The sequence below is a fragment of the Shewanella sp. HL-SH4 genome (assembly GCF_051164845.1).
Classification (GTDB): Bacteria; Pseudomonadota; Gammaproteobacteria; order Enterobacterales; family Shewanellaceae; genus Shewanella; species Shewanella glacialimarina.
Window position 1 is genome coordinate 1861888 of sequence record NZ_CP195037.1, and the last position, 230686, is coordinate 2092573.

General features: G+C 42.2%; 199 protein-coding genes, 5 tRNA genes, 6 rRNA genes and 5 pseudogenes (1 of these 215 cut by a window edge). 71 read left to right on the plus strand and 144 right to left on the minus strand.

The genetic code is table 11. The annotated features are described in order from the left end of the window. The 13 genes and pseudogenes from ACRWQL_RS09115 to ftsY all read right to left on the minus strand — a co-directional run. Nucleotides 1-1588, minus strand: partial view of a DUF262 domain-containing protein gene (locus tag ACRWQL_RS09115; protein ID WP_434953187.1) — the 5' portion only. Its footprint begins 752 nt before the window's first position; 1588 of the gene's 2340 nt are visible here — the first part of the coding sequence; it begins with the start codon at nt 1586-1588; its stop codon lies off the left edge, out of view. Further along, entirely contained in the window at nt 1575-3374 is a 1800-nt protein-coding gene (locus ACRWQL_RS09120; protein WP_434953189.1) for a DUF262 domain-containing protein, read from the minus strand. The genes ACRWQL_RS09115 and ACRWQL_RS09120 overlap by 14 nt, the downstream gene beginning before the upstream one ends. 510 nt (nt 3375-3884) lie before the next feature. Further along, complete coding sequence (locus tag ACRWQL_RS09125) at nt 3885-5003, minus strand: hypothetical protein (RefSeq protein ID WP_434953190.1); 1119 nt, start codon at nt 5001-5003, stop codon at nt 3885-3887. Further along, the gene (locus tag ACRWQL_RS09130; RefSeq protein WP_434953191.1) at nt 5003-6757 is read right to left on the minus strand and encodes an AAA family ATPase; all 1755 of its coding nucleotides are present in this window, start codon (nt 6755-6757) and stop codon (nt 5003-5005) included. Before ACRWQL_RS09130 ends, ACRWQL_RS09125 begins: the two co-directional genes overlap by 1 nt. After that, nucleotides 6757-8121, minus strand: coding sequence for a restriction endonuclease subunit S (locus ACRWQL_RS09135; RefSeq protein WP_434953192.1), 1365 nt, complete (start codon nt 8119-8121; stop codon nt 6757-6759). The genes ACRWQL_RS09130 and ACRWQL_RS09135 overlap by 1 nt, the downstream gene beginning before the upstream one ends. Further along, nucleotides 8118-9680 carry an N-6 DNA methylase gene (locus ACRWQL_RS09140; RefSeq protein WP_434953193.1) on the minus strand — a complete coding sequence of 521 codons (1563 nt, stop codon included), beginning with the start codon at nt 9678-9680 and terminating at the stop codon, nt 8118-8120. Before ACRWQL_RS09140 ends, ACRWQL_RS09135 begins: the two co-directional genes overlap by 4 nt. Before the next feature lie 19 nt (nt 9681-9699). Beyond that, nucleotides 9700-10860, minus strand: a complete 1161-nt coding sequence (fic, locus tag ACRWQL_RS09145) for a protein adenylyltransferase Fic (RefSeq protein WP_434953195.1) — start codon at nt 10858-10860, stop codon at nt 9700-9702. Between the two features lie 156 nt (nt 10861-11016). Then, nucleotides 11017-14561: pseudogene (gene hsdR, locus ACRWQL_RS09150) on the minus strand (type I restriction-modification system endonuclease). An 824-nt stretch (nt 14562-15385) separates the two neighbouring features. Next, entirely contained in the window at nt 15386-16672 is a 1287-nt protein-coding gene (locus ACRWQL_RS09155) for an acetyl-CoA hydrolase/transferase family protein (RefSeq protein WP_434953196.1), read from the minus strand. 310 nt (nt 16673-16982) lie between these two features. After that, nucleotides 16983-17843 (minus strand): RNA polymerase sigma factor RpoH, encoded by an 861-nt coding sequence (rpoH, locus tag ACRWQL_RS09160; RefSeq protein ID WP_434953197.1) that lies wholly within the window; start codon nt 17841-17843, stop codon nt 16983-16985. Between the two features lie 272 nt (nt 17844-18115). Further along, nucleotides 18116-19081, minus strand: a complete 966-nt coding sequence (gene ftsX, locus ACRWQL_RS09165) for a permease-like cell division protein FtsX (protein ID WP_434927862.1) — start codon at nt 19079-19081, stop codon at nt 18116-18118. Next, entirely contained in the window at nt 19081-19767 is a 687-nt protein-coding gene (ftsE, locus tag ACRWQL_RS09170; RefSeq protein ID WP_434927861.1) for a cell division ATP-binding protein FtsE, read from the minus strand. Before ftsE ends, ftsX begins: the two co-directional genes overlap by 1 nt. Nucleotides 19768-19773: 6 nt before the next feature. Next, the gene (ftsY, locus tag ACRWQL_RS09175) at nt 19774-21399 is read right to left on the minus strand and encodes a signal recognition particle-docking protein FtsY (RefSeq protein WP_434953198.1); all 1626 of its coding nucleotides are present in this window, start codon (nt 21397-21399) and stop codon (nt 19774-19776) included. A gap of 178 nt (nt 21400-21577) precedes the next feature. Here ftsY and rsmD point away from each other — a divergent pair, with 178 nt between their 5' ends. Beyond that, nucleotides 21578-22159: a 16S rRNA (guanine(966)-N(2))-methyltransferase RsmD gene (rsmD, locus tag ACRWQL_RS09180; RefSeq protein ID WP_434953200.1), complete on the plus strand. Its 582-nt coding sequence runs from the start codon at nt 21578-21580 to the stop codon at nt 22157-22159. Between the two features lie 96 nt (nt 22160-22255). On the opposite strand, the gene ACRWQL_RS09185 is transcribed toward rsmD, so the two are convergent. The 4 genes from ACRWQL_RS09185 to plsB all read right to left on the minus strand — a co-directional run bounded on the left by ACRWQL_RS09185 (nt 22256) and on the right by plsB (nt 27363). Beyond that, nucleotides 22256-22819 (minus strand): NapC/NirT family cytochrome c, encoded by a 564-nt coding sequence (locus ACRWQL_RS09185; protein WP_434927856.1) that lies wholly within the window; start codon nt 22817-22819, stop codon nt 22256-22258. Nucleotides 22820-23092: 273 nt separating this feature from the next. Next, complete coding sequence (locus tag ACRWQL_RS09190; RefSeq protein ID WP_226411884.1) at nt 23093-23359, minus strand: hypothetical protein; 267 nt, start codon at nt 23357-23359, stop codon at nt 23093-23095. 324 nt (nt 23360-23683) lie between these two features. Further along, the gene (mtr, locus tag ACRWQL_RS09195; RefSeq protein ID WP_434953201.1) at nt 23684-24940 is read right to left on the minus strand and encodes a tryptophan permease; all 1257 of its coding nucleotides are present in this window, start codon (nt 24938-24940) and stop codon (nt 23684-23686) included. Beyond that, nucleotides 24940-27363 carry a glycerol-3-phosphate 1-O-acyltransferase PlsB gene (plsB, locus tag ACRWQL_RS09200; RefSeq protein WP_434927853.1) on the minus strand — a complete coding sequence of 808 codons (2424 nt, stop codon included), beginning with the start codon at nt 27361-27363 and terminating at the stop codon, nt 24940-24942. The genes mtr and plsB overlap by 1 nt, the downstream gene beginning before the upstream one ends. 250 nt (nt 27364-27613) lie before the next feature. Here plsB and lexA point away from each other — a divergent pair, with 250 nt between their 5' ends. The 6 genes from lexA to ACRWQL_RS09230 all read left to right on the plus strand — a co-directional run bounded on the left by lexA (nt 27614) and on the right by ACRWQL_RS09230 (nt 33744). Further along, complete coding sequence (lexA, locus tag ACRWQL_RS09205; protein ID WP_434953202.1) at nt 27614-28231, plus strand: transcriptional repressor LexA; 618 nt, start codon at nt 27614-27616, stop codon at nt 28229-28231. Continuing rightward, nucleotides 28228-28746, plus strand: a complete 519-nt coding sequence (locus ACRWQL_RS09210) for a cell division inhibitor SulA (RefSeq protein ID WP_434953203.1) — start codon at nt 28228-28230, stop codon at nt 28744-28746. The genes lexA and ACRWQL_RS09210 overlap by 4 nt, the downstream gene beginning before the upstream one ends. 389 nt (nt 28747-29135) lie before the next feature. After that, nucleotides 29136-30707 carry a cytochrome c oxidase subunit II gene (coxB, locus tag ACRWQL_RS09215; protein WP_434953205.1) on the plus strand — a complete coding sequence of 524 codons (1572 nt, stop codon included), beginning with the start codon at nt 29136-29138 and terminating at the stop codon, nt 30705-30707. A 10-nt stretch (nt 30708-30717) separates the two neighbouring features. Continuing rightward, nucleotides 30718-32307 (plus strand): cytochrome c oxidase subunit I, encoded by a 1590-nt coding sequence (gene ctaD / locus ACRWQL_RS09220; RefSeq protein ID WP_434927847.1) that lies wholly within the window; start codon nt 30718-30720, stop codon nt 32305-32307. A 1-nt stretch (nt 32308) separates the two neighbouring features. Further along, nucleotides 32309-32872, plus strand: a complete 564-nt coding sequence (locus ACRWQL_RS09225) for a cytochrome c oxidase assembly protein (RefSeq protein WP_434927846.1) — start codon at nt 32309-32311, stop codon at nt 32870-32872. Next, nucleotides 32869-33744, plus strand: a complete 876-nt coding sequence (locus tag ACRWQL_RS09230) for a cytochrome c oxidase subunit 3 (protein WP_434953206.1) — start codon at nt 32869-32871, stop codon at nt 33742-33744. Before ACRWQL_RS09225 ends, ACRWQL_RS09230 begins: the two co-directional genes overlap by 4 nt. A gap of 20 nt (nt 33745-33764) precedes the next feature. Here the strand turns inward: ACRWQL_RS09230 and ACRWQL_RS09235 are convergent, their stop codons facing one another. Then, nucleotides 33765-33983, minus strand: a complete 219-nt coding sequence (locus tag ACRWQL_RS09235; RefSeq protein ID WP_226411902.1) for a DUF2909 domain-containing protein — start codon at nt 33981-33983, stop codon at nt 33765-33767. Between ACRWQL_RS09235 and ACRWQL_RS09240 the strand changes: the two genes are divergently transcribed. The 6 genes from ACRWQL_RS09240 to ACRWQL_RS09265 all read left to right on the plus strand — a co-directional run bounded on the left by ACRWQL_RS09240 (nt 33931) and on the right by ACRWQL_RS09265 (nt 39322). Next, entirely contained in the window at nt 33931-34746 is an 816-nt protein-coding gene (locus ACRWQL_RS09240; RefSeq protein WP_434953208.1) for an SURF1 family protein, read from the plus strand. The two genes, ACRWQL_RS09235 and ACRWQL_RS09240, sit on opposite strands and share 53 nt — an antisense overlap. 40 nt (nt 34747-34786) lie before the next feature. Continuing rightward, complete coding sequence (locus ACRWQL_RS09245) at nt 34787-35338, plus strand: hypothetical protein (RefSeq protein WP_434953210.1); 552 nt, start codon at nt 34787-34789, stop codon at nt 35336-35338. Next, complete coding sequence (locus ACRWQL_RS09250; RefSeq protein WP_434953212.1) at nt 35338-36318, plus strand: COX15/CtaA family protein; 981 nt, start codon at nt 35338-35340, stop codon at nt 36316-36318. Before ACRWQL_RS09245 ends, ACRWQL_RS09250 begins: the two co-directional genes overlap by 1 nt. 15 nt (nt 36319-36333) lie before the next feature. Beyond that, on the plus strand, nt 36334-37242 hold the full coding sequence (cyoE, locus tag ACRWQL_RS09255) for a heme o synthase (RefSeq protein ID WP_434927841.1): 909 nt from the start codon (nt 36334-36336) through the stop codon (nt 37240-37242). 81 nt (nt 37243-37323) lie between these two features. Beyond that, a complete protein-coding gene (locus ACRWQL_RS09260) occupies nt 37324-37989 on the plus strand; it encodes an SCO family protein (RefSeq protein WP_434953214.1) in 666 nt (221 codons plus the stop codon). A 301-nt stretch (nt 37990-38290) separates the two neighbouring features. Continuing rightward, complete coding sequence (locus ACRWQL_RS09265) at nt 38291-39322, plus strand: protein-glutamate methylesterase/protein-glutamine glutaminase (protein ID WP_434953215.1); 1032 nt, start codon at nt 38291-38293, stop codon at nt 39320-39322. A 25-nt stretch (nt 39323-39347) separates the two neighbouring features. Here ACRWQL_RS09265 and ACRWQL_RS09270 read toward each other — a convergent pair whose 3' ends face one another. Beyond that, nucleotides 39348-40406, minus strand: coding sequence for a polysaccharide deacetylase family protein (locus ACRWQL_RS09270; RefSeq protein ID WP_434953216.1), 1059 nt, complete (start codon nt 40404-40406; stop codon nt 39348-39350). 14 nt (nt 40407-40420) lie between these two features. Here ACRWQL_RS09270 and dinF point away from each other — a divergent pair, with 14 nt between their 5' ends. From dinF to ACRWQL_RS09300, 6 genes are all read left to right on the plus strand, one after another. After that, nucleotides 40421-41758 (plus strand): MATE family efflux transporter DinF, encoded by a 1338-nt coding sequence (gene dinF, locus ACRWQL_RS09275; RefSeq protein WP_434953217.1) that lies wholly within the window; start codon nt 40421-40423, stop codon nt 41756-41758. Nucleotides 41759-41842: 84 nt separating this feature from the next. After that, on the plus strand, nt 41843-43807 hold the full coding sequence (locus tag ACRWQL_RS09280) for an alpha/beta fold hydrolase (RefSeq protein ID WP_434953218.1): 1965 nt from the start codon (nt 41843-41845) through the stop codon (nt 43805-43807). A gap of 167 nt (nt 43808-43974) precedes the next feature. Further along, nucleotides 43975-44325, plus strand: coding sequence for an FKBP-type peptidyl-prolyl cis-trans isomerase (locus tag ACRWQL_RS09285; RefSeq protein ID WP_434953219.1), 351 nt, complete (start codon nt 43975-43977; stop codon nt 44323-44325). Nucleotides 44326-44916: 591 nt separating this feature from the next. After that, on the plus strand, nt 44917-45144 hold the full coding sequence (locus tag ACRWQL_RS09290; RefSeq protein ID WP_434953220.1) for a hypothetical protein: 228 nt from the start codon (nt 44917-44919) through the stop codon (nt 45142-45144). 246 nt (nt 45145-45390) lie between these two features. Then, a complete protein-coding gene (locus ACRWQL_RS09295; protein WP_434953221.1) occupies nt 45391-45612 on the plus strand; it encodes a hypothetical protein in 222 nt (73 codons plus the stop codon). 62 nt (nt 45613-45674) lie between these two features. Further along, nucleotides 45675-47216: a DNA cytosine methyltransferase gene (locus ACRWQL_RS09300; RefSeq protein WP_434953223.1), complete on the plus strand. Its 1542-nt coding sequence runs from the start codon at nt 45675-45677 to the stop codon at nt 47214-47216. Between the two features lie 50 nt (nt 47217-47266). Here the strand turns inward: ACRWQL_RS09300 and ACRWQL_RS09305 are convergent, their stop codons facing one another. The 6 genes and pseudogenes from ACRWQL_RS09305 to ACRWQL_RS09330 all read right to left on the minus strand — a co-directional run. Then, complete coding sequence (locus ACRWQL_RS09305) at nt 47267-49366, minus strand: AIPR family protein (RefSeq protein WP_434953224.1); 2100 nt, start codon at nt 49364-49366, stop codon at nt 47267-47269. Next, nucleotides 49344-50336 (minus strand): PD-(D/E)XK motif protein, encoded by a 993-nt coding sequence (locus tag ACRWQL_RS09310; protein WP_434953226.1) that lies wholly within the window; start codon nt 50334-50336, stop codon nt 49344-49346. The genes ACRWQL_RS09305 and ACRWQL_RS09310 overlap by 23 nt, the downstream gene beginning before the upstream one ends. Continuing rightward, a complete protein-coding gene (locus tag ACRWQL_RS09315; RefSeq protein WP_434953227.1) occupies nt 50326-53118 on the minus strand; it encodes a Z1 domain-containing protein in 2793 nt (930 codons plus the stop codon). Before ACRWQL_RS09315 ends, ACRWQL_RS09310 begins: the two co-directional genes overlap by 11 nt. After that, the gene (locus ACRWQL_RS09320) at nt 53106-54464 is read right to left on the minus strand and encodes an ATP-binding protein (protein WP_434953228.1); all 1359 of its coding nucleotides are present in this window, start codon (nt 54462-54464) and stop codon (nt 53106-53108) included. The genes ACRWQL_RS09315 and ACRWQL_RS09320 overlap by 13 nt, the downstream gene beginning before the upstream one ends. Continuing rightward, complete coding sequence (locus ACRWQL_RS09325) at nt 54457-54798, minus strand: hypothetical protein (RefSeq protein WP_434953230.1); 342 nt, start codon at nt 54796-54798, stop codon at nt 54457-54459. Before ACRWQL_RS09325 ends, ACRWQL_RS09320 begins: the two co-directional genes overlap by 8 nt. A gap of 214 nt (nt 54799-55012) precedes the next feature. After that, nucleotides 55013-55128 (minus strand): annotated as a pseudogene (locus tag ACRWQL_RS09330) (IS5/IS1182 family transposase); the annotation flags it as partial. 531 nt (nt 55129-55659) lie between these two features. On the opposite strand from ACRWQL_RS09330, the gene ACRWQL_RS09335 reads away from it, so the two are divergent. Together ACRWQL_RS09335 and ACRWQL_RS09340 are read left to right on the plus strand one after the other, a co-directional pair. Next, entirely contained in the window at nt 55660-56973 is a 1314-nt protein-coding gene (locus ACRWQL_RS09335) for an ATP-binding protein (RefSeq protein ID WP_434953231.1), read from the plus strand. A 94-nt stretch (nt 56974-57067) separates the two neighbouring features. Further along, the gene (locus tag ACRWQL_RS09340; RefSeq protein WP_434953232.1) at nt 57068-57799 is read left to right on the plus strand and encodes a sulfotransferase; all 732 of its coding nucleotides are present in this window, start codon (nt 57068-57070) and stop codon (nt 57797-57799) included. Nucleotides 57800-57832: 33 nt separating this feature from the next. Here the strand turns inward: ACRWQL_RS09340 and ACRWQL_RS09345 are convergent, their stop codons facing one another. The 6 genes from ACRWQL_RS09345 to argC all read right to left on the minus strand — a co-directional run bounded on the left by ACRWQL_RS09345 (nt 57833) and on the right by argC (nt 65063). Further along, nucleotides 57833-59281 (minus strand): MFS transporter, encoded by a 1449-nt coding sequence (locus ACRWQL_RS09345; RefSeq protein ID WP_434953233.1) that lies wholly within the window; start codon nt 59279-59281, stop codon nt 57833-57835. Between the two features lie 225 nt (nt 59282-59506). Further along, nucleotides 59507-60871, minus strand: a complete 1365-nt coding sequence (argH, locus tag ACRWQL_RS09350) for an argininosuccinate lyase (protein WP_434953234.1) — start codon at nt 60869-60871, stop codon at nt 59507-59509. A gap of 155 nt (nt 60872-61026) precedes the next feature. Further along, nucleotides 61027-62250 (minus strand): argininosuccinate synthase, encoded by a 1224-nt coding sequence (locus tag ACRWQL_RS09355; protein ID WP_434953236.1) that lies wholly within the window; start codon nt 62248-62250, stop codon nt 61027-61029. A 109-nt stretch (nt 62251-62359) separates the two neighbouring features. Next, complete coding sequence (locus ACRWQL_RS09360) at nt 62360-63265, minus strand: ornithine carbamoyltransferase (RefSeq protein ID WP_434953238.1); 906 nt, start codon at nt 63263-63265, stop codon at nt 62360-62362. 11 nt (nt 63266-63276) lie between these two features. Further along, the gene (gene argB, locus ACRWQL_RS09365; RefSeq protein ID WP_434927817.1) at nt 63277-64056 is read right to left on the minus strand and encodes an acetylglutamate kinase; all 780 of its coding nucleotides are present in this window, start codon (nt 64054-64056) and stop codon (nt 63277-63279) included. A gap of 26 nt (nt 64057-64082) precedes the next feature. Beyond that, on the minus strand, nt 64083-65063 hold the full coding sequence (argC, locus tag ACRWQL_RS09370) for an N-acetyl-gamma-glutamyl-phosphate reductase (protein WP_434953239.1): 981 nt from the start codon (nt 65061-65063) through the stop codon (nt 64083-64085). 264 nt (nt 65064-65327) lie between these two features. On the opposite strand from argC, the gene argE reads away from it, so the two are divergent. The 3 genes from argE (at nt 65328) to ACRWQL_RS09385 (ending at nt 69819) form a co-directional block, all read left to right on the plus strand. Further along, a complete protein-coding gene (gene argE, locus ACRWQL_RS09375) occupies nt 65328-66479 on the plus strand; it encodes an acetylornithine deacetylase (protein ID WP_434927814.1) in 1152 nt (383 codons plus the stop codon). A 155-nt stretch (nt 66480-66634) separates the two neighbouring features. Further along, the gene (gene ppc / locus ACRWQL_RS09380) at nt 66635-69283 is read left to right on the plus strand and encodes a phosphoenolpyruvate carboxylase (protein ID WP_434953240.1); all 2649 of its coding nucleotides are present in this window, start codon (nt 66635-66637) and stop codon (nt 69281-69283) included. Beyond that, nucleotides 69283-69819: a DUF1439 domain-containing protein gene (locus ACRWQL_RS09385; RefSeq protein WP_434953241.1), complete on the plus strand. Its 537-nt coding sequence runs from the start codon at nt 69283-69285 to the stop codon at nt 69817-69819. The genes ppc and ACRWQL_RS09385 overlap by 1 nt, the downstream gene beginning before the upstream one ends. A 404-nt stretch (nt 69820-70223) precedes the next feature. Here the strand turns inward: ACRWQL_RS09385 and ACRWQL_RS09390 are convergent, their stop codons facing one another. The 9 genes from ACRWQL_RS09390 to ACRWQL_RS09430 form a co-directional block, all read right to left on the minus strand. Then, nucleotides 70224-71498, minus strand: a complete 1275-nt coding sequence (locus ACRWQL_RS09390; RefSeq protein ID WP_434953242.1) for a CinA family nicotinamide mononucleotide deamidase-related protein — start codon at nt 71496-71498, stop codon at nt 70224-70226. 669 nt (nt 71499-72167) lie between these two features. Further along, a tRNA-Asp gene (locus ACRWQL_RS09395) sits at nt 72168-72244 on the minus strand. A 94-nt stretch (nt 72245-72338) separates the two neighbouring features. Then, nucleotides 72339-72454, minus strand: a 5S ribosomal RNA gene (gene rrf, locus ACRWQL_RS09400). A gap of 139 nt (nt 72455-72593) precedes the next feature. Continuing rightward, nucleotides 72594-75496, minus strand: a 23S ribosomal RNA gene (locus tag ACRWQL_RS09405). Nucleotides 75497-75877: 381 nt separating this feature from the next. Next, nucleotides 75878-77422, minus strand: a 16S ribosomal RNA gene (locus tag ACRWQL_RS09410). The 16S, 23S and 5S rRNA genes sit together here with 1 tRNA gene alongside, the layout of an rRNA operon. A gap of 539 nt (nt 77423-77961) precedes the next feature. Further along, nucleotides 77962-78555: a TlpA disulfide reductase family protein gene (locus ACRWQL_RS09415; protein WP_434953243.1), complete on the minus strand. Its 594-nt coding sequence runs from the start codon at nt 78553-78555 to the stop codon at nt 77962-77964. Nucleotides 78556-78722: 167 nt separating this feature from the next. After that, complete coding sequence (nrfF, locus tag ACRWQL_RS09420) at nt 78723-79196, minus strand: heme lyase NrfEFG subunit NrfF (protein ID WP_434927808.1); 474 nt, start codon at nt 79194-79196, stop codon at nt 78723-78725. Continuing rightward, complete coding sequence (locus tag ACRWQL_RS09425) at nt 79196-79750, minus strand: DsbE family thiol:disulfide interchange protein (protein ID WP_434953244.1); 555 nt, start codon at nt 79748-79750, stop codon at nt 79196-79198. The genes nrfF and ACRWQL_RS09425 overlap by 1 nt, the downstream gene beginning before the upstream one ends. A 13-nt stretch (nt 79751-79763) precedes the next feature. Next, complete coding sequence (locus ACRWQL_RS09430; protein ID WP_434927806.1) at nt 79764-81740, minus strand: heme lyase CcmF/NrfE family subunit; 1977 nt, start codon at nt 81738-81740, stop codon at nt 79764-79766. 417 nt (nt 81741-82157) lie between these two features. Between ACRWQL_RS09430 and ccmI the strand changes: the two genes are divergently transcribed. After that, nucleotides 82158-83429, plus strand: a complete 1272-nt coding sequence (gene ccmI, locus ACRWQL_RS09435; protein ID WP_434953245.1) for a c-type cytochrome biogenesis protein CcmI — start codon at nt 82158-82160, stop codon at nt 83427-83429. A gap of 117 nt (nt 83430-83546) precedes the next feature. Here ccmI and ACRWQL_RS09440 read toward each other — a convergent pair whose 3' ends face one another. Next, on the minus strand, nt 83547-83840 hold the full coding sequence (locus tag ACRWQL_RS09440; protein WP_434927803.1) for a c-type cytochrome: 294 nt from the start codon (nt 83838-83840) through the stop codon (nt 83547-83549). A gap of 325 nt (nt 83841-84165) precedes the next feature. Here ACRWQL_RS09440 and ccmA point away from each other — a divergent pair, with 325 nt between their 5' ends. The 5 genes from ccmA to ccmE are packed head-to-tail and all read left to right on the plus strand — an operon-like array spanning nt 84166 to nt 86966. Beyond that, nucleotides 84166-84816 carry a cytochrome c biogenesis heme-transporting ATPase CcmA gene (gene ccmA, locus ACRWQL_RS09445; protein WP_434953246.1) on the plus strand — a complete coding sequence of 217 codons (651 nt, stop codon included), beginning with the start codon at nt 84166-84168 and terminating at the stop codon, nt 84814-84816. 9 nt (nt 84817-84825) lie between these two features. Beyond that, complete coding sequence (ccmB, locus tag ACRWQL_RS09450) at nt 84826-85512, plus strand: heme exporter protein CcmB (protein WP_434927801.1); 687 nt, start codon at nt 84826-84828, stop codon at nt 85510-85512. 13 nt (nt 85513-85525) lie between these two features. Next, nucleotides 85526-86272, plus strand: a complete 747-nt coding sequence (locus ACRWQL_RS09455; protein WP_434953247.1) for a heme ABC transporter permease — start codon at nt 85526-85528, stop codon at nt 86270-86272. Continuing rightward, a complete protein-coding gene (ccmD, locus tag ACRWQL_RS09460) occupies nt 86272-86472 on the plus strand; it encodes a heme exporter protein CcmD (protein ID WP_226411968.1) in 201 nt (66 codons plus the stop codon). The genes ACRWQL_RS09455 and ccmD overlap by 1 nt, the downstream gene beginning before the upstream one ends. Next, entirely contained in the window at nt 86469-86966 is a 498-nt protein-coding gene (gene ccmE, locus ACRWQL_RS09465; protein ID WP_226411970.1) for a cytochrome c maturation protein CcmE, read from the plus strand. Before ccmD ends, ccmE begins: the two co-directional genes overlap by 4 nt. A 150-nt stretch (nt 86967-87116) precedes the next feature. On the opposite strand, the pseudogene ACRWQL_RS09470 reads toward ccmE, so the two are convergent. The 45 genes and pseudogenes from ACRWQL_RS09470 to ACRWQL_RS09690 form a co-directional block, all read right to left on the minus strand. Next, nucleotides 87117-87311, minus strand: a pseudogene (locus tag ACRWQL_RS09470) (IS3 family transposase); the annotation flags it as partial. Between the two features lie 798 nt (nt 87312-88109). Beyond that, nucleotides 88110-88505, minus strand: a complete 396-nt coding sequence (rplQ, locus tag ACRWQL_RS09475; protein ID WP_226411972.1) for a 50S ribosomal protein L17 — start codon at nt 88503-88505, stop codon at nt 88110-88112. 39 nt (nt 88506-88544) lie between these two features. After that, nucleotides 88545-89534: a DNA-directed RNA polymerase subunit alpha gene (locus ACRWQL_RS09480; RefSeq protein ID WP_188843792.1), complete on the minus strand. Its 990-nt coding sequence runs from the start codon at nt 89532-89534 to the stop codon at nt 88545-88547. Nucleotides 89535-89558: 24 nt separating this feature from the next. After that, the gene (gene rpsD / locus ACRWQL_RS09485; RefSeq protein ID WP_226411974.1) at nt 89559-90179 is read right to left on the minus strand and encodes a 30S ribosomal protein S4; all 621 of its coding nucleotides are present in this window, start codon (nt 90177-90179) and stop codon (nt 89559-89561) included. Between the two features lie 31 nt (nt 90180-90210). Beyond that, a complete protein-coding gene (gene rpsK, locus ACRWQL_RS09490) occupies nt 90211-90603 on the minus strand; it encodes a 30S ribosomal protein S11 (RefSeq protein ID WP_011635661.1) in 393 nt (130 codons plus the stop codon). Nucleotides 90604-90620: 17 nt separating this feature from the next. Then, nucleotides 90621-90977 carry a 30S ribosomal protein S13 gene (gene rpsM, locus ACRWQL_RS09495; protein WP_226411976.1) on the minus strand — a complete coding sequence of 119 codons (357 nt, stop codon included), beginning with the start codon at nt 90975-90977 and terminating at the stop codon, nt 90621-90623. Nucleotides 90978-91095: 118 nt separating this feature from the next. Next, nucleotides 91096-91209 carry a 50S ribosomal protein L36 gene (rpmJ, locus tag ACRWQL_RS09500; protein WP_006083579.1) on the minus strand — a complete coding sequence of 38 codons (114 nt, stop codon included), beginning with the start codon at nt 91207-91209 and terminating at the stop codon, nt 91096-91098. Between the two features lie 23 nt (nt 91210-91232). Continuing rightward, nucleotides 91233-92573 (minus strand): preprotein translocase subunit SecY, encoded by a 1341-nt coding sequence (secY, locus tag ACRWQL_RS09505; RefSeq protein ID WP_226411977.1) that lies wholly within the window; start codon nt 92571-92573, stop codon nt 91233-91235. 7 nt (nt 92574-92580) lie between these two features. Continuing rightward, the gene (gene rplO, locus ACRWQL_RS09510) at nt 92581-93015 is read right to left on the minus strand and encodes a 50S ribosomal protein L15 (protein ID WP_226411978.1); all 435 of its coding nucleotides are present in this window, start codon (nt 93013-93015) and stop codon (nt 92581-92583) included. Then, nucleotides 93015-93203, minus strand: coding sequence for a 50S ribosomal protein L30 (rpmD, locus tag ACRWQL_RS09515; RefSeq protein WP_226411979.1), 189 nt, complete (start codon nt 93201-93203; stop codon nt 93015-93017). Before rpmD ends, rplO begins: the two co-directional genes overlap by 1 nt. 6 nt (nt 93204-93209) lie before the next feature. Beyond that, a complete protein-coding gene (gene rpsE, locus ACRWQL_RS09520) occupies nt 93210-93713 on the minus strand; it encodes a 30S ribosomal protein S5 (protein WP_076502247.1) in 504 nt (167 codons plus the stop codon). A gap of 10 nt (nt 93714-93723) precedes the next feature. Further along, nucleotides 93724-94074 carry a 50S ribosomal protein L18 gene (gene rplR, locus ACRWQL_RS09525; RefSeq protein ID WP_188843805.1) on the minus strand — a complete coding sequence of 117 codons (351 nt, stop codon included), beginning with the start codon at nt 94072-94074 and terminating at the stop codon, nt 93724-93726. 10 nt (nt 94075-94084) lie between these two features. Next, a complete protein-coding gene (rplF, locus tag ACRWQL_RS09530) occupies nt 94085-94618 on the minus strand; it encodes a 50S ribosomal protein L6 (RefSeq protein ID WP_226411980.1) in 534 nt (177 codons plus the stop codon). Between the two features lie 10 nt (nt 94619-94628). Further along, a complete protein-coding gene (gene rpsH, locus ACRWQL_RS09535) occupies nt 94629-95021 on the minus strand; it encodes a 30S ribosomal protein S8 (protein ID WP_188959299.1) in 393 nt (130 codons plus the stop codon). A 23-nt stretch (nt 95022-95044) separates the two neighbouring features. Beyond that, the gene (gene rpsN / locus ACRWQL_RS09540) at nt 95045-95350 is read right to left on the minus strand and encodes a 30S ribosomal protein S14 (protein ID WP_226411981.1); all 306 of its coding nucleotides are present in this window, start codon (nt 95348-95350) and stop codon (nt 95045-95047) included. Between the two features lie 10 nt (nt 95351-95360). Then, on the minus strand, nt 95361-95900 hold the full coding sequence (gene rplE / locus ACRWQL_RS09545; RefSeq protein ID WP_226411982.1) for a 50S ribosomal protein L5: 540 nt from the start codon (nt 95898-95900) through the stop codon (nt 95361-95363). Between the two features lie 13 nt (nt 95901-95913). After that, entirely contained in the window at nt 95914-96228 is a 315-nt protein-coding gene (gene rplX / locus ACRWQL_RS09550) for a 50S ribosomal protein L24 (protein ID WP_226411983.1), read from the minus strand. A gap of 12 nt (nt 96229-96240) precedes the next feature. Beyond that, the gene (gene rplN / locus ACRWQL_RS09555; protein WP_011494644.1) at nt 96241-96609 is read right to left on the minus strand and encodes a 50S ribosomal protein L14; all 369 of its coding nucleotides are present in this window, start codon (nt 96607-96609) and stop codon (nt 96241-96243) included. A 178-nt stretch (nt 96610-96787) separates the two neighbouring features. Next, nucleotides 96788-97036, minus strand: coding sequence for a 30S ribosomal protein S17 (gene rpsQ, locus ACRWQL_RS09560; RefSeq protein WP_188922997.1), 249 nt, complete (start codon nt 97034-97036; stop codon nt 96788-96790). Further along, entirely contained in the window at nt 97036-97227 is a 192-nt protein-coding gene (gene rpmC, locus ACRWQL_RS09565; protein ID WP_006083592.1) for a 50S ribosomal protein L29, read from the minus strand. Before rpmC ends, rpsQ begins: the two co-directional genes overlap by 1 nt. Continuing rightward, complete coding sequence (rplP, locus tag ACRWQL_RS09570) at nt 97227-97637, minus strand: 50S ribosomal protein L16 (protein ID WP_124017689.1); 411 nt, start codon at nt 97635-97637, stop codon at nt 97227-97229. Before rplP ends, rpmC begins: the two co-directional genes overlap by 1 nt. Nucleotides 97638-97648: 11 nt before the next feature. Further along, nucleotides 97649-98338 carry a 30S ribosomal protein S3 gene (gene rpsC, locus ACRWQL_RS09575; protein ID WP_226411984.1) on the minus strand — a complete coding sequence of 230 codons (690 nt, stop codon included), beginning with the start codon at nt 98336-98338 and terminating at the stop codon, nt 97649-97651. A 12-nt stretch (nt 98339-98350) separates the two neighbouring features. Continuing rightward, nucleotides 98351-98683 carry a 50S ribosomal protein L22 gene (gene rplV / locus ACRWQL_RS09580; RefSeq protein ID WP_160056441.1) on the minus strand — a complete coding sequence of 111 codons (333 nt, stop codon included), beginning with the start codon at nt 98681-98683 and terminating at the stop codon, nt 98351-98353. A 15-nt stretch (nt 98684-98698) separates the two neighbouring features. Then, nucleotides 98699-98977 (minus strand): 30S ribosomal protein S19, encoded by a 279-nt coding sequence (rpsS, locus tag ACRWQL_RS09585; RefSeq protein ID WP_006083596.1) that lies wholly within the window; start codon nt 98975-98977, stop codon nt 98699-98701. Nucleotides 98978-98991: 14 nt separating this feature from the next. Then, nucleotides 98992-99816, minus strand: a complete 825-nt coding sequence (gene rplB / locus ACRWQL_RS09590; protein WP_226411985.1) for a 50S ribosomal protein L2 — start codon at nt 99814-99816, stop codon at nt 98992-98994. 16 nt (nt 99817-99832) lie between these two features. Next, nucleotides 99833-100135: a 50S ribosomal protein L23 gene (rplW, locus tag ACRWQL_RS09595; protein WP_226411987.1), complete on the minus strand. Its 303-nt coding sequence runs from the start codon at nt 100133-100135 to the stop codon at nt 99833-99835. Then, entirely contained in the window at nt 100132-100737 is a 606-nt protein-coding gene (gene rplD, locus ACRWQL_RS09600) for a 50S ribosomal protein L4 (RefSeq protein WP_226411989.1), read from the minus strand. Before rplD ends, rplW begins: the two co-directional genes overlap by 4 nt. Before the next feature lie 17 nt (nt 100738-100754). Beyond that, entirely contained in the window at nt 100755-101393 is a 639-nt protein-coding gene (gene rplC / locus ACRWQL_RS09605) for a 50S ribosomal protein L3 (RefSeq protein WP_226411991.1), read from the minus strand. 27 nt (nt 101394-101420) lie between these two features. After that, entirely contained in the window at nt 101421-101732 is a 312-nt protein-coding gene (gene rpsJ / locus ACRWQL_RS09610) for a 30S ribosomal protein S10 (RefSeq protein WP_011635639.1), read from the minus strand. Between the two features lie 341 nt (nt 101733-102073). Beyond that, the gene (gene tuf / locus ACRWQL_RS09615) at nt 102074-103258 is read right to left on the minus strand and encodes an elongation factor Tu (RefSeq protein WP_434927790.1); all 1185 of its coding nucleotides are present in this window, start codon (nt 103256-103258) and stop codon (nt 102074-102076) included. Between the two features lie 69 nt (nt 103259-103327). Beyond that, nucleotides 103328-105424 (minus strand): elongation factor G, encoded by a 2097-nt coding sequence (gene fusA, locus ACRWQL_RS09620; protein WP_434927797.1) that lies wholly within the window; start codon nt 105422-105424, stop codon nt 103328-103330. An 81-nt stretch (nt 105425-105505) separates the two neighbouring features. Then, the gene (rpsG, locus tag ACRWQL_RS09625; RefSeq protein ID WP_226411997.1) at nt 105506-105976 is read right to left on the minus strand and encodes a 30S ribosomal protein S7; all 471 of its coding nucleotides are present in this window, start codon (nt 105974-105976) and stop codon (nt 105506-105508) included. Nucleotides 105977-106058: 82 nt separating this feature from the next. Further along, nucleotides 106059-106433 carry a 30S ribosomal protein S12 gene (rpsL, locus tag ACRWQL_RS09630; protein WP_025823559.1) on the minus strand — a complete coding sequence of 125 codons (375 nt, stop codon included), beginning with the start codon at nt 106431-106433 and terminating at the stop codon, nt 106059-106061. 181 nt (nt 106434-106614) lie between these two features. Beyond that, nucleotides 106615-110835, minus strand: coding sequence for a DNA-directed RNA polymerase subunit beta' (rpoC, locus tag ACRWQL_RS09635; RefSeq protein ID WP_434927795.1), 4221 nt, complete (start codon nt 110833-110835; stop codon nt 106615-106617). Between the two features lie 82 nt (nt 110836-110917). Continuing rightward, nucleotides 110918-114949 (minus strand): DNA-directed RNA polymerase subunit beta, encoded by a 4032-nt coding sequence (gene rpoB, locus ACRWQL_RS09640; protein ID WP_434927794.1) that lies wholly within the window; start codon nt 114947-114949, stop codon nt 110918-110920. A 240-nt stretch (nt 114950-115189) separates the two neighbouring features. Further along, nucleotides 115190-115555 (minus strand): 50S ribosomal protein L7/L12, encoded by a 366-nt coding sequence (gene rplL, locus ACRWQL_RS09645; RefSeq protein WP_434927793.1) that lies wholly within the window; start codon nt 115553-115555, stop codon nt 115190-115192. Nucleotides 115556-115609: 54 nt separating this feature from the next. Beyond that, entirely contained in the window at nt 115610-116110 is a 501-nt protein-coding gene (rplJ, locus tag ACRWQL_RS09650; protein WP_434927792.1) for a 50S ribosomal protein L10, read from the minus strand. A gap of 287 nt (nt 116111-116397) precedes the next feature. Then, entirely contained in the window at nt 116398-117099 is a 702-nt protein-coding gene (rplA, locus tag ACRWQL_RS09655; protein ID WP_434927791.1) for a 50S ribosomal protein L1, read from the minus strand. A gap of 4 nt (nt 117100-117103) precedes the next feature. After that, nucleotides 117104-117532: a 50S ribosomal protein L11 gene (gene rplK, locus ACRWQL_RS09660; RefSeq protein WP_182771917.1), complete on the minus strand. Its 429-nt coding sequence runs from the start codon at nt 117530-117532 to the stop codon at nt 117104-117106. 129 nt (nt 117533-117661) lie between these two features. Continuing rightward, nucleotides 117662-118213, minus strand: a complete 552-nt coding sequence (nusG, locus tag ACRWQL_RS09665) for a transcription termination/antitermination protein NusG (RefSeq protein WP_226412009.1) — start codon at nt 118211-118213, stop codon at nt 117662-117664. 10 nt (nt 118214-118223) lie between these two features. Then, the gene (gene secE / locus ACRWQL_RS09670; RefSeq protein ID WP_226412011.1) at nt 118224-118595 is read right to left on the minus strand and encodes a preprotein translocase subunit SecE; all 372 of its coding nucleotides are present in this window, start codon (nt 118593-118595) and stop codon (nt 118224-118226) included. Nucleotides 118596-118853: 258 nt separating this feature from the next. After that, entirely contained in the window at nt 118854-120038 is a 1185-nt protein-coding gene (tuf, locus tag ACRWQL_RS09675; protein ID WP_434927790.1) for an elongation factor Tu, read from the minus strand. A gap of 196 nt (nt 120039-120234) precedes the next feature. Then, nucleotides 120235-120308: transfer RNA gene (locus ACRWQL_RS09680), tRNA-Gly, on the minus strand. A gap of 34 nt (nt 120309-120342) precedes the next feature. After that, nucleotides 120343-120427 (minus strand) — tRNA-Tyr (locus tag ACRWQL_RS09685). 7 nt (nt 120428-120434) lie between these two features. Further along, nucleotides 120435-120510 (minus strand) — tRNA-Thr (locus ACRWQL_RS09690). Nucleotides 120511-120736: 226 nt separating this feature from the next. Here ACRWQL_RS09690 and coaA point away from each other — a divergent pair. Continuing rightward, nucleotides 120737-121681: a type I pantothenate kinase gene (gene coaA / locus ACRWQL_RS09695; protein ID WP_434927789.1), complete on the plus strand. Its 945-nt coding sequence runs from the start codon at nt 120737-120739 to the stop codon at nt 121679-121681. A 22-nt stretch (nt 121682-121703) separates the two neighbouring features. On the opposite strand, the gene birA is transcribed toward coaA, so the two are convergent. Together birA and murB are read right to left on the minus strand one after the other, a co-directional pair. Continuing rightward, nucleotides 121704-122663, minus strand: coding sequence for a bifunctional biotin--[acetyl-CoA-carboxylase] ligase/biotin operon repressor BirA (gene birA / locus ACRWQL_RS09700; RefSeq protein WP_434927788.1), 960 nt, complete (start codon nt 122661-122663; stop codon nt 121704-121706). Further along, on the minus strand, nt 122660-123682 hold the full coding sequence (gene murB / locus ACRWQL_RS09705; RefSeq protein ID WP_434953357.1) for a UDP-N-acetylmuramate dehydrogenase: 1023 nt from the start codon (nt 123680-123682) through the stop codon (nt 122660-122662). Before murB ends, birA begins: the two co-directional genes overlap by 4 nt. Nucleotides 123683-124128: 446 nt before the next feature. On the opposite strand from murB, the gene ACRWQL_RS09710 reads away from it, so the two are divergent. Further along, the gene (locus tag ACRWQL_RS09710) at nt 124129-124791 is read left to right on the plus strand and encodes a 7-cyano-7-deazaguanine/7-aminomethyl-7-deazaguanine transporter (RefSeq protein ID WP_434953249.1); all 663 of its coding nucleotides are present in this window, start codon (nt 124129-124131) and stop codon (nt 124789-124791) included. 395 nt (nt 124792-125186) lie between these two features. On the opposite strand, the gene ACRWQL_RS09715 is transcribed toward ACRWQL_RS09710, so the two are convergent. Further along, nucleotides 125187-127277 (minus strand): sensor histidine kinase, encoded by a 2091-nt coding sequence (locus tag ACRWQL_RS09715; protein ID WP_434953358.1) that lies wholly within the window; start codon nt 127275-127277, stop codon nt 125187-125189. Between the two features lie 44 nt (nt 127278-127321). Further along, nucleotides 127322-128701, minus strand: a complete 1380-nt coding sequence (locus ACRWQL_RS09720) for a sigma-54-dependent transcriptional regulator (protein ID WP_434927786.1) — start codon at nt 128699-128701, stop codon at nt 127322-127324. Between the two features lie 293 nt (nt 128702-128994). Here ACRWQL_RS09720 and ACRWQL_RS09725 point away from each other — a divergent pair, with 293 nt between their 5' ends. The 7 genes from ACRWQL_RS09725 (at nt 128995) to mutM (ending at nt 135448) form a co-directional block, all read left to right on the plus strand. After that, complete coding sequence (locus tag ACRWQL_RS09725; RefSeq protein ID WP_434953250.1) at nt 128995-129825, plus strand: substrate-binding domain-containing protein; 831 nt, start codon at nt 128995-128997, stop codon at nt 129823-129825. After that, a complete protein-coding gene (locus ACRWQL_RS09730; RefSeq protein ID WP_434953251.1) occupies nt 129825-130532 on the plus strand; it encodes an ABC transporter permease in 708 nt (235 codons plus the stop codon). Before ACRWQL_RS09725 ends, ACRWQL_RS09730 begins: the two co-directional genes overlap by 1 nt. Then, nucleotides 130532-131296 (plus strand): ABC transporter ATP-binding protein, encoded by a 765-nt coding sequence (locus ACRWQL_RS09735; RefSeq protein ID WP_434930748.1) that lies wholly within the window; start codon nt 130532-130534, stop codon nt 131294-131296. Before ACRWQL_RS09730 ends, ACRWQL_RS09735 begins: the two co-directional genes overlap by 1 nt. Next, the gene (mobA, locus tag ACRWQL_RS09740; protein WP_434930749.1) at nt 131280-131891 is read left to right on the plus strand and encodes a molybdenum cofactor guanylyltransferase MobA; all 612 of its coding nucleotides are present in this window, start codon (nt 131280-131282) and stop codon (nt 131889-131891) included. Before ACRWQL_RS09735 ends, mobA begins: the two co-directional genes overlap by 17 nt. 60 nt (nt 131892-131951) lie before the next feature. After that, complete coding sequence (locus tag ACRWQL_RS09745; protein ID WP_434953252.1) at nt 131952-133769, plus strand: bifunctional molybdopterin-guanine dinucleotide biosynthesis adaptor protein MobB/molybdopterin molybdotransferase MoeA; 1818 nt, start codon at nt 131952-131954, stop codon at nt 133767-133769. A 358-nt stretch (nt 133770-134127) separates the two neighbouring features. Further along, a complete protein-coding gene (locus ACRWQL_RS09750) occupies nt 134128-134580 on the plus strand; it encodes a hypothetical protein (RefSeq protein WP_434953253.1) in 453 nt (150 codons plus the stop codon). A 52-nt stretch (nt 134581-134632) separates the two neighbouring features. Further along, nucleotides 134633-135448 carry a bifunctional DNA-formamidopyrimidine glycosylase/DNA-(apurinic or apyrimidinic site) lyase gene (gene mutM / locus ACRWQL_RS09755; RefSeq protein ID WP_434953254.1) on the plus strand — a complete coding sequence of 272 codons (816 nt, stop codon included), beginning with the start codon at nt 134633-134635 and terminating at the stop codon, nt 135446-135448. A gap of 101 nt (nt 135449-135549) precedes the next feature. Here the strand turns inward: mutM and ACRWQL_RS09760 are convergent, their stop codons facing one another. The 5 genes from ACRWQL_RS09760 to ACRWQL_RS09780 all read right to left on the minus strand — a co-directional run bounded on the left by ACRWQL_RS09760 (nt 135550) and on the right by ACRWQL_RS09780 (nt 141181). Beyond that, a complete protein-coding gene (locus ACRWQL_RS09760; protein WP_434953255.1) occupies nt 135550-137058 on the minus strand; it encodes a capsule assembly Wzi family protein in 1509 nt (502 codons plus the stop codon). A gap of 4 nt (nt 137059-137062) precedes the next feature. Then, a complete protein-coding gene (coaD, locus tag ACRWQL_RS09765) occupies nt 137063-137569 on the minus strand; it encodes a pantetheine-phosphate adenylyltransferase (RefSeq protein ID WP_434953256.1) in 507 nt (168 codons plus the stop codon). Between the two features lie 287 nt (nt 137570-137856). Continuing rightward, nucleotides 137857-138948, minus strand: coding sequence for a glycosyltransferase (locus ACRWQL_RS09770; protein ID WP_434953257.1), 1092 nt, complete (start codon nt 138946-138948; stop codon nt 137857-137859). Then, on the minus strand, nt 138941-140020 hold the full coding sequence (locus tag ACRWQL_RS09775) for a hypothetical protein (RefSeq protein WP_434953258.1): 1080 nt from the start codon (nt 140018-140020) through the stop codon (nt 138941-138943). Before ACRWQL_RS09775 ends, ACRWQL_RS09770 begins: the two co-directional genes overlap by 8 nt. 132 nt (nt 140021-140152) lie before the next feature. Continuing rightward, on the minus strand, nt 140153-141181 hold the full coding sequence (locus ACRWQL_RS09780; RefSeq protein ID WP_434953259.1) for a glycosyltransferase family 9 protein: 1029 nt from the start codon (nt 141179-141181) through the stop codon (nt 140153-140155). A 102-nt stretch (nt 141182-141283) separates the two neighbouring features. Between ACRWQL_RS09780 and ACRWQL_RS09785 the strand changes: the two genes are divergently transcribed. Continuing rightward, nucleotides 141284-142018: a 3-deoxy-D-manno-octulosonic acid kinase gene (locus tag ACRWQL_RS09785; protein ID WP_434953260.1), complete on the plus strand. Its 735-nt coding sequence runs from the start codon at nt 141284-141286 to the stop codon at nt 142016-142018. Between the two features lie 44 nt (nt 142019-142062). On the opposite strand, the gene waaA is transcribed toward ACRWQL_RS09785, so the two are convergent. After that, complete coding sequence (gene waaA, locus ACRWQL_RS09790) at nt 142063-143328, minus strand: lipid IV(A) 3-deoxy-D-manno-octulosonic acid transferase (RefSeq protein ID WP_434953261.1); 1266 nt, start codon at nt 143326-143328, stop codon at nt 142063-142065. A 134-nt stretch (nt 143329-143462) separates the two neighbouring features. Here waaA and ACRWQL_RS09795 point away from each other — a divergent pair, with 134 nt between their 5' ends. From ACRWQL_RS09795 to glpG, 5 genes are all read left to right on the plus strand, one after another. Further along, nucleotides 143463-144119: a TetR/AcrR family transcriptional regulator gene (locus ACRWQL_RS09795; protein WP_434953262.1), complete on the plus strand. Its 657-nt coding sequence runs from the start codon at nt 143463-143465 to the stop codon at nt 144117-144119. 281 nt (nt 144120-144400) lie between these two features. Beyond that, nucleotides 144401-145594, plus strand: a complete 1194-nt coding sequence (locus ACRWQL_RS09800) for a glycine C-acetyltransferase (protein ID WP_434930762.1) — start codon at nt 144401-144403, stop codon at nt 145592-145594. A 44-nt stretch (nt 145595-145638) separates the two neighbouring features. Then, nucleotides 145639-146664 carry an L-threonine 3-dehydrogenase gene (tdh, locus tag ACRWQL_RS09805; protein WP_434927767.1) on the plus strand — a complete coding sequence of 342 codons (1026 nt, stop codon included), beginning with the start codon at nt 145639-145641 and terminating at the stop codon, nt 146662-146664. 125 nt (nt 146665-146789) lie between these two features. Then, the gene (gene glpE, locus ACRWQL_RS09810; RefSeq protein WP_434927766.1) at nt 146790-147098 is read left to right on the plus strand and encodes a thiosulfate sulfurtransferase GlpE; all 309 of its coding nucleotides are present in this window, start codon (nt 146790-146792) and stop codon (nt 147096-147098) included. Then, nucleotides 147095-147937, plus strand: a complete 843-nt coding sequence (glpG, locus tag ACRWQL_RS09815) for a rhomboid family intramembrane serine protease GlpG (protein ID WP_434953263.1) — start codon at nt 147095-147097, stop codon at nt 147935-147937. The genes glpE and glpG overlap by 4 nt, the downstream gene beginning before the upstream one ends. Before the next feature lie 39 nt (nt 147938-147976). Here glpG and elbB read toward each other — a convergent pair whose 3' ends face one another. Next, nucleotides 147977-148630, minus strand: coding sequence for an isoprenoid biosynthesis glyoxalase ElbB (gene elbB, locus ACRWQL_RS09820; protein WP_434953264.1), 654 nt, complete (start codon nt 148628-148630; stop codon nt 147977-147979). A 570-nt stretch (nt 148631-149200) separates the two neighbouring features. Here elbB and polA point away from each other — a divergent pair. Next, on the plus strand, nt 149201-151957 hold the full coding sequence (gene polA, locus ACRWQL_RS09825; RefSeq protein WP_434953265.1) for a DNA polymerase I: 2757 nt from the start codon (nt 149201-149203) through the stop codon (nt 151955-151957). Between the two features lie 667 nt (nt 151958-152624). Here polA and yihA read toward each other — a convergent pair. Then, nucleotides 152625-153296, minus strand: a complete 672-nt coding sequence (gene yihA / locus ACRWQL_RS09830; RefSeq protein WP_434953266.1) for a ribosome biogenesis GTP-binding protein YihA/YsxC — start codon at nt 153294-153296, stop codon at nt 152625-152627. 254 nt (nt 153297-153550) lie between these two features. On the opposite strand from yihA, the gene ACRWQL_RS09835 reads away from it, so the two are divergent. From ACRWQL_RS09835 to ACRWQL_RS09855, 5 genes are all read left to right on the plus strand, one after another. Beyond that, the gene (locus ACRWQL_RS09835) at nt 153551-154171 is read left to right on the plus strand and encodes a c-type cytochrome (protein WP_434927762.1); all 621 of its coding nucleotides are present in this window, start codon (nt 153551-153553) and stop codon (nt 154169-154171) included. Nucleotides 154172-154983: 812 nt separating this feature from the next. Then, a complete protein-coding gene (locus tag ACRWQL_RS09840) occupies nt 154984-155646 on the plus strand; it encodes a methyltransferase domain-containing protein (RefSeq protein ID WP_434930766.1) in 663 nt (220 codons plus the stop codon). 55 nt (nt 155647-155701) lie between these two features. Next, entirely contained in the window at nt 155702-156259 is a 558-nt protein-coding gene (gene yihI, locus ACRWQL_RS09845) for a Der GTPase-activating protein YihI (RefSeq protein ID WP_434939634.1), read from the plus strand. Nucleotides 156260-156328: 69 nt separating this feature from the next. Further along, complete coding sequence (locus tag ACRWQL_RS09850) at nt 156329-156796, plus strand: DUF2489 domain-containing protein (RefSeq protein WP_434953267.1); 468 nt, start codon at nt 156329-156331, stop codon at nt 156794-156796. 165 nt (nt 156797-156961) lie between these two features. Continuing rightward, nucleotides 156962-157513: a 1-acyl-sn-glycerol-3-phosphate acyltransferase gene (locus ACRWQL_RS09855; RefSeq protein ID WP_434939633.1), complete on the plus strand. Its 552-nt coding sequence runs from the start codon at nt 156962-156964 to the stop codon at nt 157511-157513. A 46-nt stretch (nt 157514-157559) separates the two neighbouring features. Here the strand turns inward: ACRWQL_RS09855 and ACRWQL_RS09860 are convergent, their stop codons facing one another. From ACRWQL_RS09860 to hutC, 4 genes are all read right to left on the minus strand, one after another. Then, entirely contained in the window at nt 157560-158834 is a 1275-nt protein-coding gene (locus tag ACRWQL_RS09860) for a mechanosensitive ion channel family protein (protein ID WP_434939632.1), read from the minus strand. A gap of 331 nt (nt 158835-159165) precedes the next feature. Then, nucleotides 159166-160704: a histidine ammonia-lyase gene (gene hutH / locus ACRWQL_RS09865; RefSeq protein WP_434953268.1), complete on the minus strand. Its 1539-nt coding sequence runs from the start codon at nt 160702-160704 to the stop codon at nt 159166-159168. Further along, nucleotides 160704-162392 carry a urocanate hydratase gene (hutU, locus tag ACRWQL_RS09870; RefSeq protein WP_434953269.1) on the minus strand — a complete coding sequence of 563 codons (1689 nt, stop codon included), beginning with the start codon at nt 162390-162392 and terminating at the stop codon, nt 160704-160706. The genes hutH and hutU overlap by 1 nt, the downstream gene beginning before the upstream one ends. A gap of 107 nt (nt 162393-162499) precedes the next feature. Next, the gene (gene hutC / locus ACRWQL_RS09875) at nt 162500-163207 is read right to left on the minus strand and encodes a histidine utilization repressor (RefSeq protein ID WP_434930773.1); all 708 of its coding nucleotides are present in this window, start codon (nt 163205-163207) and stop codon (nt 162500-162502) included. A 115-nt stretch (nt 163208-163322) separates the two neighbouring features. Here hutC and hutI point away from each other — a divergent pair, with 115 nt between their 5' ends. Further along, nucleotides 163323-164549 carry an imidazolonepropionase gene (hutI, locus tag ACRWQL_RS09880; protein ID WP_434953359.1) on the plus strand — a complete coding sequence of 409 codons (1227 nt, stop codon included), beginning with the start codon at nt 163323-163325 and terminating at the stop codon, nt 164547-164549. A gap of 121 nt (nt 164550-164670) precedes the next feature. On the opposite strand, the gene ACRWQL_RS09885 is transcribed toward hutI, so the two are convergent. The 5 genes and pseudogenes from ACRWQL_RS09885 to ACRWQL_RS09905 all read right to left on the minus strand — a co-directional run bounded on the left by ACRWQL_RS09885 (nt 164671) and on the right by ACRWQL_RS09905 (nt 170385). Then, on the minus strand, nt 164671-166053 hold the full coding sequence (locus ACRWQL_RS09885) for a tetrathionate reductase family octaheme c-type cytochrome (protein WP_434953360.1): 1383 nt from the start codon (nt 166051-166053) through the stop codon (nt 164671-164673). Between the two features lie 46 nt (nt 166054-166099). Beyond that, nucleotides 166100-167826: pseudogene (locus tag ACRWQL_RS09890) on the minus strand (DUF3373 family protein). Nucleotides 167827-167987: 161 nt separating this feature from the next. After that, nucleotides 167988-168317 (minus strand): c-type cytochrome, encoded by a 330-nt coding sequence (locus ACRWQL_RS09895; RefSeq protein ID WP_434930774.1) that lies wholly within the window; start codon nt 168315-168317, stop codon nt 167988-167990. 351 nt (nt 168318-168668) lie between these two features. Continuing rightward, nucleotides 168669-169118, minus strand: coding sequence for a dCMP deaminase family protein (locus ACRWQL_RS09900; protein ID WP_434953270.1), 450 nt, complete (start codon nt 169116-169118; stop codon nt 168669-168671). A 100-nt stretch (nt 169119-169218) separates the two neighbouring features. Further along, a complete protein-coding gene (locus tag ACRWQL_RS09905) occupies nt 169219-170385 on the minus strand; it encodes an alpha/beta hydrolase-fold protein (protein WP_434953271.1) in 1167 nt (388 codons plus the stop codon). Between the two features lie 216 nt (nt 170386-170601). Between ACRWQL_RS09905 and mtnC the strand changes: the two genes are divergently transcribed. After that, a complete protein-coding gene (gene mtnC, locus ACRWQL_RS09910; RefSeq protein ID WP_226412089.1) occupies nt 170602-171279 on the plus strand; it encodes an acireductone synthase in 678 nt (225 codons plus the stop codon). Between the two features lie 35 nt (nt 171280-171314). Here the strand turns inward: mtnC and ACRWQL_RS09915 are convergent, their stop codons facing one another. Next, nucleotides 171315-172355 (minus strand): hypothetical protein, encoded by a 1041-nt coding sequence (locus ACRWQL_RS09915; protein WP_434953272.1) that lies wholly within the window; start codon nt 172353-172355, stop codon nt 171315-171317. Between the two features lie 198 nt (nt 172356-172553). Here ACRWQL_RS09915 and ACRWQL_RS09920 point away from each other — a divergent pair, with 198 nt between their 5' ends. Both ACRWQL_RS09920 and ACRWQL_RS09925 read left to right on the plus strand, forming a co-directional pair. Beyond that, nucleotides 172554-172979, plus strand: a complete 426-nt coding sequence (locus ACRWQL_RS09920) for an acyl-CoA thioesterase (RefSeq protein WP_434953273.1) — start codon at nt 172554-172556, stop codon at nt 172977-172979. A 22-nt stretch (nt 172980-173001) separates the two neighbouring features. Beyond that, nucleotides 173002-173241 (plus strand): GNAT family N-acetyltransferase, encoded by a 240-nt coding sequence (locus tag ACRWQL_RS09925; RefSeq protein ID WP_434953361.1) that lies wholly within the window; start codon nt 173002-173004, stop codon nt 173239-173241. Nucleotides 173242-173275: 34 nt separating this feature from the next. Here the strand turns inward: ACRWQL_RS09925 and ACRWQL_RS09930 are convergent, their stop codons facing one another. The 6 genes from ACRWQL_RS09930 to ACRWQL_RS09955 form a co-directional block, all read right to left on the minus strand. Continuing rightward, nucleotides 173276-173677, minus strand: coding sequence for an acyl-CoA thioesterase (locus ACRWQL_RS09930; protein ID WP_434927745.1), 402 nt, complete (start codon nt 173675-173677; stop codon nt 173276-173278). An 82-nt stretch (nt 173678-173759) separates the two neighbouring features. Further along, nucleotides 173760-174548 carry a lipase family protein gene (locus ACRWQL_RS09935; protein WP_434953274.1) on the minus strand — a complete coding sequence of 263 codons (789 nt, stop codon included), beginning with the start codon at nt 174546-174548 and terminating at the stop codon, nt 173760-173762. 137 nt (nt 174549-174685) lie between these two features. After that, nucleotides 174686-176473: an AMP-dependent synthetase/ligase gene (locus ACRWQL_RS09940; protein ID WP_434953276.1), complete on the minus strand. Its 1788-nt coding sequence runs from the start codon at nt 176471-176473 to the stop codon at nt 174686-174688. A gap of 130 nt (nt 176474-176603) precedes the next feature. Beyond that, nucleotides 176604-177935 (minus strand): hypothetical protein, encoded by a 1332-nt coding sequence (locus ACRWQL_RS09945; protein ID WP_434953277.1) that lies wholly within the window; start codon nt 177933-177935, stop codon nt 176604-176606. Next, on the minus strand, nt 177932-178810 hold the full coding sequence (locus ACRWQL_RS09950; protein ID WP_226412113.1) for an ABC transporter ATP-binding protein: 879 nt from the start codon (nt 178808-178810) through the stop codon (nt 177932-177934). The genes ACRWQL_RS09945 and ACRWQL_RS09950 overlap by 4 nt, the downstream gene beginning before the upstream one ends. A gap of 52 nt (nt 178811-178862) precedes the next feature. Then, nucleotides 178863-179237: a GntR family transcriptional regulator gene (locus ACRWQL_RS09955; RefSeq protein WP_226412115.1), complete on the minus strand. Its 375-nt coding sequence runs from the start codon at nt 179235-179237 to the stop codon at nt 178863-178865. A gap of 93 nt (nt 179238-179330) precedes the next feature. On the opposite strand from ACRWQL_RS09955, the gene ACRWQL_RS09960 reads away from it, so the two are divergent. From ACRWQL_RS09960 to ACRWQL_RS09975, 4 genes are all read left to right on the plus strand, one after another. Then, on the plus strand, nt 179331-181049 hold the full coding sequence (locus tag ACRWQL_RS09960) for an alpha/beta hydrolase (RefSeq protein ID WP_434953278.1): 1719 nt from the start codon (nt 179331-179333) through the stop codon (nt 181047-181049). A 2-nt stretch (nt 181050-181051) separates the two neighbouring features. Continuing rightward, nucleotides 181052-181786: an ABC transporter ATP-binding protein gene (locus ACRWQL_RS09965; RefSeq protein WP_434953279.1), complete on the plus strand. Its 735-nt coding sequence runs from the start codon at nt 181052-181054 to the stop codon at nt 181784-181786. Further along, nucleotides 181786-182934: an ABC transporter permease gene (locus ACRWQL_RS09970; RefSeq protein ID WP_434953280.1), complete on the plus strand. Its 1149-nt coding sequence runs from the start codon at nt 181786-181788 to the stop codon at nt 182932-182934. Before ACRWQL_RS09965 ends, ACRWQL_RS09970 begins: the two co-directional genes overlap by 1 nt. Before the next feature lie 77 nt (nt 182935-183011). After that, nucleotides 183012-183236 (plus strand): hypothetical protein, encoded by a 225-nt coding sequence (locus ACRWQL_RS09975; protein WP_226412123.1) that lies wholly within the window; start codon nt 183012-183014, stop codon nt 183234-183236. A gap of 61 nt (nt 183237-183297) precedes the next feature. Here ACRWQL_RS09975 and ACRWQL_RS09980 read toward each other — a convergent pair whose 3' ends face one another. The 6 genes from ACRWQL_RS09980 to ACRWQL_RS10005 all read right to left on the minus strand — a co-directional run bounded on the left by ACRWQL_RS09980 (nt 183298) and on the right by ACRWQL_RS10005 (nt 189388). Further along, complete coding sequence (locus tag ACRWQL_RS09980) at nt 183298-184041, minus strand: LytR/AlgR family response regulator transcription factor (protein WP_434953281.1); 744 nt, start codon at nt 184039-184041, stop codon at nt 183298-183300. Further along, nucleotides 184019-185131 (minus strand): sensor histidine kinase, encoded by a 1113-nt coding sequence (locus tag ACRWQL_RS09985; RefSeq protein ID WP_434953282.1) that lies wholly within the window; start codon nt 185129-185131, stop codon nt 184019-184021. The genes ACRWQL_RS09980 and ACRWQL_RS09985 overlap by 23 nt, the downstream gene beginning before the upstream one ends. A 256-nt stretch (nt 185132-185387) precedes the next feature. Then, on the minus strand, nt 185388-185606 hold the full coding sequence (locus ACRWQL_RS09990; protein ID WP_434953283.1) for a superinfection immunity protein: 219 nt from the start codon (nt 185604-185606) through the stop codon (nt 185388-185390). 617 nt (nt 185607-186223) lie between these two features. After that, nucleotides 186224-187795 (minus strand): diguanylate cyclase, encoded by a 1572-nt coding sequence (locus ACRWQL_RS09995; protein ID WP_434953284.1) that lies wholly within the window; start codon nt 187793-187795, stop codon nt 186224-186226. A gap of 154 nt (nt 187796-187949) precedes the next feature. Further along, entirely contained in the window at nt 187950-188483 is a 534-nt protein-coding gene (mog, locus tag ACRWQL_RS10000) for a molybdopterin adenylyltransferase (RefSeq protein ID WP_434930789.1), read from the minus strand. A gap of 284 nt (nt 188484-188767) precedes the next feature. Further along, nucleotides 188768-189388: a TetR/AcrR family transcriptional regulator gene (locus tag ACRWQL_RS10005; RefSeq protein ID WP_434930790.1), complete on the minus strand. Its 621-nt coding sequence runs from the start codon at nt 189386-189388 to the stop codon at nt 188768-188770. Nucleotides 189389-189804: 416 nt separating this feature from the next. Between ACRWQL_RS10005 and ACRWQL_RS10010 the strand changes: the two genes are divergently transcribed. Then, nucleotides 189805-191040, plus strand: a complete 1236-nt coding sequence (locus ACRWQL_RS10010; RefSeq protein WP_434953285.1) for an efflux RND transporter periplasmic adaptor subunit — start codon at nt 189805-189807, stop codon at nt 191038-191040. Nucleotides 191041-191051: 11 nt separating this feature from the next. Beyond that, nucleotides 191052-194214, plus strand: a pseudogene (locus ACRWQL_RS10015) (efflux RND transporter permease subunit). A 93-nt stretch (nt 194215-194307) separates the two neighbouring features. Here the strand turns inward: ACRWQL_RS10015 and ACRWQL_RS10020 are convergent. The 4 genes from ACRWQL_RS10020 to ACRWQL_RS10035 all read right to left on the minus strand — a co-directional run bounded on the left by ACRWQL_RS10020 (nt 194308) and on the right by ACRWQL_RS10035 (nt 199249). Continuing rightward, nucleotides 194308-194847: a PfkB family carbohydrate kinase gene (locus ACRWQL_RS10020; RefSeq protein WP_434953286.1), complete on the minus strand. Its 540-nt coding sequence runs from the start codon at nt 194845-194847 to the stop codon at nt 194308-194310. Continuing rightward, nucleotides 194813-195265, minus strand: coding sequence for a PfkB family carbohydrate kinase (locus tag ACRWQL_RS10025; protein WP_434953287.1), 453 nt, complete (start codon nt 195263-195265; stop codon nt 194813-194815). Before ACRWQL_RS10025 ends, ACRWQL_RS10020 begins: the two co-directional genes overlap by 35 nt. Before the next feature lie 104 nt (nt 195266-195369). Next, nucleotides 195370-197760: a TonB-dependent siderophore receptor gene (locus ACRWQL_RS10030; protein WP_434953288.1), complete on the minus strand. Its 2391-nt coding sequence runs from the start codon at nt 197758-197760 to the stop codon at nt 195370-195372. A 268-nt stretch (nt 197761-198028) separates the two neighbouring features. After that, on the minus strand, nt 198029-199249 hold the full coding sequence (locus ACRWQL_RS10035; protein WP_434953289.1) for an MFS transporter: 1221 nt from the start codon (nt 199247-199249) through the stop codon (nt 198029-198031). Nucleotides 199250-199436: 187 nt separating this feature from the next. Here ACRWQL_RS10035 and gtfA point away from each other — a divergent pair, with 187 nt between their 5' ends. Beyond that, complete coding sequence (gene gtfA / locus ACRWQL_RS10040; protein WP_434953290.1) at nt 199437-200918, plus strand: sucrose phosphorylase; 1482 nt, start codon at nt 199437-199439, stop codon at nt 200916-200918. 101 nt (nt 200919-201019) lie between these two features. Here the strand turns inward: gtfA and ACRWQL_RS10045 are convergent, their stop codons facing one another. The 3 genes from ACRWQL_RS10045 to ACRWQL_RS10055 form a co-directional block, all read right to left on the minus strand. Further along, a complete protein-coding gene (locus ACRWQL_RS10045; RefSeq protein ID WP_434939603.1) occupies nt 201020-202051 on the minus strand; it encodes a LacI family DNA-binding transcriptional regulator in 1032 nt (343 codons plus the stop codon). 155 nt (nt 202052-202206) lie between these two features. Next, nucleotides 202207-202770 carry a C40 family peptidase gene (locus ACRWQL_RS10050; protein ID WP_434953291.1) on the minus strand — a complete coding sequence of 188 codons (564 nt, stop codon included), beginning with the start codon at nt 202768-202770 and terminating at the stop codon, nt 202207-202209. 213 nt (nt 202771-202983) lie between these two features. After that, nucleotides 202984-204300: an anaerobic C4-dicarboxylate transporter gene (locus ACRWQL_RS10055; RefSeq protein ID WP_434939600.1), complete on the minus strand. Its 1317-nt coding sequence runs from the start codon at nt 204298-204300 to the stop codon at nt 202984-202986. 302 nt (nt 204301-204602) lie between these two features. On the opposite strand from ACRWQL_RS10055, the gene ACRWQL_RS10060 reads away from it, so the two are divergent. Beyond that, entirely contained in the window at nt 204603-205376 is a 774-nt protein-coding gene (locus ACRWQL_RS10060; RefSeq protein WP_434953292.1) for a substrate-binding periplasmic protein, read from the plus strand. Nucleotides 205377-205478: 102 nt separating this feature from the next. On the opposite strand, the gene ACRWQL_RS10065 is transcribed toward ACRWQL_RS10060, so the two are convergent. Together ACRWQL_RS10065 and ACRWQL_RS10070 are read right to left on the minus strand one after the other, a co-directional pair. Further along, complete coding sequence (locus ACRWQL_RS10065) at nt 205479-206033, minus strand: BON domain-containing protein (RefSeq protein ID WP_434953293.1); 555 nt, start codon at nt 206031-206033, stop codon at nt 205479-205481. 188 nt (nt 206034-206221) lie between these two features. Continuing rightward, nucleotides 206222-206722, minus strand: a complete 501-nt coding sequence (locus ACRWQL_RS10070) for a hypothetical protein (RefSeq protein WP_434953294.1) — start codon at nt 206720-206722, stop codon at nt 206222-206224. Between the two features lie 260 nt (nt 206723-206982). Here ACRWQL_RS10070 and ACRWQL_RS10075 point away from each other — a divergent pair, with 260 nt between their 5' ends. Beyond that, entirely contained in the window at nt 206983-208341 is a 1359-nt protein-coding gene (locus ACRWQL_RS10075; RefSeq protein WP_434953295.1) for a sigma-54 interaction domain-containing protein, read from the plus strand. On the opposite strand, the gene ACRWQL_RS10080 is transcribed toward ACRWQL_RS10075, so the two are convergent. From ACRWQL_RS10080 to ACRWQL_RS10110, 7 genes are all read right to left on the minus strand, one after another. Continuing rightward, complete coding sequence (locus tag ACRWQL_RS10080; protein WP_434927713.1) at nt 208338-210008, minus strand: diacylglycerol kinase family protein; 1671 nt, start codon at nt 210006-210008, stop codon at nt 208338-208340. The genes ACRWQL_RS10075 and ACRWQL_RS10080 overlap by 4 nt on opposite strands. Nucleotides 210009-210069: 61 nt before the next feature. Further along, nucleotides 210070-210264 (minus strand): hypothetical protein, encoded by a 195-nt coding sequence (locus ACRWQL_RS10085; RefSeq protein WP_434939593.1) that lies wholly within the window; start codon nt 210262-210264, stop codon nt 210070-210072. A 74-nt stretch (nt 210265-210338) separates the two neighbouring features. After that, a complete protein-coding gene (locus ACRWQL_RS10090) occupies nt 210339-210515 on the minus strand; it encodes a DUF1328 domain-containing protein (RefSeq protein ID WP_434927711.1) in 177 nt (58 codons plus the stop codon). 427 nt (nt 210516-210942) lie between these two features. Next, complete coding sequence (locus ACRWQL_RS10095) at nt 210943-212124, minus strand: NAD(P)/FAD-dependent oxidoreductase (RefSeq protein ID WP_434953296.1); 1182 nt, start codon at nt 212122-212124, stop codon at nt 210943-210945. A gap of 124 nt (nt 212125-212248) precedes the next feature. Next, nucleotides 212249-213265, minus strand: coding sequence for an NAD(P)H-dependent glycerol-3-phosphate dehydrogenase (gene gpsA / locus ACRWQL_RS10100; protein ID WP_434927709.1), 1017 nt, complete (start codon nt 213263-213265; stop codon nt 212249-212251). 3 nt (nt 213266-213268) lie between these two features. Continuing rightward, nucleotides 213269-213739, minus strand: coding sequence for a protein-export chaperone SecB (gene secB / locus ACRWQL_RS10105; protein ID WP_434953297.1), 471 nt, complete (start codon nt 213737-213739; stop codon nt 213269-213271). Between the two features lie 206 nt (nt 213740-213945). Beyond that, entirely contained in the window at nt 213946-214380 is a 435-nt protein-coding gene (locus ACRWQL_RS10110) for a rhodanese-like domain-containing protein (RefSeq protein ID WP_434927708.1), read from the minus strand. A 339-nt stretch (nt 214381-214719) separates the two neighbouring features. Between ACRWQL_RS10110 and gpmM the strand changes: the two genes are divergently transcribed. Genes gpmM through ACRWQL_RS10130 form a run of 4 tightly spaced genes read left to right on the plus strand, consistent with a single transcriptional unit; the run spans nt 214720 to nt 219440 of the window. After that, nucleotides 214720-216264 carry a 2,3-bisphosphoglycerate-independent phosphoglycerate mutase gene (gene gpmM, locus ACRWQL_RS10115; protein WP_434953298.1) on the plus strand — a complete coding sequence of 515 codons (1545 nt, stop codon included), beginning with the start codon at nt 214720-214722 and terminating at the stop codon, nt 216262-216264. Between the two features lie 10 nt (nt 216265-216274). Next, nucleotides 216275-217408: a murein hydrolase activator EnvC family protein gene (locus ACRWQL_RS10120; protein ID WP_434930802.1), complete on the plus strand. Its 1134-nt coding sequence runs from the start codon at nt 216275-216277 to the stop codon at nt 217406-217408. 35 nt (nt 217409-217443) lie between these two features. Beyond that, nucleotides 217444-218655, plus strand: a complete 1212-nt coding sequence (locus ACRWQL_RS10125; protein ID WP_434927705.1) for a S41 family peptidase — start codon at nt 217444-217446, stop codon at nt 218653-218655. Between the two features lie 29 nt (nt 218656-218684). Further along, nucleotides 218685-219440, plus strand: a complete 756-nt coding sequence (locus ACRWQL_RS10130; protein ID WP_434939585.1) for a divergent polysaccharide deacetylase family protein — start codon at nt 218685-218687, stop codon at nt 219438-219440. On the opposite strand, the gene ACRWQL_RS10135 is transcribed toward ACRWQL_RS10130, so the two are convergent. The 7 genes from ACRWQL_RS10135 to ccoG form a co-directional block, all read right to left on the minus strand. Next, the gene (locus ACRWQL_RS10135; RefSeq protein WP_434939584.1) at nt 219415-219870 is read right to left on the minus strand and encodes an Rrf2 family transcriptional regulator; all 456 of its coding nucleotides are present in this window, start codon (nt 219868-219870) and stop codon (nt 219415-219417) included. The two genes, ACRWQL_RS10130 and ACRWQL_RS10135, sit on opposite strands and share 26 nt — an antisense overlap. 34 nt (nt 219871-219904) lie before the next feature. After that, nucleotides 219905-220156 (minus strand): YkgJ family cysteine cluster protein, encoded by a 252-nt coding sequence (locus ACRWQL_RS10140; protein ID WP_434927702.1) that lies wholly within the window; start codon nt 220154-220156, stop codon nt 219905-219907. A 436-nt stretch (nt 220157-220592) separates the two neighbouring features. Further along, nucleotides 220593-220669: transfer RNA gene (locus ACRWQL_RS10145), tRNA-Asp, on the minus strand. Between the two features lie 94 nt (nt 220670-220763). Next, a 5S ribosomal RNA gene (gene rrf / locus ACRWQL_RS10150) occupies nt 220764-220879 on the minus strand. A gap of 139 nt (nt 220880-221018) precedes the next feature. Then, a 23S ribosomal RNA gene (locus ACRWQL_RS10155) occupies nt 221019-223921 on the minus strand. Nucleotides 223922-224314: 393 nt separating this feature from the next. Further along, nucleotides 224315-225859, minus strand: a 16S ribosomal RNA gene (locus tag ACRWQL_RS10160). Between the two features lie 560 nt (nt 225860-226419). After that, the gene (gene ccoG, locus ACRWQL_RS10165; RefSeq protein ID WP_434953299.1) at nt 226420-227847 is read right to left on the minus strand and encodes a cytochrome c oxidase accessory protein CcoG; all 1428 of its coding nucleotides are present in this window, start codon (nt 227845-227847) and stop codon (nt 226420-226422) included. 77 nt (nt 227848-227924) lie between these two features. Between ccoG and ACRWQL_RS10170 the strand changes: the two genes are divergently transcribed. The 3 genes from ACRWQL_RS10170 to ACRWQL_RS10180 all read left to right on the plus strand — a co-directional run bounded on the left by ACRWQL_RS10170 (nt 227925) and on the right by ACRWQL_RS10180 (nt 229633). Continuing rightward, complete coding sequence (locus tag ACRWQL_RS10170) at nt 227925-228275, plus strand: hypothetical protein (protein ID WP_434953301.1); 351 nt, start codon at nt 227925-227927, stop codon at nt 228273-228275. Nucleotides 228276-228359: 84 nt separating this feature from the next. After that, nucleotides 228360-229262 (plus strand): 1,4-dihydroxy-2-naphthoyl-CoA synthase, encoded by a 903-nt coding sequence (locus ACRWQL_RS10175; RefSeq protein WP_434953302.1) that lies wholly within the window; start codon nt 228360-228362, stop codon nt 229260-229262. A gap of 161 nt (nt 229263-229423) precedes the next feature. After that, entirely contained in the window at nt 229424-229633 is a 210-nt protein-coding gene (locus ACRWQL_RS10180) for a DUF2061 domain-containing protein (RefSeq protein WP_226412182.1), read from the plus strand. A 225-nt stretch (nt 229634-229858) separates the two neighbouring features. Here ACRWQL_RS10180 and ACRWQL_RS10185 read toward each other — a convergent pair whose 3' ends face one another. Then, nucleotides 229859-230557, minus strand: a complete 699-nt coding sequence (locus ACRWQL_RS10185; RefSeq protein ID WP_434927697.1) for a FadR/GntR family transcriptional regulator — start codon at nt 230555-230557, stop codon at nt 229859-229861. Nucleotides 230558-230686 lie beyond the last annotated feature (129 nt).

The following is a 230686-nucleotide window of genomic DNA, read 5'->3' on the forward strand; positions in this document are numbered from 1 at the left end:
ATTTTCTTTGCAATTCTTCATGCTGCAAAACTAAACAACCATCAGATTCATCATTAATTCCTGAAAACTCCAACAAAAATCCTATTTGTCCCTTAAAGTACCCATGACTTTCCGCTGTTTTTATAAATGTCCACCAATCCGAGCCTGCCAAAATAAGAGAAGACTTAATGCGTTCTTCATCTATCTGTTGTTTACTGAAACCTTCCACTGAATTAGCTGGATTGGCAAGATACCCTAAGATATTGTCGGCATGATCTAGCAAAGAACTTACACTTTCGATGCTACGACGAAGATCATAAGCTCTATTGTATGAAGTATTTTCTGAAAGATTACGAATGACACGCATCCAATGATTAAAATTGTCTTTTTCAACCTTGCCTTTACACTGTCTTATATAGCCTACATACGCTGCAAATTGTACCGCTTCAGTATAGGAAAGGCTTCGACCTAGTTTAATGACAGACTGCAATATCGATGACTCATTGAAAAATTCTGTATCCAAGGACAATGAACACAAGTCCCCTTCATCATACTTTAGCAAACTCAATAAATATATCAGCGATAACGAAAACTGTTCATCCAACCAACTCCCATTATGATAGTCATTGTAAGATAGTTTATTTCTAGCATTCCGCAGCTTTTCGACATCCACTAAATAATTATCTGACTTGGAATCCAAAGTTACTAACGCCACAGCTCGGAATAGTCTTAAAAAAGCTTCATCAAAGGTATTACTCAAAGAGTTTCTATATTGCCAAAACAGATCTCCCCACTGTGTATCCATCTTAATAGCAACGTACTCATGCATAGGGAATAAATGCCCATTTATATCAAAATATAAATCTGGCAATTGTGATTTCAACAATTGTTCATATCGAGCTTTAAAAGTCTCAAATGCTGTTAAGGGCTTCCCCCTGGCATTCATTTTGATATACAGATCATCTGATAAGCCAAAATTCAGCAAATCCAACGATTGGAATGTAATTGCCGGTGAGGCTTCGTCAATCAGCCTGGCAAATAAACCCATTGGTGATGCAAATCTTTTATGAATAGCATCCAACATGCTTAATACTGATTGAATAGTGGGGTCCAATCGCCAGCTGATAAAATACCATGCCTGATCGCAAATCAAATCGGATAAGCTACTCACTTTATCAACTGATTCTTGTGGATGATAAACAACCAGCTGGTCAAAGAATTCATTACTGCTTGGACGCACGTCATAGGAGAATCTGGATTTCTTCCCTTCACGAACAAACAATTCGGAAAACATTTCCAGATCATCATCACGCCAAGCCAAATACCAATGCAATAGAAACAAAGTGGTCAGACGTTGCTGACCATCAAGAGGCAGAAAACGTGTCTCCTCATAACCTTCAACACTGCCGTATATAAAATCAAGATTAAGAGGTAAAGACGGATCGTCAGCAGGTTTACATAACGCTGATTCCAAAGCGCTTAGGAACTCCTCTCGCACTTCGACCTCGGCAGGACGTCCTTGTGCATAGTCGCGCTGTATGATGGGTATTTGAATTGACCCATGTTGTTTAAGGAGTTGACGGTAAGTAGTTAGATTATCGAGTTTCATAGGACCCTCCTGCAAAACCACAAAAGAAATCGGTGAGCGTGTCAATCATGGCAACTTCATACCCGTCTCTATCCTTTTCACTCCAAAACATAGCATTACCTACTTGTGGGCTATAACACTTGAGAAAGACATTTCGAGTACACAAAGGTACAAAAATGCCAGCTTGATCCAGCTCCAATAGTTTTTGTCTTTTTATAGCAAATACAGAATTACCATAACTGCGATTCGTACTCTCATCCAACAAAGTCAGATTTGCCACACCATGCTGGGCCTCCCAGAAGCTTTCTTCATTGAAAACCTTAAGCAATTCTTCATATATTTTATCAAATGCCTCTGGGTTAGGCGGGATAGATGGCAAAATAAGATAGGTATCTATCTCTTTGACCAAATCTTTTTGCATCTCTTGGCTTTCAAAGTATTCCTTGCAGTGGCCGAGCCATTCCCGTTGCTGATCATTACGACCAGGTTTGTCGTTTGTAACAGAACGTATGTGTTCAATATCCCATCTTTGACACTTAAAATTGTCAAATTGGAAACGCAGGTTGGAACGCTCATCGCTAAGTGCAGTTGCCAAGTTAAAGAGTAGCAGCCAGGAACGAATGTCATGATTTGTAGTGCTGTAAGTTAATAGTTCAGCTCGTACAGAGAGCATATCTCGTATAATATCTCGTGCATTAAATGTTTCAGGGGGATTACTGAGCAGCACTTTCCTGAAGATCTTCTTTCGTAGGGCTTGCTCAAAGCTACTCTTCGGGCAATCTTTTGCCAAGAAACGGATGTCATTGATTGTCATCCCTTCATTGACCAAAAAGCCAACCATGTGAAAAAGAGTCCGGTCTTCAAACCACTCTTCGAGTTGAAGGTGAGTGGCCTTGATACGTAACCATTCATCAGCTATTGATGCATCTTGCTTCTTTAACCTTTCATTGAAGGTATGAAATACACCATAAGCATCTTGGGCCACAACATAGGGCATTTCATCTTCATTAGCCACCAGCTCAAACAAGAACCCGATCCGGTTCTGTTTTGGCGCCACTCGGTTGCTGATGAAGTACCAAAAAGCATCTGATTGTAGTGCCTTCTCCAACAGATCCCACTCATAAGCGATGCGCAACTGTGTTATCGAATGGTTTTCTTCATTTTTGATGCGACGTAGAAAAAGAGCTCTGATTAATTCATCATTTGTCAGCGGTATCTTGCCTACGTTCAGGCGTGTAAAAGCTGCGACTGGGTTTTCCCCTTCCCCCAGTTGAAACCAGATAACCTTTACCTTATTAAGAAAAGTAGTTTTGATATCATCAACTTCGTTTTCACGTTCAGAAAACCAGTCTTCAATCACCTGCATCGCCTGATAAATGTGAAAGAAATCGGGATTAGCTTCAGCCTCTTCCTCAACAGGATTCTCCAAGAAGGCATCCAGAGCTTCTCTGGTTTCATAGGCCAATTGGTACAGCTTCAATTGATACTTTTCGGTTAGGCGTTCATTGAAATGGCGCAAAATCAACAACAGAGTTGTAAGGCGTTGCTGACCATCAACCACCTCATATTCATATTCATTTTCTTCCCTGACTTTGATAACCAGTGGCTGCAGACAATAAAATTCATCTGGCTGGGGGTTTTTACGCTGGGTGAATTCACGTATATCTTCCAGAAGCTGGGTAACCTGCAGCGTTGACCAACGATAACCACGTTGATAGGCAGGAATAAAAAATTGCTGTGGGAGATTAGTTTCAGTATTGATACGTAGTTTATCAATACTTTTCAGAGAGATTTTTGGATGTTTCATATCAGTCTTTCTTCCTTGTTTTACGTTTCCAAGCAATAACGTAACGCTTTTCTTTCATTCTATCCAACAAAGCCGTAGTGAAGTTGCTACCGCAGATTATTTCGTAGTTGCCTTTGAGATCTTCATTAAAGGATTCTGGCCAATTGGGTGAAATTTCACTCGGGCTTGGGCGACATTAACTTGGACTTTTACTTTAATGACGAAGGCGAGTAGCTCAAGCTTCATCCCATCAAAAAAGCTGGCGAGATAATAATATGTATCACAAAATAGATGGTTTTTTGGTAAACAATACATCCTGATATTCCCAACAATACATTCAAGTAGAACTCCGCCGAACTTGGCTTCAATCCAGTATTGCTAGACAAAAAGGTAGCCGCGGCAGATCTACCAATCTGTCCTGACTTTACTCAAAATGCGAGCTCGAATGCTGGCTTACATTGCACTGATGTTATTACAGTCATATTTCCTCCATGAATTTACTTACCCAAACGGTGCAAGCTCTACAACTGATCAACCACCCATAATGAACTCTGCACCAGGCTGACCATGCAGTTCTTCGATAAAGCTACATTGTTCCCAAAGCGGTTCAATATTTATTGAAGCAAGGCAGGTATAAAGCTTATTTTGCCAAAAAGCCTCTGGCTTCCTTGTTAAGGTGAGACCTGTATACGGACGTGCTATTTTTGTGGCAATGGCAGCTTGAAGATCTGCAAGACTATCAGGGTTTAATTCGTCCTGAATAAAATTCTCCAGTGATATAAAACGGCCTTCGACTAGGTTTTTTATTTGGAACACATCATTCCATGTATTTAACTTTTCTATCACTAGGGCATCACGTGTTGTCCAATTGACCTGAATTTTTGGCTCAGGGTCTTTATCGCTTAATAAAACGAGTTCAACATAACTCTCAGCTGATTCTGTAAAAGGATAAAAAGCCGATCGCCTTTTTTTACCTTTCGTACAATAAAATAAATCTTCAGCCTTTTTTGCATCCTGATTACAAGTTTGGCAAATCGGGAATAAGTTATCAGGATGTACCGCATAAATAGGATATTTAGACTTACAAAGGAAGTGGTCGTAATCAGCACGCCACTGTTGTTCAGTAGATATATTCGCACGAAAAGCTGCTATTTTTTCAAGCCCGCAGACACGGCACACTTCACCATTAACCTGCTTAAAGCTATTAAAGTGAGTATCAATAGTTATACCGTCACAATCATTTACTATCGGTTGCAAAGTTTTAGTAGAGCCATAAAGGTGGGAGCCAAGCTCTTTCAATGCTGTAAGGCAGCTTTTTGGTAAAAATGACAATAAATCGTGATTTGGGGTCGCAAAAAGTGTTTGAAGATTTTGATTATCTCTTACTATTTCAAACAATTGTTGCCGAAGTTCTAGTGGCAGATTTTGTAGTTCAAGGTGCAGTTCTTGGAACTTATCTTTGGTTAGCTTTTCCTTTCCTTTTGGTCTCTTTGCATTATTCCAACAGGCCTGTCCAATAGCTCCTGCTGAAAGGCTACCTCTACTGAAGTCGGTGACAGGTACAGCATGTTGAAGAAAATATAACAATTCTTCATTTAGCTTATGAAAAACTTTAAATTTAGGTGTTAAAGGAGCTAGTGAAAACAACATTACTGATCCAGCCTCTTCATTAAATACGCTTTTTCTGGCGACTTACCTAAATGCTCCACAATCCACTGCCTGGCGTGACTATCACCTTGTTTTAACTGTTCACGTATCTCCTTGACGACACTCTGAGAAATTAACGAATGTAATCCAAAGTGCTCTTTAATGAGCACATCAAAGGATGCACCATAGGTTTCATTGGAGGGATGCCTGTAACCGATAGTTCCATCCTCGAAACGCTGGAACATAAAGACATTCTCTCTTTTCAAGGAGGAAATCATAAAAGGCGAGTGGGTTGCTAAAAATACCTGTGAGTTTGGTGATTCTGTATGCATCGCTTGCTGTAAAAAACCATGAAAATGAGTTCGCCATGCAGGATTTAAATGTGTCTCAGGTTCGTCGTATAGAAATAGCGTTTGTTCATCTCTGTATAGTGTTGTTATTGCTAAAATTTGTAACAGCTGTGCCTCACCATCTGATAAGTCATCAAAACAAACTGTGCGACCGCCTTCATCGGCAAGGACGAGTTCTTTCACTGATAGCGGCAGTTTGGCTTTTAGAGGTTTTTTTATTGAACCTTCATAGTTATCTTTGTTCAGCTCACGTCTCATTTTGGCATTTAGGTTTTTTAATCCAAGCTGCTGTATTCGATATAACCGTTCAAACATTCTCAATCCACTATCAATGTTCGACTGTTTGAGGTTGCGCTTTACATCAGGATCATACAAATCGAGTTCGATAGTGCCACGAAGAAAGTCTAACTCATAAAGTTCATACTCATCATCGGTAGTTCTTCGGCCCAAGCCTTTAACGTTGTAGGGAAATGCATCGCCAATGAACTTCTTAATGTCCTTAGTTAGCTCTTCCTCAATAGTCCAATTTTTCAAGTCATACTCAAGCACAAGTTTGACTGGACGATTATAAGTGGTTCCAGCAAGAGCTCGTGCCAGGTTCTCATCATCAAGAATAGCTAATGCAGCAATGGCTAGCTGAGCACTATCATAATCCAAGTACACATGAGTACTCGGGCTAACATAAGTCTCCCTAAGACCCAATGGATTGGCATACTCCAGCATCTCAGCACCAGTGCCAACTTGGGTTAGGTCCTCTTCAAAAAGGTGTGGATATCGTGCTAGAAAACGTTCGTTAACATCTTGGATTAGCATTGGTAGGCGCTCACGACTTTCTTCATCATGACGATTTCTATATTCTGCCTGCAACCGCATTAATTGCTTATTTCGCCGCGATCTTGCATTGAGAGCCTTATAAATCTGATTGGCATTTTTAAGAAAGCTGCGTTGCAAGTTTTCGTTAAGTCCTGATGAGTAGCCAATGACTCTCGGCAACTGTAGTGATTCAAGGGGAATTTCTTCCCACTCAGATTGCTTGTTTACAAAAACCCGCAGCTTTTTACTCGAAATGGGTAGGGCGACCTTGTACTTAGGGTTTATGACTCCACCACATTGAGCCAAAGGCCCACCGCAAACCATACCTGAATTACCTACTGAATGGTTACTGGGTTCGTGGGTTTGATATTCCAGTACAAAACCGAAATTAAGGCTATTTTTGACCTTAAAGTCACGTCTTTGTGCTCGCTCAATAAAGGCAAAACACTCGCCAATAAGCTCTAGAAGCTGTGACTTACCTGAGCCATTAGGACCTACGAGAGCTATAACTTGTCCTTGAGAGTCTGAAAAATCAAATGCCTGCTCCTTTAGCCCTTTGTATTGACCTTGCAGACTTAGAGATAATAAGCGCATCAGGCCTTTTTCCTTATACTGGCTTTCTTTGTGGGCTTTTTCTTTGTAGCAAGAACTTCACGTTCGGCTTTAATGCGTTCAAGCAGGGCTTCGGCGCTGTTATCACCTGATATCAATGATGGGTTCGCGGTGCGCCAATCGGCGGTTAGCTCGCCTCTGAAGGCTTTAGCGAGTATCGACTGGGTGAGATTATTGACCCGTAGCTGTGCTGCATTGACCTGCGTTTCCACTTTATCGGCGAAAGCGAACAGCTCTTCGACACGACGGACGATTTCGATTTGTTCATTCAATGGAGGTATAGGTAGCAAAGCATCTCGGCACTGAGAAAGTGAGATATTTACTTGGCCAACACTACCTTTTGTATCAGGCATGACTTCTCTGACCAACTCACCTTCGCACAGGACGTGATACAAAAACAGGTGATGAAGAGCTGAAGGGTCAGCTCTAAATAATGTAATAGCTTGGTTTAAGTTCCACTCGGGGTACTGGTCTGTTAACACTGCAACTTTACCGAGTGGCGGACCAACAATGTTCATTAACACATCATTTGGCTGTGCGATTGAGCGCTTCAACGAAGATTTATGGACATCCGCTGTGACAAATTGCGGTTTATAATCAAAATCAATTTTCTGATTAACAATGTTGTATACCTTTAAAAATGGGATCGTACCATTTTGATCAAAAGGATTATCACGTGGCGTCGAACCACTCTGTACCTTAAGGCAAACCATACTCGCAGGCTCGGATTTCCATCCAACAGGAAGTAATTTGTTGCCCTGAATTTCATACTTATTACTTCCCCGCCATTCCTCTGTCAGTTTGCCACTCACTGCCGCTGCCAAGAGCGATTGGCGGAATGATTTTAAGATGGCGGGGATGGCATCGAGGCGGGCTTTGGTGCTTTCCACCTGCGCTAACAGCTCATCCAGCTTGTCGGCTATGACTTTTTGTTCGGCTAGTGGGGGGAGGTGTATTCCTATAGGATATACTTTAGCCCCTGAAATAACAGGTTGTGCTGTACTCGAATCGTTCTGCCTTAAGTCAGTATTAGTCAGTAATTGATAAAGAAACTTTTGATTTATTGAGCCATCATCAAAACTAGTAACAAAAGCGTTATCAGTAATCCAAGCTTTAGCTGGCGTCAGATGGACTGAGCCACAATAAAAACCAACACGACCGATAGCAATGGTCACTTTATTTATGTTGGTGTCGTTGTGCCAACCAGTAATGCCATTGCCCCCAAAGACAGGGATATCACCTTCTACCATTTTGGATTTAGTTAACCCTTTCCCTGAAGAAATGCTGATAATTCCACCAAGGTCGGTTAGAGCCCATCCATCAGGCAATAAACCTAATTCACTCATCCTTTCACTCCACCAGCTAATGACGCAACCAAAGCCTCAAGATCTGCCAAGGCGCCTTTAAGCTCTGTCATGGCTTCACCCGCTAACTCTTCTGGCGTACCTAAGTCAGCAGCATCTACGCTATTGGCATCTTTAAGCCATGAGATATCCAGTGAGTCACCTTTGGTATCACGGATAAATTCACGACTAAACACGCGCCAACGACTTTTGGCTAGACGTTCATCTATACCTTGATTTACTTCGGTATTCTCAATTTCAACTTCATCTGCGTTAAACGACCATTCACCTTCCACTCTTTCTGCTAACAGAACATTACACACAGCTTCAAATGGAGTTAAGTGTTGTTCACCAAACGGGGTACGTTTGCCAAAGTTAGGCATGTTGGTACGTAAATCATAGACCCAGGTATTGGGGGTGCAGTTTTCTTCTTGTAGCTTGTCTTTGGCACTACCTTTAGTAAAAAACAGCACATTAGTTTTAACGCCTGCGGCGTAGAAGATACCTGTCGGTAAACGTAAAATAGTGTGCAGGTTGCACTTGTTCATTAAGTCGCGGCGCACATCGGTACCTACGCCGGCTTCAAACAACACATTATCAGGCAATACCACGGCGGCGCGGCCACCTGGCTTTAAGTTGCGGTAGATGTGCTGCAAGAATGCCAGCTGTTTATTGCTGGTGGGATAGGTTAAATCATCTCGGGTGATAGAGGCATCACCACCTTTACTGGTACCAAACGGCGGGTTGGCAAGAATAATATCGGCTTTGGGTAAACTCATGCCGACTTGGCCTAATGAGTTACCTAAATGCACTACGCCTTCATCGTCACCTTCCATGCCATGGAGTAAACAGTTCATCAGTGCTAAACGGCGAGTCGATGGCACCAGCTCGACACCGATAAAGGCCTTATTCTTTTGAAATTCGACCTGCTTAGCATCTAAATCAAAATGGTCATCAGTCTTGGCTTTAATAAAGCTGTCGGCGGCTATCAAGAAACCTGCGGTACCTGCCGCGGGATCTTGAATGACTTCACCGGCTTGTGGGTTGATGACTCGTACCATGGAGTCAATCAAGGCGCGTGGAGTAAAGTATTGGCCCGCACCGGACTTAGTCTCGTTAGCGTTTTTCTCTAATAAGCCTTCATACAAGTCGCCTAGGCCATCTTTCTGGGCGCTGAACCAGTCGATAGAATCCAGTGATTTTATGAGTTGCTTTAGGTGGCGCGGTTCGCGCAGTCGGGTTTGTGCATCGGCATAAATGGCTAAGATCAATGGGTCTGCATGTAGGGTGTTACCCTCGCTGTCTTTCCCGGTTGATAAGGTGAGCAACATGCGCTTATAGTCATCGAGCAGGTTTAAGCCGTCTTTATCGCTTAAATCGGTCCAGCGGCAACCTGTTGGCAGAGTATGTTTATTGAGTAAGCCTGCTTCGGTGTTCTCGTGCACCATTTTAATAAACAGCAGCAAGACTAGCTCAGTCACGTAGTCGGAATAGTTAATGCCATCGTCACGCAGTACGTCACACAGGTTCCACAGTTTTTGTACAATGTCGTTGTTGCTCATTGGATTTTGCTCTTTACGTTTAGGCCTGTTGCGGCGCTGACTGAATAGGGGATTGCTGATTATCTGATGAATAGCGGCTGAACTGGTTGCTGTCTTTGGTCATCAGGGTGACAAATTTAGGGTGAACAAATAGCTTCTCTTTGCCCGATTGCACCTCTTCGAGTACCCCAATGTCACATAGCTGCTTTAAATACACAGAGGCGGTTTGACGCTTTGCTAAGCCACTCTCGACTAAGTTGTGTATGCGGCAATAGGGTTGTTCAAAAATCACCTGTACCAGCTCATAGCTATAAATTTTGGGTAACTGCTGTCGCACATGTTCGGTGGTGTGCTCAATGAGCTCACGGGCGGCAGCGATTTTGTGGGTGGTCCACTTAGCCGTTTGCTCGACGGCATTAAGCATAAAGATGATCCACGGTTGCCATTCTTGCTTGGTGGTCACGTTAAGTAACAAGCGATAGTAATCTTGCTTATTAGCGACGATATAGCGGCTTAAATACAAGATAGGCGCACTTAGCAGTTGCTGATCGATAAGATAGAGAATATTCAGCACCCGCCCGGTACGGCCATTACCATCGATAAAAGGATGGATGGCTTCAAACTGATAGTGGGCCATGGCCATCTTGATGAGCGGGTCCACATCATCTTGATTGTGTAAAAAGGCTTCCCAGTTGCTTAGCAAGTCACGAATAATACTCTCGCCTGCTGGTGGAGTGTAGATAACCTCCCCCGTGGCCTGATTGGTTAAGCTGGTGCCAGGTACTTTACGCACATCCATCTGCACCGATTTTATGGTACTGCAAATTTCTAATGCGGTTGTGACACACAGCGGCCGGCTGGTTAGCTGAGTAAAACCTTGGTAAAGCGCGGTGCGATAGCGAAGCGCCTCTTTGGTCATGGGGTCTGCTTGGCTGTCTTCTTGAGCATATTGAAACAGTTTGTCTGTGGTAGTGACAATGTTTTCAATCTCGCTACTGCCTTGTGCCTCTAGCAGTGGCAGCAAGTTGATAAGCAAGCCTTGGTTAGGTAATAGCTCACCCGCTTGCTTTAACTCGGCAAGCGCGGCGCGAGCTGGAATACAAGCCTTGAGTATGGGTAAGGTTTCGGCCAACTCCCCTAGTTTGTTATCTAGTGGTAGAGGGGGCAAATGGTTGTATGCTTGTTCAGCGTGCCATTCCATGTTTAAAAAACCTTCCTTTTTCGACATATAAAGAGATTGCGCTGAGCTTATGTCGATTCAATCGACATGTAAAGAAAACATGTTTACAAAAGCTTAATTTATCGACATGTGATACATATTTTGCGTGGTTATGTCGATTGCATCAACATAATCACGCTAACTTGCCAACCAAAGATATTCGTTTAGCTCATTAAGTATGCTGTCGAGTTGATCCTCAAGTATAAGGTTAAATTGCTTTACCCCGCCTTGATCGGCAAAACGTTGGTTGACAAATGCCTTATCAATCACAGCCTCATGCACTAACTGCTTTGCTAAACGATCAAGCCACTTACGTTGAAGCGGGTTCCACTCATGCTCGCTGTAAATACGTTGCATGGCTTTACTAACCCGTTGCTCAAAGGGAATTAACGCCTCATCTAGAGCTGCTTGGCGGATATAGCCGATAATACTGGCAGCAATGTCTTGGTTGGTATTTTTACGCCATGCGCTTTGCAAATGGGCCTCACTATAACCGGCTGCATCTAACATTAATTTGACTTCTTTCAGTTGTTCTCGCGTTAGGTCTTTAGGGCGATTCACTACTACTGACAAGGCTGCCGATTGGTTAATATTCTGCCTAATAAAATGGTTAAAGCTTTCAAGATAGTCAGCCGGTTTTTCGTGTACGCCATAGTTTTGCTGACGACTTATGAATTCATCATTGCCGTTGTAGATAATTGGCATTGCGTTACTGCCGACTAAGTAACGGACTTCTGCCAACTGATTGATAAGGCCGCTATGCTGCTTAAAAAATTGCGATGCCTCTTTAGGGCCAATTTGATGTAAGTGCTGGTGAAGCTTATCAGGCGCTACGCCCCACACCTCTTCAAGCTGTTCGAGCTTTGCTTTAAGTTCTGGCTTGTTTTCTGCCTTTTTCACCGCTTTACGCATCACCCGCATGACTTTTTGACCAAGCTGATTAAGTACATCATCGGCATGGCTAGTGCCTGCCTGTTCACCAGGAGCGTCTAAGGCTTGTGCTAAATGGGCATCATCGCTTAACTCTTCCACCAGCTGTTCAAGGGTGATGTTGGGGTCTTTAACGATCGGCTTCATTGTGTTGACAGCTTCAAGCGCACTATAAATATCTACGGGGTCATAAATCTTGAAGGCGGTTTTTCCAATGTCATCACAACGACGAGTCGCTCGCCCCATCATTTGTTCATACAAAATACGCGACTTAACGCGACGTAAAAACACCAGATGACAAATCTTAGGGACATCAATACCCGTTGATAATAGGTCAACGGTAATAGCGATATTAGGATATCGCTCATTTTTGTACTGGCGAATAAGCTGACTGACTTTATCGCTTTGGCCGGTAATTTTAGCCACAGCGGCTTGGTTGTATTCATCGCCATACAGCTCACAAAATGCTTTGTCTAATAGGCGTTTCACCATGTCTGCATGTATGTCTGTGGCACAAAAGATCATGGTCTTTTCATCGCCGAATGGGTCTAGCTCTTTGGTTAACTCTTGGCAGATAACATCATTAAATGACTCGGTTATCACCCTTTTATTGAAGGACTCTACATCAAACTTTAATTCATCGTCTAAATCGGCGGTTTCTATTTCACCTGTTTGGGTATTAATAGCGCTAACGGTTTCACCTTTTTCAAACTTGATGCCGTGTTTGTTGAGTTGGGTTTCATATCTAATCGGTGGTTCATGGTCGATAAGCCAATCATCTGCCACGGCTTCACGGTAACTATAGGTATAAACGGGCTTACCGAAAATTTCACTCGTATGCTTGGCAGGCGTTGCGGTTAATCCAATACGCACGGCATCGAAATAATCGAGTACGCGACGGTAACTAGACAAGTATTGACTCGCATCACGGGTTGCTAATTCACCTTCTGTCATTTGCTGGTCTAGCGCATAACCTCGGTGTGCTTCATCAACAATAATACAGTCAAATTCATCAAGTGGCGGCGGTGTGTCAGACATAAAAATACGCTTGACCATGGCTTGCACTGTGGCCACTTGAATGCGGGTTTCGGCCTCACTGGCCATATCGCCTAATTCGGCAATGTTGTAGATAGACGATAGAACCTTATTTTGTTCCAGCTTGGCTTCGTCAAAGGAGTCGCATGCTTGCTCACCTAATGCGGTTCTATCAACGAGGAATAAAATACGTCTAAAACGTTCAGCTTTTAAGAAGCGATACATTAAACCAATAATGGTACGAGTTTTACCTGTGCCTGTAGCCATTGCCAACAGGCACTCGGTTTTATCTTGCTCTAAGGTCGACTCAACCGCTGCAATGGCTTTTTGTTGATAATCACGCAGCCCCAGGTAATCAAACCCTCCTGTTGGAGTTGCTGCTCAGCATCTTCACGGCTACGTTTTAACTTATCGAGCAGGCCATCTGGCGAATGAAACTGTTGCAGTGCTTTCTTTGCATTGCTGGGCTTGCGCGTATCCCGAAACCAAGTGCCCGATAATTCGGCTAGCTGTTTGTTAAACGGTCTGCCATTACATGAATAAACAAAGGGAATGTGATAGTGGCCATCGTTTTCATCCGCCCAAGCAACGGTGCGGCCCTCTAGTTCCCATGCTCCTTGTTGCGTTGATGGTAGTTTATAGCCTTTAGAATAACGCTCTGCTTGAGTAATTTTACCCGCGACATTGGAGTTCTCTTTTTTAGCCTCAACAATAGCAATAGGTGTTAGGCCACAAAACAAAACATAGTCAGCTCGCCCCTGCTGGCCCTTATATAATGTTGGCCATTCTGCAATGGCGAGATTTTTACCTTTTTCGGGTCGAGTGCCTTTGCGGTAATCTAATCTTTGGGTATCAGCAGTCCATTTGGCTTCATTAAGTTGCTGGTCAATTAACACCCGAGTTAGCTCTTCGCTTAGCTCAATATTATTACCCGCTTTGCTGGCTTGCTTACTTAAGGTTGACCTATTTTTACTGGCTGCTTTACTGTCGGTCTGAGCTTGTTGAGCCAGTTCGGCTTGAAGCGCTTTAATACGAGACTCAAATAGTAACTTTTGCTGCGCTAATGCTTTTTCATGCTCAGCAGCCTGCTTTGATAAGACACGAGCTTCAGCGTCCATTTGTTCAGCAAGGACGGCGTATTCTTCTTTTTCACGGGCGATTAATTCGGTTAGCTGTTGATTATCAGTTAACTGCTGGTGGTTATCGTTTAGTTCACTACGTAATTGCTCAATTTGAGTTTGTAGCGCTTGTAGCTGCGCACTGGGATCTTGAGGTGGTGTAAACGGACCCGCTTTAAATGGTGTTTTAAGGTTACCAAAGGCATGGTGAAACCAGATGGCTAAGCTACGAGCAAGTTTTAAGCCTTCTAATGCTTCTTTGTGATGGGTTATAAACTGATGTGTAGCTTTGTTGCCTTCAATACGTAATGAATGAAATAACTGTCGTACAACAGGCTCTAAATTCAGTTCTCGATGAATTTTATACAGCAGATCGGCTTGAGTGGTTTTTTCATCAAATTCAACACCACATCTGGCGGCAATATCTTGCGCCATGGCTTCGCCGAGTTGGCGCAGCTTAATCAAGGTGGTGTTAGGGTCGCTTATAAAGGCACGTTCGGCGCTGCTGGCCAAATCGATAAAGATAGGGTCGTATGGCTTGAGAAAACTGAAATTAGTAGAGCCCTTTTCAAGGCTTTTATCTTGTATATCCAATGCCATCATTCCTTCGCAGCGTTAAATTTTTATCTTTTTTATTGAATGCAATCATACCCTGTAAAAATTTAAGAATCATCAATTTGTTATTACATATGAGCATACAGATCAAAAAGATACAGATATACGTAAAATACTTAACTCGCTGAATAGTACTTGATTACTGAGTGATGAAATGTCACAAGCTTAAATGTATATAAGGAGCTGTTTCGAAATAAGGAAAGCAAATGGCGAGTATATCAAAGCAGACATTCAGATGATTTCAGATAATGACCGCTCCCTTTCGACAGAGTTTATTGAACAGTTACAAAGTCAAAAAAACACTTTGGATTGTTCTATTTACTCAGTTCTATGCAATGGTAATAGAGTTGAAGATAATTTTAGTGACGAATTAATTGTATTGTAAAAACTTAAGCGTTCACAACAAGTGAAATGGGACTAAAGTGGTGACTAAAATTATTTTAAAACAAACAAAAACAGTCTAATTATTTGTTTTTAAATTAAATAAAAATTCAAACCAACATTCAGATCCAAAATGTTGAGTAATGTTTTAGCGGTCACGCTAAAACACTAAACACCTTACTAAAGCCTCATTAAGTGAGGCTTTTTTATTTAACCTCAGTTCGGGTTAAGAGATGAATAAACGGTATTGAAATAGTCAAAATTCAACTGTTTACCCTCAAACTTGAGCTTTGCGCTGTTAACAAGGCGAATTTATGCGTCAATAGCGAGCTATTGCAAATGAGTTCAACGCAGTTAGCGGGGCAAAGATCTGTTTGATATGCATTTATTATCCCGAGCTGAGGTTATTTACTAATATCTATAAAAAACTATACCCTCAACCGCCAAATATCGAAGGTTTCCTGGCACAACTGCTCTCTAAAGTCTGGATGAGCGATATCGATTAAGGCGCGGGCACGTTCACGCAGTGATTTACCCCGCATGTTGGCAATACCATATTCGGTGACAATGTAATGTACGTGGGCACGGGTAGTGACGACCCCTGCGCCAGGAGATAACACTGTCGCAATCCTTGAAATAGTGCCTTTAGCTGCGGTGCTCGGCAGGGCAATAACCGATCGCCCTCCTTCAGAAAGTGCTGCCCCGCGAATAAAGTCCATTTGACCGCCTACACCGGAGTAGATGCTCGTGCCTAGCGAGTCGGCGCAGACCTGACCTGATATATCCACCTGTAAGGCGGAATTTATGGCCATAACATTTGGGTTTTTTCGAATAATAGCCGTATCGTTAACCTGTTCAATATCCATAAAAATCACTGATGGATTATCATCAACAAAATCATAGAGTCTCTGGCTTCCTAAAGTAAAACCTGTCACCAGTTTGTCTGGATGCACCTTCTTACGGCTATTATTAATGGCGCCACTCTCAACCAGGTTTAATACCCCATCGGAAAATAGTTCGGTATGGACACCAAGGTCACGATGCTCTGTAAGGCAAGAGAGTACCGCATCAGGAATCGAGCCTATGCCCATTTGCAAGCAGTCACCATCGCGCACCAGCTTGGCAACATTTTTACCTATGGCTGAGCTAATCGGGTCACTTACTGCTAATGGATGTTGTGGTAATACCATACTTTGCTCATACACGGCTGCAAATTTCTGGTAATGAACAAACCCATCACCATGAGTACGGGGCATCATGGGATTAATATGTGCGATGATTTTACCGGCCATTTGGCATGCTGCCAACGTTGCTTCAACCGAAATACCCAGTGAACAAATACCATGTTTATCTGGCGGCGATACCTGAATAATAGCGGTGTCAATATGCTGTTCACCGGAACGAAACAGTTTAGGAACTTCAGAGAGAAATATCGGTACGTAGTCCGCATCACCTTGTTGCAACAACAAGCGTGTTGGCACGCCACCGAAAAAACAACGATGACGAAGATGAGCCTTCAATCTTGGGTCACTTAATGACTCAGCGCCCTCAGTATGAAGCTGCAATAAAGTTAAATCATGCCGATTTAAAGCGTGAACAGCCAATGCATCGAGTAATAGCTTGGGTGTCGCGCCCATAGAGTGGGTCCAGATTGTTTCACCATTTTCAATTAAAGAAACAGCTTCTAAAGCAGTATTACAAATAATTGGGGGCATTAAGTTTACCTAGGTCATGGCTCTGTTTTCAGTGTAAGGGCTAATTTAAAACTTTAATAGCCCCTAACAAAACCCATTATCAGGAAGTTGATCTTAAGCACGGGTTATAACAATTTAACTCGGAATGCACAGACATGAAGACTTTAAACTCGAACTAATTAGCCTTAAAACTTAAGCGTTTTGATGTGAAGATTTTTATGCACAATAGTGTTTGAAACGGTATCAGCTAATACAAATATTTTAGCGATAGGCATAAAAAAACCTGCCGCGGCAGGTTTTAATTAATTCTTAACGAGCACTAATAACAGTATTAGATATCCATACAGCTTTTAAGCTTATTCATGGCATTTTTTTCTAACTGTCTTATACGCTCAGCTGATACTTGGTAAGTATTAGCCAGCTCTTGTAGCGTCGTTTTATCATCATCTAACCACCGAGAACGAAGAATATGCTGACTACGCTCGTCTAAGGTTTTAATGGCTAATAATAAACGGTCCTGCGAGTCAGACTCCCAGTTGTCGTCTTCAATGTTTTGCGCAACATCTGAAGCGTGATCTTGCAAATACAATGCTGGTGCATAATCGGTTGTGTCGTCGTCACTGTCATTGGTCAAATCAAAGGCAGGATCTTGCGCCGCCATCCGAGATTCCATTTCGGTCACGTCTGATCTAGAAACACCTAAGTTTTCGGCCACCATTGAGACTTCTTCATCGCTGAACCAGCCTAAACGTTTTTTAGATTTGCGAATATTGAAGAATAGTTTGCGTTGTGCTTTGGTGGTAGCCACTTTCACAATACGCCAGTTTTTCAACACGTATTCATGAATTTCAGCTTTAATCCAATGTACTGCAAATGAGACTAGACGTACACCAACATCAGGATCAAAACGTTTTACCGCTTTCATCAAACCAACATTGCCTTCTTGAATTAAATCCGCCTGCGGTAGCCCGTAGCCAGAATAACCTTTGGCGACGTGTGCAACAAAACGAAGATGCGACATAATAAGTTGTTTAGCCGCTTGAAGATCGCCGGTTTCTTGTAAACGCTTGGCGAGATCAAACTCAGTCTTGGCATCTAACATCTCAATTTTAGATACTGACCGAATATAAGCTTCTATGCTACCACTGCTTTGCGGTAACGCTAGCGCCATTGATTGCGTTTGATTAGTCATTCGCTCTCCTACTGCTTTAATAAAATCATGCTACAAAATCTTTGAATACAATGAAATAGATTAAAAAATTCACAAGATGTTAGCTGATAAACTTCATATTATTAAGACATCTTATGTCCAACAAAGTTCATCCGAGCGGTTATTTAACCCGTTAACGTACTACTTTGCAAGTAAACTAAGTTTCATTTACTTACTTTGCATAGATTATCTCAATCGGTTAATCCTGTTACCGTTAACATCTATGCTAAGTTTACCGCTGGTCGGCGATAGATTTACGACGGCTCTATTTTACGAAGATGCTGCCGCACTGATAAATAAGATCCTAACCAGCCTAAAAATGATGCCAGTAAAACCAATTGACCCAGTTCAGCAAAAGTCAGTGCCTGTAAACTTAATTCGCTACCATATAGTCCCATTAAGTCAGCTAGCGCACTATCTAAGTACCAGACTAATAAATTAATAATTATCCACGCTAAAAGTCCACCAATGACGCCATACCATATCCCGGTATATAGAAACGGCCGCTGAATAAAGGCTTCTGTCGCGCCGACTAATTTCATAATTTCAATTTCGGTACGACGATTCATAATAGCCAGTCGAATGGTATTACCTATTACCAATATCACCGCCAATACTAATAATGCCGCGATTGCCAATACGGTTTTCTCCAGCAAGCGCACCATGGCTTGTAAACGCTCTAACCATTCAATATCTAAACGACCAAAACTGACCTCAGGTTCACGTTCAAGCTTACGTAGTAATTCTCGCGCACCTGTTGGACTAGAATATTTAAGTGACGGTGTAACCGTTACCACTGCGGGTAGTGGGTTTTCGTCCAGGTAAGATAAAGCTTCACCAAAACCAGATAGACGCTGAAATTCTTCTAAGGCTTGATCTCGGCTGATATAGTCAATCGACTCGACTTCTCGAAACACTTTAATGCGTGAAATTAAGCTTTGAATAGACTGCTCGCTGCGTCCTTCATTGATAAACAGTGATATCTCCGCGGCGCTATTCCAAGATTGAGTGATATTTTCTGCATTTTTAACCAACACCTGCAATGCTGCAGGTAAGCTTAAACTGACCCCAAGAACTGCCATTGTCATGATTGAAGACACTGGCGTACGCCATAATTCTCCCATACTCGACATGCCTTGTTGAACATGACGAATAAAAAACATCACGATTCGCCCACTCATAGGCAGCTTGCTTTGGGTAATGCTATTTTGTTTAGCCATTAGTCTTCTCCCCCCGAGCTAGAATGAGACTCACCGCCAATCATTCTTCCCTGTTTTAGGGTAAAGGTACGATATTTCATTCGTGCGATGAGTCCCAAGTCGTGGGTCGCAATTAACACACTGGTACCAGCATCATGAAAGGTTTCAAATAACCTTAAAATATCCATAGACAGCTTTGGGTCTAAGTTACCTGTTGGCTCATCGGCTAATAAAATAGGTGGCTTATTCACAATCGCGCGGGCAATACCTACTCTTTGCTGTTCGCCACCAGATAACATAATGGGGCTATGACGCTCTTTGCCATATAGCCCAACCATGTCTAACGCACCTGCAACACGCTTTTTTATTTCACCATGGGAAAAGCCTTCAATCACTAATGGTAATGCCACATTATCGAAAACACTTTTGTCCATTAATAGGTGATGATTTTGAAAAATCATCCCTATATTACGACGTAAATAAGGCACGTGTTTAGCACTGACATTGGCAATGTCATGGCCATTAATCGCCACCCGACCTGCCGATGCGCGCTCAATAACGGTGATCAATTTAAGCAAGGTACTTTTACCTGCACCAGAGTGACCGGTTAAAAAAGCCATCTCACCTTGACGAAGATGAAAATTCACATCCAGTAAGGCTTTTTGCCCGCCGGGATAGACTTTGCTGACCTGCTCAAATTGGATCATGTTCTGTTATTCTGCCTTTTCTTGACTAAATAATGCTTCGATAAAATCATTGGCATTAAAAGTACGTAAATCATCAATTTGTTCGCCGACACCAATGTGACGAATGGGAATAGTAAACTTATCTGCTATGGCGAAGATTATTCCGCCTTTGGCTGTGCCGTCTAATTTACTTAAGGTAATACCTGTCACACCTACTGCTTCTTGAAATAGTTGTGCCTGGCTAATCGCATTTTGCCCTGTACTAGCATCTAAGGTTAACATCACTTCATGGGGAGCATTGATGTCGAGTTTTTTCATCACTCGAACCACTTTTTTCAACTCTTCCATTAAGTGGCTTTTATTCTGTAGACGGCCCGCAGTATCTGCAATTAGCACATCGACTTTACGCGCCTTAGCAGCTTGAAGTGCATCAAAAATAACTGAAGCACTGTCGGCACCTGTGTGCTGTGCAACAACTGGAATATTATTGCGCTGCCCCCAGACTTGTAGTTGCTCAACAGCGGCTGCCCGAAAAGTATCACCAGCAGCTAACATGACAGATTTGCCTTGTTTTTGATACTGTTTTGCCAATTTACCAATGGTCGTTGTTTTACCTACGCCATTAACCCCTACCATTAAAATAACAAATGGCCCCTCAGCATTATCAGGCACCAAAGGGATAGCTACAGGGGCTAACATTTTGTGCATTTCATCACGCATAAGATCATACAGCGCTTCTGCATTTTTAAGCTGTTTACGTGATGCTTGCTCAGTGAGGCTTTTAATTAACTTAGTAGTAGTTTCAACACCCACATCGGCGATTAACAGCTGTTCTTCAAGCTCTTCAAATAAATCGTCATCGATTTTTTTGCCACTAAACAAACCAATGAATCCAGAACCAATATTTTCACTGGTACGCATCAAACCACGTTTTAAGCGCGCAAACATGCCTTCTTTTTTAGGCTTGTCTTGGGGTTCTGGCTCAACTTGGGTAACAACACCTTGTGCATTATCTTCCGCAACTTGAGCTTCAGCGGCGACTATTCTAGCCTCTTCTGCAGCTTGAGCCTCAGCGGCGACTATTCTAGCTTCTTCGGCAGCTTGAGCTTCCGCAGCAATTATTTTAGCCTCTTCTGCAGCTTGAGCCTCAGCGGCGACTATTCTAGCTTCTTCGGCAGCTTGAGCTTCAGCGGCGACTATTCTAGCTTCTTCGGCAGCTTGAGCTTCAGCGGCGACTATTTTAGCCTCTTCGGCAGCTTGAGCTTCAACGGCTACTATTCTGGCCTCTTCGGCAGCTTGAGCTTCAGCAGCAATTATTTTAGCCTCTTCTGCAGCTTGAGCCTCAGCCGCGACTATTCTAGCCTCTTCGGCAGCTTGAGCTTCAGCGACTGCTATTCTGGCCTCTTCGGCAGCTTGCGCTTCAGCGGCAATTATTTTAGCCTCTTCTGCAGCTTGAGCTTCAGCGGCAATTATTCTAGCCTCTTCGGCAGCTTGCGCCTCAGCGGCAATTTTTGCATCACTCACTTGCGCTTGAGTAGCATCATCTTGAATACTTTCTTGAGCAACGTCTTGGACGACTTCTTTGGAGGTTTCAACTACCTCTTGCTCGTTCTTGTCTTTACGAAACCACGAGAAAAAACCTTTCTTTGCCATGTTTACTACCAGTGCTCAATATAAAATAAGTTCAATTACAGCGATTTTTTTACGCCAATATGGGTTATTGGAGAATACTCAGTATTTTGGTTGAGTTTAATATAAAATATCAGCTGTTTAGGGTGAGCATAGTCTACCACTTTCTTTTTCTTTGTTCAGACAAAATCACGGGGAACACATGGCACGACAAAATAGCAGTAGTGGGCAGGTCAGAATTATTTCTGGACAATGGCGTTCTCGTAAGCTGCCGATCCATGATTTAGAAGGCTTACGCCCTACCACAGACCGTGTGCGTGAAACTTTATTTAACTGGCTATCGGTTGATATTCGGGGCGCTCGAGTATTAGATTGTTTTGCCGGAAGCGGGGCATTAAGCCTAGAGTCGTTATCACGTTATGCCGAATTTGCGTTAATGTTTGAATTACAAAAAAGTGCTGCCAACCAACTGACCAAAAATCTGCACACCCTTAACTGCATCAATGCCAAAGTGATTAATGGTGATAGTTTGCAGTTATTAGCTAAAGGAACAGATCAAGGTTTTGATGTGGTTTATATTGACCCTCCCTTTCGTAAAGGTTTGGCCAAACAGACTATAGAGTTATTAATGGCCCATGGTTGGTTAAATAACGATGCACTCATTTATCTTGAAACTGAAACCGATCTTACTGATCTGGTTATTCCCTCAAGCTGGTTACCACTGAAACAAAAAACAGCGGGACAAGTGAGTTACCGTTTGTATGCTTATCAACCAGTACCATAAACTCACTCAATACCGTTAAGCACACTTTAAATAATCATCCATAAAAAAACCTCGTTCACTTGAACGAGGTTTTTTTATTAAGTAGCCTAAGCCAAGTTACTTTTTAGGGTAAGGATGGGCGACACCTTTATGGCAATCAACACAGGTTTTTCTGTCTTCGGGTGCTTTTTTGAAATTATTTTCATGCATTTTTTTCGCCATCTTCTTCATGCCTTCTGGCTGATTCTCATAGATGCGAGTATGGCAATGACGACAGTTAGCTGAATCATTAGATTTGAAATACTTTAATGCTAGGTCTGCTTGCTCTTTACGGTTTTCATCTAACCATGCTTGAGTATTGAAATCATCTATCATGATAAAACCGTATAAATCTTTAGAAACGATGATTTTTTTGATCAAGTAATCAACTGGGCCATGGGGTAAATGGCAATCTTGGCATTGCACTGTTACACCTGCATTGCCACCACCATGAGCTGACGCTAATACTTCATCCTTTAAAGAATGATTACTATGACAAGACATACAGAAAGCATCTGTACTTGTTGCATGTAAGGTTTGCTGAGTTGCAAAATAGCCAACTACACCTAAAATCACACCGACTAAAATCAGTACGATAATGGAATATTTTGTGCTTGGTTTAAATAGGGTTCGCCAGTTCATCACACATCTCCGTTTTACAACATTTTATATATTATTAATTTTGAGTAAGTGTAGAGTGTTGTGGCACGAAAAAAGCTGATATGCCTCTAGATTTAGGTAATAGGTAGAATTCATCACTTAAACTTTGAAGCTGATCAATAATTGACTAACTATTACTCACTCAAACCTTAAACTAAACTTAATACAACGGAGGTTGCTTAACAACAAGACACGAAATATCAACAGTATAATTGCAACACAGATCTCATTTTATGCCATGACCCGCTAATTTAATTATTTATGTTGAGCCAAAATATGCTGTTTTTCACGGGCTAGTATAAGCATCTTCCAGCCACCCCACAGCATTATCCCCCCACCTACAAGGATCATGGCGTAAATGATTTGTTGATCCGCCAACATAGGTAAAAAGTTTTTATCAAAGCCAGCAAATATGCCATACAAGCCTAAGCCAAACAGAAGGCTGCCTGGAAAATCAATAATGGCAATCATCAGCATTTTACGATCAATCGCTTTTAGTTGTGTTAGTAGCAGATCTGACATAACAATTTCATCCTTAAATTAAAAAATTAACAAATTAACAAATTAACAAATTAACAAATTAACAAATTAACAAATTAACAAATTAACAAATTAACAAATTAACATAGCAATAAAAACAATATGTTATCAACAAGTTTATTTGTTTTATGTTTCATCTGCCTTATAACATGGGAGGGTAACGTAATGATTAAAACATGCCTCCTTCATTTTTAATTCTTAACATAGGGTTTCACGTATCTTATTGCCCACAGTTAAGCTACAAAATGCCATAAATGCAAAAAGTCTTCCGAAGAAGACTTTTTATTATGTAAGCCTGTCAAAAACCTACTGGTAAACCGGTAAAATATCCGCCATGGCCAACAAGTGACACGTTGCCGTTAATGCCCCAAATAACACCACAATCATGATCAACATATTGCCTCCTGGTACTTTAAAGCTTTGGCTATTTGGATAGAGCTGACGGGTTTTATAAGCCAATAGTGCAGGTACAATAACCGCCCAAATGGTTGCGGCTAAAGCTGCAAAACCGATAGCCATTAAAAAACCATTAGGAAAGAGTAACCCTAATACTGTTGGTGGAATAAACGTAATTGCTGCGGTTTTTAATCGACCAGTACGTGAATCATCAAAACCAAATAAATCAGCTAGGTAATCGAATAAGCCTAATGTCACCCCTAAGAAAGATGAGGCAACCGCTAAGTTGGCAAACAAGGTCAGTACGCGTGATAAATTTTCGCTGGCGATGGATTCAGATAAGGCCGCCACTAATACCCCCATATTACCGCCTTGGGCAATAATATCTGAGAACATAGCACGAGAAATATTACCCATAGTGACCACTAACCAACAAGCATAAATCACCAAGGCAATGGTTGTGCCTAGGACGATAGCTTTTACAATGGTTTTGGCATCTTTACCGTAATATTTAACCAGACTGGGTACATTGCCATGGTAACCAAAACTGGCCAGGCCAAATGGCAATGCAGCCAGCATATAAGGTAAATAACGAGCTTCACCGTCGGGCTCAAACAATCGACTTGGCTCTATTTCAATTAATAAGTTACCCGTAGCTAAAAAGAAAGTGATCACCATACCACCAAGCATAATGGTGGTAATGCGATCAACAGCTTTAGTGCTGATTAACACAATAAGTGCTAGCACCAATGCAAACACTAATCCGGCGATACTTTGCGGTAAGCTGATGCCAATAGCCTGCAGACTATGATTAACAATCGAGCCACCGCCACTAATATAAGCGTAAGTTAGGATGTACAACACAAAAGCAATTGATAAACCATTGACTATTCGACCAAATTGCCCAAGTGTATCACGCGTTAACGTGTCAAAACTGGCCCCAGGTTCAAAATGTAAATTGGCTTCTAGCAATAGTAAGCCAGACATCAGCATACAAAACCAAATACCCACTAGCATCAATAAGGAATAACTAAACCACATGCCTGCCCCAACAACAGGTAACGAGAACATTCCCGCGCCAACAGTCGTACCAGCAATAATCATTGCCCCACCAATAAGAGACTTACTTTTGGGGCTATTTTTAGCCGCATTCATGTGGTTTGCCATTAATTTAAATGCTCCGCGTTTACGCTATCTTGAATGGTTTGTCGCACTGATGGACGTAATAATCCATTCGCGTGGTCGCGTATACGGAACACTTCATCTAATGGCTCACGACTGCATAAATAACCTAGCTCTTTTAGTTTCACGCTCAGGGTATTGTACAATTTTTTATCGTAGAACTCTGGTGCAGTAATACCGTGCAACGCCCCTAACCTTTGGGCCAATAAATGGCTGTCTCGTTCAAGCTCTGCACGCTCTAATTCAGGTTTGATCCCTAGCAAGTTAAAGATAATGGCATAACGCTGTAATGTTTCACTGACGGTTTCAGCTAATAGCTCTAACTGGGTGATATTGGCTTGGACAACAACACAACGTTTATCACCACTAATTAAATTCTCCTCAACCATTTGATCAAGCACTAAATCAACATAAGCGGGAAGATCAGCAATACCCATAAATAATTCTGCTTTCATCAGCGGGTAAAAGTCCTCAACCACTGCCAGAATTTGTTCACGATTACATTCTTCATAGCGCACTAAACAACTGGCAATTAAGGAAGGAATAATCATGATATGAATAATGTTATTACGATAATAACTCAAGGTAATAGCATGGTTAGGGTCAATTGCGACAATATCCCCTAATGGGTCTTTTTCTAAGGTAAATTTATTGAGTGATAAGCAATGCTTAACAATGGATGGACCATCACCTTCTGCAACCGATGCATAGTCGGAATAAGGTGCTTGTTTTAACAACTTTAAATAGAAATTTAGCTGACGCTCAAGCTGATGACGTTCTAGCGCATTTTGCTCTGAGGCTAATAACACTAAACTAGTTAGCGTGACTGAACTTGCCGCTGCTGCGCCATTAATGTTGGTCATCACTTGATTGGCTAGAAGATTAACTGCTGGCGTAACCCATGATGGTTTCTGGTCAGGATCTTTGGCAATTTCTTCACGCCAATCAGGAGATTGCTGTTTCAAAAAGTTTTGTAAATTGATTGGCTCGCCAAAGTTTACGTAACCCTGGCCAAAATTACCCAGCTTTCGAATAGCGCCAAATACCTGCCAAAGCGATTCCTTCTCTTTTTTCTTACCACTTAATTCTTTATGGTAAGTAGCCACTTCCATCACGTGGTCATAACCGAGATAAACAGGCACTAACGTCACCGGCCGCTCAATACCACGCAGTACACTGTTAATTGTCATGGCTAACATACCGGTTTTAGGCGCAAGCAATCTACCAGTGCGTGAACGACCACCTTCGGTAAAGTATTCAACGGCGTAGCCCTTAGCAAACAGTTGATCTAAATACTCACGAAAAATAGCGGTATACAGTTTGTTGCCATTAAAACTACGGCGAATGAAAAATGCACCACCACGACGGAACATTGGGCCTGCAGGCCAGAAGTTTAAGTTGATACCGGCTGCAATGTGCGGCGGCACCATACCTTGGTAATACAAAATATAAGACAGCAGTAAATAGTCCATGTGGCTGCGATGACAAGGCACATATACAATTTCATGACCGTCATGATGCAGTTGGCGCACTTGCTCAGCGCCTTTGATGTTAATACCACTGTATAGCTTATTCCATAACCAGGTTAGAAAACGCTCAGCAATACGTACTAAACTATCTGAATAGTCGGCCGCGATTTCGTCCAGATACTCAATCGCAGTTTCACGTGCTTTTTCTTTGGAAATCTTCTTGTTTGCCGCTTCTTCTTCAATGGCCTTATTGATCGATTCAGACTTTAATAACGAAGCAAACAGAGCTTGACGGTTAGGCAGTTGTGGTCCAGTCATAACTTTACGTTGACGGCGAAAATGTACTCGAGCCACCCGAATTAATTTATGGGCAATGGCTTCATCAGTACCATGTTCATCGGCTAAGTAGCGTAATGACATTGCGTTAGAGAACTGCACAAAACTATGGCGACCTAGAAATAGAATCATTAACCATTTACGTAACCAGGTTGGATTCTCACGTTCAAGCACAGCAGCTTTCATCGTGTCATCTTCTTTGCCTGGAGTACGGCCCCAATAAAGACTTACTGGCACAAGTTGGATATCTAGTTCAGGCTGCTGACGGTGGAGCGCTAATAAACTGGTAAAACAGTTTAAAAACTTCTCACCACCCTCACGCTTACCAATAATAGGCTTTCGCCCCTCTAAACAAACAACTCGTGGCACTTTCATACCATCAAGTTGTAATGGCGCATAAGGACTTGGTAAGCCTAAGCCTTGGGTCATTTCGCTTAATGCTGCAGTGTCACTGATCGACTCTGTCTTCATGACATAAACAATGGGCTTGTCTGGATCGAAGTTTAGATCTGCAAATGGGTCATGTGGCACAACTATCGTTTGCACCATCAGCTTTTGCACCCTACGCAGCAGTCTAAGCATGATTGAATCTGGTTTTGACATAATAATATTCGCAATAAAGCCCTTTTAATATGGGCGCATAGGATACCAGAAACTGGTTACCTTTCACTATAGGCTGTACACATCAAACAATGCTTTTAAATTCAAGAACAAATAAATTGAAGCATGCAATTGATACATATAATAAAAAAGCCGTTAAAAATAATAAAATTAAAAAATAATTGGTGAATACTTGCGCAAACACAAACACTGTATATAATGACAGTTACTGTATAGAAAGACAGGAAATAACATGAGACCCTTAACACCACGCCAAGCTGAAATTTTAGAGCTTATTAAAAACAATATCTCTGAAACTGGTATGCCACCTACTCGTGCAGAAATAGCTACGCGCCTAGGTTTCAAAAGCGCAAATGCCGCTGAAGAGCATTTAAAAGCCTTGGCTAAAAAAGGGTTTATTGAAATCATGCCCGGCACATCCCGTGGAATACGATTAACCCAAGAAGATGAACCTGAAGAAACAGGTTTACCTTTAATTGGACAAGTCGCTGCAGGTGAACCTATTTTAGCGCAAGAGCATGTAGAACAATACTATCAAGTTGATCCTAATATGTTTAAACCTGCCGCAAACTTTTTGTTAAGGGTTCGCGGTGACAGCATGAAAAACATCGGCATTTTAGAGGGTGATTTACTCGCCGTTCATAAAATACAGCAAGCCAGAAATGGCCAGGTCGTTGTTGCTCGTGTTGAAGATGATGTGACAGTGAAACGTTTTGAGAAAAAAGGCAATGTCGTATATTTGCACGCTGAAAATGAAGCGTATGCACCTATCGAAGTCGATTTAAGTTACCAAAGCCTCACTATTGAAGGGCTTGCAGTTGGTGTAATTCGTATTGGAGAATGGTTATGAACAAACTAATGGGTACATCCCCTCGTCATCCTGGTTTATGGGTAGATTTGCCAACTGCAGATATTAATTTAGCGCAGCCTATCACCACACTCCAAACCGAAACCAATGGTAAAGTGGAACTCAGTCAATATGCTAGCCAGTTGGCACAACTAAGCCTGCAAGGTCGTTGGATTGTGCTAATTAACCCCGCCAATATTAATTATAAACAGATGTTAGCTAGTGCCGGGGTAAGAATGGACCGCGTATTGTTAGTACATGCGAAGGATGAAATTGAAACACTTTGGGCAATGGAAAAAGCATTAACCAGTGGTACATCAAGTGCCGTTATTTCATGGACTCAACCTTTAGATGCACGCGACAGTCGCCGATTAGAGTTAGTGGCAAAAAGTGCCCGAGCACTAGGTGTCGTTATTGAAGATGTAAGCACTCACTTAGGCACTAATTTGGCAACTAAAGCGATTATTTCATATCAAAATAATGCTGTTAAAACAATTAATTTCACTTCATTTCATTAGTACTAAACGCCGTGTTTACTGAGCCCTGTCTATGTACAGGGCTTTTTTATGCAAACTTTCAGTTAATTAGCTATAAAAGTGATCTTGATCAATGTTTAATCTACAAGTAATGTATTTAACAGGGTTGAAACATTTTTAACCTAATTGAAACGCTACAGTCTAGATTTTATCTGACAGATAAAAGCGTCAAATCAGAATTGATAGGTTCAGTTGTAGGTGCCAGCGTGGTGCACATAAATACAAATCCGTAAGCCTTACACGCTTACAACCACCAGGGTACTTTGAGGTCATCAAGCTTTTTTGGGAACCGAAGAGTTTACATAGAGCAGAGACTTACTGTGTGACTCTTCTTTGTAGTTGCTATTCGCAATTGGCAGAGGAGAAGTCTTGTGAAGCAATGGTTGTATTGTGTAATGGCGGTGTTAATGGCACCTCCACTTGGGGCAAACGAAATGCCCCTCAACATGACAAAGGGTGTAACGAATATCAGTGGCCAGGTTTATGACCTCCATATGATTATTCTTTATATTTGCTGTGCTATTGGTGTTGTGGTGTTCGGGATCATGATTTATTCAATGATCTATCATCGTAAATCCAAAGGCGCGGTCGCGGCAAATTTTCATGAAAGTACCAAAGTAGAAATTGCTTGGACCGTGATCCCATTTGTTATTTTAATTGGTATGGCCATTCCAGCCACTAAAACCCTTATCGCTATGGAAGATCCGTCTGACGCGGACTTAACCATTAAGATCACTGGTTCGCAGTGGAAATGGCATTACAGTTATTTTAATGAAGATGTCGAGTTCTATAGCATTTTATCCACTCCTCGCACCCAAATTGACGGTGATGAAACTAAAAGCGCAACCTACTTATTAGAAGTAGATAAACCTTTGGTACTGCCTCTCAATCGGAAAGTGCGTTTTTTAATGACATCAGATGATGTTATCCACTCTTGGTGGGTTCCAGCTTTTGCGGTTAAAAAGGATGCTAACCCAGGCTTTATTAACGAAGCTTGGACACGAATTGATAAAGCAGGAACTTACCGTGGTCAATGTGCTGAATTATGCGGCAAAGACCATGGATTTATGCCTATTGTGGTTCAGGCGTTGCCTGAAGCGGAATATGATGCGTGGCTTTTAGACCAAAAACAGCTTGCCAATAATGCAGCTGCCGCGGCTCAAGCAGCCTTGTCAGAAACTCTTTCAAAAGAAGAGTTAATGGCCAAAGGCGAACAAATTTACCTCTCTACATGTGCAGCATGTCACCAACCTAATGGTGCAGGCTTACCCGGTGTATTCCCATCTCTTATTGGCAGCCCACTCATTAAGGGGCCTGTCGATGGCCATATTAATATTGTGCTTAATGGTAAGCCTGGAACAGCAATGCAATCATTTGCAAAACAGTTAACCGCCAAAGATATTGCCGCGGTTGTCACCTATGAGCGTAATGCTTGGGGGAACGACTCCGGTGATGTTATTCAGGCTGTTGATGTAAGCAATGTTGCCAGTGGTATTAATGCAGCAGAACCTAATCCAGCAAATACCAGCACTCAAGCAGTTGTATCTGCCGAACCATCTGAGCAAGTCAATGCTGCAGTTACCAAAGCTGTCGACATTGTCGCCGAGGTGAAAGAGGTAGATTTGACGGAATTAACTTATGAGCAGTTAATGACCGAAGGTCTACAGGTATACACATCGTCTTGTGCAGCTTGTCATCAAGCAACAGGTGCAGGTTTACCTGGTGCGTTCCCATCATTGATTGGTAGTCCCATAATTACTGGCCCTGTTGATGCGCATATCAATATCGTTCACAACGGTAAACCCGGCACTGCGATGCAAGCTTTCGCCAGTTCATTATCACCTCGCCAAATGGCAGCGGTGATCACTTACGAGCGTAATGCATGGGGTAACAACTCAGGCGATACGGTGCAAGCAGCCGATGTCAATAGCCATGGACAGTAGGGGATAATTAATGAGTACATCTACGCACGATACTGCAGTCCATGACGACCATCATCATGGTGCCCCTAAGGGCATTATGCGCTGGCTGCTAACCACTAACCATAAAGACATCGGCTCTTTGTATTTATGGTTTAGTTTTATTATGTTTCTAACTGGCGGTGCCATGGCAATGGTGATCCGCGCTGAGTTATTTCAACCAGGCTTACAGCTAGTTGAACCTAACTTTTTCAATCAAATGACCACAGTTCATGGCCTTATCATGGTATTTGGTGCTGTTATGCCAGCCTTTACCGGCTTAGCTAACTGGCTAATACCTATGATGATTGGTGCGCCAGATATGGCATTACCTCGCATGAACAACTGGAGTTTTTGGATTTTACCCTTCGCCTTTACCATGTTACTTAGCACATTATTTATGGAAGGCGGTGGACCTAACTTTGGGTGGACATTCTACGCGCCTTTATCTACGACCTACAGTCCAGATAGCACAGCACTGTTTGTGTTCTCGATACACATTATGGGGATTAGCTCGATTATGGGCGCAATCAACGTGATTGTGACCATAGTTAATATGCGCGCACCAGGAATGACATGGATGAAGTTACCTTTATTCGTGTGGACATGGCTTATTACCGCATTCTTGCTGATTGCGGTAATGCCGGTACTGGCCGGTGTGGTCACCATGGTGTTAACCGATAAATACTTCGGCACCAGCTTTTTTGATGCCGCAGGTGGTGGCGACCCTGTTATGTTCCAGCATATTTTCTGGTTCTTTGGTCATCCTGAAGTGTACATCATGATTTTACCGTCATTCGGTATTATCTCTGCCATTGTGCCCGCCTTTAGCCGTAAGAAGCTATTTGGGTACTCGTCAATGGTATATGCGACCGCCAGTATTGCGGTGCTGTCATTCTTAGTGTGGGCACATCATATGTTCACCACGGGTATGCCGGTATTTGCAGAGCTGTTCTTCATGTACTGCACCATGCTGATTGCCGTACCAACTGGTGTAAAAATATTTAACTGGGTAGCAACCATGTGGCGCGGTTCTTTAACGTTTGAAACGCCCATGCTGTTTGCTATCGCCTTTATTATTTTGTTCACTATTGGCGGTTTCTCAGGGTTAATGCTGGCCATTACACCGGCAGATTTCCAGTACCATGACACCTATTTTGTGGTGGCTCATTTCCATTACGTACTGGTTACTGGGGCAATATTTTCCATTATGGCCGCTGCTTACTATTGGTTACCTAAGTGGACCGGTCATATGTACAACGAAACCTTAGGTAAATGGCATTTCTGGTGCTCGGTCATTTCGGTTAACGTGCTGTTTTTCCCAATGCATTTCTTAGGACTTGCTGGTATGCCACGTCGAATTCCTGATTACGCAATTCAGTTTGCCGACGTTAACCAGATTGTATCAATTGGTGGATTTGCCTTTGGATTGTCTCAGTTTATTTTCTTAGCCGTAGTGCTTAAATGCATTAAAGGTGGTGAAAAAGCACCAGATAAACCATGGGAAGGTGCTGAAGGATTGGAATGGACCCTTCCGAGTCCTGCTCCATATCACTCGTTTACTACCCCACCAGAGATAAAATGAGATGAATCAGCCAACAAAATCGAATCGTAAATTACTGACCCTGCTTATTTTGGGCGCTGTGGGTATGTTCGGCTTTGGTTTTGCGTTGGTGCCTTTGTATGACGTGCTATGTGATGCCTTGGGGATTAATGGCAAACCCCAAAGCACCGCCAGCACTTATCAAGCGGTGATTGTAGATAAAAGCCGCACCGTTACCATTGAATTTGTCGCGCAGGTGCAATCCGATATGTCTTGGGAATTTAAGCCTCAGGTCAATCGTATTACAGTGCACCCTGGAGAGCTTACCCATGCGAAGTTTTATGCCAAAAACTTATCGACAAAAGACACGGTTGGCCAGGCGATACCTTCAGTATCACCAGGTCAAGGTGCAGCCTATTTTAATAAAACAGAGTGTTTTTGTTTTAATCAACAACCGCTAGCGGCATCAGCAAGCGCTGAACTTCCACTGGTTTTTTACGTGGATCCTGATTTACCAGAATCCATTCATACATTGACTCTCTCTTATACCCTTTATGACATTACCGACAAAGTCGGCGGTGGTGTAAAGCAAGGAGCAGCAAAATGACCACAAAGCATGAAACCTATTATGTGCCAGCACAAAGTGCCTGGCCTATCATTGGTGCAATTGGCCTATTTTTAATCGCCTTTGGCGCAGGCAGTTACGTACAACAACTATCAACTGAAGCCAGTTATGGCGGTTATATTCTAATAACCGGTATCGCTGTGATCATATTTATGATTTTTGGTTGGTTTAAAACCGTGATTGATGAATCTATGTCCGGTTTGTATTCGGCGCAAATGGACCGTTCTTTTCGTCAAGGAATGAGCTGGTTTATTTTCTCTGAAATCATGTTCTTCGGGGCATTTTTTGGCGCATTATTTTATGCCAGAATGATTGCAATGCCCTGGTTAGGCGGTGCATCAAATAATGCCATGACCCATGAAGTATTGTGGCCAGCATTTGAAGCAGTATGGCCACTGGTTAAGACTCCAGATGGCACCACCACCGAAGCCATGCCATGGACAGGTTTACCGCTTATCAATACGATATTGTTATTAACCTCTTCGGTAACCTTACATTTTGCTCACACAAGTTTAGAAAAAGCGAAACGTACACCACTGAAAATTTGGTTAGGACTGACCATTCTTTTAGGTTCTGCGTTTTTGTTTTTACAAGTAGAAGAATATACCCATGCTTACCATGACTTGGGCTTAACGCTTGAGTCGGGTATTTATGGCAATACCTTCTTTTTGTTAACCGGTTTTCACGGTATGCACGTTACCTTAGGGACAGTGTTTTTAATTGTACTGCTTTTAAGGGTGCTGAAAGGTCACTTTACCCAAGACAAACATTTTGCCTTTCAAGCAGGTAGCTGGTATTGGCACTTTGTTGATGTGGTGTGGTTATGTTTATTTGTGTTCGTTTACGTGTTGTAGCAACAGGTAAATAGCGCATATTAGTAAGGCCGTGGGTTAGGCTCAATTATGCCTAGTCCCATGGCAATCAATAACAAAATAACTACGAATGCAGAAAACATTACCCTACGCCCTAAAAAGCGACTCATAGACTGGGTGTTTTCACCCTTTACCATAATAAATAATGCGCGGGCTAAATTAAATAGAATGAATACAAGCAGTAGCACTAAAACTAACTTAACGAACAGAGGGGCTGTCACAGGCAATCCTTTTGCGGGTTTAGGTTGGGCCGCGTTTGTTTTTGTTGCTATTACTGTGAGCGTGTTTAGCATTCTGGTCAAGCTAGGTTTGTGGCAACTTGATAGAGCCGAATTCAAACAAGCTTGGGAACAAACGTTAATTGAAAGACAAAATCAGCCTGCAATTACCTTTAAGTCCTTACAACAAATCATTGCTTCACAGACTGCTGATGCGTCTGAGACAAATATTTTGACAGGCTACCGTGTAGCCGTTTCAGCTTCGCCAGCCTCTGACAAGGTTTTATTACTCGATAATCAAGTATACCAAGGTCAAGTGGGTTACTTGGCCTACCAAGTATTTCAAGTAAAGCAGACTGAGCCTCGATTATTAGTCGAACTTGGCTTTATACCGGCCAATAAAGATCGCCGTATTTTGCCACAAATTAACCCTATCTCTGCAGGACGATACAAATTACTCGGGCGAATTTATCAAAAGCAAACTAATCCACTTAGCGACCATCTTATGGCTGAAACGGGTAATCCTATGCGCTTTCAAAATATTGCCATAGATGAGTTATCACAAACACTGGGGTATCCATTATTACCTGTGGTTTTACAACCTGACAATGTGCCCCATATGGACTTACCACAACCCTGGCAACCCATTCCATTATCGGCCCATAAACATCAAGGATACGCACTGCAATGGTTCACTATGGCCGCAGTGTTTTTAGGATTAATGACTTGGCTGACACTGAAAAAGTGGCAGCAATTAAGGCGTTAAATATTTTTCCATTATATAACAAGTAATAAGAGGAGAGAGAATGAACTCCCAACCTAGAAAAAGTAATAAAACATTAATACTCTTGTTTGTGGTGTTTTTAGTGCCTGTGGCATTGGCCAAACTAGTATTAAGTATGGATTTGTACCATGGCGGCGCAACCAATAAAGGCGCGCTACTCAGTACAGACCTTACTTACAGCACCCTAGATATGGACAACCCTAAGCCACATTTATGGCAATTGGTGTATTTGCTGCCTGAAAAGTGCGATGAACAATGTGTAGACAGATTATATATTATTAATCAAAGTCACATTGCACTTGGGCGAGACCGCGACAGAATAGTGCCAATGATACTGCTGCAAGACAACAGTGATATCGAGGCGCTTAAACAGCTACACATTCCTTTTGATACCGCTGTAATTAATAGCAAAATGACTGAATTATTACGGTTACAACAAATGATTATCATCGACCCATTAGGCAGTTTAGTCATGCAATATGACGCAGTATTGGGGCGTGATGCCAATATTGTTCAGGGCAAAGCGATCATTGCCGACCTACGTAAAATGCTTAAGTTGTCGAGGGTCGGTTAATGCATATTCCTCAACTGATTAAATTCACCTTAGTATTTACCTTAATGGTAATTCTAATGGGCGCATACACCCGCCTGTCAGATGCGGGCTTAGGCTGTCCTGACTGGCCTGGGTGTTATGGTCATTTAACCGTTCCCAATGAAAGCCATGAACTGGCAAAAGTCGAAACCCATTTTCCTGAACACACTATTGAACCGAAAAAAGCTTGGCTTGAAATGATCCATCGCTACATTGCTGGCACATTAGGCCTTATGGTGCTGGTGATTTTAATCATGTGTTTAAAGCAACGTGAAGCGCCAAAAAAGTTGCCAATAATTATCTCAGCCTTAATCATTTTTCAAGCCGCGTTAGGGATGTGGACGGTCACCATGAAACTGATGCCGATTGTAGTGATGTCTCACTTAATCGGCGGTTTTGCCCTATTTTCACTATTATTCATTTTGTATTTACGTACTAAGCCTTTACGTATTCCCGGCGGTGATACTTATGCTCGAAAACTGGCGCCATTGGCTGCTATAGGCTTAGTGGTGTTAGTGGTGCAAATCATGTTGGGTGGTTGGACATCCTCTAACTATGCTGCACTGGCCTGTACCACTTTGCCAATTTGTGAGGGGAATTGGATAGACAATCTGCGCTTTGCCGATGCGTTTTCACCCTTTCAAGGTGACCATCCCAGTTTTGAATATGGGGTATTAGATTATCCAACCAGAATGACGATTCACATCACTCATCGTATTTGGGGAGTATTCACCGCAGTAATGCTTGTTTGGTTGGCGTTCAAGTTATTAAAAGCACAATCATCCACCATGCGCACCAGTGCCTATTTACTTATTTTAATGGTAATTGTGCAAGTTGCGTTAGGCATCAGCAATGTGGTGATGAATTTACCATTAGGCATTGCAGTTTCACATAATGGCGGCGCAGCATTATTACTGCTCACCATGATATTTATTAACTACGCCCTATGGCGTAAAGCGTAACTAGAGGACATAACAATGACAAAACCGATCATCCTCAACGCTCCAAGTGCGGCTCTCACATTACAGTGGCGGGCATACTTTGAAATGACTAAACCCAAAGTGGTAGCATTGATGCTACTGACGGTGTTAGTCGGCATGTGTCTAGCATTACCAGGAGCCGTACCACTACAACCTTTAATTGTCGGTATGGTCGGCATAGGATTAATGGCAGGCGCAGCAGCCGCTTTTAATCACCTTATTGACCGAAAAATAGATGGCCTAATGGCGCGAACCTATAACCGTCCATTGCCTAAAGGTAAAATATCTGGCGTAAAAGCGGCAGTGTTTGCGGTATCTATTGGGGTGCTAGGATTTGTGATGCTGTATGCCTGGGTTAATCCCCTCACAGCTTGGCTTACCTTTGCCAGCCTAATTGGTTACGCCTTGGTCTATACCACGTATTTGAAACGTGCAACATCGCAAAACATTGTAATTGGCGGCTTAGCAGGCGCAATGCCCCCTTTACTTGGCTGGACTGCTGTCACCAATGAAATGCATGGTCATGCGTTATTGTTGGTGATTATTATTTTCACCTGGACACCGCCGCATTTCTGGGCGCTAGCTATTCATCGACGTAAAGAGTACGCCAAGGTTGATATTCCAATGCTGCCAGTTACCCACGGCGTTGAGTTTACCAAAACCTGCATTTTGTTATACACAGTCCTATTAGCCATAGCGTGTTTATTACCCGTATTAGTCGGAATGTGTGGCCCGGTTTATTTGGTTGGTTCCACGCTACTGAGTTGTGGATTTATTTATAAAGCTTGGCAGCTTAAGTACCATGACTACTCAGGTTTAGCGATGAATGTGTTTAAGTTTTCTATATACCACTTAATGGTGCTATTTATCATCTTGCTGGTTGATCATTACTTGTGGGTGAATTAATCCGTTAAGTTTAATCGTGACTTACAGTAACAATGCACAAGCTAAATTGGCAGCTAACATCAATATCTAGGGAAGTGGTAAATGGGTAAGCGCAGTATTATCGTCGCACTGATCATTATGGCATTCGGGGGCATAGCCGCTAATCAATGGCTAAGCCCTGCAGATAATATGCCTTCAACGTCACTTGCTAAGCCGCAATACGACTCCCTAGATTTAGCCACCAGCTTTATTTACGATAATCCTCGTAAATTAGCGCCGTTTAGTTTGAGTGATCAATATGGCAATACTTTTACTAATAAAAATTTAACAGGTAAATGGAGCCTATTTTTTATCGGCTTCACCTCATGCCCAGATGTGTGCCCAACAACGCTTAATAAATTAGCCGCTGCTTATCCCGCGTTACAGCAAATATCTGACTCCATACAAGTGGTATTTGTATCAGCCGATCCTGACCGTGACACGCAAACCAAACGTCTAGATTACATCAACTTTTTTAATAGTGACTTTAAAGCCATTACCGCTGAACACGCTCAGCTATTTCCCTTTAGCCGCGATCTCGGCTTTGCTTATGCAATGGTAGGTGATGGTGATGATTATCAAGTCGACCACAGTGCATCATATGTACTGGTCTCACCTAATGCGGAAAAAATAGCGGTATTTAAAGCCAAGCCTAAGCCGGGTGAGACACCTCAAATACTGAATAATGAGCTAATTGCAGATTTTAAAAAGATCGTTGATAACACTTAACAACTGTTGATTATGCTTAAAAAACCGTAAGCCCTAAAAAGTAAACTTTAAATATTTTATATCATTGCTTTACACATCAGATACTTGACTCTGCCTATAAAGGCACCAATACTTGAAAGGCACTCCCGCTCATTTTTCAAAAATAGGTGAACCAACGCATAACTCAACGTTCAAACCGTTATGAATTAATCACGCTCAAAGCCAGCATAACTTAACTACTGGTGTCTAGTTTATAGGACACGCTATTTATTTCGCCCGTAAGGGAGTAACGTATTATTATCACCACTTGAAAGGAGGCTAAATGATTAAAGTATTGGTCATAGATGATTCTGCCTTAATGCGCCAGCGACTCACTCAGATGCTTGATACTGATGATAATATTATTGTTGTGGGTGAAGCAGAAGATCCCTATGAAGCTCGCGAACTTATTAAACAACTTTCACCTGATGTGTTAACCCTTGATGTTGACATGCTAAAAATGGATGGGCTGGCTTTTTTGCGTAATTTAATGCGCCTAAGACCCATGCCAGTCTTGATGGTGTCTTCGCTCACTAAAAAGGCAGCCGACATCACCTTAGAAGCACTCTCTTTGGGGGCTATAGATTATATTGTTAAGCCACAAAACCATTATCAAAATAGCCTATCATTATTTCAAAATAATTTAGTTCAAAAAGTCACCGCTGCAGGACAAGTGTCCTTTGATGCACCACCGGCTATTCGCCATCATCATGCAATAGCTCCCCCTGTGACGGGGAAGTTTAAAAATGGACTTATCGCCATAGGGACGTCAACAGGAGGCATTGAAGCGATTCAAACCATTCTGATGGCATTACCCGCAAATATACCACCCATTGTGATTACCCAGCATATACAGCCAGTATTTAGCAGCTCATTTGCAGCCAGGCTAAATAAAAATTGCCACTTAAATGTGATAGAAGCCCAAGGCGGTGAAAAGCTCACCGCAGGTAACGTTTATATTGCCCCAGGGGATCAGCATTTAGCCATCGAACCTGAAGGCGACCACTTTAAAACAAAACTACTTAACGCTGGGCCGGTAAACCGCCATAAACCCTCGATAGACGTTTTATTTAATAGCGTCGCTGAACATGTGGCTCAAAACTCTGTTGGTATTATACTGACCGGAATGGGCGCCGATGGCAGCGCAGGTCTGCTTGCAATGAAACAAAAAGGGGCTTATACCATAGCCCAAGATGAAGCATCGTCGCTGGTGTGGCAAATGCCCAGTGCCGCGGTTGCCATTGAGGCAGCCAGTGAAGTATTACCTCTAACTCAGATTAGCGACAAACTACTGACCTTACTCACCATCAGTTAATGTGTTTTTATGAGAATAGGTTTCGCTATTCTTCACGCCAAGTACCATCATTTTTAGGCCTTACCCAAGCTTGTGAAAACCAATAATAGCCTGTTTGGGTTTTACTAGGCACAGTACAATTGTAGCGCTTTCGTCCTGCGGGTAAATCGCGCTTCGCCTGCACAGAAAAAGTATTATCATTAATCCAAATAGCAGGCTGACTTCCCTGGCCCTGCACAAAACACATCATTTGGTGCTTATCAATATCAGTGGTGTCGACGGTTACCTCAAGCAAAGGGCGCCATTGGCCATTTTTTAATTGTGGATCGGTAATGTTTTGCTTAATTACCGGCATGTTCAAGCTGGTAAACTTTAGCTTAAGTTGAGCCAGTTCCGCGTAATCAAAGGCTACCGGGAAACGCGGCAATGCCGTGAGTGATGAATACTGACCTGCGGCACCCGATTGCTGACCCAAGCCGACAAAACCCAACTCATCCAGCAATGAGGTTAACTCAGCATTATATTCACCATATGGATATGCCAGCATTTTCACACTTTGCCCTGTTTGCTGCTTAATTTCAGCCTCTGTTTTCAACAGGTTTTGCCCAACCCGCTGCCGCCATTGCACAGTGGTTTCATTGGCAAGATAGCGAATTAAATGCTCATGCCCCCAACTATGATTCGCAATTGTCGCCCCTTGTTCAGTAAGTTTTTTTATCTGCTGCCAGCTCATCATCCCCTTATATCCTGCATCGATAGGCTTAACAGAGATAAACACAGTAAATGGGAATTGATGCTTAGCTAAAATAGGTGCGGCATTTTCAATAATGCTGTCATAACCATCATCAAAGGTAATAACGATTTGCTTAGGCGATCCAGTTTGCTGCAATTTTATTTGTTCGACTGCCTGAGTCAGTGACATAACCGTAAAGTCGTTATCAGCCAAATATTGCATTTGTTCGGCAAATTGAGCTGGGGTAACTGAGGTACTTTTGGGTGTACTGTCAGACACATGGTGGTATTGTAATATCACCACGGCATTGGCCAATGACGATATAACCCCCGTTAATATTGCGCCCGCCACTAACATGACTTTTTTAAGCATAGTGTTTCCCAAATATGTCTGTGTTTCGTTTACTGTTAAATGGCGATAAAAACCGCCAATTAATGGCGCTGGCCATTCCAATGATTTTATCTAATATCACAGTGCCACTATTAGGTTTAGTGGACACTGCGGTCATTGGTCATCTTGGTGAAGCCTATTACTTAGGCGGAGTGGCGCTGGGCAGTACCATTATTACCTTAATAATATGGTTATTAGGTTTTTTACGTATGTCGACCACAGGGTTAGTGGCACAAGCTTTTGGCGCAAACGATCACCATACCCAGCAGCAATTACTTATTCAAGGGGTCAGTTTAGCGCTTTTACTGGCCTTTTTCGCCCTTCTATTCCAACAGCCGATATTGTCATTAGCGCTGCACTTAACTGAAGCCAGTGAACAAGTACAATTTTATTGTCGTCAGTATGTGGAGATCCGCATTTGGTCATTGCCTTTCGCCTTAACTAACCTAGTGTTATTAGGCTGGCTACTGGGTAGGCAACAACCCAAAGCTGCTATGTGGCAGCTAATTATTGCCAACATTGTTAATATTATTCTAGATGTGGTGTTTGTAATTGGTTTTCAATGGAACGTACAAGGTGCGGCTTTAGCGTCGGTGATCGCTGATATGTGTGCATTTAGTGTGGCGGTAATCATGGTTAAACAGCAACTGCAAAAGCAGCCTGGTTTTACCTGGCCACAGTTAACCCAACACTTAAGCTTTACAGGCTTATCACGCTTACTCACCTTAAACCGCGATATATTCATTCGCAGCTTATGCCTGCAAACGGCATTCAGTTTTATGGCTTTTTATGGCGCAGGGTTAGGTGACGATACCTTAGCCGCTAATGCGGTACTGCTGAATTTATTGATGTTGATATCGTATGCACTCGATGGGGTAGCTTACTACGCCGAAGCAGAAGTTGGCCGCGCTGTAGGACAAAATAACCCCAGCTTATTGTTTGAATCTGTTAGCCTAGCATTTGCCTGGTCAGCGATTATCGCCGTTATTTTCAGTGTCTTCTTTTGGTTGTTTGGTCAATATATTATCAACGCTCTGACCAATATCCCCAGCGTACAACAAACGGCCAGCACCTACCTTATGTGGCTTATCGCCATGCCTATTTTAGCCTTTGGCTGCTATTTATTTGATGGCGTTTATATTGGTGCCGCCCAGGGGCATATTATGCGTAACAGCATGATAATCGCCACCTTTGGGGTTTACTTTCCACTCTGGTGGAGCTTGCAATCCTTTGGCAACCACGCCTTATGGAGCGCATTGTGTGCATTTATGCTATTTCGCAGTATTAGCTTGGGATGGCATTATCATTACCGACTTAAACTAAAATTTGGGTAAATACTCAAAAAGCATTAAACTTTGATGCATTACACGGTAACATCCTGGTTACATGTCAAAATAACAATTTAGTTTGGATATTTAATGAAACGGACTTTAGCTCTTTTTTCCAGTGCATTTGCATTGTTACTCGCTTTGCTTGTCGCACAACCTTCATTTGCCACTCCCTCTACACCACAACAACTGCCTGTTGAAGCTTTTGCCAGCATTCCCGACGTAACCAATGTCACCCTTTCACCTGATGGTAAAAACATTGCAACAGTTGTTCGGTTGGATTTAGATACTCAAAAAGGCTCATTAGTTAATATTTATAATGTTGCTTCTGGTAAGTCAGTTTATCCAGTACAAACTGACAACCAAAAATTCACCATTACCGGCTTATCCTGGGCAAGTAATGACATATTATTTATTTATGCCAAGTTTCCAGCCATACGATATGGCACGCCAACCAATGAATGGCGGTTATTTAAATATTCTATCTCTGAAAATGAATTATCAAGTGTGATTAAACCCATGGTTTTAAAACGCTTTAAATGGGTGCCACAAATTCAATCTGATATTATTGATATGCTCAAAGACGATGATGACCACATTCTGATGCAATTTACTGGATTAGGTAGCAAACCAGAAAATGAAACAGTAATGAAAATTAACCTCACCGACGGCCGCTCAAGTGCTGTGCAATATGCGGTAAAAAATGTCATCGATTGGACGACGGACAAACAACATCGAGTACGAGTCGGCATCTTTCAAGATGACACCCATTATAAAATCATTGAACAAGCCGATAACAATGAAAGCTATCGTACGTTATGGGAATTTGAGGCGTTTGCTGAAGATCAAGTTTGGCCAATGGGCTTCGGTGAAGACCCTAACATTTTATATCTTCAAGCCTACCATGAAGGCTATAAAGCTATTTTCAAAGTGAACCTCACTGATCCTAAACTCACCAAAGAGCTGGTGTTTAAGCGCGATAATCTTGATGTCACTGGGGGGTTAATTTACTCCAAAGTAAAACAACAAATCGTTGGTGTAAGTGATGGTGCTGACTCCGAATACACTTTTTGGGATGAAGAATATATCGCCCTCATTAATGGCTTGAATCAAGTGTTGCCCGACACCCGCAATTTTATTACTCAATACAGTGAAGACGAGCGCAGTTACATTGTATTCTCTACCAGCGCAACCGACTCAGGCACTTATTATTTAGGTAACAGAGATGCCAAAACATTGATCCCTATTGCTTATCGCTACAAAAATTTATTCCCTGAATTAATGGCCAGTACCGAAAGTATTAACTACAAAGCCCGTGATGGTTTAAATATTGAAGGTTTTCTAACAACGCCAAAAAACGCATTAAAAACTAAACTACCCACCATTGTATTCCCCCATGGCGGACCAATTAGTTTCGACAACAATAGTTTTGACTATTGGACCCAATACTTTGCAAATCGCGGCTACGCGGTATTGCGGATGAACTTTAGAGGCTCAGACGGATACGGCTACGACTTTATGAAAGCAGGTATCAAAAACTGGGGGCTTGAAATGCAAACCGACGTAGAAGACGGTACACGCTGGCTTATTGAACAAGGCGTTGCTGACCCTAAAAGAATTTGTATTGCTGGGGCAAGTTATGGAGGCTACGCCGCATTAATGGCCGTTGCAACCACCCAAGATTTATTTCAATGTGCTATTAGTTTTGGTGGTGTGATGGATGTGGAAGACTTAGTCAAGTCACACCGTCGTTACCGCAACTTTGAAATTGTGAAGCAGCAAATTGGCGACGATTATGATGCACTTTATGCCCGCTCCCCTGTCAGTAAAGCCAAAGACATTAATGTGCCAGTGCTATTAATTCACGGCGAGAAAGATCGGGTTGTCGACGTTGAGCACAGTGAAGATATGTTTGATGCATTAACTAAGTACAATAAAAATGTCCAATTTGTTGAGCTTGAAGATGGCGACCATTACCTTAGTGACAATGCTGACAGACTTAAAACCTTTTATGCTATTGAAGCCTTTTTACAAAAGCATTTACCGGTGAACTAATTAAACACCACACGCTATTAGAGTGTTACTTAAGCTAACAGCTTTAAATATGCCCGTATCAACTGCTATGATACGGGCATATTTTTGGCTTTTTAGCCAATCTGCTGGCATCAGACACTCATTAAGAACATTCACAAAAATCGACAAAACAATCAATAAGACACCCTATGACCTCATCAACATTGACAGATTTAATCATCAACGACACCCAAATAGGAACAGGTAAAGCAGTCGAAAAAGGCGCATTAATTACCTGTAAATATACTGGCAAACTAGCCGACGACACTGTGTTTGATAGTTCTGATACATTTCAAGTGGTGATCTCCGCTAAGCGGGTTATACAAGGATGGTACTTAGGCATTATTGGAGACAATCCGATGAAGGTCGGTGGCAAGCGTCAATTGTCAGTGCCAGCAAACCTCGGTTACGGCGAACGTCAAATTGGTGAGAAAATCCCACCTCATTCAGATTTGTTTTTTGAAATTGAATTGCTTGAAGTATTAACCCGTGATGATTAAGTCACGCGACTAATGACATCGCCATTCACGCCTCAGTAATGGTTACGGATAAGTCTACAAACATAATGCGTGATGCTAAGGAATAATATGACTTCTGGCGGCTCGAAAACTAGCCGATCTTTAGCTAAACCCAAACTAAATAACCTCAGCTCGGGGTAAGAGATGAATAAACGGTATTGAAATAGCCAAAATTCAACTGTTTATCCTCAAACTTGAGCTTTGCGCTGTTAACAAGGCGAATTTATGCGTCAATAGCGAGCTATTGCAAATGAATTCAACGCAGTTAGCGGGGCAAAGATCTGTTTGATATACATTTATTATCCCGAGCTGAGGTTAAATATACAGCTCAAAAGCACAAAATCATCATAGGCAAACGCTACTGATAATCTTACATATCAGACTCTATTTTTGCTCGAAAAGTTAGCTAAAACCCACTAAAATCAAGGTTTATACTATAATCTATATACCTTGAAAAAATGTAAGAGTGATAATCATGCTGCCATATTTACAAGCTTTTGATACTCAGTTTAATTTGGAGTTTAGCCTTAGTGATTATCCATTTTTAATCGATAATAGTTACGGTAACGACACTTGTGTAAGCTTTATTTTAAGCAAGGTGATCAATACAGAATATTGTGGGTTGATCATGAAATAGCCGATGAACGTGAAGAAGACTGCGCCCGTTTCACTATCGAATCAGACACCAATGAAGGTAATGATGCTTTCCCCGAAATATACGCTGGTACTGAAGCTGTTAACATCTTTGAGTGCGAAACAAGTGAAGATCTAATAGCTTATCTTAATCTCATTTCCACATAGCGAAACAGCCAGCCACATCATCCTCTGCAACACGCCGTAAACCCATCCATGGGGGCTTGACGAAAACATCCTGTTTTCAACAGTTGCATATGCCTATATGGCAGGCTTGGGTAAGTTCATATGAATTAATACCGTCAATAAATCATCGTTTCCGATGTTTAAAACAAGCCAATGTGACTCATAGTCCGTGGACTCGCCATCTATTATTACTGACAATAAAACTTAGCATTTATTGGGGGTGAAAATATGAGTGGTAATTCATATACCGAAATTGTTGAAGACACTATTGATGGGTTTGATATTTATATAGCCCCTAATCCCGACCAATATAATGAAGGCTATCTTTGGTCAGTGTCGAAAAATAATGAAGAGCTAGATAGCGGGTTAGTTTTTACTGTCGATGATGGTCTTGTTGAAATACGAAACTTCATATTAATGAATTTAGATCCTAATATACCGAAACAATGATTGATAGCTATCCTGTACCTGGTATGATTGCTCCAAATTAACGTTAAAAGTGTTTTTAAGTAATGAAATCAGGTGAAATTCTTGTAATTGACTTGTTTGCGGGGCCTGGCGGATTGGGGGAAGGTATCTCTTCTTGCACTGATGAAAAAGGCCATAAGCCATTTCAAATCGGCGTATCTGTAGAAAAAGAACCTTCAGCACACAAAACACTTACCACTAGAGCTTTATTTAGAAAGCTTGCTAATAATCCTGCGGCTAAACAACATTATTACGATTATGTTCAAGGTAAAATTAGCCGAGAGCAATTGTTTACTTTACACCCTGATGAAGCCCAAGCCGCACAGGAAGAAACGCTGGAAGCTCCTCGAGCTTTAGGCCAAGATAATGAGCTAATTCATGCTCGAATCAGAGAACTTGTAAGCCAGCATAAAGGGCCAAAAATCGTGATTGGTGGCCCACCATGCCAAGCCTATTCACTAGCAGGACGCTCAAGAAATGCCGGTATCAAAGACTACAAAGCAGAAAAAGACGAACGTCACTTTCTGTATATGGAGTACTTAAAGGTACTCACTATCGCGCAACCTGACATTTTCATAATGGAAAACGTTCGAGGCATTTTATCTGCAAAATTGAATGGTAAAGTGATGTTTCCTCAAATCCTTAAAGATCTAAGAAACCCAGGGCGAGTAACAAAGATAAAAGATACTGCAAACTACAAAATTTATTCTTTGGTTGTTAATGCAGAAAATCCTAATAATCCTCAATACCCAAATTCTGCAGATTTTTTAATTCGCTCAGAACAATATGGTATACCTCAAGCGAGACACAGAGTCATTTTGCTCGGTTTACGTGATGATATTAAGGCGACACCACAAGCCTTGACGAAAGCTAAAGAGGCTATAACGGTTAAATCTGTACTTGGTGATCTCCCGCCCTTAAGAAGTGGATTTTCTAAGCAAAAAGATGACACCACTCAATGGCAACACACTGTCACTAAGCACTCAACGCAACTGATAACATTATTTAAAAAGCACTACCCATTAGAAGCGGTCAATGCGTTAGATTTGACACCTATCTCGAATTTACCGCGTTCTTCGACTATTCATGCTGATATTGATAATTGTCAAATCCCTCAACCATTACAAGACTGGCTAATAGATGATGACTTAGGATATGTGCTAAACCATGCAACCCGTGGACATATTGAGGCTGATTTATTGAGATACGCATTTTGTGCTGCACACGCACAATTAAATAATGGAGTATCACCTAAATCACGTGACTTCCCTGAAGAGCTAGCTCCAGAGCATAAAAACTGGACAACAGGCACTCATGCAGATCGTTTCAGGGTTCAATCTGCCAATAAATATGCCACAACTGTAACCAGTCATATATCAAAAGATGGGCACTATTTCGTACATTACGATCCGAAACAATGTAGAAGCTTAACTGTGAGAGAAGCTGCTAGGTTACAAACTTTTCCAGACAATTATTTATTTGAAGGGAACAGAACACAACAATACGTCCAAGTAGGAAATGCTGTGCCACCTTTTTTAGCAAAGAAAATTGGGTTGATCATATTACATATTTTTCAATCAAAATAAATAAGATGAGTAGCACCTATAAATAGAAGCTACTCGACCACTTTTTTATGCTAAATAAAATCAAATCCTTCGCTGTATGCTTTTTGTCTTATTCTTAGCGCTTCGATGCTTTGCTTATCCGAAGGGAAGCCCCCTCCAACATACATCTTATAGCACTTTTCCGGGAGCGATATATTCTTATGATAAGTGGGGTAGCCCTTGGATTTATAAAACACTACGATCGCATTCCATTCTTCCGGCTTGACATCCATTATGCCTGTTTGGGCTTCAATTTGAGATCCTGCTTCATTTATATTCTTGTTATTTTCCTTCTTTTCTTTGATCTCACTACTATTGAGAACGTCAGAAATATCGAGATTGTCCAAATCAAAACTCAAAGCTTTAAACGCTTCCCAGCCTTTTGGTGATTTGCAAAACTCAGAGGGGTTACCTTGCCCACCTCTGAATGCTGGGTCTAATATTTTTTCTCTTACAAATTCACCCAAAACTTCAATTTGCTTTGATAAAGTTGGTGAAATATCTTGATTTTGGAAAATCCTAGAAAGATTAATATCTTTCTTTTGTTGGATCAGTAAGTGTCTCAGGAACGCCAAAGTATAAGTTACTGTCTCTGCCTTAAAACCACTCTCACTCTTGTACCAATTTGATTTGAAGATACTTGAATCAGCACTTTTAAACAAAATGGCTTTTGCTATCAGCTCTCGATAAAACGCATGCTTAAACTGTGTTTCATCATTATCATACTCATCAGAAATAACTTCGCCAAGTAACTTCAAGTTAGCTTGCGCGCCCTTTTTAACTTCATGAGGCTTCATTCGCCAAGTATTCTCGAACTTAGCCATATCTGTTTTTGAAAACTTTTGGCTCGTTGGAAACTCAAGCATGAAGCGATCTTTTTGAGCCTTAGTTAAAGCTCGAACTCTAGTCGTATACTGCCCCCTAGCACGCTCATAAAACCATTTAGTCGACAGCCCTGTTTCACCAGCAGGCATAGGAATAGAAAGTGCAAGTTTTTCTATATTTCTATGGAATGGGTGATTTGAAACTAAGTCAGACTTTTGAATAGAGTTTTGAGTATTCGCATACTGACTGATCCGTGATTTTAAGTTTTCAATTTTTTCTTCATCACGAATGACCGTGAGCTTCATTTGAACAAAAACCTTATCGAGGTCTATATCCTTATACAACTTATCACCGATCCCTCCTTTTTCTCTTGGAGCAAAATAAATCGAAGCGGTTGTCTGTCCTCCATTCACTATTTGAAGATTGTCGAGCTTAGAAATAACCCGAACACCACCAACATTAGTAAATTCAACATGAGTTGCTGTACAAGTTAAACCATTGTTATAGGAGAAGAAGTTCTCAGGCTCTGTCAGTAATGCTTTTCTAATACCGTTGTTTACAGAAGACCGAAAATCTAAGAATGTTCGGACATTCGCCTCAAGCAAACGCTGCCCAAATTCATCATAAATTTCACTTAGAACTTTTCCCGGCATTACACACAAATAAGTAAGAGTATTCTCGTCTTCAGTATTTGCAGGCAAATTATTAAGCCCATTACAAATATTTAGAAAATCTATCGAAAAAGGTTCGTTTTCTGTACCTGATTCAGACAAGGTCTTCAGCCTATCTAAATCCCAAATTTCTATTGAAGTTGGCTTTTCTCTTATTGGCTCAATAGAAACCTTTTTAACACGATCACTCAGTTTTCTTGTACTAAGAACTACTACCCTAAACTTTAAAGCATTTGGCAAATAAAGACTCATAGAACTTGCGATCACTCTATCTGTTGACTCCTCAAGTGAATCTAAAAAGTTCTCATCATCTATTTTTTCGAGAAACCTAGAGACATTCTTTCCCAACTTAACCAAGTCCGTTTTGGTAATAATTTGAATATCTTCACTATCCTCATAATCTGTAATGATCCCACTAAGTGTCCTTTCTAATGGGTTCCAACTATACCCATCGATCTTCATATATTTATTTGAATTTCTGTATGGGTGGTACTCAATATTATCCAAAATCCCTGCCTCTGAAATAGATTCAGAGATTAACTCAAAGAATTTTTCCTCTTCAAAACAAAGTTCCTTTTCAGCTGATAGCTTCACTCCATTTATAAGCTCACTTTTAAACTGTAGTAGCGGTTCCATGCTCAACTATCTCCCTTAATGTTTTTGAAGTTTTATATTTCTCAAGCGAATTTCCATCAATGGTGTATTTAGCTTTCAATATTTTCTCGTGAGGTAAATTTTCCGGTACAATTCTCGGAAAATCATCAGATACCTCATATACTGTCATAGTGATATCTATGAATTTTCTTGCCAATTCAGCATCATTTGCCTTTCCATACTTTTCAGAAATCTTATGCAAGAAATCAGATTTCAGGGCATCATTACCCTTAATTGACGAAATACATTTATCGACTAAATCGGCTACCGTCAGTCCTGATAACTCTATACTCTCATTTATCCTTAGAGCAATTAGGTAAAGAGAATTCGTAACCTTTTGAAGTTGCTCAATTGAAGATATCTTGAGGTCATTATTATCCCCCACAGTACTTGTTTTTATCTCAAAGGCAGCATCGTCAAACGTGAAGTCCTGCTTTTTATTTTCTGGCCCAACCCAAGATTTAAGCGCATCTTCAAAACCGAAACCTTCAACGAAATGACTATGAAATATGAACAACTCCCCCCAAAAACCAATCAGCTCCCGAAAGCCTAATCCTGATCTAGACGGCTTCAAGAATTCACTCCATGAATAAATTCTCAATATAACACTACGAAACAGTTTTAATCCGCTACATGCAGACGAGTATGCAGAGACATCCTTAGCAATAGTGCGAAACTTATCAAACATCTCCGCATCTGTAAGGGTACATACAAGCCGCGTTTTATCTGAAATTTGATCTAACTGAATACCTAGACAATCTAATCTATTAACAATATCAAAATCGAAGCTACCATTTTCTTCTACAAAGAATAAAAAGTTTCCTTCTGCATTAACAGAAACCCAAAATCTAGCATCTTCTTTATACAACCTTCTAGCTGATGACGGGTATGAACCTACATCAATCCCTTCCCAAGGATTATCTTTGAAAAACTCTTGATATCTATTCGTCATCTTCCTCACACTCCATTACCTGCTCTTCATTTAAAACCTTCCATATTTGGTTCACCACATAGGAAACTTTTGTATCTCTAGATATTCGATCAATCTCCCTCTTCGATTTGTCTTTTAGATTTTCAAGCACCGGAAAGGAAATGGAGTAACTAATTGTTGGATCCTTGTGGGGAACGCCAAAAATAACATCGTCATCTTTTTTGGCATTCTTTGGCAAAGTCCCTACCGCTAAAGTGTAAATAATCAGTCCTGGCTGGTTACGCTCTGGATTCCTAATGTAATAAAATGAGTTCGACTCTTTCGTTGCATTATCCGGATCATATAAAAAATACTTTTCGTCATGCTTGTCGCCGATCTCCTGCCTCTCCCAGCAAACAGTATTACCGCTAGCAGACTTCAATAGCTTTCTTTTTGAGGGCTTTATGTCCGGCAGTCTTGGATCTAAAGAAATAACACTTGGCAATTCTGGATCACCTTCTTGAATGGGCTTCTGCGACCACCAAGTTTGTATTTCTTTATTAATATTCTTAATGCAAACGGTAAATTTAGGAAGGTCTTGTTTTTCCAATTTTGAAATATATTGCAGTAATAAACCATCGGATACCTCACCTTCAACGTACTTTGTATTAGAAATAAACTCTTTAATGAGGGCGTGATCAACATCATAGAATACTGTTGAACCATCTTCGGAATCATATCTCTTTAGACCTTTCTCAATTAACCGCCTTATTAAGTTTCGTGTAGTATCCGTGTTTTTCAGATTATTCTCATCTGAAACATAGAACTCATACTTCCTCAGTCTCCGCCCAGCTAAATCTAAAGATCGTGTATGGTTATGAGCTGCATTCATTTTTTGTTTTGCTGTAATTAACAACGCACCAGGATGCTCTCTTACCTTCAACCCGAACTCACCTGGAGTTTTCTTTTGCTCTGACATTCTTTCAAGCTCAAGATAAAGTTCGTCAATTGCGCCCGAGATAAATTCATACCACTCATAAGACTCCTTGGTAATGAACAACTTACATAAATCTTTGTATCCAGGTCTATATCCAAACCAACGGCACATTTGCATTAACGTATCGTATGCTTTTGAGTTCCGAGTGAAATATGAAACCGTAAGACCTTCTAGGGTTAACCCCCTAGAAAGCTTATGCCCTCCAATCACAATCGCCGACAATCCATTCGCTTTGTAAGCTGAATAGTCTAAGCTTTCAGTAGATTTGCCGTGTACAGCAAATACCTTAGTCTTTCCGATAGCTCTTTTTAAATGCGGATAAACATCCTCAAAAGTTTCGTTAATTTCGAAGAATTTGTTAAAACTGTCTTGAATCTCCGAAATCGCTTCGCTCTTTTCTAGAGCTGTCTCCAGAGGATAACCGAGTGCATAATCGGCTGCGTTGCGGATTTCATTCATATACTCATCAACCATTTCGGAAATTTTGTCTTGCAGAACGGTTAAGTGAGTCATGTTTATCAGCATTGTATTATGAGCTTTGGGCGCCCCACGAAGAGACCTTACCGCCACCGTGATTAAATAACACCTAACTGATTCTTTTAACGATTCAGGCAAAACACCCAGAGGAGTATCTTTCTTACTTTTTGCTGGTAGGAGCTTTTCATTATCGTCAACGATGACTACCGGATCTCCTTTAGTGTCGTTATTAGGCTGGAAAAAGTGCTTTTGCCCCACATAACTATCAGGAGTTGGTATTCTGATCATAAAATCAGCTGGAAAGAGATCGTCACCGATATTTATATGTTCTTCGTCTGGATTAATAAATATATTTGCAAATGGAGTTGCGGTGTAACCAATATAAGTAGACCGATTAAAAAGAGATAAAATCTTTCTTATATTGTTATTGATTGCAGTAATATCACCTTTTTCGTGCTTGGTATTTATTGACGCATAGTCAGCTTCATCATCAATTAACAACAGTTGAGAGTTTAGTTTTTGTCCTGCTTCAACATCTAGACTATGTTTTTCTGCGATCCATTCGTATAAATTATTTAGTACCGACGCCCATTTTTTTATAACAAAAACTATTGGAGCTTCTATTGAAAAATGAATGCCAAAACTATTGGCTACATTTTTTTTGAAGTCACCTTCTGTTGTCGTTAAGTAAACAGCTCTTAAGTTTTCATCTCTGTATTTTCCAACTCCAATAGGAAGGCCGCTTTCATACCTCTTTTTAGACTCTCTACCGATTACCCCCTCATCCAACCGCTCTTGTGTCTGCGTTCTCAGCTCGTTGAGGTGGCCGCCTAATACGACAATAACTTTGTATCCAGAGTCTATAGCTTTGTTAATTAAACCTAGATAGTTTTGCGTCTTACCAGACTGCACATTCCCCATTACTAGTCCTCGGCGATTCCACTTTCCCTCTTTATGTGGATCTCCCGAACAATCTAGTATTTCATCAATAGTTCTTTCTGTTTCCTTGATAATATCTAAAGAACGGCCCTGATCAATTAGGTACTCTTTATAGGCCTTCCAGTAGTCCCACTCTAATTCACCGCGCTTATGATCCAGCCATCTTTCAACTGTTGGACTTGCTAAAATAATCGGGTGTTCGTCAATCTCGACATTTATATTTGTCTCGATTTTAAACTTTATAGTTTTCCAATCATCTTCACTAAACGCCTTATACTGTGGAAGCATAAATTTTAGATGCTCGATAGTCTTTCCTATGAACCCCTCATCAACTTTTTGTCCGGAGGCCTTAGCTTCGTTAAAAATTCGAAGAAGTGTATTGGTACAATCTTCAACCGCTACTGGTTCCATAATGCTTTAAATCCTTCTAGTAAATCATCATAGCTAATATCATTCTGGTTAATTTTATTTGGCTCTGAAGACATTTTTTCATAGATATGATGAATGGGTATTTCTTCTGACAAATGCGTCAAATACCCAATAAGATCGGAAACTTGTTCTTTATCCAGAGTTACTAATAACTTCTTTAAAAGAGTGTTATCTTTCGATATTTCATAGCTAATACTCTTATCTCTTTCATTTTCATTTACCTTCCAGAACGCGTTAGCTTCTTCTAAACGCCCTCTGTAACGGTAAGTTTTTTGGGACCTTTTTATTGGCTCTCTAATCAACTGTTTAAGTTTGACTTTTACTTTATGTGGGATCTCAAGCGATGATTTCTTAACATCTGTAGACCATTCTTCATCTAAGCTGGTAGGTACATTTACCTCAACCCTAGCCAACTTTCCAAGTTGTGACAGCCTAGTCAGGCCAAACCATCCCCCAGAGATAATAAGTCTGTTTGCTCTATAAACATATAAACCTTGATTGGCTGTTATTTGGTCTGATCCACCTAAATTATCGAGGTCAGTTTTTGTCAATTTAGATTCATGAGGCAATATGTGGACCCTAAGGTCAATACTCCCTCCCTTTTTAACTCTAAATTTTTGTGATGGGCCTTCTTGGTAACCGTTTCTACTTCTCAAGAAGGGATCGAAATGCTCTAGCTTCTGAAAATTAAAATAAAATCTTATCGCTCGCTTTCCTTCCATAAATTTGTGAAAGTGCAATCGAACATAACTTTTGAGGCTAGCTAGATCTTGACCCAAGATTGTCTGAAGTTCAGCAATTGGATAACCATTATATTTGCTAATATTTTCCCATATTACAGCTGTTCCTGATGCTCCAAACTTAATGTTAAACTTCAAACATAATTCATCTGTTTCTTTCTCAGTGTGCTTAATTAATTTCCACGCATTTGCATTCTCGACTAAATCTAAATCCCAAGTGGCACTCTGAATATTGGATTTTTCACTCTTACTAATAACAGTTAGCTTTCTCGCTTGAGAAAAACTAGCCATCTTCATCCCTGAACCAAACCGCCCTAAATCAAACTCATCTCTGATATCTGACGGGTCTTTACATCCTATTCTCATAGAGTTAATTAGCGTACATTCATCCATTCCCTGACCATCATCTTTGATAACCAATACCGCATTTTCTTCCACAACATCCATCTCAAAAAAGATATTTTGAGAATCTGCCGTGACTGAGTTATCAATAATGTCACTTATCGCAGAATTCAGGTTATACCCAATTCTTGATAGCGTCTTGATATGGGATTTAGGGTTTGGCGATAGGTCAATATGTTCAGGCACGAATAATTTCCTCCCAAGAAATATCCCAGTAACTAATAACCCTAGAAAGCGCCAGATTTTCTCTAAGATCTAAACCGTCAGCCGATGCTGTTTCAGTCGCAATCTTCAGTGCTAAAAGTCTGTCCTCTAAACCAGCTATTTTGTCGCAGTAATTTTCAAGTAGAAGATCCTCTTCAAAAAACTCTTCTATCCAAAAATCAATTTTCTTCTGTTCTAAACTTGGGAAATTTAATAGTGATGACTTAACAAGTTGCTCTTCCTCCTCCTCCGATAAAACACCATCGTTACAGGCGACGTATAGAGCTATCTTGATAATATTTTCTTCGTAAACCATATATAAGTTTCTCCACATATCCTTGTAAGCCTATAAATTCCATTCCACTTAAGCTAGCATCACTCCTCTTGTTCTCATGTGTATCTAGGGGCAGTCGTTCTTTACTGTATAAATTTAATTCTACAATATAATGGCAGTCACACCATTGAAAACCCCAGCCAGACCATACTACTTCAGCCCCTTAATTAGAACCACAAACAACTGATAATTATGAGTAATATTTTATTCTAGCAAAGGAGTTTTCAACTAGATAGAGATATTTATAAAGGCACCAACCGAAACTAGGCTGTCTGTATTTTGACCACAATACTGCTTGGGTAACTGAGATATAGTAGCCAAGCAAAATTGGCAACGATTTATAGTCATTCCAATATAAAAGTTCTGACGTCTTCGACTGGCATCAGTATCAGCCAAAAGCCACTCATTCTAATGTTGGTTATTTAAGTTACACTATAAATAAATTAGTAAGGTGTAACTTAGGCAAATAAATATCAACATAGAACTAGTGTTTTGCAGACTCTTAATCGTATTTTAAAGGAACTAGCAATACTCATTCATCATTAATGGTAAGTGTCAAAAAATACCTTGTACTTCTACCGCCCGTGCCAGTTTTGACCAAACATTGCTGCTCGACTAATTGAGCTAAATGACGTGTTACAGTGGCAACACTGGCTTGAGCCACTTTTTGATATTGCCGACGACTTATTGCGTCAGTTAAAGCCCCGCCCGACTAGTCAAAAAACACTTTTATACGCATAAAAGTGTAACTTATTTACACTTTTACGCGCATAAAAGTGTAAAAGTGCGTACTTTTATGTTTATAATGGCCACTAACATTAATTACCGTCGGTTAAAGGCTTTATGAAACGAACTCTACTCAATTCGTTAATGACGTGGAAAAGCCAACCGGAGCGTAAGCCATTACTGATTGATGGTGCTCGCCAAACGGGTAAAACGTTTCTCCTGCAAATACTGTTTGGTAACACATTCGCCAATACGCTGCGTATCGACTTTCTAGAAAACCCTGCTTTTAAAGAAGCATTCGAAAGCTCACTCGCACCTGACGAGTTATTAACAAACATTGAACTGATCACTGGCCAAAGCTTTAACCCAGAAACAGACTTACTTATTCTTGACGAAATCGGCGAGTGCGAGCGCGCTGTCACATCACTCAAATATTTCGCCGAAAAAGCCCCGACTTACTTTGTCGCGGCAAGCGGATCAAACATTGGTTTATTAAATACTTTCCCTGTTGGGAAAGTTGAACAGTACTATTTACGTCCATTAACGTTCAAAGAATTTGTTTATGCCTCTGAAGAAACGGCGCTAATTAAGGCATTTGACACCCAAGCAAATTCGACGACCGCACACCACATACTAATGGACAAACTCACTGATTATTTCTTTACCGGTGGTATGCCTGAGGCTGTGGCGGCTTGGTATCAATATAAAAATGTCAGCATATTAGAACGTGTTGCAAAGGTATCAAAAATACATGCTGACTTGGTAGAAGGTTACCGACGAGATTTTGGTAAATACGCGGGGAAAGTTGATGCGACCTTGATTGAGTCAGTGTTTAGTAGCATCCCTGCACAGCTCTCTATCGTGATGGATGAGTCGGTTAAGCGCTTTAAATTCAAAAATGTCTACCAACGTAAATCACGTTATAGCGATTTTGAAAACGCGATTCACTGGTTACTTCGTTGTCGCTTGGCACTGGCTAACTATCCGATTGAAGGGGCGCCTAAATCACCACTTGCCGCCTATAAAAAAGACAATATGATTAAACTATTTTTGTTTGATATTGGGCTACTCAGCCATATGCTTGGCAGTAGTTACAAAGAAATAAAACAGCAAAGTTATGAGTACAAAGGGTATGTTGCCGAAAACTTTGTCCAGCAAGAACTGACGGCTATGGGTGTTGACCCTAGCTACTCTTGGAATGATGCTCGAGCAGAAATAGAGTTTATTGTGACTAATGATGCTGGTGCTATTTTCCCTATCGAAGTCAAAAGTGGTAAACGTACGCGCGCTAAATCTCTTGCGTCATATATCGAAAAGTGCGATCCAAGCAAAACATTCAAGCTTACCGGAACACAAGGATCTTCAGCACTAGAGAAAGAACATATCGTCATGCCGTTATATTACACTCAATATTTACCGACAAAATGGTAGCGTTAGGTTACTACTCGTAAATGGTGTAACCCGTAATTTATATCGCCGATTAATATATATGTTTATCGTTCAATAACCCAATGCGACTTAATTAATGACATCTAAGCTGACTGAATTATCTACATCACCACAAGCCGCTTTGCCTAAAGCCGCTTTACCTAAACCCACTGTGGCAAATAAACAGGCCAATAAAGTGTTTATTATTGGCCTACCCCGAACCGGCACAACTAGCGTGAGTGTGGGTTTACTTGAGCAAGGCTTAACGGTTGCTCACCAGGCCTTTACTAAGCAGGCGTTTATGTTGGCCGATGTGGTGTCTGATGCACCCTGTTTTAGTGATTATCAACAACTTGATGCGCTATTTCCCAGCGCTAAGTTTGTTTATTTAGACAGGCCAATGGATAAATGGCTGCCGTCGATGCAGATGTTATTAACTAAGATGATGGTGCATTTAGACAAGGACAATGGCCGTTTTCATCCGGTGATGAAGCGTAGTTTTAATCATTGTTTTGATATATGGCAGGCTGAAGATGTATGTGATGAGGCACATTTAACAGGGTGTTATTTACGCCACCAGCAGCAAGTAAGCGATTACTTTGCGGGGCGGGATAACTTTATCAGTATTGATATTGGTCAGCCGAACAGCTTGCAAACCTTATTGACCTTTTTAGGGATAAAAGATGACGATGCTATCGACTTCCCTGTGCTTAATGTCGGGCGTAACGTGGCCAGCTGGGATGAATATAAACATCCGCATAAAATCAGTAGCAATGCAGCAGGCCCTGATAAACGAAAATTTTTTGATTACACCTTATCTAAACCATAATAGCCATGGCTTAAGTCACCTTAGCTCAATGTATTATTCGTCTGCGTTTTCGTGAGGTTTTCGCTTTACGATCCGCTTGGTTACGGTAAGCCAATCTAAACTCACCCCTGATATGGCACTAAAGCCCTTAATACGGAATATGAGTTGTAAAAATTGCGGCCTTGGCCGAATTTTAGGTTCAATAGAGCGCGGAATAAACCATAACGAGACCATACAGCGCATCACAGTAGACACAATAAACACCACAAATATCGGGCTAGATAACCATTGATTAAGTCCGGTGAATACCAAGAAGTCATTCGCATAGGTGGCAATAAACCCGCCGACCATCGCGCCAACAAACACAAAACCAGCACTTAATGATGCTTGTAATGCGGCATAGGTTGCAAAGTCACTGCGAAAAGGTCGTATGTCGTATAAGTAATTAGCGGTACAAAGGGTAAAACCGCTCCAGGCTAAGCCTGAAAAAACTTGCAGGCCGATAATATATCCATAGTGATCAGAAAAAATCCACAGCAATGGCAAACAAGGGATCAAACAGCTAGTGATTATCATCACAATTCTATTGCCGTATAAATCACTGAAGCGCCCCCAAAACCGCAAGGTAACAAACTGGGTGAAAATGGAGGCGACACTGGCGAACACAAATTCTAAATAGGTAAAATGTAAGTCTTCTAACATATAAACCGCAAAAAACGGTGCAGATATCGCCACCATACATTGCATACCTGCGACAAATAAACTGTATTGACGGAAAACCTTATCTGCCCAAGCACTGCGAAAGTTGACCAATGTCTGGGTAAAATAGCCTTTCTCTTTCGCGCAGCAAGGTTCAGGGTCATGCATTTGCAGTAATAACCATGCAGAGACTAATCGTCCCATAAAGGCGATTGAAAACAGCAAACTAAACCCTAGCCAGGCCATTTGATAACTGTCGGTAAGACTTAAAATACCGCCGCCAACAAAGAATACACTCAAGGACGCTGCCATGGTTAATCTGGTGCGGGCAGCAAAAAAGGCTCCCCGACGTTTGTCGGGCACTATCGCCCCCATCCATGCGCGCCAATGGGGCTGAATCAAGTTAATAAAACCTTGGTATAACACCGCCAAACCAATAAACATCCACACTGCATTGTCAGGCCTGAGGGCGGCGACTAATCCCATTGCCAATACCACCAGCGCTTGCAATATCGCTGATGTAACAATAAAAAGTTTACGGCTAAAGTGGCTGGCTAACCACACTGACAATAACTGCGATATCGCACCAAATAATTGCGGCAGTCCGGTAACAAAACCCATTTGCCCCATGCTTGCGCCTAAAAATATGGCATAGGCATTAAAAAAGTTATCACTGGTGGCGGTCATGGTTGATGACGCTATGGCTTCTTGTTGAGAACGGCGCAACGTCCGTCGCAGCCACGACAATCTATCGCGACTGCGTGAACAAGGGTTAGTGCTGCTAGACGAATGTTCTAAAGCCATAAGATGTATGAATGCATGCCATTGATAAGTGATTGATTACGATTACTGATTAACCTTACTTTTTAAAATTATGGCTGATAAGTGCCCTGCTAACAATCTATAATGATCACATAATCCGCTATTATCATTGTAAGCTTTTATGTTTACAGTGCTGTTTGAGCCCTATAAACATAAAAGCCCTGCTGGTATCCACCAGCAGGGCTTTTTTGATAAATAACGCTATAGTTACGCTTTTTTAGCCGCTATTGCAGCTTGCACTTGGTTAACTGCGGTACCACCTAGTACATCACGTTTTTCTAAACACGCTTTGATGGTTAAATTAGGATAAACATCATCACTGATCACTCTGGCAAACTGTTGCAGCTGTGCCACGCTTAAGTCTTCAATCGGCTTTTGCTGACCAATGGCAAATACCACCACCTCGCCCACTACATGATGTGCTTCACGGAACGGCATGCCTTTGGCGACAAGGTAGTCAGCTAGCTCAGTCGCGTTAGCATAACCTTGTTGAGCTGCCACTAGTGCTTGCGGGCGATTAACTTTTAAGCCCGACAACACTAATGCGGCCATGTCTAAACAAATTGCCCAACTGTCGACCACATCAAACAAGCCTTCTTTGTCTTCTTGCATGTCTTTATTGTATGCCAATGGCAAGGCTTTCATTGTGGTTAAAATACCCATTAAGCTGCCATATACACGGCCGGTTTTACCTCGAATAAGCTCTAAGGCATCCGGGTTTTTCTTTTGCGGCATCAATGATGAGCCAGAAGTGACTTCGTCGGCTAATGAGATAAAATTCGCTTCGCCAGAGTTGAAGAAAATTAAGTCTTCAGCCATACGGCTTAAATGCATCATGCTGATTGACGCTGCGCTACATAATTCCACCACGTGATCGCGATCTGACACGCTGTCTAAGCTATTCAGTGTTGGGCGAGCAAAGTTTAACGCTGACGCTAACGCATGGCGATCTATCGGGTAGGCTGTACCAGCAAGTGCACCAGAACCTAGCGGGCATGAATCGGCACGCCCCAATGCATCTTGCAGGCGGCTAATGTCACGTTCATACATTTCAACATAGGCTAACGCCCAGTGACCGAATGTTACCGGTTGTGCACGCTGTAAGTGGGTGTAACCTGGCATAACGGCATCGACTTCACGTTCTGCTAAAGCAATTAACTCCGCATGCAATGTACCTAAACGAGCCAGCAGTGCTGCACCTTCTTTTTTACACCACAGTTTTAAATCGGTAGCAACCTGGTCGTTACGTGAACGGCCAGTATGGAGTTTTTTACCTAAGTCACCCACTTTGGCAATTAGCTTTTGTTCAACAAAGCTGTGAATATCTTCGGCGCCGTTGCTGATAATGGCTTGCGGATCGTTCCCCACTTCGACCAGTAATTCATTTAATGCCGCTTTTAAATCACTACATTCTTTGGCTGTAATAATACCTACGCTAGCAATGGCATCTGCCCAGGCAATTGAACCGACAACGTCCTGCTCAAATAAACGGTAATCGACTGGCAATGAGTCATTAAATAATTTGAAAAGTGCACTGGTTTCGCCTTGAAATCTTCCGCCCCATAACGCCATGTCGGTATCCTCTTTTTTGCTATTCAATTAAGTCGATTAGATCAATATTGTCTTCTTGTAATCACTCTTTAAGCACTCTTTAAGCACTATTTTGTAAGAAGAAAAGTGATTACAAGAAGGGCGCTTTACAGCGCCCTTTTTAGATTGCTTAAGGTTTATTTCGTATTTAGCGCGCGAATACGGCTAGCTAATGAATATAAACGAATAAAGCCTTCTGCGTGTTTTTGGTCATACACGTCATCTTCACCAAAGGTAGCAAAAGCTTCTGAATACAAGCTGTTTGGTGAGCGTTTTTTAACTGGTGTAGCTTGGCCTTTGTAAAGCTTGATCACCACATCACCATTTACTGATTCAGCTAGCGACTCAGATGCGGCAATAAGTGACTTACATAATGGCGTAAACCAACGACCGTCATAGACTAAATGCGACATTTGGGCAGCGATCTGCTCACGCCAGGTACGGCTAGTTTTATCTAGCACTAACTCTTCAATGGCACGAAGACCTGCAAACATCACAGTGCCGCCGGGTGTTTCATAACAACCACGTGACTTCATGCCGACTAAACGGTTTTCAGTAATGTCGATACGCCCTACGCCATGTTTACCGGCAATGTCGTTTAACTTCATTAATGCGGCATACGGCGATAATGCTTCATCGTTTACATGGGTAATACGACCATGTTTAACCGCAAGCGACACATATTCTGGCTCATTCGGCGCATCTTCGGGGGCTACGGTTAATGTCCACACGCCTTTTGATGGCTCGTTCCACGGGTCTTCTAACTCACCGCCTTCATGGGAAATATGCCATGCGTTAGCGTCGCGGCTATAAATTTTAGTCGCCGATGCTGTAGTTTGAATTTTACGCTCGGCTAAGTAATCGAGCAGATCTTCACGGCTACGCATTTCCCATTCACGCCAAGGCGCTATGACTTTTAAGTCCGGTGCTAGGGCAGCAAAACAGCCTTCAAAACGTACCTGGTCATTACCTTTACCGGTACAACCATGACATACGGCGTCTGCGCCGACTTTACGGGCAATTTCAACCTGTGCTTTGGCAATAATTGGACGTGCCATTGAAGTACCTAACAAGTAAGTGCCTTCATAAATCGCGCCGGTAGCAATGGTTGGATAAATATAATCAGCAACAAACTCTTCTTTTAGGTCAACGATGTAGCATTCTGATGCCCCTGAAGCGATGGCTTTTTCGTGTAAGCCCACTAATTCCTCTTCGCCTTGACCTACGTCGGCACAAAAGGCCACGATTTCACAATCATCATAGGTTTCTTTTAACCATGGGATGATGGCTGAGGTATCTAACCCGCCTGAATAAGCGAGGACGACTTTTTTAACGCCGGTTTTTTTCACTGCACTAGACATGTTTGTTTTCCTACAATCGATTACGTATATTTTTATATATGAATAACGCTATAAGCATTACTCACTAAATCATTTCATTTATTTATAATATGGCTCACTTAATAAGTAATTAACTTAATAAGGTGACCAATACAGCATTTTGGGCGTGCATACGGTTTTCCGCTTGGTCTAAAACTAATGACCCTTTGCCATCGATAACGTCATCCGTTACCTCCACACCGCGATGAGCAGGCAAACAATGCATAAAGTATTTAGCACCTGCTTTAGCCATTAATTGGGCATTAACCTGATACGGGCTAAAGCGCTCTTTTATTTCAGCTAAAGAGGTTTCATCACCCATTGAAATCCAGGTGTCGGTATAAATGGCATCATGGCCTTCAATAAGATTGATATCAGCAGATAATGTCAGTTTACCGCCATTTTGTGCCGCTAAGGCTTGTGCCTCGGTAACCACTAATGCATCAGGGAAATACCCTTCAGGGCAAATCACTGTCATGGTTAAGCCTAAAATAGCTGCACCATATATCAATGAATGGGTGACGTTATTACCATCACCTACGTACGCTAACCTCGCCTGGCTAATATCATCAAATTGTTCAGATAATGATAAAAAGTCAGCCAGCGCTTGGCATGGGTGGTATAAGTCAGATAACGCATTAATAACAGGTACACTTCCGTACTGAGCTAATTTTTCTATTGTACTGTGCAGGTATGTTCTAGCGACAATGGCATCGGCCCAGCATGAAATATTAGTGGCAAAATCCGCCACAGATTCGCGTTCACCTAAAGCACCGTTTTGTTGGTCAAGGTACAAACAATGACCACCTAACTTGTTGATGCCAATATCGAAGCTTACTCGGGTGCGCAGTGATGGCTTTTCAAAAAGCATCACAACGCTTTTTCCATCTAAAGCGCGACGGTACTCAGCTGGGTTGGCTTTAATTTTTTTAGCTAGCGCTAAAATATCCAGTAACTGAGTTTGAGATAACTCTTTTATCGACAACAGGTGCTTCATAAACTACTCCATTAAGGCTGTATTTGGGTCCCAATGGACCCACCTTGTGCTAATGTTTTTAACTGTTCAGTATCTTGCCAAGAAGCAACTAAAACCGGCTTGCCCATCCATTGAGCCACTTCTAAAGCGGCTTCAACTTTGACTTTCATGCCTTTTTCAATCACGCCTTCAGCAATTAGGGTATCAATTTGGCTTTTATTTAAACTTTTAATGACTTGCTTGTTAGCATCCCACACGCCTGACACATCAGATAACAGCACTAAAGTACCGTTAACTAATTTGGCCAATGCGGTTGCTGCCTGGTCTGCATTAACATTGAGCATTTGGCCGGCATCTGAAATGGCGATTGAGCTACAAATCGGCAGCCAGCCCTGCTGTAAAATAAAGTTTAAGTAGCTAGCGTCATTCGGGGTCACTTCGCCCACTAGTCCTAAGCGCTCATCTTTAATGTTCGCTTTAACCACATTACCATCGCCCAAACTCATGCCTACACTGACAACACCCGCTTTCGCTGCTGCAGCTTGTAAGGTTTTGTTCGATGTGCCCGCTAATGCGCCTACTACAATGCCAATTTGATCGGCTGGGGTTACGCGTAAACCGTCAAGCTTGATAATCTCTTTACCGTTTGCCGTTAATTGCTCATCGACTAAGCAACCGCCACCGTGAACTAAAACAATTTTCTGCCCTGCTGCGGTCATGTCTTTAATTGCTGACATTAAATTAGCCATACCGGTTTCGGTTTGCAGTAATGCGCCACCCACTTTAAGTACTAAAACAGAATTAGTTGTCATTTTTTTATCCTTGTTTTATTTAGTGACTAAACGCCAAAGTGGATTTTGATGCACTGTAAACCTTGGCTTGCAGCACCTTTCATTAAGTTGTCAATCGCACTGGCAACTACTAAATAACCACTGTTTTCGTCGTATTTCCACCCTACATGACAGTTTGGTGTCAGTACCACATCGTCTACTTTAGGGAATTGATTATGCTTAACCGTCACAATCGGTGAGCTGTCATAAACACTATAGGCTTTAGCGACATCCGCTTCTGTGGTCCCAGGCTTTAACTGCACGGTAATTGTGGCCAAAATGCCACGCTTAAAATTACCTAAATGCGGGGTAAATATCACTTCTTGGCCTAATTGCGTGGCAATTTCAGGCTGATGTCTGTGACCTAATACACCATAAGGTGTCAGGCTGACTTCACAAAAACTGGTATGTAAATGCGCTTTACGTCCCGCTCCTGTAACACCACTTACCGCATTAATTACTGGGTAAGCAGCAGTAAGCAAAGGCTTCAAAGGTTTTAGTGCGGTTAATGATGCTGTTGGGTAACAGCCAGGCACGGCAATCATTTTAGTTTGCTTAATTTGCTCGCTATTCCATTCAGCTAAGCCATAAACTGCATCTGCAAGTACGTCTGGGTGAGTATGTTCAAAGCCATACCACTTAGGGTATTGCGCGACATCAGCAAAACGATATGCACCACTCAAATCAAATACGGCTAAGCCTTTTTTATAAAATTCAGCGGCTAATTCCAAACTAATTGAATGCTCTGTTGCCAATACTACGGCATCTGCTTCAGCAATAATTGTCGCTTTAGCTTCGTCAGTTAATGGAGCAAGCACATAAGGCATATGACTATAAACGGGGTAAAGATCAGCTAGCTTACGCCCTTTATCTAAACTGCCTTCAGAGACATACAACCCCTGAACCGATAAATTAGCGTCAGCATTTATCAAAGACGTAATTTGTGCACCTGTGTATCCACTGGCACCAATAATTGCGATATTTTTCATTATGTTGTTATCTTTTGTTGTCATAAATGGAAGTGTTAGCATAGTACATTTAGACGGGGGACGTCTAATCTAGAACTATCGTCGCAGGAAGTTCTTGCTGATTATTGGTATATTGGATTTAACAGTAAAGTTACACATATTTATTATCATTGCTTACATTCTAGTTGTAGTGCCTTAGTCATCTGTTTGCTAGACTAGCACACAATAATTTTTATGCAATATTATTGAATAAGTATTTCAATAATTTCAGACATAGGACAACTCATGAGTACACTACCTGACCTAAAAAGTGCTTTTACACAGTTAATTGGCACACCATCTATCAGCGCGCTTGAGCCAGAGCAAGATATGAGTAACCATGCAGTTATTGCTTTGTTACAAGATTGGTTCAGCGAGTTAGGCTTTAGCTGCGAAACTCCTACGGTTGCAGACTCACGCAATAAACAAAACCTTATAGCCCGCATTGGCCAAGGGGAAGGTGGCTTATTATTAGCCGGCCACACAGACACCGTACCTTTTGATGAAGGTCGTTGGAGCCAAAGCCCGTTTGAGTTAATAGAAAAAGATAATCGTTGGTACGGCTTAGGCACCTGTGACATGAAAGGTTTTTTTGCCTTGGTACTTGAAGCGCTAAAAGACATGCCTCTAGCAGACTTTAAGCGTCCGCTGACTATTTTTGCCAGTGCCGATGAAGAAACCACTATGAGTGGTGCCAAAGCATTTGCCGACTCAAAGGCAATTGCACCTGATTATGCGGTAATAGGCGAGCCCACCAGCTTAAAACCTGTGTATATGCATAAAGGGCACTTAGCTCAAGGTATTCGCGTTATTGGCCGCAGTGGTCATTCATCTGACCCCGCCCGCGGATTAAACGCCATTGAAGTAATGCATAAAGTCATGGGGCAGTTATTGAAACTTAAACAGCATTTAAGTGAAAACTATCGCGAAGATGCTTTTACCGTTCCCTACCCTACAATGAACTTTGGCCATATTCACGGTGGTGATGCAGCTAACCGCATTTGTGGTTGCTGTGATTTACACTTAGATATTCGTCCTTTGCCAGGAATGGAATTGGCCGATCTTGAACTCATGGTGCTGAATTATTTAAGTGATATCAGTAAAGAGTACCCTGGCAGTATTAGTATCAGCACTTTATATCCTGGCGCTGAATCGTTTGCCGGTAAAGCAGACAACCCATGGACAAAACTGGTTGCTGAATTGTCAGGCCATGAAGCTGAAGTGGTTAACTACTCAACCGAAGCGCCTTACATTAACAAGTTAGGCTGCCAAACCTTAGTTTTAGGACCTGGGAGTATTAATCAAGCCCACCAACCCGATGAGTTTATTGGCTTAGAATATCTCACGCCGACAGTAGAATTGATCAAAAAGATGATTTATCACGCATGCATTAAGTAATTTTTAACCAAAAAACCGTTAAAACCGCTTTTGTTGAAATTTTTTAACGAAATAAAATTACCAAACGCGGTGTTTGTGTATTGACCGAATACTGTACGATGGTTATTGTGATAGATAAGCAGTGCAAGTTTAACCGAGTTTACTTTGGAGTATGTATGGCAGAGCAAGTGGCAGATATGTATGCCTCACTGAGATCGAATGTGGGACATTTAGGCCAAATTTTAGGTGAGACAATGCAAAGCCATCTTGGTGATGCATTTCTTGAGAAAGTAGAACAAATTCGAATTCTTGCAAAACAGGCACGCAAAGGCGATGAATCCTCTCGCGAGCAAATGTTAGCATTGCTGACCTCACTTCCAGATGAAGAATTAGTGCCGTTTGCTAAAGCGTTTAACCAATTTTTGAACCTAGCTAACATCGCCGAGCAATACCACACCATCAGTCGTAATTGCGATGAGTTAGTCTGTGTGCCAGACCCAGTAGAGCAACTGCTTGGTCGCATTCTTAATACTGATTTAGATGAAAATGATGTGATTAATTGCTTGAAGCAATTAGAAATCGACTTAGTGTTAACTGCTCATCCAACTGAAATATCTCGTCGTACTTTGATCCAAAAATATGCTGCGGTTGTCGATTGTTTAACAGATCAAGAAAACAGCCAACTGTCAGACCGTGAGCGCAACCAAAACAACTTACGTTTACGTCAATTGATTGCCCAAATTTGGCACACCAATGAAATTCGTAGCGAGCGTCCAACACCTGTAGATGAGGCACGTTGGGGCTTAAGCACGATTGAAACCTCTCTATGGCAGGCTATTCCCGACTTTCTACGTCAGTTAAATGATCAAGTAGAGCAGCGCACAGGTAAAGAATTACCGATTAAGATCGCCCCTGTTCGCTTTTCTAGCTGGATGGGCGGCGATCGCGATGGCAACCCATTTGTTACTCACAAAGTCACCCAAGAAGTATTAGACCGAAATCGTCATGCTGCTGCACGTTTGTATTTAAAAGACATCGTTGCCTTAGTCGGTGAATTATCTATGGAGCAAGCAACGCCAGAACTGCTTGAACTCACTAACAATAGCAATGAGCCGTACCGTGATGTGTTACGCCAATTACGTTGTAAACTGCGTAAAACCATTGATTATTTGAATATTCGACTTGAAGGTCGTTTTCCTGATGTTGATACCAGTGAACTGATTTGGCAACAAGCGGATCTGCAAGCGCCATTAGAACTGCTTTATAACAGTTTATGTGACAGCGGCATGAAATTGATTGCCAATGGATTACTGCTCGATATTTTACGTCGTCTAGCCAGCTTTGGTATTCATATGCTGCGTTTGGATATTCGCCAAGATTCTACTCGTCACAGCGATGTGATTGCCGAGCTGACCCGTTATTTAGGTTTAGGTGATTACAATCACTGGGATGAAAATGAAAAACAAGCATTCTTGCTGCGCGAGCTCACTAATCGTCGTCCTTTAATTCCGGCTAATTGGCAGCCAAGCGAAGATGTTGCTGAAGTCATCAAAACCTGTGAACTGATTGCCAAACAGCCTAAAGAGTCTTTGGGATCATATGTTATTTCAATGGCGGGTAAGCCATCAGATGTGTTGACTGTTTTATTGTTATTAAAAGAAACTGGTTGCAGCCATCCAATGCGCGTAGTGCCATTATTTGAAACCTTAGAAGATTTAACCAATGCCGCTAGCTGTATTGAGTCTTTATTGAATATCGATTGGTATCGTGGATACACCAAAGGCATGCAAGAAGTCATGATTGGTTATTCTGACTCAGCTAAAGACGCCGGTGTGATGGCCGCTGCCTGGGCGCAGTATCGCGCACAGGAGCAGTTAGTCGCAGTGTGTAATAAAGCCAACGTCAAACTGATGTTGTTCCATGGCCGTGGGGGTTCTATCGGACGAGGAGGTGGGCCTGCTCACAAAGCCATTCTATCTCAACCGCCGGGCTCAGTAGATGGCCGTATCCGTGTGACTGAACAAGGTGAGATGATCCGCTTTAAATTTGGCTTACCAAAATTAGCGGTACAAAGTTTAGCGCTTTATACCTCAGCCGTAATGGAAGCCACTTTATTACCGCCACCTGAGCCGAAAAAAGCTTGGCGTGATTGTATGCAGCGGATTGCCGACGAATCTGTGCTGCATTATCGCGGTATCGTACGTGAAGAAAAGGATTTTGTACCTTACTTCCGTGCAGCAACACCAGAAGTTGAACTGGGTAAATTACCATTAGGTAGCCGCCCAGCTAAACGCAAAGTTGATGGAGGCATTGAAAGTTTACGTGCTATTCCTTGGATATTTGCCTGGTCACAAAACCGCTTAATGTTGCCAGCTTGGTTAGGTGCAGGTGAAGCACTCAATGACGCTATTCAGCGTGATGAACTAGCATTACTGCGTGAAATGGAAGCCGAGTGGCCATTTTTTGAAACACGAATTTCTATGCTAGAAATGGTTTACATGAAAGCAGAGCCTAACTTAGCCCGCTATTATGAAAACTGTTTGGTGAAACCTGAACTACATCATTTAGGTGAGAAATTACGTCAACGATTACAACTGGGTATTGATACCGTATTGTCATTAACTGAGTCAGATGAGTTAATGTCGCATACTCCCTGGAATCGTGAATCAGTAAAACTTCGCAATCCTTACATTGATCCATTAAACTTCCTGCAAACAGAGCTATTAGCCCGTACGCGTAAGGAAGCTGAGCCTTCTAAGCATGTACAACTGGCGCTAATGCTTACTATCGCGGGCGTTGCCGCAGGCATGAGAAACACAGGTTAATGAAAACACTAAAGCTGATTTTTATCAGTGCCTTGCTACTACTGACTGGTTGCGCCAGTCAGTATAGCATTACTGAAAATGAGATAGAAAATTACCTTAATAAAGAGATGCATTTTGAGGTAAAGCAAGGTAACCAAATTATTGGTATTAATTTGGTGCTTAACGACATGCAAGTCAGCTTAGGTGATAAACCTAATACGATGGGATTAACGGCAACGACTCTTGTGCGTATTCGTAATCCTTTAATGCCAATTAGCGCTAAGCTTAAAACAACGTTTGAAGCACAGCCTTGGTATAACAGCGAAACTAAAAGTATCTATTTACGCAATTTGGATTTAGTTAATGTCAGTGCAGACCCAGCCGATTTAGAGCAAGCACTAACAGCCATTACCCCACAGGTAATGAGCTTCTTACGGGGATTTCTAGAAAGTCAGCCGGTTTACACCCTTGATATGAATGATTCAAATCAAGCGTTAATGGCCAAAATGACCAAAGAGATCGCCGTTCAAAAAGGCAAATTGGTAGTTAAGTTTTAAGGCCAAAAAGTATGACTCAATGAAAGCGCCAATAGGCGCTTTTTTTGTTCTAGGCACAAGATTTACAATAAACGTCTCATTTATCACGAGAATTGGCTTAAAGTGGGATAGCATACTTTAGTTATTGGATCACAAGCAGGCGATCTTGCAGCAACTGTAAGTGCAATTTTAATGGTGATACATGGCAGTGTATTGATGTTTTTAAGCTTACGACCCCATCATCAAGATTTACTCAAACTGTCAGGCATTTTATTTGTGATAACAAGGTTAAAAGTCATTGCTTTTATGTTAATCGGGATCATATTGCTGACGGTTGCGTAATTTGATTAGCGCAGAAAAATCAAATATCCCCAAAGAGAGAACCTAAGGGGATTAATTGATTAATGACTTAATGCCAGCGTATGTTATTTTTCAAATCTACTAATTGATGGGTAATCTACGATGACAGCTTCATCCAATAGCGCACGACGTAACATGTCATAAGCAACTGCAGTACTGAGGCTTCTAACCAACTGACGTGAGCGTTTTGGCAATTTGACCATCTGGCTGTAAATGCCATGACGCGTCGCGAGTGCTATTGCAACTGTGCCGACTGGCTTTTGATCAGAACCACCTTCAGGGCCAGCAATTCCGCTGGTCGCTAAAGCGAAGTCACTGTCGAGTATTTTACGCACGCCTTCAGCCATTGCTTCGACGGTTTGAATAGAGACAGCTCCGTGATCATCTAAAATTTGCGGATTAACGCCAAGTACTTTTACCTTGGACTCATTGCTGTAGGTCACTAAGCCATGATGTAGGTATGACGAGCTGCCAGCGAAATCAATTAACTGACTGGTGATCATTCCGCCAGTACAGGATTCTGCCACACTTAAACTAAAACCAGACTGGTATAACCTTGTATGGATCTCTTCAGCTAAGGTCGGCTTATTTTCCGCCACAACGGCAGTGCCTAAACATTCCTTAACCGCTTTTGTCACTTGAGGCAACGCGCGAATAGCTTCATCACCACGGGCGAAAATTTTAATTTCAATATGTGGCATAGAAGAGCGATAACCTAGCTCGATACCTAGGGGTAAGCTAAGTTCAGATAACATATCAGCGAGAGTAGATTCACCATAGCCAATGGTGAGCAGTTTATGCAATTGGGTGTTATCACCTGAGCCAAACTCTTTAGTAATGAATGGCACAAATTGTTCTTTGAACATGTGTTTTAGTTCAAAAGGTACTCCCGGAGTAAAGAATAACCAGGCCTTATTTAACTTCACTCTAAAACCACAGGCGGTGCCTACGGGGTTATCGATCATCACCGCCGACTTAGGCAACCAAGCTTGTTTTAAGTTGCTCTTCGACATCACACGGCCATTTTTGGTAAACCAATTCTCTAGATGATCGCGCCATTGCTGATTCTCTATTAGCTCTTCGCCTTTCGCTTTTGCCATAGCAAGCGCTGACATATCATCACTGGTTGGGCCTAGGCCACCATTCACTAAAATAACGTCAGCGTGCTTACTTCTCTCTTGGAAAGCAGCCACTAAATCCGCTAATCTATCGCCAACAGTGGTGCGTTGCTGCATCTCAATACCTAATGACATTAGCTCATTGGCAACCCAAGCGGCATTAGTATCAACAATCTGGCCAGATAACACTTCTTCACCAGTACAAATCATCTCAAGCTTCATTGCTTTTTCCTTTATAACAACAATTGCCCCATAAGTTAGGCAACCAATATGGCAATAGCAAGAAAATAGATCTATTTATCTATTCCTATTAAGTGTTAACAAGAAAACAGCTGGTTCATCAGACAGATAACAGACAAAAAGTCTCACCAGATTAGCCACACAAGGTGTAAAAATAGATTAATGACAAAGAACGACATTAATCTAAAATAACGCTATCCAATTGGCCCTTATTGACTGATGAAAACGAAAACATCCACAATAATATCAAATTCCAGATACGAATAAGGCCTTTGCGTTGCTGCAAAGGCCTTCGTCTTAAGTTGGCGGAGCGGACGCTGCTGGTAACAAGAGTGAACCCGCGACATCCGGCATGACAGGCCGCTGTCTCGAATCGATGTCTCAAAAAAGCCTTATCCAACAGAACTATTACCCATATTTTTAAATTACACACACGAAAAAGGCCTTTGCATTGCTGCAAAGGCCTTCGTCTTAAGTTGGCGGAGCGGACGCTGCTGTTAACAAGAGTGAACCCGCGACCTCCGGCGTGACAGGCAGCGGCCCCGAATCTATGTCTCGAAAAAGCCTTAACCAACAGAACTATTACCAATATTTTTAAATTACACACACGAAAAAGGCCTTTGCATTGCTGCAAAGGCCTTCATCTTAAGTTGGCGGAGCGGACGGGACTCGAACCCGCGACCCCCGGCGTGACAGGCCGGTATTCTAACCAACTGAACTACCGCTCCTTTAGCAAATTGCTTGCGCACGATGCTAAATTCTTTTTAAGTCGCTGATATGTCACTATCAGTAGACTTCTCTTACTTAAAAGAGGAATTAGGCGCCTGGAAATGACCTACTCTCACATGGGGAGACCCCACACTACCATCGGCGATACTGTGTTTCACTTCTGAGTTCGGAATGGGATCAGGTGGTGCCACAGCTCTATGGTTTCCAGACAAATTTGGTTTATCTAACGCTATTAACTAGCATTAAATAATAATTCGGAAAGCTGATTGCTCATTAGAGCTTCTTGAGTTCGCACTGTCTAAGTGTCCCATCCTAACAACTAAGGTTAGTAAAACCCATCTGGGTTGTATGGTTAAGCCTCACGGGTCATTAGTACAAGTTAGCTCAACGCCTCACAACGCTTACACACCTTGCCTATCAACGTAGTAGTCTCCTACGGCCCTTTAGAGAGCTTAAAGCTCTAGGGATGACTCATCTTGGGGCTCGCTTCCCGCTTAGATGCTTTCAGCGGTTATCGATTCCGAACGTAGCTACCGGGCAATGCCATTGGCATGACAACCCGAACACCAGCGGTTCGTCCACTCCGGTCCTCTCGTACTAGGAGCAGCTCCCCTCAATCATCCAACGCCCACGGCAGATAGGGACCGAACTGTCTCACGACGTTCTGAACCCAGCTCGCGTACCACTTTAAATGGCGAACAGCCATACCCTTGGGACCGACTTCAGCCCCAGGATGTGATGAGCCGACATCGAGGTGCCAAACACCGCCGTCGATATGAACTCTTGGGCGGTATCAGCCTGTTATCCCCGGAGTACCTTTTATCCGTTGAGCGATGGCCCTTCCATTCAGAACCACCGGATCACTATGACCTACTTTCGTACCTGCTCGACGTGTATGTCTCGCAGTTAAGCTGGCTTATGCCATTGCACTAACCGTACGATGTCCGACCGTACTTAGCCAACCTTCGTGCTCCTCCGTTACTCTTTGGGAGGAGACCGCCCCAGTCAAACTACCCACCAGGCACTGTCCTCAACCCCGATAAGGGGCCAGAGTTAGAACATCAAAACTACAAGGGTGGTATTTCAAGATTGACTCCACTCCATCTAGCGACGAAGCTTCAAAGTCTCCCACCTATCCTACACATGTAGGTTCAATGTTCAGTGCCAAGCTATAGTAAAGGTTCACGGGGTCTTTCCGTCTAGCCGCGGGTATACGGCATCTTCACCGCAATTTCAACTTCACTGAGTCTCGGCTGGAGACAGCGTGGCCATCATTACGCCATTCGTGCAGGTCGGAACTTACCCGACAAGGAATTTCGCTACCTTAGGACCGTTATAGTTACGGCCGCCGTTTACCGGGGCTTCGATCATGAGCTTCTCTTGCGATAACCCAATCAATTAACCTTCCGGCACCGGGCAGGCGTCACACCGTATACGTCATCTTGCGATTTTGCACAGTGCTGTGTTTTTGATAAACAGTTGCAGCCACCTGGTATCTGCGACTGCCGTCAGCTTAGGGAGCAAGTCCCATCACCAACAGCAGCGTACCTTCTCCCGAAGTTACGGTACCATTTTGCCTAGTTCCTTCAGCCGAGTTCTCTCAAGCGCCTTGGTATTCTCTACCCGACCACCTGTGTCGGTTTGGGGTACGATCCCTACTAACCTGAAGCTTAGAAGATTTTCCTGGAAGCATGGCATCAACTACTTCATCACCTTAGTGACTCGTCATCAGCTCTCAACGTGTACATTTAAGTACGTGTTCCCGGATTTGCCTAAGAACACCGCCTACTACCTTAAACGCGGACTACCAACGCCGCGCTAGCCTAGCCTTCTCCGTCTCTCCATCGCAGTTAGCAGAGGTACAGAAATATTAATCTGTTTTCCATCGATTACGCCTTTCGGCCTCACCTTAGGGGTCGACTCACCCTGCCCCGATTAACGTTGGACAGGAACCCTTGGTCTTTCGGCGAGGGAGTTTTTCACTCCCTTTATCGTTACTCATGTCAGCATTCGCACTTCTGATACGTCCAGTGTGGGTTACCCCTTCACCTTCAACCGCTTACAGAACGCTCCTCTACCGCTTGCAGTAAACTGCAAACCCGTAGCTTCGGTGGTATGTTTAGCCCCGTTAAATCTTCCGCGCAGGCCGACTCGACTAGTGAGCTATTACGCTTTCTTTAAATGATGGCTGCTTCTAAGCCAACATCCTAGCTGTCTAAGCCTTCCCACATCGTTTCCCACTTAACATACACTTTGGGACCTTAGCTGACGGTCTGGGTTGTTTCCCTTTTGACAACGGACGTTAGCACCCGCTGTCTGTCTCCCGAGTAGTACTCATTGGTATTCGGAGTTTGCAAAGGGTTGGTAAGTCGGGATGACCCCCTAGCCTTAACAGTGCTCTACCCCCAATGGTATTCGCTCGAGGCGCTACCTAAATAGCTTTCGAGGAGAACCAGATATCTCCGAGTTTGATTGGCCTTTCACCCCCAGCCACAAGTCATCCGCTCATTTTTCAACATAAGTCGGTTCGGTCCTCCAGTTGATGTTACTCAACCTTCAACCTGCCCATGGCTAGATCACTCGGTTTCGGGTCTACGCCTTGCAACTAAACGCGCAGTTAACACTCGGTTTCCCTACGGCTCCGCTATTCGCTTAACCTCGCTACAAAACGTAAGTCGCTGACCCATTATACAAAAGGTACGCAGTCACGGTCTCAAGAACCGCTCCCACTGCTTGTACGTATACGGTTTCAGGTTCTATTTCACTCCCCTCACAGGGGTTCTTTTCGCCTTTCCCTCACGGTACTGGTTCACTATCGGTCAGTCAGGAGTATTTAGCCTTGGAGGATGGTCCCCCCATATTCAAACAGGATGTCACGTGTCCCGCCTTACTCGTTTTCATCTATGGTTAGTTTTCATGTACGGGGCTATCACCCTGTGCCGCTGAGCTTTCCAACTCATTCCACTAACACCCCATAGACTTAAGGGCTAATCCCCGTTCGCTCGCCGCTACTAGGGGAATCTCGGTTGATTTCTTTTCCTCTGGGTACTTAGATGTTTCAGTTCCCCAGGTTCGCCTCATACAGCTATGTATTCACTGTATGATGACCACTTATGTGGCCGGGTTTCCCCATTCGGATATCGTTAGCTCAAATGCTTATTACTAGCTCGCCAACGCTTTTCGCAAGTTATTACGTCCTTCATCGCCTCTGACTGCCAAGGCATCCACCGTATACGCTTAGTCACTTAACCATACAACCCAAATGAGTTTCACTTGCGTGAACTAATCGGACTGTATCGCAACTAGCTGGTTTTTACTTGTCTCACTCCCGACCAGGAAGTGTGACTCGCCTTAGTTTTTAGAATATTCAAGACACTTAAACAGTGTTTTGAGAACTCAAGATACTGATGCTTTCGCATCAATATTATTTTCGCACTAACGTAATCACACAAACGACAACGGATCATCATTTATGCGCCTTTAGTTAGTACTATCAGCTTTCCAAATTGTTAAAGAACAACACTTAACCGGCAAGCGGTGTGTTTCACTCTACTTCCGAAGAAGTTAACAAGTAATCTGTGTGAACACTCACATGCATCTCTGCACTTTAGGTATTGAGTTAGTCGTATAGGTAAGGAGGTGATCCAGCCCCAGGTTCCCCTAGGGCTACCTTGTTACGACTTCACCCCAGTCATGAACCACAAAGTGGTGAGCGTTCTCCCGAAGGTTAAACTACCCACTTCTTTTGCAGCCCACTCCCATGGTGTGACGGGCGGTGTGTACAAGGCCCGGGAACGTATTCACCGTGACATTCTGATTCACGATTACTAGCGATTCCGACTTCATGGAGTCGAGTTGCAGACTCCAATCCGGACTACGACGTACTTTGTGAGATTAGCTCCACCTCGCGGCTTTGCAACCCTCTGTATACGCCATTGTAGCACGTGTGTAGCCCTACTCGTAAGGGCCATGATGACTTGACGTCGTCCCCACCTTCCTCCGGTTTATCACCGGCAGTCTCCCTAAAGTTCCCGACATAACTCGCTGGCAAATAAGGATAGGGGTTGCGCTCGTTGCGGGACTTAACCCAACATTTCACAACACGAGCTGACGACAGCCATGCAGCACCTGTCTCAGAGTTCCCGAAGGCACTAAGCTATCTCTAGCGAATTCTCTGGATGTCAAGAGTAGGTAAGGTTCTTCGCGTTGCATCGAATTAAACCACATGCTCCACCGCTTGTGCGGGCCCCCGTCAATTCATTTGAGTTTTAACCTTGCGGCCGTACTCCCCAGGCGGTCTACTTAATGCGTTAGCTTGGGAGCCCAGTGACTAAGTCACCAAACTCCGAGTAGACATCGTTTACGGCGTGGACTACCAGGGTATCTAATCCTGTTTGCTCCCCACGCTTTCGTGCATGAGCGTCAGTCTTTGTCCAGGAGGCCGCCTTCGCCACCGGTATTCCTTCAGATATCTACGCATTTCACCGCTACACCTGAAATTCTACCTCCCTCTACAAGACTCTAGTTCCCCAGTTCCAAATGCAATTCCTAGGTTGAGCCCAGGGCTTTCACATCTGGCTTAAAAAACCGCCTGCGCACGCTTTACGCCCAGTAATTCCGATTAACGCTCGGACCCTCCGTATTACCGCGGCTGCTGGCACGGAGTTAGCCGGTCCTTCTTCTGTAGGTAACGTCACAGCAATAGTTTATTAAACTACTGCCTTTCCTCCCTACTGAAAGTGCTTTACAACCCGAAGGCCTTCTTCACACACGCGGCATGGCTGCATCAGGCTTTCGCCCATTGTGCAATATTCCCCACTGCTGCCTCCCGTAGGAGTCTGGGCCGTGTCTCAGTCCCAGTGTGGCTGATCATCCTCTCAGAACAGCTAGGGATCGTCGCCTTGGTGAGCCATTACCTCACCAACTAGCTAATCCCACCTAGGTTCATCCAATCGCGAAAGGCCCGAAGGTCCCCTCCTTTCCCCCGTAGGGCGTATGCGGTATTAGCAGTCGTTTCCAACTGTTATCCCCCTCGACTGGGCAGATCCCTAGGCATTACTCACCCGTCCGCCGCTCGCCGGCAAAGATAGCAAGCTATCTTCCCGCTGCCGCTCGACTTGCATGTGTTAGGCCTGCCGCCAGCGTTCAATCTGAGCCATGATCAAACTCTTCAATTAAAGTTTTTTTGAAACCCGAAGGTTTCGGCTCAATGAATTCTGATTGCTTTATCAACCGAAGTTAACAAAGTCTTTTTGTACATATTGCTATGAACATTCATCGTTGCATTGAGTTTAAATTTTTTGATTGCTCTTCCTAAGAAGAAGCAATTTCGAATAACTCAATACCTGTGAATGTCCACACAGATTTCTTGTTTAAGTTGTTAAAGAGCGTTGATGTTAATTTTTCAAACATCGCCGTTGGACGCTAGGTCGTTGGCTTGGGCTGCGTATTCTACAGACCCTGTTGTCAGCGTCAAGTGTTTTTTCAAACTTTCTTTTCGCTGTTGATTTGATGATGAAACCGAAGTTTTTATCCTTTCAAATCAACCTAACTCGCTACTTTGCTTTCGCGCTGTGCCGTGTCAGTGGATGCGCATTATAGGGAGATTCTGAGGCAGTGCAACCCCTTTTATAAAGTTTTTATATAAAAAAAGATCGCTTGACGATCTTTTAACCTAACACGATCTAAATCGTTTAATTAGGCACCAAAAAGAATATTAATCGACCACTTTTCCTGTTGTGGTGTAAAACTGCTTTAAGAAGGTTATAGCGTTCTCATCGTCCCAATCAACATAACTACGTACATAAGCTACCAGTTCCCCTTGCGGATTTAATATAAAAGTCGCCGGAATTGTTTCTAACGGGAACACTTCACGAAGATTTTGCTTGGGATCAAAATAAGATTCGAATTTTGGTAGACCTATCGATTGCAAAAATGGTTGCACTATCTCTTGGCCAGCGCCATCAATTGATATAGGTAACAACATGTATTGGGTTTGATCTATTTTTTTGGCAAGCCTGTCTAGTGCTGGAAGTTCTCTGACACAAGGGGGACACCATGTCGCCCACATATTCACTAAGATGACTTTACCTTTGAAGGCTTCAAAATCTATTTGATCATTATTCAATTGGCTGAAGTTAGCTTGGGCGATGGGAAAAGGTTGCTCCAGGATGATGATTTTATCCAAACTGGTTTGAGATACTGGTTTTTGACTAGGTTGCATACCTGGGTAGGCTACACCGCTTTCTATTAGCAACATGCTAGCGCTAATAATAGAGGCTACAACAACAAGTTTTTTTTTCGATATCATTATTTAACCTCAAGTCGGGTTAAGAGATACAGTCAATAGGCTAAACCCTGCACTTTTAGCCTATTTTATCGCAAACTTGCTATTTGTTTTGAAAGCAAGGCACGTTGATGTAATGCTGTTAACAAAACAAAGAGCGGTTTGAAAATTCTTTATATCCTGGACTGAGGTTATTTATTACGTTTTAGTAATTCATCAAGCTGCTGTTTATCTTCAGCTGACATCTCGGCATGGGCATATTTTACATTTCTCTGGCGACGAATAAGTATCGCGCCAACAATGAAACCTATAAATAGCAGCGCAAAAGGACCAATCCAAAGAACATATGTTTTTGGATCAAGTCGCGGTTTATAAAGTACAAAGTCACCATAACGACTTGTCATGAACTCTACAATTTGCTCATCTGACTTACCATCATCAACCATTTTATAAACTTCTAATCGCAAATCTTGAGCGACTGGCGAATTAGAATCGACTAAGTTTTGATTTTGACATTGTGGGCAACGCAACTCATGTGCGAGTGAAATAGCACGCTTTTGATTACTGGGTGTTTTGAATTCATAGGTATCTACTGGTGTGGCATGGACCACTACACTCGATAACAAACCAATAACTAACGCGAACGATAAATTAACCAATTTCATTACGCTGCTCCATCCGCTTTAGCTTCAGCTTGTAGCTGCTGAACCATTGGATATAAGGTATCTTGCCAAATATTTTGATCAATTGGGCCTGCATAGCGAAATCGTATAATGCCATTATGATCAATGATAAATGTTTCTGGCGCACCATATACCCCGAGATCCAAACCTAAACGACCATCTTTATCATAAAAGTTGATTGTATATGGGTCCCCTTCGCGCTGTAGCTCTTTTATTGCCAGTGCTCGCTCGTCGCGATAATTAATACCATATATAGGCATAATATTACGACGAGACAACATAGTTAAAAAAGGATGTTCATATTTACATGCAGGACACCAGGTGGCCCACACGTTTAATAATGAAACTTGACCTTTTAAATCAGCTTCAGTCAACATTTCACCTGGGGTTTCAAGTCTCTCAAGTTGGAAAGCCGGCACCGGCTTCCCTTCTAATGCTGAATCCAGCTTTTGTGGATTAAGGAATAAACCTTGATATAAGAATATTCCCATCACCAAAAATAAGGCTAGAGGTATAAACAGCACCAACTTTTTCATAAATTCTCCGTTTTTAAGCTGTCGCTAACTTTTCTTTTGCTTTGTCGTTTACTTCGGCAGCCGTGCTCTTTACGCGATAACGCTTATCTGAAGCAGCAAGGAAACCACCAATCATCATAAAGATTGATCCGAACCATAACCAACGTACAAAAGGTTTGTAGTTTAGACGTACAGCAAACTCGGTCGCACTGATTGGGTCACCCATGGTGACATATAGGTCACGGAATAAACCCCAATCGATACCGGCTTCTGTCATGTCCATTGTACGAACATTATATTGACGACGATCCGGTTTTAATAAGGTAATGTATTTATCATCTTGATAGATTTCTATTTGACCTTGTTGTGCTGTGTAGTTTGGTCCAACGACATTCTTAGTTTCAAGATACTTGAATGTGTAACCCGCTAACTCTTGACTGATTCCTGGCCCCATGCGAACACTTTTCTCTATTGAGTAGTTCGACACCATAGTGGCACCAACAATTGAGACGGCAATACCTAAGTGGGCCATGATCATTCCAAGTTGGCTACGCCCAATACGGGTTAAACTGATGCTGCCATCTGTTCCTTTAACCATATTGTATGCAGCGCGGAATGTCGATAATGTCACCCATGTTGCCGCAGTAATGCCAAGTACAACCCATATATTGAATTCGCCGCCCATGAGGAAAGGTACAGACAAACCGATCACTGCTGCAACCATTGCAGGCACAAGCAATTGACGCTTGATTTCGCCTTGCTTTGATTTCTTCCAGCGAATGATTGGACCAATACCCATAAAGCCAAACAGTACTAACACGATTGGAACGAATACCGCGTTGAAATATGGAGGTCCTACAGAAATTTTACCCATACCGAGCGCATCTATAAGCAGCGGATATAAGGTTCCAAGTAGCACGGTACCGGCAGCTACAGTTAATAGCACGTTACAAACCAACAACATGGTTTCTTTAGACTTGAGTTCAAATCGAGCAGGACTGCTCATTTCGCTGGCACGGAAAGCAAACAAAGTTAAAGAACCACCTACGGCGATAGCCAGTAGAAGCAGAATAAACATACCACGGCTTGGATCTGCTGCAAATGAATGCACCGATGTAAGTACACCGGAACGCACAATAAAGGTACCCAGTAAGCTTAATGAGAAAGCAAAGATTGATAGCAAAACAGTCCAATTGCGGAATGCACCACGCTTTTCAGTTACCACTAAAGAGTGAACCAATGCTGTACCTATTAGCCAAGGCATAAAAGAAGCATTTTCAACTGGATCCCAGAACCACCAACCACCCCAGCCTAATTCATAGTATGCCCACCAAGAGCCTAGTGAGATACCACCGGTTAAGAACACCCAAGCAGCCAACGTCCAAGGACGAGACCAACGAGCCCAAGCTGAATCTAAACTACCACTCATTAATGCTGCAATAGCAAAGGCAAAGCTTACTGAGAAACCTACATAACCAAGGTATAACATAGGTGGGTGGAAGATTAGCCCCACATCTTGCAACATTGGATTTAAGTCACGTCCTTCCATTGGTATTGGAAATATACGCTCAAATGGACTTGAGGTTAGAACCATAAACAAGGTAAAACCAACAATAATCATGGCTAGTACTGCTAACACCCTCGCAGTAAAGACTTCTTCTAAGCCTTTACTGAACATGGCTACAGCTGTTGCCCACACTGACAATGAGAATACCCAGAATAATAATGAACCTTCATGACCGCCCCATACTGCAGCAATTTTAAAGAAGATGGGTAATTGTGAATTTGAATGATGTGCAACATAGGCGACTGAAAAGTCATCCACCGCGAAGCTGTAGCCTAATATAACTACTGAAACTAGAATGAAGAAAAACATACCGTACGCAAGAGGCCAGGCATATCTCACTAAATATGCATCTTTCTTGGCAGCACCTATTAATGGAACACTGGCTAATAACATGGCAAATGCCAAACCTATTATCAGTGAAAAATGTCCAATTTCTGGAATCATGGGTATTCCTTAGTTATAAAAACATTGATTTGATATCAACAAACCACGTTAATGCAGGTGATGAGCATACGTTACTATACTCACATTAGCTTAAGCGAATTTTAAATCATTTTAGAGCTTGCCAGCTCACATGTCTGCCACTTTCGTGCAAAACTGGGTTACTTGTCTCATTATCGGTACGCTGTAGGATCAAAAGTCTCTAATCACAATCACACAGCGATAAGACTAACAAAATGACTTAAAGTTTCTTACCATTTAATGTTCACATTTTAAATTGTGAACCAGTGCTCAACTCTCAAGTTTGAGCTTTATATCTTCCTTATATTACTATTCAATTAATAATCTTTACGTATAATCGTGTAATCAAGCTCAGCGGAACCCCCGCTTTCCTATAAACTAAAAGTGAATATTGAAACGATGACCACATTTTGGATTCTTATCGCGCTTGTCCTTATTATCGGTTTAATGATGATTTGGGTACCTCATTTTCGTCAGACAAAGCTACTTCAAGCTGAAGAGTCTGGCGTCCGTAAACAAACTAACCTTGAACTTTTTAATGAACGTTTAGGCATTCTTGAGAAAGAATTACAAAACGATTTACATGATCAGAATGAATTTGACGCATTAAAGCAGGAACTAGAAATTAGTTTATTGCAGGATATGAAGCATAAGGGTGATGACTCACTTGCTGCTGCAAAACCAAAAGGTATTTTATGGCCCTCTTTGATGACCATAGTAGTGTTGGGACTAACAGGTTACTTCTATCAGCAGCTTGGTGCATATAATGAACTGGCAAATCCGCCACAAGCTAATAATCCGCATCAAGGCATGAGTAATGAACAAATTATGGCTCAGCGTGTGCAGATGATGGAGGCAGAGGTTCAACAAGCTCCTGAAAACAGCCAAGCATGGTTTAGCCTAGGTCATGCTTATATTTCAGCAAACCAATATAATAAAGCTGTTGCTGCATTCGATAAAGTCATGGAGTTAGTCGGAACCCACGCTGAATTACTAGGCCCTAAAGCAACGGCGATGTATTACCAGGCAGGTCAGAAGCTCACGCCAGATATTCAGGCTATTATTGAGCAGTCATTAGCTTTGGATGCACAAGATCCATCTACATTATTACTTGTCGGAATGGACGCCTTTTTTAATGCTCAATATCAAGATGCAATTAATGCATGGCAAGCTATTTTAGATAGTGACCGTAGTGATGTTGACCGCACAGCATTAATGAATGCTATTCAGTCTGCTAAAATGAGTATGCAATCAGATACGGGAGCCATGCCAAATGATGATGCCCACAGTGCGGTTAAAAATACCGGCACTGAAACAGGTACAACAATTGCAAAAACTGTCAGTGTTATGGTCGAAGTTGCACCGGAATTAGCGTCTAAGGTTGGGCCAAATGATCAAGTATTTATTTTTGCTCGCGCAACTCAAGGGCCAAAAGTGCCTTTAGCAGCGACTAAAGTCAATGCTAGTGATTTACCATTGACCATTACCTTAGATGATACTACTTCTATGGGAGGGGATGTAAAATTAAGTGGTGCTAGCGAAGTTGAGATTATAGCCGTGCTATCAAAACATGGCAGCGTCAAACCACAAGCGGGTGACATGAAGGGTACTGTAGATGCTGTTAAGGTTGGCGGTAAAACCACGCTCGTATTAGATACAATAGTTCAATAACTTAGATTAAGGCGAACTTATTAGGTTTTCCTTAATAGAGGGTCTACGACAAATTTGCTGTCAGGCATCCATAAAAAAACCGGCTATTAGGCCGGTTTTTATATTCTTAAAGAAGTATTACTTAGACATGAACTCAATAGCGTTCTTGTAATCTTCATCAGAACAGTCAGTACACATACCACCTGGTGGCATTGCATTTAAACCTGTCTTAACAGAGTTTAATAGTACATCAACACCCTTGGCTAAACGAGGTTCCCAAGCAGCAACATCATGAGATTTAGGCGCACCGGCCACACCCATGCTGTGACATACTTGACATGCCTTGTTATATACAGCTTCACCTTCTTGAGCAAATACATTCGCAGACAAAGTTAAGGCAGCTACTGCAGTCATTGCTAACAATTTTTTCATGTTCAACGTTCCTAATTGCAAATAAATACAAAGCTCAACGCTGCCTGTTATTTTTAGAAGGCAGACTATTTTTAGCTCTATTAGATTACTACATACTGCAAAAAATCTCACCTTTTTGTGATAACAATCTCACCTTGACATTCAAATCAACCAATATTAACCAGTTCAAGTAATATATTAGCAAATGTTGAAAAAACTCGCATTTTAGTAATTTTATTGGAACTACATCAAATTGCGGGCACTTAATGATAGCTAAAGTTAACTGCATAATACTGTTTATGTTAATATCTTTTAATCTTTATTAGTCGATTAAATAGAGGGCTCAGTGACAAAAATAACATCATCCACTCCCTTGATCAGTGCAAACAACCTAACATGCATCCGTGAAGAGCGTTTATTATTTGACGAGCTTAGCTTTGATATCATGCCTGGGGATATCGTTCAAATTGAAGGTCCGAATGGCTCCGGAAAAACAAGCTTATTACGTATTCTAGCAGGCTTATCTCGTCCTTATTCCGGAGATGTGCTGTATTTGAAACACAACATCATTCGATCGCGTGATGAGTTTAATCAGAATTTACTTTATTTAGGGCACCTAGCCGGCGTTAAAAGTGAATTAACCGCAGAAGAAAATCTTAACTTCAATTTAAGAATCAGTGGTTATGATGACTATAGAACGTCTGACATTTTAGCCAAAGTAAACTTAAGCGGGTTTGAAGAAGCATTAGCAGGACATCTGTCTGCAGGGCAACACCGAAGAACAGCGTTAGCAAGATTATGGCATACCAATTGTAAAATATGGATATTGGATGAGCCTTTTACTGCGATCGATAAAATAGGTGTTGAAGAGCTGGAGCAGCTCTTTATGGAGCATGCTAATCGCGGTGGATGCGTAATTATCACAACTCATCAAGATATGAGTTTAATTACTGAGCCTAATCTTCGTAAAATCACTCTCGATTATCGTTTTATATAAGGCTCAATAATGAACAGAGGTATTAGCTACAGCAGCGCGTTTGTGACCTTGTTAAAACGTGATTTGAAAATTGCGGTTAGACATCGTGGTGACATATTTAACCCACTGTTATTTTTTATTATGGTGGTAACTCTATTCCCACTAGGAATTGGACCAGAACCGCAAGTACTAACACGTGTAGCTCCAGGAATAATATGGGTAGCAGCTCTACTGGCATCAATGCTGTCACTGGAAAGGCTCTTTAAAGCGGATTACAGCGACGGTAGCTTAGAGCAAATGTTACTTAGTCCTCAGCCGCTAGCGATTATGGTATTGGCTAAGGTCTTAGCTCATTGGATTTTAACGGGTGTGCCATTAATACTCGTATCACCATTATTGGCGGTATTGCTTCATTTAGAAGGTAATAGCTATGTTGCTTTAATGGCTACCTTAGCGTTGGGAACACCTGTCCTGTCACTATTAGGTGCAATTGGTGTGGCTCTTACTGTTGGGCTCAGTAAAGGTGGCGTATTACTGACCTTATTAATATTGCCTTTATATATACCTGTGTTGATTTTTGCTACAAGTGCTATCGATGCGGCAGGGATGAATTTACCTTATGATGGTCAGCTAGCGATTATTGGCGCTATGCTGGTTGGTTCTTTAATTATGGCACCTTTTGCAATTGGCGCCTCCTTACGTGTGAGTACAAATTAATATGTGGAATAAGATGTGGAAATGGCTTAATTCATATGCAGACCCTGAGCGATCTTATAATCTAGCAGGAAAAATGTTGCCCTGGTTTGCATGTTTTGCAATTGCAATGATAGGTGTTGGTACGACATGGGGCTTGTTATATGCTCCGATGGATTATCAACAGGGTGATAGTTTTAGAATTATATATATACATGTTCCTGCAGCATCCATGTCAATGGCAGCCTACATGGGGATGGCAACCGCTTCATTTATTGGTATCGTCTGGCAGATTAAAGCCGCCGATTGGGCTGCGGCATCTATTGCCCCAATTGGAGCAGTTATTACTTTTATCGCATTATTTACTGGCGCTGCATGGGGAAAACCTATGTGGGGTACATGGTGGGTTTGGGATGCTCGTTTAACTTCAGAACTAGTACTATTATTCCTTTACTTGGGTGTTATTGCACTTTACGCCTCATTTGAGGACAAAGTATTGGCAGGCAGAGCTGCAGGCATATTGGCCATCGTTGGGGTAATCAATATTCCAATTATCAAGTATTCAGTTGAATGGTGGAGCAGCTTACATCAACCTGCCACAATCAAGATTACCGAAAAATCTACAATGACTGGAGATATGCTCTATCCACTGCTTATCAATATTGCTGGATTTGGCATGATGATAGGAGCATTAACCATAGTAAGATATAGAGCAGAAGTATTGGCACGTAACGGAATGCGTCCTTGGGTTCGTGATTTAGCTAACGCGGAGGCGACAAAATAATGCAATTCGATACATTAGCAGAATTTTTAGATATGGGCGGCTATGCGTTCTTTGTATGGTTAGCTTACGGTGTAACATTTGGCAGTTTGGCTATTTTGATCATTCATAGTCTTAGCCAAAGGAAAAAAGTTCTTATTGAGATATCTAAAAAGATCATCAGAGAAGAACGATTAAAAGAATCGAGAGGTAATAAATCGTGAACCCAAGACGTAAAAAAAGACTCACACTGGCAGTAGCTTTAATCGCAGGTGTCGCAGGTGTCGCTTCACTTTTACTGTACGCGTTAAATACCAATTTGAACTTGTTTTATACACCATATGAAATTGTACATGGTAAGAATGACACTGGAGTTAAGCCAGAGATTGGACAGCGTATTCGCGTAGGCGGCATGGTCACTGTTGGCTCTATGATACGCGACCCAAGCAGTTTACATGTGGAATTCGCGGTACATGACTCAGTAGGTGGCGAAATCATTGTGACATTTGACGATCTTCTTCCAGATTTATTCCGCGAAGGCCAGGGAATAGTCGCTCAAGGCGTATTAGTGGAATCAGGTAAGCTGGAAGCAACTGAAGTACTTGCAAAGCATGATGAAAATTATATGCCACCAGAAGTTGCTGAAGCAATGGGACAAACCCACAAAAAATTAGATTATCCAGAAGGCGCAGAGCCAAAGGGCTATAAATACCAGTAACTTATATTGAAAAACTACAAATTCAAAGCCTATAAATTAATAGAGTTGAAATAGATATTGGTTCTTATAACTAGATAAATAATCTCTTTGAATAAAAAGACTGAATCCAAAAGATTCGGTCTTTTTTATATTCGTATAAAAAATTATTGGTCAAGTTAAATTAGCCGCGGTTTTAGTGCGATTCCAATATAAACGGTCTGACTCATTTGGCGTTACCCATCATTATATTGATGGGGTAGAGGTTCACTGCAATATTCAGTAATGTAATTTATGAACGCTTTGTCTGCTTCTGTAAGAATTCCCATAACCGCTTACGGGAACCGATTCAGATTTAAAAATGTTGAAATCGTTACGTCAGTGTAATATCCGAATAACTTCCACAACGACTCAAATTTTGCTTGTAGTGATCGAGCTGAAGAGGCATTAACTTCAAGCTTATATGTCGCAAGCATTGGTAGCTGTTATTCATCCTATTCTTTAGCACAGGTGACTCGAAAACTATATTCGAACCTTTAGACATCAATTATCAATCTGGCGAACATGACAATCCTCATCGACTTATTTACGAGTAAGTGGAACTAAGGTAACCGCAAAATAAACATAATTATTACAGCTCCAAATAGACATCAGAAAGCCAAATCATAATTGAATTTCATAAAATAAAGACAAATTGTCGATTTAGCATGTTTGAGAGTGCAACAAACGCTTATGCTGCGTTCCGATGTGCATGCTGAGGCTACTGAAAGCTTACTAAACTGTATATTTTCATTAGATTACACACTTGATAACAACTGATATTAACCCTTTGTTAATTACTGAAGACTACTGTGAACGTTAAAAATTGCAGAAAATACTAAGTAACCTCAGCTCGGGATAATAAATGCATATCAAACAGATCTTTGCCCCGCTAACTGTGTTGAGTTCATTTGCAATAGCTCGCTATTGACGCATAAATTCGCCTTGTTAACAGCGCAAAGCTTAAGTTTGAGGGTAAACAGTTGAATTTTGACTATTTCAATACCGTTTATTCATTCTTAACACGAGCTGAGGTTAAGTAGAATAAAACAAGGGATAAGAAAGCTGAAAAGTGGATATAAAAAAACCGAGCCTAGGCTCGGTTTTTAATAAGTAATTAAAAATTAATTACTCTGCAGCTTCAACTTCAACAGCTTCAGCAGCTTCAGGACGACCTACTAACTCGATGTAAGCCATTGGGGCTTTATCACCGGTACGAAGACCGCACTTAAGAATACGAGTGTAACCACCAGGACGTTCCTGGAAGCGTGGACCCAATTCAGTAAATAACTTACCTACAACTTCAGCGTCGCGGGTACGAGCGAAAGCTAAACGGCGATTTGCAACGCTGTCTACTTTAGCTAATGTTATTAGAGGTTCAACTACGCGACGCAATTCTTTCGCTTTTGCTACAGTTGTCTTGATTATCTCATGACGAACTAGTGAGCATGCCATGTTACGGAACATAGCTTGGCGATGACTGCTGTTACGATTTAGTTGACGACCACTCTTACGATGGCGCATGACTAATCCTTATAACCTTAATCTGTACTAACCTGAGACTTATAGGTCGTCTGCTAAACTAGCTGGAGGCCAGTTTTCAAGACGCATACCTAACGACAGTCCGCGAGATGCTAAAACGTCCTTAATTTCAGTAAGTGATTTCTTACCTAAGTTAGGGGTTTTCAACAACTCAACTTCAGTGCGTTGTACCAGATCACCGATGTAATGAATCGCTTCGGCTTTCAAACAGTTAGCCGAACGTACAGTTAGCTCTAAATCGTCGACAGGACGCAACAATATCGGATCGAATTCCGGTTTATCATCTTCCTCAGGCTTAGCAGCAGGCTCACGTAAATCAACAAACGCATCTAGCTGTTCGGCTAAAATAGTTGCTGAGCGACGAATTGCCTCCTCAGGATCGATAGTACCATTAGTGGTCATATCAATTACGAGCTTATCTAAGTCTGTGCGCTGTTCAACACGAGCCGCTTCTACATTGTATGCAATGCGAGCAACAGGTGAGAAAGACGCATCAACCAACAGGCGACCGATTGGACGATCATCGTCTTCGGTTTGTGCACGAGCCGAAGCAGGTACATAACCACGACCACGTTCAACACGGATACGCATGCTGATGTCATTATTACCAGTCAAATGACAGATAATATGATCAGGATTCATGATGGTAACATCGCCATCATGTGTGATATCTGCTGCTGTAACAGGGCCTGTGCCGGACTTACTTAACGTAAGCATAGCCTCGTCTTTACCCTCGATAGTTACCGCTAAACCTTTAAGATTTAACAATATCTCAAGGATATCTTCTTGTACGCCTTCCTTACTGCTGTATTCGTGCAGTACGCCATCTATCTCGACTTCTGTAACAGCACAGCCAGGCATAGATGACAATAGGATGCGACGCAACGCGTTACCTAAGGTATGGCCAAAACCACGTTCTAGCGGTTCTAGTGTAACTTTGGCGCGAGTTGAATTAACCTGCTCAATTTCAACGAGACGCGGTTTAAGAAATTCTGTAACAGAACCCTGCATTGTGTCCTCTCTTGTTTGTTAGCTTTACTTAGAGTAAAGCTCGACGATCAGCTGTTCGTTAATATCCGCAGACAAATCGCTACGTTCTGGTAGACGCTTGAAAGCACCTTCCATTTTCGCATTGTCGACTTCTACCCATGTAGGCTTTTCGCGTTGACCAGCCACTTCTAAAGCCGCTTTAATACGAGCTTGAGTGCGTGATTTTTCACGGATGCTTACAACATCATTCGCAGACACTTTGAATGACGGAATGTTAACTACACGACCGTTAACCATAATAGATTTATGGCTTACTAGCTGACGTGATTCTGCACGAGTAGAACCGAAACCCATACGATAAACTACGTTATCTAGGCGGACTTCTAAAAGTTGTAACAAGTTTTCACCTGTATTACCTTTTAAACGTGCAGCTTCTTTGTAGTAGTTACGGAATTGCTTTTCTAACACACCGTAAATACGACGAACTTTTTGTTTCTCGCGTAACTGAGTACCATACTCAGACAAACGTGGCTTACGAGCGCCATGTTGTCCAGGTGCAGTTTCCAGCTTACACTTTGATTCGATTGCTCTCACACCGCTTTTTAAGAAAAGGTCTGTACCTTCTCGGCGGCTGAGCTTGAGCTTAGGACCCAAGTATCTTGCCATGATCTTTCTCCAACTATCCTATAACGTAGTGTTATACACGACGTTTTTTAGGTGGACGACAACCATTGTGAGGGATAGGTGTCACATCAGTAATATTGGTTATTTTATAACCAACTGCGTTCAGTGCGCGAATCGCTGATTCACGTCCTGGACCTGGACCCTTCACAAAAACTTCAAGGTTTTTAACACCATAATCTTGCGCAGCAATACCTGCACGCTCTGCCGCAACCTGTGCAGCAAACGGGGTCGATTTACGTGAACCACGAAAACCAGAACCACCTGAGGTAGCCCAAGATAAAGCATTACCTTGACGATCGGTAATGGTTACGATTGTGTTGTTGAAAGACGCATGGATATGAGCCATGCCATCTGCAACCTGTTTACGTACGCGCTTACGCGGAGAACGTGACGGAACTTTAGCCATTTTGGTTTACCTTCCCGTTACTTTCTGATTGGTTTACGTGGACCTTTACGCGTACGCGCATTGGTCTTAGTACGTTGCCCACGAAGTGGCAGGCTACGACGATGGCGGAGACCACGATAACAACCAAGATCCATAAGACGCTTGATGTTCATTGAAATCTCACGACGTAAGTCACCTTCTACAGCATATTTGGCGACTTCTTCGCGTAGGATATCTATTTGAGCTTCGCTCAATTCCTTGATCTTAGCATCTTCAGCAATTGAAGTAGCAGCACAGATTGCTCTTGCGCTTGTACGTCCAATACCAAAAATAGCAGTCAATGCGATGACTGTATGCTTTTGATCAGGAATGTTAATGCCAGCGATACGGGCCACTATGCACTCCTTAAATGTTAAAGGCTATCTGCGAAAAGCCCGAAAGGATACTCGACAGACAACAAATTTGCAAACAATATTTTTGGTCAGCCCATTATTGGGCTGACCAACTTCTTACTTAGCCTTGACGCTGTTTGTGTTTAGGTTCAACACATATAACGCGAACAACACCACTACGCTTGACGATCTTGCAATTACGGCAGATCTTCTTCACGGAAGCTCGAACTTTCATTTCATCACTCCGTAAAAGCTAACTTATTTTCCAAAGCGATCTAAATTCGCTTTGTTGACTAAATTAGCTTTCTTCATCACAGACTCATACTGATGAGACATCATATGGGTCTGAACCTGAGCCATGAAGTCCATGATCACGACTACTATAATTAGTAGCGAAGTACCGCCAAAATAGAACTGTACTTTCCACGCAATTAACATGAACTCCGGAATTAAGCAGATAAAGGTAATATACAACGCACCCGCTAAGGTTAAACGTGTCATTACTTTATCAATGTAACGCGAAGTCTGTTCACCGGGACGAATCCCAGGAATGAATGCACCACTCTTTTTCAAATTATCAGCTGTTTCGCGTGGATTAAAAACCAACGCAGTATAGAAGAAACAGAAAAAGATAATTGCTGTCGCATACAATAATGAATACAGCGGTTGCCCAGGGGACACAGCTAAAGCGAAATCGCTTAGCCATGACATAGACTCATTTTGTCCAAACCACTGAGCCAGTGTGCCTGGAAACAAAATAATGCTGGATGCAAAAATTGGTGGAATTACACCTGCCATATTTACTTTAAGTGGTAAATGAGTGCTTTGCGCAGCAAAAACCTTACGGCCTTGTTGACGTTTAGCATAGTTGACAACGATTCGACGCTGTCCACGTTCCACAAACACTACAAAATAAGTTACAGCAAATACAATAACCGCGAGCAACAGTAGTACCAATACATTCAAGTCACCTTGACGCGCCTGCTCGGCTGTTGAGCCGATAGCCGATGGTAATCCTGCAACAATACCTGCGAAAATTAATATCGAGATACCATTACCAATACCACGTTCGGTAATCTGTTCGCCTAACCACATTAGGAACATAGTTCCTGTGACTAAACTTACAACAGCAACAAAGTAAAAACCAAATCCAATATTGGCCACGAGGCCAGGAACTAAATTAGGTAAACCTGTCGCGATACCGATAGATTGCAATGTACCCAGTACAAGTGTGCCATATCTAGTATATTGACTTATCTTTTTACGCCCTGACTCGCCTTCTTTTTTCAATTCAGCAAGTGCAGGATGCACAACAGTCAATAACTGCATAATAATCGATGCCGAAATATACGGCATGATACCTAATGCGAAGATAGAGGCACGCTCTAAAGCACCACCCGAGAACATGTTAAACATGCCAAGGATGGTATCTTTTTGCTGAGCAAAAAGCTCTGCTAATACAGCTGCGTCAATACCAGGAATTGGTACAAACGAACCGGCTCTAAAGACGATAATCGCACCAATCACGAACAGAAGGCGAGTTTTCAGTTCAGATAAACCACCTTTCGCGCTTTTTAAATCAAGTCCTGGTTTTGCCATCGACGTATTATTCCTCGATCTTGCCACCGGCAGCTTCAATAGCTGCACGTGCACCTTTGGTTACCTTTAGACCTTTTACAGTCACTGGGCGCTCAATGGTACCTGAAAGAACGATTTTCGCAAACTGGATATTGCGAGTAATAACGTTCGCAGCTTTCAGAGTGTTTAAATCGATGACATCACCGTTAACTTTTGCTAGTTCGAGTAAACGAACTTCAGCTGAAACCAAAGCTTTGCGAGATGTAAAGCCGAACTTAGGTAAACGGATTTTAAGAGGCATTTGACCGCCTTCAAAACCTACACGCACACCGCCGCCAGAACGAGACTTTTGTCCCTTATGACCACGACCTGCTGTTTTACCTAAACCTGAACCAATACCTCGGCCAACACGCTTAGGAGCAGATTTAGAACCTGCTGCTGGAGATAGAGTATTTAGACGCATTATCCTAATTCCTCCACCGAAACCATGTAGTAAACCTTGTTAATCATACCGCGAACTGAAGGAGTATCTTCAAGTTCAACTGTATGACCAATACGGCGCAGACCTAAACCTGTTAGGGTAGCTCGGTGTTTTGGTAAACGACCGATGCTGCTTTTGGTCTGTGTTACTTTAACTGTTTTAGTAGCCATGGTGCATTATCCCCGAATTTCGTCAACATTCAGGCCACGTTTAGCAGCGATTTGAGCAGGTGACTTCATGTGCACCAACGCATCGACTGTAGCGCGAACGATGTTGATCGGGTTAGTAGAACCGTATGCTTTTGACAGAACGTTATGAACGCCTGCTACTTCCAATACGGCACGCATTGCGCCACCGGCAATAATACCAGTACCTTGTGATGCTGGTTGCATGTACACAAGTGAACCTGTATGACGACCTTTAACTGGGTGATGCAGAGTACCTGCATTCAACTCAACGGTCACAATGTTACGACGCGCTTTTTCCATAGCTTTTTGAATCGCTGCTGGAACTTCACGTGCTTTACCATAGCCATAGCCAATCTTACCGTTACCGTCACCCACTACTGTTAGTGCTGTGAAGCTAAAGATACGACCGCCCTTAACTACTTTAGAAACACGATTAACTGCAATCAATTTTTCTTGCAAATCGTCTTTTTGCTGAGCTTCTAATTTAGCCATTTATAACCCCTTAGAACTTCAGGCCAGCTTCACGAGCAGCGTCTGCTAATGCAGCCACACGTCCGTGATACTTGAAACCAGAACGGTCGAACGCAACAGTAGCCACGCCCTTCTCGATCGCACGCTCAGCAACTAGTTTACCAATTGCTTTGGCCGCATCTACGTTTCCGGTACTCTTTAGTTGCTCTTTAACTGTTTTTTCAACAGTTGAAGCGGCAGCTAACACCTGAGCTTCAGGACTAATAACCTGAGCATAAATGTGACGCGGTGTACGATGTACAACCAGACGATTCACGCCTAGCTCTTGGATCTTCTTACGTGCACGAGTAGCGCGACGTAAGCGAGATGTTTTCTTATCCATATCGCGTTACCTACTTCTTCTTAGCCTCTTTACGGCGTACAACTTCGTCGTCATAGCGAACACCTTTACCTTTATAAGGCTCTGGTGGACGGTAACCACGAATGTTTGCAGCAACTTGACCAACCAACTGTTTATCAACGCCTGTTAAGACGATTTCAGTTTGGCTAGGACATTCTACTGTCACGCCTGCGGGTAGCTTGTGTACTAATGGATGTGAGAAACCTAATGTTAAGTCTAAGTCACTACCAGCGATTTTCGCACGGTAACCTACACCAACAAGTTTAAGTTTTTTCACAAAACCTTGAGATACACCAACAACCATATTGTTTACTAGTGCACGTGCAGTACCTGCCTGCGCCCAAGCTTTTTCAAAGCCTTCGACAGGTAGAAACTTAACTTGTGCATCTTCGATAACAACATTTACCGCATTGTTGATTACTCGAGTCAGACTTCCTTTACTGCCTTTGACAGTTAAAGTCTGTTCGTTTAAAGTCACCTCTACGTCAGCAGGGATAGTGACTGGTGCTTTTGCAACACGAGACATTACTAACTCCTTACGCTACGTAGCAGATAACCTCGCCACCCGAGCCAAATTGGCGGGCGGCACGATCAGTCATCAAGCCTTTAGAAGTGGACACAATTGCGATACCCAGACCGCCCATAACCTTTGGAAGTTCGTCTTTACCTTTGTAAATACGAAGACCAGGACGGCTTACGCGCTGGATAGTCTCAACGACTGGTTTGCCTTGAAAGTACTTTAATGTAATTTCTAATTCAGGCTTAGCTTCATCTGCTACGGCGTAGTCAGTAATGAAACCTTCATCTTTAAGTAATTTCGCAATTGCTACTTTTAACTTAGCTGAAGGCATCTTTACAGATACGTGGTTAGCAGCTTGGCCGTTACGAATACGGGTTAACATATCCGCAATAGGATCTTGCATGCTCATATTAGCTTACTCCGTACAAGTGCTTACCAGCTGGCCTTACGTAGGCCAGGAACTTCACCACGCATGGTTGCTTCACGTAATTTAATACGGCTTAAGCCGAATTTACGTAAAAAGCCATGTGGGCGACCAGTTTGATTACAGCGATTGCGTTGACGCGATGCGCTTGAATCACGTGGTAGTGCTTGCAACTTAAGTACCGCATCCCAACGATCTTCTTCCGAAGTCTCTGGGCTGCTGATAGTAGCTTTAAGTGCTAGACGCTTTTCAGCATACTTAGCTACGAGCTGTGCACGTTTTGCTTCACGTGCTTTCATAGAAGTTTTAGCCATTATGCTACCCTTATTTCTTAAATGGGAAGTTAAAAGCGGTCAACAAAGCACGACCTTCTTCATCATTTTTCGCAGTAGTAGTGATAACAATATCCATACCACGAATCTTATCGATTTTATCGTAATCGATCTCAGGGAAGATGATCTGTTCTTTCACACCCATTGCATAATTACCACGGCCGTCAAACGCTTTAGCGCTTAAGCCACGGAAATCACGAATACGTGGGATTGCAATGTCAACTAGACGCTCTAAAAATTCCCACATGCGCTCACCGCGCAGGGTAACTTTACAGCCTATAGGGTAGCCTTCACGGATTTTAAAGCCAGCAACTGATTTACGAGCAACAGTTACAATTGGCTTTTGGCCAGCGATTGCAGTCATATCACGAAGCGCATGCTCCATAACTTTCTTATCTGCAACAGCTTCACCAACACCCATATTAAGGGTGATTTTATCAATCCGAGGGACTTGCATGACACTGCTATAACCGAACTTTTTAGCTAGTTCAGCGATCACAGTCTCTTGATATTTATCATGCAGTTTCGCCATCGTTTACTCCAAATTACTTAACGAGTTCGCTGTTCGATTTATAAAAACGGACTTTTTTGTCGTTTTCAAATCGGAAACCAACACGATCTGCCTTGCCTGTGGCTTGGTTAAAGATCGCTACGTTTGATGTTTGCATCGGTGCTTCTTTCTCGATAACGCCGCCAGCTACGCCCAATTGTGGGTTTGGCTTTTGGTGTTTCTTAACGAGATTGATGCCTTCAACAATTAATTTACCAGTAGGTAGAACTTGAGAAACCTTACCGCGTTTACCCTTGTCTTTACCTGCTAATACAATCACTTCGTCTTCACGACGGATTTTTGCTGCCATTTTGAAAGCTCCTTACAGTACTTCAGGTGCCAGAGAGACAATCTTCATAAATTGCTCAGTACGCAATTCACGTGTCACTGGTCCAAAGATACGAGTACCAATCGGTGCAAGGTTTGCATTAAGCAATACCGCTGCATTCCGATCGAAGCGAATGACAGAACCGTCTGGACGACGTACGCCTTTCTTAGTACGGACTACCACCGCGTTATATACATCACCTTTCTTCGCTTTAGCGCGAGGAATCGCTTCTTTAACAGAAACTTTGATAATGTCGCCGATACCGGCATAACGACGATGAGAGCCACCCAAGACCTTAATACACTGAACTCTACGTGCGCCACTATTACATGCGACGTCTAGAGTCGATTGCATTTGGATCATTTTAAGTGCTCCGCTATCGTTACTACACAAATCCCAATATTGGGACAATATTTAGCCAAAAATGAGGATAGTTTTACTCAATTTTGGCGCGCAAGTATAACACCACAATATCGGATTGCATAGTAAAAAAACAAACGGCTCCAAAATAAGGAGCCGTTTAGATTAACCTAACATAAAATTAGGCTTTGGTTACTACTTCAGCTAGGGTCCAAGACTTAGTCTTAGATAGAGGACGACACTGACTAATAGTCACTATGTCACCTTCATTACACTGATTAGTTTCGTCATGTGCATGGATCTTAGTAGTACGCTTGATGTACTTCCCATAAATAGGATGTTTCACTTGGCGCTCAATAGCAACAGTAATAGATTTTTCCATTTTGTTGCTAATTACTTTACCTTGCAAAGTACGGATTTTATCAGACATTACGCACCTGCCTTAGAAGTAATAATGGTCTTAACACGTGCAATGTTACGACGCACTAGTTTCAATTGATTCGTTTGAGTCAATTGACCAGTAGCGTGTTGCATACGCAGGTTAAACTGCTCACGCAGCAGACCAAGTAATTCAGCGTTAAGTTCTTCAACGCTCTTTTCTCTTAGTTCGCTCGCTTTCATTACATCACCGTCTTAGTTACGAAGGTAGTCTTTAGAGGTAGTTTAGCTGATGCTAAAGCGAAGGCTTCACGAGCCAACGATTCAGGTACACCACCCATCTCATAAAGAACCTTACCAGGTTGAATCTGACATACCCAGTATTCAACGTTACCTTTACCTTTACCCATACGCACTTCAAGAGGCTTAGAGGTAATTGGTTTGTCAGGGAAAACTCGAATCCAAATTTGTCCTTGACGTTTAACATGACGTGTCATGGCACGACGTGCAGATTCGATTTGACGAGCAGTTAAACGGCCACGGCCGACTGCTTTCAAACCGAAAGTACCAAAGCTAACTTCAGTACCGTTCGCTAGACCGCGGTTGCGGCCTTTGAACATCTTGCGAAACTTCATACGTTTAGGTTGCAGCATTAAAGTTTCTCCTATTTACCACGAGGCTTACGCTTAGGTTGCTGCTTTGGCTCTTCAATAGCAGGCATCATACCGTCTAGAACTTCGCCTTTGAAGATCCAAACTTTAATACCAATCACACCATATTGCGTGTGACTTTCAGCTGTTGAATAGTCGATATCAGCACGTAAAGTATGTAAAGGTACACGACCTTCACGATACCATTCTGCACGTGCGATTTCAGCACCACCTAAACGGCCGCTAACTTGAACCTTGATGCCTTGAGCACCAATACGCATTGCGTTTTGAACCGCGCGCTTCATAGCACGACGGAACATAACACGGCGCTCTAATTGCTGTGCAATACTGTCAGCAACAAGCTTAGCGTCTAATTCAGGCTTACGGATTTCAGCGATGTTGATTTGAGCAGTAGTGCCTGTGATTTTAGACACATATGCACGTAGTACTTCAACGTCTTCACCTTTCTTACCAATCACAACACCTGGACGGGCAGTGTGAATAGTAACGCGGATGCTTTTCGCTGGGCGTTCAATGACAATCTTAGATACTGATGCGGCCTTTAACTTTTCAGTTAAATATTGACGCACTTCCCAGTCGCTGTTCAGATTATTTGCATAGTCTGATCCATCTGCGTACCAGGTAGAGATCCAAGGCTTAGTGATACCCAAACGGATACCATTAGGATGTACTTTCTGTCCCATTGCTCTCTTCTCCTAGCGATCTGATACAACCACAGTAATGTGGCTGGTACGCTTCATGATACGATCAGCGCGACCTTTGGCACGTGGCATGATACGCTTCATAGTTGGGCCTTCATCTACGAAGACGGCTCCAACTTTAAGCTCATCAATATCCGCACCTTCGTTGTGTTCGGCGTTTGCTATAGCTGAGTCAAGTACTTTTTTAACTAGTACGGCGGCTTTCTTGGGGCTGAATGTCAAAATCTCGAGTGCCTTAGAAACAGGCAATCCGCGAATTTGATCAGCAACTAGACGGGCCTTCTGCGCAGACGTACGAGCAAAACGATGTTTAGCTAAAACTTCCATCTTATTCCTCCCGTATTAACGCTTCTTCGCTTTCTTATCTGCAGCATGGCCGCGATAAGTGCGAGTTGGTGAAAATTCACCAAGCTTGTGGCCGATCATTTCGTCAGTTACGAACACAGGTACGTGCTGACGACCATTATGGACAGCGATGGTCAACCCAATCATATTAGGGATGATCATTGAGCGGCGAGACCAAGTTTTAATTGGCTTTTTATCTCCCGCTTCCATCGCTTTCTCTACCTTCTTCAGCAAGTGCAGGTCAATGAAGGGACCTTTCTTGAGAGAACGTGGCATGGCGAATCCTCTTACTATTTATTACGACGACGTACGATGTACTTGTCAGTGCGCTTATTACTACGAGTTTTGTAACCCTTAGTTGGCACACCCCATGGACTCACTGGATGACGTCCACCAGAAGTACGGCCTTCACCACCACCATGTGGATGGTCTACTGGGTTCATTGCAACACCACGCACTGTTGGGCGTACGCCTCTCCAGCGCTTAGCACCTGCTTTACCTAATTGGCGTAGCATGTGTTCGGCATTTCCAACTTCACCAAATGTCGCGCGGCAATCAACTGGAACTTTACGCATTTCGCCAGAGCGAAGACGTAGAGTTGCATATGCGCCATCACGAGCAACAACTTGTACATAGGCACCAGCTGAACGAGCGATTTGAGCACCTTTACCAGGCTTCATTTCTACTGCGTGAACAACTGAACCAACAGGAATGTTGCGTAACGGTTTAGCGTTACCAGTTTTGATTTCAGCATCATTACCAGATTGGATTGGATCGCCAGATTTCATGCCTTTAGCAGCAAGAATATAACGACGCTCACCATCTGCGTATAATACTAAAGCAATGTGCGCAGTACGGTTTGGATCGTACTCAATACGCTCAACTTTTCCTGGAATTCCATCTTTATCGCGTTTGAAGTCGATTAGACGGTAATGTTGCTTGTGACCACCACCGATGTGACGGACAGTGATACGGCCAGTATTGTTACGGCCACCACTTTTAGTTTTTCTCGCCAACAGGCCAGCAAAAGGTTTACCCTTATGCAGGTCCGTATTCACCACTTTAACTACGTGGCGACGACCTGGAGAGGTTGGCTTACACTTAATAACTGCCATGATAATTCTCCTTTGCTTACTCAGCGCCGCCGACGAAATCGATGTCAGCACCAGCAGCTAAAGTAACATAAGCTTTTTTCCAATCGCTGCGACGGCCAGTACGGGCGCCAGTACGTTTGGTTTTACCTTTGTTAACTAAAGTGCGAACTGTATCTACTTCAACTTCAAATAGCTTCGCTACTGCAGCTTTGATCTCTGCTTTAGTCGCATCGATTGCTACGCGGAAAACTACAGTGTTGTTTTTCTCTGCAACAACAGTACTCTTTTCAGAGATGTGCGGAGCAAGAATAACTTTTAGCAAACGTTCTTCGGTGATCATGCTAGCATCTCCTCAATTTGCTTCACTGCATCAGCAGTAACAAGAACAGTGTTAAACGCAATTAGACTTACTGGGTCTAGACCCGCTACGTCACGTACGTCAACTTTGTATAAGTTGCGAGCTGCTAAGAATAAATTCTCATCAACTTCTGCAGTAACAATTAGAACATCTTGTAAGTTCATTGCTGCTAATTTAGCTTTCAACTCTTTAGTTTTAGGAGCTTCAACACTAAATGATTCAACAACAACTAAACGTTCTTGACGTACCAATTCCGAAAATATGCTACGAAGAGCACCACGGTACATCTTTTTGTTAACTTTTTGGCTGTGATCTTGAGTTTTAGCAGCGAATGTTACGCCACCGCCACGCCAGATTGGGCCTTTAACACTACCGGCACGAGCACGGCCAGTGCCTTTTTGGCGCCAAGGCTTTTTGCCTGAGCCAATAACTTCCGCGCGCGTCTTTTGGGCACGAGTGCCTTGACGTGCGTTTGCAGCGTAAGCTACAACTACCTGATGAACCAATGCCTCGTTAAAGTCACGGCCGAAGGTAGTTTCGGAAACTTCAAGAGCGCTCTGCGCGTCTTTCAATACCAATTCCATTACTATCTCCTCAGACCTTAAGCTTTAACTGCTGGCTTGATAATCAAGTCACCATTGGTAGCGCCTGGAACAGCGCCGCGTACTAATATCAAGTTACGCTCTGCATCAACACGTACAACGTGTAAATTTTGAGTAGTTACTTGTTCAGCACCCATATGGCCTGACATCTTCTTGCCTTTGAATACACGACCGGGCGTTTGGTTCTGACCGATAGAACCATTCGAGCGGTGAGCCAAAGAGTTACCGTGAGTCATATCTTGGGTACGGAAGTTCCAACGCTTAACGCCGCCTTGGAAACCTTTACCTTTTGATTGACCGGTAACGTCTACTTTCGCCACTTCTGCGAAAATATCAACATTAAGCTCAGCACCAACTTCAATGCCTTCGCCTTCACCATCTGCTAGACGCACTTCCCATAAACCACGACCGGCAACTACGCCGCCCTTGGCAAAATGACCTGCTTCTGCTTTAGTGATGCGATTGGCTTTTTTGGTACCTGTAGTTAACTGTAGTGCACGGTAGCCGTCAGTTTCTAAAGTTTTCACTTGAGTAACACGGTTGCCAGCTACTTCAATAACTGTTACTGGGATTGACGTACCATCTTCAGTGAAGATGCGAGTCATACCCACTTTACGACCAATAAGACCGATAGCCATCTCTCAAACCTCTTCTAAGGATCTCAATTAACCTAAGCTAATCTGAACGTCGACACCAGCCGCAAGATCTAAACGCATAAGCGCGTCTACTGTCTTTTCTGTTGGCTCTACGATGTCAACTAAGCGCTTGTGTGTACGAATTTCATACTGATCACGAGCATCTTTGTTAACGTGCGGAGAGATCAAAACGGTATAACGCTCTTTGCGTGTAGGTAGTGGAATAGGACCACGGACCTGCGCGCCTGTACGCTTAGCAGTTTCAACGATTTCCGCTGTAGACTGATCAATTAAACGATGATCAAAGCCTTTCAAGCGGATACGGATTCTTTGGTTCTGCATTGACCAGAGCTCCTAAAATGGACACATAAAAAATCACCCTCTTGCTACTTCCTGATCGGAAATGCAGAGCGAGATGATTTAACCGTTCGACTCCCAATCGGAGTCGCTATGAATATGAAAAGCCTAATCGACTTTTTCTTTCGCTCACTGCACTAGTGCAGCGAGTGGGCAATTATACAGATCTGGTTTATAAGATCAAGGCCCTTTGTGCGTTATATTAAAATAAGTCTACACAATTCGTTGCGCAGCATTTTACACAATTATTGTCAAAATACTAGTAAATTTTTTACAATAAAAAAGGAAGCCTAAGCTTCCTTTTTCAGTGTTAACTAAATTCGCAATTAAGCAATAATTTTAGCTACAACACCAGCACCAACTGTACGGCCACCTTCACGGATAGCAAAACGTAAACCGTCGTCCATCGCGATTGGGTAAATCAAAGTAACAACCATCTTGATGTTGTCACCAGGCATTACCATTTCTACGCCTTCTGGCAATTCGATAGTACCAGTTACGTCCGTTGTACGGAAATAGAACTGTGGACGGTATCCTTTGAAGAATGGAGTGTGACGTCCGCCTTCTTCTTTTGATAACACGTATACTTCTGATTCGAAAGTAGTGTGTGGGTTGATTGAACCAGGCTTAGCTAGTACTTGGCCACGTTCTACGTCATCACGCTTAGTACCACGTAATAACACACCACAGTTCTCGCCAGCACGACCTTCGTCAAGTAGCTTACGGAACATTTCTACGCCAGTACAAGTTGTTTTAGTTGTGTCTTTAACACCTACAATTTCAACTTCGTCTGATACGCGTACAATACCACGCTCAACACGACCAGTTACCACTGTACCACGACCTGAAATCGAGAATACGTCTTCGATTGGTAGTAGGAATGGCTTATCGATGTCACGCTCTGGCTCTGGAATATAAGTATCTAGTGCTTCTGCAAGCTCAAGAATCTTACCTTCCCATGCTGCATCGCCTTCTAACGCTTTTAATGCAGAACCTTGGATAACTGGTAAGTCATCACCTGGGAAGTCGTATTCTGAAAGAAGCTCGCGCACTTCCATTTCTACTAATTCTAATAGCTCTTCGTCATCAACCATGTCACATTTGTTCATGAATACGATGATGAAAGGTACACCTACTTGACGAGAAAGTAGGATGTGCTCACGTGTTTGTGGCATTGGGCCGTCTGTAGCTGCAACTACTAAGATTGCGCCATCCATCTGTGCAGCACCAGTGATCATGTTTTTAACATAATCCGCGTGACCTGGACAGTCGACGTGTGCATAGTGACGAATTGGTGTGTCATATTCGATGTGAGAAGTATTAATAGTAATACCGCGCTCACGCTCTTCTGGAGCGTTATCGATTTGAGCGAAGTTACGCACTTCACCACCATAAGTCTTAGCTAACACAGCAGAAATAGCTGCAGTTAAAGTTGTTTTACCATGGTCAACGTGACCGATGGTGCCTACGTTTACGTGAGGCTTTTTACGTTCAAATTTAGCTTTTGCCACGATATATTCCTTTCTTTTCAGAAGTGCTCGTTTAATTCGAGCAATATAACATTTATGCCGTAACCAATATTAGTTACGAGATTCTATAATCGCTTTTGCAATGTTTTGCGGTGCATCTGCGTACTTCAAGAACTCCATAGAGTATGAAGCACGACCCTGAGATGCTGAACGCAAATCAGTTGCATAACCAAACATTTCAGATAGAGGGACTACTGCTTGGATAAGTTTAACACCAGCGATGCCATCTTCCATACCTTCAATTATGCCACGACGGCGGTTTAAGTCACCTACTACGTCGCCCATATAATTTTCAGGAGTAGTCACTTCTACTTTCATACAAGGTTCGAGCAACACAGGGGTAGCTTCTAGCGCACCCTTTTTGAAGCCCATAGAACCCGCAATCTTAAATGCCATTTCATTCGAATCCACATCATGATATGAACCATCAAATAAAGTGACCTTTACGTCAAGTACAGGGTAGCCAGCTAAAACGCCGTTCTTCATCTGTTCTTGAATACCTTTGTCAACGGCAGGAATAAATTCACGAGGAACTGTACCCCCTACAATTTCATTGACAAATTCATAGCCTTCACCTTCTTCGCGTGGATCAATTCTTAGCCATACATGACCAAATTGACCTCGCCCACCGGATTGGCGTATAAACTTACCTTCTACTTCAACACTAGAACGAATAGTTTCACGATAGGCAACCTGAGGTTTACCCACGTTACACTCAACACCAAATTCGCGACGCATACGGTCAACGATAATGTCTAAGTGTAGCTCACCCATTCCAGATATCAGTATTTGAGCAGAGTCGTCATCAGTTTCGACTTTGAAAGAAGGGTCTTCCGCTGCTAATTTTTGCAACGCAATCGCCATTTTATCTTGGTCTGCTTTTGAACGAGGCTCAACAGCAATGGTAATTACTGGTTCTGGGAACTCCATGCGTTCTAGAATCACTTTGTGATCTATATCGCAAAGAGTATCACCTGTTGTGACATCTTTTAAACCAATTGCCGCAGCGATATCACCAGCACGTACTTCTTTTAACTCAGAGCGATCATTTGCATGCATTTGCACCATACGACCAATTCGTTCACGTTTCTGTTTAACAGAGTTGTAAACGGCTGCACCTGATTGAAGTACACCGGAATATACGCGGATAAAGGTAAGTGTTCCAACAAATGGATCAGTGGCTATCTTAAATGCTAATGCCGCAAATGGGGCATTATCATCAGATGGACGTTCTACTTCTTGCTCTTCCTCATCAATACCCTTAATTGCAGGTACATCAACTGGAGCGGGTAAGAAGTCGACCACCGCATCTAACACCGCCTGAACACCTTTGTTCTTAAATGCTGAACCACAGGTTGCTAAGACAATTTCATTATTGATAGTGCGCTGACGCAATGCATGCTTAATCTCGATTTCTGAAAGTTCACCTGTTTCCAAGTATTTATCCATCAGTTCATCTGAGGCTTCTGCAGCTGCTTCCACAAGGTACTCACGCATATCTGTTGCCTTAGCAACAAGATGTGCTGGAATTTCTTCATAAGTGAATGACATCCCTTGATCTTCTTCAGACCAATTGATGGCTTTCATCTTAATCAAATCAATAACCCCTTTAAAATCCTCTTCTGTACCAATATTCATTTGAATAGGTACACAAGTGGCTCCAAGACGATTACGGATTTGTTTAATAACACGGTCAAAGTCAGCACCAGTACGATCCATCTTGTTAACAAATACAATGCGCGGAACGTGGTATTTGTCAGCTTGACGCCATACGGTTTCTGATTGAGGTTCAACGCCTGATGAGCCACAGAAGACAACAACTGCACCATCTAACACACGTAATGAACGCTCTACTTCAATAGTGAAATCAACGTGACCTGGGGTATCGATGATATTAATACGGTGTTCAGTGAACTGAGCATCCATACCACGCCAGAAAGTGGTAACAGCAGCCGAGGTAATTGTTATACCACGCTCTTGCTCTTGTACCATCCAGTCCGTAGTGGCGGCGCCGTCATGCACCTCACCAATTTTATGAGACAGACCGGTATAGAACAAAACACGTTCAGTTGTGGTAGTTTTACCTGCGTCCACATGAGCGACGATGCCGATATTTCGGTAACGCTCAATTGGGGTTGTACGAGCCACGATTATACCCTCTCAACTAAAGCAAAATTTGCTTTAGACAATATCAACAATATGGAGCGGGCTAATGCCCGCCCCATTATATTACCAACGGTAATGAGCAAACGCTTTGTTAGCTTCTGCCATGCGGTGAACGTCTTCACGTTTCTTAACCGCAGTACCTTTGTTTTCAGACGCATCTAGCATTTCACCTGCTAGACGTAGAGCCATAGATTTTTCACCACGTTTGCGAGCAGCTTCAACTAACCAGCGCATCGCTAGTGCGTTACGACGCACTGGACGAACTTCACATGGTACTTGATAAGTAGAACCACCAACGCGACGAGATTTAACTTCGACTGATGGACGTACGTTATCAAGAGCTGCTTCAAGGATAGATAAATGATCTTCGCTTTTCTTTTCAGCGACAACATCTAACGCCTTGTAGATAATTTTTTCTGCAGTCGACTTTTTGCCGTCTTGCATAATGACGTTGATGAACTTAGCCAACAACTCACTGTGAAACTTTGGATCTGGTAGGATTTTACGTTGTCCTACAACGCGACGTCTTGGCATATTAATTCTCCGTATGCTTCAGGTATTTCCAAAACTGGAATGTTAAATAATACTAGCTTGGCCTTACTTCTAACGGGATACGTTAAGACTTAGGACGCTTAGCACCGTATTTAGAACGGCCTTGGCGACGTGTAGTCACGCCTGCACAATCTAATGCGCCACGAACAGTGTGGTAACGCACACCGGGTAAGTCTTTAACACGACCACCACGGATTAAGATTACACTATGCTCTTGCAAGTTATGGCCTTCACCACCGATGTACGAAGTTACTTCGAAACCGTTAGTAAGACGCACACGAGCTACTTTACGTAGAGCAGAGTTTGGTTTTTTTGGTGTTGTAGTGTACACACGAGTACAAACACCACGTTTTTGTGGGCACGCATTCAACGCAGGCACATTAGTCTTTTCGACTTTTGGCGCACGTGGCTTACGTACCAACTGGTTTACAGTTGCCATGTATAGCTCCGACAGTTGAATAACTCAACAATTAGGTGTGAAAAATCTATATCCCACAATGGTGGGACGCGGAATTTTAGAAAGGTAATGCCAATCTGTCAAGAAATAGCCAACTTTTGATCGAAATTCGAATAAAAAAGGCGCCAAAGGCGCCTTTTATTAACATTTTCGCAACTTAATCTTAGCTTCCTGCCAAATTAAGTAAGTCTGCTAAGTTCTGTTCAGCTTCGCTTGCTGTCACTTTTGGTGCTTCAACCTTGCCACCAGAAGCGGCTGCTTTAGCACGTTCTTCGTTACGAGTCTTATGATAAGCATAACCAGTACCCGCTGGGATCAAACGACCTACGATTACGTTTTCTTTCAGACCACGTAATGGATCACTCTTACCACCGACTGCAGCTTCAGTTAACACACGAGTCGTTTCTTGGAACGATGCTGCTGAGATGAATGATTCGGTAGCTAAAGAAGCTTTAGTTATACCTAATAAATCACGCTCAAACAATGCAGGCATCTTGCCTTGCGCTTCAAGTTCGCGGTTAGCGATCTTAACGCGAGCCACTTCAGCTTGCTCACCTTCTAAGAAGTCAGTGTCGCCGGAAGAAGTGATAATACACTTACGTAGCATCTGACGAATGATCACTTCGATATGTTTATCGTTGATCTTCACACCCTGGAGGCGGTAAACGTCCTGTACTTCGTTAACAATGTAGTTTGCTACATGATGTATACCACGAAGACGTAAGATGTCGTGTGCCGCTTCTGGGCCGTCAGCAATAACTTCTCCACGTTCGACTTTTTCACCTTCGAACACGTTTAAGTTACGCCACTTAGGGATCATCTCTTCATAATGATCGCCGCCATCGGCAGGAGTAATCACTAGACGACGCTTGCCTTTAGTTTCTTTACCGAACGAAATAGTACCAGAGATTTCTGCAAGAATTGCAGGCTCTTTTGGCTTACGCGCTTCGAATAAGTCAGCAACACGTGGAAGACCACCGGTGATGTCACGTGTTTTAGACGATTCTTGAGGAATACGTGCTAATGCGTCACCAACGTTAATTTTCGCGTTATCATCTTTTGCTACAATCGCATTACCTGGTAAGAAGTATTGAGCTGGTACTTCAGTACCAGGGATCATTAAGTCATTACCATTAGCATCGACTAAGCGGATTGCTGGGCGCATTTCTTTACCCGCTGAAGTACGTGCACCAACGTCAAGCACAACAACAGAAGAAAGACCTGTTAACTCGTCTGTTTGACGTGTCATGGTTACGCCGTCGATCATGTCAACGAACTTAACTGTACCGGCAACTTCAGAAATAATTGGGTGAGTATGTGGATCCCAGTTAGCGATTATGTCGCCAGCTGCCACTTCAGTATCTTCCAGTTTTTCTAAAACGGTACCGTATGGCACTTTGTAACGTTCTTTCTCACGACCTAGTTCATCAATGATGGCTAGTTCAGATGAACGAGAAACAATTACAAGCTTACCGTCTATGTTAGAAACATGCTTAGCATTGTGTAACTTCAGAGAACCCGCGTTCTTAACTTGAACGTTGTTTTCTGCAGAAGCTCGAGATGCCGCACCACCAATGTGGAACGTACGCATGGTTAACTGTGTACCAGGTTCACCAATAGACTGCGCCGCAACAACACCAATCGCTTCACCGTGGTTAATAATATGACCACGAGCCAAATCACGACCGTAACATGCCGCACACACACCAAAATCTGTGTCACAGGTAATTACAGAGCGTACGATAACTTCATCGATGCTGTGCTCTTCTAATGTGTCACACCATGCTTCGTCTAGTAATGTATTACGCGGCGCTAATACTTCTTCAGTACCAGGCTTCAATACATCAATAGCAACCACACGACCCAGTACGCGTTCACGCAATGGCTCAACTACATCACCACCTTCAATAAGCGGCTTCATTGTTAGACCGTGTTCAACACCACAATCATCTTCAATAACCACTAAATCTTGTGCAACGTCAACAAGACGACGAGTTAGATAACCCGAGTTAGCTGTTTTCAATGCGGTATCGGCAAGACCTTTACGCGCACCGTGAGTAGAAATAAAGTACTGAAGTACGTTTAGGCCTTCACGGAAGTTAGCGGTAATTGGGGTTTCGATGATTGAGCCATCAGGCTTAGCCATCAAACCACGCATACCCGCTAGCTGACGGATCTGTGCAGCACTACCACGAGCGCCCGAGTCAGCCATCATATAGATGCTGTTAAACGAAGCTTGTTGCTCTGGCACGCCATCACGGTTAATCACTGTCTCAATTGACAGGTTTTCCATCATCGCTTTCGATACTTTTTCGTTGGCAGATGCCCAGATATCGATGACTTTGTTGTAACGCTCACCGGCAGTTACTAGACCAGACTGGAACTGCTCTTGAATTTCAAGCACTTCAGCTTCAGCATCTGCAACTAAGGTGTATTTCTCGTCAGGAATAACCATGTCATCGATACCTACAGAGGCACCAGAGATAGTTGCAAAACGGAAACCGGTATACATTAATTGGTCAGCAAAGATAACGGTATCTTTAAGGCCTAGTTGACGATAACAAGTGTTCAACAATTTAGAAATCTGCTTCTTACCCATGTTTTGGTTAACCAAATCATATGATAAGCCTTCAGGCAGAATTAATGATAAAAGCGCACGTCCTACTGTTGTATCAACGATACGAGTAGCCTTAGTTCTTTCACCATCTTCAGCGATAGTTGTCTCTGTAACACGTACTTTAACGCGTGCATGTATCTCAACAGCACCAGTAGCATAAGCTTTCTCTACTTCTGACACGTCAGAGAATGCCATACCTTCACCGCGGCCATTAATACATTCGCGACTTGTGTAGTACAAACCTAATACAACGTCTTGAGACGGCGTAATTACTGGCTCACCGTTAGCAGGTGACAAAATGTTGTTGGTAGACATCATTAGCGCACGAGCTTCTAACTGAGCTTCAAGCGTTAATGGTACGTGTACCGCCATTTGGTCACCGTCGAAGTCGGCGTTGTATGCCGCACAAACTAACGGATGTAATTGAATCGCTTTACCTTCAATCAGAACAGGTTCAAATGCTTGAATACCTAGTCTGTGAAGTGTTGGTGCACGGTTAAGCATAACTGGATGTTCACGAATTACTTCGTCTAACACATCCCATACTTCAGCCTGTTCACGCTCAACCATTTTCTTAGCAGCTTTGATGGTTGTAGCTAGGCCACGACCTTCTAATTTGCCATAGATAAATGGTTTAAATAGCTCAAGTGCCATCTTCTTAGGAAGACCACACTGGTGCAAACGTAAAGTAGGACCTACGGTAATTACCGAACGACCAGAATAGTCAACACGCTTACCAAGTAAGTTCTGACGGAAACGACCTTGCTTACCTTTGATCATATCAGCCAAAGATTTAAGCGGGCGCTTGTTAGAACCGGTAATAGCACGACCACGACGACCGTTATCTAATAGCGCATCAACTGACTCTTGTAACATACGCTTTTCGTTACGTACGATAATGTCAGGCGCAGCTAAATCTAACAGACGCTTCAAACGGTTGTTACGGTTAATCACACGACGATATAGATCGTTAAGATCAGATGTCGCGAAACGACCACCATCTAACGGCACTAATGGGCGTAGATCAGGTGGAAGAACCGGTAACACTTTTAAGATCATCCACTCTGGCTTGTTGCCAGATGTGAAGAATGCTTCCATCAATTTCAAACGCTTGGTCACTTTTTTGCGACGAGTTTCTGAATTTATTGATGGTAACTCTTCGCGCATTTGTTCGATTTGTTGCTCAAGATCGATAGCACGTAGCAATTCTAAAACTGCCTCAGCACCCATCTTAGCTTCGAACTCATCGCCGTACTCTTCTAACGCATCTAAATACGTTTCTTCGGTCAGCATTTGGCCGCGTTCAAGCGTGGTCATGCCAGGCTCGATCACAACAAATGATTCAAAGTACAGTACGCGTTCAATATCACGTAACGTCATATCTAACATTAAGCCGATACGAGACGGTAATGATTTTAAGAACCAAATATGTGCAACTGGGCTAGCCAGTTCAATGTGACCCATGCGCTCACGACGCACTTTAGTCTGGGTAACTTCTACGCCACACTTTTCACAAATTACACCACGGTGCTTAAGACGTTTGTATTTACCACACAAACATTCGTAATCTTTAACCGGACCAAAGATACGCGCGCAGAACAAACCTTCACGTTCAGGTTTGAATGTACGGTAGTTAATGGTTTCTGGTTTTTTAACTTCACCAAATGACCAAGAGCGGATTAGATCAGGCGAAGCCAATCCAATTTTAATTCCGCTAAATTCTTCAGTCTTACTTTGCTGTTTAAGAAACTTTAATAAGTCTTTCACGTTTCTCTCCTGAAGGAGTTAAACCAGGTGCTTTGCTGATGCAAAGCACCCTTGGTTACCAAACATTGCTTAAGTGCGATGCTTACTCTTGATCCAGCTCGATATTAATACCAAGTGAACGAATTTCCTTCAACAATACGTTGAAAGACTCAGGCATGCCTGGTTGCATCTGATGGTTACCGTCGACGATGTTTTTATACATCTGAGTACGACCATTAACGTCATCCGACTTAACTGTCAGCATTTCCTGTAGAGTATAAGCTGCACCGTATGCTTCAAGTGCCCACACTTCCATCTCACCGAAACGTTGACCACCAAATTGAGCTTTACCGCCCAATGGTTGTTGTGTAACTAAGCTGTACGAACCAGTAGAACGGGCGTGCATCTTATCATCAACTAAGTGGTTCAGTTTAAGCATGTACATGTAACCAACGGTCACTTTACGCTCAAACTCGTTACCGGTACGGCCGTCACATAATGTCAACTGACCAGACTCAGGTAAGCCTGCAAGAGCAAGCATTTGCTTGATCTCTTTCTCTTTAGCACCATCGAATGCTGGTGTTGCGATTGGGATACCACCCTTAAGGTGAGTCGCCAAACGTACAACTTCATCATCAGTAAATGAATCGATATCAACGCGTTGTAACACGTCATCACCTAATTCATAGACTTGCTTGATGTAATCACGAAGTACAGCAATTTCTCGTTGCTCTTCAAGCATAGCGGTAATCTTATTACCAATGCCTTTCGCAGCAGCACCCATGTGAACTTCAAGTACCTGACCGATGTTCATACGCGATGGTACGCCCAATGGGTTTAGTACGATGTCTACTGGATTACCTTCTTCATCATATGGCATGTCTTCGACTGGACAAATCTTCGAGATAACACCTTTGTTACCATGACGACCCGCCATTTTATCACCAGGCTGGATAGTACGTTTAACGGCTAAGTAAACCTTAACAATTTTCAGTACGCCTGGAGCTAAATCATCACCTTGAGTGATCTTACGACGCTTAGTTTCAAACTTCTTGTCAAAGTCAGCGCGCAGCTCTTCGTGCTGTTCAGCTAACTGCTCAAGTTCAGTTTGTTTTGCTTCATCGTCAATCACTTGGATTAGCAAGTCTTTGCGTGGTAACTCAGCTAATTTAGCTTCAGAGAAACCAGCAGCTAATAACAAGTTACGCGCACGGCCTAATACGCCGTCTTCAAGGATCTTGAATTCTTCGCCTAAGTCTTTACGAGCTTGACGAACATGCATGTCTTCAATTTCAAGTGCACGTTTGTCTTTTTCAACGCCGTCACGGGTAAATACCTGAACGTCGATGATGGTGCCTTTCACTGAGTTAGGAACACGTAATGAGCTGTCCTTAACGTCAGAAGCTTTCTCACCAAAAATAGCTCGGAGTAGTTTCTCTTCTGGAGTTAACTGTGTTTCACCCTTGGGTGTCACTTTACCCACAAGAATATCGCCGCCCTTCACTTCTGCACCAATATAAACGATACCTGATTCATCTAATTTAGATAAAGCAGACTCGCCTACGTTTGGAATATCAGCCGTGATTTCTTCGCTACCCAATTTAGTATCACGAGCAATACAAGAAAGCTCTTGGATATGGATAGTAGTAAAACGATCTTCTTGCGCTACGCGCTCAGAAATTAAGATCGAATCTTCGAAGTTATAACCATTCCAAGGCATGAACGCGATACGCATGTTTTGACCAAGGGCCAATTCGCCAAGATCCGTAGAAGGACCATCAGCTAAAACATCACCACGAACCACTGGATCACCAGCAAAACAACAAGGACGTTGGTTAATACAAGTGTTTTGGTTTGAACGGGTATATTTTGTTAGGTTGTAAATGTCGATACCGGCTTCGCCTGCGCGTAGCTCGTCTTCATTAACTTTAACAACGATACGGCTAGCGTCAACATAGTCAACCACACCGCCACGTTTAGCCACCACCACAACACCAGAGTCAACAGCAAGAGTACGTTCAATACCAGTACCTACTAACGGCTTATCAGCACGCAGTGTAGGAACGGCTTGACGTTGCATGTTTGCACCCATCAATGCACGGTTAGCATCATCGTGTTCTAAGAACGGAATTAATGACGCTGCAACAGAAATAATCTGTTGTGGCGAAACATCCATGTACTGAACGTCAGCTGCACGCATAAAGGTAGATTCACCTTTATGACGACAAGCTATTTGGTCTTCAACCATACGACCAGCTGCATCAACTTCGATGTTAGCTTGCGCAATAACATAACGACCTTCTTCGATTGCTGATAAGTATTCAACTTCATCAGTAATAACACCGTCTACCACTTTACGGTATGGCGTTTCTAGGAAGCCGTACGAGTTTGTACGAGCAAAACTGGCTAGCGAGTTGATTAGACCAATGTTTGGACCCTCTGGGGTCTCAATTGGACATAAACGACCATAGTGAGTTGGATGTACGTCACGGACTTCGAAGCCTGCGCGTTCACGGGTCAAACCACCTGGACCTAGAGCAGAAATACGACGCTTATGCGTCACTTCTGATAAAGGATTGTTTTGGTCCATAAACTGTGACAACTGTGAAGAACCGAAGAATTCTTTCACTGCCGCAGAAATTGGCTTAGCGTTAATTAAGTCTTGTGGCATTAATTCGTTTAAATCGCCTAAAGATAGACGTTCACGAACAGCACGCTCAACACGGACTAAACCAACACGGAATTGGTTTTCAGCCATCTCACCTACGCTACGAATACGACGGTTACCTAAATGGTCAATATCGTCGACTTCATCGTACCCGTTACGGATTTCGATGATTTTCTTCATAACACAAACGATGTCTTCTTTAGACAGAACACCTGAACCTTCATCTTCAGCAATCTCAAGACGACGGTTAAACTTCATACGACCTACTTTTGATAAGTCATAACGTTCTTCACTAAAGAATAGGTTTTGGAATAAACCTTCAGCAGCATCTTTGGTTGGTGGCTCGCCAGGACGCATCATACGATAGATTTCAACTAATGCTTCTAAGCGGTTAGTTGTTGAATCTATGCGCAGTGTGTCTGCGATATAAGCACCATGATCAAGGTCATTGATAAATAACGTATCAATTTCTTTAATGCCGGCTAATGACAAATTAGCTAAATCTTCTAATGAGATTTCGCTGTTTGCTGTCACTAATACTTCACCAGTATCTTCATCGATATAATCTTGTGCAGCATACTTACCAACAATATAATCCACTGGCACTTCAAGCTCAGTGGTGTTGGTTTTTTCAAGTTGCTTAATATGGCGCGCAGTAATACGACGGCCAGCTTCAACTAACAGACTGCCTTCAGCATCTTTAATGTCATAGCTAGCTGTCTCACCGCGTAAGCGATCAGGAACTAATGACATCACTAAAGAATCTTTCTTAATCTTGAACTGAATACGCTCAAAGAATAAGTCTAGGATGTCTTGAGTAGAAAAATCTAACGCACGTAGCATGATAGTCGCAGGTAATTTACGACGACGGTCAATACGGACGAATAATGCGTCTTTAGGATCGAATTCAAAGTCAAGCCATGAACCACGGTAAGGAATAATACGTGCGTTATAAAGCACTTTACCGGAAGAGTGGGTTTTACCACGGTCATGATCAAAGAATACGCCAGGACTACGGTGTAACTGAGACACAATAACACGCTCAGTACCGTTGATAACGAACGTACCGTTATCAGTCATCAATGGGATATCACCCATGTAGACTTCTTGTTCTTTAATATCTTTTACTGTGCCAGCTGCAGCTTCACGATCAAACAACACCATGCGTAATTTAACACGCAGTGGAGCTGAATAAGTGACACCACGGATCTGACATTCTTTCACATCAAAAACTGGCTCGCCTAGTTTATAACTGACATATTGCAGCTCAGAATAACCAGAAAAGCTCTTGATAGGAAAAACGCTACGAAATGCCGCTTCAAAACCGCGTTCACCCGTAGGATCTTGATCGGTGAATTTCTTAAAAGAGTCTAACTGGATAGACAATAGATAAGGGATGTCCAAAACCTTTGGACGCTTACCAAAATCTTTGCGAATACGCTTCTTTTCAGAATAGGAGTAAACCATGGGTTTCCTCTACTTACTAGTGTGACCAAGACTGAAATACATTAATTTTTTAATATAAATCAGCGCGTTTGCCCGTCACCGTTGTCGCAAGAACCTAACCAGTAATCTCTGCTAGGAACTGCTAAAACTGGCGATAAACGGTGAATAAAAAATCGCCTGCGCATAGAGCGCAAAAAAGGCCGACGGTTAAAAAACCGCCAGCCTTCACCCAATTGCTTGGGTGAGTAAGTTAACTAAAACTTACTTGATTTCAACTTCTGCACCAGCTGCAACTAACTCAGCTTTAAGCGCTTCAGCTTCTTCTTTAGAAACAGCTTCTTTAACTGCAATTGGAGAAGATTCTGACATAGTTTTAGCTTCTTTCAGGCCTAGACCTGTAGCGCCACGAAGTGCTTTAATTACAGCAACTTTGTTAGCACCGTGAGAAGTAAGAATTACGTCGAATTCTGTTTGCTCTTCAGCAGCTGCGCCAGCATCGCCAACAGCTACAGTTGCAGCAGCAGCAGAAACACCGAATTTCTCTTCCATTGCTTCGATTAGTTCAACAACTTCCATTACAGACATTGCTGCGAAAGCTTCTAAGATTTGGTCTTTAGTGATAGACATTAGAAATATTTCCTATTGTTCTGAATTCAATTTTATTAAGCGGCCAACTTATAATTAAGCGGCTTCTTGTTTTTGATCGCGAAGGGCGGCCAATGTACGTACGAACTTGCCAGCAGATGCTTCTTTCATAGTCATCATTAACTGAGCTAGTGCTTCGTCGTATGTTGGTAGTTTCGCTAAACGATCAATTTCAACTGCAGGGATAAACATCCCTTCGAAAGCTGCACCTTTAACTTCAAACTTTGCTTGCTCTTTAGCGAAATCTTTTAAAAGACGCGCTGCAGCACCTGGGTGCTCTAGAGAGAAGGCGATTAAAGTTGGGCCAGTGAACGTTTCTGCAAGGCATTCAAATGAAGTACCTTCAACAGCACGCTTAGCTAAAGTGTTACGTACTACACGTACATAAACACCATTAGCGCGAGCTGCTTTACGCAGAACAGTCATGGCACTTACAGTTACACCGCGTGAATCGGCAACAACTGCAGAAAGCGCACCTTTGGCAGCTTCGTTGACTTCAGCAACAATTGCCTTTTTGTCTTCGAGTCTTAATGCCATTAGGCTTTACTCCTGGATTCTACCTAGGGAAATCCCTAGAATTTACCAAACCAAATACAATATGTAGATGGCTACTTACGGTGCAGATTTTCCAGTAAAAAAATTTAGCTGGGGCCTGACACCGTCTACGCAGGAAATTAAGTTAACCTTACGATAAACACCTGCGGTCTTGGACGGAAACTCACTTTTTAGCCAATATACCTTAATGAATTAAGGCAATATCAAGTAAAAGGAGCTTCAACCCACAATTTGCGCGCATTGTAGACTAATGCGCGCAAATTGTAAAATTACTTAATGTCTTCCAAGCTAGCTTGGTCGACTGCAACACCTGCACCCATAGTGGTAGAGATGCTAACTTTTTTCACGTAAATGCCTTTAGCAACTGCAGGCTTAGCCTTTTTCAGTGCTGACACTAACGCTTCTAAGTTTTCTTTTAACTGTTCAACAGTGAAATCCACTTTACCGATAGTAGTGTGGATAATACCGTTTTTGTCGTTGCGGTAACGAACTTGACCAGCTTTAGCATTCTTAACTGCTTCTGCAACGTTAGGCGTTACAGTACCAGTTTTAGGGTTAGGCATTAAACCACGTGGGCCTAAGATTTGACCTAACATACCAACAACGCGCATTGCGTCTGGTGATGCGATAACAACGTCAAAGTTCATTTCGCCAGCTTTAATTTGAGCAGCTAGGTCGTCCATACCCACAAGTTCAGCACCCGCAGCTTTAGCAGCTTCAGCGTTTGCACCTTGAGTGAATACAGCAACACGAACGTCACGACCAGTACCGTGTGGAAGTACAGTAGCACCACGTACGTTTTGATCTGATTTACGAGGATCGATACCAAGGTTAACAGCTACGTCAACACTTTCTACGAATTTAGCTGTTGCTAATTCTTTTAAAAGTGCTACTGCTTCGTTGATGTCATACTGCTTAGTACCATCAACTTTTTCGCGAATTACGCGAGCGCGTTTACTTAGCTTTGCCATTATATTAGTCCTCTACTACCAAACCCATTGAACGTGCAGTACCTTCAATTGAGCGAGTCATCGCTTCAATATCAGCACCAGTCATATCAGCCGCTTTAGATTCAGCAATTTCCTGAACAGCGCTACGCTTGATAGTTCCTACTTTCTGTGTATTAGGACGGCCTGAACCTGATTTCAAACCAGCTGCTTTAAGCAGTAGGAAAGATGCAGGTGGAGTCTTAGTTTCAAAAGTGAAAGAACGGTCACTGTATACAGTGATAACAACAGGAATTGGCATGCCTTTTTCGAACTTTTCAGTACGAGCGTTGAATGCTTTACAGAATTCCATGATGTTCACACCTTTTTGACCTAAAGCAGGACCAACTGGTGGAGACGGGTTTGCAGCACCGGCTGCTACTTGTAGCTTAATATAAGCTTCAATCTTCTTTGCCATGTCGACATTTCCTCTATTTGGGTTCAAACGCATCTTGGCGACATGCCAATTTGCTCCCCCTGAAACAACGGGTGCGAATTATACAAAAATCCACACCCGCAAACAATCAATATTTTGTGGTTATTTTAATCAGCTTTTTTCAACCTGATGAAAATCAAGTTCAACAGGTGTTGAGCGACCAAAAATCATCACAGAAACTTTAACGCGATTCTTCTCATAATCGACTTCTTCGATAGTTCCGTTAAAATCTGCAAATGGTCCGTCACACACACGAACCACTTCACCTGGTTCATAAATAACACGGTGTGTCGGCGAAGTAACAGTGTCCTGTAAACGCTGTAGTATGTTATTTGCTTCTTTCTCTGAAATCGGCGCTGGACGATCTGATGTACCACCAATAAAGCCCATTACACGAGGAATGCTCTTTACTAAGTGCCAGCTATCATCATTCATTTCCATTTGTACTAACACATAGCCCGGAAAGAATTTACGCTCACTTTTACGACGTTGACCTGCACGCATTTCAACGACTTCTTCTGTTGGCACTAAAATCTCGCCGAAGTAATCTTCCATACTGTGCATTTTGATATGTTCAAGTAGTGTTTTAAGTACACGACCTTCATAACCTGAAAAGGCTTGAATAACATACCATCTTTTCTTCGCTTCTGTAGCTTCAGTCATGTTTAAATGCCTATACGCCTGTAATTAAATTCACAACTCGCAATAAGATTGCGTCTAATCCCCAAAGGATCAATGCAACAACACCTGTTGCAGCAAGAACGATAAACGTTGTGGTAAGAGCTTCTTGGCGAGTTGGCCAAATCACTTTACGCACTTCAATATGTGCTTCGCGAGCAAATGAAAGTGCTTGCTTACCTTTAACGGTTTGAAATGCTATGAAGCCAGCAATTGCAAAAGTGACAATTACACCAGCAACACGAGCCACTACACTGGCTTCTGCAAAAAATTGGTTAGCAATAACTGCTGCTAAAACTAGCAATACAGCCACGCTCCATTTCACGATATCCAGAGAATTACCCTGGCTTTCAGTACTTGTTGTCATCTGTTAATTCCGTTACTCAATACGACCTGAGCTTAGCAACAGTGAACTGCCACTACATTCCCGAGTTACCCCAGAAACTATCACAGCACAGGGTCAAAAATCGGTCATAGATTGTATTCTGATTCAGCTCTATTCGCAACATGACTGGTGGTCTTATGCGAATAAATCAGTAAAAAACTTGCGTTTTATCTTAATGCAGGCAGCCAAAACAAAAAAGGAAGCCTAAGCTTCCTTTTTCAGTGTTAACTAAATTCGCAATTAAGCAATAATTTTAGCTACAACACCAGCACCAACTGTACGGCCACCTTCACGGATAGCAAAACGTAAACCGTCGTCCATCGCGATTGGGTAAATCAAAGTAACAACCATCTTGATGTTGTCACCAGGCATTACCATTTCTACGCCTTCTGGCAATTCGATAGTACCAGTTACGTCCGTTGTACGGAAATAGAACTGTGGACGGTATCCTTTGAAGAATGGAGTGTGACGTCCGCCTTCTTCTTTTGATAACACGTATACTTCTGATTCGAAAGTAGTGTGTGGGTTGATTGAACCAGGCTTAGCTAGTACTTGGCCACGTTCTACGTCATCACGCTTAGTACCACGTAATAACACACCACAGTTCTCGCCAGCACGACCTTCGTCAAGTAGCTTACGGAACATTTCTACGCCAGTACAAGTTGTTTTAGTTGTGTCTTTAACACCTACAATTTCAACTTCGTCTGATACGCGTACAATACCACGCTCAACACGACCAGTTACCACTGTACCACGACCTGAAATCGAGAATACGTCTTCGATTGGTAGTAGGAATGGCTTATCGATGTCACGCTCTGGCTCTGGAATATAAGTATCTAGTGCTTCTGCAAGCTCAAGAATCTTACCTTCCCATGCTGCATCGCCTTCTAACGCTTTTAATGCAGAACCTTGGATAACTGGTAAGTCATCACCTGGGAAGTCGTATTCTGAAAGAAGCTCACGCACTTCCATTTCTACTAATTCTAATAGCTCTTCGTCATCAACCATGTCACATTTGTTCATGAATACGATGATGAAAGGTACACCTACTTGACGAGAAAGTAGGATGTGCTCACGTGTTTGTGGCATTGGGCCGTCTGTAGCTGCAACTACTAAGATTGCGCCATCCATCTGTGCAGCACCAGTGATCATGTTTTTAACATAATCCGCGTGACCTGGACAGTCGACGTGTGCATAGTGACGAATTGGTGTGTCATATTCGATGTGAGAAGTATTAATAGTAATACCGCGCTCACGCTCTTCTGGAGCGTTATCGATTTGAGCGAAGTTACGCACTTCACCACCATAAGTCTTAGCTAACACAGCAGAAATAGCTGCAGTTAAAGTTGTTTTACCATGGTCAACGTGACCGATGGTGCCTACGTTTACGTGGGGCTTCTTACGTTCAAATTTAGCTTTTGCCATGGTATAGCCTCAATCCAATAGTTTGGTGATGAAAACACACACATAATAAAAATCCGATGCATATATATGACATCGAATCGATTTTTTAGTCAGGCGATTATTTTTTGTAGGATTGTGCTGATAAGCATGGCAGTAATACCGACTAACCTTGACTTAAGGTTTGCTCAATTAATTGAGCCATATCAGCAAACAAACTTGGAGCGGATGGCGGGAATCGAACCCGCGTTATCAGCTTGGAAGGCTGGAGTAATACCATTATACGACATCCGCGCAACCTACATAGGCTACCTAACTACCTAAAAAATGGTGGAGGGAGAAGGATTCGAACCTTCGAAGGCTGAGCCGTCAGATTTACAGTCTGATCCCTTTGGCCACTCGGGAACCCCTCCAGAAAAATGGTGCCGGCACCAAGAGTCGAACTCGGGACCTACTGATTACAAGTCAGTTGCTCTACCAACTGAGCTATGCCGGCGCATCATTTCGGGAACGGATATTAGGTAAATGTGGCGCTAAGTGCAATAGAAAAATTATAAAAAAGCTAAATAAACTCTCAATTGTCGTTTTTTTATTCGCGAAGCGTTAAATATAACCAATAATTAACCATTATTTTTATTCGGTCAGTTAATTGAATCTTAAAGTATTGTTCCAGTAATACGGATCGTGTAATGTGCCAGACCCAGTATAAAGTTGGCTTATTAATGAAAAACAGCATTCAACAAGCGCTATATCTCTCCTTCGAACGTCATAAATGGGCGGAGTTGCGCAATTCTGTTCCCTTAACATTATGTCAGGAAGAGCTTGAAAACCTAAGGGGCATGAATGAGAAGTTATCATTAGATGAAGTAACTGACATTTATCTACCATTAAGTCGGTTACTTAACCTTATCGTAGGAGCTAAGCAACAACGGGGAATGATTGTAGACAAGTTCTTGGAGCAAAGCGCTTCTCGTTCACCCTACATTATCAGTATTGCAGGTAGTGTTGCTGTTGGAAAAAGTACCACTGCACGTATTCTGCAAACCTTATTACAACGCTGGCCAGAACATCCAAAAGTCGATTTAGTCACAACCGATGGTTTCCTGTACCCACTAGCAGACTTAAAACGCAAGGGATTACTCCAGCGCAAAGGCTTTCCTGAAAGTTATGACATGAAAATGTTAGTCGACTTCATTTCCGCAGTGAAAACCGGTGAACCGCGTGTTTTAGCCCCTTTATATTCCCATGTGACCTATGATCGATGTCATGATCAACATCAAGTGATAGAACAACCGGATATTCTTATACTTGAAGGGTTAAATGTTTTACAAACAGGTCTAGATTCTCCCATTGATTTAAGACGTCCATTTGTATCTGACTTTGTCGACTTTTCGATATATGTCGATGCAGAAGAACATTTATTAAAAGAATGGTACCAGCAGCGATTTTTGCAATTTCGAAAAGGCGCATTTAGCGACCCATTATCATTTTTCCATCACTACGCGGCATTGTCCGATAGTGAGGCAAATGCCATTTCTGCTAATATTTGGGACACGATTAATGGCCCAAATTTAAACTTGAATATTCAACCGACTCGAGAACGCGCAAATTTGATCCTCAAAAAAGGTGAAAATCACCTAATGGATAATGTGTTACTGAGAAAGTAACCTTAAGTTCACACGCGCTAAGTTAGGCGCGTCGTAAACTTATTTCACCGCCAATAAAGGTTTTTAGCCCTTCATTAGTATCAATTATAATCCCTCCTTGTTGATCTATTCCCTTGTAAACACCTTCAACTTCATTAGGCGCCATCAGCAACTTGATAGGCTTGTCAGTAAATAAGTCGTATTGCTGCCAAAAATCAATAAATGGAACCAAACCCTGCTTATCAAACAGTTGAATATCACTTTTTAAGTGCTGATGTAGCTTTGCCAATAACAAGGTTTTATCGGGCAATTGATTTTGGCTAGTTAAATCGCTCCAAGGCTGATCAATAAGTTCGCCCTGTACAGCCGACATACTCATGTTAATCCCAAAGCCGATTACCAGCTCAGTTTGTTGTGCATTGGTTTGCGCCACTTCAATTAAAATTCCAGCCAGCTTTTTACCCTCTAAATAAATATCATTAGGCCATTTAAGCCCTAGCCCAGTCACACCCATATCAGTTAACGCTTTGACGATTGAGCACGCTATAACCAGACTTAACCCCATAGCTTTGGTTACATCACTGTCAAAACGCCAAAATAGGGATGCATAAAGATGGTTACCATAGGGAGACTGCCACTGCCTACCACGCCTGCCGCGGCCGGCTGATTGATATTCAGCAACACAAATATCACCAGACTTAAGGTCTTCATGGTGGCTTAACAGAAAACTATTAGTGCTATTTATTTCATCAAAATAAAAACATCTGTTATCTATCTGGTTAATCAATCTATTTTCATCAACTAATGCTATTGGGTTGGCGAGCTTATACCCTTTGCCCTTCACACTAAAAATCTCAACACCATATTCTGATAATGAGTCAATATGCTGATTAACCGCCATTCTGGTTAAGCTAATTTGACTTGCTATTTTCTCGCCAGAAGTAAAATGTTCTGCGCTCAGCAAGGACAGTATTGAACGTTTACGCGACCAATGTTCATTCATGATAAAACGACCTCTCCAAATTGCGCCATCATCCTAGGTTCAGTTTCTAGAGATACTTCAAATCGCTGCTCAATAACATCAATAACATGTAACGCGAGTTGACAGATATCATTGCCGGTTGCATTAGCAGAGTTCACTAAAACTAGTGCCTGCAGTTGATGAACCGATGCACCGCCGATAGAAAACCCTTTAAGCCCAGCATTTTCGATTAACCAGCCTGCGGCTAGTTTTACTAGACTATTTTCTAAGCTGTAGCCGATTATTTGTGGAAATTTTTCTTTTAAAGTTTCAAATTTATCAGTGTTAATAATTGGGTTTTTAAAAAAGCTGCCAACATTTCCTAATACCGCAGGGTCTGGTAATTTTGACTGTCTTATTTGGCAAACTAGTTCAAAAACCTGTTTCGCACTGACAGTCGTAGAATCAAGTGTGTTTAATGGAGCGTAGTCCAGCTGCGGCACCCAAACTTTAGTTAACTTAATTTTGACAGCTGTAATGACAGCTTTGTGTTTAAGTTGTTGCTTAAAAATTGACTCTCTATAATCAAATTGGCAATCTGCAGCCATAATTTCATACAGTTGTGATGAATCAAGATCGAGGAACTCGACAGAATGGCAAACCTGACTAAATTCCACCCCGTAAGCACCGATATTTTGGATCGGTGCAGCACCAACAGTGCCGGGTATTAACGCTAAGTTTTCAATACCGTAGAAATTATGTTCCACGCAATACGCCACCAGCTCATGCCAACTCTCACCAGCTTCAACAGTAAGCAGTACCTCATTCCCTTCTTGTTCTACAGCAATCCCTTTAGTCGCAATTTTAACCACAGATCCTGCAAAATCTTCAGTGAAGACAACATTACTGCCACCACCGAGTATCATTAACGCTTTATCTGAGTGATATAAGGATAGGCAATTCTCGATAAGAGACGCTTTAGAATCTACGACAAATAGTTCATCACAAGACTGTTCTAGTCCCAGGGTATTGTGTTTAAGCAGAGATACTGACATATAGATAACATGGTAAATACAAGATGATTTATTGTAACAGGTATCAAGCGAATCAAAGAAACCAAAATATTTAAGTACAACAAACAAACGCTTTGTTGTTGATTTTATTAATTACAAACGTAAAAACTGACATAGACATTACCATACAACTCACTTAATAGTTTTTTTGAGAGTCGTTAAATAATTTTTAAGTGCATGTATTGTTGTTACTTTATTCTTATTCCACTCAGAAATATGAGAGCTAAACAATCAACTTTATCGCTTAAGCTGGGCTATTTATTGCTAGAGTGGTATTATCCTGCCCCCTTGTCGGCAGCGACCTATTACTGGTGATGACCGCACAAGATATAATCATAATAAATCTCTGTACACGTTGTGGGTGCTAGCATACCCAGAACCAATAAAATTGCGGGTTCCCTCACCCCGCCTAATCTCAATAAAAAGGCCACAAGATGTTAACACTTACCCCGACGCAGACGCGCCGTGCGCTGCTATTTTTAGTCAGCTTTCATATATTGATAATTTGTGCCAGTAATTACTTGGTTCAGTTACCGTTTCAAGTATTCGGCTATCACACCACTTGGGGAGCATTTAGCTTTCCTTTTGTGTACTTAGCCACGGATTTAACCGTGCGCATATTTGGTCAGCAAGCCGCTAGACAAATCATTTTTAAAGCCATGTTTCCTGCTTTAATTGTGTCATATCTAATTGGCGTACTATTTCATCAAGGCCAATTTCAACAATTTGACGCCTTACTCGAAGCCAATACTTTTGTATTCCGCATCGCCTTTGCAAGCTTCATTGCTTATCTTATTGGCCAATTAATGGATATAACGGTATTTGCGCAATTAAGAAAAGCCCGTGCATGGTGGATAGCCCCTGCTGCGTCAACCTTAATTGGTAACTTAGTCGACACTTTAGTCTTTTTCAGTGTGGCATTTTATGCCTCTACCGATACTTTTATGGCGCAACACTGGCCAGAAATAGCGACCATAGATTATGGTTTTAAATTGATTGTCAGTTTGGGATTATTTTTACCCGCTTACGGGGTGTTATTGCGCGTATTACAAGATAAGTTATTAAGTACGCATCAACATTCAAGACGCATTTTATAACCTTATTATTCTATTAGCATAATAAGCGTGATGGTTTCGGCTATCGCGCTTTTTTATTGTCTTAAAGTTGGTAAATGAAGTGTAAAGAATAAAAAAAGAGTTTATTTAACCTGCAAACGATAATGAGAATGATTATTATTCATTTGCGTTCCAAAGCTCAGTTACGATTTTAAAGATTCATCACCTTTATTGTTACGCTGAGTTCGCAAGCACGACATTGCTCACACTCTTTGTGGCCGGATTAATCATCCGGCTTTTTTTTGCTTAAAATTTATTAACCGACATATTTATACGGCTACGTGAGTTTATGATAAACCGCTCAATTCTATCCCCATGCTGTTAATCATCAAACTTCATTTAATTTAGCCACCAGTGTTTCACATCAATCTCATCGCTTAGTTAAACTGCAGCCCCTCGTAAGGGTTATTGGTATATTCATCTTTAGCTCTATGATAAAGACCAATAATAAATACCGTGCCCTTGCCTTCGGTAGACTTCACTTCAATAGTGCCACCTAGACGTTTTATAATACCGTAGCTTAATGATAACCCTAAACCTGTGCCGTCTTTACGGGTAGTATAAAATGGGTCAAATATACGACTTAGTTGTTCTGGATTTATGCCTATACCCTCATCTTCTATTTCGATTTTCACTCCTATAGGTTCATCACCTTGAAGCCAGTCTTGGGTTCGGATCCAAATTTTGCCCTTACCTGTATCATTTCTAGCTTCAATAGCATGGGCGGCATTAACAACTAGGTTAATTAGCACTTGTTGCAACTGCGGTCGATTAACCTCAACGGGACAACTTGCATTAAGCGCTTTAACTAGTACAACCTCTTGCTTTTGTATTGAGTGACGCACCAAGACTAAAACTTCTTCAACAATCGGGGTCATCTGATGCATTTCGATGGGGGCATTAAATTCACCTGGGCGACTGTACTGCAATAAGCTACGAATAATAGTGCTTATACGTCCCACTTGCTGGATCACGAGATCAATTTCTTCTGATACTTGTTCAGCTTGATCACCCAATTCATACTTTAATAATTCCATATTACCTAGAATTACAGCGGTAGGATTATTAATTTCATGGGCAATACCCGCCGTTAACTCACCTAATGCGGTTAGTTTTTCATTGGTGACCAATTGCTGGCGAGTTTCATTCAGTAATTCGACATTACGTTGTAACTCTTCCGTTTTGTCTTGCAAGCTTTTGGTGCGCTGCTCCACTTTTAATTCGAGTTGCTCTGCTGCAGCTTGAATCTGTAAATTTCGACTTTGCAATAAGTCCAGCATACTATCGAACTGTTCAGCTAAATGAGCCAGTTCATTCTCACGATCTAAACCGAGCTCACCGATACGAACATTACGGCCTGATTGTACCGCTTTAACCACCTGATGAATGCGTTCTATGGGTTTTAATAAACTGTAGGCGCCACGATAAACCAATAAGCCTGAGCCAAATAATACCAGCATTAAAATACTGCCTAACTCAATAATATTAAGTAGATAATTATGAATGAAAGGTCCTTCAGAAAAACCGGTGTATACCATACCCACTCGTTTACCATAGATATCAAGCAAAGGGGCGTAGGCGGAAATGTACCAGTCATTAAACACAAATGCCCTATCAACCCAAGTTTGCCCATCCACTAGTACTTTTTGCTTCACCTCTTCTGACACTAAGGTGCCTAGCGCGCGATTTTGTTCAGAATATAGTGACGACGAGGCATTCATTGGCACGTTAGTACTGACTCTGACATTGTCTAAAAAAATCGTCACAGTACCAATTGAATGTGCAGGTAAAGTCCCTTTGTCATAAACAAGATTGCGAATGTAATCAACTATCACGGTATCTTTATTGAATATATTCCCCCCATCAAGATACCACTGCATTGAAGAGCCTGAATTCATTATTATTGGTAGTACACTTCGACTCACTAAGCCGCGATGTTCCTGCTGCTTGCTTGGCGCTATCGCTCTTTGAGTGGTTTTAAGATTAATTGTGGCATATTGTGCCAATTGTGGGTTTATTTGCTTTAAACGCTCAGAGGGAAGCACCATGACACCTGAAGATGGCGAGTCAGGTTTGTTACGCAACAATGCTGTTAAATCTGGATCTGTTTTAACTTCTTCTACACTGATTAACCTTAAAAAATCTAAGTTAAATTGCCGCTGAGTTTGCGTTAATACCTCTGCGATCGTCTGCTGCGCGTGTGGATTATTTTTATCTTGTTGGAGTTGACTAAACGCAGTTTGAAAGGCCCATGAATTTGCCAGATGAACAAGCTGTTGCTCTTGACGGATTTGAACCTGTTGTAGTGTGTTTTCAGCAACCGATAAATCAGCTTTAACCTTCATAAACAATTGCTGACTGGTATAACTAATATTCCAGTAAATAGTGATAAATACTAGGCTGATTAATGTCATTAAGATCGGCAATAGTGTCAGAATTAATAGCCGATAACGCACCTTAGCCTGCATTTGTTGCCAACTGATACCGAATATTTGTTTAAAAAGTGACACGATTAAGCTTCCTTTTGATCCTCGCAACTATCTTGCCCAAACCAATCTTTGTACTTTCTGTCTAAGGTTTTTCGCGATACGCCTAAATCTCTCGCCGCTGCGGATTTATTGCCATCATGGGAGTCAACCACCTGTGTTACATGCTGTTTTTCAACATCTTTTAATGTCCAACTTAGGGGGTAGCCGTAATTATCTACTGTTTCTGCTTGTTCAGTTTTTTTCCAATACTCTGCAGGGGGCTTACCTAATAAAATACATCGCTCAATCATATTCTTAAGCTCACGGATATTACCTGGCCATTCATGCTGCTTTAAGACTTGTAAATCTTCATGGCTCCATAGAACCGGTTTAATGCCCAAGTCCTGTGATATCTGTACCGTAAAATGATGGGTTAATTCCACCACATCTTCTGGACGAGCACGTAAAGGAGGAATTAAAATATTCAGTACATTTAAACGGTAATACAAATCTCGACGAAAATGGCCTTGGTCGACTTCTTCAATTAATAACCGGTTAGTGGCCGCCACAACACGCACATCAATTGCCACTTCTTTCTCACTACCCACTGGGCGAATTGCACGTTGTTCTAACACTCTTAATAGTGCCGTTTGCATATTCATCGGCATTTCGCCGATCTCATCTAAAAAAATAGTCCCACCGGAAGCAAAACTAAATAATCCTTCCCGAGAGCTTTTTGCTCCGGTAAATGATCCTGCTATATGACCAAATAACTCACTGGCCAATAGATCTGGTGCAATAGCGCCACAATTCACCGGTACAAATGGGCCTGCTCGTCCACTCAACTGATGTAGCTGGCGCGCGACAAGCTCTTTACCTGTACCTGACTCGCCTTCAATTAAAACAACCGCATTGGTTTGAGCAACACGTTCTATCACTTGCTTAACTTCATTAATCGCGTCACTGCTGCCAATGATGGTAGAAGACTGACCATGGGATAGCTCACGTTTTAGCATAAAATTTTCACGCTTTAGTAAACGCTTTTCAATACAACGATCAACAGCTGTCATCATTTGTTCTAGGTGAAACGGCTTCATGATGAAGTCTGATGCGCCCGCTCGTAATGCTCTAATCGCCACATCCATGTCAGCATAACCCGTCATAAAAATAATATCGGACTGACGGTCTGTATCATCTAATGCCTCATGCCATTCGATGCCTGAACGATCGGGTAACCGAATATCGACGATTAACAAATCAAAATGACCTTGGCTGCGGAGTTGCTCGGCCTGTGCAATACTTGATGCGGTTTCGACTAAAGCAAATTTTTTCAACATGGCTTTAGTTAAGAAGCTGCGCATTCCAGGCTCATCGTCAACGATTAGAACCGACATACTGGTGTTAGCGCTTACAGCGATGCTCATAATTACTCCGATTGGACATTTTGGCTCAACTTGGCGTTACTTTAGCACTCAATGATAGAAACTGGGTCAGGATGAACCACCAAAAAGTGACCTTGGGACAATTTGTCTTAGGTGTTTTTAACCACCGTGGGATCTGGTTCACAAATTAAGGTTTTGCCGTGAACTGAATTTGCACATTATGTAATTGGCATTTAACTTGCTTAACAGCGGACAGTATTAACGGTTACTAAACCGAGACTTACACCTCCAGTAATGGATTATGCAATTCCATCGTCGTTTAAAAGGATAATTTAATGTTAAAGAAAATCGCCTGTATTACGGCATCATTTAGCGTGTTGGGCAGCTTAGTTTTTAGTCCATTATTACAAGCACATGAGCATAAAAATCACAGCGTAATAAAATTAGCAACGACCACCAGTACTGAAAACTCTGGTTTATTAAGCGCATTATTACCTAGGTTTGAAAAACAATCAGGTTACTCGGTACAGGTAATCGCCACAGGCACTGGTCAGGCAATTAAACTCGCCAGCCAAGGTGATGTAGATATAGTGATGACTCATGCTCCTGCTGCTGAAGCAAAATTTGTCGCTGACGGCTATGGCATTCAACCTCGCGGCATTATGGAAAACGATTTTGTGGTCTTAGGACCTAAAAATGACCCTGCTGGTGTGCACAATGCTAAAAGCGTTATCCAAGCATTTGAGCGTATCGCCACCAAACCAAGCACGTTTATCTCCCGTGGCGATAACTCTGGCACACATATGAAAGAGTTGGAGATTTGGCAACAAACTAACGTCAAGCCTGATTTTGAAGGCTATACTTCGGTTGGTCAAGGTATGGGTAAAACCCTATTAATGGCGCATGAGTTACAAGCTTATACGCTAACAGACCGTGGTACATTTGTAGCTTACAAAGCAAAGTTGGACTTAACTATTAGCTTTGAAGGCGGCGCTGAATTAGCCAACCCTTATCAAGTTATGCTGATTAATCCGACAAAATACCCTGAGCTGAATCATCAAGGTGCACAAGCATTAAGTGACTGGTTAATCAGCCCTGCTACACAAAAAATGATTAATGAGTTCACCGTGCAAGGAGAGCAATTGTTTAAGGCAACTTATCAATAATGAGTGAAGGCTGGTTAGCCCTTTTGCAGCAAGCGTTCGGCTTGCTGATCTCTTTTGACCCCGATGTGTGGTCAATCATTTATGTGTCTTTTTCCGTCTCGTTCGCTGCGCTACTGATCACCCTGTTCCCATCCATCATGCTAGGCTTTTTACTTGCTTTTACTCACTTTCCTGGCCGTTGGATTGTCACTAATCTAGTGCAAACTTTACAATCAATTCCGACGGTTGTTATTGGATTATTAGTGTATTTATTACTCACCCGCAACGGTGTTATGGGTGATTTAAAATGGTTGTTTAGCCAAAATGGAATGATTTTTGGTCAGATGTTAATTTGCGCCCCAGTGCTAGTGGCCTTATCGCAAGCTGCATTTACCAGCGTCGACCGCCGCGCGTGGGAAACATCACGCACATTAGGTGCGAACTGGTTACATGCTATTTGGACTGTGTGTCGAGAATTACGAGCGGCATTATTGCTTGCTGTTATAGCCGCATTTAGTCGAATTTTAACTGAAGTAGGATGCTCTATGATGGTCGGTGGCAATATTATGAATGTCACCCGCAATATTCCTACAGCCATTGCGTTAGAAACCAGCAAGGGCGACTTTGCTCAGGCTATTGCACTTGGATTAGTGTTACTCATTCTGGCATTAGTACTGAATTTCTCTCTGGGCTCATTACGGGGTAAAGCCCTGCCAAGGAGTCATTAATGACTCGACAATCGTCTTCAACCATAGCGATTCGCTCCACAACAAAGGCGACAATCAATGCCACTAATGTGGTGATGCAGTTTGATCAAAAAGTACTATTTTCCGTCAACGAATTGAACTTTACCCAGGGGGATGTCATTTATCTACAGGGTGATAATGGTTCAGGAAAATCAACTCTAATGAAGATTTTGGCGGGGTTAATATCTCCTTCACAAGGGCATATTAACAGCCAAGGCTTTAGCCAACCCGCTTGGTGGCAAGCAGAGTCTTTGCTAGGTAAAGCGGTGTATTTACATCAACACCCTTATTTATTCGATGGCAGTGTTGAATACAATTTAACCTACGGATTAACGGTAAGACAAGCTCGCTCACAAGCAATACGGCAACGCTTAGTTCAGGCAATAAAAATGGCTCAACTTACCGACTTGGTGCACCATTGCGCCAGTGAGTTATCAGGCGGTGAGCGTCAGCGTTTAGCGATTGCTAGGGCCTGGATCTGTCAGCCTAAATTGCTCATGCTAGATGAGCCCATTTCAAACATGGACAAACACTCTCAACGCCTTGTGCTTGCCATGATAAACCAGCTTAAATCAGAAGGTACTGGCTTACTGATTAGTAGCCATCAAACCTGTGGCTTGACCGCGTTATGTCAACAACATTGGCATATTAAGCAACATGTTATACACACAAGCCAATATGTGCCTAATTTAGATACTCAACAAGATTACTCTGTTATGGAATCACACTATGTCATTGCCAAGTAAACACCAACCGACTATTGATGCCGTTATTCTTGCCGGCGGTATGGCTAGGCGTATGGGCGGAGAAGATAAAGGCTTAGTCGAGTTAAACAGCCAGCCGATGATTAGCCATACGATTATTCGATTAGCACCACAAGTACAGCGCATTATGATCAACGCCAATCGTAATCAACAGCGTTATAGCGAGTTCGGCTACCCTGTGATGAGTGATATTGACTCCGGCTATTTAGGCCCTTTAGCAGGCATGATCACCGCGATGGGCAATACTGAAGCAGACTTATTATTAGTAGTGCCCTGTGATTGCCCATTATTACCACAGGATTTAACCAGTAGAATGCTAGCAACTATGCAGCAAACAGGCGCTGAGCTTGTTGTGGCTAGCGATGGCATACGTGAACAACCTGTGGTGTTATTACTTAAGCCGGGTTTACGTGATTCAATGAAAACATTTCTAGATGCAGGTGAACGTAAAATCGATTTTTGGTACGCCAAGCATCACTATGAAGTGACCAGCTTTGCTGATCAACCTAACGCCTTTATCAATGTGAATACCCCTGAACAAAAACAACAGCTTGCTGAGCAACTTGCTGGACGATAGGTCGAGTAACCAGCCAAGTTATCTATAAAAACCAGCACAGTCTTTCAATTAGAGGTCATTATGTCTTCCGTTTTTAATAATCCACTGTCTATCCCTGTTCTTGGTTTTTGTGCATACAGTGGCACCGGCAAAACCACACTATTGAAACAGCTTATTCCTGAATTGAATCGTCGTGGACTTCGTTTAGCGGTGATCAAACATGCCCATCATGATTTTGATGTCGACATTCCCGGCAAAGACAGTTACGAAATGCGCAAAGCAGGCGCGAAGCAAGTGCTTGTAGCATCCCATGTTCGCTGGGCGTTAATGACAGAGGATGCATTAGAGACAGACCCGAGCTTAGCTCACCTGCTGAAACAAATTGAAGTAGATAAAGTTGATATAGTCTTAGTCGAAGGTTTTAAAAAGCTGGCCTTGCCTAAAATTGAATTACATCGCGCGTCACATGGCAAACCTTTAATCCATACCCATGATGAGAACATTGTCGCTATTGCTTGCTGCGATGACACACAAACGCCAGCAGAATTGACTCGATTAAATATCAACAATGTTGCTCAAATTGCCGATTTTGTCATCCAATATCAACAAAGTTGGCAAGCTAAATCTGTCACTTTGCCGATTGATCTCTTAACTGCACAAACACCAAGTGATGGCCAACAAGGGCTTTCGGTTGCGCAAGGCATTAATCATATTCTTAGCCAGGTTAAACCAATTGTTGGAACCGAGTTAGTCGACTTAGACGAACTGGACAACCGTGTTTTAGCCAATGATTGTATTTCCCCGGTTAACGTTCCGCAACAAACTAATTCAGCTATGGACGGTTACGGATTTGCATATCACGATGTTGCTTCTGGCAAGCCACTCACCATAGTGGCAGAAGTACTGGCTGGCCATGGCTATGACAAGGTTGTAAAACCGGGGGAAGCGGTAAGCATTATGACCGGAGCGCCCACCCCACAAGGTGTCGATACCATTCAACCTCGGGAGCTTTGCGACACTCAGGACAACCAATTAACGCTGTTAGAAACCACTCATATTAAGCTAGGTCAGCATGTGCGCTTAGCCGGTGAAGATATTGCTATTAATGAGGTAGCCCTAGTTAAAGGTAAGCGTTTAGGTGCGGCTGAGATAGGTTTATTAGCCTCTTTAGGGGTTCATCAAGCATCAGTGGTTAAAGCACCAACAGTGGCAGTATTTTCCACAGGCGATGAAGTCAGCCAGCCAGGTGACGCCCTTAAACCAAATTGTATTTACGACTCTAACCGTTACACCATCAAAGCAATGGCCAGAAAGTTAGGCTGCAAAATTATCGACTTAGGTATTATTGAAGATAATGAACAGGCACTTACAGCCGCTTTACTTCAGGCATCCGAGCAAGCAGATATTGTGATTAGCTCTGGTGGTGTGTCTGTAGGAAATGCTGATTACATTAAAACCGTACTGGCTAAAATTGGTCAAATTAATTTTTGGCGCATCAATATGCGGCCCGGTCGCCCTCTGGCGGTAGGTAAAATCAATAACAGCTTGTTCTTTGGCTTACCGGGGAATCCTGTCGCTGTCATGGTGTCATTTTTACAATTCGTGCAACCTGCATTACGTAAGCTTGCGGGTGAACAACAATTGGCAGGTGAACAACAATGGCAACCCAGTTATATGCCAGCGGTTGCCGATGAGTTGTTGCGCAGTAAAACAGGCCGCACTGAATTTCTACGCGGGGTTTATCATATTGCCGCAGACGGACAAGTGCATGTTACCTCAAGCGGTGCTCAAGGCTCTGGCATGTTGAATTCGATGGTTACCGCCAACTGCTTAATCGTAATTGGTGAAAAGGATGAGCATATTGCCAAGGGCGAGCGTGTTTTTATTCAGCAACTTTAACTCACGTTTTAGAAAAATCTATAGGGGAAAGATAAGTCAAATTGTAGATAGCTCAGATAGTTCAGATAGCCAAGCAGGATATTAGCAATTGTCTGTAACTGATCGCTGTGATTTTGTTACCTCTATTGTGTGAGTGAAGACACCGATTTATTTACCGCGTGAGCTAGATGCCCATAACAACAAATAGCTCACGTATCTCGAAAATAGCTAAAGCAATAATGAAAGCGTGCAGATATTTCGATTTATCAGTGCCGTAGGTGGTTACTTCTATCAAGCTGACTTTACCTCATTGAGGATAGTTAGTATTTCTCACCATAGATGATAAACTCAAATAACGTTTCATTATCCTATTGAGCTTATGGCTTTATCACGTAAAAAATGGAATACCATTATTATCCTGGTCACAGCAATGATGATTGCTGTACTGAGCTTTATTAATAGTAAAACCGAACAGGTACCAACTGATGCAATGCCATTGTTTGACAGCACCTTGCCGTTAAAGCAACTGCACATCAATAATCAATGGCTTGCTGACTCTAACGGTCAATGGCAGTGCTCTGATGACGTCCTTAACTGCTTGCAATGGACTGAAGCTTGGCAAAACATTGCTATATCTGCATTACAAGTTGAACCCATACATACCTCTGAACCTATCAAGATTACCTTTGCCATTGCCAATATTGACGAGCCCCAAGTGTGGTTGTTATTCACTGAGGAAGGTTTATTACAATCACCCGGATTCAATTGGTATAAAATTCCCCCAAGCTTACGCGCTGATCTATTGCCCATAGTCAACGTACAATCTCACTAAGCATCAAAGTGAATAATTGTAGATGACCCACCATAAGAGAGATTGCTAAGCCATGCCAGAATTACCAGAAGTAGAGGTCACCCGCCAGGGTGTCAGTCCTTTCCTTGTCGGCCAAACCGTTGACCAGTTGATTGTACGCAATAGCTCATTACGCTGGCCTGTCCCTGATGTTGCACAAAACATTGTCGGCCAAACAATCAACAGCGTGCGTCGCCGCGCCAAATATTTACTCATTGATACCGATGCCGGCATCACGATTGTGCATTTGGGCATGTCTGGCAGTTTACGTATTTTGCCGCGCAATACACCGCCTGAAAAACATGATCATATCGATTTAATCCTCAATAACGGCCGAATGCTACGCTATAACGACCCTCGCCGCTTTGGTGCTTGGTTATGGTATGAACTCCCCGAAGATGCCCATCCATTATTATCTAAGCTTGGGCCTGAACCACTAAGCGATGCCTTTAATACTATCCAACTGCAAACTGCGTTAGCCGGTAAGAAAAAGGCCATTAAACTGTGTTTGATGGACAATCACATTGTCGTCGGGGTCGGTAATATTTATGCCAATGAAGCATTATTTGCTGCGGGTATTCACCCACAAACAGCGGCTGGCAATATAGACATTGAACGCTTGACCATCTTAGTTAATGAGGTGAAATTAATTCTAGCTCACGCGATCAAGCAAGGTGGCACCACGCTGAAAGACTTCACTAATGCCGATGGTAAACCAGGTTACTTTGCCCAAAAACTACATGTGTATGGTCGCGGCGGTCAAACCTGCACAGCCTGTGGTAATTTATTGAGTGAGATAAAATTAGGCCAGCGCACAACGGTTTTTTGTGGAGTGTGCCAACCTCGATAAATTAAATCGGTTGCAACAAGCATGAGCCTCATAAACTAGAATACAAAAAGGGAGCCGAAGCTCCCTTTTGTTGAATGCATTATGACTAAACCGTTTAGCCTTTAAAAACGATATTCATAACTGCCAAATACCGTACCATCGGTTTCATTATCTTCAACTTCAAACTTCGAATTAGAGACTGTACCGCCAAAGGTCACCATTCCCGACAACATCGGCATACGATAAGACACTTCTAACATTAACACGTCTTCTTTAGGTGGTTGGGGCGCCCATTCATTACTACTGTTTTGGCCGTCATTATTTAACTGGGCGTAACGTAGAATAGAACTCAAACCATGACTGTCTTTAAACTGGCCCACTAAGCCTAAAGCATACACTTTAGCATCACTGTCATAGGTGCTGCCCAAAGCTCTGCCATAATAACGCGAACCACTTTTATAGGTGCTATGTTCGTAAAAACAATTAAAAACACTTTGATCTGTCCCACACGCCACCATAGTGTCGGTGTATTCAAAAAACAATTTGTATTGCTGGCTATCAAAAGCAAAACGAGTATCCGCACCCATCATCATGCCGCAGTCAGCAAGGCTCCAGGGCGCTGAGCCACTTGAATCTTCACAGGTACGCTCTAAATACAAACCAACGGGTACCGTAAACCAAGAATCAGAATAACGCGCATCAAAGCCCGCCATCTGATTACCAATTTTTGTATTTAATGCTGGGTCACAGGTCGCATCACCGGTCGCACATTCAGTACCACCACTGATAGCATCAAAGAAGGTCGAAAAACCACACTCTTCACCTTCACCGCAAAACATGGTAGTCCACGAGACACCCAGCTCTAATTGTTTTAGTGGCCTAATAGCGCCGCGAAAATTCCACAGCAGTGGATTTGCTACCGCTCGCTCTTCTTCCAAACGGCTAAAACCCGCGGTTAATGTCCAGGGGCCTACCCAGGATAACAACGGCGTTTCAAATGCAGCAGCATTATTACGACTAAGCATTAATGATGGTGCGGGACGTGCATTATTTGACTTAATTAACCCAGAATCAAACCCCGGCCCCCACCATTGACTCAAAGTGCCTGCGGTGACAATCCAATTGCCTAACACCATCGAAAGATAAGAGTCATCTAAACGCACCTCTTTATCGTCTAGCGGATCATAATGGGCTGATGCGCTCACCTTATAGGCGAATCGCTCACCCATATATTCATAACTCGCGACGAGATCACCTTTTTCACGATAATCTGAACCAAAATGCTGAAAACGCGCAGCATCGCTAGCCATATTGGCTTTAATTTTAGCATCGTTGCGATTATCTATGGCATTTTGATAATAGAAATTCACCCGCGAAAAAGCATCGACTAAATCAGCTGACATCAGTGATGGTTCGGCTTTAGATAAATCAACACCTATACCAGACCACATTAACGGATAGGTATTCACTGGCACAGTTATGATACCTGCATCGGCTAAGGCTTGAATATCAACCCGTAAATAAATATCAGATGTATCAACCCAAGGCGCTGCTTCAGATTGGGGGCTATAGGTAATAACTATTATGCCGAAGGCTGCGACTAATGCGGAAGGCTTAAATCCTTTTAACATAACCCTATTTACCTTGTTGCAGCGCATGCATCTGCGCTATTTTCAGTTTCAATGCGACCGCAACCTGTGGATGAACAAATTGAGAAACATCACCTCCGTGTAAAGCCACTTCCTTTACTAAGGTAGATGATATAAATGAATTTTCTTCAGCTGGAGTTAAAAAGACCGATTCTAAATCAGGGCTTAAACGACGATTCATGTTAGCCAGTTGGAATTCATATTCAAAATCAGACACAGCACGCAAACCCCGAACCAATACACTGGCTTTTTGTTCTTTAGCAAAATCAACTAATAACCCTGTAAACCCTACCACCTCAACATTATCTAAATGAGCTGTCACCAAATTAACCTGTGCTACGCGCTCTTCAAGGGTAAATCTAGGTTGTTTAGAAGGATTAGACGCAATGCCTATAATCACATGTTTAAACAAGCGCGCAGCTCGCTCGATAAGATCGGCATGTCCATTGGTAACAGGATCAAACGTCCCAGGGTAAATTGCTCTTCTGTGCATAAGTCCTCTGTTATAGGCAATAGCTATATAAAAATCGAAAAACACCTGCCATTTTATCGGCTTAATATAGCATACATTTATCTAGGATTGACGTGTAAGTCGTTATTGAAACAATTCGATATCATGCCAAAACCCCGCGCTTTATCAGCCTTAACTGGACCGATTATTTAACGCATATATTGATGTGTATTATTGAAAAAAGTGATCACTCTCATTGGATTTTAAATGAACATTGAACAAGCCAATTAAAGTGAACAACATACAGAATTGTATGCATTAAAATATGCTTATGGAATCAGCTTAAGGTATTGAGTTGCACTATATTCAATATCAACGTGTTTAAATATTTCGGTATCTTCTATAACTGGATATTCGCTCAAGGCTTGTTCCATTTTAATGGCTAACGCCTGCGGATCGCGTCTTGGCACTAAAAACTGCGCACAGTCTTGAGTCAAAATTTCATTGGGTCCAAATGGGCAATCTGTACTCACCACTGGGGTACCACATATCAAGCTTTCCATAATGACATTACCAAAGCCTTCATAGTCGGAACTGAGCACTAATAAACGAGCGTGTTGAATCCAAGAAAATGGATTTTCTTGAAAGCCAGGACAAATAACGCGGTCGGCTACACCATACTTGGCAGCAAGTTTTAATGCCTTTTTAGGATTGTTACACAGTAAGACGAGAGGCAGTTTTATGTCCATTTTTGCAAGGGCGCTAAACAACACATCGTGGCGCTTTTGCTTAGCCACTCGCCCCACATGAATAATATAATCACCTTTAGGGATTTGCGCATTGGGTAAGTTCGCACTCTGGCGGATACCTTCAATGTCAAAAGGATTATAAATAGTCTGGATTGACTTAGGCTTGATACGTTTTTGCTTAATAATATCTTGTTCAATACCTTTTGAAACGGTGATCAAATGCTGGCCTTCTAATGCTTTCTTTGCCCGCCACATGCCAAAGTAGGCCAACGGACCAAGTTTCATTTCACGCCTAAGCTCTTCTTCAATCGCATTGTGAATAACACAAAAAAGTGGGCTCACCTTTGCCTGAGTAAGCAGTAAGTTTGTTCTGTCCAAATTAGAGAAAAACACATCAAATTGACCAAACTCATCTGATAATTTCCCTATCCATTCTTGGGTACGTTTAACTGAGCGATATTGTACAAACACCCCATCAATATGACGTTGTCCTTTGGTAAAACAAAAATGTACTGGGATATCTTGAGGTAGTGTGTAATCACAATGGGGGCTAAGCACCAATAAATGCGGCTCATGTCCTAGTCGTTTAAACTCCCGCGCTAACGTCAGGACTATTTTTTCTGCGCCCCCACCAGCTAAACTATCAATAGCAAGACCTATACGTTTAGCCATTTTGGTGAGCCTCGCCTAATAAACGAGTCACTTCAGCCATGCAAATATCTAAACCTTCGGCATCACTTTTCAATTGCATTGTGCTAATCAGTTTTTGCCGATTCAGCGGTGTGACCAATAATTGCACAGTACGCGTCATGTCGACGACATTAGTATCACAACTCAAGGCTAACTGATGTTGTGTACAACGTTCAATTCTACTTGGTTGGTCTTTAGATACAGCAACGGCTAACGTGGGTACATTTAGCGCAATAGCTTGTAATAACGTATCACCACCACTCAATACAGCAGCTTGGGCATCGCTCAGTAAGCTAATAAAATCGAGACTGGTAAGCTCAGGAATAACAATGATACCTTCCATGTCGGCTAACTCTTTAGGGTAGTTAGGACCAAAGACCATTAAGCTGGAAATACCTGTTAACTTAAATAAGTTGGATGCGGTTTCGGCAAAAATATCTGCCGCTAAGTGATCACCAATTCGATGCCCCCCAGAACCTGAGCTATAAAGTAAATATTGCCCAGAGGTAATACCATAATTTTGCTGTAGCACCTGTAGTCGAACTGGATCAGGTTTAGCAAAAATAGACCCGGTAAAAATAGGAAAAGGGCGCTTAATCAGGTTGAGCTTAAACTTATCAAAGCGGGTAATATCACCAATAACAAATTCAGGCTGAACCACCCAATGACTATCAGTTACGAGTGCACGCTCAATTTTCATCCCCCGGGCGCGTTTACGCCTATGCTGGCTAACAAACACCACTTTTGCCCCACTTTTATGAGCATGTTTCAATTGTGCTTTTCGCCCTGCAGCATCAAAAATAACTAAGTCAGGCTTTAAACCATCCACCAGCAAATTAACTTCTTTAACTCGCTTTGTCGGAGTGTCATCGACTAGATGGGTAACATAAGGGCAAGAGTTGGCATAAGGGGCACGACTATTCAGGACAAACTCAATTTGGGCATCTGGCCAACGGGCCGCAATTTCATCAGCCACAATTTTAGAACGCATATATTCTCCAATTCCTTCTTCTGAAGACACTGGAACAAACAAGATAACATGCGCTTTTGCCATTAAAGTTTTCCCATTGCTACATAACGTAAGCAATATTAATTTCCATTATATTTACAACTAGAGACTTATTTATAACGCCAGTATTAATGCGCTGCATAAACCACAAGGAGGGTATTTATACCAGTTTTCACCCTAGGATGAAATGCAGTCAAAAGCTTGTACAACCATTTCAGTAGTGATCATCGTCATTAACTGATCGCCTTTGGCTCTTTTTCCCCAAGGAATGTCGCCCTGCACTTGTGTCGCTATAGCTTGTGGATAAACGCTCACAGTATGTTGGCGATAAAAATAGGGCCCTGTTCGATCAGGATTAGAATGCGCATATAGACCAATAACAGCAGTGCCCTGAGTCACCGCCATATGTAATGGCCCGGTATCGGGGGCAAGCATCAGTTTAGCCTGTTTTAACACCGCAAGCAGTTGCGTTAAGGATGTTTTACCGACTTGGTTATCTAATGTGTGTTGACTGTGTGATTGAATTGCATCGGCTAAGTTTTTTTCAAGTACTGTAGGGCCACCACACAACATCACCCTATAGCCTTGAGATATCGCATAATCCGCCACAGCAGCGTAGCGCTCAGGTAGCCAGTTACGTTCAGCTTTACTGGCTGCGGGGCAAATAATAAATACCTTATCATCACCTATAAGTTGTGAAGCAAAGTCAGTGTCAGCTTGTGGGACAGGTATATACCAACGTGGCGTTAAGTCTGTCACACCAATGGCTTTGGCAAACCCCATAAAACCGTCTAAAACATGTGGCGTTGCTAGTGGCTCTACCGCATGGTTAGTCACTAGCCACTGGCCTTCTTTGGCTCTAGTCTTATCAAAGCCAATACGAATTCTGGCTTTAATCATCAGTGATGCAATTGTGGCCCTTAGCGCTACCTGCATATGTAAAAGCACATCGAATTTTTGTCCGGCTAATGCTTGTCGCAATGCACCATAACTTCGCCAACCTTGGGATTTATCAAATATGACAAACTTTATCCCAGGGAGGTGTTTTAATAGTTGGTATTCTACTTTGCCTATAATCCATGTAATGCTTAGTTCAGGATATTCACGCTGAATAGCTTGTACCATAGCCACGGCATGACACACATCACCAATGGCAGATAACCTTAAAAGGCATAATGATTTCATCTTGCTGGGGTCAAACTTCATGGGCGTCCAATGTAAGATTAAGCAAGCGAAGTTGCCAGTGAATGCAAGTGAGTGATCTTAAGGTATAATGCCCTTTTGATCTAGCAGGGTTATTAACTATTCATGCAGCTAAAATCCATACCCAACGGCGTTATTGCTTGGTGCCCACCATCGGCAGCACAATTAACTGTCGACAGTTTCACTGTTGAGCACTGGCAGGCGAACGATGCTGTCGTTGGCCAGTCCAAAGGACGCTACACCACTTGGTTTGTGCAAACCGGTGCTGAACACCAACAGCAACAGTGGGTGTTACGTCATTATTGGCGTGGTGGATTAATGGAAAAGTTTAGCCGTGATGCTTACTTCTACACAGGATTAGCCCGCACACGCGCCTATGCCGAGTTAGCGTTATTAGAGCTGCTTTATCAAGAAGGTTTTGCGGTACCAAATCCCATTGCAGCTAAAATTGAACGTTTTGGTTTCTGGTATCGAGCAGATATTATTATTGAGCGAGTCGCTGGTGCGAAAGATCTAGTGGCGCATTTAACTAACCAGCCACTTAATAAGGCTCAGTGGCACGCATTGGGCGAAACTATTGCTAAGTTTCATCTGCGTGGGGTGTACCATGCCGACCTTAACGCGAAAAACATTTTAATCTCTGGTGATTCATTCTCGTTAATCGATTTTGATCGCGGTGAAATTAAATCACCGCAGAAACAATGGCAACAGGCAAATTTACAACGATTATTGCGCTCGTTTAACAAAGAGCAAACTAAACAACCTGCTTTACCATTCACCACAGAAAACTGGCAACAATTAATCCAGGGCTATCAAACGCTAAACCCAGTAGGGCTGTAAATTAAGCGCCAATAAAAGCAGCCTATTGAGCTCTTTCGTGTATTTTAGTGCGTTAATAACTGCTCGATTAGCGCATATTGTTTTTCAAGTGCGCCTTTATTTTGCTCAACAACACCACGAGCAGCTAGCACAGCTTGTTGATAGTCTTGCTGATGTTCAAAAAAGTGCAGTAGTGTGTCGGCAAGTTCATCAGCATTGGCTACCACTTTAAGACCTCCAGCTTGTTTCAGCAGCGCAGTAATTTCGGCAAAATCCCAATGATGAGGCCCCACAGTGACAGGTAACCCCATTGCTGCTGGCTCTAGTGGGTTGTGGCCACCGTTATTAATTAACGTGCCGCCGACAAAAGCTTGGTCTGCTGCGCCATATAACATCACCAACTCCCCCATAGTATCGCCAAGTAACACTTGAGTTTGTTCAACCACGTTATCATTCATACTACGACGCGCGAATTGCAGACCAGCTTGAGCAATGGTAATAGCTGCTAAATTAAATTGCTCAGGATGACGCGGCGCCATAATTAATAAAGCCTCAGGATATTTGGCTAACAGTTGTTTATGTGCAGTTAATATCGCGTCAAACTCACCGGGATGAACACTGCCCGCGACCCAAATAGGCGCTTGTTGGCGTTGCCATTGCAGCCTTAACGCTTGAGCTTGCTGCAATTTTTGTGGATCAATTGTAAGGTCAAACTTTAAACTGCCACACACATGCACAACGGCGGGGTCAATGCCTAACGAAGTAAACCGGCTAGCTTCTGCTTGGGTTTGCACCGCAATAGCACTTAATTGTTTTAACATAGGCTGAGTAAGCCATGACTTACTTTGATACTTTTTAGCAGATTTAGCTGATAAACGCGCATTCGCCAGTACTAACTTAACGTGCTGTTTATCTGCAAAATATAACAAGTTTGGCCACAACTCGGTTTCCATAATGATCAACATTTGGGGTTTTGTCTGGCGTAAAAATCGCTTCACTGCATAAGAAAAATCCAGCGGTAAATAGCAATGCTGTACTTTAGTGCCAAATGCTTTGACCACTTCGCTAGACCCTGTTGGGCTAGTCGTCGTGACGGTAAATTTATACTCTGGATAGGTTTTAATTAGCTTTTTAATTAGCGGCACAGCGGCCAAGGTTTCACCCATTGAGACACAATGCACAACCACATCGGTTTTTGCCCATTGGGTTAAACCAAAACGTTCACCCCAACGACTGCGGTAGTCAACACTCTTATAGGCACGCACGCCAAAATAAATTACAACTAATGGAAACAAGAGGTAAAGAAATATCGAATACAGAATTCGGAACATTAATTAGCTACTTTTGAGATTTTTGCTTGTCAGATAAACACAATGTTAACATAATCATAATTCATAGGGATATGAACTCTCGATTATCATGTCGCCATAAGCGTAAATGACTTTTTGTTGAAATTGGAAACCGCATGAAAACCCGCGATAAAATTGTTTTTGCAAGCCTCGAACTGTTTAATGAACACGGTGAACGTGCCACAACAACCAATCATATTGCAGCCCATTTAGGCATTAGCCCAGGTAATTTGTATTACCACTTCCGTAATAAAGAAGACATCATCAACTCCATATTCAGTTTGTATGAAAGTCATTTAGAATCAGGGTTTAAACCTTACGATGATATTCCTATTACGGTAGACTTACTGATTGGCTATTTTGATGCCATGTTTTACACCTTATGGCAGTTCCGGTTTATGTACGCCAATTTAGCCGATATTTTAAGTCGGGATGATGCGCTTAAAAAACGTTATTTACATGCCCAACAGCAGGTATTAAATCGCTCTAGTAATGTATTACGCAAACTGAAAAAAGACGGCATATTAGCCGTAGATGATGACCGCATTATTGACTTAGCAGACACGATTAAAATGATGGTGAGTTTTTGGATTAGTTATCAGCTAACTCAAACCAGTATCGGCACCATAACTAAAGCCACTTTATATGATGGTTTATTACGGGTTATGATGATTTTTAAAGCTTACTCAACGCCGTCATCCATCGCGACATTTGACCGTTTAGAACATCATTATCGTGATATCGCTAGCCAAGAGCGCGCTGCCGCAGCGTAAACTCTACAGCCATCAAACAATGTTGCCCGAACCCGCTACAATAGTATGTGGGTTGGCGGTATTTTCGATAACAATTCATTCATAATTCTGATTAGATTTTCTAATCGAAACACCTCAATTGCCCTAATCTTGTTAATGTTGCATTTGCCACTATAAAAAACACTGTGGGACAACAAAAATACAGGTTAGAATGCCATCAACTCCAACTGACCTGCCCCGTGTAGACCGATTTTACACTGAGGTTTGGATTAGCATAATAACCAATATCTAGGAGAAAAAAGGTGGCCTCAACCTCTTTCTATGACCGTATCAACCAACAAATTGCAGATGTAAAAACCGATGGCTTATATAAAAGTGAGCGTGTAATTGCATCTGCTCAGCAAACCTCGATTGAAGTTAATCACACTCAAGTTATTAATTTTTGTGCTAATAACTATCTAGGTTTAGCGAATCACCCTGACCTTATTGCAGCAGCAAAAGCGGGTTTAGACACCCATGGTTTTGGTATGGCTTCGGTGCGTTTTATCTGTGGCACGCAAGATATTCATAAGCAATTAGAAGCAAGCTTAAGCGCGTTTTTAGGTACTGAAGATACTATTTTGTATTCTTCTTGTTTTGATGCCAACGCCGGTTTGTTCGAAACCTTATTAGATGCCGAAGATGCCATTGTGTCTGACGCACTTAATCACGCCTCAATCATTGACGGCGTACGCTTATGTAAAGCGAAGCGTTTCCGCTATGCCAATAATGATATGGCTGATTTAGAAGTCCAATTAAAAGCAGCTCAAGACGCTGGTGCACGCAATATTCTGATTGCCACCGACGGTGTGTTTTCGATGGACGGCGTAATTGCCAACCTGAAAGGCGTATGTGATTTAGCTGATAAATACGGTGCATTAGTGATGGTCGATGACTCTCACGCCGTGGGTTTTATTGGTCAAAATGGTCGAGGTACTCACGAGTACTGTGATGTTATGGATAGAGTTGACATCATTACTGGTACTTTAGGTAAAGCATTAGGTGGCGCATCAGGTGGCTTTACTGCCGCTAAAAAAGAAGTGGTTGAATGGTTACGTCAACGTTCACGCCCTTACTTATTTTCAAACTCTTTAGCCCCATCAATTGTCAGTGCGTCGATTCGTGTGCTGGAAATGCTACAAACAGGGCAAAACTTGCGTGAAGCCGTATGGGAAAACAGCCGTTATTTCCGTGAGCAAATGACAGCTGCAGGCTTTACTTTAGGCGGCGCAGATCATGCCATTATTCCGGTTATGATTGGCGATGCCAAACTAGCAAGTGACTTTGCTAACAAATTACTGGCTGAAAATATCTACGTGGTAGGTTTCTCATTCCCTGTTGTTCCTAAAGGACAAGCACGTATTCGCACCCAAATGTCAGCCGCACACACCCGTGAGCAATTAGACCATGCTATCAGTGCCTTTACCCGAATAGGTAAAGACATGGGCATTATTTGATCTTAGCCAAGACGACAACAGCTCGGAAATAATAGGTTATTAAGATGAAAGCACTAAGTAAATTAAAGCCTGAAGAAGGCATCTGGATGGTTGACGCACCAAAACCAGAAGTAGGTCATAACGACCTATTAATCAAAATTCGTAAAACGGCTATTTGCGGCACTGACGTACATATTTACAAATGGGACGAATGGGCGCAAAAGACCATTCCTGTTCCTATGATCGCGGGTCATGAGTATGTCGGTGAAGTGGTCGGCATGGGCCAGGAAGTGCGCGGATTTGCTATTGGCGATCGCGTGTCAGGTGAAGGCCACATTACCTGTGGGTATTGCCGAAACTGCCGAGGCGGTCGCACTCATTTATGTCGTAACACTTCTGGTGTGGGTGTAAACCGTGATGGCGCATTTGCTGAGTTTTTAGTATTACCAGCATTTAATGCCTTTAAAATTCCAGCGGACATTCCGGATGAATTAGCCGCTATTTTTGACCCATTTGGTAACGCTGTTCACACCGCATTGTCATTTGATTTGGTCGGTGAAGATGTATTAATCACAGGTGCTGGGCCTATTGGTATTATGGCTGCGGCGGTGTGTAAGCATGTGGGCGCTCGCCATGTGGTGATTACCGATGTTAACGAATACCGCTTAGACTTGGCCCGCAAAATGGGTGTAACCCGCGCTGTAAACGTCGCCAAAGAAAACTTAAAAGATGTGATGAAAGATCTCGGCATGACAGAAGGCTTTGACGTCGGCTTAGAAATGTCTGGGGTGCCATCAGCGTTCCACGCCATGTTAGACACCATGAATCACGGCGGCAAAATTGCCATGCTAGGTATTCCTGGTGGCGATATGGCTATTGACTGGAGCAAAGTCATTTTCAAAGGGTTAATCATCAAAGGTATTTATGGCCGCGAGATGTTTGAAACCTGGTATAAAATGGCCAGTTTAATTCAGTCGGGATTAGACCTGTCACCTATTATTACCCATCATTTCAATATTGATGACTTCCAACAAGGCTTTGACGCTATGTGTTCAGGCCAATCAGGAAAAGTGATTTTAAATTGGGACTAATTTAGGCACAGCCCTAAACCTAACATAATATTCACACCAATAAGGGGTTGTATCATTACAACCCCTTATTACATAATCACGTTTACTTTGTTATTTATTCCGTTATTTTTACCTTAAGGTGCAGCATGTCGACTTTTAAGCATTTATCTATCAACGAACTCATCCATATGACTACAGATTCTAACGATGTACAGATTGTTGATATTCGCGATGGCGCCACTTTTAATGCCGGGCATATTGAAAACTCGATCAATTTAACTAACGAAAATATCGCTCAGTTTATTGCCGATGCCGATATGGATAAACCACTAGTGGTTGTCTGTTACCACGGTATAAGCAGCCAAGGCGCTGCAGGCTACCTTATTGAACAAGGTTTTGATGATGTCTATAGCCTTGATGGTGGTTATGTCGCATGGGGAGCCGCCCACGCATGATAGAAATTGGCCTGCTACCATACGCTCGCACCGCACAGGCTTTTGTGGATTACCTAACAGGCTTGGGTATTGAGAGCCATATTGAGCCTCACCCTCATGGCGTGGCCATTATGTTAGTTGAGCCACAACATGAAGCAAAGGCCCGTAATGAATTTGCTCAATTTGTGTTGCATCCTCACGATGAGAAGTATCTACAGGCTTCTTGGGATAATGGCAGTACACAGACAAAGTTTGATTATGGTTCAGGTATTTTAGGCTTAGCCCAGCAATTTATTACCGGCGCAGGACCACTGACATTAATCACCTTTTTTAGTTGTGTTGTTGTATATGCATTAATGAACTTAGGTCTGGGTAATGCCACCTTTAGCGCATTATCATTTTTTAGCGCTGTGCCTGACAGCAACCTTAATCAAGTTTGGCGTGTATTTACCCCCTCATTAATGCACTTTTCCGCGATGCATATTATTTTCAATTTACTCTGGTGGTGGTATTTGGGTGGTAAAATAGAAACTCGCTTAGGGACTAGACCCTTATTGTTTTTATTGCTTATGGCGGGCACCTTGCCCAATATTTTACAATTTTTTATTACAGGTCCCAATTTTGGCGGCTTATCTGGCGTGGTCTATGCGGTAGTCGGGTACACCTGGTTAATGGGTGTACGAAAACCAGATTGTAGTATCGCATTACCACAATCTTATATGGGCTTTATGATGGTTTGGTTAATATTAGGGTTTACCGATTTATTAGGTATGCCAATAGCTAACGGAGCGCATGTGGGTGGTTTGTTGGTGGGTCTAGCTCAAGCACTATTCGATAGCCGTAAATCAGCTAAAAGCTAACCCTCCTCTTTGTCATTGCTGGCAAGCGAGGGTTAGCATTTACCCTATCATTTCTAACACCTTATTAACCAGTTTCTCGATGCCTTCATTAGCTTGTGCAATGCTAGTTGCCAGCATGTAAGCTGGAGTTGTGACTATTTTATTCGCCTCATCAACAAAAATATCCTCAACATTCGCCGCATGATGTTCGCCGCCCATTTCATTAAATGCATGAGCAGTTTCATTGTCACGGCCAATAGTGCCCTTAACATTCGTGTAAATAACTGGTAGCATCATAGGGGCAATACACATGTAGCCTACTGGCTTATTCGCCAACGCAAACTCCCGCAAAAAGGTCTCAACAATAGGTGAAATAGTGCAATCACTGCCATTAGTGGCAAAGTTAGATAAGTTTTTCGCTGCGCCAAATCCACCAGGCACAATCAAGCCATCAAACTGGTCAACGTCTAAGTTGGCTGCGTTAAGCACTTCTCCTCTGGCAATTCGTGCTGACTCAACTAATACGTTTCGTGTTTCTTGGGCTGTAACCTCACCAGTTAAATGGTTAACCACATGCATTTGATCAATATCAGGGGCAAAACACTGATACTTAGTACCCGCACGAGACAACGCCAGTAAGGTTAAAACAGCCTCATGCACTTCAGTGCCATCAAACACACCACATCCACTTAATAATACTGCAATAGTTTTCATTGTCGGTTCCTTCACCTTAAGATTGATTGCTTTATTTTTTAACAAATGCTCAACAAAAGACTTGATCTGATTAAAAATCGTGCTAACTTAGCTCATCCAATTTTTTGTAAAGTCAGTTATTCAATTTTATAACACAACTGACTACGAAAAATTAAAGAACTGGATTGTTGGATAATACACCCTATTAAATGAATGTATCTGATGTAGTTTGAAACGCCAAAAGATCTTCAATCTATCGTTTATATATCAAGGGGCTAACCCAGTTAAATAAAAAAGTCCACATAATAAGAATAATTTATAAAACTTATATACCGCTCACAAAAATTAAAATAAACACTAAAATTCAACAAGTTAAGTTTTTCAATTCTAGTCGTATTTAAAACTATCCTGTTATTTACACAAAATGACTCACAGACTTATCCACAGGCTGTGACCGTTTTACGTGGTCATTTTTGTTGACAAATAACGCTTGAGTTAAGTTACTCGTAACGTTCAAACATTCATAGCCTATTTCATGCTATATTCACTGCTAGTATATTCTTTTTAACATAACAGAAACGAACTCATTTTATGCCTACAGTTGCTCATAATCCGCTTATTTTGGTCGATGGATCATCTTATCTTTATCGCGCTTACTACGCACCACCACACTTAACCAACTCTAAAGGAGAAGCAACAGGCGCTGTATATGGCGTGGTAAACATGTTGCGTAGCCTATTAAGTAGATATGAGCCCACACATATCGCGGTGGTTTTTGACGCCAAAGGTAAAACATTCCGTAATGACATGTACAGTGAGTACAAGGCGCAACGTCCTCCTATGCCGGATGATTTGCGCAGTCAAATTGAGCCATTACACCGTATTATTCGCGCATTAGGCTTACCACTAATCAGCATTGAAGGTGTAGAAGCCGATGATGTCATAGGCACTCTTTCTCGCCAGGCAAGTAAAGAAGGTCGGGCGACATTAATCAGTACTGGCGATAAAGACATGGCCCAGCTCGTTGATGAACATGTCACGTTAATCAATACCATGACAGATACCATCATGGGGCCAGAAGAAATCAAAACCAAATTTGGTGTCGGCCCAGAATTGATCATCGATTTTTTAGCCTTGATGGGAGATAAAGCCGATAACATTCCAGGCTTGCCTGGTGTAGGTGAAAAAACTGCCCTTGCAATGTTAACGGGAGTTGGCAGCGTGGCAAAATTACTAGCCGATCCTCAATCTGTATTAGAGGTGAACTTTAGAGGCTCAAAAACCATGCCTGCTAAAATCATCGATAACGCAGACATGTTGAAATTGTCTTATGAGTTAGCAACCATCAAAACAGATGTTGAACTAGAGCAAGACTGGCATGGTCTGGATATTAAATCGCAAAACCGTGACGAACTCATTGCTTGTTATGGCGAAATGGAATTTAAGCGTTGGTTAGCAGAGGTATTGGATAACAACAACCCAACAGCGCCTAAAGCTGAAGAAACGGATGAGCCAAGTTCGGTGCAAGTTGTAATAGAAACTGACTACCAAACCATTTTGACTGACGAGCAGCTTGATCAATGGGTAACCACATTAGGTCAGGCAGAGTTAATTGCAGTCGATACCGAAACTACCAGTTTAAATTATATGGATGCTGAATTAGTCGGGATTTCATTTGCGGTAGAAGCCGGAAAAGCAGCCTATTTACCTCTAGGACACGATTATGAAGGAGCGCCTCAGCAACTGAATAAAGCGGCTGCATTAGAAAAACTTCGCCCTATTCTTGAAGGCACTAAACCTGAGAAAGTCGGTCAGAACCTAAAATACGACATCAGTATATTTGCTAACGCCGGCATTAAGTTACAAGGGGTGCGTTACGACACCATGCTTGAATCTTACGTGTTTAACTCGGTTGCATCACGTCATGATATGGACGGTTTAGCGCTTAAGTATCTAGGCCATAAAAATATCAGTTTTGAAGAAGTTGCAGGTAAAGGCGCTAAACAAATCACCTTTAATCAAGTGTCGCTCGATACTGCCGCACCCTATGCCGCAGAAGATGCCGATATTACCCTTCGCTTACATCAGCACTTATGGCCAAGAGTCGAAAAAGAAGCCAAACTTGCCAGCGTATTTAATGAGCTAGAATTGCCACTTATTCAAGTATTGTCCGATATAGAGCGACAAGGTGTGTATATCGACTCAATGCTATTAAGCCAACAAAGTGGGGAATTAGCTCAAAAGCTCGACCAACTAGAGCAAGAGGCATATGAAATAGCCGAAGAAAAATTTAACCTTGCCTCACCCAAACAGCTGCAAGTGATATTTTTCGACAAGTTAAAATACCCAGTTAAAAAGAAAACACCTAAAGGCGCACCATCTACCGCTGAAGATGTCTTAGTTGAACTCGCGCTAGACTACCCATTGCCTAAAATTATTTTGCAGCACCGCAGTTTGGCTAAATTAAAAAGTACCTATACCGATAAATTACCGTTAATGGTTAACTCTACCACCGGACGCGTGCACACCAGTTACCATCAGGCTAATGCGGCAACCGGACGTTTATCATCTAGCGATCCAAACTTACAGAATATTCCTATTCGCACCGAAGAAGGTCGCCGTATTCGCCAAGCGTTTATTGCTCCAGAAGGTCGTAAGATATTAGCGGCGGATTACTCGCAAATTGAATTGCGTATTATGGCGCATTTGTCACAGGACAAAGGCCTATTAACAGCCTTTGCCGAAGGTAAAGATATTCACAAGGCAACTGCAGCTGAAGTGTTTGGCGTACATTTTGAAGAAGTCACCACAGAACAACGCCGCCGTGCTAAAGCAGTCAACTTTGGTTTGATTTACGGCATGTCAGCATTCGGTTTAGCTAAGCAATTAGATATTCCACGCAATGAAGCCCAAACCTATATCGACACCTACTTTGCCCGTTACCCTGGCGTATTAAAGTATATGGAAGACACACGAGCTGATGCAGCTGAACAAGGATACGTAACCACTTTATATGGTCGTCGTCTGTATTTACCGGAAATAAAAGATCGTAATGCCATGCGCCGCCAAGCTGCAGAGCGCGCTGCGATTAACGCGCCAATGCAAGGTACTGCTGCGGACATTATCAAAAAAGCGATGATTGCTGTAGCAAACTGGATAAAGCAAGACACCCATGGCGAGATAAGCATGATAATGCAAGTTCACGATGAACTAGTGTTTGAAGTGGATGCAGATCAAGCAGAGGCGCTAAAACAAAAAGTGTGTCAGCTGATGGCCGATGCTGCCAAATTAGATGTTTATTTACTCGCAGAAGCTGGTATTGGAGACAACTGGGATCAAGCCCACTAAGCTCATAAATGCCAAAAAAGTTAACTCGATTCAAGATCAAGCCAAAACCGCGCCAGAATAGCGCGGTTTTTTTATCGGCTAAAATTAACGCCAATCCTCTGATATTAATAACTAAAATCTATAATAATGATAAATGAATAAAAAATAGAAAGCAGCCGACTGTGCTTAAGCTCACATTATTGTCGTTTTATATGAAAAACAGTTTTCCATTTAAAGTCCAATAGGGTATTATTCTTGTCGTAGGGTACAGAGGTTAAGATGTTCAGTCTTTCAAACCTTTATTTCACTAGCGATAGTGACCAGCCAAATTCGGCGCCTCAGCAATGCTTATTGCTGAGGCTTTTTTTTGGTTTTTTTTAATCGATTTGTGACTTTAAAACTGCACAGTGAGCAAATTAATGATTATTTGTAATTTTAATTCAAATTTTTAGAGTAAATACTTTAACTAAATTAAAAATAGCGTTATTATATTTGTATTGAGAGTCATCAAATTGAGTTGATGTCACTTGAGTCTTGTTGAATTTAGCTTCTCCCCAAAAAGAGCTAAAGAATTTTATACCGATAGCCCTATGGTTATCGGTTTTTTTTGCTTGTAAAAAATGATATACCAATAAAAAAGCGTAATGTGATTAACACATTACGCTTTTTTATTATCGATAAGTAGCTGCTAATCATGCTGCTCTTGTTTTTCTTTTTCAAGCGCTTGCTGATCAAGTAGCCATTGTGGATTACACCACTTATTTAAAATACTCAGCACTTTTGGCTTACCTGTGCCTTTAGTTGACGAAAATGGCTCAACTTGAACCCAATCGCCAAATTTAAACAAATCTTTACGCACGGCGTTAACTGTTTTCATCTTCACGTTTTGCGCAAGCTTGTCAGATTTGGTCAATAAAGCTAACACGGGAATTTCACTGAACACCGCCCATTCAATCATTTGCATATCTAAATCTTTAAGCGGATGACGAATGTCCATCAATACCACCACACCACTTAAGCAAGCACGTTTTTGTAAATACTCGCCCAAAGCAAGCTGCCATTTATTTTTTAACGCTAATGGCACTTTAGCAAAACCATAACCAGGTAAATCAACTAAACGGCGGTCAGCAGCGAGAGAAAACACGTTAATTAACTGAGTACGGCCAGGTGTTTTACTGGTTCTGGCTAAACCTTTTTGCTCGGTTAACGCATTTAATGCACTGGATTTACCGGCATTAGAGCGGCCCGCAAATGCAATCTCAACACCTACATCGCCAGGAAGATATTGATCTAAGTGTGCAATGTCAGGTGCACTGATTAAAAACTTAGTTTGACGAAAGTCGATTTGAGATTCAGACACGGTTTACTCCAGAAAATGTTTACCTAACATCATATTTATGTTTCAAATGCTGCCTTTTGCACGTTTTCGTGTAAAATATCAGCCAGATCACATTATAACTCCAAGCAAATCTTAATATTGTGATTTAAAAAGCTCTTAAATGAACTCTAAAAGCCTCATTTAAAGCAAAATTGTCGCTTGGAAAACTATTTTACCACGCTTGCGGGTTATCCTAGTAAGCTCAGGACAATAAATTAACAAGAAGTTGGAACGCCATGAAAAAGTTAGCTCTTGCGCTGTCTGTAGTAGCCGCTATGTCATCACCTGTTATGGCTGAAGGTAATGCCGAAGCGGGAAAAACTAAAGCACTCGTATGTTCTGCCTGTCACGGTGTTGACGGCAATAGCATGATTGATATGTACCCGAAACTCGCGGGACAACACCCATCATACCTTGAGAAACAGTTAAAAGAGTTTCGTGCAGCAATGCAAACAGGTGGTAAACAAGGTCGTATGGACCCAATCATGGGCAGTATGGCTATCGGGTTAAGTGACCAAGATATTGCTGATCTTGCAGCCTATTACTCATCGCAAAAGCTTATTGTGGCTGATGTAGCCGATGTCCCTGCTGCGGGTGAGTCGCTTTACAAAGGTGGCGATATGGCTCGCGGCATAACATCATGTATTGCTTGTCACGGTCCAGATGCAAAAGGTATGGCAGCGGCAGGGTTTCCAGCTCTTGGCGGCCAACATGCTAATTACATCAAAATTCAATTAACTAAATTTCGTGAAAAAAGCCGTAATAACGATATGAATGGCATGATGCAAGACATTGCGAAAAAGTTAACCGATGCGGATATGGAAGCTTTATCTAAGTATATTTCAAGCATTAAGTAGTTTTAAATCATAAATCTACTGATTAAATAATGGGTCCGGTTGACCCATTATTTTTGGTCGCTAGTTTACGTTTACGTCAACTTCACACCATCAATGCTTGACAGGGTTGACGCTTTTAGGGTTAAATAGCCCGCGTACCGAGATGAACCCAGCTGTTTATTGCTAATAATAATAATGTAAAAACAGATCTCGGACTTTGTCATTTAAGATATAAGAATAAATTTACTCAATAATAATAATATACTTACGGCCACTCAATAATAATAACAAAGAGTCGCGATTTCGGTTTGAAGTCCAGGTCAGATATTTTGTAAGGGACAGACCAATTGGTCGACATGCTATATAGCACTGCCTTACGCAACAGAGATAGAAGCCAACTGTATTCGCACACAAAGCTCATGCTTAGGATGCATTCACTGGAAGCGGAATATCACTGGAAGGTACTTTATACAAGGATAGTAAATTCACGTCACAGATGACGGTTAGGAATATGATGTGTCATTAATGACCGTCTACGGAAGCTGAAGTTAGGATGACTACAGAGCATATAAAAAGCGTCATAGATGACCAATAATAATAAGCGCATGGAAAGCTTAAAAAATAAGAAGGATCCGACCGGGAAGTCGCATAGCAAGCATGGATACTTGGAATCAGAATAAGGTGCTTTTTGCACTGTTTATAAGGTGGCAGTTTACTGCCACCTTTTTTCTTGTCTTTTTTTCAAGCTACACTTTATATCTTGGTGATTTTAAAGCTCAAAAAATCCCTATATACTGTCATGACACATCCTTCTATAGGTGTATAAATATTTAATGATACCCTGCCCTCTGTGCAATCATCAGGCGCAATTTTTTTTGCAGGATAAAAAGCGCGCGTTTTATGTCTGTCCTCATTGTGGGCTAGTTATGGCAGATCCTAAGTCTCATTTAAGACCCAGTATTGAAATGCAACGTTATGGCCGAGCGCAGAAAGGGGCTAAACAACGGCAGCTTTCACAATTCTTAATGCCACTTTTAGCGCAAATTAATTTACAACAATCTGGTACATTATCAGGACTTAACTTTGGCCGAGTGCTGGATCAACAATGTTTGCAGTCAATTAATGAAGCCGGCCATAGTGTTAAACAATACGATCCTTTTTTCGCAGCGGATCACAGTGTATTGCAAACAACCTATGACTTTGTCTGTAGTTATAAAGTGTTTGAGCATTTTCGCCACCCAAATAAAGAGTGGCAATTGTTATCTCGTTTAGTTAAACCGGGGGGATGGTTAGCAATTAGTACCCCACTGATGACGGATTTAAGACATTTTAATAAGTGGCATTATAAAAATAATCCTACCCATGTGAGCTTCTATCAACGACAAACTTTCGAATATTTAACCGAAAATAGCGAATTTACGCTATTATTTGTATCGCAGGCGCTCATTTTGATGCAAAAATCATCAGGATCTGGTATAAAGCGCATCCTAATTTAATGCACGTTGGCATTTTGCCGGCGTGAGCTGTTTTAAAAAGTAACTGAGATAATTCATGGCGCGCAGTAAAAAAACTCGCAAGGGCGGAGAGAACGGCCCTAAATTTGCACCTAGAGTCAAAAAAGCCGATCGTAAAGATGCTGAAGGAAAACGTGGCGAAACAGGCCGAAAGTCTGGAAGTCGTCACAACGAAGCCTTACTAAAGAAAAGTGCACCCTCTAATGCCGGCAAGTCGACAGACCCTCGTCATGGCAGTAAAAAGCCTGTAGCACTAGCACCTGTGGTCAAAGTATCTAAAGTTGCGGAACAGGATAAGCCTAAGCAACCTAAACTGACTGACGAGCAAAAGTTGCTCAAGTTAGAAGATGATCCACGCCTAAACAGCTTGTTAGACATGCTAGAAGAAGGCCGTGATTTGCCTGCAGAAGATCAAAAGTGGCTTGATGCTCAATTAGATAAAATTGAACATTTAATGAACCGCTTAGGGTTAAATGAACCTGAGCCAGCTCCAAAAGCAGTCAAAAAACCCGCTAAATCAGATTCTGATGATGACTTATTAGCCCGGTTTGAGTCTGGTGAGAATCACTTAAACGATTATTTCTCCAAAGACTAAATAAACTCCCGACTGGCGCTTAATGCGCCAGTTTGTTATTCGTCGTAGTCAGCCAATTAAGGAGTCTTTGTGTCTACCGCTCTTATAATCATCGCCATTATCATCGTTATCGCCTTAGGTGCTTATGCCGCATTATTGTTGTTGAAAGTGAAACGCCAAGCTGCCATTAATCAACAAGCCCTTGAAGAGCGCCTAGCAAAAGCAGAGGTGCGCCGACAACAAGTCCTTACCGATATTCGTTACATCGCGGCAGCGATGCTAGAGGACCGCTGCGAGCTTTCTGAAGGAGTAATGCGTATTGGTAAGTTATTCGATGCTTTGTCAATGACAGAACAAGTGACCCCGCTTTTCCCGCAGCTGTTCAGCCATTATGACATCATAAGATCTCATCCTATTATGGAAGCGCGCCAAGCACTACCCAAGCAACAACGTATGAAACTGGATTTTGCCAGAATGCGCTCTGAAGCTGACTTAGGTGAGAGTATTTTGCAAGAAGCCAAAAATATTACTGAGTTCGAACAAGCCCCTACACATTAATTCACCTAACACCAATTGATCTATAATTTAAGCTCTACAGGCCGCTAGAAAGATGCGCCAGCTCTACTTAAGCGCTTGCTAATCCAAATAGATTTGTTACTTTAAAATACATAATAAAATAATAAGGCTACCCGTTTAATGGTAGTCAAAAATAAAGGGTTACTTATGTTTAATCGCTTCTGTAGCTGGTCACTCACCAAGCTTGGCTGGCAGTTTGATGGCCATATAAATCATAACCAATCATGTGTCATTATCGTTGGCCCGCACACGAGCAATTGGGACTTTGTTATTGGTATTCTGGCGCGCGGTGCATTAAACACCCCAATCCATTTTTTAGGTAAACATCAATTGTTTCTTCCGCCTTGGGGCTGGATATTTAAAGCAATGGGTGGCAGCCCGGTAGACAGAAGTAAACACAATAACTTGGTTGATTCTGCGGTTCAGCTATTTAATCAAAACGCGAATTACAAACTTGCATTAGCACCGGAAGGGACTCGCAGTCCTGTTAAACGCTGGAAAAGTGGTTTTTATCATATCGCCCTGCAAGCAGGTGTTGATATTGTGCCGGTAGGCTTAGATTTTAACAGTAAGAAAATAATTATCACCACAGCATTAAAACCAACCGGGGCGATAGAGTTAGAAATAAATCAATTGATGGCTTTTTACCGCACCATTAATGGCCGTCACGCCAAAACCATTCCAGTTTATCAAAAGTAACAAACCAAATAACCACTAGGGCTGCGATTCACAGCCCTATAGTATGCTAACTTTCTAGCTTATTGACTACTGTGTTGATAGAACGCATATCAATGCCCGTCGGATTTTGGAATGCTTGCAAACCAAACTCTGGTAATACAGCAAAAACATGATCAAATATATCGGCCTGAATCTCCTCGTAGTATGCCCAGCGAATATCATTGGTAAAAATATACAATTCAATCGGCAGCCCCTCAGTTGTCGGCGCCAACTGACGCACCATAAGGGTCATATCTTTGTGTATCTTCGGGTGCTGGCGTAAAAACTCCTGTAGGTAAATCCTGAAGGTGCCTATGTTGGTTAACCTTCTGCCATTAACTGGCATATCAAGATCGCTAATCAGTTGGTTTGCCGTGGTAATTTCTGACAGCTTTTGTGGAATATAAGCTTTTAAATGATTCACTTTTGATAAGCGGCTTTTTTCATCATCGCTGAGAAACTTAATACTATTTACATCGATATTAATTGAACGTTTGATACGGCGTCCGCCAGATTCTGACATACCGCGCCAATTTTTAAATGCATCGGACACTAAAGCATAAGCGGGGATCATGGTGATAGTGTTATCCCAATTACGCACTTTTACTGTCGTTAAAGTGACTTCTTCAACCGCACCATCAGCACCATACTTGTCCATTTGGATCCAATCGCCTTTACTCACCATGCGATTAGCTGCTAATTGAATACCCGCAACAAAGCCTAAAATGGTGTCGCGAAAAACTAACATCACCAAACCGGTGGCAACACCTAAACCACTAAAAAAATATATCGGCGAACGGTCACTTAACACGGAAATTATAACAATCAGACCAATAAAAAATAAAAACAACTTAGTCAGCTGTACAAAGCTCTTAACCGGTAGGTTTCGGTTAATTCGTTTAACATCTGCTATCTCATTAACTGCATTCAAACCGGCGTAAATGGCGCGGATAATTAATATCACCAGTAAAGCGCTAAGCGCACGATCTAAAAACAAGCTTAATACTTTATGTTCGGTTAATACTATCGGCAATAAAAAGTCTAAAATGAGCAGGGGAACTAGCATAGCTAAACGTTCAAACATTTTGAAGCGGATAAAAATATCATCCCAAGTCACACTAGAACGTCGAATAATACGATTAATACCACTCACAAAAAAATGATGAGTAATAAAATAACCAATGCCTGCCACAAGCACACACGCGAGCAATAATACTGAGGTAGAAATACCATCGGTAGGCTGACTATTAATCCCTAAATCTGTTAGCCAAGAGGCCACTTCAACTCGCCAATTTGTATTCAAATTCAATCCTATTCATTAAGATAAGCCTAAACATAACAATCACTGGGTAAACGATAATCAGTTAAATCCATAATTACCCATCTAAAGCCAGCCGCAAACTATTATTTTAAATCGTGATTTTAACATTATCATTTCAGCACTTATATGAAAGATTAAACAATATTGATATTGCTCATTTGAAACAAGGCTAGGCGGTGTTTTATCACTTACTTTATCGTTATCGCACAAAACCAAAAATCACAATAAAAAAGGACCTCAGGGTCCTTTATCTATTCATTACTTTTTAACCTAGGGCTTTACAACTCACCCTAGGTATCAAGAATCGTATCATCTAGCGACTCGGGATCATCCCCATTGGTAAGTAAGTGTTAAAGTTTGCTTGCATCAATAAATCAATCGAACTTTCGATGTCAGGTGCAAAGAAACGGTCTTGATCGTAAAACGTCACCACTTCACGTAACTCGGCTTTCGCTTTGGCTACCGCAGCACTGGGTTGTAATGGCTTTCTAAAATCAAGCCCCTGAGCCGCTGCCAACAATTCAATTGCCAACACGCCACGGGTGTTTTCACTCATATCCCATAAACGACGCGCGGCAAAGGTTGCCATAGACACGTGATCTTCCTGGTTTGCAGAGGTCGGCAAACTGTCTACCGATGCTGGGTGAGCATAGGTTTTGTTCTCAGACGCCAACGCTGCCGCGGTCACTTGCGCAATCATAAAACCTGAGTTTACCCCGCCGTTATTCACTAGAAATGGCGGTAGTTTTGATAAACTAGAATCAATTAATAACGCCATACGACGCTCAGAAATTGAACCTAATTCAGCTATCGCAATCGCCAAGTTATCCGCCGCCATTGCAACAGGCTCAGCATGGAAGTTACCACCTGATAGAATATCTCCGGTGTCTTGGAATACTAATGGGTTATCTGTTACCCCATTAGCTTCGACACAGAGTACATCAGCGGCATGGCGAATTTGAGTTAAACACGCACCTAATACTTGTGGCTGGCAACGAAGTGAATACGGGTCTTGCACCTTGTCACAGTTTGCATGGCTTTGACTTATTTCAGAGTCATTACCCAATAAATGACGGAAAATAGCTGCCGAGTCAATTTGGCCTTTTTGTCCACGCGCAGCGTGAATACGCGCATCAAACGGGCTACGGCTGCCCATTGCGGCTTCGACACTCATTGAACCTATCACTGAACTGGCGGCAAATAAGTCTTCGGCATTGAATAAACCTTCTAACGCCAGCGCAGTTGAAGCTTGCGTACCATTAAGTAAGGCCAAGCCTTCTTTCGCGGCTAACTCTAAAGGTTGTAGACCAGCAATTTCTAAGCCTTCTTTGGCGCTAATTAACTCACCTTGGTAACTCATTTCGCCTTCGCCTAATAACGGCAAACACATATGCGCCAGCGGAGCTAAATCACCCGATGCACCAACTGAACCTTTTTCAGGCACACAGGGATAAACACCGGCATTAACCAGCTTGATAAGGAAGTTGATAACCTCAAGACGAATACCCGAAAAACCCCGGCTTAACGAGTTAATTTTTAATACCATCATTAAACGCACGGTCGCATCTTGCATATATTGGCCGATACCCGCCGCATGCGATAACACAATTGAGCGCTGTAATAGCTGTAAATCACCTGGCGCAATTTTGGTGTTCGCTAATAAGCCAAAACCGGTATTGATACCATAAACGGTGCGACCATCTCGCAGTACTTGCTGAACAATTTCAGCACTATTATTAATATCAGCAAAGGCGCTATCGGCAAGTGTTAGCTCAACAGAATTACGACTAATTTGGCGCAGCTCTGCCAGTGTGAGAGTGCCCGGTGTTAATGTGAATTTATGCTTAGTCATTATTGTGTTCCTGCTTTATCACTTGAAATCATAGGTAAATCTAAACCTTGCTCTTTAGCGCACTGTTTTGCGATGTCGTAACCTGCATCAGCATGACGCATCACTCCAGTAGCGGGGTCATTCCATAATACTCGACCTAATCGCGTAGCCGCTTCATCAGTACCGTCGGCAACAATCACCACACCAGAATGCTGACTAAAGCCCATACCCACGCCACCACCATGGTGCAGTGACACCCAAGTGGCACCGCTAGCGGTATTTAATAGCGCGTTCATTAATGGCCAATCAGACACCGCATCAGAGCCATCAAGCATAGATTCTGTTTCACGATTTGGGCTGGCTACTGAGCCTGAGTCTAAATGATCACGACCAATAACGATTGGCGCAGATAACTCGCCATTTTTAACCATTTCGTTAAAGGCTAACGCTAAACGAGCACGATCTTTAAGACCCACCCAACAAATACGTGCAGGCAAACCTTGAAACGCAATCCGCTCACGCGCCATGTCTAACCAATTATGCAAATGTGGATTATCAGGAATAAGCTCTTTGACTTTGGCATCGGTTTTATAAATATCTTCAGGATCACCCGACAAGGCTACCCAACGGAACGGGCCAATACCTTCACAGAATAAAGGACGCACATAAGCAGGTACAAAACCAGGAAAATCAAAAGCATTTTCAACGCCCTCATCAAACGCCATTTGACGAATGTTATTACCATAATCTGTAGTTGCAGCGCCTGCGGCTTGTAATGCCAACATAGCTCTAACCTGAACAGCCATTGATTGTTTAGCCGCCTTAACAACCGCTGCTTCGTCAGTTTTACGCATATTAGCAGCGTGATCTAATGTCCAGCCTTGAGGTAAATAACCATTTAATGGATCATGCGCAGAGGTTTGGTCGGTTACCACGTCCGGCGTAATGCCGCGCTTAACTAACTCAGTAAATACATCGGCCGCATTACCTAATAAGCCGACCGATACTGGCTTGCCGCTTTTATTGGCTTCATCAATCATGGCTAATGCTTCGTCTAACGACTTGGCTTTTTTGTCTACATAGCGGGTGCGCATTCTAAAGTCGATACGGGTTTCATCCACTTCACAGGTTAATACAGAATAGCCGGCCATAGTGCCTGCTAATGGTTGAGCGCCGCCCATGCCACCTAAACCACCGGTTAAAATCCACTTTCCAGCAGATGAACCGTTAAAGTGTTGGTTTGCCATAGCGACGAAGGTTTCGTAAGTGCCTTGCACAATGCCCTGCGAGCCAATGTAAATCCACGAACCTGCGGTCATTTGGCCATACATGGCTAAACCTTTTTTATCGAGTTCGTTAAAGTGCTCCCAATTAGCCCAATGCGGTACCAGGTTTGAGTTGGCAATAATCACTCGCGGTGCATTACTGTGAGTTTTAAACACGCCTACAGGTTTACCTGATTGCACTAATAAGGTTTCATCATCTTCAAGACGCTGCAGCACTTCAATAATTTTGTCATAACTTGGCCAGTCTCTTGCTGCACGGCCAATACCACCGTAAACCACCAAATCTTCCGGGCGCTCAGCTACATCAGGGTGTAAGTTGTTCATTAACATCCGCATTGCCGCTTCTGTTAACCAGCTTTTACAACTTAGCGTTGTACCGTGTGGCGCAATAATTCGTCTGCTTGGGTCGTGTCTTTTATCCATATTTTCCTCTTCAACCTGTTCGGTTTGTTTTATTTTTTCTGTGGCTAACGGCTTGTTGTTCGTTAGTTAATCGGTTTACTTGCGGCGAATAACTTATTTATCTATGGTTAACGCTTAAAGGTTAAATGGCCGCCTAATCTAAATTTACTACCGGGGTGCACTAAACGGGCAAAACTCACCACGCCTTTACGTGACCAGGTACGGCGAGTAATTTGTAAGCAGGGTTCAGTGGCCACTATTTCTAAACGTTGCTGAGTTTGTTCTGTGGCAATAATCGCTTCGACTGTGTGGCGCGCTTCTGTTAACGGCGCAATTTGGGATAAGTATTCATGGGGTGTTTGCTGGCTAAAATCTTGCTTTAGGTAATCAGGGATCAAGTTAGGATTAACAAAGCGTTCCTCTAACTGTAATGGTATACCTTGCTCGCAATGCACTAATACCGAGTGGAATACGGGACTACCCACCTCTAATCCTAACGCGATAGCAATTGGCGCGATGGCGTCTATTTGAGTTAACTCTAGCTGCTTTACACTGTATCCATGGCCGCGCTCTTTAATTTCATCGGCAATATTACGAATATTCAGTAAAGACGATTGCGACTTAAGACCTGCTACAAATGTCCCTAACCCTTGGGTGCGCTCTAAAATGCCAGCCTCGACCAGTTCAGTTAATGCGCGTCTTGCAGTCATTCGACTACAATTAAACATCTCAGTTAATTGATTTTCTGATGGTATGCGGGCGTTCTCTTCCCACTCACCCGCCTCAATACGCGCAAGGATGAATTGTTTAATCTCAGCAAATTTTGCCAATGCCATATGCGGTTCCAATGCTAGAAATGAGGAATAATGGGATATCATCCTAGCTTGTATATACAAGCGAGATCAAGTATTGTTTGATTAACAATCAAAAGACTGAGTAAAGAACATGGCTATGAACTGGGACCACGTGTGGATTGATGTCAACGTGGCCACTATGGATACAGCATCATCAGTGCCATATGGCGCGATTGAAAGTGCAGCCATTGCCGTAAAAGACGGCAAAATAGCCTGGATAGGCCCTCGCGCAGATCTCCCTGAGTTTGATGCGTTAGCCACGCCGATTTACCGTGGTAAAGGTAAATGGATCACCCCTGGCTTGATTGATGCCCACACTCATCTCGTCTTTGCCGGCAGCCGCGCCAATGAGTTTGAACAACGCTTACAAGGCGTAAGCTATGAAGATATTGCCCGAGCTGGCGGCGGTATAATTTCTACCGTAACAGCCTGCCGTGAAGCCGATGAAGAAACCCTATTTAATCTGGGGCGTAAGCGTTTAAATGCGCTTGCTAAAGAAGGCGTTACCACAATTGAAATAAAATCTGGCTATGGTTTAGATACCGAAACCGAATTAAAACTCCTTAGGGTTGCGCGGGAACTCGGCGAGCATCACCATATCGATGTGAAAACCACATTTTTAGGCGCCCATGCCATTCCTGCAGAATATAAAACCCAACCTGATGCTTATGTCGATTTAGTCATTGATGAGATGCTGCCACAAGTGATTAAGCATAATCTTGCTGATGCTGTAGATGTGTTTTGCGAAGGCATCGCCTTTAATCTTGAGCAAACTGAGCGAGTACTGACAGCTGCTAAACAAGCCGGCTTAGCAATAAAGCTGCATGCCGAACAATTGTCTAATATTGGTGGTAGTGAATTAGCTGCCAAACTCGGCGCTTTGTCTGTCGATCATATTGAACATTTAGATGAAGCAGGCGTACAAGCCCTCAGTCAAAACGGTACCTGTGCGGTACTGCTACCTGGTGCCTATTATTTTCTACGAGAAACCAAATTGCCACCGATTGAATTGCTGCGTAAATACAAAGTACCCATTGTTATCGCCAGTGATTTTAACCCTGGTTCATCGCCAATTTGTTCAACCAAATTGATGCTGAATATGGCGTGTACATTATTTCGCCTAACGCCTGAAGAAGCCCTTAAAGGCTTAACCATTAATGCCGCTAAAGCATTGGGCATCGAAGACACAGTAGGCAGCTTAGTGGTAGGCAAACAAGCCGATTTCTGTTTGTGGGATATAAGTTCACCAGCAGAGCTTGCCTACACTTTTGGGGTAAACCCTTGCGAGCAAGTCATTAAAGCGGGTCAAATTATTCAGCAGTAAACCCACATAATCCGCTATAAAAAGAGCTTAAATCGCTAGTCGGTTTAAGCTCTTTTATTATTGGTAATATTAAGTCTAGGTAACCTAGAAACTAAACAATGCCTTCAGGAATAGCTTAAAATTACTCCATTGCATGACGTTTACCTTGTTTGTTTTTCATTGGGTCGCCGTCATATCCTAATGCTTTCCAATCCAAGCGCTGACCTTTGTAATGGCAGTCGCTGCACTGTAGAGCTTGATCTTTAGGTGAGACCATGTGGTTAATACGCCACCACATTTCAGTTTCCACAAAGTCATGCTGACCACTATAGCTCAAGCCTTTTTCAACCATAGTGGCATTGGCTTTCATGCCTAAATCTGCGGCAAGATCCCAATCATATTTATCCCAGTATCCACCTTCGCCAAAGGTTTTAGGGGTAATAATAATATTGAGCTTAGTGTCGTAAATTTGTTTACCCGCATGGACTTTAAATGGGTAAATTTTAGCCTTTGCATCACCAATATTGCCCAATGGATAGGTTAGTTTCACCACACTTTTAGGATCAATTTTATCTCCCGCCATATAGGCATCAGCTGTGCCGTTGTACCAGGCATATTCTGGCGGCACATTCTTCTGCCACACAAAACTGCCTTTTTTGTTCATGAAAGTACTTTTGCCATATTCATCTTTGGTTTCTGGTCGCTTCTCTCCTGCGGTAGACCAGTCCCATCGCATTTTAGTCGGCTCATTTTTAGCAAAAAATGGAATATGACATGTCTGGCACGCTACCGCAGCAGTATGGGTATTGAGCTTTTTATTTTGATGTGGTGCACTATTATGACAATTTTCACAACCTATATGATCTTGTCCTCCAGGCGACACGCCCATCGCATTACCGGTAATTTGATGACCTTCGGTGGTATGACAGGTTTGACACTGAAAATCATTACCGTCGGTATCCATATGAACATCGGTCGCTTTATCTGGATAAGACATGGATGAATCTAAATCCCCATGCTTGACCGCATCGCCACCGCCACCATAAAAGTGACATGTACCGCAGTTATCTCGCACTGGCTGGCCAACATTTTGTGCTACCCGCGTGAGGTCAACTTTAGCCATAGGCTCTCCTGCTCCAGCAGGTTCTTTGACGTACGTTCCCGTGGTGTCATGACACACTAAACAATCCACTTTTGTCATATCAGAAAAATCAAAGCTATTGTCTTTCCAACCATAGCCCGCATGACAACTGGTACACCGAGGCTCGTTACCACTTATAGATACACAGAAGTTATTAATGCTATTTTTCTTGCCGCGCATTACGGTTCTTCCGGGGAGTTCTTGCTTTAACTCCCAGGTCCAATGTGATGACTTCATAAACTCTTTAGCATGATCTTCATGACACTCAATACATTGAGATGTCACATCAGTACCTTGAGCAAAAGGCCCTGTTATCGCTTCTTTGTGATCAAATGTTGCATAAGCAAGCGGACTACTTAATGCAAGCACCATAAATAAGGTCATGGTTTTCATCGTACACTCCTTGTCCCAGTAAGCTGGGACACCATGATTAGAAATTAACGGTTAATGAGGCATTAACATCAAAAGCCGTATCAACCACAGGCAACATCGAGAATGCAGTGCCTGCCATTACGTCATTAATTTTCTGCGGTGCGCCAACAGGCGTGCCGCTGCCAGTGTATTCGTAGTCGTAATAAAGTCCGGCTAACTTGATGAACATACGAGGATTAATGTCAAAAATGTAATAAGCCTCGCCCACGTGACCACGTGTGGCAAGCTTGCTACCAACGGGATCATCCTGTGCTTGAGTAAATGGCGTCCAATATTCAGAACCATAGTTATATTCCAAGCCAAATTTGCCAAAGGGGGCAGGTATTTGCATGCCAACATAAAGGCCATAACCATCTTTAGATGAACGATCATCTGCATATTTAGGCACCATAATAATCTCTGTACCTGTGCTATTAAGCTCAGCTTCAAATACCGCATCACTTAACATGCCGCCAAATAACCCGCTATTACCATTGGGCTCAGCGCGTGTCCATCCAAGTGATCCAAACACCTTAATGTCGTCATCACTTTCATAGGCATAACCAATACCCCCTAAATACATGTCACCAATGACACCACTAGGTTGCACGCGGGTGACAAAGTTAAAGTTGTCAAACTTTTGCATATCCTGATACATGGTAGGGGCAAAAATACCCGCTAACTGCGTTGGAAATGCCATCGTGCCCTTAAAACCATCATTGACATCTTTCGCACCAAAAAGGGTAAGTTGCAGGAAGTGGTTACCATCATTGATGACATCAATATTAAAGCCGCCTAAGTGAGTATCTTTGGTCACAATATCACCAAACATTTCGCCATTTCCCCACTGAGATTCAAAGCCCTGACCATAACAAAAACGCACTACCTGACCATCAATACCGGTAATTTCACCTAGGTTGTAACCTAAAGTCGCTCCGTCGAAGTTAAAGTTCACTAAATGCCCTGACGGTGTACCACCACGCATTTCATTTTCACGGTAATGGCTTGGTGGGCCGTAGGTAGATGGTCGGCGGCCAATAGATAAATACGTTTCGCTGCCACCAATATTGCGCCAATCAAAATAAGCACGATCTACTCTTAACCAGTCGCCGCTTGTGCTACCGCTGCTGGTCCCGTCCATAGTGAATGATCTCCAAGAGTCGAAAACCTGTGTACCGGTTGAGTCGCCCCAATTTTTATACATAGCTAAGCGACCAGAAAAACTGACGTTATCCCAAACCTTGGCTTTTAAATCTAAGCGTAAGCGCGTGGTATAAAACAAGTCATTATCTATGTCTTGCATCGTCTTAGGTGCTAAAACATAGGGCATCACACCTTGCAATTGGCCACTTTGAAATGCTTGAGCCAAATCAGGATTAGCCATCATCATCTGCCCTAGGGGGAATTTGCATCGGTTGGCGATCCAAATGCTCCTGACATAGCCTTACCGCCAAAGTCAGAAAAATCGACATTCATTGCAGGGTTCCAGGTGACATTTTGGTAATGCAAAGAGTGGACTTTGGTTCTAAAGTCACCGGTGATGCTAATTCTATCTAACGCGCTATGCCTTTCGGTTTTATCGACTCGACTATTAATATCGTCAAGTTCATCGGTAATGTCCGCAAGTTGGCGTTGCAGCTCAGCAATTTTTTGCGCGTCATCGTTTACTTGTAACGTGTCTGCGGTAACAGCCACGCTGCTTATTGCTAATACGTTTGCCACTAAAATTGATATTAAGGTGCGCATGATAGTGCTTCCTTTTTTATGCTAACCTTGATAAATCAATCGAGTTAGCTAAATTTAGGGTGCAGAAATCCATGAGGTTAATCCTCGTTTTTTCTACATTTATTTGGGTTTGCTGATGGTGTGCTATCTAAAACATACCAATAACATCAGCTATATAAGAGTTAGCCGCAGGTTTGAGGCTGGTCAGAGTCTGCTGCATGGTCATACAAAAACTGCTGAATATCTTTTAGCTCTTGTTCTGATAGCGCTTTAAAAACTTCAGGTTTTGACTTGTGCTGGTCACGTGTGAAAAATCTATCCCATTGAGCCATTGTTTTTGCCATTGGCGTTAACTCCGGCCCTTCACTATTTGCGCTATGACAAGCTTTACACTCTTTTTTATAAAGATGTTTTCCCTTTTTAGGGTTGCCGCCATCAGCTGCCATTGCTGTACTGCCTAGGGTTAATATCACCGCGATTATTACGCCTAATTGTTGTATTGATTTCATCATCTGTACCTCTAAAGTTGCTATTTTTGTACTGAAGCAAAATAAACCCTCATTTATCCGCCTTGTTAATGATGTTACCCAAAAGTGATAGATGATTATTTGATGTTGATCATATTCATGCAAAAAATCTAATTGATAAAAATATTATTGATAAAAATCTAATAGATATACTTATAGCATTACTATTTTTAAGAACAAATCAGTCTTTGGTTAAACAACAAGGTACGCTAGGGAAAATGTTTCATTGAAAGCAATAAGATAGAAAATGCAAAACCCATTGTATTACATAATAAAGGTTGGGATAAAATGTAAAAAATCGCCCATGCGGGCGATTTTTTATCGTGAAATTAAAGTTTACTTTTCATTCAACTCATCTATCGGCAGCCAATTCACTTCGACTCCCGCTTGTAAAAACATTTCCTGGCTAATTTTAATTTTCTCTCCCCAACGAGAAAGAAAATCTTCACTCTGCTCAGGACAAAACACGCCAGTAATACCTGTTTGAATTATTTTTGCTGCACAATTAGGGCAAGGAAAATGCGTCACCCAAATATCGCACCCATCCAAATCTCGCTTAGCAAATAAAATCGCATTCTCTTCGGCATGCAATGTTTTAAGCAGCTTCATTTCCCGGTCGTCGGTTTCAGCACTGTCTGAAATACCGTGTGGATAACCATTAAAGCCAACAGACACAATACGATTATGCTTGGTGATCACCGCGCCCACTTGAGTCGACGGATCTTTACTCCAAGAGCCCACTAACTCAGCCATTTGAAAAAAACGTTTTGCCCACTTTGAAATCATACTAAAAGCCCTAAATGAATGACAAATAACAATCTTATTCGATAAAACATCATACCTGATTAATAAATCATACTACTAAGATATCTGATGAAGTAATACTTTAGAGACTCTCTAGCATTTTAGTCCACTTATCCAAATAAAATGGATGCTCAGTTAAACTAAGCGCACTTCTCAGTGAATCTTTAGCCTTATCGACCTCGCCTAATTGAATATATGCTTCAGCTAGGGCGGCATGTGCTCCCGCCTCTTTAGGATAAGTTTCAATAGCTAGCATAAAAGTACTTAACGCGGTTTGAGGATCCGTTTTTAACTGACTGTCAGCTAATAAGGTTAACGATTCAACAGCAGAAACCTCAAAACCATATACCTGTTTTGACAAGTGCTGATAATACTCAACAATCGCTTTAGCGCCCTGCTTGCCGATAACTGAGTCAGGTTTAACCGTGTTATGCACATCATTAAATATCATCTCAATACCGTTGGCGGTAGCCAGTATCGGTTGGGTCATATAATAACTGCCGTCAAAACGCTTTATTTGATAGTTCAATTGACTATTGGCATTGGTTTGAATGATACCTTCAAGCTTAGCAAATGAATCTAGTTGTCTTTGCTCAAAGTCACTATCACTGGTGCTAACAAATAGAAACCTTGGTTTGCCCTGCATGTTTTTAAGCTTTTTTGGCGCGTCATTTAGCACATATGCAAAGTCTGCTGATAACACTGGGCTAGCAGCAATATAGGCATTAAATAAGCTTGGACGATTAATTAAGCTGTAGAGCACTAAACCAGCATTACCAGTAAAGCCGTTAAAAATACGAAAGCCGTTGGTGCGATAGCGTTTATCAATTGCGGGCAGTAAATCTTGCTCAAAAAAGTCCAGTAGTGCCTGATCACCTTGTTGCTCTATTGCACGCTGCTTTAACCTCCCCAAGGCTTGATGGCCATCCGGTGCGGTAATAATAATCGTTTCAGGCCATGGCCAACCGCCGTTATGGCTCATCCAGTCGTGCATTCCTACCAGCATTAAATGACTTCTTGGATGGAAATCCAACAGAACAACATAACGTTTGTTAGGCGACTGTTGATAATTATGTGGCAAAGTCACCATGAAATTGGCCGACTCAGCACCCAGTAAAGTGGACGTTACCTTAAGTTCTTCGGTGGTAGAAACGGGGAAAGCGGGTTTAGCATAAGGCTGACTTGACCAGAGTATGGCAATAAAAAACATGAGCGCTAAAAAGTAATAACAACGTAGGGATTGAATCATATTCGTCCTTGAAAATAGGTAGCTCAAATGAGTAAATCAGTTGAACCTAACTTAACACCCAAAAGCTGAGCGTACAACTTTCAAACATTTGTTGTGATTTATGATTTACTTACAACAAATCCTCAGCTTAGATAATGCAATTAAACTAGCCATTAACCGCAATAAAGCATAGGATCATAGGCAAGTTAATTTGTTTATTTGGAGTCACAAAACATTATGAGTATTAGAGCCATCATCGTTGATACCGCTGGTACCACTACCGATCTAACCTTTATTCAGGATGTATTATTTCCTTACTCCAAAAAAGCAATGGCAGATTTTCTTGAACAAAATCAAAGTAATGCATTGGTTGATTACTGCATTAGTGATGTGAAAGATATCGCGCTTGAACCTGAAGCAGATCTTGCCCGTGTGAATGAAATTTTATGCCAATGGATTGATGAAGACCGTAAACTGACTCCATTAAAAACCTTGCAGGGATTGATTTGGAAACAAGGCTATAGCCGCTCTGAATTTAGAGGCCATATCTATCCAGATTTCATCGACAATATTGACCGAATTCTTAACGCAAACCTGCGTATTTATAGCTTTTCATCTGGATCTGTCGACGCGCAAAAATTACTGTTTAGTCATACCGACTCAGGTGATTTAACCGCTAAATTTAGCGGTCATTTTGATACTCGTACCGGTAATAAATTAGACAAGCAGGCGTACAGCAACATTTGTAACACCATCAGTTTAAAACCAAAACAGCTGCTGTTTATTTCCGATAGAGTGGAAGAGTTACAAGCCGCAGAAGCTGCGGGGTTAATGACTTGCCAAATGGTAAGAGAGCCAAGTGCCAACACGGCTAAATTCAAAACCATTACCACATTTGATGAACTGTCTGTGTAACACTTTCCCCCGCTATTAAGGTGGGGGAAGCATTATCACTCTACTTGATTCACTGGCTTTGGCAGCATTCGGCCAAAAGCAACTGAAACACATGGTTTAATAACAAAGTCATAATCATAAACAGCATTACTATTGCGTGTTATTGCCAGTATTTCATAATCATTCAATTCTACAACGTGTGAATCTGCCGATTTTTCACAACGGGACAAGTTATCTGCCTCGAATGTATAAGCAAATAATGCTACCGCCTTACGCACCCCTAAAGAGTAATTGTGGTGGACCTGCTTGAAGTCAATCTCTTGAAATATATTGATATTAAGGTTCATACCCTCTAGTTGCTTATCATCTGTCGCACTGAGATTGTCTTTGGCTTGAGGTTGTTCAAGCTGGTCTAATATATCCTCTCTCATATTTACATCTTGCTGGTTTAGCACCTGAGACACTGGACTGTCAGGATCTTCAATATTACCTTCTAAATCAACACCTAATAACATCCACAAATGGTAAATCACCACAAAAGACAGCATCACTCGGACTAAAAATGTACTACGTCGAAAAGTACTATGATGTATAAATTGAGGTGACTTGATACCTAATGGCCTCAATATCCATATAAATAAGAAGTAAGCGGGTGACATAATCTGCACTAAAAACATCACGATCCCGCTGATAATAATGAACCAGGCAGGGATATACAGCAAAATAGCAAAGTTATGAGTGTAATTAAAATGTTGAGCTGGCACGCCCACAACATCGTTAACCACAGCGCTGGCATTTGCCAGAGCAAAATTAGCGATTATGGCATAAAACAATAGCAGTACCGCTTTACCCGCTAGGCTATGCCAAACCTTTTCAAAGATAGGCCAAAACTCTAGCAATATGGCGAGTAAACTGACCAGTGCAACTAAAGCTAATGGCTGCTTAAAAATAAGTAACAAAATGGCAAGCAGATAGAATTTTTGCGCAATAGACAATTGATCACGCAGTACAATCAATCGACTAATTAGCTGTTGGAATACTAATTTGGGTATTGCGGCAGCTTCTGGCAACTTAAACGACTTTATTCGTGCAAACATGATTTTCTTACTCACTTTGGCCATCGCATCAGAATACATACGTTATTTATAAAAGCAGCCATTTAAGCTAATGGCAAAACAATAACATAACGTGTTTTTATACTTGTTGTCAGTATCAATGATTGCTAAATTGGTGTTATATATTAAACGATCGTTTAAAAAAACTTATACCAACTTATAAGAATAAGGATAAGCCACATGGAAGACTTTATCGCTGAACACCCTATCCACACCAAGATCCCAGTCGCATGGGGCGAAATGGATGCCCTACAGCATGTCAATAATGCTGTTTATTTCAAATATTTCGAAACTGCCAGATTAGACTTTTTTAATCAAATAAACTTACTAGAAGACTTACATAAAACGGGAGTTGGCCCTGTTTTAAGTGAAACTAACGCACGCTATAAACGCCCTGTAACCTTTCCCGATACCTTAATTATTGGTGTGACGATTAGTGATATTCAAGCAGATCGATTTACCATGCACTACACTGCATTCAGTGAAGCACAACAAGCTGTGACAACCCAAGGCTGGGCTAAAGTCGTGATGTTTAACTTTAAAACGGGTAAAAAAGCCGATCTAACTGCGCCATTACTTAATGCGTTAACGCTTTATGCTAAATAATAAGGAAAAGCGTATGAATGATATGACTGTCATACATCAGCCTGAACAGCATCGTTTTGTAGCAGGTTCAGAGGGTGAACAAGCTATGTTGGAATATCACACAGACAATAAAACCATCAATTTTCATCATACTTTTGTACCACCATCAATGCGCGGCAAGGGAATAGCTGAAAAATTAGTACGAGCAGGATTAAGCTGGGCTAATGAGCAGCAACTGACTATAGAAGCCAGTTGCAGTTACGTACAAAAATTTCTGCGTTAAATTAGCTAGCATCTCACTTACAGTCGCTAAATGGTTACCCCGTTAGGTCAGCTAATTGCGTTTTTACCGCATCAGACAATGGCTGGCTTTTTTCTGCTTTATAATCGTAATGCACCATAGTGGTTTTTGCTTCGGCGGTTTGCTTACCTTCTTGCCAGCAACTTTGAGCGATTTCAAAACTGCTGTTACCTATACGGCTAATGTGGGTTTTTACCGTTACCGTTTTACCGTAAAACGTGGGCGCATTAAACGCTATGGTAAAACCTGCAATAATCATATTCCATTTTGATAAATCTTGTCCTGGATTCACAATTTCAAAAACAGGATCTCTTGCCGCCTCAAACCACACCGGAATAACGGTATTGTTAATATGGCCTAGGGCATCGGTTTCACAAAATCGCGGTGTTAAATCCAAAGAAAACTGAGTCACTGGCACGGTAATTCCTTATTATAATCGGTATATTCAGGGTCATCATCGCCAAACTCAATTCAGCGGCAACAAGAGGTTAATAGAGTCATCAAACATCATCAAAGAAGTCTTTGTCTCGAATATACTTATGCATGTAATGATATGCAAACGGTGATATCAACCAGCTTATAATACTTAATAAAAATCGATTTACCGGATGGATATTGTCATAAATTCTTTCATTATGTAGCCACAGCATTTTACCCACATGGTAGTAAATACCCGGTAAAGGAGGCAGAAATGTCACAATATCGACACCACAGCAAATACGATAAGTTCGTCTATGTAGTAAATATTGTTGCTGAAAACTCTTAAACCCCGGTGCAGGTTGACCAAATGTCACCACCCGCTTAATTGCTCGGGGAAAGTCTCGCTCTAACCTATCGGCAGCCAGAATAGCCATCGCACCACCAGATGAATGTCCAGTTAAGCTAATACGCTTACCGGATTGAATTAGAGGAGTCAAAATAGTATACAGTTGTTGATAAAGGCTGACACCCGTCAGATACTCAGGAGGTTTAGGGTTTGCTGTTTGCTCCAGTAAATACTCATATCCAGCATGCACTCGATATTCGGTATCAGCAAAAACTTTGGTAACCGGCCAACACCAGGTATTAATCCACCACTCATTCACCGTTTGCGAACCGCGAAATACCACCAGCACTTCCGTTTGATCTTCACGCCACAAAATTCGTGCACAAACATTGCCCCAACGATTGGCAATCTGTTGGTAATTTTCTGCCGCAAACCCTAACTTCTCAGGCGAAAAGTCAGCTTTATACGTTACCTTACAAAGCACCGCATAACGTTCATATTGATAGCGCTTAAGTTTTTTCAATTAGCTGCATATTTAAGTATTTATGATGTCACCAGATTAAACACGTAAAATGACACGGGCATGACCAAATTTTACAAATCAAAAAAAGCCCCTATAAAGGGGCTTGTTATGCTCTTTAGTTAAAACAATAAGTATGTTTAATACATCGCATTAATCTCGTTAGCATACTTGTTATAGATATTTTTGCGCTTGAGCTTCATCGTGGGGGTAATTAAGCCTGACTCCATGGAAAAGGCTTCAGGAAGTAACGTAAACTTTTTGATTTGTTCAAAGCTAGCAAGCTCATGTTGCAACTCTTTTAAGCGTTGCTCAAAATGCTCTACCACTTGAGTGTTACGCAGCAAATCGATTGGATTTTCAACGCTAATCCCTTTCTCTTTCGCCCATACTTCTAATGCTTCAAATGCTGGTACAATTAACGCGGACACATAGCTTCTAGCATCCGCAATTATAGCCACCTGCTCTACAAACGGGCAGCAACTGACTTTGCCTTCAACACGTTGTGGAGCAATATATTTGCCGTTGGACGTTTTCATCAACTCTTTAATACGGTCAGTAATATGCAAGTTGCCATCAGCATCTATCATGCCTGCATCGCCGGTTTTTAACCAACCGTCTTCAAAGGCTTCTAAAGTATCTTCTGGGCGATTAAAGTAACCCCTCATAACGGTATCGCCACGGACGAGAATTTCACTGTTGTTACCGATTTTTATTTCCATGGCGTGTAACGGTTTGCCATTTGACCCAGTTACGCGATTACTTAATGTATTACAGGTAACCGTGGCACAGGTTTCTGTCATGCCATAACCACATAAAATAGGCACACCAATACTGTGAAAAAAAGCGGTGACATTCACGTCAAGGGCGGCACCGCCGACAGGCATAAACTTCAACCGCCCGCCTAAGACATTTTGTAACTTGCTAAACACCAGCTTGTTAGCTAATTGCCACTGCACAGACAACATCAAGTTGGCTGGTTTACGGCCTTGGCTAACTTCAAATTGGCGCGCACCTATGCCTATTGCCCAATGAAATAACTTTTGTCGTAAGGCTGGTGCGGTATTTACCTTGTCATGTACTGCGCTATACACTTTTTCAAGAAAACGCGGTACAACACATAATGTGTGTGGTTTTACTGCTGCAATGGCCTGTTTAATGCGATGAGTATCATTTAAATACACATTTCGGCCACCACGACATAACACGTAAAAGCTCCAGCCACGCTCAAACACATGACTTAGCGGTAAGAAGGCTAATGACACATAACCTTCTTTAAAGGCTATTTCAGTATCATGTTGTTCAACCATTGAGGCGATATTACGGTAATCCAGCATCACACCTTTAGGATCACCCGTGGTACCTGAGGTATAAATTAGCGTCAATAAGTCATCCAAAGAGGTCTGCGATAAACGCAGTATTAACTCATCTTCGCTAGCCGATGACACAACTGAACTTAACAGAGTGTCTAAATGAAAATGCTCATCTGAAGCTAACACCACTGCACTGTCAAACACCACAATATGTTCAACAGTTGAACACTGAGCTTGGATTTTACACGCTGTGTGATATTGGCTTTCATCACCTGCAAAAATCACCTTTGCCCGAGCATCATTAACAATGAATACAGCCTGCTCCATGGTGCTTGTGGGGTAAACCGGCACAACTACATTACGCGCCTTTAATGCCCCAATATCAGCACAGCTCCACTGGGGACTGTTCTGCGCCAAAATGACAACTTTATCTTGAACATGCAAACCAAAACCAATCAACAACTGTGCTATTTTACTGGTGATAGTATCAAACTGCTGCCAGGAAACCGTATTCCACGGCGCAGCCATTTCAAAACCTTCAAGGGCAATTTTGTCGCCTAAAGCTTGGCTTTTTTGTTGAAGAAGTCTGACGATATGATATTTTTCAAGGATCATTTGAGTGCTACCTTTTTAGCTTACAGCTGTACTGCTTTTTGTTGCATTCTACCTGAAGCAATAATAAACAATAAGAGTTTTTGCTCTATTCATGAGCTAAAGTTCAACTTTTAAACAATTACATTGAGATTTATTGATCCATTAAGCCATTTTTCCACAACTGCTTTCGCCCCAAGGTTAATAGTATTATTGCCAGTAGCAGTAACGTGCCGTCAGCGACTAGCCAATAAACTATGTTAGCTTGCACCTCAAATGAGTCAAAACTTAACGATATAAATACCGAATGGGCAATCATCAACACCATAGACACTGACAACTGGCTAACACTTCGACTTATCGCCCCAAACCCCAGAGCCATAGCAACGCCCCAACCCGTAGCTAACAGCAAATGAATAATGAATAAGAAAGATAACCCTTGGCCAAATAGATTGCCCACCAAGCAAACTAATAGCATCACTATTAAGGATAGCCCAACAAATCGATAAGAAGCATCATGAAACGCTTTTTGTAAGCCCACTAAGCCACTAAAACAAGGGAGTAAAAATAAAGTTTCACTGCTACGCCAACGCTGCAATCGAGTCCAATGCACTAAACTTGCCGCCATTAGTAATAATTGTCCCGCTAAAAATGGTACCGGAAAATCCCAGCCAAATAAGTTAGATAAAACAAATAACAATGAGCCAATAAGAACAATAAAGATAAGTAATAGCGCCAATAATGGCCCCACAAAGAAATTAATGGGATGTAGTTGACGGTTCAACCAATGAAGCAAAATACTTTGTTTTAAGTTAGGTACCCACACCCACCCCATTTCCATGCCATTTAAGTAAAGTTGCCGGGCGTTGGCATGCCAACTTAATAAACTAAACTGTATTCTTACGGCTGCAATCATCACCGCCATCAATACGATTAATAACACTGGAGAAAACTGAGCTGCAACGCTATCGAAAAACACTATGCCAATAAATAACAACATTGAAAATTGAAAACCATGTTGCCATCTTAAGCTTAAAACCAAAAAAGCTAACGCCACAATTGAAGACAGCAACACAGTATTAATACCCTGGGGAGCCAAACCTAAAGCAAGTAGCATAGTCAGAATAAAGCACCCAAATAAAATAGCGCACGCTTGCACAACTACATTACGTTGATAGCCTGGAATAAGCCGGCTAGTTTCGGTGGCGACTAAGCGATTTATTTGCCACGCCACCGCCAGTACGGTTGACGCTATAGACATTGACAGCATCATGCTAACGGCACTGGTTTTACCCACGTAAGCACTTAATAATGCGATTGCTATACCCACTAACGCGGTTAACAAAAAGCTAATGCTGCCAATATCGTATGCCCACAAACGCCACATACCTCGATAGCATTGGAGGTTAATAAAATCAGCTAACTTAACACTACCTGGAGTAAGCCGTTTACCGGCATGTAAAAAATCGCTGAAAAGGGTTTTCATCGATGCAGCTCCATAAACAGCTGTTCTAAATTCAATGATTGTTGATTTAATAATCCTGGGAATAGCTCATCACCCACACAATCATCCGCCACTATCGTACGGGTGCCTTGGGTTTCAGTTTGATGCAACACAACTAAGTGAGCAGGCAATTGCGCATCAGAACTGACTTTCAATAATTTAACCTGTTCACGTAACGCGTCAATTTCTTTAAACAACACCAACTGGCCTTGCTTAATTAACGCCACATGGCTAGCTACGCGCTCTAAATCTGAGGTGATATGTGATGAAAACAGCACAGCAGAACCAGACTCCAGCGCCAAATCAAACAAATCTGTCATAAATTTGCGTCTTGCTATTGGATCAAGGCTGGCCACTGGCTCATCAAGGATTAACAGCTGAGGTCTATACGCCATTGCCATGATTAACGCTAACGCTTGGCGTTGTCCTACCGACAGTTTCTGCACAGATTGAGTGGCATCTAAATCAAACCTGACCAACCAATCTTGTTCTAATTGAATATCCCAATCAGGATAAAAACTGCGATGTAAATCTAACGCGCGATCGACGGTAAAACCTTCGTAACCAAAAGGCTGCTGTGGCACATAACCAATTTTAGCTTTGGCTTGAGCTGATAACATTAAGGGTGCTTGATTTAACGTACTGATTTCGCCTTGATCAATATCCAATATACCTAATGCACAGCGCATTAAGGTCGATTTCCCTGCACCGTTTTGTCCCAATAACCCCACAACCATGCCCGGTGTGAGTTCTAATGACAGATTATTTAACGCCACACGCGCCGCTTGTTTTCCCTTGGCAGGATAAGTTTTACTGACATTTGAAAATGTCAGTATTGGCGAGACTTCTCTGGTCATTTTTAGCGATTCCTTGCATGTATAATCTAAGTGTTCACTTGGTTGTGTGAGCTTACTCTTGCCAATGCTGGCCAATTAACACTTCTAACTCAGCTAAACTCACACCTAGCTGCTGAGCTTGAGAAATTAATTCTTTAATTTTGGGTTGTAATAAACTGCTACCAGAAGTGGTATGAGTATCTGTGCGAGCCGCGACTATTGAAGGCTGCCCACGACGACGCTCAATCCAGCCTTGATCGACTAATTGTTGTACCGCACGTGATACCGTCATTGGGTTGACCGCTAAAAACTCAGCCATTTGCCTTACTGAAGGTAATACCTCATCAGCTTGCAACTGTCCGCCCACAATCAAACTGACTATTTGATCATGTAATTGACGATATATAGGTTCGCCGCTGCTGGGGTTGACATTTAATAGTTCTAACATTAGTCTCTAACAACTGTATTAATACATTGATACACTCATACACTTATAGTAAGTTAACACAATCATCTAAAAATGCAAAAAGGAAACGTTGCGATGATCTATAGGAAGTTTGTCAGCAAAGCACTTATCTCAAGGCTAAGTCCAACCGCTTTATGCCAATCGGCAAAACTTGCTCGTCGTGGTACCGCTATCGTTATTGCGATGGTGTTTGCCAATATTAGCATTGCCGCTGAAGTCGACAATAAGCTAAATATTATCGAACCTGCTAAAACCAGCGCGTGTTACTTAGACGGAATGTCTGAGCAGCTACAATGTGGCAAAATTAGTGTGCCAGAAAATCCGCAAAAACCAGATGGAAAGCATATTGATATCCACTTTGCGATATTACCGGCCATTAAAGATACCCACCCAAACGAAGCCTTATTAGCGATAGCCGGTGGCCCAGGGCAATCAGCAATTGAACATGCTGCGAGTTTTGACAGACTGTTGAGCAAAGTTCGTCAGCAACGCGACATTTTACTGATCGATCAACGCGGCACCGGTCAATCACACATTCTGAACTGCGAAGACAGCACAGTGACATCAATGCTGGCTTTTGATGACGAAAATATCGATGTAATAGCCGAAACTGAAAAGTGTTTAGCGCAAATTGACGCAGATATAACCCAGTACGGTAGCGAAACCGCCTTAACCGACTTTGAAGCGGTACGAGCATATTTAGGTTACCAAAAACTGCATTTGTATGGGATTTCATACGGTACCAGAATGGCCCAGCTTTATATGCGTCACTACCCTGAAGCACTTGCCACTGTTACATTGGATGGAGTTGTGCCTATGCAACAAAGTGTTTTGGCTATAGGCGGTGCCATTGAACGTGGATTTGAATTATTAATGCGCGATTGTGCTAGCAACACAGCTTGCCAAGCACAATATCCTGATTTATTAGCCGACTTTACCACCGTCAATAAACGCCTTAGTGAAAAAGCCATTAGCCAAAACGTTCGCGATCCACAAACCAATGAGCCAAGCACATTATTGCTCACCCGCAGTAAATTTACTGGCGCTATTAGAATGGGACTATATACCCCTGCAATACGCGCGCTATTGCCCCATGCAATTCACCAGGCTGCCAAAGAAGATTACCAACCGATTATGGGTATTTATACCTTATCATCAGATGGCCTTGGACTCGCGATAGGTATGCACTCCTCGGTGGTATGCGGTGAAGATATACACCGTATATCCGATCAAATGCGTAAAGACGCCAAAGAATCTTACATCAGCGCGAGCATGATTGAAGGCCTTGAGAAAACCTGTGAAGTGTGGAAAATACCGCCGGTTAAAGACACCTTTAGTGAGCCCATCCGCAGTGATTTACCGACATTATTGTTATCTGGTGAATTAGATCCCGCAACCCCACCCAACTGGGGCGCATTAGCGCAAACAGAAATGACTAATGCTAAGCATTTTATATCACCATTCGCCACCCATGGTGTGGCAGCTCAAACCTGTGCCAACGATCTCATTGCTGATTTGGTTGACAGTGGTAGCGTGAAAAACTTGGATGCCAGCTGTTTACAAAAAGATGTTCGTCGCAGCTTCTACCTCAACGCTAACACCGTTGAGCCACTCACCGTTGCCACAAAATCAAACGTTGAAGACAATGCAACAGCCACACCAGCGGCTGAAAATACCGTCGACATGGTAAAAGAGACTGCGGCAGATAATGTCACTGGCAGCGTTATAGATAACTCAACTGACAATGTAATAAACAACGCTACCGACAATGCCACCAGCACGGGTAAGGAATAATCATGATTTCAGTGACCAATTTATCGAAAAAAATCGGTGATGTTCAAGCATTGAACAAACTGAGCTTTAGCGCCCAAGATGGCCATATAACCGGGTTACTCGGCCCAAACGGTGCAGGAAAAACCACCTGTTTACGCACTTTGTTCGGCTTGTTAAAGCCAGACGAAGGCTATGCAGAAGTAGACGGTATTAACATTGCCGATAATCCTATTGCCGCCAAACAACAGTTAGGCCTATTTCCGGATCCGTTTGGCTTGTATGAGCGACTAACCCCGCGTGAATATATTACCTACTTCGCTGAGCTAAGTGGCATGTCACGCAAGGATGCTAAAGTCGCGACCGAGAATGTCATCAACCAACTCAATTTAAGTGACATTAGTGACCGCCGCTGTAAAGGGTTTTCACAAGGGCAACGGATGAAAACCGCTTTAGCACAGGCGATAGTCCACCAGCCAACCAATATTATTTTAGATGAACCCACCCGTGGTCTAGATGTAATGAGTACCCGCTTATTACGCGATATTTTAATCGACCTAAAAGCGCGTGGGCACTGCGTATTATTTTCAAGCCATGTCATGCAAGAAGTCGCCGCATTATGCGATCACGTTATCGTTATGGCCAATGGTCAAGTCGTCGCCACAGGCAGCCCTGATGAACTGTGCCAACAAACGGGTGAGGCTTCATTAGAAGAAGCCTTCATTAAACTTATCGGAACTGACGAAGGGATCGCAGCATAATGAATAAACTCATCGCAATGGTGCGCAAAGAACTCATTGATGCCGCACGTGACAAACGTTCAGTAATGGCGGGTTTATATTACGCCATCGGTACGCCTTTACTTATGTGCGCCATGTTTATGGTGCTAATTGGTCAGCTAACCAGCCCAGAAGATTTAAACATCACCATTAATAAAGCAGACAATGCACCCGATCTAGTCCGTTACCTAGGTCGAAAAGGCATTAACCAAGCAGACTTAACGATTGAACCTGACGCAGATGTTAAGGCGATAACCTTAACCATTAGTGACGATTACGCCGCCGACATGGCCCAAGCTAAACCTGCTGAAGTCATTTTAGAAGCAGATAACTCTAATGAGAAACTGCAAAAGTCGATTCGTCGCCTGCAACTTGAATTACAAGCCTATAGTTCAGAAATGGGCAGTATACGGTTAATCGCTCGCGGTATTAACCCACAAGTCATGCAACCATTAACAGTGAACATGAAAGATCAAGCCACTCCAGATTCAAAAGGCGGCATGATTTTAGGTATCGCAATTTTCACCATGATTTACTCGGTATTTATTTCGGGGATGAATTTAGCCATCGACACCAGTGCCGGCGAGCGTGAACGTAATTCATTGGCATTAATGCTCAGTCACCCCATTAGCACCCGTCAACTTGTGTTAGGCAAAGTGATTGCGGTAACCACTTTCGCCTTACTCGGCTTAGTGCTTATTTTGCTTATATCCAAAGTGGCCTACACCTTTGTGCCATGGCAAGAGCTGGGCTTTAGCATCAATATCTCCACCGACTTTATGGGACTGATGTTCGTCATTGGTATTCCTGTCGCCTTGATGGCTTCAACCTTACAATTGTTTGTGTCATTTATGGCTAAAAGCTTCAAAGAAGCTCAGTCATATTTAACCATGGTGTTGTTTGTGCCACTGGCACTGTCAATGGCAGCCAGTTACAACATTGCCCCAGATGCATTGCAGTGGTTGCCAGTATCGGGACAACAGCAAGCATTAATGGACTTTATCAAAGGCAAAGATATCCCTATGCTGCAGTTAGCAGTGTCCTCTATTGCCACATTAGTAATCTCAATCGGCCTAATGCTTGGGATGGAAAAAATGCTTAAAAGTGAAAAGGTCGTATTTGGCCTATAACCTTTGTCATTCACCCAATCCTTAGTGTTTATCGGCAAGGATTGGGTCATTAAATACTAGAAAATGAGGGATTTAAAATGGAAAATGATTTCGCAATAATGGCCCTAGTGTTGATTATCGTCATTGGCACTACTGCATCAGAAATGTTTAAGTACTATATGAAGCACAAGCAAAACTCAGACACAGGGAGCATGGCCGAGCTTAAGTCACAAAACCAAGCACTGATTGAACGAGTACAAGTGCTAGAAAGGTTAGTCACCGACAGTGATTTTGAGCTAAAGCAGCAGTTTAAAAAGCTATAATCAGCTGAACTGCCATCAGTTGATTAATTGTTGAGGTTACATTTTGATCCTAATACAGCATCTAAAATGTAGCCTCAATACTAAAAATCTTACGCAATTGCTGTACCTGGCGTCGACTAACATCCACTTCTTGACCATTATTCATGTGTACAAGCAAGCTACCGGCCGTTATTCCTTCCTCAATTTTACTCATTTTATCGATACGTAAAATATCGCTGCGACTGGCTTTGAAAAATACGTTGGCATCTAACCGCTTCTCTACTTTTGATAACGAAATATGTAAGTAAGATTTCCCTGCCTCTGAATAAACAGCCACATGATTACCTATTGATTCAAAACGAGTAATGTCCTGTATACGCACAATTTTATAATCGCCCCCAAATTTGAGTAGCAAGCCGTGGTTATCAGGTAAGTATTGGTTGTGGGTAAGCTCATCATCACTGCGGCTTTCTTTGACTAAACGCGCTTTGTTGATAACAGCTTCTAGCCTATCTTGCATAATAGGCTTCACAATATAATCAAAGGCATTCAATGCAAATGCGTCTACAGCATGCTCGCTAAACGCAGTACAAAAAACGATATGACTTTGCTGTTCTTGTGCTTTCTTAGCAAACTCAAGCCCATCCATTTCTGGCATTTGAATATCAACAAACACAATGTCTACATTGATATCAGACAAGATCTCAAGCGCTTGTAGTCCATCTTCTGCTTCAGCAACGATTTCAACATCAGCAAATTTTTCCAGTAACCTTGTTAGCTCTAAACGAGCTAAATATTCATCATCAACGATTAGCACTTTTAACATAAGGTAACTCCATTGAAACCACAAATTGGTCTTGATCCAGTCCATTGAAAAACTGATATTTGCTAGTAAACATCAGCTCAAGTCGCTTCTTGACGTTATGTATTCCTACCTTTGTACTTGGCTGGACTTTTTGCGCGTATACGCTATTGGTAATGGTTAAACGCCAATAGTCATCATTCAAGACTGCCGATTCAACATGAATAAAACCTGGCTTACGGCTTGTTGATATACCATGTTTAATGGCATTTTCTGCCAACGTTAACAGCGTTAACGTTGGGATATTCTGGCTTAGTGTAGCTTCAGCGAATTGCACCGTTAACTGTAACTTTTTGTCAAAGCGCACTTTCTCAATAGCTAAATACTTATCAGTAATTAACCAATCCTGTGCTAGCGTCGACTTAGTTTTCATTTGCGATTGCATTTGATTACGCAGCAGATCAGATAACAATGTCACCACTTCAGCAGCTTTTTCTTGATCCGCAAAAATAAGTGCTCGAATACTGTTGAGTGTATTAAATAAAAAATGGGGACTAAGTTGATTGGTAAGTTGCTGGATTTGACTTTCATTGACTTCAAGTTGGAGTTGTTTTTTATTTTTGTGAAATTGCCAAACAAGATAAGCAACACACCATAAAAATAACGTCGCAAATGACTCTAATATGCCAATAACAAATATGGTTAAGGTCGTGACTTCACCGCCAAGCTTACCAGCCTGTGTCATCACTTGAATGTGACTGATATCAGTGCTTTGTAAAAAGCTTAATTTCCCCAATCCATACGACAACATAAAATAAATAAATGAGACAAACAAAATATAGGCTAAACCTAAAAACGTTGTCCAAATATCCATACTGGCGCCTAACATATTCATACGTAAGTAAGGGCGTAATAAACAATGGCAGATAAAAACTAGCAGGCAGGCTTCTAGGAAAGAACGTAAAATAATGTCGCTATAATGATGCTGTGGCATTTCCATAAGCGATAACATCACCGACCAAGTTAACACAAAATGCAATCCAAACATGATCATCATGGCTGCACGATAACTTTTACTGGTGTTACGACTATGTTGATAAAACTGCTTTAACAATTGAGATCCTTCTATTCATATCGTAATGCATCTATGGGGTCCAATTTAGATGCTTTTATCGCTGAGGCAATACCAAATACTATACCAATAATTCCACTAAATCCAAGAGTTAACCCAATGGCTAAAAAAGTGATTTACAGTCCTGACAATAAACGGTTTTTATAAAGCGAGCGATGCAAATAGAAAGAGTTTGGGCGGTAGAGCTAGACAGCCATCAGCGATTAACATCATCAACAGCTTTCTAGTGTATTTTTCATTAAGACTTAACCTTTTCTCGGCCTGAAATAGCCCAAGCTAAAATGCCAAACCATACAATCCACGAAATACCTGCAGGAACGTTAGCCGCCATTATTTTTCTTTTGTGCTGTCTATTAAGTAAAATAGCCAAGATTGAAGGTAGGAAATACACCACAAAGAAAAGGGGGACTAGCAAAGCAATTTGGCTACCACTTAATCCTAAATTTGATAAAAACATAATAACTTCCTCTTTTAAATTAAATGCTAGAGTTGATAGATAGTGACGACTCCATTGTATTTTCAATCTCTCGCTTTGTTGTGAGCTAATTGGGATGAATTGATAATAGCCACGAAGACAATGAACAGCGCTAAAGTGTGACTAACGGTCGAAAAAAAGGATTTTCGGCATAAATAATAGGCAAGCCCATATCAACTTGAGATAAACGATTCCAGATAATGATAGAAGCCAGCTATGAGCTAATGAGCGGTAAATCAAGCGGATGTAAACTAAAAACTGCGTAATATTAGTCGTTATTGTGATGATTTACTGGCACAAAATATGCCATTAGGAAAAAGAATACCGATACTAGACAGCAGGTAATTTAGGACAGTTTTAAAATGAAGCGTCAATTAGATGAGCTATGATTTAACCTTGATTGACAGCATATAAAACCACCTCGCTCACACTGAGTGACCCACACCAACTCAACCGCTCAAACCGACTATCCTAAATAGGGTATTGGACTAACATCAACAATACCGGGTTTTATAAACCTACCCATAAAGACGACTATCCCTTAAGACTATTTGGATGCAGGCTTTGCTGATTAATCGCTCTGCCAGCAAAAACTAAGTTTAAGACAGTACATTCAGCATCATTTTATTTCGGCCAGTATTTTTAGCTAGATAGAGCTGCTTATCTGCCAATTTTAATAAATCATGAAATTGGTGCTGCTGAGCATTTTCAAATAGCTTAGGTACCACCATCACCCCAATACTGATTGTCAGCCACAAAGTACCATCAACATCGTGCTTAATGTGTAAGTTTTCAACTGCGCTTCGTAATGTCTCAGCGATAAAGGCTACTGCTTGGGTATTATCATCTTTCACAATGACACAAAACTCTTCACCGCCATACCGGGCAACAAGCGCATCATGGGACGCCATGGTCTCCATTAAACAACAAGCAACATCCACTAAAGCCTTATCGCCAGCAAGATGATCATGCTGGTCGTTATAAAGTTTGAAATGATCAATATCTAACATCATCACACTAAAACCCGTCGCTTGTTGATACCATTCTGCCATCACATTGTCCGCAAAAGCCTCTAATCCACGACGATTAGTGATTTCGGTTAACGCATCCTGAAGCGTTAATGTTTCTAAATAGTTTTGTTGTTCATAAAACCGAATTAACAGCTGATTAAAGGAATTAGACACATTGTCTATTTCATCAATAAAATGCTGATTAGGAACCTTAGCCATTAGATTATCATTTGAAGAAGCATTAATACTGCTGTTGAAATGGATCAGAGGTAAAATTAAAAATCGCGATAACATCATCATCGACAATGACACTATCAGGGTCGCAATTAACAATAACAAAATAATTGAAACAGCATCTAACTTAGGGCTTGATCCTTTTCGATGATGCACTGTGATAACCATCGTCTGATCATCAAAGGCATTACGGATCAGCCAACTGTGTGAAGCATTTACTACCTGTAACTGATCAAAGCTAAAAAAATCATTCATGGGTTGTGCATCAGCAGGCGTATTGATCTTTTTATCAATAGAAAAACGCACCATAGAATAGCCGGCAATTTCGTCTATCATCTCCTTATCCACTAGCCTGGCCATAGTGATACTGCCCGCGATAACGCCATAGCCTTCTGAAGGTAAAATAGTCGTGTTAGTGATATAAAATAACTGTTCAGCAATCACATAATACCCATGACGAGTTGAAGCTTGTTGTGCAGAGATATCAGCAGCAGATGGTAATAAAGTTTTTGCTTCGGTTGCTGTTTTTCCCTCAACAAATTCTCTTAACGCTGAGGAGCTATCACGGATGGATTCATCTAAGTATTGCCAAACAAACTGCTTATTTACGGTATGGATAAACACCGCATCGACATTAGCTACTTCAAATGCATTTGATAATAAATTACTGGCTATGAATTCGTCCGATGGCGCATAAACAAACTCCACCAAACTGTCCCAAACCGCGTAGTCATAGGTTAGAGTGGTTAAATTTTTAGCCGATGCGGAAAAGGCAGCTTTAAGCAAAATGTATTCTTGTTGCTGCTGGTCAACAACTTCAGCATTAATGCCAGGAAGGTAAAAAAAGTAATAAATAGTCATAACTAAACACGCAACACTTATCAACAGTGATGATAACAGCAGCAATGAAAAGCGTTTTAACGTCATGCATATTCACTCAAATTAAAATATTACTATTGAGTGTAGTCGTGATTTTTCATAACGATAATTTATCTATTTATAAATTATCGATAGATTTCATATTTTTAAAACATAAAAAAGCCCAAACAATGTTGGGCTTAAACAGGGTAACAATCAAAACCTATTTTGCCTTAGGTCTAAATGGTTTAATCACATCTTCATTGCATTCTAAAAATGGCCCTTCCATTAAATCGATACAATATGGAATAGCGGGAAATACTGCATCTAAGCATTCACGAATTGATTTAGGCTTACCGGGTAAATTAACGATTAATGAATCACCTCGAAGACCTGCGGTTTGACGGGAAAGAATCGCGGTTGGCACAAATTTTAATGACTCTGCACGCATTAACTCACCAAAGCCAGGCATCATTCTATCGCATACCGCTTCAGTAGCTTCTGGGGTTACATCGCGTTTTGCAGGGCCTGTACCACCAGTAGTCACGATTAAACTGCAGCCTTGGTTATCGGCCATATCAATTAAGGTCGCTTCAATAACATCTCGCTCATCGGGTATCACTTGATAAACAGGTTCCCACTGCGAGGTTAAATATTCATTAAGTACGTCAATAATGGCTTTGCCCGATAAATCCTCATAAATGCCTGCGCTGGCACGATCGCTCACTGTAACAATGCCGATTTTTGCTTTACTCATGTTATTTATTCCCTAGTGTGGGTAAAAAGTAATATTGATAAATAGGCTGTTAATTTAACAAAAAAACCTATGTTCACAAAATCTTAAACTGATATCTTGATCACTGAATGACTATTTGAGTTGTTTAAACAGCATTGTCAGTTATACACGCTATTAACAGCCGATATAACCACGCGAAGAGCGGGAGTGTGAAGAGGTGATTAACGATAAAGGTTAACAAGACAGCATCATTCTGATGGCACGTTTAAAATGATTAGCACTGATAAAAAACTTCGTCCAACTAGCTACTTATTAACATACTGGGATAACACGCAATCAACCGCCATTTGGGCCACTTTGATTAACGCTTCAACGTTTGTTCCTTCTGACGCCTGTACCGACATCCCCTGAAACAAAATTGCCATTAACCTAGCTAGGTCTTCAGGACAGCATTCCTCCTTCAACTCACCCTGCTTTTTAGCGGTTTCAAATCTTGCGACTAAATTTTGATTATGTTGTGCCTTTCGTTCAAGTATGGCCTGTTTAATTGATTCGCTCGCTTCGCTGCACGATAAGGTGCTGTTGGCCAAGGCGCAACCTTGCGGGTGATTAGTATCGGTAAACTGCATAGCCGCGCCGAGTAATAATCCCTTAATAACATCACCAATATGATCACATTGAAATGCTTGATTAAAGAATGATTCAGGTCGACTTTCATATAAATCAATTGCCTTTAAAAACAATTGTTCTTTATTACCAAATGCGGCGTAAAGGCTCGGTTTTTTAATTCCCATCGCAGCGGTCAGCTCGCTTAAAGACGCCCCTTCATAACCATTACGCCAAAATACGTCCAATGCTTGTGCTAAAGCAAAATCAATATCAAATCCACGAGGACGTCCGACACAAGCTGTCTTTATTTCTGTCAAAACATCACCTCTTTAAATTGATTAATTGTTGATGATTAATAAGTTAACCAAACACTGAAAAAGAATCAGCACACTTTACCACAACGCCATACTTTGACTCAAAGTCTGAATCACTTACCTGTGGGGATTATTGAGTATGTTACACGCTACCAACATCAAATAAAGACCTTAATGTATCAAGGTTGACCCAAGTCACTAAAGCTAACTTGCCCGGTAACAGATTGCCTCATCGTAAATAACATATCTTATAAAATAATTTAATACTTATCGGTACACATTTAATTGACAGGTCTATTTTAATCTATATATTACCGTTCGGTACAGAACATTTCTTACCTTTTGGTACAAATTTAACTATTAGACAACAAAAGCAACACACTAGATGACATCAAAGCCATTGTTGAAAGGACAATTACATGAACAGATTTACATCCATTCTATCCACACTGATAGTGAGCCTAACCGCATTGCTATTAACCGCATGTGGTAATGAATCGCCTCCACAACAAGCTATGCCATCAGCAGCCATCGAAGTGAATGTTGCCAATGTGATCCATGAACGTATTACCGAGTGGGATCAGTTTACCGGACACTTACAAGCTCCTGAAGAAGTTACCCTAGTGCCTCGCGTATCGGGATACATAGAGTCGGTGAACTTTAAAGAAGGGGCGCTTGTTAATAAAGGCGATGTGTTATTTACTATCGACTCGAGAGTATTTGCTGCCGAAGCTGAACGTTTACAAGCTGAGTTAACCAGTGCCATATCCGCCAATGAACTGGCTAAAAATGATTTTGAACGCGCTAACAAATTGTTTAACCAGCAAGCCGTATCTGAAGAGTTAATTGATACTCGTCGCAGTAACTTACACCAAACTGCGGCTGCGGTGGCATCGGTAAAAGCGGCACTAACACGCGCTACACTCAATGTGGAATACACCCAAGTCACAGCACCCATTGCTGGCCGGGTATCTTACGCCAATGAAACTGCGGGTAACTATGTTACTGCGGGGCAAACTCAGTTAACAAGTTTAGTATCGACCTCAAACATGTATGCCTATTTTGATATCGACGAGCAAACCTACCTTAAATACTCTTCGCTATCGTCTCAAAACCAGCGTCAAGATCCGCGCTCTGGTAACAATACTGTACTAATGGCATTAGCCAATCAAACCGAATTTACTTACCAAGGTGTTATCGACTTTGTAGATAACGCTGTTAATCAGCAAACCGGTACCATTCGTGTACGCGCCTCATTTGCCAATCCAGACAATCGTTTACTGCCCGGCTTATTTGCCCGTATCAGTATTGCTGGCAGTGCTTCATATCAAGGTATTTTAATCGACGATAAAGCGATTTTTACTGATTTAAATAACAAGTTTGTGCTAGTGGTCAACGCGCAAAACACCCTTGAATATCGTGGTATCACTTTAGGTGAAAAAATTCATGGCTTACGTATTGTGACCGCGGGGTTACAGCCAGAAGACATCATTGTGGTGAATAGCCTGCAAAAAGTGCGTCCCAACGTCACTATCACGCCAAAATTGACAGAAATGGCCGATAGCAGCCAAATTGAAGCACTACATCAAGCACAGCTACTCTTTGATACTCAGCCACTCACAGCACGTGTTGCTGATGACGCTAATCAAGGCTAAGGAACCACAAAATGTTATCGCAATTTTTTATTAAAAGACCGATTTTTGCCGCGGTTTTATCGTTGCTATTTTTTATTTCGGGCGCACTTGCTGTTTGGCAATTGCCGATCACCGAATACCCTGAAGTGGTTCCACCAACGGTAGTGGTGACTGCAAGCTATCCCGGTGCTAACCCAAAAGTTATCGCTGAAACAGTCGCCTCCCCACTAGAGCAAGAAATCAACGGTGTTGAGAACATGCTATACATGTCATCTCAAGCCACATCTGATGGCCGTATGACATTAACAGTTACCTTTGCCATTGGTAGCGACGTTGATTTAGCCCAGTCTCAAGTACAAAGCCGAGTTGAGCGAGCTAAACCACGTTTACCGCAAACAGTGCAAAGGTTAGGTATTGTCACCGAAAAGTCATCACCAGACTTAACCATGGTGGTGCATTTAACCTCTCCAGATAATCGTTATGACATGTTGTATCTGTCTAACTATGCGGTGTTAAAAGTAAAAGATGAGCTCGCGCGTATTGAAGGCGTAGGCGCTGTGCGGGTATTTGGCGCGGGCGACTACAGCATGCGTGTCTGGCTAGACCCTAACAAAGTGGCAGCGATTGGTTTATCACCGAATGATGTCGTGGCCGCTATACGTGAGCAAAACCAACAAGCAGCTGCCGGCAGTTTAGGCGCGCAGCCCAGTGGCGATAGTGATTTCCAGCTACTTATCAATGTTAAGGGCCGTTTAGCCAACGTTGAAGAGTTTGAACAAATCATTGTTAAGGTAGGCGAACAAGGTCAAATCACCCGCTTAAAAGATGTGGCTCGGGTTGAATTAGGCGCATCGACTTATGCATTGCGTTCAATGCTAGACAATCAAGACGCTGCGGCATTGCCTGTTTTTCAAGCTTCTGGATCTAATGCGATTCAAATATCTGATGATGTTCGCCTTAAAATGGCAGAACTGTCTAAGTCATTCCCAGACGGCTTAGCATATGACATCGTCTACGACCCTACTGTATTCGTGCGCGGTTCAATTAAAGCCGTGGTACAAACATTACTTGAAGCCTTGTTGCTGGTAGTACTTGTTGTTGTGCTATTTTTACAAACCTGGCGCGCATCCATTATTCCATTAGTGGCGGTTCCGGTATCGCTTGTGGGTACTTTTGCCTTTATGCACCTAATGGGCTTCTCGCTGAATGCCTTATCATTGTTTGGCTTAGTGCTGGCGATTGGTATTGTGGTCGATGATGCGATTGTGGTGGTTGAAAACGTTGAACGAAATATTTCTGATGGCTTATCGCCCGTTGCTGCAACCCAAAAGGCAATGAAAGAAGTGACCGGTCCCATTGTTGCTACCACATTGGTACTGGCGGCGGTATTTATTCCAACCGCCTTTATGTCAGGTTTAACCGGCCAGTTTTATAAGCAGTTTGCACTAACCATTACTATCTCAACCTTTATCTCAGCGATTAACTCGTTAACCCTTAGCCCTGCGCTATCGGCATTACTGCTAAAAGGGCATCACGAGAAAAAAGACGCACTTACCCGCGGCATGGATAAGCTATTAGGCGGCTGGTTATTCAATCCGTTTAATCGCCTGTTTGCCCGTATGTCTAATGGTTACGGTTGGTTAGTTAAAAAAATCATCCGCTTTGGTGCTGTAGTCGGTATTCTCTATATCGGTTTAGTGGGCTTAACAGGCTTACAGTTTGCCAATACCCCTACCGGATATGTACCAGGCCAAGATAAACAGTATCTTATTGCTTTTGCTCAGTTGCCTGACGCCGCATCGTTAGATCGCACTGAAGCCGTGGTAAAAGAAATGTCGCGTATTGCTTTAGCACAGCCAGGTGTCGCCCACGCTGTCGCCTTTCCAGGTTTAAGCATTAACGGCTTTACCAACAGTACTAACAGCGCGATTGTATTTACCCCATTAGATAGCTTTGATGACCGCAGCGATCCATCATTATCAGCAGGCGCTATTGCAGCGGCGTTAAATCAAAAATTTGCAGCCATTGACGGGGCATTTATTGCGATTTTTCCGCCACCGCCAGTACAAGGCTTAGGCACCATAGGTGGCTTTAGATTACAAATTCAAGACCGAGCAAACTACGGTTATGAAGAGTTATATAAAGTGACCATGCAAGTGATGCAAAAAGCATGGGCAACGCCTGAGCTTGCCGGTGTATTCTCGAGTTATCAAGTCAATGTGCCACAACTTGAAGTGAACATCGACCGAACTAAAGCCAAACAGCAATCGGTATCGTTAGACGAATTGTTCTCCACCCTTCAGGGATACATGGGTTCGGTTTACGCCAACGACTTCAACCAATTTGGTCGCACTTATCAAGTTAACGTACAAGCAGATGAGCAGTTTAGAACAAACGCCTGAACAAATCGCCCAACTAAAAGTACGTAACAACCAAGGTGAAATGGTGCCTATTGGTTCATTTATTAATGTCACCAATTCATCTGGTCCAGACCGTGTTATGCATTATAACGGTTTCACCACTGCAGAATTAAATGGCGGTGCTGCACCAGGGTTTAGTAGCGGTGAGGCACAAGCTGCCATTGAAAAGATTTTAGCGGAAACCTTACCTAATGGCATGACCTACGAGTGGACTGAGATCACCTACCAACAGATCCTCGCAGGTAATGCTGGCGCGTATATTTATCCATTAATTATCTTATTAGTGTTTATGGTATTAGCGGCGCAATATGAAAGTTTAAGCTTACCTTTAGCCATCATTCTGATTATTCCTATGACGCTGTTGTCGGCATTAACAGGGGTGCTTATTTACGGTGGAGATAACAATATTTTCACCCAGATTGGGCTAATTGTTCTGGTAGGGCTAGCAACCAAAAATGCCATCCTCATTGTTGAGTTTGCCAAAGAGTTACAAGATGAGGGCATGGAAGCATTAGAAGCCATACTTGAAGCGGGCCGTTTACGTTTAAGGCCTATTTTAATGACCTCGATAGCCTTCATTATGGGCGTGGTACCTATGGTGTTTTCAAGCGGACCAGGTTCAGAAATGCGTCAAGCTATGGGTGTTGCGGTATTCTCTGGCATGATTGGAGTAACTATTTTTGGTCTTATTTTAACGCCACTGTTTTATTATGCGCTCGCAAAACGTGGCAAAAATAAAACCGCATTAGCTGAATCAAGCATAACCCAAGATTAACCACGCTATTGATTCAATGATAACCAAAAAGAGGTAACCTTAGGGTGACCTCTTTTTATGACTAATAACGCTACTCTACACCCGCTTGATCCATTATTGCACTTGTGACCAAACGGGCAACGCAGGAAATGCGCCTTTTTTCGCACACGTTATCGCACCACACTTAATCGCAAACTCAGCAGCCGTTTGAACCTTCACTCGATTAAGCAATTTTTGCACTAAAAGCTCTGGCGCTAAATATCCTTCATCACTGCCAAGTTCATATAAGAACCCCGCAACAAAACTATCTCCGGCAGCTGTAGTATCTGTGGCGACAATTTTAGGCACCGGCAACTCAAAGGCAAATTCAGCGCTGTGACATAAAATGGACTCTGGGCCATTGGTGACCAAAATTAACCTCACCCCTTGTCCAATACAGAATGCTAAATATTCGTCAAATGATGCCCCACGCTCCTGAGCCAAATACAGTGCTTCCTCTTTACTCATTTTAAGCACGTGAGTATAACGAAAGCATTGCTCCACACGGGCTGATAACAACCGAGTGTCTTGCCATAATGACAAGCGTAAATTAACATCAAAACTGACTAATGCTTGTTCCTTATGAGCTTTTTTTAGCACCATAAAGACTGGCATTGAAAATAGCCTTTTCAGTAAAGGTATTAGAACAAAGATGAAAAATATCAATTTTTGACCAGTCGATAGCATCAAAATCAGCTTCACGGTATAGCATGTCAGCAGTGTTCTGCCGATTAAAGCTAAACGACCGCTCCCCCTGCCCATCCAAACTAACTAACACTGTGGCAGTCGCAGCATCTGGTATTAATGCTAAACAACTAACATCAACACCTTGTTCTGCCAATGTATTTGTTAACAACTGGCCATAATCGTCAGCACTAATGCCACCAGCAAAAAGACTCTTACCACCTAATTTAGCGTAACCCACAGCGACATTGGCAGGCGCGCCGCCAGGGATAGGCTCGTGAACCAAACCAGAATGGCCCACTGGCAGTAAATCAATTAATACTTCACCAAAACTCAATAATGTACTCATATAAAACGTCCAAAAAAAAGCCCATTTGCATGGGCTTGTTAACAGGGATTTCTAAAAACTAATACAACTAATACTATTACAACTAAGGTTATGACAATAAACGATTAAAACTCGTACTTAACCGTGGCGCTGGTTGTACGACCGTTAATGGTTCTGGCACGAATGATATTGTTATCGGGTACCGAACCTTCTTCAGCTTCTGTAATACCCACAGTATCAAACAAGTTATTGACGTTAAGCGCGACGGATAACGCATTGGTTAACTGGTAAGATGCAAACGCATTGACTTGAGTATAACCATCAAAACTTAGGTCATTATTATCTTGAGCATAAGACTCAGTGGTACCAATCAAATTGACCCCAACAGAGCCTTTATCAAAGTTATAACGGCCCATTAGCGAGTAAATAAAATCAGCTTGGCGACGAGGTGTGTTGCCAATTACACTTGGATTAAGGGCATCTTTAACAATTTCAGCATCGGTCCAAGTTACGTTACCGCGAAAATCGAAATCACCAACATAATAAGCACCTTCTAACTCAATCCCTTTGGCTTCATATTTACGGTCAAAGAATATTTGGCTAGTGGCTTCAAAGTTTTGCTCTTCTGTTTCAGAGTAAAACGCGGTGGCAAATAGCGACATGCTATCGTAACGATACTTCACACCCACTTCGTACTGGTCTACTTCATCCACAGAGTCTTCGTCAGAAACTGAACCATCAGCATTCACTTTACCAAACAATAAACGGTCAGCATTGGCACGACCACCATGACTAATACGACCAAATGCGGCTAAATCTTCAGATACTTGATAGTTAGCACCTAACGAATATGACAGGTAACCCCAGTCATAATTCACTAACTGTGGGTTAGCATTATCAATTGACGACACACTTAGCTCAGGCTGAGAAATCACCCCATCACGGTTCATATCCACTTGTGATTGCACATTACCCGCATAGTAACCACTGGCATCGCCAGAGTCATAGCGCACGCTACCGTCTAATGATAAATCGCCGAACTTAGATGACGCAGCAATATACGGTGCTTTAATAGTGTAGTCTGAATCATAGTTACGTTGACAGCAATTGCCCCAGTAAGGCACGCCATAAGCGTATAAACCATTATCTGAGTACTCAGTTCCATCGGCACCGACCACATCTAAAAGTGCCGCATTATCGCCTTGCACTTCCATCAAATAAGAGTTCCACATCCAAGTCATATTGATATTTTGCGTGGCAGTATAAAAACCAAAAGTGACATTAGAATCATCAAACGTCTTGGTTAATTTCATGTCATTGACGATAGAACCAAAGTCATTCATGGTCACATCAAAACTGTGTACGCGCATAGCTAAATCACTATCAAATGCTTGACTCGCTTTGGCACCATTAGCATAAATCAGTGATGATCCGCTGCCACCAATACTGTCAGCAATACTCGAGCTGTTAGCCACTTCGGCAGGCATTAACGACATAAAATTACCGCTAACATCCGAGATGCGGAAACGGTTTTCAACTAACCAGTCATCGCCTAAATCAAATGAAGCTTCTAGTCCAACTGAATTCACAATAGGATTCATACCATCACGCATATCACCACGGCTGATATTGCCGTCAGCATCTAAGCGCAGGGTTGATAACATGTTAGCCGAATGAACCGTATCAGTTTGGGCATCAAATCCAGGTATTGAACTGCCATCTGAATACATTGGCATCGGCAAATAACCAATGCTCTTATCATTTAAGTGCTTTACATACAAACGCACATAACCAGAATCAAATTCTTTGGTTAAGTTAGCTTTAATTTGGCCACCCTTGTTCGCGGTGTAACCAGGATCACGCGGACCATCACCGGTACGCACAAAGCCACCAATATGAAAACGCATTGAGTCATTAATGCTTGCGCCATATTCAAAATCAGTACGCAAAGTATCGTAATCAAGACCCACAGTAGACGAAATACTGCCAGCATCACTGGTGCCCGTTTTACTAATGACGTTAATAATACCGCCTGGTGCGTTACTGGCAGCTGTTGAGGCTGAACCACCACGGATTGATTCAATAGTTTGTGTTGTAGAATCAATACGTAAGAAAATATCCGCATTACCAAATGCAATATCACCAAACTGTAAAATAGGTAAGCCATCTTCTTGAATTTGCAAGAATTTAGCTCCACCAGAGGCAACCGGTAAACCACGTACTGCAATGTTGGCGTTACCTTCACCACCGGTCGATTCAACCTTCATGCCCGGAATAATACGGAACGCTTCGGCTGATGAACGAGGTGAGCTAATTGCTAAATCTTCTGGTGACACACTGCTCACTGACACGCTCGAGTCCATTACACGTGTACCACGTGCGACACCCGTTACCACAATGCGCTCAAGACCAATGGCGTCTTTTTTAGTTTCCACAGTGTCAGCAGCCCACAAGCTTGAACTGACCATCACAGCTAGCGTACTCAATACAAATTTTTTAGATGTGCTTTTTATCATTTTTATGTCCCCACATAGAGTGTATTGATGTTGTCTTATCTCCCCATAACAACATCAGTAATATATTCATCAATCGAACTAAGCCCCAAACTATCTCAATAGCTAATCAAGACACTAAACTTAAGCCCCAACTTAATCGATTAAGTTACAAGTTAGCAACTAAATAGTAAATTGCAAGTACAATTTATGTTCAATTATCGTTACCCGGATTAAAAAATCGCCTAAGTAGATGTTTAATAAATTAAATATTTATAATAGTAGTTGTTGATTATTTAGCGTCAGCGGTTAACAAATGCCCTGAAGGGTCACGAAACAGATTGTATGCTGCCAAAAAGCACAACATAAATGCAAAGCCGGTGGCTAAATAAAACCCGTATTTAACATGACCAAATATGTCGCCTACCAGTCCCATTAACAAGGGACCTAATGCAGCAGAAAGTGCAGTAAAGAATAAAATGACCCCAGCAACCGAACCATGTTGATCAACCGGGAAACAGCTGATCCCTTTAGAATTTAATGTCGGATACATCATAGACATAAACAAGCCTGATAAAGGCAATAAAATAACCGCAGCCGAAATGCCATACACCATAGCGCCTAAATAACATAAGCTAATTGCCAGGCTGAACCAAAACATCACCTGTTGCCAACTGAATTGATTGAGGATCCATCCCCCCAGAAAACGTCCCAATGCCCGCAATGTGAAAAAGATAGTTAACGCATACGTTGCGATTAATGCCAACTCACCTTCATAGTTGAGTAATAACGTCGGCATCCAAACATAAATAGCCACTTCAGTAGCAACATAAAGCCCAATCGCTAAAGAGTAGCCTAATGCATAAGGGTTTTTCATCATGCTAAACGTACTGGCGAGATTAATATTTTGAGTAGATGAGCGCTTAAGTTGCGGGTATTCAGCCTTATAAGCTAACCAACATAATATTAAACAAAATGCCCCAGCACCAAAATACAGATACTTCCACGACACGCCTGTTATCAATAAATAACTGACAATCGCCGGACCAACCATAGCACCCACACCAAAAAAGCCTTCAACGGTATTCATGGTACTTGAATGTTGTTTTGAGTTAGTTGAAATATCACCGATTAACCCTAGCGCGCCAGTTTTGAATACCCCAATAGCAATACCCACTAGTGCCAACAAACATAGAAAATAATAAAATGACTCACCTAAAGCGAACATAAAACTGGCCAGCGCAAACAACAGTAAGCCAATTAAAATCGTTACTTTCCGGCCTAACTTGTCTGCCAGAAAGCCTAAAAACAGCCCACTTAATGCAATAAAAAGCATTGGCATGTAATGAAATGCGCTCGCTTGTGACATCGATAAGTCAAATGTATTAATCAACTCAGGAATAATCACTCCCACTGCATCAGAGGTCATAGCAAACATAAAAAACATTAAATACGTTAGTATTCTTATCCTAGAGTTACTGCAATTATCTAGCTCTTTCATATGGTTAACCATACTCCCCACCTTCTTGTTATATGTTTTCTTTGTGGTCACACAGTCTATTTATGGCGACACATTCGTCTTCTCCCACAGAAAACGAATTCAATATTTAAACAAAGCCCTTGAATAATGTTTCATATTGGTTAAATATACAACTTAATCGATTAAGTTTTTTTAAATACTTACTTTAAGAGTCACCAAAATGAAAAATAATGTTCAGCTGATCACTTACGTAGATCGTATAGCGCACTCAGACTTAAAAGGACTCAAACAGGTTCTCGACACAGAACTGCATGATCTCTTTGGTGGCGTACATCTGTTACCTTTTTACTATCCAATTGACGGCAGCGATGCTGGCTTTGACCCTATAGACCATGCAAAAGTAGATGAACGTCTTGGTGATTGGAATGACGTAAAGCAGATTGGCCAGCAATACGACATCATGGCAGACTTAATCGTTAACCACATGTCTGCAGAGTCTACCGAGTTTCAAGACGTGCTTGCCAACGGCAAAAACTCTGCTTACTGGGATTTATTTTTAACCAAAGATAGTGTATTCCCAAACGGTTTAAGTACAGAAAACCAAGCTAAAATTTATCGCCCACGTCCGGGGAGTTGCTTCACTAACTATAAACTTGCCGACGGGACAGAAGCCGAGTTTTGGACGACTTTTACCTCAAACCAAATTGATATTAATGTGCATACCGCTGCAGGTCAGGCGCATTTAAACAAGGTGCTAACGCGTTTTCATGAAAGCAAAGTCGATCTTATTCGTCTTGACGCTGCTGGCTATGCGATTAAAAAGCCGGGCACTAGCTGCTTTATGATTGAAGAGTCATTTGAATTTGTCGATGAGTTAGCCAAAAAAGCCAACAGTCTAGGCATGACGACCCTTGCCGAAATTCACTCGCACTACATGACCCAACTCGATATCGCTAAGCGGGTAGACATGGTGTACGACTTTGCGCTACCGCCATTGATCCTTCACAGCTTATTTAGCCAAGATGTCAGTGCATTAAGCCATTGGCTATCCATTGCCCCACGCAACTGTGTCACGGTATTAGACACCCATGACGGTATTGGCATTATTGACGCTGGCCCGGTCGGCAATAAAGCAGGTTTATTAACCGCTGCAGAAATTGATAACTTAGTTAATCGCATCCATAGCAATAGCAAAGGTGAAAGCCTGCAAGCAACAGGTGCTGCAGCCAGCAATGTCGACCTATACCAAGTTAATTGCACCTACTACGACGCGCTTGGCCAAAATGACATTGATTATTTAATCGCTCGAAGCGTGCAATTTTTTGCTCCCGGTATTCCGCAGGTGTATTACACCGGTTTACTGGCAGTACCTAATGCCATGGAGTTACTGAATCAAACTCAAGTAGGTCGCGACATTAATCGCCCTTATCTACAGGTAAGCGACATTCAAACAGCCATGCAAAAACCGGTTGTTAAAACGCTATGTGAGCTGATCACTCTTCGAAATAACGTTGATGCCTTTAATGGTGAGTTCACCATGATAAACCAGGCTAATCAGTTAGATCTTTGTTGGGTGCATGGCGACAGTTCAGCCAAGTTAAGCGTTAATTTTGCCACCAAAGAAACCCATATCAACATCGTTGAATCTCAGCAATCGACTCACATTGCACTGGCAGATTTATTGGCTAAACACAGCGGATAATCTGACGGGTAATTTAAGCTCAAACGTAAATAAGGCGCCTATTAGGCGCCTTATTTTTATCAACATATTTGTATCGAAACCGTCCGGTCATCAATATTAAATCAACAACTGCCACCACGTGACAATTCATAACCTAACACTTCAGCATGATGGGCATCAGCAATAAACATTTCAGCGGCTTTACGGCCTTTTTGTTCTGAATACTGAAACACGGTCGTCAGCGGCGGGATAGCCCGAGTACCTTCGTCAATACCATCAAAACCCACCACTCGAACATCTTGTGGTATACGTAAACCTTGTTGGATTGCCTCGCGCATTAAACTCAAAGCAATTAAATCACTCATGCACAAAAATACATTCGGACGCGGTACACAATTAAGCGCCTCTTTGGCAGCTATGGTCGCAAAGCCGGCATTACTTTCAGGGATATTCCAAATGCGGTCATCACCAAGCTTAACCCCAGTATCACCAATGGCATCCAAATAACCTTGCAAACGCTGATGCGCTACAGACGTGTCAATTTCCATAGAATGAATATCATACACGCGGCAGGTTAAATGAGTATCAAGCAAGCGTAATCCAAGAATTGCGACCTGATCTTGCTCAGATTGAATAGCCAACTTAGCCACTTCATAGGCACCGGCTTTATTATCGATACTCACCGAAGCACTACGGTGAATATTAAAGTCGACCGTTACCACTTTTTTACTGATTTTTTTCAATTGCTCAGCCAATAAACGGTTACGGGGGCGACCATAACAAATAAAGCCATCGACAAAGTCATTGACGCCATTCACATTGTCAGAGCTGCCAGAAAACAACAGTAAATTAATTTTATGTTGCTCGAAAACGGCCGCAACACCTTTCATAAATTTACTGGCCACAGGATCAGATACCATGTATTCAATACTGTCCGACAAAACTAATGCGACCGTATCAAACTTGCCGCGCCTTAAAGATTGCGCGGCTTTATTAGGTCCAAAATATCCTAGCTCATTGCAGGCAGCGAGAATGTCTGTGCGGCGTTTTTCCGACAACTGATCTGGACGATTAAACGCATTAGATACCGTCGCATTCGACACACCTAATTCTTTGGCAATACTTTTTAAGGTCCAATGCTTGGAGTCTGGCATAACGGGTCCGTTTACGTCGTGATTTTAGCCTAAACAGCTATTTATAAAATGAATATAACGATGCTAAGCGGTGAAAACAACCCAAGCAATACTTCAGATGCAGTCCTAAGGTTGAAGCGAATAAACGGCACCAGCTTGTAAAAACTGCTGCCAAATTATAAATGATCTTGCTGTTGAGCATGTTCGACCAGCCTGGCTAAAGACATATTTTGCTCAAACGTAGTACTTTTTAAACGTTTAGCAAACCAAAATCTCGGTTTCCAATACACGTTATTTAAACTGGAAATCTTAACCCCTTTTTTGGTTGATGCATGTAAAAACCTGGCATCTCCCATGTAAATGCCCACATGACGGGCGCTTTTACCGGTTTTAAAAAATACTAAATCGCCCACTTCTAAGGCTTCACGTGGGACTTCTTTACCTAATACACGTTGCGCATTGACAGAGCGAGGTAACTTTTCACCCACTATGTCAAGATAAGCTAAGTACACAAAACCAGAGCAATCAACACCTTGTTTACTCATACCACCTAATCGATAAGGCGTTCCCGCCCAATCCTGATGGTAAGCTAATAAATTAGGCTCACTCCACTTAGGTAATTTTGGCTCAGCCTTTACAGTCACAGGCTTTGGTGGAGGCTTAACCACTGTCACTGGCACCTGAGTAGCACAAGCACTCAGTAATACCGACAAGCTAATAAGCAGTAATTTCTTTCTCAATTTAATAGACCTCTAAGCCTAAATATATCTGTTAATCACGCTAAACTTTGTTTAAAAAGATTAACTTATCATTATACTGTTCAAGTAATAAACAGGATAATTTACACCAGTTAAAAAAAATCTCAAAATAAAACTTTCCTCCTCTAGCAAGTAAAAATGGCAACCTAGGGGCTGCCACTCATTCACATCAATTATCTTGATGATAAATTGTGATTAATTTATCGCCATTGACAGGAAGTAACCAACCAAGGTTGCCGTGATCACGCCAATAAAGCCGGGAATAATAAAGCTGTGATTAAGTACATACTTACCAATATGAGTTGTGCCTGTTCTGTCAAAGCTTATCGCGGCTAAATCACTTGGGTAGAATGGGAAAAAGAAGTAAGCATAACACGCGGGTAGCACGCCGATTAATACTGGCGCCGGGATCCCCAATGAAAAACCTAATGGCAGCATAATAGTTAAAACCGCAGCCTGGCTTTTTAAGAAGATGGATGACACAAACATCGCAATAGCAAATGTCCATGGATACACACTGACAATATCGCTTACTGCGCTAACCAAATAGGTTTTATGGTGTTCTATAATGGTGTCGCTCATCCATGCAATACCAAAAATAATGATGACCGCGGTCATACCTGCGGTAAATACATTACTGGTGACCACTTTTTTAGGCGATACATTGGTAGCCAATAAGATAACCGCACCGACAGACAACATCATAAACTGAATCGCTACCGACATACTGACACCGCTGGGTAATACTTGTTTGCTAAACATAGCCACCATGATCACAGCAAAAATACCCAGTAAAAATACTATTAAACCTTTCTTTGCTGTTGCCTCTGCGGCTGGGGTTTGCACTTTATCAGCACTAGGATCGATTAATGACTCACGAAACTCATCATCTTTTAAACGTGCCTGAAACTCTTGATCTTTATCTAAATCTTTACCCCGCTTTAAGCTCCAAGTACACGCCACCAGCAAACCGATTAAGGTCGCAGGAATAGTCACCATCAATACATCAATTAAGCCAATATCAAGCTGATTATCTACCGCAGTTGCCAATACCACTGCAGCTGCGGCGGCTATTGGGCTTGCTGTAATGCCCATTTGTGAGGCGACTGTGGCCATTGCTAATGGTCGTTCAGGTCGGATACCTTTCTTGTATGAAACATCATAAATAACGGGCAGAAGTGGATAAACCGAATGACCAGTACCAACAAGTACAGTTAACGAATAGGTACACAGTGGGCCTAAAAAAACGATGTGTTCAGGGTGTTTACGTAATAGTTTTTCGGCAAACTTGACCAACAGTTTTAAACCACCAGTGGCCTCTAATGTTGCTGAAGCCGCGACTACAGCCAAAATAATCAGCATTACGCTGACAGGCGGCGTACCCGGTGCTATGCCAAATACAAAAGCCAGTACCGAAACACCTAGCCCACCCAGTAAGCCAAAGGCGATTCCGCCATGGCGTATACCAACAAAAATGACAATTAATAACAACAGCATATGTATATAAAACATTATCAGTACCTACCATATTAAATAGCTGTTGCAGGTATAACACAGCAGAAAATACCGTTAGTGACCAAAATCAAGCTATTGCATAAAGCGCCGTGCCTAATAGATAAAACTGTGAGTTATTGAACACTTTTTATGAGAGTTATACTCATCTAACTAATTAGTTTATAAAAATCAACTTGAAAGGTTATCTCAGCCAAGCTTCACCCACTCATTAACAAACTACCACTGATATATTTTTGACTTACAACGAGTCTAAGTTAATCTTAAGTGCAAAGAATAGTGATACAAAAGGGTGGCAATTAATGAATCGGCTGATAAATAAATGCTTTAATGCAAAATCAAAAATGTTAACGGCTCACTTAAGCCTAATATTGATTGGATTGTTGCTATTACTTTCAAGCCAATTAGCCGCAGCAGCTGTGGTTGACAAAGTTATCACCATTACCACCCAGGAGTGGGCGCCTTACCAAATAGAAGTTGGTCAAAAAAATGATGGTTATGCGATAAAAGCCTTAGACTGTGTAATGGATAAACTTCAACAACCTTACAAGGTAATATTTCTCCCGTGGGGGCGTGCGCAGTTAGAAGTGAAACAAGGCAAGTACGATGGTTTTTTTTCAGCCTCACACAACAATGAAAGAGATGGTTTTGCGGTATTATCAAATACTTTTATTGCACAGCAATGGAACTTTTACTTACTCAAAAATACCGCTATCCCCTTAAATCAAGACGCGATTAAATCAAACGCACAATTTGGTGCTCGCAGACATTCCAACGCCACATTCTGGCTAAAAGAACACAATTATAACGTTATCCACCAAGCAAGTACTTTGGATGAGTTGATATACTTACTTGAAAAAAATCGCATAGGTGCGATCTTAGAAAACAACTTGTTTTTTGAAGCGGCAGCCAAACGAGTCAACATTCCAGTAAGTAATTTTGCTGCGGTACCCAATCTAGATAGATCACTAGGTGTTTATTTTGGTAAAACCTTTTTGAAACAATATCCCGATTTTTTAGATAAATTTAATCAACATACTGAAAGTTGTAGATTTATCTCAGAAACCATTGATTAAACGATTTTTCATATCAGTGCCATTTGGTTATATTACACTTAATAAGAAACCAGCACGCAGGCTGGCCTTTTCGATCTAATGTCACCTCGATGTTGGTATAGTCTATGAATCCGTAATACTGAGTTCATCAACCACCTTATCTACATCGTCAGCATTTTTAGCAATAGCAACAACCAAGTCACGTTCTGCATCACTTGTTACTGTTCCTTCTAGTGTTACAACACCAGATTTAACATCAACATTAATATTAGAACCCGCTACATCATCAGAAAACAATAATCGTGTTTTAACAATCATTGCTATCTTAGCATCGGTTAGGTCATCACCTAAATCACCGCCTTTACTATCATCTTGCTGCATCATAACAGTCAATTGATTATCAACGCTTTCAACGCCATCTAAGCTTTTAACCAGCTCACCCGCTAATGATTTATCAATACTACTATCGACTTTACCCGTTAGAATAACCTTACCGGCGTGTACATCGGTATTGATATCAAACGAGTTAAGATTGGTGTTGAGCAATAATGTGGTTTCAACTTTACCGTCAACCCATGCGTCTTTAGCGTCATCCTGCCAATCTTGTGCTGCATTTGCAGAAAAAGCCATTGCACCAAGCATCGTACTTACTACCAAAGATAATGTTGTCTTATTCATAAAGATATCCTCCATTGTTTATCTTGATATAAGTACTGCGTAAATCATGCCAACAAATTAAACTCATGTTTTAAATGATTTTTATTATTTAACATGTGTGTAAACCTAATCATTTTTGGACATTTTTACCGATAACCGGTAACTCTTTCACTTGAGTGATAACTAATATTCAATGGCGATGCAATCATTCAATTAGCAGCATTTTTACTGCCCACATAGAGGCTTTTCATACTATCGCACTCCATTTGAAGCCATGCACAGCCTTCCGCTAATTGCTGAGCAACCTCTTTATTTGTTACCTGCCGAGCAGCCGACTTAAGTTGATTTAAAGCCTGTTGTTCTACATCTAAAAGCCACCCTACTGCTGTCCATAGTTTATCTTGCTTTATTGCATCACTTGCATGTGCATATCCTGTAATAAAAGACGATGAGCTAATTGGTTGAACATCATAAGATGCCACTTCACCTTGCTTTATTCGCTGAAATAAGGGCACCAAATGTTGCAACATAGATCTTCTAGTTGCAGCCATATCCATAAAAATACGCTTGAAATTATAGTCATCCATATCGGCAATCGTTTGCGAGTAAAACAACTGCCCCGCTTGACACAAATCAATTGCATCGCGAATAACCCCTAAATCGATTTGCTTGCTTGATAAATAGTTAATCTGTGAATATTGCAATGTCATTTCTCCTACCATTAAATAACTAATAGCTATCCTGTAATATTTGTAGTCATAATGGATAAACTAATATGGCTCACCTTATGATTGAGTCATGCATAATTCGTACACAACACTGAAAAACCATTAAAAAATTGATTAATAAGTTATTATTTGCAAAACCTTCTCGACACAAACAACATGTTAAGAAAAAGTTACCGATTGTTATTGTCAAATTTACAAAGTTGCCATTAGTTAAATGAGCACCAAAAAGGAGTAACACTGACATGGCCGGTCCTATCTTGTTTTACCACTTGCTTCATCCTCAAACAGCTACACGGCTCTTACAAGTAGCTAGTTGTAGGCATTTCAATAAAATAGCGAGTATTACTGAGCTCCCTTGGCCAACACAACTTGAGGCGAGTAACGCAGATGTGGCAATTATTGAAGTATCTCAATTAAGCCAAGCTGATTATGCCAGCCTTACAGGTAACGCCTTAATGTCTGACATTGAATTTATCTTTTTAAGTGAAGGGAAACCCAACCCTAACCTTGATAAATTAATGTCAGAAGGTGCTGGCTACCATTTTAGACAGCCATACGATATGGAACTCATTGATGACACCCTAAGTGATTTCGCTCAAGACTTATTACTAGAATCATCTAAACGCCAGCAGGTATTATCCAGTGAGTTAGATCAATATGGATTACTCGTTGGCTCATCCCGTGCTATGCATAAGCTGTATCGCACTGTTCGCAAAGTCGCGGTGACAGAAAGCAATGTATTAATTGTTGGCGAGAGTGGTGCAGGTAAAGAATTAGTCGCTAACACTATTCATCTTGCAAGTAACAGATCAAACGAACCTTTTATTGCAATTAACTGTGGTGCACTCAGTCCGGAATTAGTCGACAGCGAGCTATTTGGTCACACTAAAGGGGCTTTTACCGGTGCACACCGTGATCATCGTGGGGTATTTGATCAAGCTGAAGGCGGGACGTTATTTCTAGATGAAATTACTGAAATGCCCATTGATCATCAAGTGAAATTATTAAGGGTATTAGAGAATAGCGAATATCGCCCCATTGGCAGTGCCAGTGTAAAAAAGGCCAATGTACGCATTATCGCTGCAACTAATCGTGATCCTGCTAGCGCTATTGAGCATGGTCTTTTTCGTGAGGATTTATACTTCAGACTAGCTCATTTTCCTATTCGCGTTCCACCACTTCGTGATAGAGGTGATGATATTTTCGGGTTGGCAAAACATTTTTTAGCCTATAGAAATATCACTGAAAAACTCAATAAAATCTTTACGCCAGAAGCTGTCAGTTTTATTCAACAACAGCGTTGGGCAGGTAATGTGCGTGAGTTAAAGCATGCCATTGAAAGAGCTTATATTCTCGCTGACGATACGATTGACAGAAGTCATTTCAACATACTTGAAACCGAATCTAAGCCAGAAAATACCACAGATAAGATTATAGTACCCGCTGGTATGCGTTTAGATGAAATAGAAAAGGTCGCTATTTATCAAGCGCTAGAGCAAGCTGACGGTAACAAAAATGATACCGCCGAACAACTGGGTATAAGCGTTAAAACCTTGTATAACAAACTCAGTAAGTATGAAGATAAAGGCAGTGCCGATTAACGCCTCAAAATCGGGCTGGTTTTAGGCACAAAAACCTTCAATGATTTCGGCACAACCTCTACCGTGACATCATTAGATTCAAAAAGCTCTCCATCAATCACATAATGTATTTTTTGTTGAGCTGTTAAATATATTTTTTTAGCTTGGGCATGATGTATTGCATCAGACTCAAGCTTGTTATTAGTTTGGTTCCACAGACGCGTAATCCCAGTAAATAATAAATCGACCAAACTCAGTAGCTGCTCTTGTGATGACTCTGTCGGCTCAATCCAAGTAATATCTAATAGTCCATCAATGATATTAGGCTCGCCATTACCCTGTGCGAGTAAACTGCTGAAAGGTGCTGAATTGGCAATCACTATACTGGTAGTATCAATGGTATGTGTTTTACCATCATCTAATTGCATAGACAAAGATAATGGCTGATTTTCATCAATGGCATCCCATAGGCCACTCAAATAAGCAAACTGACCCGACTCATTTTTTTTATCTCGATTAGCAGTTTCAATCATCTTATGTTCAAAACCAATACCCACTAGCAATAGCATTATCCGTTCATTACATATTGCGGTATCAATAGGTTGATAATGGCCTTGAATCAAAATATCCACGGCTTGAGCAACAGGGATCACCTTACTGCCGACACCAAATAAGGTATGAGCCAAGGCATTTGTCGTCCCCATCGGAATAATACCTAATGTCATTGTGGTGTTTACCAATATCGAAGCAACTTCATTAACCGTACCGTCCCCCCCACAGGCTACAACTATATCTGCCCCGCACTTAACGGCTTCACGGGCTTGTACTGCAGCATCTTTATCTTCTGTCGTCTCAAGCAGCTTTACTCGATAATAGCTCGATAAGGTTTGTTGAATATATTCAGCATCATCTTGCCACTTGCCACCACCCGACACAGGATTAGCAATTAAATAGAGTGTTTTATTAATTTTAATTCGATTTTGTTGGTACATTTGGGATACTTTTGTAAATTGCCATTTATTCAAACGAGCGGTATGGCGAATTTCATTAATAGAATGCAACACATCCTCTAAATTACTTTTGCTATCGCGACAAGCAAGATAAGAAGCTAGCACGAGTACTGACCGTCCACGGCCTAGTGCACAATGTACTACAACCTTTTTACCGTTACGAACCTGATTATTTAGCCAATTTATCGCCTGATTAAGTTGTGCTTCCGAGGGGACACTATGATCTAAAACAGGCACATTTAAATAATCAATATCTTCAGCCAATAATGTGCCATCTAATGCATCAAATTCAGCCGTCACATCGAGAATGGCATCAACCCCTTGGGTTTTAAGGTATTCAATATCAGAAGGAAATAGACGGCATGCTAAATAGAGTTGATCTTCAATTTTTTGAATTGCGGGTACTTTATCGTGTTTTCTTGCCCAGGCATTATAAACCTGACACCCCAATAGAAAAGGGACGAATCCCCAGCTGATATACCAAGGAATTGAACCATTTTGTTTTTTACGAAAAACACCACCAGCATTAAACCAATAAGCAAAACTCACTAAACCCAAAGAGAGTGCTAACCAACCAATAAAAAATTTAGCCCATGGTGAATTAAATAACACACACAAAAGCGCAGCTAATAAAGCCCCGCCTGTGTAGTAATACTTAATATTTATCTTGGTTAACATATAAGCGTCCTATTTTAAAAACAACAGAAATCAGCGCATTATTGTGCGCTGCCTAGTATCTTTAACAGTTAGGGTCTTCTGCTTTAAGACCTTCCTTTACGTCTTCACACGCGTCTTCAACTGCATTACCGGCGTCGGTCATCATCTCATCAACTTTTTCACCCGCATTTTCAGCTTTGTTATCAGAGCACGCCATCATGCCTACTGTTGTTAATCCTAATAAAATCATCATGCTTAATTTTTTTAGTAAATTCATATTGATCTCCTTGACCATGAGGCCATTCCATTTGTAGTTTATGTATTAAATTATAAGGCGTCACTTGTATCATGTTATGCCCTAGGTGCTTTACCTCGTATTGCACTTGCTACTAAAGAGATAACAAGTAACACAATAAAAATAAAGAAGATTATTTTCGCAATACCGGCTGCCGTACCAGCAATACCACCAAAACCTAACACCCCTGCAATGATAGCAATAACTAAAAACATCAATGTCCAACCTAACATAAGAAACCTCCTTGAGTATGGGACGATCAATAACGCACAAAAACAAACTAGTATTAATGAACAACTGTTTGTGTATCATTTAACTACTTTATACCAAGCCAACTTCATGCCAATCTTTAAGAAACCAACTAAGAAACTAATAAATAAAGAAAATAAATTTAAATTCTTTATTTCAATATCATTAACAAACTAAGTTATTGGCAATAATTACCGACAATTCGGTAAGAGTTTCACATTAATTATGGGCAAAGGTGCATTCCAATAAATTATTGGGGATATCGACGAAAAATCGAGGTGGTTACAACAAGATGACGAAGAGGCATTAGAAAAAGTATGAATAAAAAAACGATTGATTGAAGGAAAAACGACCTAAAGTTATAAAGCAGAGTTCCTCTGTATTTTGACAAAAGAACTCATAAAAAACTCTTTAAACAGCTAATCCCGCTGCAACGCCTGATGACCATGCCCATTGAAAATTAAACCCGCCTAACCAACCACTTACGTCCATTACCTCACCAATGAAATACAAACCTGGTACCTTGTTAGCTTGCATGGTTTTAGATGACAATTCATTGGTGTCAACGCCGCCTAAAGTCACTTCGGCAGTGCGATAGCCTTCTGTACCATTCATGACAATAGACCAGTCATTTAACTCACTAGCCAACGTTTCACGCTCGCCGTGGCCGAGTTGGTTTAATGCTTTATCCAGTTGAGACTCGTCAAATAGTGTTTCAACCAAGCGTTTAGGTAACCACTGGCTTAATGTGTTGCGTAGGCTTTGCTTTGGATGATGCTTCAATGCAAATTCAATTTTATTTAACGCGTTTTCACCCGGTAATAAATTGATAGAAATTGCTTCACCTGGCTGCCAGTAATTAGAAATTTGCAGTACTGCTGGGCCTGATAGGCCTCTATGAGTAAACAGCAAAGCCTCACTAAATTGAGTGCCATCTTGAGCGGTAATGGTTGTCGGCACAGCAATACCCGATAACGGCTCAAAGCGCACTTTTTGTTCGGCATGCCACGTAAATGGAACCAAACCAGCACTGGTTGATAACACAGTTAAGCCAAATTGCTCTGCCAACTTATAGCCATATGGCGTTGCACCCAGCTTTGGCATGGACAAACCGCCTGTTGCAATCACTAACGACTCGCAACTAAAATCACCATTTGAGGTAGTTAAATTAAATCCTGTATCTGTTTTAGTAACAGATAGCATTTCAGTTCGCAGCTGAACCTTTGCCCCTGCCCATTCGCACTCGGTCATTAACATGGTGACTATTTCTTTGGCTGAGTCATTACAGAATAACTGCCCATGCTCGCGCTCATGGTATTCAATACCATGACGTTCAACCAGCTCAATAAAATCGCTTGAACGATAGCGAGCTAATGCCGATTTGACAAAGTGGGGGTTACCACAAAGAAACTGATGTGGTTCAACCTTTTGATTAGTGAAGTTACATCGTCCACCACCACTGATAAGTATTTTACGGCCAGCTTGTTTGGCATTGTCTAGCACGAGGACATCACGACCACGATAACCCGCAGTTGCAGCACACATTAATCCTGCCGCGCCGGCGCCGATAATAATTACGTCATGATGTTTCACGTTTTACTCCACACTTTAAATGGGTTGTTTTGTATTTAATTGATAAATATTAAATGCAAAAAAGGATGCTATTTTAGCATCCTTTTTGGTATCTACTCACGGTTAACTTAGCCGCTCTGTTGCACTATTTTTTCAGTGTTTCAGATTTTTTGTCTCGACTGAGTAACTCTTTTGCTGCTTCAACCGGTGCTTTACCTTGGTATAACACTTGGTAAATTTGCTCGGTGATCGGCATTTCTACCCCTAGGCGTTTGGCTAAGGTAAACACTTCTTTAGTGTTTCGGTAACCTTCGACTACTTGACCGATTTCTTCTTGGGCGGTGATCACGTCTTTGCCTTGACCTAAAGCCAAACCAAAACGACGATTACGCGACTGATTATCGGTACAGGTTAATACCAAATCACCTAAACCCGCCATCCCCATGAAGGTTGATGCATCGGCGCCGATAGCTTCACCTAAACGGCTTAGTTCAACTAAACCACGAGTGATGAGTGCGGTACGTGCATTTGCACCAAAGCCAATACCGTCAGACATACCAGCACCAATAGCGATAACATTTTTTACCGCTCCACCAAGCTGAATACCAGTGAAATCATCATTGGCATATACACGTAAACGTTTAGGGCTATGTAAAAGCTCAACTAAGTCATGGGTGAACTGCGGACAAGTACCCGCTACCGATATTGCTGTTGGTAAACCTGCGGCTAATTCTTTAGCAAATGTAGGGCCAGACAATACCGCTAGGGGATATTGCTCACCCAATTGTTCACGTGCTACATCTTGTAATAAGCGGCCTGTTTCAGGCTCTAAACCTTTGGTCGCCCACACAATACGAGCATCACTGCGCAATAAGGGTTTTGCTTGCTTTAATACATCACCAAAAACATGACTTGGCACAACCACTAACACATTTTTACTAGCAGCTAAGGCTTTAGCTAAATCAAGTTCAATGTGCAAACAGTCAGGGAATGTTATTCCGGGTAGGTAAGCTTCATTGCTGCGCGAATCGGCCAATGCCTGCATGCGCTTGGGATCGTGTCCCCACAATAAGGTTTTATGGCCATTGCTTGCTAAAGAAATAGCAAGGGCGGTGCCATAAGACCCCGCCCCTAATACCGTTATTTCGGCAGTGCTGCTCATCACTTACGCGTTAGCTTCAGCTGGCGCTTGACGCTGTTGAACATATTGAGCAAATAGTGCATCAAAGTTCACAGGCGCTAAGTTAAGTTGTGGGAAAGTACCACGAGCAACTAAACCAGAAACAGTTTCACGAGCATATGGGAACAATACGTTAGGGCAATAAGCGCCTAAAGAATGTGCTAATTGTGGCTCTGTTAAGCCAACGATAGAGAAAATACCCGCTTGCTGAACTTCACATAAGAAAGCTGTTTCGTCGCCATTTTTAGCGGTAACAGTTAAAGAAAGTACCACTTCATAAGTATCGTCAGATAACTTAGTACTGCGCGTGTCTAAGTCTAACTTAACTTCTGGGTTCCACTCTTTTTGGAAAACAGCTGGGCTGTTTGGTGTTTCAAAAGACAAATCCTTTGTATAAACACGCTGAATGTTAAACTGTGGTGCAATTGCTTCGTTGTTTGCTATTTCTTCAGCCATGATATCCTACCTATATAATGTTATTTTTCGCTTTTCTGTGGAGCGAATATGGTGTTGGGCTAATAAATGAGGGTAACCTCGCCTTGCCCCTAAAGTCGACCAAACAGCGAAATGCGATTAAGCATCGTTGCCAGTAAGATCAAAAACCAATAGTGTCGATTTTTACTCAACACTATGTTTTTACTGCAATATGATGAACCTAGTGACTATCTCTTGCTTTTGACAACTGGCATATTTGCTGATTGCCAATCACCCATACCACCTTTAAGGTTATGTACGTTTTCAAAGCCTTGTTTAACAAGAAGTTGAGCCGCTTGAGAAGATGTCATGCCAGCGTTACATACTAATATAATGGGGCTGGTTTTAAACTTTTCAAGACTTGTGGCCTGATTATTTTTAATTTCAGACAATGGCACGTTAATAGAATCAACGATATGGCCTTTTTTAAACTCTTCTTTGCCACGCACATCGACAACTTTAGCGTCTTGCTTGTTCATCATTAGCGTGAGTTCATGATTGTTAACGGTCTTTACTTTTGATGTACTTGATTTGAATGTCGTCACAATTAAAGCAAAAAATAAGCCAGCCCAAGCCAAAGACAACATTGGGTTTGCTCTTAAAAATTCAATATATTCTTGCATGGTCACTGCCTATAACGTATCGAGCTAAGATTAATTTGGCCAAGAGTATATACCCAAACAAGCTTAAGATACAGGGCTCAGAGTGACATCAAAGTGGTTAGGTAAGATTCAATCTTGGTGGATATGTTAATTACCTTTCAGACAATTTTTCACACAGAATTACGTACCTCAAACAAGGTCAAAAAGTGTTAATTGCGTAAACACTCACATATAAATGAAATTTAATCACCTGTTAGGGCAATCGAGAACCTAAGCCTGTTGCCAACAGCTAATAAGTAGTAATATTTATCCAATTTCATTTTTAACTTCATCTTTAACACTTTAAATAAGGGTACTTCCATGACGACAACTAAACGTCCGCTGGCACTGCTTATTCTTGATGGCTGGGGCTATCGTGAAAATCCGCAAGATAATGCGATATTTCACGCTAACACTCCGGTCTTGGATAAGTTAACAGCCACCTATGCTAACAGCTTAATTTCAGGTTCAGGTCTTGATGTAGGCTTACCTGATGGCCAAATGGGTAACTCTGAAGTTGGCCATATCAATATTGGTTCTGGTCGCATTGTTTATCAAGAACTAACGCGGATCAGTAAAGCCATTGAAGATAATGAGTTTGAACAAAACCAAACTCTGGTTGATGCGGTAGATAAAGCTATAGCGGCAGACGGTGCGGTTCATATTATGGGGCTGTTATCACCCGGCGGCGTTCATAGCCATGAGCAACACATAGAAGCAATGTGCCGCATGGCGGTTTCCCGTGGTGCTAAAGCCGTTTACTTACATGCCTTCTTAGATGGTCGAGATACTCCACCAAGAAGCGCCAAAGGCAGTATTGAGCACTTCAATTCACTCTTTACTGAAATAGGCTCTGGCCGTATTGCATCTTTAATTGGACGCTACTTCGCATTAGATCGTGATAATCGTTGGGATCGAGTCTCGCAAGCTTATGAACTGATCACCGAAGGCAAAGGTAAGTTTGACTATACGAACTCAGTCGATGCACTTGAAGCCGCTTACGATCGTGATGAAAATGATGAATTTGTTGCCGCATCGGCTATTGTTGATGAGACAGGCCAAGCAGCGACGCTGAATGACAACGATGCATTAATTTTCATGAATTTCCGTGCAGATCGTGCTCGTCAAATTAGTCGCAGCTTTGTTAATCCAGATTTTGATGGCTTTGTTCGTCATAAAACCCCAAAAATTAACTTCGTCATGCTGACCCAATACGCAGATGATATTAAAGCACCTGTGGCGTTTGAATCAGATAACCTTGTTAATACACTTGGTGAAACCCTGCAAAAACAAGGTAAAACTCAGCTACGAATTTCTGAAACAGAAAAGTATGCCCATGTAACCTTCTTTTTCAATGGTGGCAAAGAAGCACCATTTGACGGAGAAGACCGTATTTTAATTGAGTCACCTAAAGTGGCTACCTATGATTTACAACCAGAAATGAACTCAACTGAGCTCACCGACAAGCTGGTAGGCGCGATTGAATCAAACAAATACGACGTGATCATGTGTAACTACCCTAATGGCGATATGGTGGGTCATACTGGCAAGTTTGATGCTGCAGTAAAAGCGTGTGAAGCAGTTGACGCGTGTATTGGTCGAGTAGTAGAAGCATTAGCCAAAGTAGGGGGTGAATGTATTATCACCGCTGATCACGGTAACGCAGAGCAAATGACCGATCCAGCTACTGGTCAAGCCCATACTGCGCACACAAGTGAATTAGTTCCTTTCATCTATGTCGGTCGTGATGCTACTATCAAACCTAACGGCCGCTTATGTGACATCGCACCAACGATGTTAACGTTAATGGGGCAAAGTGTGCCAACCGAAATGACCGGCCGCTGTATCATTGACTTAAAAGAGTAATTAATTACCTGTGATAATTCGTTTCTTTGTTAAAGCCAGCATTTTCGCTGGCTTTATAATACTATCCTATGCCGCAACAGGCGCCGACCTCAGCAAACGTCAGTCTGAGTTAAAGTCTATTCAGACACAAATCAATGCGCAGCAAAATGATTTAAAAAACACCTCAAAACAACGAGAAAAACTCATCACATTACTTAAAAAAGATGAGCAAGCCATTGCACGCGCGGCAAGCAGGGTAAATGAAACTCAAACCTCATTAAAAAACATCAGCAGCCAATTAATTGATCTAGAAAAACAACAAAAAAGCTTAACGGCACAAAAAATTGGTCAACAAAAAACGTTATCAAAGCAGCTATCTAGCGCTTATTTAGCCGGGAACCATGATTACAGCAAGATGATGCTGAATCAGCAAAATCCTGCAACCATTGAACGCATGCTGGCTTACTATCAATATTTAAATAACGCGCGCATCAAAGCGATAAGTAAACTAAAAACCACTAGCGAGCAATTAGTTGAAGTTCAAAACAAACAAGTCAAAAAGCAGCAGCAACTGAACACAGTGATGATTGACCAGAAACAACAAGCTAAACAATTAAGTAATGAACAAAATCAACGCCAGCAAACCCTAACTCAAATTCAGCGCACCCTATCCAACAAAGGTGCTCAGCTAGAACAATTACAAATTGAAGAAGCCAGCTTAAAGCGTATTGTCGAACAAGCTGTTGTTACGGCAAAAGCCAACCCATTAATGGATGGGCTTGAGAATAGAAAAGGTAAGCTAAGCTGGCCAACAAAAGGTCGCATGAGTGAGCGTTTTGGCAGCAACCGTTCTGGTCAAATAAAATGGAAAGGTGCTGTATTAACCGCACCTGAAGGGCAAAATATTAAAGCTGTTGCCGCGGGTAAAGTGATATATGCCGATTGGTTACGAGGTTTTGGTATGGTGATGGTACTCGACCACGGTAAAGGCTATATGAGTCTATACGGCCATGCTCAAACCCTATTTAAGGAGGCTGGAGACAGTGTAAATGATGGCGAATCGATTGCTTTAGTCGGTCGTTCAGGTGGACAGACCGAACCTAGCCTATACTTTGAGATAAGACATAAAGGGCAAGCGGTCGATCCTGCAAGATACTGTCGCTAGGATAACGCAAACTGCCCATAGTTATCGGGGCTGTTATGCATCAAATCATCCGTTATATTAGTTGCTTTATACTTGGCGTGTGCGTGGCACTTTCGATCAGCATTTCAAGTTTAGAGCACGCAAACTCCAAGCCTGCCTATTATGACTTTGACTACCCACTTTTAATCGATGTTATTGATACTGTTGAAACTTACTACGTAGATAAAATAGATCGTCAGCAACTTATTGATGCCGCAATAAAAGGGATATTTACAGAACTTGACCCCTACTCTGGATTCCTAACTCATGAAGATTTTCAGGCGATAAACGACTCTAACAAAGGTGAGTATTTTGGCTTTGGGTTTGAAGTCGCAACTGACCAGGACAAAATTACCATCATAACTCCCTTTAAAAATTCACCGGCTGAACGTGCGGGTATTAAAGCGGGCGATAAGATTATCAAGCTTAATGATACGCTTGTTGATGCCACAAACCTGCAAATGGTGCTAACCGAAATCAGACAATATAGTAATAATAACCAGCCTATCTCATTAAGCCTTCAACCCATTGCGACTAAAACGCCGATTCAAATCACCTTACAACCAGACTTTATCCACATCAATTCTATAAACAGTAAAATTATTGATGGTGACATTGGTTATTTGCATCTGACAAGCTTCCAGGAAGATGCAACCGATGCGATAAGTAAACAAGCAATAAAATGGCAGCATATACCTCTAAGAGGAATAATTTTAGATTTACGCAATAACCCAGGCGGGCTACTAGACCAGGCAATTAGTATTGCAGATTTATTTCTTGATCATGGTCGAATAGTGACCACTACAGGACGTATTTTTGATGCAAATGAAGACTACTATGCCTCTTCAGATACTATTTTTGCTAAGATCCCCATGGTCGTGTTGATTAATAAAGGTTCAGCATCGGCTTCTGAGGTTTTAGCAGCGGCGCTGCAAGAAAATCATCGCGCAACCCTATTAGGAGAAACCAGTTTTGGTAAAGGAACAGTCCAAAGCCTTATCCCCATACTTGGCCAAAGTAATGCCATCAAACTGACTATTGCTAATTACAGTACCCCTGATGGAAATAATATAAACACCATAGGCATTACCCCAGATATAGAAATATCAATTACTGCTGTTACAGATGAGATGAATATGCCTATAATCGGTACAGAAAAAATGTTAGATAATGATTACGATAAGCAAATCGACTCAGCTATCGCCTGGATAGATAGCAGAGAAAACTAAATAAAATCAAAAAGAAAATAATAATAACTGTGCGCTTTTTATTAATAATAATATTACAATTTGCCTGTTTTTCATCATTAAATGCAGCAAACCTAGCTATCATCATTGACGATATTGGATATCGTCAAACAGATGAGGCTGTTTTGTCTCTACCTCAAAATATTACCTTATCAGTCTTACCCCATACACCTTTAGGACAAAGACTAGCATTAGAAGGCCATAATAAGGGCCATGAGATAATGCTACATTTACCAATGCAGGCCTTGAGCGGCAATGCATTAGGCCCTGGTGGATTAACTAATGACATGAACGAGCAACAAGTTAAACACGAAATAACATCTGCCTTTGGAAATATCCCTTTTGCCCGCGGGGCGAATAATCATATGGGTAGCTTACTGACTCAATTAGACAAACCAATGTTATGGGTGATGGAAAGTTTAAAAAGCAAGCAAGCTTACTTTGTTGACAGTATGACAACCAAATACAGCAAGGCGAGTGATAAGGCAAAAGCAGTTGGAGTGCCATTATTGCAACGGCAAGTATTTTTAGATAATGACTTACGCCAACACGCACTTGAAAAGCAGTTCAAACAAATTATTTATCAAGCCAAACAGCAAGGTACACTGGTTGCTATCGCACACCCGTATCCTGAAACTATTGCCTACCTAAAGGCCAACCTCCCTAGACTAAAACAAAATGGTATCGACTTAGTACACACTTCAGATTTACTTGCGACCGATATCGCTAAAGTTTATTCAACTAGCTCATATCAAACACTGAGATAGATAAATCAGGTAAGGTAGAGATTAACTCAGATTTATTATTTACTATATCCGCTAAAGAATATTGATCCAATACCGCCAAATAAGCAGCAACCGCTTTTCCTAATACCCCTTTTAAATTACATACGGGAGTAAAACGACAAAATGGTTCTTCACAATTTACAGCTACTAATGAGTGCTCTAGTTGTCTAACCAACAAGCCTATTTGAATCTCATTAATAGCAATAGCTAATTTAAACCCACCACTTTTACCCCGAATAGTTTTTAAGTAACCTAACTTTCCAAGCTGATGGATAATTTTAGCAACATGATTTGATGATAAATCAAAAACGTTAGTTACCTCTGCAATACGGAACAAAGCTTCTCGCTCTGGTTGTACTGCAAGGTACATCAAAATGCGGATACCATAATCTGTATAGCGAGTTAATTGCATTGATAAACGATACTCGATAAAAGAAAAAACGACTTTAACATGTTGAACGCTCTAAATCATTGATCAACCATAAAGCTTGCTCATTTGAAGAGCCACAAACATCTATACTCGCAGAAAAACCACTACACACAATAGGCCTCTGTGGTTGACCAAAGATCATACATAGGTTTTTATCACTTAATTGAACACAACGGACACCTGCAGGTTTCCCCTCAGGCATCCCTGGGATAGCGCTCGTAATCGACGGCGAAATACAACATGCCCCACAACCTAACCGACAATCCATTCTAATCTCGTATAATAAAGTAACCAATTATATATCTGATATCTCTTGAGAAGAAACACTAACAGTTATAGATCACCAATCAACACATTTAAACAAAGACTGGTGTTATAAACTACATGGATTGATAACAAAGTCGATGAACATCTCAAAAGTAATACTATCAAAAAATACCGAATACCTTTATAGCCAACAAAATTACCACACTAGCTTATAAATTATACACACGAAAAAGGCCTTTGCATTACTGCAAAGGCCTTCCTCTTAAGTTGGCGGAGCAGACGCTGCTTTTAACAAGAGTGAACCCGCGTACTCCCGACGTGACAGGCCGCTGTATCTAGAAAACCTTAACTAACTTAACTACTGTTATCTCAGGTGTTTTCTCAATCTCAAACACGAAAAAGGCCCTTGCATTTCTGCAAGGGCCTTCGTCTTAAGTTGGCGGAGCGGACGGGACTCGAACCCGCGACCCCCGGCGTGACAGGCCGGTATTCTAACCAACTGAACTACCGCTCCTTTAGCAAATTGCTTGCGCACGATGCTAAATTCTTTTTAAGTCGCTGATATGTCACTATCAGTAGACTTCTCTTACTTAAAAGAGGAATTAGGCGCCTGGAAATGACCTACTCTCACATGGGGAGACCCCACACTACCATCGGCGATACTGTGTTTCACTTCTGAGTTCGGAATGGGATCAGGTGGTGCCACAGCTCTATGGTTTCCAGACAAATTTGGTTTATCTAACGCTATTAACTAGCATTAAATAATAATTCGGAAAGCTGATTGCTCATTAGAGCTTCTTGAGTTCGCACTGTCTAAGTGTCCCATCCTAACAACTAAGGTTAGTAAAACCCATCTGGGTTGTATGGTTAAGCCTCACGGGTCATTAGTACAAGTTAGCTCAACGCCTCACAACGCTTACACACCTTGCCTATCAACGTAGTAGTCTCCTACGGCCCTTTAGAGAGCTTAAAGCTCTAGGGATGACTCATCTTGGGGCTCGCTTCCCGCTTAGATGCTTTCAGCGGTTATCGATTCCGAACGTAGCTACCGGGCAATGCCATTGGCATGACAACCCGAACACCAGCGGTTCGTCCACTCCGGTCCTCTCGTACTAGGAGCAGCTCCCCTCAATCATCCAACGCCCACGGCAGATAGGGACCGAACTGTCTCACGACGTTCTGAACCCAGCTCGCGTACCACTTTAAATGGCGAACAGCCATACCCTTGGGACCGACTTCAGCCCCAGGATGTGATGAGCCGACATCGAGGTGCCAAACACCGCCGTCGATATGAACTCTTGGGCGGTATCAGCCTGTTATCCCCGGAGTACCTTTTATCCGTTGAGCGATGGCCCTTCCATTCAGAACCACCGGATCACTATGACCTACTTTCGTACCTGCTCGACGTGTATGTCTCGCAGTTAAGCTGGCTTATGCCATTGCACTAACCGTACGATGTCCGACCGTACTTAGCCAACCTTCGTGCTCCTCCGTTACTCTTTGGGAGGAGACCGCCCCAGTCAAACTACCCACCAGGCACTGTCCTCAACCCCGATAAGGGGCCAGAGTTAGAACATCAAAACTACAAGGGTGGTATTTCAAGATTGACTCCACTCCATCTAGCGACGAAGCTTCAAAGTCTCCCACCTATCCTACACATGTAGGTTCAATGTTCAGTGCCAAGCTATAGTAAAGGTTCACGGGGTCTTTCCGTCTAGCCGCGGGTATACGGCATCTTCACCGCAATTTCAACTTCACTGAGTCTCGGCTGGAGACAGCGTGGCCATCATTACGCCATTCGTGCAGGTCGGAACTTACCCGACAAGGAATTTCGCTACCTTAGGACCGTTATAGTTACGGCCGCCGTTTACCGGGGCTTCGATCATGAGCTTCTCTTGCGATAACCCAATCAATTAACCTTCCGGCACCGGGCAGGCGTCACACCGTATACGTCATCTTGCGATTTTGCACAGTGCTGTGTTTTTGATAAACAGTTGCAGCCACCTGGTATCTGCGACTGCCGTCAGCTTAGGGAGCAAGTCCCATCACCAACAGCAGCGTACCTTCTCCCGAAGTTACGGTACCATTTTGCCTAGTTCCTTCAGCCGAGTTCTCTCAAGCGCCTTGGTATTCTCTACCCGACCACCTGTGTCGGTTTGGGGTACGATCCCTACTAACCTGAAGCTTAGAAGATTTTCCTGGAAGCATGGCATCAACTACTTCATCACCTTAGTGACTCGTCATCAGCTCTCAACGTGTACATTTAAGTACGTGTTCCCGGATTTGCCTAAGAACACCGCCTACTACCTTAAACGCGGACTACCAACGCCGCGCTAGCCTAGCCTTCTCCGTCTCTCCATCGCAGTTAGCAGAGGTACAGAAATATTAATCTGTTTTCCATCGATTACGCCTTTCGGCCTCACCTTAGGGGTCGACTCACCCTGCCCCGATTAACGTTGGACAGGAACCCTTGGTCTTTCGGCGAGGGAGTTTTTCACTCCCTTTATCGTTACTCATGTCAGCATTCGCACTTCTGATACGTCCAGTGTGGGTTACCCCTTCACCTTCAACCGCTTACAGAACGCTCCTCTACCGCTTGCAGTAAACTGCAAACCCGTAGCTTCGGTGGTATGTTTAGCCCCGTTAAATCTTCCGCGCAGGCCGACTCGACTAGTGAGCTATTACGCTTTCTTTAAATGATGGCTGCTTCTAAGCCAACATCCTAGCTGTCTAAGCCTTCCCACATCGTTTCCCACTTAACATACACTTTGGGACCTTAGCTGACGGTCTGGGTTGTTTCCCTTTTGACAACGGACGTTAGCACCCGCTGTCTGTCTCCCGAGTAGTACTCATTGGTATTCGGAGTTTGCAAAGGGTTGGTAAGTCGGGATGACCCCCTAGCCTTAACAGTGCTCTACCCCCAATGGTATTCGCTCGAGGCGCTACCTAAATAGCTTTCGAGGAGAACCAGATATCTCCGAGTTTGATTGGCCTTTCACCCCCAGCCACAAGTCATCCGCTCATTTTTCAACATAAGTCGGTTCGGTCCTCCAGTTGATGTTACTCAACCTTCAACCTGCCCATGGCTAGATCACTCGGTTTCGGGTCTACGCCTTGCAACTAAACGCGCAGTTAACACTCGGTTTCCCTACGGCTCCGCTATTCGCTTAACCTCGCTACAAAACGTAAGTCGCTGACCCATTATACAAAAGGTACGCAGTCACGGTCTCAAGAACCGCTCCCACTGCTTGTACGTATACGGTTTCAGGTTCTATTTCACTCCCCTCACAGGGGTTCTTTTCGCCTTTCCCTCACGGTACTGGTTCACTATCGGTCAGTCAGGAGTATTTAGCCTTGGAGGATGGTCCCCCCATATTCAAACAGGATGTCACGTGTCCCGCCTTACTCGTTTTCATCTATGGTTAGTTTTCATGTACGGGGCTATCACCCTGTGCCGCTGAGCTTTCCAACTCATTCCACTAACACCCCATAGACTTAAGGGCTAATCCCCGTTCGCTCGCCGCTACTAGGGGAATCTCGGTTGATTTCTTTTCCTCTGGGTACTTAGATGTTTCAGTTCCCCAGGTTCGCCTCATACAGCTATGTATTCACTGTATGATGACCACTTATGTGGCCGGGTTTCCCCATTCGGATATCGTTAGCTCAAATGCTTATTACTAGCTCGCCAACGCTTTTCGCAAGTTATTACGTCCTTCATCGCCTCTGACTGCCAAGGCATCCACCGTATACGCTTAGTCACTTAACCATACAACCCAAATGAGTTTCACAACCCTTGTAAACAAGAGAATGAACTAATTAGACTGTATCGCAACTAGCTGGTTTTTACTTGTCTCACTCCCGACCAGGAAGTGTGACTCGCCTTAGTTTTTAGAATATTCAAGACACTTAAACAGTGTTTTGAGAACTCAAGTGTTAATACTTTCGTATTAACGTTTTTCGCACTAACGTAATCACACAAACGACAACGAATCATCATTTATGCGCCTTTAGTTAGTACTATCAGCTTTCCAAATTGTTAAAGAACAACACTTAACCGGCAAGCGGTGTGTTTCACTCTACTTCCGAAGAAGTTAACAAGTAATCTGTGTGAACACTCACATGCATCTCTGCACTTTAGGTATTGAGTTAGTCGTATAGGTAAGGAGGTGATCCAGCCCCAGGTTCCCCTAGGGCTACCTTGTTACGACTTCACCCCAGTCATGAACCACAAAGTGGTGAGCGTTCTCCCGAAGGTTAAACTACCCACTTCTTTTGCAGCCCACTCCCATGGTGTGACGGGCGGTGTGTACAAGGCCCGGGAACGTATTCACCGTGACATTCTGATTCACGATTACTAGCGATTCCGACTTCATGGAGTCGAGTTGCAGACTCCAATCCGGACTACGACGTACTTTGTGAGATTAGCTCCACCTCGCGGCTTTGCAACCCTCTGTATACGCCATTGTAGCACGTGTGTAGCCCTACTCGTAAGGGCCATGATGACTTGACGTCGTCCCCACCTTCCTCCGGTTTATCACCGGCAGTCTCCCTAAAGTTCCCGACATGACTCGCTGGCAAATAAGGATAGGGGTTGCGCTCGTTGCGGGACTTAACCCAACATTTCACAACACGAGCTGACGACAGCCATGCAGCACCTGTCTCAGAGTTCCCGAAGGCACTAAGCTATCTCTAGCGAATTCTCTGGATGTCAAGAGTAGGTAAGGTTCTTCGCGTTGCATCGAATTAAACCACATGCTCCACCGCTTGTGCGGGCCCCCGTCAATTCATTTGAGTTTTAACCTTGCGGCCGTACTCCCCAGGCGGTCTACTTAATGCGTTAGCTTGGGAGCCCAGTGACTAAGTCACCAAACTCCGAGTAGACATCGTTTACGGCGTGGACTACCAGGGTATCTAATCCTGTTTGCTCCCCACGCTTTCGTGCATGAGCGTCAGTCTTTGTCCAGGAGGCCGCCTTCGCCACCGGTATTCCTTCAGATATCTACGCATTTCACCGCTACACCTGAAATTCTACCTCCCTCTACAAGACTCTAGTTCCCCAGTTCCAAATGCAATTCCTAGGTTGAGCCCAGGGCTTTCACATCTGGCTTAAAAAACCGCCTGCGCACGCTTTACGCCCAGTAATTCCGATTAACGCTCGGACCCTCCGTATTACCGCGGCTGCTGGCACGGAGTTAGCCGGTCCTTCTTCTGTAGGTAACGTCACAGCAATAGTTTATTAAACTACTGCCTTTCCTCCCTACTGAAAGTGCTTTACAACCCGAAGGCCTTCTTCACACACGCGGCATGGCTGCATCAGGCTTTCGCCCATTGTGCAATATTCCCCACTGCTGCCTCCCGTAGGAGTCTGGGCCGTGTCTCAGTCCCAGTGTGGCTGATCATCCTCTCAGAACAGCTAGGGATCGTCGCCTTGGTGAGCCATTACCTCACCAACTAGCTAATCCCACCTAGGTTCATCCAATCGCGAAAGGCCCGAAGGTCCCCTCCTTTCCCCCGTAGGGCGTATGCGGTATTAGCAGTCGTTTCCAACTGTTATCCCCCTCGACTGGGCAGATCCCTAGGCATTACTCACCCGTCCGCCGCTCGCCGGCAAAGATAGTAAACTATCTTCCCGCTGCCGCTCGACTTGCATGTGTTAGGCCTGCCGCCAGCGTTCAATCTGAGCCATGATCAAACTCTTCAATTAAAGTTTTTTGAATCTTGCGATTCGGCTCAATGAATTCTGATTGCTTTATCAACCGAAGTTAACAAAGTCTTTTTGTACATATTGCTATGAACATTCATCGTTGCATTGAGTTTAAATTTTTTGATTGCTCTTCCTAAGAAGAAGCAATTTCGAATAACTCAATACCTGTGAATGTCCACACAGATTTCTTGTTTAAGTTGTTAAAGAGCGTTGATGTTAATTTTTCAAACATCGCCATTGGACGCTAGGTCGTTGGCTTGGGCTGCGTATTCTACAGACCCTGTTGTCAGCGTCAAGTGTTTTTTCAAACTTTCTTTTCGCTGTTGATTTGATGATGAAACCGAAGTTTTTATCCTTTCAAATCAACCTAACTCGCTACTTTGCTTTCGCGCTGTGCCGTGTCAGTGGATGCGCATTATAGGGAGATTCTGAGGCAGTGCAAGGGCTTTTAATAAGTTTTTTATTAAAATAGCATTGATGGGGCATTTTTTGGGCGAAACGCACAAAAAAGGGACTATTAGTCCCTTTTTCATATGCTTTATAACTATTTTTACTGTTTTTTACTCACCGAAGAATCGTGTTTCTTGGGTTGTAATGACGGATTCACCATCTATTTCAGTTAGTACAACGATATTGATGTTGGTAACGCTACGTTTTAGCTCTACCGGGTCAATTGCTACACTAATAGGTAATGTTAGAATTTCACCTGCCGCAATACTGACATTGTCCAGTCCGATCCATCTTGCGTTATTAAGCCCTTCTACGCTTAGCTGGTAATCGTGCTTAGCCTCGGTCTTATTCAGTATTTTAATCGTGAAGGTGTTTTCTATTTCACCTCGATTGTTTTCACGGTAAAGGGCATTGCGATCACGGATAACATCCATTCGAACCGGCGCTATGGTTGCACTGGCGTAAACAAACAACAATATCATCACAGTTAATATAACGCCGTAACCAACTAACTTAGGACGCAGCACTGTCTCTTTTACGTTATCAAGCTTGTTTTCTGTGGTGTAGCTAATTAAGCCTTTAGCATATCCCATACGTTCCATGGTGTTGTCACATGCATCAATACATGCACCGCAGTTAATACACTCATATTGCAAGCCGTTACGGATATCGATTCCCGTTGGACAAACCTGAACACAAAGATCGCAGTCAATACAATCTCCTAATCCCTTTTCCTTAGGATCATCTTTACGAGAACGAGGCCCGCGAGTTTCACCGCGCTTAGTGTCATAGCCAACAATATAGGTATTCTTATCAAACATTGCCGCTTGGAATCGCGCATAAGGACACATATGGATGCACATAATTTCACGCATCCATCCTGCATTACCGTATGTGGCTATGGTAAAGAAAATCACCCAGAAGTAGATGCTGCCATCGGCATTTAACGTAAGGACATCTATATACACTTCTCGTGTCGGCACAAAATAAGATACAAAGGTCATTGCGGTTAAGAGGGAGACGAATATCCATGCGCTATGTTTTGCGGTTTTACGCCAGACTTTATCGACACTCCATGGCATTTGATCTAACTTGATACGCTTATTACGTGCGCCTTCAAATTTCTCTTCAAACCAGATAAAGATAAACGTCCATACGGTCTGTGGGCAGGTGTAACCACACCATACTCGACCGAGATAAGTGGTGACAAAGAATAATCCAAAGGCGGCAATCATAAAGACGGCGGCGAGTAGTGTTAGATCCTGTGGCCAGATAGTCAGACCAAAAACATGAAACTTCTGCTCTGCAAGATGAAACCATACCGCTTGTCGGTCGCCCCACTGGATCCATGGGAGAATAAGAAAGAACAACATAGTAACCCAGCCCATACGACGGCGAACTCTTGTCCAAAGTCCATCAACGGCGCGTACATATATACTATTGCTGGGATTAAAACGGTCGGCTTTGTTCGCATCAGGCTGATGAATCTTAATTCGATTTTGTTTCGAATAATCTTTGGGTTTCGATTCTATTGTCATTTTACGACCTTACTACATTAACATTACAAACAAACTGGAATAGTATATACCTTTCTAACATTAACTCGGACAAAAAAATGAGAGGTTGGATAGGTTTAGCCATCATAGGTGGCATTATTTATTACTTTGCAACAGAAACGAATAAGCTTGATGAGCCTATAGAATATGTGCAAACAATGTTTACTACTGCTGATAAAAAAGTGACTTCGATGACAGGCACAACAATTCAGCGGGTCGATCATAAAATTCCTATTATTAAAGAGAAAATTTATGAACGCTTGTCGACCATAGAAATTCGTGAACTTGACGGTGTGTTCATAGATAGCGACTCTATTACCAAATTTAAAAAAGAGTATTGCTCAAGGTCAACGAGAAACCACCCTGTGTTTAGTCGGGATAACCTACAGTTCATTTGCGATCAGATATAGTTAACGCTTTTATGCTCGCTAGATTGACCTAGATATTAATACAGCATAGCCTTTGGATAATGGATTGAAAAAGGCTAACTTATAATGACACAACCGATTTCCGATATATTTGACCCAACACTTTGGGACTCTGTATGTGGCTTCCACTTCGAAGACATCACTTATCACCGCGCTAAAGATCAAGGCACAGTGCGCATTGCGATCAATCGCCCAGATTGCCTTAACTCATTTCGCCCAAAAACTGTAGATGAACTCTTTATCGCTTTAGACCACGCCAGACAATGGTCAGATGTCGGCTGTGTGCTTATCACTGGAAATGGACCATCAGCAAAAGGTCAATACTCTTTTTGCGCAGGTGGAGATCAACGTATTCGCGGTAAAGACGGTTATAAATATGAAGGCGCTGAAGATGGTAAGCCCGATGTCGCCCGCATGGGCCGTCTGCATATTTTAGAAGTGCAGCGGTTAATTCGATTTATGCCTAAAGTGGTTATTGCGGTTGTGCCCGGTTGGGCTGTTGGCGGCGGTCATAGTTTACATGTGGTTTGCGATTTAACATTAGCATCTAAAGAGCATGCTATTTTCAAGCAGACCGACCCTGATGTAGGCAGTTTTGACTCAGGTTATGGCAGCGCTTATTTAGCTAAGATGATTGGCCAGAAGCGCGCCCGTGAAATTTTCTTCTTGGGGTTTAATTACTCGGCAGAAGAAGCGGTTGATATGGGTATGGTTAACCGTGCTATTCCACATGCTGAGCTAGAAATAGAAGCCTTAGCATGGGCGAAGGAAATTAACGCTAAATCCCCTACCGCAATGCGTATGCTTAAATACGGTTTTAACATGGCAGATGATGGCTTAGTTGGCCAACAACTGTTTGCCGGTGAAGCGACTCGTTTAGCTTACGCTACTGAAGAGGCCCAAGAAGGGCGCGATGCTTTTTTAGAAAAGCGCGATAAAGACTTTTCTAAATTTCCTTGGCATTATTAATTGTTTGACGATTCAATGAAACTTTAAAAAGTGAATTATAAGCCTGCTTTGTCTCAGCAGGCTTATTGATTTAAAAAATCGATTAACCCAACTAATAAATTTAGCTTTCAATCGTAAATGATAATCACTATCATTTAAATAAATCAATTGGGGGTCTTATCATGAAAAAAACAATGACATTTGCTGTACTGCATTTTTCTGTCGCATTTACGGTTACCTACCTTCTCACTGGCAGTATTGTCATTGGCGGCGCGGTTGCATTAATAGAACCGGCGGTAAATACAGTGGTATTTTATTTTCACGATAAAATTTGGAACCGTATTGAAGCAAAGAAGTTAGCTCAAGAACTCGAGCTAACGGCTATCCATTAATCAGCCTCAATCACTTGGTATGGCAACCTATCTATGACAACCCAGCTAGACACTCTAGTAATAGCAATATAAGAGTGCGCACCTATGTTTCAGCACAACACTCATATAAAGACGGGTTTACGATGTTGGCTTCAATATTTGAACTGCTTGCCTGATCAGATTAGTTTTAGGCTATTTTAGCCTCTCTTCTACACCAGAGTGGCAAACTTAGAGGAAGTTCAACCGTTATAATCTAGAATCAATTAACACTAATAACTCATCAATGATCTTAACCATAACTGTTTTGGCTAATTCAGGCTGGCGCATTCTTATCGCATTATAAACAGCTGCGTGATCTTCCACATTAGCTCCATTAACCCCTTTCATCTGGTTGGTATAACGCAAGCTCACCTTTAATGCAGTACTAGTAAAACCGGTCATTTGAATAAAAAAGCGATTATTACTAGAGCATAGAATATTTGCATGAAATAAAATATCGGCCTCAAGTGGGTCTTCAAGCCCCAACTCGGCATCCTTCATTCGCTGTAACGCTATACCTAAATGCTCTATCTGCTCAGCCGTTGCGTTCTTGGCAGCCAATGCTGCTGCTTCTGGCTCTAATGCTAAACGCATTTGCGTAAACTCTTTTAATAATGATAAAGAGGGTTTACTGCTTAGTATCCAATGTAAGACATCAATATCAAACATATTCCATTGGCTTTCTGGCATCACTCTTATGCCCTGCTTTGGGCGTGAAGTAATCAAGCCTTTGGCCGACAACATCTTTACCGCTTCACGCGTTGAACTGCGGCTAACATCGTACTTAACACACAAATCAGCTTCTGAAGGCAACCCTTCTCCAATAGGATATTCCCCACTGACGATAGCAATACCAAGATCATGAGTGAGTTGATGGGTCAGATTTTGCCTAGGTATGCTTGCCATGCTGATATGTCTTATTGATGTTTCACGAATACGTCACATCATACTATAAAGATCCTCTGCTTATTACTTAGTATGTGTAAATTCAGTCCAGATAATTTGTTACCCATAAAAATGGCTAAAACGGGTGTT

Bases quoted from the DNA above. Each gene is read 5' to 3' on its own strand.
- ACRWQL_RS09770 (WP_434953257.1), bottom strand. From the start codon at position 138,948: ATGGCTAAACGTATAGGTCTTGCTATTGATAGTTTAGCTGGTGGGGGC.
- ACRWQL_RS09360 (WP_434953238.1), bottom strand. From the start codon at position 63,265: ATGAAGCACCTGTTGTCGATAAAAGAGTTATCTCAAACTCAGTTACTG.
- mog (WP_434930789.1), bottom strand. From the start codon at position 188,483: ATGAGTAAAGCAAAAATCGGCATTGTTACAGTGAGCGATCGTGCCAGC.
- rplQ (WP_226411972.1), bottom strand. From the start codon at position 88,505: ATGCGCCATCGTAAGAGTGGTCGTCAACTAAATCGTAACAGCAGTCAT.
- birA (WP_434927788.1), bottom strand. From the start codon at position 122,663: ATGAATGAACATTGGTCGCGTAAACGTTCAATACTGTCCTTGCTGAGC.
- ACRWQL_RS10065 (WP_434953293.1), bottom strand. From the start codon at position 206,033: ATGAATAAGACAACATTATCTTTGGTAGTAAGTACGATGCTTGGTGCA.
- ACRWQL_RS10070 (WP_434953294.1), bottom strand. From the start codon at position 206,722: ATGACATTGCAATATTCACAGATTAACTATTTATCAAGCAAGCAAATC.
- ccoG (WP_434953299.1), bottom strand. From the start codon at position 227,847: ATGACAATAGAATCGAAACCCAAAGATTATTCGAAACAAAATCGAATT.
- ACRWQL_RS10140 (WP_434927702.1), bottom strand. From the start codon at position 220,156: ATGGATTGTCGGTTAGGTTGTGGGGCATGTTGTATTTCGCCGTCGATT.
- ACRWQL_RS09425 (WP_434953244.1), bottom strand. From the start codon at position 79,750: ATGAAAAAGTTGGTGCTGTTTATACCTCTAGCCTTATTTTTGGTGATG.
- ACRWQL_RS09780 (WP_434953259.1), bottom strand. From the start codon at position 141,181: ATGAAGTTTGACCCCAGCAAGATGAAATCATTATGCCTTTTAAGGTTA.
- gpmM (WP_434953298.1), top strand. From the start codon at position 214,720: ATGACGACAACTAAACGTCCGCTGGCACTGCTTATTCTTGATGGCTGG.
- ACRWQL_RS09385 (WP_434953241.1), top strand. From the start codon at position 69,283: ATGAAAACACTAAAGCTGATTTTTATCAGTGCCTTGCTACTACTGACT.
- nusG (WP_226412009.1), bottom strand. From the start codon at position 118,213: ATGACTGAAGCTACAGAAGCGAAGAAAAGATGGTATGTTATTCAAGCC.
- lexA (WP_434953202.1), top strand. From the start codon at position 27,614: ATGAGACCCTTAACACCACGCCAAGCTGAAATTTTAGAGCTTATTAAA.
- argC (WP_434953239.1), bottom strand. From the start codon at position 65,063: ATGAAAAATATCGCAATTATTGGTGCCAGTGGATACACAGGTGCACAA.
- elbB (WP_434953264.1), bottom strand. From the start codon at position 148,630: ATGAAAACTATTGCAGTATTATTAAGTGGATGTGGTGTGTTTGATGGC.
- hutU (WP_434953269.1), bottom strand. From the start codon at position 162,392: ATGGATAAAAGACACGACCCAAGCAGACGAATTATTGCGCCACACGGT.
- rplK (WP_182771917.1), bottom strand. From the start codon at position 117,532: ATGGCAAAGAAGATTGAAGCTTATATTAAGCTACAAGTAGCAGCCGGT.
- ACRWQL_RS10025 (WP_434953287.1), bottom strand. From the start codon at position 195,265: ATGAGTACATTATTGAGTTTTGGTGAAGTATTAATTGATTTACTGCCA.
- rplA (WP_434927791.1), bottom strand. From the start codon at position 117,099: ATGGCAAAGCTAAGTAAACGCGCTCGCGTAATTCGCGAAAAAGTTGAT.
- cyoE (WP_434927841.1), top strand. From the start codon at position 36,334: ATGACAAAACCGATCATCCTCAACGCTCCAAGTGCGGCTCTCACATTA.
- hutC (WP_434930773.1), bottom strand. From the start codon at position 163,207: ATGGCATTGGCAAAATTTGCTGAGATTAAACAATTCATCCTTGCGCGT.
- ACRWQL_RS09140 (WP_434953193.1), bottom strand. From the start codon at position 9,680: ATGAGCAACAACGACATTGTACAAAAACTGTGGAACCTGTGTGACGTA.
- ACRWQL_RS09225 (WP_434927846.1), top strand. From the start codon at position 32,309: ATGAATCAGCCAACAAAATCGAATCGTAAATTACTGACCCTGCTTATT.
- hutH (WP_434953268.1), bottom strand. From the start codon at position 160,704: ATGACTAAGCATAAATTCACATTAACACCGGGCACTCTCACACTGGCA.
- ACRWQL_RS10045 (WP_434939603.1), bottom strand. From the start codon at position 202,051: ATGCCAGACTCCAAGCATTGGACCTTAAAAAGTATTGCCAAAGAATTA.
- ACRWQL_RS09355 (WP_434953236.1), bottom strand. From the start codon at position 62,250: ATGTCTAGTGCAGTGAAAAAAACCGGCGTTAAAAAAGTCGTCCTCGCT.
- gtfA (WP_434953290.1), top strand. From the start codon at position 199,437: ATGAAAAATAATGTTCAGCTGATCACTTACGTAGATCGTATAGCGCAC.
- rpsD (WP_226411974.1), bottom strand. From the start codon at position 90,179: ATGGCAAGATACTTGGGTCCTAAGCTCAAGCTCAGCCGCCGAGAAGGT.
- ACRWQL_RS09710 (WP_434953249.1), top strand. From the start codon at position 124,129: ATGTTAACACTTACCCCGACGCAGACGCGCCGTGCGCTGCTATTTTTA.
- ACRWQL_RS09760 (WP_434953255.1), bottom strand. From the start codon at position 137,058: ATGTTAAAAGGATTTAAGCCTTCCGCATTAGTCGCAGCCTTCGGCATA.
- rplN (WP_011494644.1), bottom strand. From the start codon at position 96,609: ATGATCCAAATGCAATCGACTCTAGACGTCGCATGTAATAGTGGCGCA.
- ACRWQL_RS09300 (WP_434953223.1), top strand. From the start codon at position 45,675: ATGAAATCAGGTGAAATTCTTGTAATTGACTTGTTTGCGGGGCCTGGC.
- ACRWQL_RS09970 (WP_434953280.1), top strand. From the start codon at position 181,786: ATGAATAAACTCATCGCAATGGTGCGCAAAGAACTCATTGATGCCGCA.
- rpsQ (WP_188922997.1), bottom strand. From the start codon at position 97,036: ATGTCTGATAAAATCCGTACTTTGCAAGGTAAAGTAATTAGCAACAAA.
- tdh (WP_434927767.1), top strand. From the start codon at position 145,639: ATGAAAGCACTAAGTAAATTAAAGCCTGAAGAAGGCATCTGGATGGTT.
- rsmD (WP_434953200.1), top strand. From the start codon at position 21,578: ATGGCACGACAAAATAGCAGTAGTGGGCAGGTCAGAATTATTTCTGGA.
- rpsK (WP_011635661.1), bottom strand. From the start codon at position 90,603: ATGGCTAAAGTTCCGTCACGTTCTCCGCGTAAGCGCGTACGTAAACAG.
- ACRWQL_RS10085 (WP_434939593.1), bottom strand. From the start codon at position 210,264: ATGAATTTACTAAAAAAATTAAGCATGATGATTTTATTAGGATTAACA.
- ACRWQL_RS09715 (WP_434953358.1), bottom strand. From the start codon at position 127,277: ATGCAGGCTAAGGTGCGTTATCGGCTATTAATTCTGACACTATTGCCG.
- secE (WP_226412011.1), bottom strand. From the start codon at position 118,595: ATGACAACAAGTACTGAAAGCCAGGGTAATTCTCTGGATATCGTGAAA.
- ACRWQL_RS10020 (WP_434953286.1), bottom strand. From the start codon at position 194,847: ATGCCAGTCTTTATGGTGCTAAAAAAAGCTCATAAGGAACAAGCATTA.
- rpsS (WP_006083596.1), bottom strand. From the start codon at position 98,977: ATGCCACGTTCTCTCAAGAAAGGTCCCTTCATTGACCTGCACTTGCTG.
- mtnC (WP_226412089.1), top strand. From the start codon at position 170,602: ATGAGTATTAGAGCCATCATCGTTGATACCGCTGGTACCACTACCGAT.
- yihI (WP_434939634.1), top strand. From the start codon at position 155,702: ATGGCGCGCAGTAAAAAAACTCGCAAGGGCGGAGAGAACGGCCCTAAA.
- argB (WP_434927817.1), bottom strand. From the start codon at position 64,056: ATGACAACTAATTCTGTTTTAGTACTTAAAGTGGGTGGCGCATTACTG.
- ACRWQL_RS10090 (WP_434927711.1), bottom strand. From the start codon at position 210,515: ATGTTAGGTTGGACATTGATGTTTTTAGTTATTGCTATCATTGCAGGG.
- ACRWQL_RS09990 (WP_434953283.1), bottom strand. From the start codon at position 185,606: ATGTTTTTATCAAATTTAGGATTAAGTGGTAGCCAAATTGCTTTGCTA.
- ctaD (WP_434927847.1), top strand. From the start codon at position 30,718: ATGAGTACATCTACGCACGATACTGCAGTCCATGACGACCATCATCAT.
- rpsC (WP_226411984.1), bottom strand. From the start codon at position 98,338: ATGGGACAGAAAGTACATCCTAATGGTATCCGTTTGGGTATCACTAAG.
- glpG (WP_434953263.1), top strand. From the start codon at position 147,095: ATGATAGAAATTGGCCTGCTACCATACGCTCGCACCGCACAGGCTTTT.
- ACRWQL_RS10125 (WP_434927705.1), top strand. From the start codon at position 217,444: ATGCATCAAATCATCCGTTATATTAGTTGCTTTATACTTGGCGTGTGC.
- ACRWQL_RS10185 (WP_434927697.1), bottom strand. From the start codon at position 230,557: ATGGCAAGCATACCTAGGCAAAATCTGACCCATCAACTCACTCATGAT.
- ACRWQL_RS09130 (WP_434953191.1), bottom strand. From the start codon at position 6,757: ATGCGCTTATTATCTCTAAGTCTGCAAGGTCAATACAAAGGGCTAAAG.
- ACRWQL_RS09980 (WP_434953281.1), bottom strand. From the start codon at position 184,041: ATGTTAAAAGTGCTAATCGTTGATGATGAATATTTAGCTCGTTTAGAG.
- ACRWQL_RS09955 (WP_226412115.1), bottom strand. From the start codon at position 179,237: ATGTTAGAACTATTAAATGTCAACCCCAGCAGCGGCGAACCTATATAT.
- rplO (WP_226411978.1), bottom strand. From the start codon at position 93,015: ATGCGTCTAAATACTCTATCTCCAGCAGCAGGTTCTAAATCTGCTCCT.
- argH (WP_434953234.1), bottom strand. From the start codon at position 60,871: ATGGCGTTATGGGGCGGAAGATTTCAAGGCGAAACCAGTGCACTTTTC.
- ACRWQL_RS09340 (WP_434953232.1), top strand. From the start codon at position 57,068: ATGACATCTAAGCTGACTGAATTATCTACATCACCACAAGCCGCTTTG.
- ACRWQL_RS09285 (WP_434953219.1), top strand. From the start codon at position 43,975: ATGACCTCATCAACATTGACAGATTTAATCATCAACGACACCCAAATA.
- rpsJ (WP_011635639.1), bottom strand. From the start codon at position 101,732: ATGCAGAACCAAAGAATCCGTATCCGCTTGAAAGGCTTTGATCATCGT.
- ftsY (WP_434953198.1), bottom strand. From the start codon at position 21,399: ATGGCAAAGAAAGGTTTTTTCTCGTGGTTTCGTAAAGACAAGAACGAG.
- ACRWQL_RS10180 (WP_226412182.1), top strand. From the start codon at position 229,424: ATGAAAAAAACAATGACATTTGCTGTACTGCATTTTTCTGTCGCATTT.
- ACRWQL_RS09975 (WP_226412123.1), top strand. From the start codon at position 183,012: ATGGAAAATGATTTCGCAATAATGGCCCTAGTGTTGATTATCGTCATT.
- secY (WP_226411977.1), bottom strand. From the start codon at position 92,573: ATGGCAAAACCAGGACTTGATTTAAAAAGCGCGAAAGGTGGTTTATCT.
- ccmB (WP_434927801.1), top strand. From the start codon at position 84,826: ATGAACAGAGGTATTAGCTACAGCAGCGCGTTTGTGACCTTGTTAAAA.
- argE (WP_434927814.1), top strand. From the start codon at position 65,328: ATGAGTACACTACCTGACCTAAAAAGTGCTTTTACACAGTTAATTGGC.
- rplD (WP_226411989.1), bottom strand. From the start codon at position 100,737: ATGGAATTGGTATTGAAAGACGCGCAGAGCGCTCTTGAAGTTTCCGAA.
- ACRWQL_RS09125 (WP_434953190.1), bottom strand. From the start codon at position 5,003: ATGTTGTTTTCACTAGCTCCTTTAACACCTAAATTTAAAGTTTTTCAT.
- ACRWQL_RS09455 (WP_434953247.1), top strand. From the start codon at position 85,526: ATGTGGAAATGGCTTAATTCATATGCAGACCCTGAGCGATCTTATAAT.
- ppc (WP_434953240.1), top strand. From the start codon at position 66,635: ATGGCAGAGCAAGTGGCAGATATGTATGCCTCACTGAGATCGAATGTG.
- rplJ (WP_434927792.1), bottom strand. From the start codon at position 116,110: ATGGCATTAAGACTCGAAGACAAAAAGGCAATTGTTGCTGAAGTCAAC.
- ACRWQL_RS09750 (WP_434953253.1), top strand. From the start codon at position 134,128: ATGGCTTTATCACGTAAAAAATGGAATACCATTATTATCCTGGTCACA.
- secB (WP_434953297.1), bottom strand. From the start codon at position 213,739: ATGGCTGAAGAAATAGCAAACAACGAAGCAATTGCACCACAGTTTAAC.
- rpsE (WP_076502247.1), bottom strand. From the start codon at position 93,713: ATGGCTAAATTAGAAGCTCAGCAAAAAGACGATTTGCAAGAAAAATTG.
- ACRWQL_RS09210 (WP_434953203.1), top strand. From the start codon at position 28,228: ATGAACAAACTAATGGGTACATCCCCTCGTCATCCTGGTTTATGGGTA.
- rplC (WP_226411991.1), bottom strand. From the start codon at position 101,393: ATGGCTATCGGTCTTATTGGTCGTAAAGTGGGTATGACTCGCATCTTC.
- ftsX (WP_434927862.1), bottom strand. From the start codon at position 19,081: ATGGCTAAACAAAATAGCATTACCCAAAGCAAGCTGCCTATGAGTGGG.
- ACRWQL_RS09895 (WP_434930774.1), bottom strand. From the start codon at position 168,317: ATGATGAAATCAATACAACAATTAGGCGTAATAATCGCGGTGATATTA.
- ACRWQL_RS10135 (WP_434939584.1), bottom strand. From the start codon at position 219,870: ATGCAATTAACTCGCTATACAGATTATGGTATCCGCATTTTGATGTAC.
- rplL (WP_434927793.1), bottom strand. From the start codon at position 115,555: ATGTCTATCACTAAAGACCAAATCTTAGAAGCTTTCGCAGCAATGTCT.
- ACRWQL_RS09965 (WP_434953279.1), top strand. From the start codon at position 181,052: ATGATTTCAGTGACCAATTTATCGAAAAAAATCGGTGATGTTCAAGCA.
- ACRWQL_RS09415 (WP_434953243.1), bottom strand. From the start codon at position 78,555: ATGATATCGAAAAAAAAACTTGTTGTTGTAGCCTCTATTATTAGCGCT.
- ACRWQL_RS09900 (WP_434953270.1), bottom strand. From the start codon at position 169,118: ATGATTTCAAAGTGGGCAAAACGTTTTTTTCAAATGGCTGAGTTAGTG.
- fic (WP_434953195.1), bottom strand. From the start codon at position 10,860: ATGGAATGGCACGCTGAACAAGCATACAACCATTTGCCCCCTCTACCA.
- tuf (WP_434927790.1), bottom strand. From the start codon at position 120,038: ATGGCAAAAGCTAAATTTGAACGTAAGAAGCCCCACGTAAACGTAGGC.
- ftsE (WP_434927861.1), bottom strand. From the start codon at position 19,767: ATGATCCAATTTGAGCAGGTCAGCAAAGTCTATCCCGGCGGGCAAAAA.
- rplP (WP_124017689.1), bottom strand. From the start codon at position 97,637: ATGCTGCAACCTAAACGTATGAAGTTTCGCAAGATGTTCAAAGGCCGC.
- rpmC (WP_006083592.1), bottom strand. From the start codon at position 97,227: ATGAAAGCGAGCGAACTAAGAGAAAAGAGCGTTGAAGAACTTAACGCT.
- ACRWQL_RS09345 (WP_434953233.1), bottom strand. From the start codon at position 59,281: ATGGCTTTAGAACATTCGTCTAGCAGCACTAACCCTTGTTCACGCAGT.
- ACRWQL_RS09240 (WP_434953208.1), top strand. From the start codon at position 33,931: ATGAATACAAGCAGTAGCACTAAAACTAACTTAACGAACAGAGGGGCT.
- polA (WP_434953265.1), top strand. From the start codon at position 149,201: ATGCCTACAGTTGCTCATAATCCGCTTATTTTGGTCGATGGATCATCT.
- ACRWQL_RS10010 (WP_434953285.1), top strand. From the start codon at position 189,805: ATGAACAGATTTACATCCATTCTATCCACACTGATAGTGAGCCTAACC.
- ACRWQL_RS09295 (WP_434953221.1), top strand. From the start codon at position 45,391: ATGAGTGGTAATTCATATACCGAAATTGTTGAAGACACTATTGATGGG.
- ACRWQL_RS09250 (WP_434953212.1), top strand. From the start codon at position 35,338: ATGCATATTCCTCAACTGATTAAATTCACCTTAGTATTTACCTTAATG.
- rpsN (WP_226411981.1), bottom strand. From the start codon at position 95,350: ATGGCTAAAACTTCTATGAAAGCACGTGAAGCAAAACGTGCACAGCTC.
- rplW (WP_226411987.1), bottom strand. From the start codon at position 100,135: ATGATCACCGAAGAACGTTTGCTAAAAGTTATTCTTGCTCCGCACATC.
- ACRWQL_RS10055 (WP_434939600.1), bottom strand. From the start codon at position 204,300: ATGTTTTATATACATATGCTGTTGTTATTAATTGTCATTTTTGTTGGT.
- rplR (WP_188843805.1), bottom strand. From the start codon at position 94,074: ATGGATAAGAAAACATCTCGCTTACGTCGCGCTACTCGTGCACGTAAG.
- ACRWQL_RS09905 (WP_434953271.1), bottom strand. From the start codon at position 170,385: ATGATTCAATCCCTACGTTGTTATTACTTTTTAGCGCTCATGTTTTTT.
- waaA (WP_434953261.1), bottom strand. From the start codon at position 143,328: ATGTTCCGAATTCTGTATTCGATATTTCTTTACCTCTTGTTTCCATTA.
- ACRWQL_RS09945 (WP_434953277.1), bottom strand. From the start codon at position 177,935: ATGAAAACCCTTTTCAGCGATTTTTTACATGCCGGTAAACGGCTTACT.
- mobA (WP_434930749.1), top strand. From the start codon at position 131,280: ATGTCATTGCCAAGTAAACACCAACCGACTATTGATGCCGTTATTCTT.
- ACRWQL_RS09310 (WP_434953226.1), bottom strand. From the start codon at position 50,336: ATGACGAATAGATATCAAGAGTTTTTCAAAGATAATCCTTGGGAAGGG.
- ACRWQL_RS10060 (WP_434953292.1), top strand. From the start codon at position 204,603: ATGAATCGGCTGATAAATAAATGCTTTAATGCAAAATCAAAAATGTTA.
- coaD (WP_434953256.1), bottom strand. From the start codon at position 137,569: ATGCACAGAAGAGCAATTTACCCTGGGACGTTTGATCCTGTTACCAAT.
- ACRWQL_RS09775 (WP_434953258.1), bottom strand. From the start codon at position 140,020: ATGGCAAAAGCGCATGTTATCTTGTTTGTTCCAGTGTCTTCAGAAGAA.
- ACRWQL_RS09785 (WP_434953260.1), top strand. From the start codon at position 141,284: ATGCAGCTAAAATCCATACCCAACGGCGTTATTGCTTGGTGCCCACCA.
- rplB (WP_226411985.1), bottom strand. From the start codon at position 99,816: ATGGCAGTTATTAAGTGTAAGCCAACCTCTCCAGGTCGTCGCCACGTA.
- ACRWQL_RS09995 (WP_434953284.1), bottom strand. From the start codon at position 187,795: ATGACGTTAAAACGCTTTTCATTGCTGCTGTTATCATCACTGTTGATA.
- gpsA (WP_434927709.1), bottom strand. From the start codon at position 213,265: ATGAGCAGCACTGCCGAAATAACGGTATTAGGGGCGGGGTCTTATGGC.
- ACRWQL_RS09925 (WP_434953361.1), top strand. From the start codon at position 173,002: ATGACTGTCATACATCAGCCTGAACAGCATCGTTTTGTAGCAGGTTCA.
- ACRWQL_RS09840 (WP_434930766.1), top strand. From the start codon at position 154,984: ATGATACCCTGCCCTCTGTGCAATCATCAGGCGCAATTTTTTTTGCAG.
- ACRWQL_RS10175 (WP_434953302.1), top strand. From the start codon at position 228,360: ATGACACAACCGATTTCCGATATATTTGACCCAACACTTTGGGACTCT.
- ACRWQL_RS09335 (WP_434953231.1), top strand. From the start codon at position 55,660: ATGAAACGAACTCTACTCAATTCGTTAATGACGTGGAAAAGCCAACCG.
- rpmD (WP_226411979.1), bottom strand. From the start codon at position 93,203: ATGGCTACTAAAACAGTTAAAGTAACACAGACCAAAAGCAGCATCGGT.
- ACRWQL_RS09725 (WP_434953250.1), top strand. From the start codon at position 128,995: ATGTTAAAGAAAATCGCCTGTATTACGGCATCATTTAGCGTGTTGGGC.
- ACRWQL_RS09315 (WP_434953227.1), bottom strand. From the start codon at position 53,118: ATGGAACCAGTAGCGGTTGAAGATTGTACCAATACACTTCTTCGAATT.
- rpsH (WP_188959299.1), bottom strand. From the start codon at position 95,021: ATGAGCATGCAAGATCCTATTGCGGATATGTTAACCCGTATTCGTAAC.
- rplV (WP_160056441.1), bottom strand. From the start codon at position 98,683: ATGGAAGTTTTAGCTAAACATCGTTTTGCTCGTACGTCTGCGCAGAAG.
- ACRWQL_RS09430 (WP_434927806.1), bottom strand. From the start codon at position 81,740: ATGATTCCAGAAATTGGACATTTTTCACTGATAATAGGTTTGGCATTT.
- mtr (WP_434953201.1), bottom strand. From the start codon at position 24,940: ATGGCAAACCACATGAATGCGGCTAAAAATAGCCCCAAAAGTAAGTCT.
- ACRWQL_RS10080 (WP_434927713.1), bottom strand. From the start codon at position 210,008: ATGTTAACCAAGATAAATATTAAGTATTACTACACAGGCGGGGCTTTA.
- ACRWQL_RS09120 (WP_434953189.1), bottom strand. From the start codon at position 3,374: ATGAAACATCCAAAAATCTCTCTGAAAAGTATTGATAAACTACGTATC.
- ACRWQL_RS10110 (WP_434927708.1), bottom strand. From the start codon at position 214,380: ATGCAAGAATATATTGAATTTTTAAGAGCAAACCCAATGTTGTCTTTG.
- ACRWQL_RS09280 (WP_434953218.1), top strand. From the start codon at position 41,843: ATGAAACGGACTTTAGCTCTTTTTTCCAGTGCATTTGCATTGTTACTC.
- rplF (WP_226411980.1), bottom strand. From the start codon at position 94,618: ATGTCTCGTGTTGCAAAAGCACCAGTCACTATCCCTGCTGACGTAGAG.
- rpmJ (WP_006083579.1), bottom strand. From the start codon at position 91,209: ATGAAAGTTCGAGCTTCCGTGAAGAAGATCTGCCGTAATTGCAAGATC.
- ACRWQL_RS09745 (WP_434953252.1), top strand. From the start codon at position 131,952: ATGTCTTCCGTTTTTAATAATCCACTGTCTATCCCTGTTCTTGGTTTT.
- ACRWQL_RS10030 (WP_434953288.1), bottom strand. From the start codon at position 197,760: ATGATAAAAAGCACATCTAAAAAATTTGTATTGAGTACGCTAGCTGTG.
- ccmI (WP_434953245.1), top strand. From the start codon at position 82,158: ATGACCACATTTTGGATTCTTATCGCGCTTGTCCTTATTATCGGTTTA.
- ACRWQL_RS09835 (WP_434927762.1), top strand. From the start codon at position 153,551: ATGAAAAAGTTAGCTCTTGCGCTGTCTGTAGTAGCCGCTATGTCATCA.
- ACRWQL_RS09440 (WP_434927803.1), bottom strand. From the start codon at position 83,840: ATGAAAAAATTGTTAGCAATGACTGCAGTAGCTGCCTTAACTTTGTCT.
- ACRWQL_RS09855 (WP_434939633.1), top strand. From the start codon at position 156,962: ATGTTTAATCGCTTCTGTAGCTGGTCACTCACCAAGCTTGGCTGGCAG.
- ACRWQL_RS09135 (WP_434953192.1), bottom strand. From the start codon at position 8,121: ATGAGTGAATTAGGTTTATTGCCTGATGGATGGGCTCTAACCGACCTT.
- ACRWQL_RS09190 (WP_226411884.1), bottom strand. From the start codon at position 23,359: ATGTCAGATCTGCTACTAACACAACTAAAAGCGATTGATCGTAAAATG.
- rpoB (WP_434927794.1), bottom strand. From the start codon at position 114,949: ATGGTTTACTCCTATTCTGAAAAGAAGCGTATTCGCAAAGATTTTGGT.
- ACRWQL_RS09735 (WP_434930748.1), top strand. From the start codon at position 130,532: ATGACTCGACAATCGTCTTCAACCATAGCGATTCGCTCCACAACAAAG.
- plsB (WP_434927853.1), bottom strand. From the start codon at position 27,363: ATGTCAAAACCAGATTCAATCATGCTTAGACTGCTGCGTAGGGTGCAA.
- ACRWQL_RS10075 (WP_434953295.1), top strand. From the start codon at position 206,983: ATGGCCGGTCCTATCTTGTTTTACCACTTGCTTCATCCTCAAACAGCT.
- rplE (WP_226411982.1), bottom strand. From the start codon at position 95,900: ATGGCGAAACTGCATGATAAATATCAAGAGACTGTGATCGCTGAACTA.
- rpoH (WP_434953197.1), bottom strand. From the start codon at position 17,843: ATGACTAATCAAACGCAATCAATGGCGCTAGCGTTACCGCAAAGCAGT.
- ccmD (WP_226411968.1), top strand. From the start codon at position 86,272: ATGCAATTCGATACATTAGCAGAATTTTTAGATATGGGCGGCTATGCG.
- ACRWQL_RS09960 (WP_434953278.1), top strand. From the start codon at position 179,331: ATGATCTATAGGAAGTTTGTCAGCAAAGCACTTATCTCAAGGCTAAGT.
- ACRWQL_RS09795 (WP_434953262.1), top strand. From the start codon at position 143,463: ATGAAAACCCGCGATAAAATTGTTTTTGCAAGCCTCGAACTGTTTAAT.
- rpsG (WP_226411997.1), bottom strand. From the start codon at position 105,976: ATGCCAAGACGTCGCGTTGTAGGACAACGTAAAATCCTACCAGATCCA.
- ACRWQL_RS09920 (WP_434953273.1), top strand. From the start codon at position 172,554: ATGGAAGACTTTATCGCTGAACACCCTATCCACACCAAGATCCCAGTC.
- ACRWQL_RS09305 (WP_434953224.1), bottom strand. From the start codon at position 49,366: ATGGAACCGCTACTACAGTTTAAAAGTGAGCTTATAAATGGAGTGAAG.
- ACRWQL_RS09270 (WP_434953216.1), bottom strand. From the start codon at position 40,406: ATGCTTAAAAAAGTCATGTTAGTGGCGGGCGCAATATTAACGGGGGTT.
- nrfF (WP_434927808.1), bottom strand. From the start codon at position 79,196: ATGAAATTGGTTAATTTATCGTTCGCGTTAGTTATTGGTTTGTTATCG.
- dinF (WP_434953217.1), top strand. From the start codon at position 40,421: ATGTCTGTGTTTCGTTTACTGTTAAATGGCGATAAAAACCGCCAATTA.
- ACRWQL_RS09325 (WP_434953230.1), bottom strand. From the start codon at position 54,798: ATGGTTTACGAAGAAAATATTATCAAGATAGCTCTATACGTCGCCTGT.
- hutI (WP_434953359.1), top strand. From the start codon at position 163,323: ATGAACTGGGACCACGTGTGGATTGATGTCAACGTGGCCACTATGGAT.
- rplX (WP_226411983.1), bottom strand. From the start codon at position 96,228: ATGGCAGCAAAAATCCGTCGTGAAGACGAAGTGATTGTATTAGCAGGT.
- ACRWQL_RS09730 (WP_434953251.1), top strand. From the start codon at position 129,825: ATGAGTGAAGGCTGGTTAGCCCTTTTGCAGCAAGCGTTCGGCTTGCTG.
- ACRWQL_RS09230 (WP_434953206.1), top strand. From the start codon at position 32,869: ATGACCACAAAGCATGAAACCTATTATGTGCCAGCACAAAGTGCCTGG.
- ACRWQL_RS09950 (WP_226412113.1), bottom strand. From the start codon at position 178,810: ATGACCAGAGAAGTCTCGCCAATACTGACATTTTCAAATGTCAGTAAA.
- glpE (WP_434927766.1), top strand. From the start codon at position 146,790: ATGTCGACTTTTAAGCATTTATCTATCAACGAACTCATCCATATGACT.
- ACRWQL_RS09245 (WP_434953210.1), top strand. From the start codon at position 34,787: ATGAACTCCCAACCTAGAAAAAGTAATAAAACATTAATACTCTTGTTT.
- ACRWQL_RS09390 (WP_434953242.1), bottom strand. From the start codon at position 71,498: ATGAAGCTTGAGATGATTTGTACTGGTGAAGAAGTGTTATCTGGCCAG.
- ACRWQL_RS09915 (WP_434953272.1), bottom strand. From the start codon at position 172,355: ATGTTTGCACGAATAAAGTCGTTTAAGTTGCCAGAAGCTGCCGCAATA.
- ACRWQL_RS10035 (WP_434953289.1), bottom strand. From the start codon at position 199,249: ATGGTTAACCATATGAAAGAGCTAGATAATTGCAGTAACTCTAGGATA.
- ACRWQL_RS10170 (WP_434953301.1), top strand. From the start codon at position 227,925: ATGAGAGGTTGGATAGGTTTAGCCATCATAGGTGGCATTATTTATTAC.
- ACRWQL_RS09185 (WP_434927856.1), bottom strand. From the start codon at position 22,819: ATGAACTGGCGAACCCTATTTAAACCAAGCACAAAATATTCCATTATC.
- ACRWQL_RS09720 (WP_434927786.1), bottom strand. From the start codon at position 128,701: ATGAGCATCGCTGTAAGCGCTAACACCAGTATGTCGGTTCTAATCGTT.
- ACRWQL_RS09260 (WP_434953214.1), top strand. From the start codon at position 37,324: ATGGGTAAGCGCAGTATTATCGTCGCACTGATCATTATGGCATTCGGG.
- ACRWQL_RS09940 (WP_434953276.1), bottom strand. From the start codon at position 176,473: ATGATCCTTGAAAAATATCATATCGTCAGACTTCTTCAACAAAAAAGC.
- ACRWQL_RS09265 (WP_434953215.1), top strand. From the start codon at position 38,291: ATGATTAAAGTATTGGTCATAGATGATTCTGCCTTAATGCGCCAGCGA.
- coaA (WP_434927789.1), top strand. From the start codon at position 120,737: ATGAAAAACAGCATTCAACAAGCGCTATATCTCTCCTTCGAACGTCAT.
- ACRWQL_RS09480 (WP_188843792.1), bottom strand. From the start codon at position 89,534: ATGCAGGGTTCTGTTACAGAATTTCTTAAACCGCGTCTCGTTGAAATT.
- rpsL (WP_025823559.1), bottom strand. From the start codon at position 106,433: ATGGCAACTGTAAACCAGTTGGTACGTAAGCCACGTGCGCCAAAAGTC.
- ACRWQL_RS09885 (WP_434953360.1), bottom strand. From the start codon at position 166,053: ATGACCTTATTTATGGTGCTTGCATTAAGTAGTCCGCTTGCTTATGCA.
- ACRWQL_RS09155 (WP_434953196.1), bottom strand. From the start codon at position 16,672: ATGCCCCCAATTATTTGTAATACTGCTTTAGAAGCTGTTTCTTTAATT.
- mutM (WP_434953254.1), top strand. From the start codon at position 134,633: ATGCCAGAATTACCAGAAGTAGAGGTCACCCGCCAGGGTGTCAGTCCT.